Source organism: Microbacterium sp. HD4P20 (genome assembly GCF_019449275.2).
Classification (GTDB): domain Bacteria; phylum Actinomycetota; class Actinomycetes; order Actinomycetales; family Microbacteriaceae; genus Microbacterium.
This window is the reverse complement of record NZ_JAHZQZ020000018.1, coordinates 1-224,863: the sequence shown is the minus strand read 5'-3', so window position 1 is coordinate 224,863 and position 224,863 is coordinate 1. Positions and strand designations below refer to the sequence as shown.

General features: G+C 69.3%; 218 protein-coding genes, 6 tRNA genes and 2 pseudogenes (1 of these 226 cut by a window edge). 102 read left to right on the top strand and 124 right to left on the bottom strand.

What is annotated here, in order from left to right; translation table 11 throughout:
- On the top strand, positions 1-709 hold the 3' portion of the coding sequence (locus K0817_RS14400) for a sugar ABC transporter permease (protein ID WP_219982217.1). It extends 563 nt beyond the left edge of the window; only the last 709 of its 1,272 coding nucleotides appear in the window; the start codon falls outside the window, past its left edge; it ends in the stop codon at positions 707-709.
- 56 nt (positions 710-765) lie between these two features.
- Here the strand turns inward: K0817_RS14400 and K0817_RS14395 are convergent, their stop codons facing one another.
- Positions 766-1,467, bottom strand: a complete 702-nt coding sequence (locus K0817_RS14395) for an NAD-dependent deacylase (protein ID WP_219982216.1) — start codon at positions 1,465-1,467, stop codon at positions 766-768.
- A complete protein-coding gene (locus K0817_RS14390; RefSeq protein ID WP_219982215.1) occupies positions 1,464-3,044 on the bottom strand; it encodes an ATP-dependent DNA ligase in 1,581 nt (526 codons plus the stop codon). The genes K0817_RS14395 and K0817_RS14390 overlap by 4 nt, the downstream gene beginning before the upstream one ends.
- Before the next feature lie 288 nt (positions 3,045-3,332).
- Between K0817_RS14390 and K0817_RS14385 the strand changes: the two genes are divergently transcribed.
- Positions 3,333-3,923 carry a DUF305 domain-containing protein gene (locus K0817_RS14385; RefSeq protein ID WP_253735404.1) on the top strand — a complete coding sequence of 197 codons (591 nt, stop codon included), beginning with the start codon at positions 3,333-3,335 and terminating at the stop codon, positions 3,921-3,923.
- 167 nt (positions 3,924-4,090) lie between these two features.
- On the opposite strand, the gene K0817_RS14380 is transcribed toward K0817_RS14385, so the two are convergent.
- Positions 4,091-5,098, bottom strand: coding sequence for an epimerase (locus tag K0817_RS14380; RefSeq protein WP_219982213.1), 1,008 nt, complete (start codon positions 5,096-5,098; stop codon positions 4,091-4,093).
- A 91-nt stretch (positions 5,099-5,189) separates the two neighbouring features.
- On the opposite strand from K0817_RS14380, the gene arfB reads away from it, so the two are divergent.
- The 3 genes from arfB (at position 5,190) to K0817_RS14365 (ending at position 7,807) form a co-directional block, all read left to right on the top strand.
- Positions 5,190-5,627 carry an alternative ribosome rescue aminoacyl-tRNA hydrolase ArfB gene (arfB, locus tag K0817_RS14375; protein ID WP_219982212.1) on the top strand — a complete coding sequence of 146 codons (438 nt, stop codon included), beginning with the start codon at positions 5,190-5,192 and terminating at the stop codon, positions 5,625-5,627.
- A 68-nt stretch (positions 5,628-5,695) separates the two neighbouring features.
- Positions 5,696-6,076 carry a hypothetical protein gene (locus tag K0817_RS14370; protein WP_219982211.1) on the top strand — a complete coding sequence of 127 codons (381 nt, stop codon included), beginning with the start codon at positions 5,696-5,698 and terminating at the stop codon, positions 6,074-6,076.
- Positions 6,077-6,550: 474 nt separating this feature from the next.
- Positions 6,551-7,807: an endonuclease/exonuclease/phosphatase family protein gene (locus K0817_RS14365; protein WP_219982209.1), complete on the top strand. Its 1,257-nt coding sequence runs from the start codon at positions 6,551-6,553 to the stop codon at positions 7,805-7,807.
- Positions 7,808-7,812: 5 nt separating this feature from the next.
- Here K0817_RS14365 and K0817_RS14360 read toward each other — a convergent pair whose 3' ends face one another.
- The 8 genes from K0817_RS14360 to K0817_RS14325 form a co-directional block, all read right to left on the bottom strand.
- Entirely contained in the window at positions 7,813-8,601 is a 789-nt protein-coding gene (locus K0817_RS14360; RefSeq protein ID WP_219982208.1) for an LLM class flavin-dependent oxidoreductase, read from the bottom strand.
- Positions 8,598-9,476: an LLM class flavin-dependent oxidoreductase gene (locus K0817_RS14355; RefSeq protein WP_219982207.1), complete on the bottom strand. Its 879-nt coding sequence runs from the start codon at positions 9,474-9,476 to the stop codon at positions 8,598-8,600. The genes K0817_RS14360 and K0817_RS14355 overlap by 4 nt, the downstream gene beginning before the upstream one ends.
- Positions 9,477-9,521: 45 nt before the next feature.
- Complete coding sequence (locus tag K0817_RS14350) at positions 9,522-10,325, bottom strand: ABC transporter ATP-binding protein (RefSeq protein WP_219982206.1); 804 nt, start codon at positions 10,323-10,325, stop codon at positions 9,522-9,524.
- Positions 10,325-11,152 (bottom strand): ABC transporter ATP-binding protein, encoded by an 828-nt coding sequence (locus tag K0817_RS14345; RefSeq protein ID WP_219982205.1) that lies wholly within the window; start codon positions 11,150-11,152, stop codon positions 10,325-10,327. Before K0817_RS14345 ends, K0817_RS14350 begins: the two co-directional genes overlap by 1 nt.
- Positions 11,149-12,030: an ABC transporter permease gene (locus K0817_RS14340; RefSeq protein ID WP_219982204.1), complete on the bottom strand. Its 882-nt coding sequence runs from the start codon at positions 12,028-12,030 to the stop codon at positions 11,149-11,151. Before K0817_RS14340 ends, K0817_RS14345 begins: the two co-directional genes overlap by 4 nt.
- Positions 12,027-13,034 (bottom strand): ABC transporter permease, encoded by a 1,008-nt coding sequence (locus K0817_RS14335; RefSeq protein ID WP_219982360.1) that lies wholly within the window; start codon positions 13,032-13,034, stop codon positions 12,027-12,029. The genes K0817_RS14340 and K0817_RS14335 overlap by 4 nt, the downstream gene beginning before the upstream one ends.
- Positions 13,031-14,554, bottom strand: coding sequence for an ABC transporter substrate-binding protein (locus K0817_RS14330; RefSeq protein WP_219982203.1), 1,524 nt, complete (start codon positions 14,552-14,554; stop codon positions 13,031-13,033). Before K0817_RS14330 ends, K0817_RS14335 begins: the two co-directional genes overlap by 4 nt.
- A gap of 66 nt (positions 14,555-14,620) precedes the next feature.
- Positions 14,621-15,418, bottom strand: a complete 798-nt coding sequence (locus tag K0817_RS14325) for a DUF1684 domain-containing protein (RefSeq protein ID WP_253735402.1) — start codon at positions 15,416-15,418, stop codon at positions 14,621-14,623.
- Between the two features lie 158 nt (positions 15,419-15,576).
- Between K0817_RS14325 and K0817_RS14320 the strand changes: the two genes are divergently transcribed.
- Positions 15,577-16,296, top strand: coding sequence for a DUF72 domain-containing protein (locus K0817_RS14320; protein WP_219982202.1), 720 nt, complete (start codon positions 15,577-15,579; stop codon positions 16,294-16,296).
- Between the two features lie 61 nt (positions 16,297-16,357).
- Here the strand turns inward: K0817_RS14320 and K0817_RS14315 are convergent, their stop codons facing one another.
- Positions 16,358-18,919, bottom strand: a complete 2,562-nt coding sequence (locus K0817_RS14315) for an ATP-dependent Clp protease ATP-binding subunit (RefSeq protein ID WP_219982201.1) — start codon at positions 18,917-18,919, stop codon at positions 16,358-16,360.
- 193 nt (positions 18,920-19,112) lie between these two features.
- Between K0817_RS14315 and K0817_RS14310 the strand changes: the two genes are divergently transcribed.
- Positions 19,113-19,484, top strand: a complete 372-nt coding sequence (locus K0817_RS14310) for a VOC family protein (protein WP_219982200.1) — start codon at positions 19,113-19,115, stop codon at positions 19,482-19,484.
- 7 nt (positions 19,485-19,491) lie between these two features.
- On the opposite strand, the gene K0817_RS14305 is transcribed toward K0817_RS14310, so the two are convergent.
- Positions 19,492-19,956 carry a DUF3817 domain-containing protein gene (locus K0817_RS14305; protein WP_219982199.1) on the bottom strand — a complete coding sequence of 155 codons (465 nt, stop codon included), beginning with the start codon at positions 19,954-19,956 and terminating at the stop codon, positions 19,492-19,494.
- Positions 19,957-20,032: 76 nt separating this feature from the next.
- Between K0817_RS14305 and K0817_RS14300 the strand changes: the two genes are divergently transcribed.
- Together K0817_RS14300 and K0817_RS14295 are read left to right on the top strand one after the other, a co-directional pair.
- Positions 20,033-21,142, top strand: a complete 1,110-nt coding sequence (locus tag K0817_RS14300; protein WP_219982198.1) for a class I SAM-dependent methyltransferase — start codon at positions 20,033-20,035, stop codon at positions 21,140-21,142.
- 320 nt (positions 21,143-21,462) lie between these two features.
- Positions 21,463-21,699 carry a hypothetical protein gene (locus K0817_RS14295; protein WP_219982197.1) on the top strand — a complete coding sequence of 79 codons (237 nt, stop codon included), beginning with the start codon at positions 21,463-21,465 and terminating at the stop codon, positions 21,697-21,699.
- 66 nt (positions 21,700-21,765) lie between these two features.
- Here K0817_RS14295 and nrdF read toward each other — a convergent pair whose 3' ends face one another.
- The 4 genes from nrdF to nrdH are packed head-to-tail and all read right to left on the bottom strand — an operon-like array spanning position 21,766 to position 25,614.
- Positions 21,766-22,740 (bottom strand): class 1b ribonucleoside-diphosphate reductase subunit beta, encoded by a 975-nt coding sequence (gene nrdF, locus K0817_RS14290; RefSeq protein WP_219982196.1) that lies wholly within the window; start codon positions 22,738-22,740, stop codon positions 21,766-21,768.
- A gap of 32 nt (positions 22,741-22,772) precedes the next feature.
- The gene (gene nrdE / locus K0817_RS14285; protein ID WP_219982195.1) at positions 22,773-24,929 is read right to left on the bottom strand and encodes a class 1b ribonucleoside-diphosphate reductase subunit alpha; all 2,157 of its coding nucleotides are present in this window, start codon (positions 24,927-24,929) and stop codon (positions 22,773-22,775) included.
- A complete protein-coding gene (gene nrdI / locus K0817_RS14280; protein ID WP_219982194.1) occupies positions 24,911-25,354 on the bottom strand; it encodes a class Ib ribonucleoside-diphosphate reductase assembly flavoprotein NrdI in 444 nt (147 codons plus the stop codon). The genes nrdE and nrdI overlap by 19 nt, the downstream gene beginning before the upstream one ends.
- Before the next feature lie 26 nt (positions 25,355-25,380).
- Positions 25,381-25,614 (bottom strand): glutaredoxin-like protein NrdH, encoded by a 234-nt coding sequence (nrdH, locus tag K0817_RS14275; protein WP_219982193.1) that lies wholly within the window; start codon positions 25,612-25,614, stop codon positions 25,381-25,383.
- 400 nt (positions 25,615-26,014) lie between these two features.
- Here nrdH and K0817_RS14270 point away from each other — a divergent pair, with 400 nt between their 5' ends.
- Both K0817_RS14270 and K0817_RS14265 read left to right on the top strand, forming a co-directional pair.
- Positions 26,015-27,220 carry an MFS transporter gene (locus K0817_RS14270; RefSeq protein ID WP_219982192.1) on the top strand — a complete coding sequence of 402 codons (1,206 nt, stop codon included), beginning with the start codon at positions 26,015-26,017 and terminating at the stop codon, positions 27,218-27,220.
- Between the two features lie 63 nt (positions 27,221-27,283).
- Entirely contained in the window at positions 27,284-28,168 is an 885-nt protein-coding gene (locus K0817_RS14265) for an intradiol ring-cleavage dioxygenase (protein WP_219982191.1), read from the top strand.
- A gap of 15 nt (positions 28,169-28,183) precedes the next feature.
- Here K0817_RS14265 and K0817_RS14260 read toward each other — a convergent pair whose 3' ends face one another.
- Positions 28,184-28,588 carry a pilus assembly protein CpaE gene (locus K0817_RS14260; RefSeq protein ID WP_219982190.1) on the bottom strand — a complete coding sequence of 135 codons (405 nt, stop codon included), beginning with the start codon at positions 28,586-28,588 and terminating at the stop codon, positions 28,184-28,186.
- Between the two features lie 133 nt (positions 28,589-28,721).
- Between K0817_RS14260 and K0817_RS14255 the strand changes: the two genes are divergently transcribed.
- Positions 28,722-29,843, top strand: coding sequence for an acyl-CoA dehydrogenase family protein (locus K0817_RS14255; protein WP_253735421.1), 1,122 nt, complete (start codon positions 28,722-28,724; stop codon positions 29,841-29,843).
- 6 nt (positions 29,844-29,849) lie between these two features.
- Here the strand turns inward: K0817_RS14255 and K0817_RS14250 are convergent, their stop codons facing one another.
- Positions 29,850-30,167, bottom strand: a complete 318-nt coding sequence (locus K0817_RS14250; RefSeq protein ID WP_253735401.1) for a hypothetical protein — start codon at positions 30,165-30,167, stop codon at positions 29,850-29,852.
- Between the two features lie 75 nt (positions 30,168-30,242).
- Here K0817_RS14250 and K0817_RS14245 point away from each other — a divergent pair, with 75 nt between their 5' ends.
- Genes K0817_RS14245 through K0817_RS14230 form a run of 4 tightly spaced genes read left to right on the top strand, consistent with a single transcriptional unit; the run spans position 30,243 to position 33,333 of the window.
- Positions 30,243-31,514 carry a DUF445 domain-containing protein gene (locus tag K0817_RS14245; protein ID WP_219982188.1) on the top strand — a complete coding sequence of 424 codons (1,272 nt, stop codon included), beginning with the start codon at positions 30,243-30,245 and terminating at the stop codon, positions 31,512-31,514.
- An 18-nt stretch (positions 31,515-31,532) separates the two neighbouring features.
- A complete protein-coding gene (locus K0817_RS14240; RefSeq protein ID WP_219982187.1) occupies positions 31,533-31,907 on the top strand; it encodes a gamma-glutamylcyclotransferase family protein in 375 nt (124 codons plus the stop codon).
- Positions 31,908-31,927: 20 nt separating this feature from the next.
- Complete coding sequence (locus tag K0817_RS14235; RefSeq protein ID WP_219982186.1) at positions 31,928-32,860, top strand: agmatinase family protein; 933 nt, start codon at positions 31,928-31,930, stop codon at positions 32,858-32,860.
- Positions 32,857-33,333 carry a histidine phosphatase family protein gene (locus tag K0817_RS14230; protein WP_219982185.1) on the top strand — a complete coding sequence of 159 codons (477 nt, stop codon included), beginning with the start codon at positions 32,857-32,859 and terminating at the stop codon, positions 33,331-33,333. The genes K0817_RS14235 and K0817_RS14230 overlap by 4 nt, the downstream gene beginning before the upstream one ends.
- A 121-nt stretch (positions 33,334-33,454) precedes the next feature.
- Here K0817_RS14230 and hutI read toward each other — a convergent pair whose 3' ends face one another.
- Together hutI and hutU are read right to left on the bottom strand one after the other, a co-directional pair.
- Positions 33,455-34,642 (bottom strand): imidazolonepropionase, encoded by a 1,188-nt coding sequence (gene hutI, locus K0817_RS14225; protein ID WP_219982184.1) that lies wholly within the window; start codon positions 34,640-34,642, stop codon positions 33,455-33,457.
- Positions 34,643-34,675: 33 nt separating this feature from the next.
- A complete protein-coding gene (gene hutU, locus K0817_RS14220) occupies positions 34,676-36,364 on the bottom strand; it encodes a urocanate hydratase (protein WP_219982183.1) in 1,689 nt (562 codons plus the stop codon).
- Between the two features lie 122 nt (positions 36,365-36,486).
- Here hutU and K0817_RS14215 point away from each other — a divergent pair, with 122 nt between their 5' ends.
- Together K0817_RS14215 and K0817_RS14210 are read left to right on the top strand one after the other, a co-directional pair.
- Positions 36,487-37,134 (top strand): HD domain-containing protein, encoded by a 648-nt coding sequence (locus tag K0817_RS14215; protein ID WP_219982182.1) that lies wholly within the window; start codon positions 36,487-36,489, stop codon positions 37,132-37,134.
- Positions 37,135-37,277: 143 nt separating this feature from the next.
- Complete coding sequence (locus K0817_RS14210) at positions 37,278-38,666, top strand: MFS transporter (protein WP_219982181.1); 1,389 nt, start codon at positions 37,278-37,280, stop codon at positions 38,664-38,666.
- Between the two features lie 28 nt (positions 38,667-38,694).
- Here the strand turns inward: K0817_RS14210 and K0817_RS14205 are convergent, their stop codons facing one another.
- Both K0817_RS14205 and hutH read right to left on the bottom strand, forming a co-directional pair.
- Positions 38,695-39,279: a TetR/AcrR family transcriptional regulator gene (locus tag K0817_RS14205; protein ID WP_219982180.1), complete on the bottom strand. Its 585-nt coding sequence runs from the start codon at positions 39,277-39,279 to the stop codon at positions 38,695-38,697.
- 65 nt (positions 39,280-39,344) lie between these two features.
- Entirely contained in the window at positions 39,345-40,919 is a 1,575-nt protein-coding gene (gene hutH, locus K0817_RS14200; protein WP_219982179.1) for a histidine ammonia-lyase, read from the bottom strand.
- A 61-nt stretch (positions 40,920-40,980) separates the two neighbouring features.
- On the opposite strand from hutH, the gene K0817_RS14195 reads away from it, so the two are divergent.
- The gene (locus tag K0817_RS14195) at positions 40,981-41,796 is read left to right on the top strand and encodes an IclR family transcriptional regulator (RefSeq protein ID WP_219982178.1); all 816 of its coding nucleotides are present in this window, start codon (positions 40,981-40,983) and stop codon (positions 41,794-41,796) included.
- 93 nt (positions 41,797-41,889) lie between these two features.
- Positions 41,890-43,026, top strand: coding sequence for a hypothetical protein (locus K0817_RS14190; RefSeq protein WP_219982177.1), 1,137 nt, complete (start codon positions 41,890-41,892; stop codon positions 43,024-43,026).
- Between the two features lie 119 nt (positions 43,027-43,145).
- Here K0817_RS14190 and K0817_RS14185 read toward each other — a convergent pair whose 3' ends face one another.
- From K0817_RS14185 to K0817_RS14175, 3 genes are all read right to left on the bottom strand, one after another.
- Entirely contained in the window at positions 43,146-43,637 is a 492-nt protein-coding gene (locus K0817_RS14185) for a YbaK/EbsC family protein (RefSeq protein ID WP_219982176.1), read from the bottom strand.
- A gap of 10 nt (positions 43,638-43,647) precedes the next feature.
- Complete coding sequence (locus K0817_RS14180; protein WP_219982175.1) at positions 43,648-44,451, bottom strand: methyltransferase domain-containing protein; 804 nt, start codon at positions 44,449-44,451, stop codon at positions 43,648-43,650.
- Between the two features lie 120 nt (positions 44,452-44,571).
- Positions 44,572-45,225, bottom strand: coding sequence for a B3/4 domain-containing protein (locus tag K0817_RS14175; RefSeq protein WP_253735400.1), 654 nt, complete (start codon positions 45,223-45,225; stop codon positions 44,572-44,574).
- Positions 45,226-45,459: 234 nt separating this feature from the next.
- On the opposite strand from K0817_RS14175, the gene K0817_RS14170 reads away from it, so the two are divergent.
- Positions 45,460-46,545 (top strand): Glu/Leu/Phe/Val dehydrogenase family protein, encoded by a 1,086-nt coding sequence (locus K0817_RS14170; protein WP_219982173.1) that lies wholly within the window; start codon positions 45,460-45,462, stop codon positions 46,543-46,545.
- 102 nt (positions 46,546-46,647) lie between these two features.
- Positions 46,648-47,409: a ZIP family metal transporter gene (locus K0817_RS14165; protein WP_219982172.1), complete on the top strand. Its 762-nt coding sequence runs from the start codon at positions 46,648-46,650 to the stop codon at positions 47,407-47,409.
- Between the two features lie 78 nt (positions 47,410-47,487).
- Here the strand turns inward: K0817_RS14165 and K0817_RS14160 are convergent, their stop codons facing one another.
- From K0817_RS14160 to K0817_RS14150, 3 genes are all read right to left on the bottom strand, one after another.
- Positions 47,488-48,717, bottom strand: a complete 1,230-nt coding sequence (locus K0817_RS14160; RefSeq protein WP_219982171.1) for an MFS transporter — start codon at positions 48,715-48,717, stop codon at positions 47,488-47,490.
- 23 nt (positions 48,718-48,740) lie between these two features.
- Positions 48,741-49,340 carry a helix-turn-helix transcriptional regulator gene (locus K0817_RS14155; protein ID WP_219982170.1) on the bottom strand — a complete coding sequence of 200 codons (600 nt, stop codon included), beginning with the start codon at positions 49,338-49,340 and terminating at the stop codon, positions 48,741-48,743.
- A gap of 159 nt (positions 49,341-49,499) precedes the next feature.
- Positions 49,500-50,762: a glutamyl-tRNA reductase gene (locus K0817_RS14150; RefSeq protein ID WP_219982169.1), complete on the bottom strand. Its 1,263-nt coding sequence runs from the start codon at positions 50,760-50,762 to the stop codon at positions 49,500-49,502.
- Positions 50,763-50,837: 75 nt separating this feature from the next.
- Here K0817_RS14150 and hemE point away from each other — a divergent pair, with 75 nt between their 5' ends.
- Genes hemE through hemL form a run of 6 tightly spaced genes read left to right on the top strand, consistent with a single transcriptional unit; the run spans position 50,838 to position 57,068 of the window.
- A complete protein-coding gene (hemE, locus tag K0817_RS14145; RefSeq protein WP_374209551.1) occupies positions 50,838-51,896 on the top strand; it encodes a uroporphyrinogen decarboxylase in 1,059 nt (352 codons plus the stop codon).
- Positions 51,889-53,088, top strand: coding sequence for an NAD(P)/FAD-dependent oxidoreductase (locus K0817_RS14140; protein ID WP_219982168.1), 1,200 nt, complete (start codon positions 51,889-51,891; stop codon positions 53,086-53,088). The genes hemE and K0817_RS14140 overlap by 8 nt, the downstream gene beginning before the upstream one ends.
- A 50-nt stretch (positions 53,089-53,138) precedes the next feature.
- Positions 53,139-53,876 (top strand): hydrogen peroxide-dependent heme synthase, encoded by a 738-nt coding sequence (hemQ, locus tag K0817_RS14135; RefSeq protein ID WP_219982167.1) that lies wholly within the window; start codon positions 53,139-53,141, stop codon positions 53,874-53,876.
- Positions 53,873-54,784, top strand: a complete 912-nt coding sequence (gene hemC / locus K0817_RS14130; RefSeq protein WP_219982166.1) for a hydroxymethylbilane synthase — start codon at positions 53,873-53,875, stop codon at positions 54,782-54,784. The genes hemQ and hemC overlap by 4 nt, the downstream gene beginning before the upstream one ends.
- Positions 54,781-55,746: a porphobilinogen synthase gene (hemB, locus tag K0817_RS14125; protein WP_219982165.1), complete on the top strand. Its 966-nt coding sequence runs from the start codon at positions 54,781-54,783 to the stop codon at positions 55,744-55,746. Before hemC ends, hemB begins: the two co-directional genes overlap by 4 nt.
- Positions 55,743-57,068 (top strand): glutamate-1-semialdehyde 2,1-aminomutase, encoded by a 1,326-nt coding sequence (gene hemL, locus K0817_RS14120; RefSeq protein WP_219982164.1) that lies wholly within the window; start codon positions 55,743-55,745, stop codon positions 57,066-57,068. The genes hemB and hemL overlap by 4 nt, the downstream gene beginning before the upstream one ends.
- A 6-nt stretch (positions 57,069-57,074) precedes the next feature.
- Here the strand turns inward: hemL and K0817_RS14115 are convergent, their stop codons facing one another.
- Positions 57,075-57,545, bottom strand: a complete 471-nt coding sequence (locus K0817_RS14115; protein WP_219982163.1) for a MarR family transcriptional regulator — start codon at positions 57,543-57,545, stop codon at positions 57,075-57,077.
- A gap of 117 nt (positions 57,546-57,662) precedes the next feature.
- Between K0817_RS14115 and K0817_RS14110 the strand changes: the two genes are divergently transcribed.
- The 3 genes from K0817_RS14110 (at position 57,663) to K0817_RS14100 (ending at position 60,505) form a co-directional block, all read left to right on the top strand.
- A complete protein-coding gene (locus tag K0817_RS14110) occupies positions 57,663-58,727 on the top strand; it encodes an LLM class flavin-dependent oxidoreductase (RefSeq protein ID WP_219982162.1) in 1,065 nt (354 codons plus the stop codon).
- A complete protein-coding gene (locus tag K0817_RS14105) occupies positions 58,724-59,425 on the top strand; it encodes an NADPH-dependent F420 reductase (protein WP_219982161.1) in 702 nt (233 codons plus the stop codon). Before K0817_RS14110 ends, K0817_RS14105 begins: the two co-directional genes overlap by 4 nt.
- Before the next feature lie 699 nt (positions 59,426-60,124).
- On the top strand, positions 60,125-60,505 hold the full coding sequence (locus K0817_RS14100) for an MmcQ/YjbR family DNA-binding protein (RefSeq protein WP_219982160.1): 381 nt from the start codon (positions 60,125-60,127) through the stop codon (positions 60,503-60,505).
- 28 nt (positions 60,506-60,533) lie between these two features.
- Here the strand turns inward: K0817_RS14100 and K0817_RS14095 are convergent, their stop codons facing one another.
- Positions 60,534-60,905 (bottom strand): helix-turn-helix domain-containing protein, encoded by a 372-nt coding sequence (locus tag K0817_RS14095; RefSeq protein WP_219982159.1) that lies wholly within the window; start codon positions 60,903-60,905, stop codon positions 60,534-60,536.
- A gap of 95 nt (positions 60,906-61,000) precedes the next feature.
- Between K0817_RS14095 and K0817_RS14090 the strand changes: the two genes are divergently transcribed.
- Positions 61,001-61,855, top strand: coding sequence for an SDR family oxidoreductase (locus K0817_RS14090; RefSeq protein WP_219982158.1), 855 nt, complete (start codon positions 61,001-61,003; stop codon positions 61,853-61,855).
- A 108-nt stretch (positions 61,856-61,963) separates the two neighbouring features.
- Here K0817_RS14090 and K0817_RS14085 read toward each other — a convergent pair.
- From K0817_RS14085 to galU, 4 genes are all read right to left on the bottom strand, one after another.
- Positions 61,964-62,036: transfer RNA gene (locus tag K0817_RS14085), tRNA-Ala, on the bottom strand.
- 68 nt (positions 62,037-62,104) lie between these two features.
- Entirely contained in the window at positions 62,105-63,076 is a 972-nt protein-coding gene (locus K0817_RS14080; RefSeq protein ID WP_219982157.1) for a large exoprotein, read from the bottom strand.
- A gap of 75 nt (positions 63,077-63,151) precedes the next feature.
- Positions 63,152-63,781: a GNAT family N-acetyltransferase gene (locus tag K0817_RS14075; protein ID WP_219982156.1), complete on the bottom strand. Its 630-nt coding sequence runs from the start codon at positions 63,779-63,781 to the stop codon at positions 63,152-63,154.
- 23 nt (positions 63,782-63,804) lie between these two features.
- Complete coding sequence (gene galU, locus K0817_RS14070; protein ID WP_219982155.1) at positions 63,805-64,692, bottom strand: UTP--glucose-1-phosphate uridylyltransferase GalU; 888 nt, start codon at positions 64,690-64,692, stop codon at positions 63,805-63,807.
- An 80-nt stretch (positions 64,693-64,772) separates the two neighbouring features.
- Here galU and K0817_RS14065 point away from each other — a divergent pair, with 80 nt between their 5' ends.
- The 3 genes from K0817_RS14065 to mscL are packed head-to-tail and all read left to right on the top strand — an operon-like array spanning position 64,773 to position 66,171.
- Complete coding sequence (locus K0817_RS14065; RefSeq protein ID WP_219982154.1) at positions 64,773-65,369, top strand: 5-formyltetrahydrofolate cyclo-ligase; 597 nt, start codon at positions 64,773-64,775, stop codon at positions 65,367-65,369.
- Positions 65,370-65,396: 27 nt separating this feature from the next.
- Positions 65,397-65,726: an FmdB family zinc ribbon protein gene (locus tag K0817_RS14060; RefSeq protein WP_219982153.1), complete on the top strand. Its 330-nt coding sequence runs from the start codon at positions 65,397-65,399 to the stop codon at positions 65,724-65,726.
- 34 nt (positions 65,727-65,760) lie between these two features.
- A complete protein-coding gene (gene mscL, locus K0817_RS14055) occupies positions 65,761-66,171 on the top strand; it encodes a large conductance mechanosensitive channel protein MscL (RefSeq protein ID WP_219982152.1) in 411 nt (136 codons plus the stop codon).
- Between the two features lies 1 nt (position 66,172).
- Here the strand turns inward: mscL and K0817_RS14050 are convergent, their stop codons facing one another.
- Both K0817_RS14050 and K0817_RS14045 read right to left on the bottom strand, forming a co-directional pair.
- Positions 66,173-66,334 (bottom strand): hypothetical protein, encoded by a 162-nt coding sequence (locus tag K0817_RS14050; protein ID WP_253735399.1) that lies wholly within the window; start codon positions 66,332-66,334, stop codon positions 66,173-66,175.
- A 19-nt stretch (positions 66,335-66,353) separates the two neighbouring features.
- Positions 66,354-70,085 (bottom strand): AAA family ATPase, encoded by a 3,732-nt coding sequence (locus tag K0817_RS14045; RefSeq protein ID WP_219982150.1) that lies wholly within the window; start codon positions 70,083-70,085, stop codon positions 66,354-66,356.
- A gap of 194 nt (positions 70,086-70,279) precedes the next feature.
- Here K0817_RS14045 and K0817_RS14040 point away from each other — a divergent pair, with 194 nt between their 5' ends.
- Positions 70,280-70,822, top strand: coding sequence for a methylated-DNA--[protein]-cysteine S-methyltransferase (locus K0817_RS14040; RefSeq protein WP_219982149.1), 543 nt, complete (start codon positions 70,280-70,282; stop codon positions 70,820-70,822).
- Positions 70,823-70,890: 68 nt separating this feature from the next.
- Here the strand turns inward: K0817_RS14040 and K0817_RS14035 are convergent, their stop codons facing one another.
- Together K0817_RS14035 and K0817_RS14030 are read right to left on the bottom strand one after the other, a co-directional pair.
- The gene (locus tag K0817_RS14035) at positions 70,891-72,444 is read right to left on the bottom strand and encodes a cation acetate symporter (protein ID WP_253735419.1); all 1,554 of its coding nucleotides are present in this window, start codon (positions 72,442-72,444) and stop codon (positions 70,891-70,893) included.
- Between the two features lie 74 nt (positions 72,445-72,518).
- Positions 72,519-72,869 carry a DUF485 domain-containing protein gene (locus tag K0817_RS14030; protein ID WP_219982147.1) on the bottom strand — a complete coding sequence of 117 codons (351 nt, stop codon included), beginning with the start codon at positions 72,867-72,869 and terminating at the stop codon, positions 72,519-72,521.
- Positions 72,870-73,024: 155 nt separating this feature from the next.
- Between K0817_RS14030 and K0817_RS14025 the strand changes: the two genes are divergently transcribed.
- Positions 73,025-73,885 carry a helix-turn-helix transcriptional regulator gene (locus tag K0817_RS14025; RefSeq protein ID WP_219982146.1) on the top strand — a complete coding sequence of 287 codons (861 nt, stop codon included), beginning with the start codon at positions 73,025-73,027 and terminating at the stop codon, positions 73,883-73,885.
- 109 nt (positions 73,886-73,994) lie between these two features.
- Positions 73,995-74,345 carry an Lsr2 family protein gene (locus K0817_RS14020; RefSeq protein ID WP_219982356.1) on the top strand — a complete coding sequence of 117 codons (351 nt, stop codon included), beginning with the start codon at positions 73,995-73,997 and terminating at the stop codon, positions 74,343-74,345.
- Between the two features lie 21 nt (positions 74,346-74,366).
- Here the strand turns inward: K0817_RS14020 and pntB are convergent, their stop codons facing one another.
- Positions 74,367-75,806, bottom strand: a complete 1,440-nt coding sequence (pntB, locus tag K0817_RS14015; protein WP_219982145.1) for a Re/Si-specific NAD(P)(+) transhydrogenase subunit beta — start codon at positions 75,804-75,806, stop codon at positions 74,367-74,369.
- Entirely contained in the window at positions 75,803-77,350 is a 1,548-nt protein-coding gene (locus K0817_RS14010) for a Re/Si-specific NAD(P)(+) transhydrogenase subunit alpha (RefSeq protein ID WP_219982144.1), read from the bottom strand. The genes pntB and K0817_RS14010 overlap by 4 nt, the downstream gene beginning before the upstream one ends.
- A 277-nt stretch (positions 77,351-77,627) precedes the next feature.
- On the opposite strand from K0817_RS14010, the gene K0817_RS14005 reads away from it, so the two are divergent.
- Both K0817_RS14005 and K0817_RS14000 read left to right on the top strand, forming a co-directional pair.
- Positions 77,628-77,912, top strand: coding sequence for a Fe-S cluster assembly protein HesB (locus K0817_RS14005; RefSeq protein WP_219982143.1), 285 nt, complete (start codon positions 77,628-77,630; stop codon positions 77,910-77,912).
- A 79-nt stretch (positions 77,913-77,991) separates the two neighbouring features.
- A tRNA-Arg gene (locus K0817_RS14000) sits at positions 77,992-78,063 on the top strand.
- A gap of 417 nt (positions 78,064-78,480) precedes the next feature.
- Here K0817_RS14000 and K0817_RS13995 read toward each other — a convergent pair.
- Positions 78,481-78,912 carry a hypothetical protein gene (locus K0817_RS13995; protein WP_219982142.1) on the bottom strand — a complete coding sequence of 144 codons (432 nt, stop codon included), beginning with the start codon at positions 78,910-78,912 and terminating at the stop codon, positions 78,481-78,483.
- A 327-nt stretch (positions 78,913-79,239) separates the two neighbouring features.
- On the bottom strand, positions 79,240-79,419 hold the full coding sequence (locus tag K0817_RS13990; protein WP_219982141.1) for a hypothetical protein: 180 nt from the start codon (positions 79,417-79,419) through the stop codon (positions 79,240-79,242).
- 540 nt (positions 79,420-79,959) lie between these two features.
- Here K0817_RS13990 and K0817_RS13985 point away from each other — a divergent pair.
- Both K0817_RS13985 and K0817_RS13980 read left to right on the top strand, forming a co-directional pair.
- Positions 79,960-83,655 (top strand): P-loop NTPase fold protein, encoded by a 3,696-nt coding sequence (locus K0817_RS13985; RefSeq protein ID WP_219982140.1) that lies wholly within the window; start codon positions 79,960-79,962, stop codon positions 83,653-83,655.
- A 1,020-nt stretch (positions 83,656-84,675) separates the two neighbouring features.
- A complete protein-coding gene (locus K0817_RS13980; RefSeq protein ID WP_253735398.1) occupies positions 84,676-85,146 on the top strand; it encodes a hypothetical protein in 471 nt (156 codons plus the stop codon).
- 517 nt (positions 85,147-85,663) lie between these two features.
- Here K0817_RS13980 and K0817_RS13975 read toward each other — a convergent pair.
- The 3 genes and pseudogenes from K0817_RS13975 to K0817_RS13965 all read right to left on the bottom strand — a co-directional run.
- The gene (locus K0817_RS13975; protein ID WP_219982138.1) at positions 85,664-86,416 is read right to left on the bottom strand and encodes a hypothetical protein; all 753 of its coding nucleotides are present in this window, start codon (positions 86,414-86,416) and stop codon (positions 85,664-85,666) included.
- Between the two features lie 282 nt (positions 86,417-86,698).
- Entirely contained in the window at positions 86,699-87,076 is a 378-nt protein-coding gene (locus K0817_RS13970) for a hypothetical protein (protein ID WP_219982137.1), read from the bottom strand.
- 296 nt (positions 87,077-87,372) lie between these two features.
- Positions 87,373-87,588, bottom strand: a pseudogene (locus tag K0817_RS13965) (permease); the annotation flags it as partial.
- A 385-nt stretch (positions 87,589-87,973) separates the two neighbouring features.
- On the opposite strand from K0817_RS13965, the gene K0817_RS13960 reads away from it, so the two are divergent.
- From K0817_RS13960 to K0817_RS13950, 4 genes are all read left to right on the top strand, one after another.
- Positions 87,974-89,020, top strand: coding sequence for a nucleotidyltransferase (locus K0817_RS13960; RefSeq protein WP_219982136.1), 1,047 nt, complete (start codon positions 87,974-87,976; stop codon positions 89,018-89,020).
- Between the two features lie 731 nt (positions 89,021-89,751).
- Complete coding sequence (locus tag K0817_RS13955; protein ID WP_253735397.1) at positions 89,752-90,564, top strand: ThiF family adenylyltransferase; 813 nt, start codon at positions 89,752-89,754, stop codon at positions 90,562-90,564.
- Positions 90,561-91,046: a Mov34/MPN/PAD-1 family protein gene (locus K0817_RS18795; RefSeq protein ID WP_219982134.1), complete on the top strand. Its 486-nt coding sequence runs from the start codon at positions 90,561-90,563 to the stop codon at positions 91,044-91,046. The genes K0817_RS13955 and K0817_RS18795 overlap by 4 nt, the downstream gene beginning before the upstream one ends.
- Positions 91,047-91,056: 10 nt before the next feature.
- Complete coding sequence (locus tag K0817_RS13950; protein ID WP_219982133.1) at positions 91,057-92,394, top strand: SAVED domain-containing protein; 1,338 nt, start codon at positions 91,057-91,059, stop codon at positions 92,392-92,394.
- 156 nt (positions 92,395-92,550) lie between these two features.
- On the opposite strand, the gene K0817_RS13945 is transcribed toward K0817_RS13950, so the two are convergent.
- On the bottom strand, positions 92,551-93,384 hold the full coding sequence (locus K0817_RS13945) for a hypothetical protein (RefSeq protein ID WP_219982132.1): 834 nt from the start codon (positions 93,382-93,384) through the stop codon (positions 92,551-92,553).
- Positions 93,385-93,599: 215 nt separating this feature from the next.
- On the opposite strand from K0817_RS13945, the gene K0817_RS13940 reads away from it, so the two are divergent.
- Positions 93,600-93,770 (top strand): hypothetical protein, encoded by a 171-nt coding sequence (locus tag K0817_RS13940; RefSeq protein ID WP_219982131.1) that lies wholly within the window; start codon positions 93,600-93,602, stop codon positions 93,768-93,770.
- 1,531 nt (positions 93,771-95,301) lie between these two features.
- Here the strand turns inward: K0817_RS13940 and K0817_RS13935 are convergent.
- Positions 95,302-95,481: a DNA-binding protein gene (locus K0817_RS13935; RefSeq protein WP_219982130.1), complete on the bottom strand. Its 180-nt coding sequence runs from the start codon at positions 95,479-95,481 to the stop codon at positions 95,302-95,304.
- Positions 95,482-95,680: 199 nt separating this feature from the next.
- On the opposite strand from K0817_RS13935, the gene K0817_RS13930 reads away from it, so the two are divergent.
- Positions 95,681-96,472, top strand: a complete 792-nt coding sequence (locus K0817_RS13930) for a hypothetical protein (RefSeq protein WP_219982129.1) — start codon at positions 95,681-95,683, stop codon at positions 96,470-96,472.
- A gap of 99 nt (positions 96,473-96,571) precedes the next feature.
- Here the strand turns inward: K0817_RS13930 and K0817_RS13925 are convergent, their stop codons facing one another.
- From K0817_RS13925 to K0817_RS13905, 5 genes are all read right to left on the bottom strand, one after another.
- Positions 96,572-97,429: an alpha/beta fold hydrolase gene (locus tag K0817_RS13925; RefSeq protein WP_219982128.1), complete on the bottom strand. Its 858-nt coding sequence runs from the start codon at positions 97,427-97,429 to the stop codon at positions 96,572-96,574.
- Positions 97,430-97,750: 321 nt separating this feature from the next.
- Positions 97,751-97,939, bottom strand: a complete 189-nt coding sequence (locus tag K0817_RS13920; RefSeq protein ID WP_253735396.1) for a MerR family transcriptional regulator — start codon at positions 97,937-97,939, stop codon at positions 97,751-97,753.
- Positions 97,923-98,705, bottom strand: a complete 783-nt coding sequence (locus tag K0817_RS13915; protein ID WP_219982126.1) for a TrmH family RNA methyltransferase — start codon at positions 98,703-98,705, stop codon at positions 97,923-97,925. The genes K0817_RS13920 and K0817_RS13915 overlap by 17 nt, the downstream gene beginning before the upstream one ends.
- A 135-nt stretch (positions 98,706-98,840) precedes the next feature.
- Entirely contained in the window at positions 98,841-99,671 is an 831-nt protein-coding gene (locus tag K0817_RS13910) for a nuclease-related domain-containing protein (protein WP_219982125.1), read from the bottom strand.
- Positions 99,672-99,713: 42 nt separating this feature from the next.
- On the bottom strand, positions 99,714-100,091 hold the full coding sequence (locus K0817_RS13905) for an NUDIX hydrolase (RefSeq protein ID WP_219982124.1): 378 nt from the start codon (positions 100,089-100,091) through the stop codon (positions 99,714-99,716).
- 219 nt (positions 100,092-100,310) lie between these two features.
- Here K0817_RS13905 and dinB point away from each other — a divergent pair, with 219 nt between their 5' ends.
- The 3 genes from dinB to K0817_RS13890 all read left to right on the top strand — a co-directional run bounded on the left by dinB (position 100,311) and on the right by K0817_RS13890 (position 103,988).
- On the top strand, positions 100,311-101,507 hold the full coding sequence (gene dinB, locus K0817_RS13900; RefSeq protein ID WP_219982123.1) for a DNA polymerase IV: 1,197 nt from the start codon (positions 100,311-100,313) through the stop codon (positions 101,505-101,507).
- Between the two features lie 34 nt (positions 101,508-101,541).
- Positions 101,542-102,429 carry a zinc-ribbon domain-containing protein gene (locus tag K0817_RS13895; RefSeq protein ID WP_219982122.1) on the top strand — a complete coding sequence of 296 codons (888 nt, stop codon included), beginning with the start codon at positions 101,542-101,544 and terminating at the stop codon, positions 102,427-102,429.
- Positions 102,430-102,647: 218 nt separating this feature from the next.
- The gene (locus K0817_RS13890; RefSeq protein WP_219982121.1) at positions 102,648-103,988 is read left to right on the top strand and encodes a GNAT family N-acetyltransferase; all 1,341 of its coding nucleotides are present in this window, start codon (positions 102,648-102,650) and stop codon (positions 103,986-103,988) included.
- Positions 103,989-104,062: 74 nt separating this feature from the next.
- Here the strand turns inward: K0817_RS13890 and K0817_RS13885 are convergent, their stop codons facing one another.
- Positions 104,063-105,631, bottom strand: a complete 1,569-nt coding sequence (locus tag K0817_RS13885) for a multicopper oxidase family protein (protein ID WP_219982120.1) — start codon at positions 105,629-105,631, stop codon at positions 104,063-104,065.
- 281 nt (positions 105,632-105,912) lie between these two features.
- On the opposite strand from K0817_RS13885, the gene K0817_RS13880 reads away from it, so the two are divergent.
- Positions 105,913-107,097 (top strand): sensor histidine kinase, encoded by a 1,185-nt coding sequence (locus K0817_RS13880; RefSeq protein ID WP_219982119.1) that lies wholly within the window; start codon positions 105,913-105,915, stop codon positions 107,095-107,097.
- Entirely contained in the window at positions 107,094-107,747 is a 654-nt protein-coding gene (locus tag K0817_RS13875; protein WP_219982118.1) for a response regulator transcription factor, read from the top strand. Before K0817_RS13880 ends, K0817_RS13875 begins: the two co-directional genes overlap by 4 nt.
- Positions 107,748-107,750: 3 nt before the next feature.
- On the opposite strand, the gene K0817_RS13870 is transcribed toward K0817_RS13875, so the two are convergent.
- Positions 107,751-108,362, bottom strand: coding sequence for a GNAT family N-acetyltransferase (locus K0817_RS13870; RefSeq protein WP_219982117.1), 612 nt, complete (start codon positions 108,360-108,362; stop codon positions 107,751-107,753).
- A gap of 274 nt (positions 108,363-108,636) precedes the next feature.
- Here K0817_RS13870 and K0817_RS13865 point away from each other — a divergent pair, with 274 nt between their 5' ends.
- Both K0817_RS13865 and K0817_RS13860 read left to right on the top strand, forming a co-directional pair.
- Positions 108,637-109,068, top strand: a complete 432-nt coding sequence (locus tag K0817_RS13865; protein WP_219982116.1) for a hypothetical protein — start codon at positions 108,637-108,639, stop codon at positions 109,066-109,068.
- Positions 109,069-109,161: 93 nt separating this feature from the next.
- Entirely contained in the window at positions 109,162-109,629 is a 468-nt protein-coding gene (locus K0817_RS13860) for a hypothetical protein (RefSeq protein WP_253735395.1), read from the top strand.
- On the opposite strand, the gene K0817_RS13855 is transcribed toward K0817_RS13860, so the two are convergent.
- A complete protein-coding gene (locus tag K0817_RS13855; protein ID WP_219982115.1) occupies positions 109,610-109,957 on the bottom strand; it encodes a helix-turn-helix domain-containing protein in 348 nt (115 codons plus the stop codon). The genes K0817_RS13860 and K0817_RS13855 overlap by 20 nt on opposite strands.
- Before the next feature lie 84 nt (positions 109,958-110,041).
- On the opposite strand from K0817_RS13855, the gene K0817_RS13850 reads away from it, so the two are divergent.
- Positions 110,042-110,935 carry an NAD(P)-binding domain-containing protein gene (locus K0817_RS13850; RefSeq protein WP_219982114.1) on the top strand — a complete coding sequence of 298 codons (894 nt, stop codon included), beginning with the start codon at positions 110,042-110,044 and terminating at the stop codon, positions 110,933-110,935.
- 12 nt (positions 110,936-110,947) lie between these two features.
- On the opposite strand, the gene K0817_RS13845 is transcribed toward K0817_RS13850, so the two are convergent.
- A complete protein-coding gene (locus tag K0817_RS13845; protein ID WP_219982113.1) occupies positions 110,948-111,094 on the bottom strand; it encodes a hypothetical protein in 147 nt (48 codons plus the stop codon).
- 211 nt (positions 111,095-111,305) lie between these two features.
- On the opposite strand from K0817_RS13845, the gene K0817_RS13840 reads away from it, so the two are divergent.
- Entirely contained in the window at positions 111,306-112,145 is an 840-nt protein-coding gene (locus K0817_RS13840; protein ID WP_219982112.1) for a helix-turn-helix transcriptional regulator, read from the top strand.
- A gap of 130 nt (positions 112,146-112,275) precedes the next feature.
- Positions 112,276-113,217: an SDR family oxidoreductase gene (locus K0817_RS13835; protein WP_219982111.1), complete on the top strand. Its 942-nt coding sequence runs from the start codon at positions 112,276-112,278 to the stop codon at positions 113,215-113,217.
- Here the strand turns inward: K0817_RS13835 and K0817_RS13830 are convergent.
- The 4 genes from K0817_RS13830 to K0817_RS13815 all read right to left on the bottom strand — a co-directional run bounded on the left by K0817_RS13830 (position 113,203) and on the right by K0817_RS13815 (position 116,542).
- The gene (locus tag K0817_RS13830; RefSeq protein WP_219982110.1) at positions 113,203-113,415 is read right to left on the bottom strand and encodes a hypothetical protein; all 213 of its coding nucleotides are present in this window, start codon (positions 113,413-113,415) and stop codon (positions 113,203-113,205) included. The genes K0817_RS13835 and K0817_RS13830 overlap by 15 nt on opposite strands.
- A 150-nt stretch (positions 113,416-113,565) precedes the next feature.
- Complete coding sequence (locus tag K0817_RS13825; RefSeq protein WP_219982109.1) at positions 113,566-114,606, bottom strand: beta-propeller fold lactonase family protein; 1,041 nt, start codon at positions 114,604-114,606, stop codon at positions 113,566-113,568.
- 62 nt (positions 114,607-114,668) lie between these two features.
- The gene (locus tag K0817_RS13820; RefSeq protein ID WP_219982108.1) at positions 114,669-115,817 is read right to left on the bottom strand and encodes a sensor histidine kinase KdpD; all 1,149 of its coding nucleotides are present in this window, start codon (positions 115,815-115,817) and stop codon (positions 114,669-114,671) included.
- A gap of 2 nt (positions 115,818-115,819) precedes the next feature.
- Positions 115,820-116,542: a response regulator transcription factor gene (locus K0817_RS13815; protein ID WP_219982107.1), complete on the bottom strand. Its 723-nt coding sequence runs from the start codon at positions 116,540-116,542 to the stop codon at positions 115,820-115,822.
- A 124-nt stretch (positions 116,543-116,666) separates the two neighbouring features.
- On the opposite strand from K0817_RS13815, the gene K0817_RS13810 reads away from it, so the two are divergent.
- From K0817_RS13810 to K0817_RS13800, 3 genes are read left to right on the top strand one after another with little or no spacing between them, the layout of a single operon-like run.
- A complete protein-coding gene (locus K0817_RS13810) occupies positions 116,667-117,350 on the top strand; it encodes a glycosyltransferase family 2 protein (RefSeq protein WP_219982106.1) in 684 nt (227 codons plus the stop codon).
- On the top strand, positions 117,347-117,982 hold the full coding sequence (locus tag K0817_RS13805; RefSeq protein WP_219982105.1) for a DUF2064 domain-containing protein: 636 nt from the start codon (positions 117,347-117,349) through the stop codon (positions 117,980-117,982). The genes K0817_RS13810 and K0817_RS13805 overlap by 4 nt, the downstream gene beginning before the upstream one ends.
- On the top strand, positions 117,979-118,668 hold the full coding sequence (locus K0817_RS13800) for a bifunctional 2-polyprenyl-6-hydroxyphenol methylase/3-demethylubiquinol 3-O-methyltransferase UbiG (RefSeq protein ID WP_219982104.1): 690 nt from the start codon (positions 117,979-117,981) through the stop codon (positions 118,666-118,668). The genes K0817_RS13805 and K0817_RS13800 overlap by 4 nt, the downstream gene beginning before the upstream one ends.
- Here the strand turns inward: K0817_RS13800 and K0817_RS13795 are convergent.
- The 3 genes from K0817_RS13795 to K0817_RS13785 are packed head-to-tail and all read right to left on the bottom strand — an operon-like array spanning position 118,646 to position 120,311.
- Entirely contained in the window at positions 118,646-119,110 is a 465-nt protein-coding gene (locus K0817_RS13795) for a hypothetical protein (protein WP_219982103.1), read from the bottom strand. The two genes, K0817_RS13800 and K0817_RS13795, sit on opposite strands and share 23 nt — an antisense overlap.
- Positions 119,107-119,721, bottom strand: coding sequence for a molybdopterin-dependent oxidoreductase (locus tag K0817_RS13790; protein WP_253735394.1), 615 nt, complete (start codon positions 119,719-119,721; stop codon positions 119,107-119,109). Before K0817_RS13790 ends, K0817_RS13795 begins: the two co-directional genes overlap by 4 nt.
- Entirely contained in the window at positions 119,718-120,311 is a 594-nt protein-coding gene (locus K0817_RS13785) for a hypothetical protein (protein WP_253735393.1), read from the bottom strand. The genes K0817_RS13790 and K0817_RS13785 overlap by 4 nt, the downstream gene beginning before the upstream one ends.
- Positions 120,312-120,446: 135 nt before the next feature.
- Here K0817_RS13785 and mtnP point away from each other — a divergent pair, with 135 nt between their 5' ends.
- Genes mtnP through K0817_RS13770 form a run of 3 tightly spaced genes read left to right on the top strand, consistent with a single transcriptional unit; the run spans position 120,447 to position 123,774 of the window.
- Complete coding sequence (mtnP, locus tag K0817_RS13780) at positions 120,447-121,316, top strand: S-methyl-5'-thioadenosine phosphorylase (RefSeq protein WP_219982102.1); 870 nt, start codon at positions 120,447-120,449, stop codon at positions 121,314-121,316.
- Entirely contained in the window at positions 121,313-122,386 is a 1,074-nt protein-coding gene (locus tag K0817_RS13775) for an NAD-dependent epimerase/dehydratase family protein (protein ID WP_219982101.1), read from the top strand. The genes mtnP and K0817_RS13775 overlap by 4 nt, the downstream gene beginning before the upstream one ends.
- A complete protein-coding gene (locus K0817_RS13770; protein WP_253735392.1) occupies positions 122,386-123,774 on the top strand; it encodes a hypothetical protein in 1,389 nt (462 codons plus the stop codon). The genes K0817_RS13775 and K0817_RS13770 overlap by 1 nt, the downstream gene beginning before the upstream one ends.
- Positions 123,775-123,796: 22 nt before the next feature.
- On the opposite strand, the gene K0817_RS13765 is transcribed toward K0817_RS13770, so the two are convergent.
- The 9 genes from K0817_RS13765 to K0817_RS13725 all read right to left on the bottom strand — a co-directional run bounded on the left by K0817_RS13765 (position 123,797) and on the right by K0817_RS13725 (position 134,688).
- The gene (locus tag K0817_RS13765; RefSeq protein WP_219982100.1) at positions 123,797-124,084 is read right to left on the bottom strand and encodes a hypothetical protein; all 288 of its coding nucleotides are present in this window, start codon (positions 124,082-124,084) and stop codon (positions 123,797-123,799) included.
- A 190-nt stretch (positions 124,085-124,274) separates the two neighbouring features.
- Positions 124,275-127,760 carry an error-prone DNA polymerase gene (locus K0817_RS13760; RefSeq protein ID WP_219982099.1) on the bottom strand — a complete coding sequence of 1,162 codons (3,486 nt, stop codon included), beginning with the start codon at positions 127,758-127,760 and terminating at the stop codon, positions 124,275-124,277.
- Positions 127,761-127,874: 114 nt separating this feature from the next.
- Positions 127,875-129,497: a DNA polymerase Y family protein gene (locus K0817_RS13755; protein ID WP_219982098.1), complete on the bottom strand. Its 1,623-nt coding sequence runs from the start codon at positions 129,495-129,497 to the stop codon at positions 127,875-127,877.
- A gap of 1 nt (position 129,498) precedes the next feature.
- Entirely contained in the window at positions 129,499-130,260 is a 762-nt protein-coding gene (locus tag K0817_RS13750; protein WP_253735391.1) for a hypothetical protein, read from the bottom strand.
- A 147-nt stretch (positions 130,261-130,407) separates the two neighbouring features.
- Positions 130,408-130,827, bottom strand: coding sequence for a GNAT family N-acetyltransferase (locus K0817_RS13745; RefSeq protein WP_219982097.1), 420 nt, complete (start codon positions 130,825-130,827; stop codon positions 130,408-130,410).
- A gap of 36 nt (positions 130,828-130,863) precedes the next feature.
- On the bottom strand, positions 130,864-131,361 hold the full coding sequence (locus tag K0817_RS13740) for an HNH endonuclease (protein ID WP_219982096.1): 498 nt from the start codon (positions 131,359-131,361) through the stop codon (positions 130,864-130,866).
- A gap of 350 nt (positions 131,362-131,711) precedes the next feature.
- Positions 131,712-132,623 (bottom strand): M23 family metallopeptidase, encoded by a 912-nt coding sequence (locus K0817_RS13735; RefSeq protein WP_219982095.1) that lies wholly within the window; start codon positions 132,621-132,623, stop codon positions 131,712-131,714.
- A 308-nt stretch (positions 132,624-132,931) separates the two neighbouring features.
- Positions 132,932-133,633 (bottom strand): metal-dependent transcriptional regulator, encoded by a 702-nt coding sequence (locus K0817_RS13730; RefSeq protein WP_219982094.1) that lies wholly within the window; start codon positions 133,631-133,633, stop codon positions 132,932-132,934.
- Between the two features lie 188 nt (positions 133,634-133,821).
- On the bottom strand, positions 133,822-134,688 hold the full coding sequence (locus K0817_RS13725) for an endonuclease domain-containing protein (protein WP_219982093.1): 867 nt from the start codon (positions 134,686-134,688) through the stop codon (positions 133,822-133,824).
- A 270-nt stretch (positions 134,689-134,958) separates the two neighbouring features.
- Here K0817_RS13725 and serC point away from each other — a divergent pair, with 270 nt between their 5' ends.
- A complete protein-coding gene (gene serC, locus K0817_RS13720) occupies positions 134,959-136,074 on the top strand; it encodes a phosphoserine transaminase (RefSeq protein ID WP_219982092.1) in 1,116 nt (371 codons plus the stop codon).
- A 47-nt stretch (positions 136,075-136,121) separates the two neighbouring features.
- Here serC and K0817_RS13715 read toward each other — a convergent pair whose 3' ends face one another.
- The gene (locus tag K0817_RS13715; RefSeq protein ID WP_219982091.1) at positions 136,122-136,940 is read right to left on the bottom strand and encodes a DUF3027 domain-containing protein; all 819 of its coding nucleotides are present in this window, start codon (positions 136,938-136,940) and stop codon (positions 136,122-136,124) included.
- Positions 136,933-137,316: a cold-shock protein gene (locus K0817_RS13710; protein WP_219982090.1), complete on the bottom strand. Its 384-nt coding sequence runs from the start codon at positions 137,314-137,316 to the stop codon at positions 136,933-136,935. Before K0817_RS13710 ends, K0817_RS13715 begins: the two co-directional genes overlap by 8 nt.
- A gap of 412 nt (positions 137,317-137,728) precedes the next feature.
- On the opposite strand from K0817_RS13710, the gene K0817_RS13705 reads away from it, so the two are divergent.
- From K0817_RS13705 to K0817_RS13680, 6 genes are all read left to right on the top strand, one after another.
- Positions 137,729-137,995: a multidrug ABC transporter ATPase gene (locus tag K0817_RS13705; protein ID WP_219982089.1), complete on the top strand. Its 267-nt coding sequence runs from the start codon at positions 137,729-137,731 to the stop codon at positions 137,993-137,995.
- 6 nt (positions 137,996-138,001) lie between these two features.
- Positions 138,002-139,717, top strand: coding sequence for a helicase-associated domain-containing protein (locus K0817_RS13700; RefSeq protein WP_219982088.1), 1,716 nt, complete (start codon positions 138,002-138,004; stop codon positions 139,715-139,717).
- Between the two features lie 51 nt (positions 139,718-139,768).
- Complete coding sequence (locus K0817_RS13695; RefSeq protein ID WP_219982087.1) at positions 139,769-141,436, top strand: DNA repair helicase XPB; 1,668 nt, start codon at positions 139,769-139,771, stop codon at positions 141,434-141,436.
- Positions 141,437-141,578: 142 nt separating this feature from the next.
- A complete protein-coding gene (locus K0817_RS13690) occupies positions 141,579-142,271 on the top strand; it encodes a response regulator transcription factor (RefSeq protein ID WP_219982086.1) in 693 nt (230 codons plus the stop codon).
- Between the two features lie 103 nt (positions 142,272-142,374).
- Positions 142,375-144,060 carry a HAMP domain-containing sensor histidine kinase gene (locus K0817_RS13685; protein ID WP_253735390.1) on the top strand — a complete coding sequence of 562 codons (1,686 nt, stop codon included), beginning with the start codon at positions 142,375-142,377 and terminating at the stop codon, positions 144,058-144,060.
- 138 nt (positions 144,061-144,198) lie between these two features.
- Positions 144,199-144,486 (top strand): WXG100 family type VII secretion target, encoded by a 288-nt coding sequence (locus tag K0817_RS13680; RefSeq protein ID WP_219982351.1) that lies wholly within the window; start codon positions 144,199-144,201, stop codon positions 144,484-144,486.
- A 76-nt stretch (positions 144,487-144,562) separates the two neighbouring features.
- Here K0817_RS13680 and groL read toward each other — a convergent pair whose 3' ends face one another.
- The 5 genes from groL to K0817_RS13655 all read right to left on the bottom strand — a co-directional run bounded on the left by groL (position 144,563) and on the right by K0817_RS13655 (position 148,598).
- Positions 144,563-146,185: a chaperonin GroEL gene (gene groL, locus K0817_RS13675; RefSeq protein WP_219982085.1), complete on the bottom strand. Its 1,623-nt coding sequence runs from the start codon at positions 146,183-146,185 to the stop codon at positions 144,563-144,565.
- A 188-nt stretch (positions 146,186-146,373) separates the two neighbouring features.
- Entirely contained in the window at positions 146,374-146,577 is a 204-nt protein-coding gene (locus K0817_RS13670; RefSeq protein ID WP_168911050.1) for a cold-shock protein, read from the bottom strand.
- A gap of 148 nt (positions 146,578-146,725) precedes the next feature.
- Complete coding sequence (locus K0817_RS13665; protein ID WP_219982084.1) at positions 146,726-147,295, bottom strand: LytR C-terminal domain-containing protein; 570 nt, start codon at positions 147,293-147,295, stop codon at positions 146,726-146,728.
- Positions 147,296-147,344: 49 nt separating this feature from the next.
- Positions 147,345-147,593: a DUF3263 domain-containing protein gene (locus tag K0817_RS13660; protein ID WP_219982083.1), complete on the bottom strand. Its 249-nt coding sequence runs from the start codon at positions 147,591-147,593 to the stop codon at positions 147,345-147,347.
- Positions 147,594-147,602: 9 nt separating this feature from the next.
- Entirely contained in the window at positions 147,603-148,598 is a 996-nt protein-coding gene (locus K0817_RS13655; protein ID WP_253735389.1) for a DUF2332 domain-containing protein, read from the bottom strand.
- 214 nt (positions 148,599-148,812) lie between these two features.
- On the opposite strand from K0817_RS13655, the gene msrB reads away from it, so the two are divergent.
- Both msrB and K0817_RS13645 read left to right on the top strand, forming a co-directional pair.
- On the top strand, positions 148,813-149,220 hold the full coding sequence (gene msrB / locus K0817_RS13650) for a peptide-methionine (R)-S-oxide reductase MsrB (RefSeq protein WP_219982082.1): 408 nt from the start codon (positions 148,813-148,815) through the stop codon (positions 149,218-149,220).
- Between the two features lie 74 nt (positions 149,221-149,294).
- Positions 149,295-149,825, top strand: coding sequence for a nitroreductase family protein (locus K0817_RS13645; protein ID WP_219982349.1), 531 nt, complete (start codon positions 149,295-149,297; stop codon positions 149,823-149,825).
- A 31-nt stretch (positions 149,826-149,856) separates the two neighbouring features.
- Here the strand turns inward: K0817_RS13645 and K0817_RS13640 are convergent, their stop codons facing one another.
- The gene (locus tag K0817_RS13640) at positions 149,857-150,789 is read right to left on the bottom strand and encodes a DMT family transporter (protein WP_253735418.1); all 933 of its coding nucleotides are present in this window, start codon (positions 150,787-150,789) and stop codon (positions 149,857-149,859) included.
- A gap of 76 nt (positions 150,790-150,865) precedes the next feature.
- Between K0817_RS13640 and K0817_RS13635 the strand changes: the two genes are divergently transcribed.
- Positions 150,866-151,531 carry a hypothetical protein gene (locus tag K0817_RS13635; RefSeq protein WP_219982080.1) on the top strand — a complete coding sequence of 222 codons (666 nt, stop codon included), beginning with the start codon at positions 150,866-150,868 and terminating at the stop codon, positions 151,529-151,531.
- Here the strand turns inward: K0817_RS13635 and K0817_RS13630 are convergent.
- Both K0817_RS13630 and K0817_RS13625 read right to left on the bottom strand, forming a co-directional pair.
- Positions 151,531-151,603 (bottom strand) — tRNA-Thr (locus tag K0817_RS13630). The genes K0817_RS13635 and K0817_RS13630 overlap by 1 nt on opposite strands.
- Before the next feature lie 38 nt (positions 151,604-151,641).
- Positions 151,642-152,613, bottom strand: coding sequence for a thioredoxin domain-containing protein (locus K0817_RS13625; RefSeq protein WP_219982079.1), 972 nt, complete (start codon positions 152,611-152,613; stop codon positions 151,642-151,644).
- Between the two features lie 220 nt (positions 152,614-152,833).
- On the opposite strand from K0817_RS13625, the gene K0817_RS13620 reads away from it, so the two are divergent.
- Both K0817_RS13620 and K0817_RS13615 read left to right on the top strand, forming a co-directional pair.
- Positions 152,834-153,937 carry an ABC transporter ATP-binding protein gene (locus K0817_RS13620; RefSeq protein ID WP_219982078.1) on the top strand — a complete coding sequence of 368 codons (1,104 nt, stop codon included), beginning with the start codon at positions 152,834-152,836 and terminating at the stop codon, positions 153,935-153,937.
- A gap of 79 nt (positions 153,938-154,016) precedes the next feature.
- Positions 154,017-155,318, top strand: coding sequence for a DUF4032 domain-containing protein (locus K0817_RS13615; protein WP_219982077.1), 1,302 nt, complete (start codon positions 154,017-154,019; stop codon positions 155,316-155,318).
- Here K0817_RS13615 and K0817_RS13610 read toward each other — a convergent pair.
- The 3 genes from K0817_RS13610 to cysS form a co-directional block, all read right to left on the bottom strand.
- A complete protein-coding gene (locus K0817_RS13610) occupies positions 155,315-155,956 on the bottom strand; it encodes an NAD(P)-dependent oxidoreductase (RefSeq protein WP_219982076.1) in 642 nt (213 codons plus the stop codon). The genes K0817_RS13615 and K0817_RS13610 overlap by 4 nt on opposite strands.
- An 86-nt stretch (positions 155,957-156,042) precedes the next feature.
- Positions 156,043-157,041 carry a 23S rRNA (guanosine(2251)-2'-O)-methyltransferase RlmB gene (gene rlmB, locus K0817_RS13605; RefSeq protein WP_219982075.1) on the bottom strand — a complete coding sequence of 333 codons (999 nt, stop codon included), beginning with the start codon at positions 157,039-157,041 and terminating at the stop codon, positions 156,043-156,045.
- Complete coding sequence (gene cysS, locus K0817_RS13600) at positions 157,038-158,489, bottom strand: cysteine--tRNA ligase (RefSeq protein ID WP_219982074.1); 1,452 nt, start codon at positions 158,487-158,489, stop codon at positions 157,038-157,040. The genes rlmB and cysS overlap by 4 nt, the downstream gene beginning before the upstream one ends.
- Positions 158,490-158,529: 40 nt before the next feature.
- On the opposite strand from cysS, the gene K0817_RS18725 reads away from it, so the two are divergent.
- Together K0817_RS18725 and K0817_RS13590 are read left to right on the top strand one after the other, a co-directional pair.
- Entirely contained in the window at positions 158,530-159,456 is a 927-nt protein-coding gene (locus tag K0817_RS18725) for a DMT family transporter (protein ID WP_219982073.1), read from the top strand.
- A 225-nt stretch (positions 159,457-159,681) separates the two neighbouring features.
- Entirely contained in the window at positions 159,682-160,149 is a 468-nt protein-coding gene (locus K0817_RS13590) for a GNAT family N-acetyltransferase (protein ID WP_219982072.1), read from the top strand.
- Positions 160,150-160,162: 13 nt separating this feature from the next.
- Here the strand turns inward: K0817_RS13590 and ispD are convergent, their stop codons facing one another.
- Both ispD and K0817_RS13580 read right to left on the bottom strand, forming a co-directional pair.
- Positions 160,163-161,353: a 2-C-methyl-D-erythritol 4-phosphate cytidylyltransferase gene (gene ispD, locus K0817_RS13585; RefSeq protein WP_219982071.1), complete on the bottom strand. Its 1,191-nt coding sequence runs from the start codon at positions 161,351-161,353 to the stop codon at positions 160,163-160,165.
- Between the two features lie 44 nt (positions 161,354-161,397).
- Positions 161,398-161,880, bottom strand: a complete 483-nt coding sequence (locus K0817_RS13580) for a CarD family transcriptional regulator (protein WP_127820162.1) — start codon at positions 161,878-161,880, stop codon at positions 161,398-161,400.
- Between the two features lie 156 nt (positions 161,881-162,036).
- On the opposite strand from K0817_RS13580, the gene K0817_RS13575 reads away from it, so the two are divergent.
- Positions 162,037-162,510, top strand: a complete 474-nt coding sequence (locus tag K0817_RS13575; RefSeq protein WP_219982070.1) for a DNA modification methylase — start codon at positions 162,037-162,039, stop codon at positions 162,508-162,510.
- A 65-nt stretch (positions 162,511-162,575) separates the two neighbouring features.
- Here the strand turns inward: K0817_RS13575 and K0817_RS13570 are convergent, their stop codons facing one another.
- Complete coding sequence (locus K0817_RS13570) at positions 162,576-163,259, bottom strand: response regulator transcription factor (RefSeq protein WP_219982069.1); 684 nt, start codon at positions 163,257-163,259, stop codon at positions 162,576-162,578.
- Positions 163,256-164,473 (bottom strand): cell wall metabolism sensor histidine kinase WalK, encoded by a 1,218-nt coding sequence (locus K0817_RS13565; protein ID WP_219982068.1) that lies wholly within the window; start codon positions 164,471-164,473, stop codon positions 163,256-163,258. The genes K0817_RS13570 and K0817_RS13565 overlap by 4 nt, the downstream gene beginning before the upstream one ends.
- A 165-nt stretch (positions 164,474-164,638) precedes the next feature.
- On the opposite strand from K0817_RS13565, the gene phoU reads away from it, so the two are divergent.
- Positions 164,639-165,319, top strand: coding sequence for a phosphate signaling complex protein PhoU (phoU, locus tag K0817_RS13560; RefSeq protein WP_219982067.1), 681 nt, complete (start codon positions 164,639-164,641; stop codon positions 165,317-165,319).
- A 112-nt stretch (positions 165,320-165,431) separates the two neighbouring features.
- On the opposite strand, the gene K0817_RS13555 is transcribed toward phoU, so the two are convergent.
- Entirely contained in the window at positions 165,432-166,181 is a 750-nt protein-coding gene (locus K0817_RS13555; RefSeq protein WP_219982066.1) for a phosphoglyceromutase, read from the bottom strand.
- Between the two features lie 82 nt (positions 166,182-166,263).
- Here K0817_RS13555 and K0817_RS13550 point away from each other — a divergent pair, with 82 nt between their 5' ends.
- Positions 166,264-167,106 carry a class I SAM-dependent methyltransferase gene (locus K0817_RS13550; RefSeq protein WP_219982065.1) on the top strand — a complete coding sequence of 281 codons (843 nt, stop codon included), beginning with the start codon at positions 166,264-166,266 and terminating at the stop codon, positions 167,104-167,106.
- Here K0817_RS13550 and K0817_RS13545 read toward each other — a convergent pair.
- From K0817_RS13545 to K0817_RS13530, 4 genes are all read right to left on the bottom strand, one after another.
- On the bottom strand, positions 167,103-168,215 hold the full coding sequence (locus K0817_RS13545; RefSeq protein WP_219982064.1) for an aromatic acid exporter family protein: 1,113 nt from the start codon (positions 168,213-168,215) through the stop codon (positions 167,103-167,105). The genes K0817_RS13550 and K0817_RS13545 overlap by 4 nt on opposite strands.
- Positions 168,216-168,220: 5 nt before the next feature.
- Positions 168,221-169,324 carry a folate-binding protein YgfZ gene (locus K0817_RS13540; RefSeq protein ID WP_219982063.1) on the bottom strand — a complete coding sequence of 368 codons (1,104 nt, stop codon included), beginning with the start codon at positions 169,322-169,324 and terminating at the stop codon, positions 168,221-168,223.
- The gene (locus K0817_RS13535; RefSeq protein ID WP_219982062.1) at positions 169,324-169,929 is read right to left on the bottom strand and encodes an FABP family protein; all 606 of its coding nucleotides are present in this window, start codon (positions 169,927-169,929) and stop codon (positions 169,324-169,326) included. The genes K0817_RS13540 and K0817_RS13535 overlap by 1 nt, the downstream gene beginning before the upstream one ends.
- A gap of 135 nt (positions 169,930-170,064) precedes the next feature.
- Entirely contained in the window at positions 170,065-170,415 is a 351-nt protein-coding gene (locus K0817_RS13530) for a hypothetical protein (protein WP_301339963.1), read from the bottom strand.
- A 76-nt stretch (positions 170,416-170,491) separates the two neighbouring features.
- Here K0817_RS13530 and K0817_RS13525 point away from each other — a divergent pair, with 76 nt between their 5' ends.
- The 4 genes from K0817_RS13525 to K0817_RS13510 all read left to right on the top strand — a co-directional run bounded on the left by K0817_RS13525 (position 170,492) and on the right by K0817_RS13510 (position 174,904).
- On the top strand, positions 170,492-171,190 hold the full coding sequence (locus K0817_RS13525) for a winged helix-turn-helix domain-containing protein (RefSeq protein WP_219982060.1): 699 nt from the start codon (positions 170,492-170,494) through the stop codon (positions 171,188-171,190).
- Positions 171,191-171,241: 51 nt separating this feature from the next.
- Positions 171,242-173,407: an RNA degradosome polyphosphate kinase gene (locus tag K0817_RS13520; protein ID WP_219982059.1), complete on the top strand. Its 2,166-nt coding sequence runs from the start codon at positions 171,242-171,244 to the stop codon at positions 173,405-173,407.
- Positions 173,404-174,342, top strand: a complete 939-nt coding sequence (locus tag K0817_RS13515; RefSeq protein ID WP_219982058.1) for an NUDIX domain-containing protein — start codon at positions 173,404-173,406, stop codon at positions 174,340-174,342. Before K0817_RS13520 ends, K0817_RS13515 begins: the two co-directional genes overlap by 4 nt.
- Before the next feature lie 61 nt (positions 174,343-174,403).
- On the top strand, positions 174,404-174,904 hold the full coding sequence (locus K0817_RS13510) for a chemotaxis protein CheY (RefSeq protein ID WP_219982057.1): 501 nt from the start codon (positions 174,404-174,406) through the stop codon (positions 174,902-174,904).
- Here the strand turns inward: K0817_RS13510 and K0817_RS13505 are convergent.
- The 3 genes from K0817_RS13505 to K0817_RS13495 are packed head-to-tail and all read right to left on the bottom strand — an operon-like array spanning position 174,894 to position 180,890.
- Entirely contained in the window at positions 174,894-176,201 is a 1,308-nt protein-coding gene (locus K0817_RS13505) for a M1 family metallopeptidase (protein ID WP_219982056.1), read from the bottom strand. The genes K0817_RS13510 and K0817_RS13505 overlap by 11 nt on opposite strands.
- Positions 176,198-180,163, bottom strand: coding sequence for a Pls/PosA family non-ribosomal peptide synthetase (locus K0817_RS13500; RefSeq protein ID WP_219982055.1), 3,966 nt, complete (start codon positions 180,161-180,163; stop codon positions 176,198-176,200). The genes K0817_RS13505 and K0817_RS13500 overlap by 4 nt, the downstream gene beginning before the upstream one ends.
- Before the next feature lie 4 nt (positions 180,164-180,167).
- Positions 180,168-180,890 carry a hypothetical protein gene (locus K0817_RS13495; protein ID WP_219982054.1) on the bottom strand — a complete coding sequence of 241 codons (723 nt, stop codon included), beginning with the start codon at positions 180,888-180,890 and terminating at the stop codon, positions 180,168-180,170.
- 244 nt (positions 180,891-181,134) lie between these two features.
- Between K0817_RS13495 and pstS the strand changes: the two genes are divergently transcribed.
- From pstS to pstB, 4 genes are all read left to right on the top strand, one after another.
- The gene (gene pstS, locus K0817_RS13490) at positions 181,135-182,247 is read left to right on the top strand and encodes a phosphate ABC transporter substrate-binding protein PstS (protein WP_219982053.1); all 1,113 of its coding nucleotides are present in this window, start codon (positions 181,135-181,137) and stop codon (positions 182,245-182,247) included.
- 75 nt (positions 182,248-182,322) lie between these two features.
- Entirely contained in the window at positions 182,323-183,270 is a 948-nt protein-coding gene (gene pstC / locus K0817_RS13485; RefSeq protein ID WP_219982052.1) for a phosphate ABC transporter permease subunit PstC, read from the top strand.
- A 1-nt stretch (position 183,271) separates the two neighbouring features.
- Positions 183,272-184,378 carry a phosphate ABC transporter permease PstA gene (gene pstA, locus K0817_RS13480; RefSeq protein WP_219982051.1) on the top strand — a complete coding sequence of 369 codons (1,107 nt, stop codon included), beginning with the start codon at positions 183,272-183,274 and terminating at the stop codon, positions 184,376-184,378.
- Positions 184,379-184,411: 33 nt separating this feature from the next.
- Positions 184,412-185,191: a phosphate ABC transporter ATP-binding protein PstB gene (gene pstB / locus K0817_RS13475; RefSeq protein WP_219982050.1), complete on the top strand. Its 780-nt coding sequence runs from the start codon at positions 184,412-184,414 to the stop codon at positions 185,189-185,191.
- 126 nt (positions 185,192-185,317) lie between these two features.
- Here pstB and K0817_RS13470 read toward each other — a convergent pair whose 3' ends face one another.
- The 7 genes from K0817_RS13470 to sigK form a co-directional block, all read right to left on the bottom strand.
- Entirely contained in the window at positions 185,318-186,205 is an 888-nt protein-coding gene (locus K0817_RS13470; RefSeq protein ID WP_219982049.1) for an aminodeoxychorismate lyase, read from the bottom strand.
- Positions 186,206-186,803: 598 nt separating this feature from the next.
- Positions 186,804-187,631, bottom strand: a complete 828-nt coding sequence (locus K0817_RS13465; RefSeq protein WP_219982048.1) for a type IV toxin-antitoxin system AbiEi family antitoxin domain-containing protein — start codon at positions 187,629-187,631, stop codon at positions 186,804-186,806.
- Between the two features lie 453 nt (positions 187,632-188,084).
- Positions 188,085-188,723: a DNA-directed RNA polymerase subunit beta gene (locus K0817_RS13460; protein ID WP_219982047.1), complete on the bottom strand. Its 639-nt coding sequence runs from the start codon at positions 188,721-188,723 to the stop codon at positions 188,085-188,087.
- A 100-nt stretch (positions 188,724-188,823) separates the two neighbouring features.
- The gene (locus K0817_RS13455) at positions 188,824-189,231 is read right to left on the bottom strand and encodes a VOC family protein (RefSeq protein WP_219982046.1); all 408 of its coding nucleotides are present in this window, start codon (positions 189,229-189,231) and stop codon (positions 188,824-188,826) included.
- Positions 189,232-189,299: 68 nt separating this feature from the next.
- Positions 189,300-189,647: a helix-turn-helix transcriptional regulator gene (locus tag K0817_RS13450; RefSeq protein WP_219982348.1), complete on the bottom strand. Its 348-nt coding sequence runs from the start codon at positions 189,645-189,647 to the stop codon at positions 189,300-189,302.
- A gap of 89 nt (positions 189,648-189,736) precedes the next feature.
- Positions 189,737-190,612: an anti-sigma factor gene (locus tag K0817_RS13445; RefSeq protein WP_219982045.1), complete on the bottom strand. Its 876-nt coding sequence runs from the start codon at positions 190,610-190,612 to the stop codon at positions 189,737-189,739.
- The gene (sigK, locus tag K0817_RS13440) at positions 190,609-191,211 is read right to left on the bottom strand and encodes an ECF RNA polymerase sigma factor SigK (RefSeq protein WP_219982044.1); all 603 of its coding nucleotides are present in this window, start codon (positions 191,209-191,211) and stop codon (positions 190,609-190,611) included. The genes K0817_RS13445 and sigK overlap by 4 nt, the downstream gene beginning before the upstream one ends.
- Positions 191,212-191,482: 271 nt before the next feature.
- Between sigK and K0817_RS13435 the strand changes: the two genes are divergently transcribed.
- The 3 genes from K0817_RS13435 to K0817_RS13425 all read left to right on the top strand — a co-directional run bounded on the left by K0817_RS13435 (position 191,483) and on the right by K0817_RS13425 (position 194,196).
- Entirely contained in the window at positions 191,483-192,166 is a 684-nt protein-coding gene (locus K0817_RS13435) for a fasciclin domain-containing protein (RefSeq protein WP_219982043.1), read from the top strand.
- 201 nt (positions 192,167-192,367) lie between these two features.
- Positions 192,368-194,080 (top strand): serine/threonine-protein kinase, encoded by a 1,713-nt coding sequence (locus tag K0817_RS13430; RefSeq protein WP_219982042.1) that lies wholly within the window; start codon positions 192,368-192,370, stop codon positions 194,078-194,080.
- 43 nt (positions 194,081-194,123) lie between these two features.
- Positions 194,124-194,196 (top strand) — tRNA-Lys (locus tag K0817_RS13425).
- 74 nt (positions 194,197-194,270) lie between these two features.
- Here K0817_RS13425 and K0817_RS13420 read toward each other — a convergent pair.
- From K0817_RS13420 to K0817_RS13405, 4 genes are read right to left on the bottom strand one after another with little or no spacing between them, the layout of a single operon-like run.
- Positions 194,271-194,720 (bottom strand): GNAT family N-acetyltransferase, encoded by a 450-nt coding sequence (locus K0817_RS13420; RefSeq protein WP_219982041.1) that lies wholly within the window; start codon positions 194,718-194,720, stop codon positions 194,271-194,273.
- 19 nt (positions 194,721-194,739) lie between these two features.
- Positions 194,740-195,396 (bottom strand): DNA alkylation repair protein, encoded by a 657-nt coding sequence (locus K0817_RS13415; protein WP_219982040.1) that lies wholly within the window; start codon positions 195,394-195,396, stop codon positions 194,740-194,742.
- A complete protein-coding gene (locus K0817_RS13410; protein WP_219982039.1) occupies positions 195,389-195,994 on the bottom strand; it encodes an isochorismatase family protein in 606 nt (201 codons plus the stop codon). The genes K0817_RS13415 and K0817_RS13410 overlap by 8 nt, the downstream gene beginning before the upstream one ends.
- The gene (locus K0817_RS13405) at positions 195,991-198,309 is read right to left on the bottom strand and encodes an efflux RND transporter permease subunit (RefSeq protein WP_219982038.1); all 2,319 of its coding nucleotides are present in this window, start codon (positions 198,307-198,309) and stop codon (positions 195,991-195,993) included. The genes K0817_RS13410 and K0817_RS13405 overlap by 4 nt, the downstream gene beginning before the upstream one ends.
- Positions 198,310-198,363: 54 nt before the next feature.
- Here K0817_RS13405 and K0817_RS13400 point away from each other — a divergent pair, with 54 nt between their 5' ends.
- Complete coding sequence (locus K0817_RS13400; RefSeq protein ID WP_219982037.1) at positions 198,364-199,338, top strand: EamA family transporter; 975 nt, start codon at positions 198,364-198,366, stop codon at positions 199,336-199,338.
- Between the two features lie 18 nt (positions 199,339-199,356).
- On the opposite strand, the gene K0817_RS13395 is transcribed toward K0817_RS13400, so the two are convergent.
- Together K0817_RS13395 and K0817_RS13390 are read right to left on the bottom strand one after the other, a co-directional pair.
- Complete coding sequence (locus K0817_RS13395; RefSeq protein WP_219982036.1) at positions 199,357-199,755, bottom strand: hypothetical protein; 399 nt, start codon at positions 199,753-199,755, stop codon at positions 199,357-199,359.
- A gap of 77 nt (positions 199,756-199,832) precedes the next feature.
- Positions 199,833-199,905 (bottom strand) — tRNA-Thr (locus K0817_RS13390).
- Between the two features lie 260 nt (positions 199,906-200,165).
- Here K0817_RS13390 and K0817_RS13385 point away from each other — a divergent pair.
- From K0817_RS13385 to K0817_RS13375, 3 genes are all read left to right on the top strand, one after another.
- Positions 200,166-201,053 (top strand): MetQ/NlpA family ABC transporter substrate-binding protein, encoded by an 888-nt coding sequence (locus K0817_RS13385; RefSeq protein WP_219982035.1) that lies wholly within the window; start codon positions 200,166-200,168, stop codon positions 201,051-201,053.
- Positions 201,054-201,129: 76 nt separating this feature from the next.
- Positions 201,130-202,167, top strand: coding sequence for a methionine ABC transporter ATP-binding protein (locus K0817_RS13380; protein ID WP_219982034.1), 1,038 nt, complete (start codon positions 201,130-201,132; stop codon positions 202,165-202,167).
- The gene (locus K0817_RS13375; protein ID WP_219982033.1) at positions 202,160-202,819 is read left to right on the top strand and encodes an ABC transporter permease subunit; all 660 of its coding nucleotides are present in this window, start codon (positions 202,160-202,162) and stop codon (positions 202,817-202,819) included. The genes K0817_RS13380 and K0817_RS13375 overlap by 8 nt, the downstream gene beginning before the upstream one ends.
- Before the next feature lie 55 nt (positions 202,820-202,874).
- On the opposite strand, the gene K0817_RS13370 is transcribed toward K0817_RS13375, so the two are convergent.
- The 9 genes from K0817_RS13370 to K0817_RS13330 all read right to left on the bottom strand — a co-directional run bounded on the left by K0817_RS13370 (position 202,875) and on the right by K0817_RS13330 (position 212,638).
- Positions 202,875-204,449, bottom strand: a complete 1,575-nt coding sequence (locus K0817_RS13370) for an alpha/beta hydrolase (RefSeq protein ID WP_219982032.1) — start codon at positions 204,447-204,449, stop codon at positions 202,875-202,877.
- The gene (locus K0817_RS13365; protein ID WP_219982031.1) at positions 204,446-205,663 is read right to left on the bottom strand and encodes a DNA polymerase III subunit delta'; all 1,218 of its coding nucleotides are present in this window, start codon (positions 205,661-205,663) and stop codon (positions 204,446-204,448) included. Before K0817_RS13365 ends, K0817_RS13370 begins: the two co-directional genes overlap by 4 nt.
- Before the next feature lie 201 nt (positions 205,664-205,864).
- Positions 205,865-206,512, bottom strand: coding sequence for a dTMP kinase (tmk, locus tag K0817_RS13360; protein WP_219982030.1), 648 nt, complete (start codon positions 206,510-206,512; stop codon positions 205,865-205,867).
- The gene (gene topA, locus K0817_RS13355) at positions 206,509-209,265 is read right to left on the bottom strand and encodes a type I DNA topoisomerase (RefSeq protein WP_308211904.1); all 2,757 of its coding nucleotides are present in this window, start codon (positions 209,263-209,265) and stop codon (positions 206,509-206,511) included. Before topA ends, tmk begins: the two co-directional genes overlap by 4 nt.
- Positions 209,266-209,334: 69 nt before the next feature.
- The gene (locus K0817_RS13350) at positions 209,335-209,652 is read right to left on the bottom strand and encodes an Rv3654c family TadE-like protein (RefSeq protein WP_219982029.1); all 318 of its coding nucleotides are present in this window, start codon (positions 209,650-209,652) and stop codon (positions 209,335-209,337) included.
- Positions 209,652-209,987, bottom strand: a complete 336-nt coding sequence (locus K0817_RS13345) for a TadE family type IV pilus minor pilin (RefSeq protein ID WP_219982028.1) — start codon at positions 209,985-209,987, stop codon at positions 209,652-209,654. The genes K0817_RS13350 and K0817_RS13345 overlap by 1 nt, the downstream gene beginning before the upstream one ends.
- Positions 209,984-210,220: a DUF4244 domain-containing protein gene (locus K0817_RS13340; protein WP_219982027.1), complete on the bottom strand. Its 237-nt coding sequence runs from the start codon at positions 210,218-210,220 to the stop codon at positions 209,984-209,986. Before K0817_RS13340 ends, K0817_RS13345 begins: the two co-directional genes overlap by 4 nt.
- Positions 210,221-210,344: 124 nt before the next feature.
- Entirely contained in the window at positions 210,345-211,499 is a 1,155-nt protein-coding gene (locus tag K0817_RS13335; protein ID WP_253735388.1) for a type II secretion system F family protein, read from the bottom strand.
- Complete coding sequence (locus K0817_RS13330) at positions 211,484-212,638, bottom strand: TadA family conjugal transfer-associated ATPase (RefSeq protein WP_374209555.1); 1,155 nt, start codon at positions 212,636-212,638, stop codon at positions 211,484-211,486. Before K0817_RS13330 ends, K0817_RS13335 begins: the two co-directional genes overlap by 16 nt.
- Before the next feature lie 536 nt (positions 212,639-213,174).
- Here K0817_RS13330 and acs point away from each other — a divergent pair.
- Positions 213,175-215,157, top strand: a complete 1,983-nt coding sequence (acs, locus tag K0817_RS13325) for an acetate--CoA ligase (RefSeq protein ID WP_219982026.1) — start codon at positions 213,175-213,177, stop codon at positions 215,155-215,157.
- 30 nt (positions 215,158-215,187) lie between these two features.
- On the opposite strand, the gene K0817_RS13320 is transcribed toward acs, so the two are convergent.
- Positions 215,188-215,655 (bottom strand): RidA family protein, encoded by a 468-nt coding sequence (locus tag K0817_RS13320; RefSeq protein ID WP_219982025.1) that lies wholly within the window; start codon positions 215,653-215,655, stop codon positions 215,188-215,190.
- A gap of 4 nt (positions 215,656-215,659) precedes the next feature.
- Complete coding sequence (locus K0817_RS13315) at positions 215,660-215,875, bottom strand: DUF4177 domain-containing protein (protein ID WP_219982024.1); 216 nt, start codon at positions 215,873-215,875, stop codon at positions 215,660-215,662.
- A 131-nt stretch (positions 215,876-216,006) separates the two neighbouring features.
- Here K0817_RS13315 and K0817_RS13310 point away from each other — a divergent pair, with 131 nt between their 5' ends.
- The 5 genes from K0817_RS13310 (at position 216,007) to K0817_RS13290 (ending at position 222,593) form a co-directional block, all read left to right on the top strand.
- Positions 216,007-218,784, top strand: coding sequence for a transglycosylase domain-containing protein (locus K0817_RS13310; RefSeq protein ID WP_219982345.1), 2,778 nt, complete (start codon positions 216,007-216,009; stop codon positions 218,782-218,784).
- Positions 218,784-219,725, top strand: a complete 942-nt coding sequence (locus K0817_RS13305) for a metallophosphoesterase (protein ID WP_219982023.1) — start codon at positions 218,784-218,786, stop codon at positions 219,723-219,725. The genes K0817_RS13310 and K0817_RS13305 overlap by 1 nt, the downstream gene beginning before the upstream one ends.
- 167 nt (positions 219,726-219,892) lie before the next feature.
- Positions 219,893-221,662, top strand: coding sequence for a hypothetical protein (locus tag K0817_RS13300; protein ID WP_219982022.1), 1,770 nt, complete (start codon positions 219,893-219,895; stop codon positions 221,660-221,662).
- Positions 221,663-221,679: 17 nt separating this feature from the next.
- Positions 221,680-221,756: transfer RNA gene (locus K0817_RS13295), tRNA-Pro, on the top strand.
- A gap of 60 nt (positions 221,757-221,816) precedes the next feature.
- Positions 221,817-222,593 carry an HAD-IIB family hydrolase gene (locus K0817_RS13290; protein WP_219982021.1) on the top strand — a complete coding sequence of 259 codons (777 nt, stop codon included), beginning with the start codon at positions 221,817-221,819 and terminating at the stop codon, positions 222,591-222,593.
- 124 nt (positions 222,594-222,717) lie between these two features.
- On the opposite strand, the pseudogene K0817_RS13285 reads toward K0817_RS13290, so the two are convergent.
- Together K0817_RS13285 and K0817_RS13280 are read right to left on the bottom strand one after the other, a co-directional pair.
- Positions 222,718-224,086, bottom strand: a pseudogene (locus K0817_RS13285) (alpha-hydroxy-acid oxidizing protein).
- A gap of 16 nt (positions 224,087-224,102) precedes the next feature.
- Entirely contained in the window at positions 224,103-224,849 is a 747-nt protein-coding gene (locus K0817_RS13280) for an FCD domain-containing protein (protein WP_219982344.1), read from the bottom strand.
- Positions 224,850-224,863: the final 14 nt, after the last annotated feature.

Here is a 224,863-nt window from a genome sequence, read left to right as displayed (position 1 = left end):
GATCCAGAACGGCAACCTGCCGGTCTGGGGTGGGTGGCTCATGCTCGTGATCATGCTCGCGATCTCGGCGGGGACCGCGTTCTGGGACCGCGCTCGCCGGGCGCGCGCCGGGGTTCCCAACCGCACGCTGTCGCTGGTGTGGATCAAGCTGGCGGCCATCGCCGTCATCGGCGGCGCCGTTGTCTACGTCCTCAACCAGAACCGCGGGCAGTCCGTCGTCGAGGTCGCGGGTGTGCCGATCGTGGTGCCCGTCGTCCTGGCGATCCTGTGGATCGGTTCGTTCGTGCTCGACCGCACGAAGTTCGGGCGCTACGTGTACGCGATCGGCGGAAATGCCGAGGCCGCGCGGCGATCGGGCATCAAGGTGCGGTGGATCAAGTGGTGGGCGTTCGTCATCTGCTCGAGCCTCGCGGTCTTCTCGGCGCTGCTCAGCGTCGCCCGTGTCGGATCGGTCGACGCGACGGTCGGCCGTGACATCGTGCTCTCGGGCGTCGCCGCGGCCGTCGTGGGCGGAGTGAGCCTGTTCGGCGGGCGAGGCCGGCTCATCCACGCTGCCATCGGCGCCCTGGTGATCGCCGTCATCACGAACGGTCTGGCCCTGCTCAACCTGCCGGCAGGCATCAACCTGCTCGTCACCGGCGGGGTGCTGATCCTCGCCGCGACCGTCGACGCGCTCTCGCGACTGCGTTCCGGCGGCGGCAGGACGTAGCGCGTCGGACTGCGATGCGAGCGCCGGGCGGGCAAACCGTCCGGCGCTCGCGCGTGTCAGGGCCGGTGGATCGCGATGCGCTCTTCCACCCATTCCGGAACGTGCCGGCTCGCCGGGCCGACGCGCACCTCGTCGAAGGGCACGACCGCGTCGCTGGGCTCGAGGTTGAGCTCCACGGTCCGGGCACCGAACGCCGCCGCCAGCGCCGCGTAGCCTGCCGCGGGATACACCGAGCCGGAGGTGCCGATCGACACGAACATGTCGCACACGACGATCGCCTGCTCGATGCGGTCGAGCTCATACGGCATCTCGCCGAACCAGACCACGTCGGGGCGCAGCATCCGCTCCCCGCATGCCGGGCACGGCGGCCGATCGATCAGGTCGTCGTGCCACACCGGACGCGCACCGCACGCCAGGCACAGCGCGCGCAACAGCTCGCCGTGCATGTGCACCAGGTTGCCGGTACCGGCTCGCTCGTGCAGATCGTCGACGTTCTGGGTCACAACGAGCAGGTCGTCGCCGATCGCTCCTTCAAGGCGCGCGAGAGCCCGATGAGCGGAATTGGGCTCTACCAGCGGCAGCGCCCGGCGCCGCGCGTCATAGAAGGCGAGAACGGTGTCGGGGTCCGTCTCGAACGCCTCGGGCGTGGCGACGTCCTCGACACGGTGACCCTCCCACAGCCCGTCCGCGCCGCGAAAGGTGGGCACCCCGCTCTCCGCCGAGATGCCGGCGCCCGTGAGCACGACCATCCGCGTCATCCGGTGGCGCCCTCCACGTCCGCCGACGGCGGCGTCCGGCTCAGCAGCGCGCGCAGCGACTGGATGGTATCGGCCCCTTCGGGGGTCTTGTCGGGCCGATAGCCCTTCACGCGGGCGAACCGCAGCGCGACGCCGCCAGGGTAACGGGTCGAACGCTGTACGCCGTCGATCGCGATCTCGACGACCGTCTCGGGCCGCACGTGCACCGCATACGCCGAGCGATGGGTCTCGATCGTCGGGAAGTGCGCCGTCTGCCACCGCAGAGTCTCGTCGGTCAGTCCCTTGAACGTCTTGCCGACCATCACGAAGCCGCCCGGTTCGCCGAAGGCACCGTCGGGGTCGCGCGCGCCGAGGTGCAGGTTCGACAGCTGTCCTGTCCGCCGCCCCGATCCCCACTCCACGGCCAGGACCACAAGATCGAAGGTGAGCACCGGCTTGACCTTGATCCAGCTCTTGCCGCGGCGTCCTGCGGCGTAGGCGGATTCGATGCCCTTCACCATGACGCCCTCGTGACCTGCGGCGAGCGCTTCGCGCGAGAATTGCTCGGCCCGTGCGGCGTCGTCGGTGACGATGCCCGGCATTCGCGATGCGCCCGCCACCTGCTCGAGCACGTCGAGGCGAGTCGCGAGCGGTTCGTCGATGAGGTCGCGCCCGTCGAGGTGGAGGATGTCGAAGAACCACGGCCGCAGCACGGCCGCCGCACCGTTGCTGTGCCCCTCGGCCATCAACGAGCCGAACCGCGCCATGGTGTCTTGGAACGGCCTCGGCCCGCCGTCCTCGTCGAGCGACAGGGTCTCGCCATCGAGGATCACGCGCTGCGCCGGCAGCTCGCGGACCGCATCGACGATCTCGGGCACCCGGTGCGTGATGTCGGCGAGGCTTCGCGTGAACACCCGCACCGTGGCACCGTCGCGGTGCACCTGGATGCGCGCGCCGTCGAGCTTGTATTCGACGGATGCCGCTCCCCCGAGCGTCGCGAGCGCCTCCGTTGTCGAAGCCGCCGTCGACGCCAGCATCGGCAGCACGGCGCGGCCGACCTCCAGCCCGACGGCGGTGAGATCGTCGGCAGTCCCGGTGAGTGCGATGCGCGCGGTCTCGCCGAGATCGCCCGACAGCATGGCGGCTCGACGCACGACGGGCGCCTCCCGTTCCGAGGCCTTCGCGATGGCATCCAGCAGTATGCCCTCCAGCGCACCGGTGCGCAGCTCTCCGAGGATCACGCGGGCGAGGAAGTCCCACTCCCCCGCCGTCGATCGCGTCGCAAGATCGTCGAGCGCGCTGCGCCGGACGGCGACCGAACCCGGACCGTCGGCCACCGCGAGCCGCGTGAGCGCCGCGTCGACGTCGAGCACGGCGAGCGACGGCTCGGATGCATGCTCGATGTCGAGGTTACTCAGGCTCCGCCAGCCGACGCCGATGCGGCCCTGCCGCGGCCGGGCCGTGAGCAGGCCGATCGCCGGCGCGATCTCGTCGGGTTCGAGATCGCGCAGCGCGGCCGCGAGCGCGGCGACCTTGGCCAGCCTCGACGACGTCGCGGCGACGGCATCCGTCGCGGTCACGAGCTCATGCAGCAGCATTCCCGCATTCTCGCACCCGCTGCCGACACCCGTCGGAGGGGGTGCGGTGGGGCGGTTCGGGTGGCGCAACACGCCGAATCGCCCAACGGACCCCGCGTGTCGCGCCACCCGAAGCACGCCCGGCGGGCTCGATACCTCGACTCGGTGCTCCCTCCCCAGCGCGCCCGTCCAGGGCCTTGACGCTGGCCGCCACCGATGTGACCGTAGCGACACGCGTGAGATGGCCCAGACACCCAGCGATTCGCGCGGAACGACACCACCTGCCGCTGAAAGGAGAAGAGACGAATGATGTCCTCGAACCCCCCGAGCAACCACGATGAAGCCGAGACCGAGCAGAAGCACTCCGCCGCGATGTACGTCCGGTTCGGGGCGATGATCCTGACCGGAATGGTGGTCATGTACTGGGTCATGTTCGCGGGTTCGTGGGAGTGGAGCCATGTCCGCTTCAGCGCAAGCCGCGTGTTCATGGCCCTCACCATGGGAGGCACCATGGGGCTGGTCATGCTCGCGTGGATGCTCAACATGTACAAGAACACGAAGGCCAACATCGCGATCATCGCGGCCAGCACGTTGCTGATCGCAGGGGGCATCGCCTTGGACCGCAGCCAGATCCTCGTCGACGACACGGCATTCATGAGCGGCATGATTCCGCACCACTCGCTGGCGATCACCCGGTCCGAGCGCGCACAGCTCAGTGACATCCGCGTGTGCGAACTGGCCGTGAAGATCAGCGAGGCCCAGCGACGAGAGATCCTCGAGATGGAATGGCTGATCGCTGACATCGAACAGAACGGCCTCGCGCGCACCCGCGCAGCTGCAGAGAATCGACCCGTTCCCGATTTCAGCAGAGCCGCGGTACGGGAGTGCCCCGCCGACTGACCCGAAGGTCGGCCAGAGCTCTGAACGGCTCTGGTCGATCGAGCGTGTCTGGGTGAACCCCGGTTCGTTCGGGTGGCGCAACACGCGGAATCACGCAGCAGGATGCCGCGTGTCGTGCCACCTGAGGCGTTGAGGCCGCAGGACCGGGGCTGATCTCGCGGGCGGCGTCACCCGCGCGGCCGTGCGACGACGTCGCGCAGCGCGCTCTCGAGCTCAGAGAAGGCGAACGTGTAGCCCGCCGCGGTCAGCACGCCGGGCGCGACCCACCGACTCTTGAGCACGAGCTCGGGCTCGGTGCGCAGCGCCCACATCGCCGGCTCGAGCATGAACCGCCAGGCCGGAAGCCCGATCCGCGCGCCCACAATACGCCGCAGTGTCGCCATGAAGGTACGGTTGTCGCTTGCCGCGGGCGCGGCGAGGTTGACCGGCCCGGAAATGGCGGTGTGGTCGCGGACGAATCGCACGGCCCCGACGACGTCGTCGATGTGGATCCAGCTGAAGCGCTGCCGCCCGCGCGATCGGTGCGACGGCGCACGCCCGTCGCCGGTCGGATGCGGTCCGATCCCCCGATAGCGGCGGTGCGGGAACCACCAGCCGTCGTACTGCGGCCCGCCCAGGCCGGTGCGGGCCAGCCGCACCAGCGTCGCTGTGGCCGGTCCGTCGCCGAGCACGATCGCCATGCGGAGGGCCACCCGGCGCGTGGCGGGAAGGTCGTCTGCGAAGAACTCCTTCTCCCACGTGCGCGCAACGTCGACCGAGAACCCGGTGCCGAGCTCGCCGTCGCCCTCGGTCTGCGGGCGGTCCATCGCGTACCGGTAGATGGTGGCCGTGCTGGCGTTGAGCCACAGCGGAGGCGGGGCTGCGGCATCCGTCACCGCCTGCCGCAACAGTCGCGTGGTCTCCACTCGGGAGCGCAGGATCTCGTCTCGGTTCGCGTCGCTGTAGCGGCAGTTGACGGACTTGCCGGCCAGGTTCACCAGGATCGCGGCTCCGTCCACGAGTGAGCGGATGCCGCGGCCGTCGTCCCACGTCGCGTCGGCGCCGGATCGACCGATCGTGCGCACCTCGTAGCCGTCATCGGCGAGCGCACCGACGAGCGCCGACCCGACGAAGCCGGATGCCCCGGCGACAACGGCGACACCTCTCGGCGCGGGCTGTTCGGAACGGGGATCCATCGGTCTCAGTCTGGCACCATCGGGTGAGCCCTCGCGCCAGGTGGCTCCGCCGGCCCGCGCGTGCGCCGATCTCAGGGAGGATGATGGAGGCATGCCCGCTCCCCACCGCTCCGGTCTTCGGGTCAGCTCGGGGCTCACGATCCCCGAGGCCGAGCTTTCGTGGCGGTTCTCGCGGTCGTCCGGCCCGGGCGGGCAGGGCGTCAACACCGCGGATTCCCGAGCGGAACTGGTGTGGGATGCCGCCCGCTCGGCCGTGCTGTCGTCGGTCCAGCGTGAGCGACTGCTCGAGCGTCTGGCCGGTCGCCTGGTCGACGGAGTTCTGACGATCGCGGCGTCCGAACACCGTGCGCAGCTGCGGAACCGGGATGCCGCACGCGCTCGCCTAGCGGCCGTCGTGGCCGAGGCGATTCGGCCGCCTTCGCCCTCGCGGCGACCCACGACCCCGAGCCGGGGCGCGAAGGAGCGACGGCTGACGGCGAAGAAGCGGCGTACCGATGTCAAGCAGCTGCGCCGCCGCCCCACCGACTGACCGCTTCACACGCGAGCGCGCGCCGCTCTAACTGGCCTGCCATGCGCCCCAATGAGTAGGGTGACCTCATGACCGCACCCTCTGCCGTCGACCAGGCTCCGAAGGCCGAACGGCGGCGCCGGATCAGCCGCGGGACCGTGCTGATCGTCGGCGTGCTCGTGATCCCGTTCGCGCTGAGCGCCGCTCTGAACAGCTATGGCGCTCTCACCGTGGACAGCGCCCTCCGGATGGCCTTCGCGACCGTGGCCGGGCAGACGATCGCGATCCTCAGTGCCATCGCCGCCGTCGTTCTCACCGTCCGGCGGCGATACGCGTTGCCCGCGATCCTGGCATTCGCGCTCATCGCCGCGCTCATCACGACGTGGGCGATCGGCACGATGGCCTCTGCGGGCGACCTCCTGCTCGAGCGCTTGGCCACGATCGCCGAGGTCGACGAGCTGAATCGCTGAAGATCGGTGACGGAGGTCGACGAGCGTGGATGATCCCAGCGCGCGCCGACCCTTCGGTCATCGCGACGCTGCGGGCCTACGACGAACACGCGGACAAATATGTCGAACGCACCTCCACGGATCGGTCACCGCTTGTCGATGCTCTGGTCGCGTCCTTCAAGAGAGGTACGGGTGCCGGCTGGTCAGCGCACAAGCTGGATGCACCCCGATTCTTCACGTCCTGGCAGGAAGACGACCTCGCCGCGGTTGTCCGCGACTCCGGATGGGACGCTGTGAGCGTCACTGAGACAACCGAGGCTCGCTCTGACGAGAGATGGCTCCCGGTGATCGCGCGCGCGTCCCCAGACGACGGGTGACCTCTCCGGCGAAGCCACGCGACGGCGGAGCATCCCGTTGGACGGTGTTCTTCCGCGCGTCACCTGGCGGCCCTAGCGTTGACCCGTCCCTTGCCGATGTCGTCCCGAAGGAGACTCGATGGCCCCCCGCTTCCGCAGCATGCTCGCCGTGGCCGGCGCCCTGGCGCTGGCCGCCACCGGCGCCGCCACACCCGCCCTGGCCGCGCACCCGCACGGCGACTCCCCCGGTTCGGCCCACGGCGACCCGCTGCGCGTCGCGACGTTCAACCTGTCGCTGAACCGCAATGCGCCCGGACAGCTCGTCGCCGACCTCTCCACCGGCACGAACGCGCAGGCGCGCACGGTGGCCGAGATCATTCAGCGGGCCGACCCCGACGTCGTGCTGCTCAACGAGTTCGACTACGTCGAGGGCGGGGTCGCGGTCGATCTGTTCCGCGCGAACTACCTCGAGGTCGGTCAGAACGGCGCACCCGCCATCGACTACCCCTACGCGTTCGTCGCTCCCTCGAACACCGGCATCCCGAGCGGATTCGACCTGAACAACGACGGCGCGGTCGGCGGCGGCGACGACGCGTTCGGCTTCGGCGTGTTCGAGGGCCAGTACGGCATGGTCGTGCTGTCGAAGCATCCGATCGTGACCGACGATGTGCGCACCTTCCAGCACTTCCTGTGGAAGGACATGCCAGGCGCGCTGCTGCCCGACGACCCGGCGACGGCTGCACCGGCCGACTGGTACTCGCCCGAGGAGCTCGCGGTGATGCGCCTGTCGAGCAAGTCCCACTGGGACATCCCGGTGCAGGTCGGTCGCCAGACCGTGCACCTCCTGGCCTCCCACCCGACTCCGCCGACCTTCGACGGACCCGAGGACCGAAACGGCCGGCGCAACCACGACGAGATCCGGTTCTGGGCCGACTACGTCACGCCAGGCCAGAACCGCTACATCTACGACGACGCCGGCGTGCGGGGCGGTCTGAACCCGTCGCAGGCCTTCGTCATCGCCGGCGACCAGAACGCCGACCCGCTCGACGGGGACTCGGTGGATGCCGCGATCGATCAGCTGCTGCGCAACAAGCGCATCGTCGACCCGATGCCTGCGTCGGAGGGCGCCGTCGAAGCCGCCGCGCTGCAGGGCGGCGCGAACGCCATGCACCGTGGCGATCCGGCGTTCGACACCGCCGACTTCGCCGACACGGCGCCGGGCAACCTTCGCGCGGACTACGTGCTGCCCTCGCGCAAGCTGCGGGTCGCCGGTGCCGGCGTGTTCTGGCCCGTCTCGTCCGACCCGCTGTCGGCGCTCACCGGGACCTACCCGTTCCCGAGTAGCGACCACCGGCTGGTGTGGGTCGACGTGGAGCTGCGCCGCGCCGGCCGCTGAGATCGTCAGGCCGCGGCGGCGATCGAATCCGCCACGGCCTCGACGAACCGTTCGTAGTCCTCGGGCGTCTCGTCCGCCACGATCGCGCGCAGCACGACCTCGTCGGCGGTGTCGCGATAGCGACGGATGCCGTCGCCGAAGCGCTCCGGACCGATCACGGTGTCACGTGCCATGATTCCGAGTCGGGTGAAGTTGGCAGCGTACGAGGGGTAGCCCGCATAGCGCTCGGCCTCGATCCAGAGGCGCTCGGCGGCCGCGGGATCGGACGCCGCACGCACGTAGAGCGCCACGTGCACGGCCGGTGAAAGCGCGTGCGCCTCGTCGGCCTGAGCGCGCGCCAGGTCAGGCGTGAGCCAGCTCAGCAGAAGTCCATCGGATGCCTCGGCCCCGAGCCGCCGCATGCGCGGACCGAGCGCGCCCACCACGACCCGCGGCCGGTCGCCTCGGCGTGACCCGCCCAGCGCTTTCACGGCATCCGACACGCGACTCAGTGCCCCCGCCGCCCCGGCGCCGGAACCGATGCCGAGCACGAGCCGATCGACGGGCAGCGCAAGCTGCTCCACACGCGCGAGGACCTCGGCGGGCGCGCGCCGGTCGATCGGGATGACGCCCGTCGCCAGCGTCAGCCGCTCGGTGACGCGTGCGGCGGCAGCCAGTACCTCGAGCGAGTCGTGTCCGGGTGTGTCGTTGACCCAGAGGGTGTGAAGCCCTGCCCGTTCGACCGCGGATGCGAGACGCGCCGCCAGCTCGGGGCCCGCGGCCGCCGCGATGCCGATCGACAGGCGGCCGGTCATCGCGTGGCCATCGCGTCCACCAGACGCCCGACCTCGCCGGCCGCGGCGTAGAACTCTGCCAGCTCGACCCGTGAAGAGGGCAGCAGGATGACCTCGTCCACTCCGGCCTCGAAGAAGGCACGCGAACCCTCTGCGACCTGGGCCGGGTCGCCCCACAACGCGCGATCGAGCGGGTCGGGCTTGTCACCGACGTCCGCACGGGCGCGGGCTTCAGCATCCGGTCCGAACGCCGCCACCACGTACGCAACGATCTCGGCCGCCCCCTCCCGCCCCGCGGACGCCCGCGCCTCGCGGATCGCCGCGACGGCGGTCGCAACCTCGCCCGGCGTGTGACCGCTGTCGAGCACCGTGCCGTCTGCGACCTCTCCGCTCAGTTGCAGGGTCTTGGGGCCTTCGGCGGCGGCGTACACGCGCGGCGCCGCCTCGGGCGGGTAGTCCAGTCGCACGGCGTCAAGCGTCACGTAGCGCCCGGCGACGTCGACCTGCTGTCCGGCCAGCAGCGCGCGGAGCGCCGGCACATACTCCCGCATGAGCGTCAGCGGGGAGGCGACCCGTGCGCCCACCTGCGCCATCCACGGGAGCACGCCGTGCCCGACGCCTGGAAGCAGACGGCCCGGGAAGAGCCGCTCGATCGTGGCGATCTCCATGGCGGTCGCCGCGACGTTGCGCAGCGGCATCGGCGCGATGCCGATCCCGATCTTGAGCCGTTCCGTCCAGGCCAGCGCCGCCCCGACGGTCGCGAAGGCGGACTGCCGGAAGCAGTCCTCCCAGATCCACAGCTCCGGCACTCCGGCCGCTTCGGCGGCGAGGACGGCGTCGCGGAACTCGTCCGGCGAGTGCGTGTAGGGGTTGAAGATCGCACCGATGCGGGTCATGCGACCACTCTGTCAGCGGCGGCCGACACGCGCGAGCCCGAGCGCTCAGGCCACCGGCAGCCGAGGCACCGCGTTCAGCAGTTGAGCCGTGTACGGATGCTCCGGATGCGACAGCACGCGACGGGTCGCGCCTGTTTCGACCACGCGGCCGCTCTGCAGCACCGCGACCCGGGCGCACAGCGCCGACACGATCGTCAGATCGTGCGACACCAGCACCATGGCGATGCCTCGCTCGCGCGCCAGTCGCTGGAAGAGCTCGATCACCGTCATGCGCACCGAGGTGTCCAGGGCGCTCACCGGCTCGTCTGCCAGCAGCAGCCGCGGGCCGGGTGCGAGCGCCCGCGCGATCGCGATGCGCTGCCGCTGGCCCCCCGAAAACGCGTCGGGGTAGCGGGATGCCGCGTCGACAGGCAGATCGACCGCTCGCAGCAGCTCGGCGACGCGGGCGGCGCTCGCTGCGCGGTCCAGGTCCAGCCCGAGCGAGCGGATCGGCTCTGCGATCGAATCACCCACGCGCATGCGGGGATCGAGCGACGAGAACGGGTCCTGGTAGACCGGCTGCACCGCACGGCGAAACAGCCGCATCCCGGCCCGGTCGCGGCGGTCGAGAGGCGCACCGCCGAACAGGACGCGGCCTCCCGTCGGGGCGGCGAGGCCGAGCAGGATGCGCAGCAGCGTGGTCTTGCCGGCACCCGATTCCCCGACGAGCCCGACGCTCTCCCCCGCGGCGACGCTCAGGTCGATCTCGTGCAGCACGGGGGCGTCGTGGTGGTAGCGGAAGCTGACTCGGTCTGCTGCCAGCAGAGGCCCCGTCTTCTGCTGCGGCGTCGTGGTTGCGGCATCCGTCATCATCGCGCCCCCTCGCCGTGCTCGGGGAGGAACGCCTCGAGTTCTCGAGAGGCCGACACGAGGGTGCGGGAGTAGTCCGTGGCCGGCGCGGTCAGCAGCGTCGTGGTGTCGGCGAGCTCGACCTGTCGGCCGTCGCGCATCACCAGAACCCGGTCGGTGATGCCGGCGACCACCGGCAGGTCGTGGCTGATGAAGATCAGCGACATCCCGCGTTCTTCGACCTCGCGCTGCAGCAGTGCGAGCACTCCGGCCTGCACAGTGACATCGAGTGCCGTCGTGGGCTCATCGGCGATGAGCAGCCGCGGACCGGCAGCGAGCGCCAGGGCGATCGCGACGCGCTGCCGCTGACCGCCCGAGATCTCGTGGATGTACGCGCGGGCGACGCGCTCGGGGTGGGGCAGCTGCACGTCGGCCAGAGCGTCGAGCACCGCGCGTCGCAGGGCGTCGCCGCGCAGGCCGCGGTGGTGCGCGAACGGCCAGGCGAGCTGCTTGCCGATCCGCATCAGGGGATCGAGCGAGGCCAGTGGCTCTTGGAAGACGGCGCCGACGGCCGACCCTCGCATGCGGTCGAGACGGCGCTGCGACGCCGCGATCACATCGACGTCGCCGCCGGGGGCATCGAGCACAGCCCGCCCCCGGGCCCGCAGCGGGTGCGCGAGCAGTCCGAGGATGGCGAGCGCGGTCACCGACTTGCCCGACCCCGACTCGCCGATGATGCCCAGGCGCTCGCCCGCGTCCAGCGTGAACGAGACCTCGTGCACCAGGTCTCGGGGCTCGGCACCCTCGACCCGCACACCCAGCCCGTCCAGGGTCAGCAGCGCGCTCATCGGATGCTCCTCGAGGCCGGGTCGGCCACGTCCCGCAGGCCGTCTGCGATCAGATTCGTGCCGATGATCGTGGCCACCAGAAGGATGCCCGGGAGAATGGCCGCGGTCGGCGAGACCAGCACCGTGCTCTGGGCTTCCTGCAGCATCCGTCCCCACGACGCGTTCGGCGGCGGCGAACCGAGGCCGAGGTACGACAGGGATGCCTCGGCCACGACCGCGCCGCCGAACTGCAGTGCGAGGGGCACGATGAGGGTGGGCCACACGTTGGGCAGCACGTGGATTCCGATGAGCCGCAGCATCCCGGTTCCCGAGGTGCGCGAGGCGGTGATGAAGTCCTGCGCCAGCACGCGTGTCGAGGTGATCCTGGTGAGCCGGGCGATCACCGCGGCGCCGGCGAGACCGATGGCGAGGATCGCGGACTCCATCGAGGCGCCGCGCCACGCGACGATGAGCATCGCCAGCAGCAGCGTCGGGAACGCGATCGCGATGTCGAGCAGGCTCGAGATGGCGTCGTCGAGCCATCGGCCGGCGACAGCGGCGACAAGCCCCAGGCTCACGCCGATGACCGCCGCGATGAGCACCGAGCCGACGCCGACGATGAGAGCGAGGCGGGCTCCCACCATGAGCTGCGAGAAGAGGTCGCGGCCCAGCCGGTCGGTGCCCGCCCAGTGCTCGGCCGAGGGCGGCATGAGGCGCTCGCCCGTGGTGTCTTCCAGACCGTACGGCGTCCAAAGCAGCGACACCAGCGCGACGACGGCGATGGCGCCGAACAGCACACCGCCCGCGGCGAGGTTGATCGAGCGGCGCGCGCGGGGGCGCCGCCCGGACGCGGCCGGCGCCGTGGCGTCGGCGGGGACCGTCGGGATCGTCACCGTCATGCGGTCACCTCCACCGCCGCTGCGTCCTCTCGCGCCGGCGCCGCCCGCCGGTTGCCCGACAGCGAGCCGCGCAACCGCGGATCGATCAGGCGCTGGATGACGTCGGCGGCGAAGCCCAGCAGCAGCACCAGCGCCGTCGAGAACAGCAGCACGCCCTGCACGCTGGGAAAGTCCTGCTCCTTGATGCCCACGAGCAGCATGTCGCCGAGGCCCGGCAGTGCGAACACCCGCTCGATCACCACCGCCCCGACGAACGTCGTCGAGAGCATGATCGCCAGGATCGAGATGACCGGCACGACGGCGTTGCGCACGCCGTGCCGCCACAGCGCCGTGCCGAAGCTCTGCCCCGTCGCGCGGGCCGCCCGCATGTACTGCTGACCGAGGATGTCGAGGGTCGCGCTGCGGACGTAGCGGGCCAGATCGCTTCCGGCCACGAGCGCGATGGTCATGACCGGCAGCACGAGGGCGTAGAGCGCAGCGCCGGGGTCCTCCCAGTCGGTGCGCGGGAAGCCGCCGGCAGGGAACACTCGCCAGCCGAGCGATAGCACCGCGACGAGCAGGATGCCGACCCAGAACACCGGCACCGCTCCCCCGAGCTGCGACAGCGCCGAGAACGTCGCGCCGTACCAGGTGCGCGACTTCCAGGCGGCGAAGAAGCCGACGGGGACCGCGATGAGCACGGCGAGCAGGAATGAGAACAGCGTCAACGGCAGCGTGACGTTCAGGCGCCGGACGATCTCGTCGCCGACCGAGAGGCGGTTCGTGAACGATTGGCCCAGGTCGAGCGTGACCAGTTGGCGCAGATAGTCGACGTACTGCTCCCAGATCGGGCGGTCCACACCCAGGCGAGCCGCGGCGGCTGCGATGTCGGCATCCGTCGCCCCCACCGAGATCAGCGCGAAGACCGGGTTTCCGAGCACGCGCAGCACGACGAACAGGATTGTCGCCGCCAGCACGAAGGCCAGCAGCAGCAATCCTGTCCGTCGGAGGAGATAGCGGCCTATGATGCCGCCTTCTCGATGCCGTACACGTAGAACAGCGAGTTCAGGCCGTTCTGCGGAACACCACTGACGCCCTCGGCGGCGATCCGCAGCTGCGGGTTGAGGTACAGCCACACGCTGGCCGCGTCGTCCGAGATCTGCTGGTTGGCCTTCTTCACCAGCTCGGTCTGCTCGTCCGTCGACGCCGCCTTCTCGGAGTCGGCGAGCCACGTCTGCACGTCGGCGTTGTCGTAGCCCCAGTAGAAGTCGGGGTTGCCGTAGAAATTGATGTCGCGGTCGTTGACGTGGCCCTGGAGCGTCGCCTGGAAGTCCTTGTCGGTGTAGACCTTCTGGTACCACTCGTCATCGGTGATCACGTTGATCTCGACAGTGATGCCGACCTTCGCGAGCTCTGACTTGACGAACTCGGCGACGGTCGAGTGCACGCCGGAGTCTGGCGTGTCCAGCGAGAAGGTGAAGCCGTCGGCGTAGCCGGCGTCGGCCAGCAGCTCCTCGGCGAGTTCGACGTCGTACGGGTTGTTGTCGGCGAGGTCGATGAACCACGGCTCCGACGGCGGCACCATCGAGCCGATGAGCTGGCCGCGGCCGTCCCAGATCGCGTCGAGCAGCTTCTCGCGGTCGATCGCGGAGTAGATCGCCTTGCGAACCTCGACGCTGTCGAACGGCGCCACGCGGTCGTTGAACGCGAGGAGCTCCTTCGTGGTGGACGTGCCCTCGATGATCTCGAAGCCGGCGGCCTCGAACTCGGCGAGGCTGTCGGGGTTGGACTGGCTCGTCACCAGGTCGACCGCGCCGGTCAGCAGCGCGTTGTTCAGCGCGGTCGGGTCGGCGTAGTACTGGTAGACGACGCCGCCGTTGGCCGGAGCCTCGCCCCAGTACTCGTCGTTCAGCTCGAGGGTGATCGAGTCGCCCTTGCGGTAATCGGCGAGCTGGTAGGGACCGCTGCCGTCCTCGGTCGCCGTCAGGTCGCCCGCTGCCGGATTCACGATCCACACGTAGCCGAGGTTGTACGTGAAGCTGATCGAGGGCTGCGTGAGGGTGACGGCGACGGTCTTGTCGTCCACGACGTCCACGTGGTCGATGACGCTCAGCTGCCGCTTGCGCGCCGCGATCGACTCCTCGCTCACGAACCGCTCGAGGCTGTACTTGACCGCTTCAGCGTCGACCGGGTCGCCGGAGTGGAAGGTCGCGTCCTCCTGAAGGGTGAACGTGTAGACCAGGCCGTCCTCCGACACCTCGGTCTCGGCCGCGAGGAGCGGCTCGACAGTGGCGTCGTCGGTGATCCGGAACAGACCCTCGTAGACGTTGCCGGTGAACACCTCGGTCACGCCCGAGCTGCCGCCGAAGATCTGGTCGAGGTTCGTGGGCTCGTTCTGCGAGCCGACGACGATCTCGGCGTTCGGGTCGGCCTCGCCGGTGGCGCCGCCCGAGGACGGTGCGCCGGAGGCGCAGCCCGCGAGGACGAGGGCGGCGGCGGTGAGAGCCGCGGCCGCGGCTCCCAGACGTCGGATACGTGAGGACACGTCGGTTCCTTTGCTGTTCGGGTAAGCAGGTGCAGATCTGTGTGCGCGCCCCGTGGACGCGGCGAGTTAGAGCGTGAAGCCGTCGGCGAAGCGCACGCGCTTCTCACCGGCCCGGATGGGAAAAGGCAGCCGGTTCTGCAGCGGCGGCAGCGGGCAGTTCATCTGATTCGAGAACCCGCAGGGCGGCACGGTGGCGCGGTTGAAATCGATCGTGATCGGGATGCTGTCGCCCGGAGCGAGCGCCCGGTCAGACGCCGGGTGATCCAAGAACAGGAACCGTCCCGCGCCGTAGCTCTCCGCACCGTTCGTGCGGTCGCCGAACACGAGCTGCAGCTTGGCGTGGCCGCCGTAGACGGTGTCGAACGCGTTGAGGCGATACTCGGTGCCCTCGACCTCGAAAACGAGGTCACCCGAGACGGGCAGCCCGCGCGTGGCCCCGGCATCCTTGATGTGCTCGAACGGCACGACGCGCTCTTCATCGACCAGTTCGAAGCGGCCGGGCAGCACCCACTCCGGGTCGTAGTCGTAGTACTCGATCTCTTCGAACGCCTGCTGCGCCGGCGAGTCCTGCCGCCAGATGCGGTAGCCCTCCTGCGTCAGACCGCTGTTCTGACCAGCGCTGTTCTGACCGGCGCTGTTCTGATCGGCGCTGTTGTGATCGGAGCTGTCGAGGTCCGCGCGCTGGAGCCGGGTGAAAAGCGCGTCGTCGGGATGCCCTGCGCGCGCCTCTCTCTCGTCCACCGGCGGCTGGCCGGCGGGCGACCAGTGCGTCAGCACCAGCGACAGCGCGCCGTCGGGCGCCGTCACCTTGCGGCGCCGCGCCGCGATCCAGTCTTCGTGCTCGAGCAGAGCTGTAGAACTCACCATCACAGGAGATCAAATCGCGAGCGGCATCCGAAAATTCCGTTTCACAGTGTTTCACTATGAACGAAGGTGTCGGGCATAGTGCGAATCCGTAGCCGCCAGTCGTGGCGGCGGCAACCCCATGGCCCGTCTGGCCGGTGGCGCCGCAGGCTGGAGGCATGGCACGCATCGGGACCTCTGGCTGGGTGTATCCCCACTGGCGCGGCGTGGTCTATCACGGGCCGCAGAGCAGTTGGCTGGCGCAATACGTCGCCGAGTTCGACACCGTCGAGCTGAACGGCAGCTTCTATCGCTGGCCCGGCGAGGCGCGCTTCGCGTCGTGGCGCGATCGACTTCCGGACGGGTTCGAGATGACGGTGAAGGCGCCCCGGGGCCTCACGCATGCCCGCCGTCTTCGCGAGCCCGAGCAGTGGATCGAGCGCGTGACCGCCGGGCTTCACGCCGTGCGCGGACGCCGTGGGCCGCTCATCGTGCAGCTGCCTCCGACCATGCAACGCGACGACGCGAGGCTGGACCACTTCCTTACGGCGCTTCCCTCCTGGACGCGCCCCGTCGTGGAGTTCCGGCATCCGTCATGGAACGACGAAGCCGTGTTCGAGCTTCTGGAACGCCGCGGAGCCGCGTACTGCGTCATGAGCGGTGCGAAGCTGCCCTGCATCCTGCGCGCGACGACGCGCCTGGTGTACGTGCGCCTGCACGGACCGGACCCCGAGCATCTCTACGGCGGCTCGTACTCCGACGACGACCTCGCGTGGTGGACCCAGCGCATTCGCGAGTGGGAGGCCTCGGGCCACGACGTGTACGCGTACTTCAACAACGACGGCGAAGGGCACGCGGTCTTCAACGCGCGGACCTTGAAACGGATGCTGCAGCCCTGAGCCGCGACATGGCGAGAGGCGCCGCACCCCACGGCACGGCGCCTCTCGGCACAGATCGTTGCTACGCGGCGGCCGCGTAGGCGCCGGCGCGCACGACGAGCTCGTCGCCCGCGGCATCCACCGTCACCGACCCGCCGTCCGCCAGCTCGCCCGACACGAGCAGCTCGGCGATGCGATCGTCGACCTCGCGCTGGATCAGGCGGCGCAGCGGCCGGGCACCGTATTCGGGCTCGTAGCCGTGCTCGGCCAGCCAATCGACCGCGGCGTCGGTCACCTCGAACGCGACCTCGCGGCGCGCCAGGCGGCCTTCACTCGCGCCCAGCAGCAGCCGCACGATCTCGCGCAACTGAGCCTTCTCGAGCTTGCGGAACAGCACGATCTCGTCGATGCGGTTGAGGAACTCGGGTCGCATGGCTTCGCGCAGCTTGCCGAACACGCGGTCGCGCAGGTCCTTCTCGGAGCCGAAGCCGGTCGAACCACCCCCGTCGGCGATGAAGCCGATCGCGCCGCTGCGCGAGGCGAGGAACTCGGAACCGAGGTTCGAGGTCATCACGACGACGGTGTTGCGGAAGTCGACCGTGCGTCCTTGGCCGTCGGTGAGACGCCCGTCGTCGAGCACCTGCAGCAGCAGGTTGAACACGTCGGGGTGCGCCTTCTCGATCTCGTCGAACAGCACGATCGAGTACGGGTTGCGTCGCACGCGCTCGGTGAGCTGGCCGGCCTCGTCGTAGCCGACGTATCCGGGAGGAGCGCCGACCAGGCGCGACACCGTGTGCCGCTCGCCGAACTCGCTCATGTCGAAACGGATCACCGCGCCCTCGTCGTCGAACAGCGACGCGGCGAGCGCCTTTGCGAGCTCGGTCTTGCCGACGCCCGTCGGACCGAGGAACAGGAACGAGCCCACGGGACGGTGTGCGTCGCCCATGCCGGTGCGGTTACGGCGCACGGCCTTGGCGACGGCGGTCACCGCGTCCTCCTGGCCGACGACCCGCGCGTGCAGTTCGTCCTCCAGCTGCGCGAGCCGCTCGCGCTCGGTCTCAGTCAGGCGATTGACCGGGATGCCGGTGGCCCGGCTGATGACGGCTGCGATCTCGGGCTCGTCGACAATGGCGTCAGGGCGCACCGCGGCGCCGGCGCTGGTGGCCTGCTCGAGGCGGTCCTGCACGTCCGCGATCTCGTCGCGGATCCGGGAGGCCTCTTCGTAGTGCTCGGCCGAGACGGCGGCGTTCTTGTCGGCCTCCAGGGTGGCCAACTGCTCCACGAGTGCTGACACGTCGACCTGTGCGCCCAGCCGCAGCCGCAGTCGTGCGCCCGCCTGGTCGATGAGGTCGATCGCCTTGTCGGGCAGCACACGCTCGGTGAGGTACCGGTCGCTCAGCTCGACGGCAGCTCGCAGGGCCTCGTCGGTGTAGACGATGCCGTGGTGCTCCTCGTACGCGGGCTTCAGTCCGTGCAGGATGCGCACAGCGTCCTCGACCGAAGGCTCACCGACCTTGACCGGCTGGAAGCGGCGCTCGAGCGCCGGGTCCTTCTCGACGGTGCGGTACTCCTTGAGCGTCGTCGCGCCGACCAGGTGCAGCTCGCCGCGCGCGAGGCGGGGCTTGAGGATGTTGCCGGCGTCCATGCCGCCGTCGCCCGCGCCGCCCGCGCCGACCACCGTGTGCACCTCGTCGATGAAGACGATGAGCTCGCCCTTGTGCTCGGCGATCTCATCCATCGTCTTGGTGAGGCGCTCCTCGAAGTCGCCGCGGTAGCGGGTGCCGGCCAGCATGGCGGCCAGATCCAGCGCGACGACGCGCTTGCCGAGCAGCTGCTCGGGCACGATGCCGTCCACGATCGCCTGGGCCAGGCCCTCGACGATCGCGGTCTTGCCCACGCCCGCCTCTCCGACCAGCACCGGGTTGTTCTTGGTGCGGCGGCTGAGGATCTCGATGGTCTGCTCGATCTCGTCGGCACGGCCGATCACCGGATCCAGTTCGCCCGCCACGGCACGCGCGGTGAGGTCGGCGCCGTACGTGTCGAGCATCGGAGTTCCGGATGCCGCGGCATCCGTCCCCGCACCCGCCGGGGTGTCACCGCTCGGGGCGACGGTCTCGCGCACGCCCTGCGTGAGTGCCTCGGCCGTCACGCCGGCGCCCGCCAGCACCTGACCCGCCGGGGTGTCCTGTGCCAGCACGAGGGCGAAGAAGAGGTGCTCGGGGTCGACGTAGGTCGATCCGGACGAGCGTGCGACCTGGAACGCGTGGAACAGGGCCCGCTGGACGGACGGGGTGACGACGGCGCCGTCCACGTCCGCCGCCGCCGAGGCGGTGGGCAGTCGCTCCTCCGTCGCGCGGACGATGGCGCGGGGGTCGGCGCCGACACGCTCGATGGCGTCGGCGGCGGGCGACTCGGAAGCCAGCACGCGCAGCACGTGCAGGGCGTCGAGCTCGCGCTGACCGCGCTCGAGCGCGAACCTGCCGGCGCGCTGCAGCAGCTCCTGGGTGCGCGCACCGAGGAAGCGACTCAGATCGATCGATCGCTCGGCGCGGGCACGCTCGCCCGCGAGGTAGCGCGCGAGGAACTCGTCGAACGAGCGCGAGCTGTCGTCGGCGCCGTTCGAGGGGGTGAAGTCTTCGGGCATTCGATTCTCCTGAACTTGAGTGGAGGACTGTCAAGTTTATGAACTTGAGCACAGCCGTATCAAGTTCAACGGAGTCGAGTCCTCGCTATTCCCGACCTCATTCCCGACCTCGTTCGCGGACAGCGGACGTCGGTGGTCCGGCGTAGCGTGAGCCCCGAGGGGCCGCGGGGCCCGCGAACAGGAGGCTGTTGTCATGGACTGGAAGATCGAGCTCATCTTCGTGCCGGTGAGCGACGTCGATCGCTCGAAGGAGTTCTACGAGCGCATCGGATTCCACGCCGACCACGATCAGACCCCGTACGAAGGCCTGCGGTTCGTGCAGATGACGCCGCCCGGATCGGCCTGCTCGATCGCGTTCGGCACCAACCTCGGCGACGGCCTCGCGCCGGGACAGCAGAACACCATCCAGGTCGTCGTGCCCGACGCCGACGAGGCGCTCGCGCACCTGCGCGGGCTCGGCGTGGAGGCGACGGGCGTCGACGAGCAGGCCTGGGGCCGCTTCGTCACCTTCGACGACCCGGACGGCAACACCTGGACCCTTCAGCAGCTGCCGCCGCGCGACTGAGGCGGCCTCAGTCGCGGCCGCCGGGCGGCCCCACGACCAAGAGGACGACGAACAGCACGGCGACCGCGCCGGCGAGAAGGATCGCAAGGGTCCACGGGCGGTGGAGGAACCACCGCATGAGGCGGTCGTGCCACGCCCCGTCGCGGGGATCGCCTGTGCGCTCGAGCCGCCACGCTCCGTCCAGCCTGCCCGAACGGTGTAGCCACAGCTCAGTAGGGATGGTGGCATACGGCACGATCGCACTCACGATGGCGATCGCGGTGGCGCCGGCGCCCCAGCGCTGGTTCTTCGCAACGAGCACCGCGGTCGCCCCGTACGCGAGGAAGACGAAACCGTGGATGCCGCCGCCGATCGTGACCGCGATCGCGAGGTCCGCGCTGGCGCGAAGGATGAGTCCCGCGATCAGCAGAGTCCATGAGATCGCCTCCGCGATCGCCAGGGTCCGGAACAGGTTCAGGGGCGCGCGGAACACGGGTCTCCTCGGGTCGGGGTCTCTCCAGCCTACGTTCGTCCCGTCGAGCCCCTCGGCCGACGGCTACCGTTGAGCGGTGACCTTCTCGCTCGACGCGCTGCGCCGCTGGCCCGACATCGAGGCCGCGGAGCTGACGGCGACGGATGCCGCGGACCGGCTCATCCTCGACGAGTCGGCGTCCGCGCGAGCCGGTGGCGCCGCGGGCTCGCTGGTGGTGATCGGTGACGGCTACGGCGCACTCACGCTGGGTGCCGCACATGCCGGCGCCCGTGGCATACGGACGCATCAGGATCCCCTCACGGGCGAGCGGGCGCTCGCGGCCAACGCCGAGCGCTTCGGGCTCGCCGGCGCTTTCGCGTCACTCCCCCTCGATGCCGCACTTGTGCGAGGCGCCCGGGTCATCCTGCTGCGGCTGCCACGGTCGCTGGAGGCGCTGCGCGACATCGCCGGCCTCATCGCGGCACACGCCGGGCCCGACGTCGCGGTGTATGCCGGTGGTCGCGTCAAGCACATGTCGCTGGGCATGAACGACGTGCTGCGTGAGCACTTCGGCCGCCTCGACGTCACGCACGCCCGGCAGAAGTCGCGAGTACTCGTGGCGCGTGAGCCGCACGACGGCCGCGACCCCGCGCCGCAGCGCGCGGTCCACGACGGTCTGACCGTGTGCGCCTTCGGCGGGGTGTTCGCAGGCACATCGATCGACATCGGCACGCGCTTCCTCCTCGATCACCTCCCGGTGGCCCTCCCCGGAGTCGACGAGGCGATCGACTTCGCGTGCGGCACCGGGGTCGTCGCCGCCAGTCTCGCGCTTCGGAATCCCGAGCTGCGCCTGTACGCGTGCGACCAGTCCGCGGCCGCGGTCGCCTCGGCGCGCGCCACCGCGTCGGCCAACGGCGTCGCCGATCGCGTGACGGTCGTCCGCGACGACATGTTGGCGGCACGAGGCGACGCGAGCGCCTCGCTCATCGCGCTGAATCCACCGTTCCACTCCGGCGCCGCCGTGCACGAGGCTCTCGCACCGCGGATGTTCGCCGACGCCGCTCGAGTGCTCCGCTCCGGCGGCGAGCTGTGGACCGTGTGGAACTCCGGCCTGCGCTACCGCCCGGCTCTGGAGCGACTCGTCGGACCGACGCGCCAGGTCGCGCGCAACGCGAAGTTCACGGTGACCGCGTCCACGAAGCGGTAGCTCCCACGCCATTCAGCCGAACGCGTCGCCGAGGCGATGTCACTGGGTCCCGGCTGGGGAGCCGGGACCCAGCTGCCACGGCTATCGAACTCCCCCAAGGCGAACGAGCTCCGTGGCGTGGAGGGGTGCTGGGGACACCGTCTCCGAGGGGCGCTGGGGACGCCCCCGGCTCCGAGATTAGTGCCACGGCGCCGCGGCCGGGGCGTGCGACACTTCGGCGACTTCGGCGGTTTCTGCCGCCGGCGGTGGTACCTGTGGACAAAAGCATCGGCGCGGGCGGTCGCCTCGCTACGCTGGCGCCACGCAGAAGGGTGTTTCACATGTACAACGACTACGGCGGCCTCGTCGCCGGCTACGGCCTCATCTTCATCCTCGGCATCGTGATCTATCTCGGCTCCATCGCACTCGTACTCTGGATCGGATACCTGATCATGCGCGCCGCGGTGAAGAACGGCATCCTCGCGGCCGACAAGGCCCGCCGCGAGCAGGGCGGGCAGTTTCCCGGAGGGTACCCGCCTGCGCCCCCCATGCAGCCGCACGGTCCGCCGGCCCGATAGGCGCCCCGAACGGCGGAACGCCCTGCCCGACAGAGGTCGAGCAGGGCGTTCATCACGAGCGCAGGATCAGAAGTCCCAGTCGTCGTCTTCGGTGGCCTCGGCCTTGCCGATGACGTACGAGGAACCCGACCCTGAGAAGAAGTCGTGGTTCTCGTCGGCGTTCGGCGACAGCGCCGACAGGATCGCCGGGTTCACGTCGGTGACCGTCGAGGGGAACATCGCCTCGTAGCCCAGGTTCATGAGCGCCTTGTTGGCGTTGTAGTGCAGGAACTTCTTGACGTCTTCGGTCAGGCCGACGCCGTCGTAGAGGTCCTGGGTGTACTGCACCTCGTTGTCGTAGAGCTCGTACAGCAGCGAGAAGGTGTAGTCCTTGATGTCCTCGCGCGTCGCCTCGTCGACCTTCTCGAGTCCCTTCTGGAACTTGTAGCCGATGTAGTACCCGTGCACGGCCTCGTCACGGATGATGAGGCGGATGAGATCGGCCGTGTTGGTCAGCTTCGCCCGCGACGACCAATGCATCGGGAGATAGAAGCCCGAGTAGAACAGGAACGACTCCAGCAGGGTCGAGGCGACCTTGCGCTTGAGGGGCTCGTCGCCGCGGTAGTACTCCATGACGATCCGAGCCTTCTTCTGAAGGTTCTCGTTCTCGACCGACCACCGGAACGCCTCGTCGATCTCCTTCGTCGAGCACAGCGTCGAGAAGATCGACGAGTACGACTTCGCGTGCACCGACTCCATGAAGGCGATGTTCGTGTACACCGCTTCTTCGTGCGGAGTGATCGCGTCGGGGATCAGCGAGACGGCGCCCACCGTGCCCTGGATGGTGTCCAGGAGCGTCAGACCGGTGAACACGCGCATCGTGAGGGTCTGCTCGTCGGGCGTCAGCGTGTTCCACGACTGGATGTCGTTGGACAGCGGCACCTTCTCGGGCAGCCAGAAGTTGTTCACGAGGCGGTTCCACACCTCGAGGTCCTTATCGTCCTGGATGCGGTTCCAGTTGATGGCCTGGACGTGGTCCAGGAGCTGGAGCTTCTCGCTCATGTTCTCTCTTCCTAAAATCCCAGATCAGACCATCAAAGTGTGCACGACACGCACTCCGTCATGTCCGTGCCCTCCAGCGCCATCTGGCGGAGGCGGATGTAGTAGATCGTCTTGATGCCCTTGCGCCACGCGTAGATCTGCGCCTTGTTGATGTCGCGCGTGGTCGCGGTGTCCTTGAAGAACAGCGTGAGCGAGAGACCCTGGTCGACGTGCTGCGTGGCGGCGGCGTACGTGTCGATGACCTTCTCGTAGCCGATCTCGTACGCGTCCTGGTAGTACTCCAGGTTGTCGTTCGTCATGAACGCCGCCGGGTAGTAGACGCGGCCGAGCTTGCCTTCCTTGCGGATCTCGACCTTCGCGGCGATCGGGTGGATCGACGACGTCGAGTTGTTGATGTACGAGATCGATCCGGTGGGGGGCACCGCCTGCAGGTTCTGGTTGTAGATGCCGTGCTGCTGGATCGAGGCCTTCAGCTGGCGCCAGTCGTCCTGCGTCGGGATGTGGTGGCCGGCGAACATCTCGGTGACCTTGTCGGTCGCCGGCGCCCACTCCTGCTCGATGTACTTGTCGAAGAACTCGCCTGTGGCGTACTTCGAGTCCCAGAAGCCGTCGAACACCTCGCCGCGTTCGATCGCGATCTTGTTCGAGGCGGTCAGGGCGTGGAACAGCACCGAGTAGAAGTAGATGTTCGTGAAGTCGACACCCTCCTCCGAGCCGTAGTAGACGTGCTCGCGAGCGAGGTAGCCGTGCAGGTTCATCTGGCCGAGGCCGATGGCGTGCGAGCGGTCGTTGCCGTCCTCGATCGAGCGCACCGAGCGGATGTGGCTCTGGTCGCTGACCGCGGTGAGGGCGCGGATGCTGGTGTCCACCGTCTTCGCCAGGTCACCGCCGTCCATCGCCAGCGCGATGTTGAGCGAACCCAGGTTGCACGAGATGTCCTTGCCGATCTGGTCGTAGGACAGGTCCTCGTTGAAGGTCGTCGGAGTGTTCACCTGCAGGATCTCGCTGCAGAGGTTCGACATGTTGATGCGGCCCTTGATCGGGTTGGCCTTGTTCACCGTGTCTTCGAACATGATGTACGGGTAGCCCGACTCGAACTGGATCTCGGCGAGCGTCTGGAAGAACTCGCGCGCGTTGATCTTCGTCTTCTTGATCCGCGGGTCATCGACCATCTCGCGGTACTTCTCGGTGACCGAGATGTCGCCGAAGGGCACGCCGTACACGCGCTCGACGTCGTACGGCGAGAAGAGGTACATGTCCTCGCCGTTCTTGGCCAGCTCGAACGTGATGTCGGGCACCACGACACCGAGCGAGAGCGTCTTGATGCGGATCTTCTCGTCGGCGTTCTCGCGCTTGGTGTCGAGGAACCGCATGATGTCGGGGTGGTGGGCGCTGAGGTAGACCGCGCCGGCGCCCTGACGGGCTCCGAGCTGGTTGGCGTAGCTGAAGCTGTCTTCGAGGAGCTTCATCACGGGGATGATGCCGGATGACTGGTTCTCGATCTGCTTGATCGGCGCACCCGACTCGCGGATGTTCGACAGCAGCAGCGCCACGCCGCCGCCGCGCTTGGACAGCTGCAGCGACGAGTTGATGCCGCGCGAGATCGACTCCATGTTGTCTTCGATGCGCAGCAGGAAGCACGACACGAGCTCTCCGCGCTGAGCCTTGCCCGCGTTGAGGAACGTCGGGGTCGCCGGCTGGAACCGGCCGGAGAGGATCTCGTCGACGAGGCTCGTCGCGAGCTGCTCATCGCCGTCGGCGAGGGCCAAGGCGGTCATGACGACGCGGTCTTCGAAGCGCTCGAGGTAGCGCTTGCCGTCGAAGGTCTTGAGCGTGTAGCTGGTGTAGTACTTGAACGCCCCGAGGAACGTCTCGAAGCGGAACTTCTTGCCGTAGGCGAAGTCGTTGAGCTTCTGGATGAACTCGAACGAGTACTTCTCCAGAACGGCCGGCTCGTAGTACTCCTTCTCGACCAGGTAGTCCAGGCGCTCCTTGAGCGAGTGGAAGAACACCGTGTTCTGGTTCACGTGCTGCAGGAAGTACTCCCGCGCCGCGCGCTTGTCGGCATCGAACTGGATCTTGCCGTTGGCGTCGTACAGGTTGAGCATCGCGTTGAGGGCGTGATAGTCCATGCCCTCGAAGCGCGCCTCTGTCTTGAATGTCTTCTCGGTCAATGCGGTGTCTGCCATCGTTCCAATCCCTCGCTCACGCGTTCCACGTCTTCAGGCGTGCCGAATACTTCGAGCCGATACAAGTGCGGCACGTGGCACTTGCGGCTGATGATGTCGCCGGCGAGACAGAAGTGCTCGCCGAAGTTGGTGTTTCCCGCGGAGATGACTCCGCGGATGTGGCGCCGGTTGCGCTCGTCGTTGAGGAACCGGATCACCTGCTTGGGGACCGCGCCCTTCTCCTCGCCCCGACCCTGGCCACCGCCGTAGGTCGGCGTGACGAGGATGAAGGGCTCGTCGACCAGAAGGGGCACATCCGTCCCGTGAAGGGGGATCCGCACCGCCCGCGCCCCGAGCTTCTCGATGAAGCGGGCTGTGTTACCCGAGATGCTCGAGAAGTAGACCAGCAGCGGCGCGCCCGTCAGAGTTGCGCCCGTCCGAGACATAGGTCACCGCGGTTCCGCCGAACGGGTCAGGCCAGTCGCGAGGCGAGTTCGTCGATCTTGTCGGGACGGAAGCCCGACCAGTGGTCTTCGTCGGTGATGACGACGGGCGCCTGGAGGTAGCCCAGCGCCTTGACCTGCTCGAGGGCCGCGGGGTCCTGCGAGAGGTCGTGGATTTCGTAATCGATGCCCTTGGAATCCAGCGCTCGATAGGTCGCCGTGCACTGTACGCACGCGGGCTTCGTGTAGACCGTGATCGCCATGTCGATCTGCTCTCCTCAGTACTCTTCCGGAAGAATCCGGGTGATTCTCCGGCAGGCCCCCCACCGGGAGTCCAATACTACATATGGGTACCGACATTCGATAGCACCACAAGGGCTAGTAGTTACATCCGTGTGATTTTCCACCGTTGTCCCCATGTACAACACAGGTTCTCCACCGATTCATCCACAACCGGCTACGCGGATCCGAGCCTGGAAAATCCCTGAATCACGCGCGATTCGGATGCCGCGGCCACATCCATCCACAGACCGGACGCTATCCACGGCTTCCGACATCGGATGTGCCTGTGGAGGGCACCCTCGGCGTGTCGCGGCGTGTCGCGCCGCGGGATCCCGAACGACCCCTGCACGGCTGAACTGCACCACGCAGTAGCGTTGTCAGGTGGCTGGCTACGGTGACCTTCTTCGCACTCCCGGGGTCGGCCGCATCATCGCCGCGCAGCTGACCGCGCGCTTTCCCAATGGCATGACGAGCCTGGCGATCCTGCTCCACATCGAGCACGTGACAGGCTCCTACGGCGCGGCCGGTCTGGTGCTGGCGGCGACCTCGATCGGGCAGGCCGTAGCCGGTCCGGTGACGAGCCGGTGGATGGGTCGCTGGGGCATGCGCCGGGTCCTGACGGCGACGCTCGCCGTCTGCGCCGCGTCGCTCGCGGCGATCGCCGTCTTCTCGCTGCCGCTGCCGGTCTATATGGTGCTCGGCCTGATCTGCGGCCTGGCCACCCCGCCGGTCCAGTCGGCCGTCCGCACGATCTATCCCAAGATGGTGACCTCGAAGCAGCTCACCCCCTTGTTCTCGCTGGACGCATCGCTGCAGGAGATCATCTGGATCTTCGCACCCGTGCTCATCACGGTCGTCGCGACGCAGGCGGGCACCGTTCCGGCGCTGCTGCTCATCGTGACGACTCTGCTGGGCGGCGGCGCGTGGTTCATCCTCTCTCCCGAGGTCGGCCGCGTACGCATTCCCCGCAGCCGGCGCCGCCTCGGACGCGTGCTCGCGCGCCCGCCGGTGCTCCTGGCGACGATCATCGGTTTCCTCCTCATCGGCGGGTGCGCCGCCGTCGAGGCCGGCGTCGTCGCCACGTTCGACCACGGCGGCCTGGAGGCCGGTCTCGTGCTCGGCGTGTTCGCCGTCGGCAGCCTCGCCGGCGGCCTGGCCTTCGGTCACCTGCCGATCGGGCGCTGGGCCATGGCGCGGCGGCTGGCGATCTTCTCTGTGGGCATCGCGCTGACCGTCGTGTCGCTGAACGTGTGGTGGCTCGGCGGCACGCTTCTCCTGGCCGGTGCGGGCATCGCTCCAGCCCTCGCGGTGATCTACGCGATGACCTCGGCCAGCGTCAAGTTCAGCGACACCGCCGAGGCCTTCGGCTGGATCGGCACCGGCCAGCTCATCGGTGCCGCTGCCGGCTCGGCGATCGCCGGGTTCCTCATCGACGACATCGGCCCGACGGGCGCCTACGTGGCCGCGGCCGGGTTCGCTGTCGCGAGTCTGGCCGTCGCCATCGCCTTCGTGCGCGGGTTCCCCGATCTGCGCGATCGCGACGCGAGTCCGATTCCCGACACCGAGCCGGTCCACACCATCGGATGAACGCTCGGCCGGCGCGTTGCGCAGGCAAAGCGGGCTCATAGGGTCGTGCCCTTTCCTAGTCCCATGACAGGTGGAGAAGACCGCTGGATCGACGAGCGCGGCGAGGTCATCGATGAGGACCACCGCGGGCTCGTGTACGACATCCGCACACTGATCGACCGGCGCCGGGCGATCGGCATCTTCGGCGGCGTGGCGCTGACGAGCCTCCTGGCCGCATGCGGAGCGACGGACGAGACCGAGGCCGCGGCGACATCGGCCGCGCCCACCCCGGGTGCGACGAACAGCGCACCGTCGGCGGGCGCGACGGCAGAGGCATCCGCTCCCCTCGACGAGGTGCCCGATGAGACCGGAGGGCCGTTCCCGGCGGACGGGTCGAACGGCATCAACGTGCTGGATGACTCCGGTGTCGTCCGCAGCGACATCCGATCCAGTTTCGGGTCGTCCACGACGGTCGCCGAAGGAGTTCCGCTCACGATCTCGCTGACCGTGCGTGATGCCGCCACCGGCGCGGCGCTCGTGGGACGCGGGGTGTACGTGTGGCACTGCGACCGCGACGGAAACTACTCGCTCTACAGCGCAGGCGTCGAGGAGGAGAACTACCTGCGCGGCGTGCAGGAGACCGACGCGAACGGCACCGTCGTGTTCCGCTCGATCTACCCGGCCTGCTACCCCGGGCGATGGCCGCACATCCACTTCGAGGTGTATGACGATGTCGCGACGGCGGTCCAGTCGGGACCGATCGTGAAGACGAGCCAGATCGCGCTGCCTCCGGAGGCCAACGATGCCGTCTACGCCACCAGCGGTTATGGGCAGAGCGTCCGGCATGCCTCACAGGTGTCGCTGCAGAGCGACAACGTCTTCCGCGACGATGGCGGCCTGCATCAGATCGCGACGATGTCGGGCTCGGTCGGGCAGGGCTACACCGCGTCGCTCACGATCGGCATCTGAAGCGTCGCGCGGCGCTCACTCGATGCGCCGCAGCAGCTCCAGCACCGCCAGTGCGTATGCGTCTGCGGGTTCGGGATGCTGGAACGTGCGGAGCTCGCCGGCGACGAAGATCTCGACCTCGTGCGTGTCAGCGAGCCGACGGAGCGCACGGAAGGCGCCGCGCAGCAGTTCGCGCAGCTGATGCTCGTGAGGCAGCCACAGGGCTTCTTCGAGGGCGACCGAGTCCAGCGCCCACTCGGTCGTGCCGTTGAAGGCGAGGATGCGGCCCGTCGGGTACTCGCGCGGCTCGATCGTCATCTCGCTCACGGTGAAGACGTCGGCCTCGAACTCGGGCTCGTCGAGCTGGAACCGGTCGCCCGAGTGCGGATGCCACACGAGCCCGGCGTTGCGCAGCTCGAGGGCCAGGTCGGTCGAGATCATGCTTCCATCCTCCCCCGCTGCTGCGGGCGCCGGGGCGGCCCGCGCCCCACGACCCGCCACGCGCGACCACAATGGGAGAGTGAGCGCCGACTTCGACCCCGCCGAGATCCTGCCCGACGAGCTGCTCGAGCGCATGCGCGAGCGTGCCGCGGTCCACGACCGCGAGAACACGTTCCCCGACGACGATCTGACCGACCTGAAGGATGCCGGGTACCTGGCGATCCTCGTGCCGAAGGAATTGGGCGGTGCCGGTCTGGGGCTCGCCGAGGCATCCGTTCTCCAGCAGCGACTGGCCGGCGCCGCGCCCGCGACGGCGCTCGCGATCAACATGCACCTGGTGTGGACGGGTGTCGCGAAGGTGATGGCCGACCGAGGTATCGACGCGCTGCGCTTCGTGCAGGAAGGCGCCGCGGCCGGAGAGGTGTTCGCCTTCGGGATCAGCGAGGCCGGCAACGACCTCGTACTGTTCGGAAGCGGAACGGATGCTGCGCCCCTGCCTGACGGCGGCTATGCGTTCACGGGCACCAAGATCTTCACCTCGCTCGCGCCGGTGTGGACCCAGCTGGGGCTGCACGGCCTGGACAGCTCGTCGCCGGACGCCCCGCAGGTGGTCTATGCGTTCGTGCCGCGCTCCGAGGTGCAGGCCGACCGGGTCGTGGTGCGCGATGACTGGGACACCCTCGGCATGCGGGCGACGCAGTCCCGCACGACCGAGCTGCACGGCGCGCTGGCGCCAGCCGACCGCGTGGTGCGTCGCCTCGCACCGGGCCCCAACCCGGACGCGCTGGTGTTCGGCATCTTCAGCGTCTTCGAGCTGCTCCTCGCCTCGGTGTACACCGGCATCGCTCGGAGGGCACTGGACCTCGCCGTCGCGGCCGCCGGCGCGCGCACCTCGAAGCGCACCGGAAAGGCGTACAGCCAGGATCCCGACATCCGTTGGCGGATCGCCGACATGGCCCTCGCGTATGACGCGCTGCCGCCGCAGCTGGCGATGCTCTGCCGCGACGTCGACGAGCAGGCCGACCACGGCGCGCGCTGGTTCTCACTGCTGGCGGGCGTCAAGCATCGCGCCGTCACGGCCGCGAAGGCGATCGTCGACGACGCCGTGCTCGTCGCGGGCGGATCGTCCTACTTCTCACGCAACGAACTCAGCCGGCTGTACCGCGACGTGCTGGCAGGGCTCTTCCACCCCTCCGACCCCGAGTCGGCCCACAGCGCGGTTGCGACGGCGTGGCTGGGGCCGCTGGACGAGTAGCCCGGCTCAGCTCTCCTGGATGTAGTGGCGCACGGTCTCGTCGCGCTCCACCAGGTAGTCGTCGTCCTCCGGGTAGTACACCGCGCGATCGACATCCACCCCGGCGAACTCGCGTACCGCGTTCATCGACTCCCAGCGCGATACCGTGAGGATCTCGCTGGTGCCGTCGCCGAGATCCCGCGTGAGGACCCAGGCGTCGAGGTTGCCGGGCGTCGCCCGGTACTCCCCCATCCCGGTGCGCTCGACGTACTCGACGTACTCGTCGCGTTCCTGTGTGCGGATCACGCCACGCCAGACGCGGACGACGGGTTGATGCGAGGTCATGAGCCCATCCTGCGATGATCCGCCGCTCGAGGGAAGGGCGACGGCGCATGAGGCGGCGCGTGCGAGGATGACCGCATGGCGCGAACTCCGACCCACCTGCTGAGCGCCGCCGACCAGGAGCGACGACGCGGCCTGCGATTCATGAAGGGTGTCGCGCTGGGCGCGCTGCTGTTCATGGCCGTGCTGTTCGCGGTGTCGTTCGCCTTCCAGCAGCAGGTGCCGACGCTCGCCTACGTCCGCGCGGCGGCCGAGGGCGGCATGGTCGGCGCGCTGGCGGACTGGTTCGCAGTGACGGCCCTGTTCCGGCATCCGCTCGGCATCCCGATCCCCCACACCGCGATCATCCCCAGCCGCAAGGACGAGATCGGGCGCACGCTGGGCGAGTTCGTCGAGACCGAGTTCCTGCGCGGCGACGTCGTGCGCACCAAACTCGAGGCGACCGCGATCGCGACCCGGCTGGGCGAATGGCTCCGGCATCCCGAGCATGCCGAACGGGTGGCGGCCGAGGCGTCCGCCATGGCCGCCGGGGTGCTGCAGGCCCTCAGCGACGACGACGTGCAAGAGGTCATCGAAGACCTCGCACGCGAGCACCTCATCGCCCCCGAGTGGGGGCCGCCGCTGGGCGAATGGCTCGGGCGCATCGTCGACTCGGGCGCGCACCACGGTGCGGTCGACATGGCGCTGGAGAACATCCAGACGTGGCTGGCGGCCAACCATGCGGCGTTCACGGGACTGGTCTCGCGGCGACTGCCCTCGTGGGTGCCCTCGGTCGCCCACCGCCTCGTCGACGACACCGTGTACAACGAGGCCGTCAAGTTCGTCGCGGCCGTCCGCTCCGACCCGGGGCATCCGGCCCGCGGCGCGGTCGACGGGTATCTCGAGCGCCTCGCCGACAACCTGCAGCACGACCCCGCGACGATCGGCCGCCTCGAAGACGCCAAGCACGCGGTGTTCGACAGCCCTCGCATGCGGGCCCTCGCCGCCGAGGCGTGGAACACCGCCAAGGCCGGCCTGCTGCGCTCGCTCGGCGACCCCGACAGCGGCCTGCGCCGCCGCGCCGCGCGGGCGCTGTCCGAGATCGGCGAACGATTGACGACGGATGCCGCGCTGCAGCACCGCGTGGATTCCTGGGCGACCGGCGCCGCGGTCTTCCTGGTCGAGCGCTATCGCCACGACATCGCCTCGATCATCACCGACACCGTGGAGCGCTGGGATCCGGCCGAGACGACGGAGAAGATCGAGCTCATGGTCGGGCGCGACCTGCAGTACATCCGGCTCAACGGCACGATCGTCGGCGCCCTGGCGGGACTGGTGATCTTCTCGGTCGCGCACGCGCTGTTGGGATGAGGCGGCTACCCTGAAGTCGTGTCGCGCGACGAGCCCACCGACCAGCCCTCCGACGAAGCCACCGAGCTCCTCTTCAGCTACGGCACCCTCCAGCACGCCGAGGTGCAGCTCGACACGTTCGGGCGGCTGCTGGACGGCGACGACGACGCGCTGCCGGGCTACACGGTGGACTACGCCGAGATCGCGGACCCGCGCGTGGTCGAGCTGTCGGGACTGTCGGTGCATCCGCTCGTGCGCGCGACCGGCAACCCGCTCGACAAGGTCCTCGGCAGGGCGCTGCGGGTCACCGACGACGAACTCGACGCATCGGACGAGTACGAGGTCTCGCTCTATCGGCGCACGTCGGTCGTCCTGGCCAGCGGTCGCACGGCCTGGGTCTACGTCTCGGCCTGACACGGCGGTAGCGTCGAGGGGTGACGCCTCCTGATCCGCCGCCCGCCACCCATCAGCTCTGGGTCGATCCGCTGTGGCCCCGTGCGGGGGGATGGCCGCGCATCGGCGAGGACGGCGGGTGGGATGCCGTGGTCCTGGGTCTTCCCGCCTTCCGCACGTCGCTCTCGCCGACCGGTGCCCACGCCACTCCGGGCGCGATCCGTGCGGCACTCCGCCGCTTCAGCCCGACCCTGCTCGGTCCGCCGCCGATCGTCCTGGACCAGGTGCTCCGCATCGCGGACGCCGGCGACGTCGATGAGCCGGACGGGCCGGCGGGCGAGGCATCCGTCCGCGCCGCGGTGGGGGCTCTACGAGAGCGTGCCGATCTGGTGGTCGCGCTGGGTGGCGACAACTCGATCACCTACGCGGTCGCGCAGGGCGCCGAGGCATCCGGTTTGATCACGCTCGATGCGCACCTCGACCTGCGTGATGGTGTCTCGAACGGATCGCCCGTGCGCCGGCTGGTCGAGGACGGCCTGGCCCCGCACCGCATCGTGCAGGTCGGCATCGCTGACTTCGCCAACTCCGCCGCGTACGCGCGGCGTGCGCTGGACCTCGGCATCACCGTCATCACGCTCGACGACGTGCGGCGCCGAGGCATCCCGGACGTGATGGCCGAAGCGCTCGCCATCGCCGGCGCAGAGACGGGCGCAGACGGCGGCGCCATCCATCTCGATATCGACGTGGACGTGTGCGACCGCTCAGTGGCGCCCGGATGCCCCGCCTCGGTGCCCGGTGGCCTGCAGGCGTGGGAACTGCGCGCGCTCGTGCGGGCCGCGGCATCCGATTCCCGCGTGCACAGCGCCGACATCGTCGAGGTGGATGCGACGGCGGATGCCCCGGACGGGCGCACCGTGAGGCTCGCAGCCCTGTGCGTGCTCGAACTGCTCGCAGGAAAGGCGGTCGCGCGATGACCGGGACGACGCTCGTGTTGGTGCGTCACGCGAAGTCGGACTGGGGCGACCCCGGCCTCGACGACCACGACCGGCCGCTCAACGAGCGGGGCCGGAGGGACGCCCCGCGCATGGCGCGGCGGCTCGCCGACGCCGGCGTGCGTCCTGAGGGAATCCTCTCCAGCACCGCCGTGCGCGCACGCTCCACGGCGGAGGTGTTCGGTGCCGAGCTGGGCGTCGCCGTCACGCTCGACCCGGAGCTGTACGGCGCGCCGGCCGGCACGCTGCTCGCGACAGCCGCAGCCACCGGCGCACGATCGATCATGGTGGTGGCGCACGATCCCGGCATGAGCGTGCTGGCCGCGCAGCTCTCGGGCGGCGACATCGCCCACATGCCGACCTGCGCCGTCGCGACCTTCCGCTGGCACGCGGAGGACTGGGACGTGGTCACCGCGCTCGATCCCGACGATTGGACGCTCGACACCCCGCGCTGACCCCGGCGGGCATCGCCCATCGTTTTTTCCGCAGGAGAAGCCGCGTTCCACAGGACGTTTACGCGCCGAAACGTCCTGCGGAAGCCCCGTTCTCCTGTGGAAGGCCCGCGCCGGCCGCGGCTCAGGCCGGGGCTGCGCGGACCGGCACGCCCTCGCTCCACACCTCCGCGATGAGAGGCACGCCAGGGCGGTAGGCGAGGTGCACGCGGGTCGGCGCCTCGAGCAGAACGAGGTCGGCCCGCCTCCCGGGGGCGATCGCACCGACGTCGTCGCGGCGGAGCGCGCGGGCCCCGCCTGCCGTTGCCGCCCACACGGCCTCGGAGGGGCTCATGCCCATCTCGCGCACGGCGAGCGCGATCATGAGCGGCATCGAACTGGTGAAGCTCGAGCCGGGGTTGCAGTCGCTGGCGATCGCCACGATCACTCCCGCGTCGAGCAGACGCCGCGCGTCCGGGTACGGCTGGCGCGTCGAGAACTCGACTCCTGGCAGCAGCGTGGCCACCGTGTCGGAGCCTGCCAGAGCCATGACATCCGCGTCGCTGAGGTAGGTGCAGTGGTCGACGGAGTACGCGTCGACATCGACCGCGAGCCCGACGCCTCCGCCGTAGCCGAGCTGATTGCCGTGGACGCGCGGCAGAAGCCCCGCCTCGATCCCGGCGAGAAGGATCCGCCGTGACTCGTCGACGGAGAAGGCACCTTCTTCGCAGAACACGTCGATCCAGCGGCTGTGCGGAGCGCAGGCGCGGAGCATGTCACCGCACACGAGCTCGACGTATTCGTCACGGCGGTGGGCGTATTCGGACGGCACGACGTGAGCTCCGAGGAACGTGACCTCGGGGGTCACCTCCGACGCGAGGCGCGCGAGCCGGGCCTCGTCGACGACCGTCAGCCCGTAGCCCGTCTTGATCTCGAAGGTCGTGGTGCCCTGCGCATGCAGCTCCGACACGAATCCGGCGAGCCGCGCGCGCAGCTCGTCGTCGCTCGCCGCGCGGGTGGCCGCCACGGTGCGCCGTATACCGCCCGCGGCATACGGTGTGCCCGTCATGCGCGCCTCGAACTCGTCCGCGCGATCCCCGCCGAACACGAGGTGCGTGTGGCTGTCGACGAAGCCAGGGATCACGGCCCGCCCGCCTACGTCGACGACCTCGACCCCGCCACCGCTCCCGGGTGCGTCGCCGGCCGGGCCGACCCACGCGATCCGGGTGCCCTCGATCAGGACCGCCGCGTCGTGGAGGGTGCCGCACGGGTCGCCGTCGCGGCCGACGTTGGTGGTCAGCTCGCCGATGTTCGTGATCAGCGTCGCGCCCACGGCATCCCTCTTCCCTCGCGAGACGTCACGAGACTAGGCATCGAGCATCGGCACGTTCAGGCCGCGCTCACGGGCGACCTCTTTCGCGCGATCGTAGCCCGCGTCGACGTGCCGCATCACGCCGGTGCCGGGATCGTTCGTCAGCACGCGCTCCAGCTTCTCAGCGGCCAGGGGCGTGCCGTCCGCCACCGTCACCTGCCCCGCATGGATGCTGCGGCCGATGCCGACGCCGCCGCCGTGGTGGATCGAGACCCACGCCGCTCCCGATGCGGTGTTGAGCAGTGCGTTCAGCAGCGGCCAGTCGGCGATCGCGTCGGAGCCGTCTGCCATCGCCTCGGTCTCGCGGTACGGCGAGGCGACCGAGCCGGCATCGAGGTGATCCCGCCCGATGACGATGGGACCGGCGAGTTCTCCCGAAGCGACCATCTGGTTGAACTTCAGGCCCGCGAGGTGGCGCTCCTGGTATCCGAGCCAGCAGATGCGCGCGGGCAGCCCTTCGAAGTGCACGGCGTCGCCGGCCTTCTCGAGCCAGCGCACCAGCCCGGCGTTGTCGGGGAACAGCTCCATCATCGCGCGATCCGTCTTGCGGATGTCGTCGGGATCGCCCGACAACGCCACCCAGCGGAACGGTCCGCGCCCCTCGGCGAACTGGGGCCGGATGTACGCCGGCACGAACCCGGGAAAGGCGAAGGCGCGATCGAACCCGCCCAGCTGCGCCTCGGCGCGCAGCGAGTTGCCGTAGTCGAAGACCTCGGCGCCGGCATCCATGAATCCGACCATCGCCGCCACATGCGCCGCCATCGATTCACGCGCACGCGTCGTAAACCCGTCGGGATCACCGGATGCCTCGGCCCGCCAGTCCTCGAAGGCCACCCCGACCGGCAGGTACGCCAGGGGGTCATGGGCGCTGGTCTGGTCGGTCACGATGTCGATGGGTGTGCCGCGGCGCAGCAGCTCGGGAAAGACCTCGGCCGCATTCCCCACGACCCCCATCGACAGCGCCTCGCCGGCGTCCTTGGCCGCCACAACGCGGGCGACCGCGGCGTCGAGGTCGGTGGTGTACTCGTCGAGGTAGCCGTGCTCGACCCGGCGCTTCAGACGCGTCTCGTCGACATCGACGATCAGCACGGCACCCCCGTTGAGGGTCACCGCGAGGGGCTGCGCGCCGCCCATGCCACCGCAACCGCCGGTGAGCGTGAGGGTGCCGGCGAGCGACTCCCTGTCGAGCGAGCGGGCGACCGCGGCGAAGGTCTCGTACGTGCCCTGGAGGATGCCCTGGGTGCCGATGTAGATCCACGAGCCGGCGGTCATCTGCCCATACATCGTGAGGCCGAGCTGCTCGAGCCGGCGGAACTCCGGCCACGTCGCCCAGTCCCCCACGAGGTTGGAGTTCGCAATGAGCACGCGCGGCGCCCACTCGTGCGTACGGAAGACGCCGACCGGTTTGCCGGATTGCACCAGCAGCGTCTCATCGGGCTCGAGCTCGTCCAGCGTGCGGACGATCGCGTCGTAGGCCTCCCAGCTGCGGGCGGCCTTGCCGGTGCCGCCGTACACGACGAGGTCCTCCGGGTGCTCGGCGACCTGCGGGTCGAGATTGTTCATGAGCATGCGCTTGGCGGCTTCGGCGCCCCAGCTCTTGGCGGTCCGTTCACTGCCCCGCGGGGCGCGCACGGTTCGCGCGGCGCCGACCGGAACGGCCGGGGTCTGGATGGTGTCGGTCATGAGGTCGATTCCACACGGCTGGCAGGGCCGCGGCAACGGGTTTCGGCGCGACGGTGTCTGTCATCACAGACACCGACGGCGAAGGCATTGCCCGTCCCGGGCTGCACTGGTCGAATGAGGGCATGACCGGCGTCCCACCCCGCACCGACCGCGAACGCGGCGAGCGCCTTCGCGCGATCCTCCGCGGGTCAGGGGTGCCGTCTCAGCAGTTGCGTGATGCCGGCCTCATCGACGAGATCCCCGAGTTCGCCGCACTCGCCCTCACACCGCAGGATCCCACCTGGCATCCCGAAGGCGACGTGCTCGTCCATTCCCTGTGGGCGGCCGATCTCGCCGCCCGGCACGCGGAGGAAGCGGATGCCTCGCCTGACGCGCGGGAGTTGCTGGTGCTCGCGGCGCTGTGGCACGACATCGGCAAACCCGAGACGACCCAGCGTCGGAACGGCCGCATCACCTCCTACGGTCACGCGGAACGGGGAGCCGAGATCGCCGTCGCCGTGGGGCGCAGGCTGGGGCTTCCGCACCCGCTCGTGCGCGCGGCATCCGCCATCGTCGCGACCCACATGGCGCACGTATCCGTGGCTGGCCGGCCGAGTCCGAAGGCGGTGAAGCGGCTGCGCGATCGTCTGCGTGCCGCCGGCGCGTCGCTCGAGGACTGGGCCGTGGTCGTGCGCTGCGACGGCGATGCCCGCGGTGCGGCGGCGCGGCCCGATGCGTCGATCCCGTGGCTGCGGGTCGCCTCGACGCTGCCGCCGCTGCTCGAATCCTGAACATATTTGTTCAGCTTGCCAACGTGACGCCCGCACCCCTGGCGCCCGACGAAGTCGAGCGCTCGCTCGCACTTGTCGAACACATGTGTTCATGTTATCTTCATCGCATACACGGCTGTTCGACTTATGCGAAGGATGAACCGATGTCGACCTCACCTCATGAAGCGCCGATCGCGACCGAGCAATACCGTCGCCGCTGGCAGATGCTGGCCTTCCTCGGGATCGCCCAGCTCATGCTGATCATCGACGTCACCGTCGTCGCGCTGGCGCTGCCGCAGATCGGCTCCGACCTCGAGCTCTCACGCAGTGCACTGACGTGGGTCGTCAGCATCTACGCCCTCGTGTTCGGCGGCCTGATGCTGCTCGGCGGCAAGGCGGCAGATGTGTTCGGCAGCCGCAAGGTCGTCCTCGTCGGACTCGCCGTCTTCACGATCGCGTCGCTGCTGACGGGCTTCGCGTCCGATCCGGTCACGCTGCTCGTCGGTCGCGGGCTGCAGGGTCTGGGCGCCGCGGCGATGTCGCCCGCGGCGCTCTCTGTCATCGCGCGCACCTTCGCAGGCGCCGAGCTGGCGAAGGCACTCGGCGTGTGGTCCGCTTTGGGAGGCGCCGGCGCGGCGCTCGGCGTCCTGCTGGGCGGCCTGCTGACGTCGGGGCCCGGCTGGTCCTGGGTGTTCTGGATCAACGTCCCGATCGGCGTCGTCCTCTTCGTCGCGCTCCACCGCACCGTGCCGAAGCTCTCCGGAGGGGGCGGCGCACTGGATTGGCTCGGTGCTGCACTCGTGACGCTGTCGACAGCGTCGGTGATCTACGGACTCGTGGCAGCCGGGGAGGCCGGCTGGCTCACCCCCGTCGTGCTCCTGTCGTTCCTCGCGGGCGCGATCGGATACGCCCTCTTCGCGTGGCGGCAGCGCGTGGCTCGCGCACCGTTGATCGACCTCGGCATGCTCGCCCGCCGGCCGGTCGCGGCGGGGCTCGGACTGATCTTCGTGGCCACGGCGCTCATGATCGCCGTTTTCTTCCTGGGATCGTTCATCTTCCAGCGCGTGCACGCATTCTCTGCCCTCGACACCGGCCTGGTGTTCTTGCCCGTCGCGATCGGAACGATCGCCGGCGCGCAGGTCGGCGGCCGCACCATCCCCCGGATGGGTTTGCGCACGATCGCCGTGACCGGCCTTCTCATCACCGCCCTCGGGCTGACCGCGGCCGCAGCGATCCTGAGCATGACCGTGCTCGTCATCGCGATGAGCGTCGCGGCGTTCGGCATCGGCATGGTGTTCGTCGCCGCTTCGACCAGCATGTTCACCGCGGTCGCGCCGCATGAGGCGGGGGTCGGGTCGGGCGCGCTCAGCACGATGCACGAGTTCGGCGCCGCGACCGGTGTCTCGGCGGTGTCGAGCGTGGCCGCGGCCGCTCTCGTCGGCAGCGCCTTCACCGCGTACAACCTCGCCCTGTGGTTCGGGGTGGTGGTGGCCGTGCTCGCTGCGGTGGCCGCGGTGCTGGTGGTGCCGCGGCGGACGCGAGCGGCTCAGTGAGTCGGGGCAGGACTGTTGGTCAGACGCCCTATCCGGCCGGCGTCACCAACGCTGCGAGCACCGTCTCGGTGACGAGTCGTGGTGCGTCTGCGGCTGCGATCTCGCCGCGGTGAACCGACGCGGACGCGGCGTGCAGCACCGCCTGAATCGTGGTGATCTGCCACTCCACCGGCATGTCGGCGCGGAACTCCCGCTCCTGCCTGCCGCGCTTGAGGAGCGCCCGCACCCGCTTCGCTGGCCCTTCGTGTGCGCGCCGCAGCTCGTCGGGCGGCAGCGCCTGCCCCGCGGCAACGACGATCGCACCGAAGCGATGCGTGAGCAGCCACGTCGCCTCGAGCAGTTTCGCCATCGCCTCGCGGGGATCGCCGCCGAGGTCGAGATCGCGCAATGACTCCTCGGTCTGCGCGATGGCCCGCGTCGCGACCTCTGTGATCAGCTCCGTGCGCGAGTCGAAGTGCCCGTAGAGCGTCACCCTCCCGACGCCGGCGGCCTTCGCGATGTCCTGCACGCTCGCATCCGGATTCACTGCCAGCAGCGCGGTGGCGGCATCGACGATCGCCTCGATGTTGCGGCGGGCGTCGGCGCGCTTGGGCTGTGCGGTCACCGCAGCCATCGCCACCCCTTCCTGTACAACTCTGTTCAGCTTAGCCGCACGATCGGCTTCGGCTCGCGAAGGCCTCAGGCGCGAGCGCGCCCGAGCGCGGCATCCGCCACTGCACCGCTCATCACGAGGGCCGCGACGGCTTCCATCTCGGGCGACAGGTATCGGTCGGTGCCGGGGCCGTCGACGCCGGCCGCGCGCACGAGGGCGCGCACGGCACCGGTGGCGGGCCCGGGCTGCAGCGGAGCCCGCAGGTCGAGGGCACGAGCCGCCGTCAGCACCTCGATCGCCACCACGCGCCCGAGGCCGTCGATCGCGCGGCGCAGCTTGCGCGCCGCGGCCCAGCCCATCGACACGTGATCCTCCTGCATCGCCGACGACGGGATGGAGTCGACGGATGCCGGCACCGCGAGCCGCTTGAGCTCCGAGACGATCCCCGCCGCCGCATACTGCGCGATCATGAGGCCCGAGTCCACGCCGACCTCGTGCGCGAGGAACGGCGGCAGCCCGTGGCTGCGTGCCGGATCGAGAGCGCGGTCGGTGCGGCGCTCCGAGATGGAGGCGACATCGGCGACCGCGATCGCGAGGAAGTCCAACACGTACGCCACGGGTGCGCCGTGGAAGTTGCCGTTGGACTGCACCCGCCCGTCGTCGGTGATCACCGGGTTGTCGACCGCGGCGGCGAGCTCGCGCGACGCGATGAGCGCCGCGTGCTCGAGGGTGTCGCGGGCAGCCCCGTGCACCTGCGGCGAGCACCGCAGCGAATAGGCGTCCTGCACGCGCGTGCAGACGGACGGGTCGCGGTGCGAGGCCACGATGGGTGACCCGGCGAGGACGGCGCGCAGGTTCGCAGCCGACTCCGCCTGCCCGAGCTGAGGACGCAACGCCTGCAGATCGGCGGCGAAGACGGCGTCGGTGCCGAGCTGCGCCTCGACCGACATCCCGGCTGCGACATCGGCCGTGTCGAGCAGCATCGACAAGTCGTGGAGGGCGAGCAGCAGCATCCCGAGCATGCCGTCGGTGCCGTTGATGAGCGCGAGCCCCTCCTTCTCACGCAGGACGAGAGGGACGATTCCCGCCGCCGCCAGCGCTTCCGAGGCAGGCACGAGGTCGCCCTCGGCTGTGCGGACCTCGCCCTCCCCCATCGCGGCGAGCGCGACGTGCGACAGCGGGGCGAGGTCGCCGGAGCACCCCAGCGAACCGTACTCGCGGACGATCGGTGTGATGCCCGCATTGAGCATCGCGGCATAGGTCTCGACGACGACGGGCCGCACACCGGTGTGGCCGGTCGCCAGCGTCTGCAAGCGCAGCAGCATCAGCGCGCGCACGACCTCTCGCTCCACCTCGGGTCCGGTGCCGGCGGCATGCGAACGGATGAGGCTCGCCTGCAGCTGCACTCGTCGGTCGGGGGCGATGAACGTCGTCGCGAGCGCGCCGAACCCGGTCGAGATGCCGTAGTGCGGTTCCGGGTCGTCGGCGAGCCCCTCGACGAGTGCGCGGGCCGCCGCCACACGCTCGATCGCTGCGGGATCGATCTGGACCCGGGCATCGTGGCGTGCAATCGCGACGACGTCTTCGGGACGCAGGGGCGCACCGCCGATCGTGACGGCCTCCCGGGCGGGGATGACGGCGCTGTGCTGCGAATGGCTCATGCTCTGATTCCACACCCGCCGGATGCCGCGGGACAGCGGATCGTGGCATCCTGTGTCTGACATGCCAGACAGTTCTCGTGCCGCCGTCGGCCGCCCGCAGGTGCCGGCGGCCGATCAGACGCTGCGTGTGCTGTCGCACCTCGGCCGGCAGCGCGGGCCGGTGCCGGCCCGGTCGATCGCCACGGCGCTGGGCATCCCCCGCTCGACCATCTACCATCTGCTGACGACCCTCCAGGAGCACCACTTCGTCGTGCACCTGCCCGAGGAACGGCGGTGGGGCCTCGGGATCGCCGCGTTCGAGCTGGCCGGCGGCTACGCCCGGCAGGAGCCGCTCGCGCGTCTCGGACGCCCGGTGCTCGCCGACCTCGTCGACCGCACCCACGAGAGCGCGCATCTGGCCGTCATGCACGGCCGGGACGTGCTGTACATCGTCGAGGAGCGTGCGCCGCGACGGCCCGCCCTCGTCACCGACGTGGGAGTGCGTCTGCCCGCGCACCTGACCGCGACGGGGCGCGCGATGCTGGCGGCGCTCCCCCGCGAGCAGGTGCGGGCTCTCTTTCCGGATGCCGCGGCTTTCGCGGATCGGACGGGGCGGGGTCCGCAGCGGCCCAGCGAGCTCCAGGCCCTGCTGCGCGAGGTGCGCGCCCGTGGACACGCGTCCGAAGACGGCGAGGTCACGCTGGGCATGAGGTCGATCGGTGTCGTGGTGCGCGACCACACCGGCTGGCCGGCGGCTGCCATCGCCGTGACGTGGCCGGTCGCCGACGACGACTACGCGGCGCCCTCGGCGGCCAGCGACGATCGCCTCGCGGCCCTGGCACCACTCGCCGCCTCAGCGGCCGCCGAGCTCGAGCGCCGGATCGGGCGCGGTCGCTGAGATCGGCCCCGAACCGGCGCCGTGCGTTAATCCGATCGCGCCGAGTCCGCAACCCCCTGTATCGGCGTGACCGGGGCTGCTTATCGTCGCCGTATGTTGCCCGCAGACATTCCCGACGACTCGCATCTGATCGAACTCATCGACCATCGCGCGGTTCCGGCCGTGACGATCGCGCTCGCATCCTCGCCGCTGCCGCAAGACCACGAGCGCGTCAGGATCTCGTTGCGCGACGCGATCGCCGAAGTCGAGCGCCGGTTCGCGCACCAGGATCTGCCCCACGGTGCCGGAGACGACGTGCTCGACGCCCTGGGATCGCTCCTGACCGACGACGACTTCTGGTCGCACCAGTCGCGCTCGATCGTGGCGCTCGCCTCACCCGGCCGCCTCGAGGCCTTCCGCCTTGCCCACCATGCCAGCGATGTCATCTCGGTCGCGGACCGGTTCGACGTAGCCCCCCTCCTTCGCGCCTCCGCCCATAGCGAGAGAGCATTCGTCCTTCAGATCTCGGAAGGGTTCGTGCGGTTGACAGAAGTCGGGCCCGGCCACGGGCCCGTCGAGCACGCGCTCGATCTTCCCGGTGATCACGAGCTGATGCTCGCGCACGCCGCGAACGACGGTCAGCTCGATCGGCGGCGTGCGCAGGGTGCGAAGGGCGAGAACGTCGAGCGCGAGCGCTACTGCCGCGTGGTGAACGAGGAGGTGGCTCGGATCGTGCCGGAGCAGGTCACGCTGCTACTGGCGGCGTCGGCAGATCTCGAGTCGGCGTATCGCGCCGTCAACACGCACGAGAACCTGTATCCGGAAGGCGTCGAAGCACACCCCGAGTCTCTTGACGACGCCGAGATCGACCAACTCGCGCGGGACGCCCTCGACGAGCTGCGTGCCGCCGAGACCGCGGAGTGGAAAGAGCGGTTCGGTACGCTCCGGGCGCAGGGACTGGCCACCAGCCGTCTCGACGACGTCGCTGCCGCCGCCGTCCAAGCTGCGATCGACGAGCTGCGCTTCGATATGGACGCGAACCAGACCGGCACGGTCGACGAGTTCGGCCGGGTGCGGCCCGAAGCAGACCGACCCGATGACCAGCTCGACGCGCCACGGCTCGTCGACGAGATCGTCTCGCGCGTTCTGCACAGCGGCGGGCGCGTGCGCGCGGTGCACAATCGCGACCTCGTCGACGGCTCCCCCGTCGCCGCGACGCTGCGCTTTCCCGTCTCATCGACTTCGCGGTGAAAGCCGCGAGGCCCCGCCCGAGGGGTGGGGCGGCAGCGGCCCTCGGCAGACCCTCCCCCGGGTCGAGGGCCGCCGCCACCTAATCAGCGTGCGGACCCAGCCCGGCATTGCCGCGGTGGTCAGTCGACCTTCGCGACCGCGCCGCCCGTGAGCCGCACGAGCTCGTCATAGGTCAGCGGGAACACGGTGTGCGGGGTGCCGCCGGCCGCCCAGATCTCGGGATAGCCGGCGAGATCTTCGTCGACGATGGTCGTGAGCGGTGCGGGATGCCCCGTGGGCGCGACGCCGCCGATCGCCTGGCCGGTGGCCTCGCGCACCTGCTCGGGGGTGGCGCGCTGGATCTTGCCTCTGCCGAGACGTTCGGCGAGGGCTGCCGTGTCGACGCGATGTGCGCCGCTGGTCATCACCAGGAGCGGCTCGTCGTCCGACCAGAAGACGAGGCTGTTGGCGATGGCCCCGACCTCGATCCCGAGCGCGGCCGCCGCGAGCGCGGCGGTGGCCGCGGCATCCGGGAGCACCACGATGTCGCCCCCGATCCCGGCGGCGCGCAGCGCCTCGTGGACGAGCCGACTGCGGACGGGAAGATCGACGGGAGCAGGCGTGTGGGTCACGCCTTCCAGCCTACGAGCGCGAGCCCGTGCCGCGCGCGAGGATCTCGCCGTGCGGCATGAGCAGCCACCCGTCCTCCGACGCCGCCCACTCGCGCCAGCCGTCCGAGATACGGTGCAGCAGCGCGTCGTCGGCGCCGGTGGCCCGCGCCGCGTCGGCGAAAGCCGACTGCAGCACGCGGTCGGCCCACATGCCGCCCCACCAGGCGCGGTCTGCCTCGTCCTCGAAGAGCCACGTCGACGCCGTCGCGACGATGTCGCCGAGATCCGCCGCCCTCGCCCAGGCCTTGAGCCGTCGACCGGCGGCCGGTTCGCCCGCGACGCTGCGGTGCGTCGCGATATACAACTCCAGCCACTCGTCGAGCGCCCGGACGAGCGGGTACCAGACCACGCCCGGGTAGTCGACGTCGCGGACTGCGACCAGGCCGTCCGGCCCGGCAACGCGGCCGAGTTCGCGAAGCATGTCGACGGGGCGCTCGACGTGCTGCAGCACCTGGTGGGCATGGACCACATCGAACTCGCCCGCCGCGTACGGCAAGCCATACGCGTCGCCCACTTCGAATGACAGCCCCGGCGCCTGGTGATCGGCCGCTGCCTGCGCGACGACGTCGGCCGCGGCATCCGTCCCCACCACGCGGCCTCGCGCGACGCGGGCCGCGAGATCGGCGGTGATGGTGCCCGGGCCGCTGCCCACGTCGAGGACCGACATCCCAGGCTTCAGGTGCGGCAAGAGGTAGGCGGCGGAGTTCTCGGCGGTACGCCACCGGTGCGAGCGCAGCACGCTCTCGTGGTGGCCGTGCGTGTAGGCATCGGGCATCCGTCGATGCTATCGGCGCAGCCGGACGGTCATGTGGGCGATGCGGGTGCCCCGCTCAGCCGCCCAGCAGCGCTGCACGCACGGCGGCATCGGGGGCGTCGGCGCGAAGGGCCGCCTTCGTCAGTCCCGGACCACGTCCCAGTGCTGTCGCAGCGCGGCTGCCAGGTCGGCACCGAGCGCGCTGACATCGACTGTCGCGGTGGCGTGGAGCGCTTCGCCGACGATGAGCACCCGGCTGGTGCCGGGCCGAATGGCCGAGAGCGCACTCTGCCGATTCGTCCAGCGCCGAGCATGGGCGTTGCCGGCGTCGTCGCGGAAGATCACTTCCCCGGGCTCAGGGCTCTCGATCTCCCCACCGAAACTGAGGTACGACTCGGTGCCGGTGGCATGGGTCACGGTCAGGTCGCCCGCCACCTGTTCGAGATCGAATACGGCAATCGGAATCGCGTAGGCGAGCGAGACGGCATTGCAGAGGTCGACGAGCGGGTGAATCGACGGCAGCTCGCCTTCCTTCTTATAGCGGCGCAGCAGAGCCTCTGATGCGCACCGATACTGTGTCGGCTTCAATCCCATCTTGCTGAATGCGCGCCGCCATGCGGCGATCTCGGGGAACTCGCTCTCGGGCCGCTCGGCGAGTCTGCCGGCGGCACGAGCGAGGAACGGCGCTGCAGTGGCGGCGACGTCGGCGGTGTCACTCACCCCGTCGATCGTCAGGGTGGTCACTGCGAGTTGCGGGAACTCCCCGAGCAGCTCGGGATCGTGACGGAATCGCATCGTCGTCCTTCGAGAGTCGTTGCTTCCGCACACTACAGCGTCCGCGCCACGAAGACATCTCTGGGCAACATAGACGAACTGCTCGCCATCTCGCGAGATCGACCGCGCACTCTGCTCAGTCTCATCCGATGCACTTGAACATTTCGTCGAGACGGTGTGGAATGGCAGTGGATGCCGCAAAGCCGCGGCGTTCGCAGCGCACTGCCCACGAGGCCCGCCGAAAGAAGACCCGCGATGATGCACACACTGCCCCTCCCCGAATTCACCCACGAACGCGTGGAGGTGATCACCGGCCGGCGAAGCGGCCTGTTCATCGCCGTCGCGCTCCACTCGTCCGTGCTCGGCTCCGCGCTCGGCGGCGCGCGTCTGTGGACCTACCCGCACTGGAGCGACGCGCTCGGCGACGCGCTGCGCCTGTCTGCCGCGATGACCCTCAAGAACGCCGCGGCCGGACTCGATGCCGGCGGCGGCAAGTCCGTCATCGCCCTCCCCGAGGGCACCGTGCTCGATGCCGAGCGCCGCCGCGCCGCATTCCTCGACCTCGGCGACGCCGTCGAGTCGCTGCACGGCCTCTACCGCACCGCCGAGGACGTCGGCTCGACCACCGACGACATGCTCGTCGTCAGCGAGCGCACCGAGCACGTCGTCGGTCTGCCTGATGCCGTCGGCGGTTCCGGCGAGCCGGCCGGACCGACCAGCCTCGGCGTCTACGAGTCGCTGCGTGCGACGCTCGAGCGCATCACCGGCTCGTCCGACGTGGCGGGACGACGCATCACGATCTCGGGCCTCGGCCAGGTCGGCAGCAGGCTCGCCGTGCGCCTCTCGGCCGAGGGAGCCGTTCTCACGGTGACCGACGTGAACCCCGCCAAGCGCGACCTCGCCCGCGAACTGGGGGCCGAGTGGGCAACGCCCGGCGAAGAGCACCTCGTGCCGGCGGACGTGTTCGTCCCCGCGGGGATCGGCGGTCTGCTGACCGATGAGGTCATCGGCGCACTCGACGCAAAGGCCGTGTGCGGGCCCGCGAACAACCCCCTCGCCGAGCGCGCCGGCGCCGAGCGGCTGGCTCAGCGCGGCATTCTGTACGCCCCCGACTTCGTCGTCAACGCCGGCGGCGTGATCTATCTCGACCTCGAGGCGAAGAGGCTCGGCACCCGCAGCGAGATCATGGAGCGGGTCGCGCACATCGGCGACACGGTAAGGCGCGTCTTCGACGAGGCCGCGTCGCGCGGGGTGACCCCGCTCGAGGCGGCCGAAGGTCTGGCGGCCGAGCGACTCGCGGCCGGCAACCGGGCGCCGGCTCTGGTGCGCGGCGCGGCCTGACTCGACCTCACGCGGGCTGCGATCCAGGTGCGGCAGGGAACGGATGCCGCGCACCGGCCGAACCTGGACCGCACGATCCCGGCCGACCACTAGGTTGGCGGCATGGACGGCATCTGGCTCGCAGCCCTGAGCGGTCTGATCGGCGGTGGCACCCTGCTGGTCGGGGCCGCCGTTGCGTGGTTCGTCGACATTCCGCAACGCCTCGTGGCGGGCATCATGGCGCTGGGCGCCGGCGTGCTCATCTCCACCCTGGCGTTCGAACTGGTGGAGGAGGCGGCCGCCGACGGCGGCCTAGTGCCGACGACCGTCGGGTTCCTCGCGGGCGCCGTGCTCTACATCGTGGCGGACTGGCTCGTGTCGCGCCCGAAGCAGAGGCCGACCGACACGCCCGCGAACATCGTCGCCCGCCGCGCGGGCGCCAAGCTCGCGGGCGGCAGCGGTGTGGCGATCGCGATCGGAGCTCTGATCGACGGCATCCCGGAGTCGATCGTGATGGGGCTCTCGGTGCTGCAAGGCGGCATCAGCATCCCGATCGTGGCGGCCATCGCGATCAGCAACTTTCCCGAGGGACTGGGCTCGACGGCCGCCCTCAAGCGCAGCGGATCTGGCGGCCGGTCCGTCGCCCTGCTATGGACAAGCATCGCACTGGTGACGGTCGCCGCCTCAGTGCTGGGTTTCGTGGCGCTGCAGGCAGCGCCGGCGAATCTCATCGCGCTCATCACGACGATCGCGGCCGGCGGTCTGCTCGCGATGGTCTGCAACACGATGATCCCCGAGGCGTTTGACGAGCAGCACGCGCTCACCGGCCTATGGGCGACGTTCGGCTTCCTCGGCGCGTTCCTCTTGCACGAGCTCGCCGGCTGACGGATACCGCCTTCCCCACCCGGGAACCGCCGTGTCGCGATTCGCGGTGGCGCGCGCCGTGAGGCGCGCGCGGCGGCGTCACGACAGCGCGCCGTCAGCGTCGGTGAGCGACGCCGTGGCGGCTGCGACAGGCGTGCGCCGCGCGAGCAGCGCGGTCACGGCGCCGAGAAGCACCACAGCGACGGCCACCCACAGCAGGACCCGGAAGTCGACGACTGCCAGCAGCCCCGCGCCGAGTATCGACGCGAGCGTCTGCGGCAGGTTGACCACGACGTTGGCCGCCGCCCCGGTGCGCCCCTGCAAGGCGTCGGGGGTGAGCCGCTGACGAAGGGTGGAGAAGGCCACGATGGTGATCGGGATGCCGACGCCCAGGACGAACATGCCCGCACCCGCGATGACGACCGACCCGAAGGCGAACGGCACGCTCCCCACCGCGAGGAGCAGGAGCCCGAGGGCGGCGGCTCTGCCCTCGCCCCATCGGGTGACCAGAGTCGCCGACATCACACCGCCGACGACGGCGCCGGCCCCTTGGACGGGCACCAGAATGCCGATCGCCGCGGCATCCACGTGCATGGCGTCCAGAGCGGGGAACACGATGATGTTGAGCAGCCCCGCCGCGCTGAAGGCGATCGCCGCCGCGATCGACACGACGCGCAGGCTCTGCGGCGCGAAGAGCTGTTCGAAGCCGGCCACGAGTTCGCGGAAGTATCCGCGACTCGGCGCACGCTCGGGCGCCGCACCTCCGACGGGCAGCCCTGCCAGGATCAGTGCGGCGACGCCGAAGCACGCCGCGGTCATCACGATCACGGCAGGCGCGCCCATCCACACATACAGCGCCGTCCCGATCAGTGGCGAGACGAGGCGCAGGCCGTTGTCGATCGTCGAGAGGGCGCCGTTTCCCGACGCGAGCTGGTCGTCGCGCAGCATCGCGCGGATGATGCCCGACTGCGCGGATGCCGTGACGTAACCGGCCGCGCTGTATACGAAGACGACGGCGTAGACGAGCCACAGCTGCGCCGGCCCCGAGACCAGCAGGAGCGACAGCACGATCGGGACGAGAGCGATGTTGTTGAGGACCAGCAGCCGACGGCGCGGAACCCGGTCGGCCATCATGCCGATGAACGGCGCCAGGATCGCGGGCAGCCCCAGTGCCACGAAGACGAAGCCCGCTGCCACGTCCGAGCCGGTGAGCTCCTTCACCCACACGGCGATCATGAGGTACAGCGCACTGTCGCCGAGGTTGGTCGCCACCCACGCACCCGTCAGTCGAGGAAAGCCGGGGGCCGACCACGCCACGGGCAGACGCATGCCCCGGCGCCCCGCCGCCGCCGTCACCGGTCGGCCTCGGGCTCGGGGTTCACGACGGCGAAGAAGCGCGAATAGCGCGCGCCGGGTGGGCGCCGGGACGGGTCGGCGTGCCGGCCCGCGAACCGATTCGTCAGGTTCTGCACGTCGCGGCTGAGCTCGGCGAGCTCCTCCGAGGTCGCCCAGAATGACGAACGCGTGAAGGTCATCGCCTGGACCCATTCGTCCGGTTCGCGGTCGACGCGCGAGAACCAGTCCATCGCACGGAGGAACTCCGATTCGAGGCCTAAGGAGCCGACGGCCTGCACGGCCCGCAGTGAGCCCGGCACTGCCGGGTCGGGACGCATGTCGAAATCCGCGAGGCGCACACGCCAGGGCTTCTCGCGGCCGCGACGCTCGGCACGCTCGATGTAGCCGTACTTCTCCAGCATGCGCAGGTGGAACGAGCAGCTGGCCGCCGACTCCCCCAGCGCCTCGGCGCATTCCGTGGCGGTGGCTTCCGTGACATCACCCAGGTGGTCGAGCAGGGCGATCCGCACCGGGTGCGCGAGGGCGCGGATGCGCTCGGGGTCGGTGATCCGCTCGCGGGGCCGGGGACTGGAATCCGGGCGATCTTCAGTGGTCATGCGACGAGCGTAGATTCTAAAGAACTCTTTCGCAAGATATCTTTAGAATCATTCACCGCGGCGACTACTCGCGGCTGTGGCGGTGAGTCGAGGCACCACGTTCCGCCCCAGGGGAGAGTCGGCCGGATGGGCCGGATCCGTCCGCGGTGTCGTTCGCGGCTACGCCGTTGCTGACCAGGGATCCTCGTCGAGGGCTGCCAGGATGGTCGCCGCATCGACCTCGACCGAGAGGCCGTGCAACAGCTCGAGCGCCGCCCGCGCCTCGTCGATCCGCCCTTCGACCGCGAGTTCGCGGATGCGCACCGAAGGCCGGTGCAGCAGCACGCCCGCCAGGTGTCGCAGCGCCGCCTCGGTCTCGTCGCCCGCGCCGCGCGCGCGGGCCCGGGCGATCTCGGCCTCGACCTTCGCGAGGACGTCGGTGCGCAGCGCCGTGATGGCGGGGCCGGCGAGGCGGTCGGCGTGGAACTCCGTCGCGGCGTCTCCGACGATGGCGCGCGCGTCGGCGTGCGCGCTGAACTCTGCGAGAGGCGCGTGCAGCCGGATGGTCTCGAGATCGAGCAGCTCGACCCCGGCGACACCGCCCACGTCGGGGTCGACGTTGCGGGGCAGGCCCAGGTCGATCACCAGCACACGGTGGCCGGCCGTGAACGCCTCGGCGTGCACGACCGCATCGGCGGTGCAGGTGATGACGACGTCGGCCTCGGCCGCAGCGGCACGGAAGTCCGAGACCGCCTCGAGCGCGTGCTTCGCGGCGAACGCCTCGGCGCGACCCGACGGCGAGAAGACGTGGATGTCGCCGGCCCCGCGAGCGCGGAGGGCGTCGACCGTGCGGGCGGCGTAGCGACCGGTTCCCACCACGACCACGCGTGCGGCCGCCCAGTCGGGGATGCGGCTCGAAGCCAGTTCCAGCGCGAGACGGACGAGCGAGCGGTGAGCGCCGCGCAGCTGCGTGCGGTTGCGTACGCCCCGGCTGGTGTGCGTCGCCCGCTGGAACAGCCGCTCCAGCTCGCCGCTGGTCAGGCCGTCGGCACGGGCGGCGTCCAGAGCGCGGCGCACCTGGCCCGAGATCTCGTCTTCGCCGACGACCATCGATTCCAGTCCGCTCGTCACGGCGAACAGGTGGGCTGCGGCATCCGGGCCCTGATGCACGGCGACAGAAGACCGCAGGTGGTCGACGGGAATACCGGATGCCCCGGCCAGCGCGTCGACGACCGATTCGACCGCGACGGCCTCACCGCCGGTGAGCGGCTCGTCGATGTCGAGATAGGCCTCGAACCGGTTGCACGTGGCGAGGACGACCGCGCCGGAGACGAAGATCTCGTCGCGCACGAGGGCGCGGGTGGCCGACGGCGCGCCCACGGAGAGACGCTCCAGGATGTCGAGGCTCGCGTTCCGGTGGTTCGCGGTCAGACAGAGGAGCACGCCCCCATCTTAAGGCACCGCTCTGGGCACTGGCTGCCGACGGGTCTCGCAAGGCGGGAGCCTAAGGTGGATGACGTGCCGCTCGACTCCTCCCACCCGATGCTCGCAGAGGGCTACACGCCTCCCCCGCTCGTTCGCGCGTATCGCGGCGAGCGCCTCGAGACGCCCCCGGTGTGGTTCATGCGACAGGCTGGGCGGTCGCTGCCCGAGTACCGCGAGCTGCGCGTGGGCACCGACATGCTCGACGCGTGCCTGAACCCTGAGCTCGCGAGCGAGATCACCCTCCAACCCGTGCGTCGCCACGGCGTGGACGCCGGCATCTTCTTCAGCGACATCGTCATCCCGGTCAGGCTCGCGGGCGTCGACGTGCGCATCGTGGCCGGTCGCGGGCCCGTGCTCGAGAGCCCCGTGCGGACGGCGGCGGATGTCGCGGCGCTGCCGCCACTGGATCCCGCGGCACTCGCACCCATCCGCGAGGCGGTTGCGCTCACCGTGGCCGGGCTGGGCGACACTCCGCTCATCGGTTTCGCGGGGGCGCCGTACACGCTTGCCTCGTACCTCGTCGAGGGCGGCCCGTCGAAGGAGCAGCTCAAGACGCGCGCCCTCATGCATTCCGATCCCGAGACGTGGGCGGCGCTGCTGTCGTGGTGCGCCGAGATCACCGGTGCCTTCCTGACCGCCCAGATCGAGTCGGGGGCTTCGGCCGGTCAGCTCTTCGACTCGTGGGCCGGCTCCCTCAGCCTCGCCGACTACACCGCACACGTCGCGCCCTTCTCGGCCCGCGCGCTCGAGCCGGTGCGCGACCTGGGTGTGCCGCTGATCCACTTCGGCGTCGGCACCGGCGAGCTGCTCGCGGCGATGCGCGACATCGGGGTCGACGCGGTGGGCGTCGACTGGCGTCTGCCTCTCGATGAGGCGGCGCGACGCGTCGGCGGCGACGTGACCTTGCAGGGCAACATCGACCCCGCGCTGCTGCGGGCGCCGTGGCCGGTGCTCGAGGCGCACCTCCGCGATGTGCTCCAACGCGGCCGGGCCGCCCGTGCGCACGTCCTCAACCTCGGACACGGCGTGCCGCCCGACACCGATCCGACAGTGCTCACGCGCATCGTGGAGTTCGTCCACCGAAATGCCTGAGTTCTCCGTGGTCGGCGGCGGCATCGCCGGCCTGGTCACCGCCCGGCGGCTCGCCGCGGCAGGCGCTGCGGTCACGCTGCTGGAAGCATCCGATCGCCTCGGCGGCACGGTCGCGCGGCATGAGGTTGCGGGGATCGCGCTGGATGCCGGAGCCGAGAGCTTCGCGGTCCGCGGCGGCGCCGTCGAGGCGCTGGTGACCGAACTGGGGATGGCCGGCGACATCGTGGCTCCGGTCCCCGGCCCGGCTTGGCTCCAGCCCGCGTCGGGCGAGGCGGTGCCGCTGCCGGCCACCGCGCTGCTCGGCATCCCCTCGGACCCCCTCGCCGATGACGTGGTGCGGGTCGTGGGGCGCGAGGCCGCCGAGCGCGCCGTGATCCTGGACGCGGCGCCCGTCACGACGGTGCCGGCCACGCTCGGCGTGCTCGTGCGGGAGCGGCTCGGACCCGGTGTGCTCGACCTGCTCGTGGCTCCCGTGGTGCACGGCGTGCACTCTCAGCATCCCGATGAGCTTCCCCTCGCGCGCGCACATCCGGGGTTGGCGGATGCCGTCATCGCGGCCGGGTCCCTCAGCGGTGCCGTCGCACGGCTGCGCGCCGCCGCCCCGCCCGGCTCGGCCGTGGCCGGCATCCGGGGTGGCATCCATCGCCTCGTCTCCGCTCTCGCCGATGACCTCGCCACGCGCGGGGTCGACGTCCGCCTCGGCACGCGGGTCGAGCGACTCGATGCGCTGCCGGGCACCGTGGTGATCGCGGCGCCCGGGATCGCAGCGCCGGCGGGGTCGGGACGACGCATCGACCTCGTCACCCTCGTCGTGGAGCAGAACGAACTGGATGCCGCACCCCGCGGCAGCGGAATGCTCGTCGCGCAAGGAGCCCCAGTGGGCGCGCGCGCGCTGACGCACGCCACCGGGAAGTGGGCCTGGCTGCGTGAGGCCGCCGCCGGGCGTCACGTGCTGCGACTCTCGTACGACGCGACACCCGCTGACCCCGTGGCAGCGGCCCGAACCGACGCTGAGACCCTGCTGGGCCTGCCGCTCCCGGTCGTGGTCGACGCCGCGGTGGTGTCGTGGACGCGCCCCGCCCCGGCACCGCCTTCCGGCCTCGCCCTGGTCGGCGAGACGGTCGCCGGCTCGGGCTTGGCCGGCATCGTCGGCCAAGCCGAGCGCATCGCCGCCGCTCTCCTCTCCCCCTGACCGCCAACCGGCCACTCTCGGCCCTGCCGCGGGATGGGAGGATAGAACCCATGACCGATCCCTCGGCGAGTCCCGCACCCGAGTCATCCACCCCCGAAGCCCTCGGCTACACCCTGTGGGCCGTGTTCCGTCGCGATCCGGCTCTGGCGGCGGGCGGACCGGCGCCGGCGGCGACCGGCGGCGACATCGTCGCGGCGGTCGAGTGGGTCGAGGCATCCGGTGTCGCCGTGCGCGGGTTCTACGACGTCTCGGGCATGCGCGCCGACGCCGACATCATGGTGTGGCTGCACGGCACGACCGACGAGAACGGCGTCGGAACCGCCCCCGAGGTGCTGCAGGCGGCGCTGCGCAAGCTGCGCCGCACCGAGCCCCTCGCGTCGCTGCTGCCGGTGTGGAACGCCATGGGCGTGCACCGCGACGCCGAGTTCACCTCGAGCCATCTGCCGGCGTTCATGCGCGGCAAAGAGCCCGAGACGTGGCTCACGGTGTATCCGTTCGTGCGGTCGTACGACTGGTACATCCTGCCCGACGACGAGCGGCGGCAGATGCTCGCCGACCACGGGCGCAAGGGCGCGCGGCATCGCAGCGTGCTGAGCAACACGGTCGCGTCTTTCGCGCTCGGCGACTACGAGTGGATCCTGGCGCTCGAGGCCCCCGAGCTGGTGGAGCTGGTCGACCTGATGCGCGACCTCCGTCAGACCGAAGCGCGCCGCCATGTGCGCGAAGAGGTGCCGTTCTTCACCGGCCGGCGGATCCGCCTCGACGAGATCCCCGAGGTGCTGGCATGAGCGCGCTGCGGATCGGCACGCGCGGCAGCGCTCTGGCCCTCACGCAGACCGGGATGGTCGCCGACGACCTCGCCGACGCCACCGGAGTCACCGCCGAACTGGTCACGATCACGACCGCCGGCGACCGTTCGAACGAGCCGCTCTCGCGCGCCGGCGGCATGGGACTGTTCACCGGCGCGTTGCGCGATGCGCTGCTCGAGGGCCGCTGCGACGTGGTCGTCCACTCGCTCAAAGACCTGCCGACCGCGCCGCACGACCAGCTCGTCGTCGCGGCGATCCCGGCGCGCGAGAACCCCAGCGACGCCCTGTGCGCGCGCGACGGCCTGACCCTCGACGACCTGCCCGGCGGCGCGCGCGTCGGCACGGGCTCCCCGCGTCGCATGGCGCAGCTGCGCCGGCGTCGTCCCGATCTCGAGGTGGTCGACATCCGCGGCAACGTCGACACGCGCCTCGGCAAGGTCACGGACGGCGAGCTGGATGCCGTCATCCTCGCCGCCGCCGGGCTCAATCGCCTCGGCCGCACCGACGTGATCACCGAGCTGCTCGACCCCGACGCGTGGCCGACCGCCCCCGGCCAGGGCGCGCTCGCGGTCGAGGTGCGCCGGGGCGACGAGGACCTCGTCCGCGCCCTCGACCACCGCGAGACGCGTGCCGCCGTCGAGGCCGAGCGCGAGGTGCTCGCCCTGCTCGAGGCCGGCTGCTCGGCTCCTCTCGGCGCCCGCGCCGTCGTCGATGCCGGCCTGCTGCTGCTCTCGGCCAGCGTCTACAGTCTCGACGGCGCGACCGCCCTCACGTCGTCCCACGCCGGGTCGTGGCCGGACGAGGACGCACCGCGTGAGGTCGCGGCATCCGTCGCCCGCGAACTGCTCGACGCCGGCGCCGCCGACCTGACCGGAGCCCGCCCATGATCGACCGCCCCCGCCGCCTGCGCGCGACTCCCGCGATGAGGCGCCTGGTCGCCGAGACCCGGCTGCACCCGGCCGAGCTGATCCTGCCGATGTTCGTGCGCGAAGGCGCCACCCAGCCGGTGCCGATCTCGTCCATGCCGGGCGTCGTGCAGCACTCGACCGAGAGCCTCAAGAAGGCCGTGACGGATGCCGCAGCCGCCGGCATCGGCGGCATCATGCTGTTCGGCGTGCCCGAGCACAAGGACGCCACCGGGTCGGGTGCGACCGATCCCGACGGCATCCTGAACGTGGCGACCCGGATCGCGGTCGCCGAGGCCGGCGACGCACTCGTCGTGCAGACCGACCTGTGCCTCGACGAATTCACCGACCACGGCCACTGCGGCGTGCTCGATGCGAAGGGCTACGTCGACAACGACGCATCGCTGGAGCGCTATCGCGACATGGGCGTGGCCCAGGCCGAGTCCGGCTCGCAGCTGCTGGGGCTCAGCGGCATGATGGACGGTCAGGTCGCCGCGGTGCGCGACGCGCTCGACGACGCCGGCTTCGGCAACACGCCGATCCTCGCCTACGCGGCGAAGTACGCCTCGGCGTTCTACGGTCCGTTCCGCGAGGCCGTGCAGTCCTCGCTCGAGGGCGACCGCCGCACGTATCAGCAAGACCCGGCGAACCGCCGCGAAGGCATGCGCGAGCTCGACCTCGATGTGGCCGAGGGCGCCGACATCGTGATGGTCAAGCCCGCGATGAGCTACCTCGACGTGCTGGCCGATGCCGCGGCGACGAGCCCCGTCCCGGTGTGGGCGTATCAGGTGTCGGGCGAGTACGCGATGATCGAGGCCGCCGCGGCCCACGGCTGGATCGATCGGCGTCGCGCGATCGAGGAGTCGGTGCTCGGCATCCGTCGTGCCGGCGCCGATGCCGTGCTGACGTACTGGGCGACCGAACTGGCGGGATGGATCCGATGACTGAGCCCACGACGAACGCACAGGAATTCGCCCGGGCGCGGGGCGCGATGCCGGGCGGTGTGAACTCGCCGGTGCGCGCGTTCGGCTCAGTGCACGAGACCCCCCGCTTCTTCGTGTCGGCGTCGGGTCCGTACGTGACCGACGTCGAGGGCCGCGAATACGTCGACCTCGTCGGGTCGTGGGGTCCCGCGATCCTCGGGCACGCGCATCCCGCGGTCGTGAAGGCGGTGCAGGATGCCGCCGCCCACGGCCTCGGCTTCGGCGCGAGCACGCCCGGCGAGACCGAGCTGGCCGAGCTCATCGCAGCGAGGGTCACCCGTGACGGGGTCGCGCGCCCCGTGGAGCGCGTGCGCCTGGTCTCCACGGGCACCGAGGCGACCATGACCGCGATCCGCCTCGCCCGCGGCGCGACGGGCCGCGACCTGATCGTGAAGTTCGCCGGGCACTATCACGGCCATTCCGACGGGCTGCTGGCCGAGGCCGGCTCGGGTGTCGCGACGCTCGCACTCCCGGGGTCTGCCGGCGTGCCTGCGCCGATCGCCGCGCAGACGCTCGTCGTCCCGTACAACGACGTGGACGCCGTGCGCGAGGTGTTCGCCGCCCGGGGCGCCGAGATCGCGGCGGTCATCGTCGAGGCCGCGCCGGCCAACATGGGCATCGTGCCGCCGGCGCACGGGTTCAACGCCGCACTGGCCGACATCGTGCACGCGAACGGCGCGCTCCTCATCCTCGACGAGGTGCTCACCGGCTTCCGCGTCGGCCCCGCCGGCTGGTACGGCGTCGACCCCGTCGCGTTCGCCCCCGACCTCATCACGTTCGGCAAAGTCGTCGGTGGCGGGCTGCCGCTCGCCGCGCTCGGCGGGTCGGCGGCGCTCATGGAGCTGCTCGCCCCGCTCGGCCCGGTGTACCAGGCGGGAACCCTGAGCGGCAATCCGCTCGCGGTCGCCGCCGGGCGGGCGACGCTCGACCACCTCGACGCCGCGGCCTATGCCCGCATCGACGCCGCCGCGACGACGATCGCGGATGCCGCGGCATCCGCTCTCTCCGACGCCGGCGTCACTCATGTCGTACAGCGCAGCGGCAACCTGTTCTCGATCCAGTTCGCCGACGCGCCGCCGCACGACTACGACACGGTGAAGGCGCAGGCAGCGTTCCGGTACCCGCCGTTCTTCCGCGCGATGCTCGCGCAGGGTGTCTCGCTACCGCCGTCGGTGTTCGAGGCGTGGTTCGTCTCGGCGGCGCACGACGAGGCCGCCGTCACGCGGATCGTCGACGCGCTGCCGGCCGCCGCCCGCGCCGCCGCCGAGGCGAAGCCCGGCTGACGGCGATCAGGACCGGTCGAGACGGGCCTGCAGGGCTCGCGCGATCTCCCCCGCGGCGACCAGCTGATCCGGCGTGAGCGCGTCGACGAAGAGCTCCCTGATAGCGCGGAAGTGCGGCGAGATCGAGGCGCGAAACGCCGCTGCCCCGGCATCCGTGAGCACGATCTCGGCTCCGCGGCTGTCGGTAGCGCAGTCCTCGCGCGAGATCAGGCCGCGTCGTTCCATGCGGGCGAGGTGGTGTGAGAGCCGGCTGCGCTCCCACCCGATCTCGGACGCCAGATCGGAGGACCGCAGCCGATGCCCGGGCGCCTCACTGAGGCCAAGCAGCACGACGTAGTCCCCCGGCGAGAGGCCGGTGTCGCTCTGCAGTCGCCGCCCGAGTTCGGTGCGGACCGCCTCGGTGGTCTCGACGAAGGCGCGCCAGACCTCGAGTTCTTGCCGGTTCGGTGTTCGACGGCCTGTTCGGGTCGCGCTCACGACGCCTCCTCGATTGACACGTCAACTATATCCGGTCCATACTGGAACGCAAAGAGATTGACGTGTCAATCTTGTGGACCGGCTCGCGACCCGAGCCTGGACGTGAGGAACCGCACGATGAACGACATCGAGTTCGGACTGAACACCTTCGGAGACGTACCGGAAGGCGACGACGGCACACTCGTCAGCTACGCCGCTGCGATCCGGCAGACGGTGGACGAGGCGGTGCTGGCCGACCAGCTCGGCGTCGATGTGTTCCTCGTCGGTGAGCACCACCGCCCCGAATACGCCATCTCGAGCCCCGAGACGGTGCTCGCCGGCATCGCGACCCGCACCTCGCGCATGCGGCTGGGGTCGGGGGTGACCGTGCTCTCCTCCGATGATCCGGTGCGGGTCTTCCAGCGCTTCGCGACCCTCGATGCACTGTCGAACGGGCGCGCCGAGGTCATTCTCGGCCGCGGTTCGTTCACCGAGTCCTTCCCGCTGTTCGGCTACGACCTGGCCGACTACGACGTGCTGTTCGAGGAGAAGATCGAGCTCTTCGCCGAACTCGTCAAGGAGCGCCCGGTGACCTGGTCGGGAACGATGCGCGCGCCGCTGGTCGATGCCGACGTCTTCCCGAAGACCGAGTCCGGGCGACTGAACACCTGGGTGGGTGTCGGCGGCTCACCGCAGTCGGTCGTACGCACGGCGCGCTACGGGTTCCCCCTCATGCTCGCCATCATCGGCGGTGCTCCCGAGCGCTTCGCGCCCTACGTCGACCTGTACCGGCGTGCGTCGGAGCAGTTCGGCACGACCGCCCATCCGGTCGGCATGCACTCCCCCGGCTTCATCGCCGACACCGACGAAGAGGCGCGCGAGCTCGTGTGGCCCCGCTACCGGGTCATCCGCGACCGGATCGGCGCGCTGCGCGGCTGGCCGCCGATCCGTCGCGAGGACTACGACGCCGACATCGCACACGGCTCGATGTACATCGGCTCGCCCGAGACCGTCGCGCGCAAGATCGCGCACGCGATCCGTGCGCTCGACGTCGGACGATTCGACTTGATCTACACGACCGGCACGATCCCCGCGAGCGCCCGACTGCGGGCCGTGGAACTCTACGGGACGCGCGTGATCCCGATGGTGCGGGAGCTGCTCGCCGAGGCTCCGGTGGGCGCTTCCGCCGACGTCCGGGCATGAGCGACCACGCAGCGTCTCACGCGACGACGCTGGGCATTCTCGGAGCGGGCAAGGTGGGCACGGTGCTCGCCCGCCTGGCCGTCGCTGCCGGGTACCGCGTGCTCATCGCCGGCTCCGGCGCGGTCGAGCGCATCGCGCTCACCGTCGAGGTCCTCGCTCCGGGCGCGGTCGCCACCACCGCGTCTGCGGCCGCCGCCCAGGCCGACGTCGTGATCCTCGCCTTGCCTCTCGGAAAGCACCGCGCACTGCCGGTGGAGGAGCTGCGCGGCAGACTCGTGATCGATGCGATGAACTATTGGTGGGAAGTCGACGGGGTGAGAGACGACCTCAACGACCCCGCGACATCGACGAGCCGGATCGTGCAGGAGTTCCTGCCGGAATCGCGGGTGGTGAAGGCGTTCAACCACATGGGCTATCACGACCTCGAGGCCGAAGCGCGCCCGCAGGGCGAGCCCGGCCGCAAGGCGATCGCCCTGGCCGGCGATGACCCCGACGACCTCGCCGCCGTCGCGCACGTCATCGACGACCTGGGCTTCGACCCTGTGCCCGCGGGCGCCTTGGCCGACGGCATCCGTCTTCAGCCGGGTGCCGAAGCCTTCGGCGCCAACGTGACCGCCCACGAACTGCGGGCGATGCTCGATCGATTCTCGGAGTCGGCCGGAGGGCTCGAGGCGCTGTACGCCCTGTCCGAGGACTGAGACGAGACGGGATGCCGCGGCCCGCGCGCCGGTAACCGCGGGTGTCGCCTCTCGACGGGCCGGGCACCCGGCATCCTGCCGCATCTCCTCCGCGCTCCACAGGAGAACCGGGCTTCCACAGGACGCCTCGACGGCCACACGTCCTGTAGAAGCCCGGTTGACCTGTTGGCGAGCACGGACCCGAGCACCTGCCCGCCCCGCATCCGGCATCCGGCATCCGGCATCCGGCATCCGCCCCGCGTCTCCTCCGCGCTCCACAGGAAAACCGGGCTTCCACAGGATGCTTCGGCGGCCACACGTCCTGTAGAAGCCCGGTTGACCTGTCGGCGAGCACGGGCCCGAGCACCTGCCCGCCCGGCACCCGGCACCCGGCATCCGGCATCCGCCCGGTATCTCCTCCGCGCTCCACAGGAGAACGGGGCTTCCACAGGACGCTTCGGCGGCCACACGTCCTGTAGAAGCCCGGTTGACCTGTTGGCGAGCACGGACCCGAGCACCTGCCCGCCCCGCATCCGGCATCCGGCCGGCATCCCCTCCGCGCTCCACAGGAGAACCGGGCTCCACAGGAGAACCGGGCTTCCACAGGACGTTTCTGCGACCAAACGTCCTGTAGAAGCCCGGTTGACCTGTTGGCGAGCAGGGGCAGGCTCCATCCGGCTTCGGGACAACAGTCGGCGGTACGCACTAGTGTCGGCCCCCATGGCGCACCTGGACGACATCCGACCGCTCGGGACCGAGCTCGAGCGCTCGTACGAGGTGTTCGTGCACGGCAGGCTCAAGTTCCGCGTCGGGCAGATGGTGTACGTCGCGTTCTCGCTCGACGAGGCGGTGATGGGCTTCGCCTTCCCGAAGGAAGAGCGGGCGGGCCTTGTCGGGGGCTCGCCGCACAAGTTCGAATTACCCTCCGAGGGCGACATGCGCTTCCACTGGGTGCACGCTCGCCTGGCGGCACTGGACCCCGCCGAAGCCCGCGAACTCGTGGTCGACGCCTGGCGCATGGTGGTGCCGCAGAAGGTGGCGCGTGCGTATGATCTCGCGCATCCGGACGGCCCAGGCCTGCCGCCCACGCACTCATCCTGAAAACAGCCGCCCCGTGCGACGCCGCGGGTCACACGGGATCGCGACCGAGCATTCCGTCAGCGTGTTCGGCGACCCATTCGACGAGTGGGAGCATCCGTTCCATGAGATCGCGGCCCAGTGGTGTGAGGCTGTACTCGACGTGCGGGGGCACTGCGGGGAACGATTCGCGGTGCACGAGGCCGTCGGCGCTCAGCGTCCTGAGCGTCGTCGCGAGCATCTTCTCGCTGATGCCGCCGACGTCTCGGCGCAGTTCGCCCCATCGCCGGGTTCCGTCGGAGAGAGATGCCAGCACGAGCACACCCCATTTGCTCATGATGTGGTCGAGCACCACGCGGGTGCCGCATCCTTCGCTGAACGCGCCGACCGACGCCTCCCGAATCTCCGCATAACTAACCGTCATGTGCGTACCTTACGCCAAAGTGGGTACCTTCAGGCGGGAAGGTGTCGGGCCCCGGGCGGTTATCCCTCGTATCCACATACAGAAAGGGATCATTCATGTCCATCCTCGTCACCGGCGCCACCGGCCAGCTCGGCCGGCTCGTCATCGACAGCCTCATCTCGCGCGGCGTCGCACCGCAGGACATCGTCGCGGGCGCCCGCGACACAGCGAAGGCCGACGATCTCGCCCGCCGCGGTGTGACCGTGCGCGAGCTCGACTACACCGATCCGTCGACCATTGCGAGCGCTTTCGAAGGCGTCGACGCGGTGCTGCTCATCTCCAGCTCCGAGGTCGGTCAGCGCGTTGCGCAGCATGAGGCTGTCATCGATGCGGCGGCTGCCCGCGGGGTCTCGAAGTTCGTGTACACGAGCGCCCCCAAGGCGACGACGACCGACCTGATCCTCGCGGCTGAGCACAAAGCCACCGAAGAGGCGATCGCCGCGGCGGGGCTGCCGGCAGTGATCCTGCGCAACAACTGGTACACCGAGAACTACGCCTCCGACCTGGAGCGTGCGGGCGGCACCGGCGTGGTCGCCGCGAGCGTCGGCGACGGTCGAGTCGCGTCAGCCAGCCGGGCGGACTATGCGGATGCCGCTGCCGCCGTACTGGTCACCGACGGCCACATCGGGCAGACCTACGAGCTCGGCGGCGATGTCGCCTGGAACTACAGCGAGCTCGCCGAAGCGATCGCCGACGTCACCGGCCGCCCCGTGGTGTTCCACGCGCTCTCGCCCGAAGAGCACGCCGCCCAGCTCATGGCGGCCGGGTTGGATGCCGCGACCGCGGACTTCGTCACGGCGCTGGATGCCGGCATCCGAAACGGAGCGCTGGAGCAGAGCGACGGCACCCTGTCGCGCCTCATCGGCCGGCCCACGACTCCGCTCGTCGAGGGACTGCGCGCTCTGGCGTGAGGCCTCACCGGCGGGCGGCGGCGGACGCTTCTTCGCGGAGGCGCTAGCCGCCGCTCGCCGGCGCCGGGCCGACGCGCACGGCCACGAACAGGTGAGCAAGACTCTCGGTGGACCTGAGGGGAATCGAACCCCTGACCTCCTCGATGCGAACGAGGCGCGCTACCAACTGCGCTACAGGCCCGTGAACCTCCGCAACATTATCACGGCGCCACCGCCCCGCCCGAATCGGACGGGCCTCCCCCAGCCCCCCTACTGACCGGAGGCGCGACGCTCGAGCAGCTGCCGCACGTGCGCCTCGATCTCGACGTCGTCAACGTAGCCCATGCGCGCGAAGTCCGTGTCGTTCGAAGCGACCCGCGCGGTGCGCGCGGTGTCGATCGAGGGGGGCCGCTCCGCCTCGGCTCGCGCCCGCATCGCCTCGTCGACGGCGGCCTGGCGCAGCGCGGTCCGTGCCGCGGCGGCGTCGAGCACGGCGGCGGCACGCGAGCCCGCCGAAGCGGTGAGCGGACGCGGCAGTTCGCGCGGCGCCCACTCGCGCTGCTCGGGCTCGAGCTCGACGTCCTGCAGCGACACCGCGGGCCGGGGAGCAGCATCCGCCATCCGCACGGTCGCGCGGGCAGTCACGCGTGACATGCGGTGGAGGACGAGAACGGATGCTGTGGCCACGGCGACGCCGCTCCACATGAGCGGCTGCGCGCCGACGGTCAGCACCTGGTAGACACCCCAGCCGGCGAGGCCCAGCCCCACGATCCCGACGAGGGTCGCGACGAAACGCAGTCGGCGCCGGGCGCGCGCACGGCGCAGCTCGGGAAGCGCCCGTGCCACAGCGAGCTCGGCCTGAGCCACCGCCTCGGCTGCCGCGCGCTCGGCACGTGCCCGCTCGAGTTCGACGCGGGCCGCGGCTTCGGCGGCGCTGCGTTCGGCGCGGGCTCGTTCGACATCGACCTTGGCGTGCTCGAGGGCGGCTTGCTCGCGCTCGGCGAGCGCACGCTTGGCCAGGCGCTGCTGCGCGGCGGCGGTGCGGGCGTTGAGCTCGAGCCGCACCTCTTCGGGAGTCTCGCTCGTCTCGGCGAGGATGCGCAGCGCCTGGTTCAGGCGCACGGCGTTGCGCTCGGCGGCGTCGTACTGACGCCGGTTGTGCCACGAGGGAAGCAGATAGACCAGCCACAGGAGCGCGGCGACGAGAACGATGACGCCCCCACCCCACACCTGCCCGTCCATGGTGACCACGGTAAGCGACCGGATGCCCCGGCCCCGGCATCCGCTCGCGTGTCGGCGCGCCGCGCCCGCTGCCGGCTACGCGTGCAGGCGGTCCGACGGCGGCACGGTCGCCGCATCCTGGGGTGCCCGGCCCGACAACCAGCGCTGCAGAACGCCCTCGGGCACGTCCTCGCGCACCAGCGCGAAGGCGTAGTGATCGCGCCAGTCGCCGTCGATGTGGATGAAGCGGCGCCGCAGCCCCTCGTAGCGGAAGCCGAGCTTCTCGACCACACGCAGGCTCGCGCGGTTCTCGGGGCGGATGCAGATCTCCATGCGATGAAGCCGCAGCTCTGAGAAGCACAGGTCAGTGGCCAGGGCCACCGCGGTGGGAGTGATGCCACGCCCGGCGAAGCGGCGGCTCACCCAGTAGCCGATGGTCGCCGACGCCAGCGAGCCGCGGGCGATGCCCCACACGTTGAGCTGCCCGGCGATCTCGCCGTCGTACTCCATCACGAGCGGCACGCCGGCGCCGTCGCGGTACTGCTGCAGCAGGCGCCGCACCCCCACGCGCATGTCGAACGAGACGGGCCCGTCGGGGCTGGTGGCCTCCCACGGCCGCAGCCAGTCGCGGTTGGTGAGGAGCTCGTTTTGCAGCACGCGCGCATCGCGCTGGCGGATCAGCCGGATCGACACCGGACCGTGCCTGCGGGGAGCCGTCAGATCCATGTGACCCCCTCGAACGGGCGGCGTCAGAGCTTCGCCGCGAACTCCTTGAACCAGGGACGCAGATCCGGACCGAGGTCTTCGCGATCGGCCGCGAGCTGCACGATGGCCTTGATGTAGTCCACCCTATCGCCGGTGTCGTACCGGCGGCCACGGAAGACCACGCCGTACACGCCGGGCCCGTCCGGGGCGGCGGCGAGCTCTTGCAGCGCGTCGGTGAGCTGGATCTCGCCGCCCTTGCCGGGCTCGGTGCGCTCGAGGATGTCGAACACATCGGGCGCCAGGACGTAACGGCCGATGATCGCCAGGTTGGAGGGCGCCTCCTCCTTCTTGGGCTTCTCGACGAGCCCCGTGACCTTCACCAGGCCGTCATCGCCCGTCTCTTCGACAGAGGCCACACCGTAGAGGTGGATGTGATCGGGGTCGACCTCCATCAGCGCGACGATGGCGGCGCCGGTGCGCTCGTGCTCGGCGATCATCGTCGTCAGCAGCTCGTCGCGCTCGTCGATCAGGTCATCGCCGAGCATGACCGCGAAGGACTCGTCGCCGACGTGTGCGCGGGCACGCAGCACCGCGTGGCCGAGGCCCTTGGGCTCTCCCTGACGCACGAAGTGGATGTCTGCCAGGTCACTGGACTCGAGCACGCGGCGCAGGCGGTCGTCGTCGCCCTTGTCTTTGAGCTTCTCTTCGAGCTCGGGCACCGAGTCGAAGTGGTTCGAGATCGCATTCTTGTTGCGTCCGATGATCACGAGGATGTCGTCGATGCCCGCCTGGGCGGCTTCCTCGACCACGTACTGGATCGCCGGCTTGTCAACGACGGGGAGCATCTCTTTCGGCATCGCCTTCGTGGCCGGAAGGAAGCGGGTGCCGAGTCCTGCGGCCGGAATGACGGCCTTGATCGAGGTGTGGGGCATGGACTGATTCTAGGCTCCCGTCCAGGATGTGCCCGCGCTCGCCTGCCGAGGCGCGGCGAGCCGCCCCGTAGAATCAGGGCATGCCCGATGCGATCGCCGACGCCAAGCGGGCGCTGCGCGCCGAAATGCGCGAGCGACGCCAGTTGCTCAGCGAGCAGGCGCGCGAAGAAGCGGCCCACGGCATCCGTGCGCAGCTCGACGCCCTCGTGGCCGATCTCGGCGTCCGTTCCATGTCGTGCTTTCTCTCGACCACCACCGAGCCCGACACCCGCGCTTTCGTGACGGATGCCGCGGCCCGAGGCATCCGGATCCTCCTTCCCGTCACGCGGACCGACGGTCTGCTCGACTGGGCGGTCGCCACCGCCGACGGCGACATCGCCGAGGGCATGTACGGACTGCCCGAACCGGTCGGCGAGCTGCTCGGCCCGATCGCCGTCAACGACGTGGACCTGCTCGTGATCCCCGCGGCCGCCGTCGACTCCACCGGCATGCGGCTGGGATGGGGACGGGGGTTCTACGACAAGACCCTCGGGTCGATGGAGCACTGCCCTCCGGTCTACGCCGTCGTCTATGACTCCGAGGTGATCGACCAGGTTCCTCGCGACGTCCACGACCAGCCCGTGACGGGCATCGTCACCCCGACTCGCACCATCACCCTCGCGCCGACCCGGCGCTGAACGCACCCTGAACCATCCGAGAGAGCCATGCCCACCTACGCCTACGCCTGCAAGCAGTGCGGCCACCGCTTCGACGCGGTGCAGTCCTTCGCCGACCCGACCCTGACCGAGTGCCCCGAGTGCGGCGGACCGCTGCGCAAGGCGTACGGATCGATCGGCGTGACCTTCAACGGCTCGGGCTTCTATCGCACGGACTCGCGCGCCGCGGCCAAGGAGTCCGGCGGAGGATCGAAGGAGTCCGGCGGAGGATCGAAGGAGTCCGGCGGAGGATCGGGCACCTCGGGTGGCAGCTCGGCACCGGCTTCCGCACCATCGAAGACCGAGGCGAAGGCCTCGCCCGCGTCGACGGGTTCGTGACCGGCTTCGGCCGGAGCTAGTGAAGGGGTATCACGTGATCAAGGGCTTCAAGGAGTTCATCCTCCGCGGCAACGTCATCGACCTGGCCGTCGCGGTCGTCATCGGCGCCGCGTTCACGGCGGTTGTCAATGCGATCGTGTCGAGCATCATCAACCCGATCATCGCGCTGTTCTGGGAGCCTGACGCGAACGGTCAGATCGGCATCACCGTGAACGGTCTGTGGGGCGATGTCACGTTCCCGATCGGCGACCTGATCAACGCGATCATCGCGTTCCTCGCGGTCGCGGTCGTCGTGTACTTCGTGTTCGTCTACCCGATGAACCGCATCAAAGAGCGTGCCGCCGCCAAGGCCGGTGTGAGCCCCGCCGACGAGGAGCCGAAGCTGCCCACCGAGCAGGAACTGCTCGTGCAGATCCGCGACCTGCTCGAGAAGCAGCGGGCCTGAGTCAGTAGTGCGGCGGGACGTCGCGCTTCAGTCGCTCGTCGTTCGGACCGGGTGAGGTTCCGGATGCCTGGGCCGGGGAGTCCGGATTCTCCGCGTCTGCGGGCGTGGGCTCGGCGGTCGTCCCGGGCGCAGGCGTGAGCTTGGCCCGACGGGACCCGGGCACCCGCTCGATCCGCTGACGTCTAGTCGACGACATCGATGGGCTGCGTCTCGCTGTCCACGCGCGGCGCGTCGGGCGGCACGCCGAGCATCGCGGCGATGCGCTTGGCGACATCGGCGGGATCGCGGTAGAGGTCGAACGAGTGCACGCGCACATAGTGCCAGCCCAAGCGGCGCAGCACCTGTGGGCGCAGACGCAGCGATTCCCGCAGCGATTCGCCGACCGTCTCTGGGTCGCTCTCGACCACGACCGCCTTGCCGCCGTACTGCGCGACGAGCGGCAGCCGGCCGCGGTAGTGCACGTCGACCGACAGCCCCGCGCGCCGCAGTTCCCGCGCGAGCCCGAGGGTGAGCGGGTCGGCGAGGTCTTCGAGCCGCGCCTCGCGCGACCGCGCGGCGATGCCGCCGAGGATCGTCATGAGCGTCGCGGCTCCGTACTCGAGCCGGCCGTCATCGAATGCCGACGGGCGGATCGACGACACGATGACCATCGAGCGCCGGGCGCGCGTCATCCCCACCGTGAGCAGTCGCTCGCCGTCGGGGGTCGACAGGTCGCCGAAGTCGCTGAGCACGCGGCCATGCTTGGTCAGACCGAATCCGAGCGAGAAGATGACGCGGTCGCGGCTCTCGGCGACCGACTCCTCGAGGGTGAGCACCGAGAACGGCTCGGCGGTGTCACGCGAGACGAAGTCTGCCACGTCGGACCGGCCGGCGAACGCCGCTTCGACGGCACTGCGGACGCGTTCGGCGTGCCGTGTGCTGGCGGTGACGACCATGAGCGATTCGCTGCCGCGGTTGACCGCGTGCTCGACGACGAGTGTCACGACGCGGGCTACCTCGGCGTCGGGGCTCTCGACCGCTCCGGTGATCGGGTCGGGGGTGCCGTGGCCGCCCTCGACGTAGTCCACCGCGAGGCTGCCGCGACCGAGGTAAGAGCCGGCCCACGGCAGCGACACGAGCTCGCCGCCGTAGAACGCGTCGTTGACGAGTTCGGCCAGGTCTTCGCCGCCGGCGCGGTAGCTGCGGGTGAGGGTCTCGACGGGTAACAGCTCTGCGAGGCGCTCGAACACGCTGGTGGTGTCGAAGGGCACCTCGGACTCGTCATCCTGCGGCGCGACCGCGGTCGATCCGGGGCCGGGGGCGCTCGAGAAGCTCGCTGCGACACGGAACGGCGTCGGCTTCTGGGTGACCGGGTCTCCGAAGGCGACGACCTGGCGACCGCGACGCAGCGCGGGTGATGCCTCTGCGAGGCACAGGGCTGCGGCATCGGCCACGACGACGACGTCGAAGCCGATCGACGCGGGGATGCGGGGAACGTCGTACGGCGACGCCAGCCACACCGGCGCGAGCGTGCGCGAGAGCGTCGGGGCGACCGCGGCGAGCTCGCCGGCCGAGACGGCGCCGCGCTTGAGAGCCTTCTTCAGCGCGTCGGCCTCGTCGGCGTGATCGACGATGCCGATGCGCCATTGCGTCGCCAGCTGCGCGGCCAAGAGGGGACCGGATGCCGCGGCATGGGCCTCGTCGACGAGACGGAAGTCGCGCTCGAGCCGGTCCACGACCGCCGTGTTGGCACCGAGGACGGCCCGGTCGGTGCGCAGCAGCAGCTCGAGGGCCGACTGCCACCACGCGAACTCGAGCTCGGCGGCGACCCGGTCTTCGGGCACGTGGCGCACCGACAGCTCGGTCAGCAGCGGCTCGAGGCCGAGCGCGGCAAGTTCGGTGCGCAGTGTCGCGCGCTCTTTGAGATTGTCGAAGACGTCCGAGTCGGCGGCGAGGCCCGCCAGCGTGCGCACGAGCTGCTTCACGGGCATGCTCGCCAGCTGCTCGGATGCCTGCCTGCCGAGCACCGCGTCGAGCTGGGCGAGGTCGGCGTCCACGCGCTGCCACGCGACGTGCACGTCGCTCAGGCCCAGCGGCAGCTCGGGGCTGACCCCGGCGTCGACGTAGCGCTGCCACTCGGTGCGCTGCTGCTGAATGCGCACCAGCGCCTCGTGCATGTCGGGCACGTGCACGCCCGGGCGCACGTACTCGCGTGACAGCCGGCGCAAGCGCCGCCGGTTCGCGTTGGTCATGTTCGGCGAATCGCGGCGCGACCCGTGCGCCTGGATCAGCTCGCCCAGCGGCCGCTCGTAGACGGTCAGGCTGAAGCGATCGAGCGAGTCGCGAATGCCCTGCAGCAGGCGCAGGTACGTGCCCAGTTCGCTGATCGTGCGGAACGGGCGCATGCGCGTCTGGCCGATCAGCTCATACCCGCGTTCGAGCAGAGTGGGCACATCGCTGCGGTTCAGCTTGCCCGCCAGCGCGTGCGCGGCCCGGGCCTGGTCGACCGTGTCGAAGGTCACGCCGTACCACGGTGAATCGTCGGGACCGAAGCGGAACTCCCCCAGCCGCGCGGCGGCCGACAGTTTGGCCGCGGCGTCGTTGCGGGTGTCGGCCAGCCGCTCGAGCGCGTCGACGTCGAACCGGGCTGCGGTCTGCGGCGGCGCCTCGCCCTCGGCGAGCGCGGCGAGCGCCCGCAGGATCTCGAGCACCGAGACGCCGAGTGACGGATGCCGCGCCGTCACGGCCGCGCGGTAGTCACGGAGCACTCCCCGCAGACGCACGAGCGCGTCGTCGATGTCGGCGACCTTGGGCGGCTGGGCCTTCTCGTTGCGGCCGATCGCGCGGATGAGGTCGCGCTGCAGCCGGTCGGGCGAGACGGCGAGGCCGGGCAGCCCGACGCCGGCCAGGCGGTGCCGCACCCCGTCGAGGGTGGAGCGACGCGCGCTCACCACGAGCACGCGCTTGCCGTCGCGCACGAGCGCGCCGACCGCGTTGATCACGGTCTGCGTGCCGCCGGTGCCGGGGAGTGTGTGCACGACGAGCGATTGCCCCGCCGCGATGCGCGCGAGCACCTGCTCCTGTTCGGAGTCGGCGTCGAGCAGCAGCATGTCGGCGGCCGGCGCGCGGTCGTCGGGGCTCGTCGCCGGCGGCGCGTCGCGGCGTGCTGTCAGCGATTCGCGGTCGGCCGGATGCCCCGCGAGTGCGTTGAGCACGGGATGGTCGAGGTCGGCGGCATCCGCGGCCATCGGACCGCCGACGTCGGCGAAGCTCGAGACCAGCAGGCGGGGGGTCACGGCGTACGACTCGATCGACGACGTCAGGGCGCGCAGGTGATCGATGACCGGCTGCGGCTTGAACACGCCGCCGTCGTACGCGAGGGCGGAGAGGCCGCCGGCGTCGATCGAGATGCCGAAGTGCGTGCGCAGCGCCCGCACGAGCTCGGGATTGACCGAGAACGTACCGTGCAGCTTCAGCTCGAAGTCGCCGTGGTGCCGGCGGATGGCGAGCGGGCGCAGCAGCACCGGCGCCGTGCAGGCGAGGCCGCCGATACGCCACGACGCGAGGCCGACCGCGAGGCGCACCGAGTCCAGGCCGCGTGTGGTGCGCAGCTCGAGGTTCTTGGCGGTGATGCGCTCGGCGGCGAGGCGGGCGCTGCGCAACGCGACCTCGTCGCGGAAGAGGTTCGACAGCAGCGTCGAGCGCCCGGTGATGAACTGGGGCAGGCTGCCCGGGTGGGCCTTGGTGATCTCGATCGCCGCGTCGGCGTCGGAGAAGTGCAGCAGCGTGGAGCGCCCGCCGAGGGCCGCCGACTGCTGCCGCAGCCGGTCGCGCTCCGGCTCTGCCACGTGGACGACCGTGACGTCGGGTTCGGCGAGGCCGAGGTCGCCGGGCGTCACGTCGTACCCGGGCACGGCGTCTTCTGCACCGACCACGGCGCTCCGCTCTCCTCGCCACACACGAGCCACCCTAAGCGCGACACGCGCACGCCACTTGCAATGGACCTGAGTTTCGCGGTATTGGCACCTCGCGCCGTGCCGGCTCCTCCCCAAGCGGCCTTCTTCGCCGATTGCCCACAGACCCGTCGCGTGCCGGCCATCACGTCGGATCGAGCGGCCAGGATGGGCTCATGACCCCGCCGGAACCGCCTCGCTATCGCGTCCACCCGTCGCCGATCGGCGACATCCTGATCGTCACGACCCTCGAGGGCATCGTGACCCTGCATCCTTTCGACGGCCCTCTGCATTCCGAGCTGGAGCGCATCGCGCTGCGGCTGCGCGCACTGCCCGTGCCCGAAGATGCTGGCGACGATGACGCGCCCGACCCCGCGGCCGAGGCGGCCGCCGCACAGCTGGACGAGTACTTCGACGGCAGCCGTCGTGAGTTCGATCTGCCGCTGGACTGGCGGCTGGTGCGCGGCTTCACACGGGCCGCGCTCGAGGCTGTGCGAGACATCCCCTACGGCGAGACCGCGGGGTACGGCGAGGTCGCGATCAACGCGGGCTCGCCACGCGCCGCGCGGGCGGTCGGCACTTCGTGCGCGACGACACCGTTCTCGATCGTGGTGCCGGTGCACCGGGTCGTGCGCGCCGACGGTTCGCTCGGCGAGTACGGCGGGCGGCCCGAGGTGAAGCAGTACCTGATCGACCTCGAGCGGGCGTCGGGCGTGTAGGCCGTCCGTCACGCCGCGCGGCCCGGGCGGATCTCTCCGCCCGGGCCGCCTCTCTCCGATCGATGCGGTCAGTGGTGCGTGGCCTTCTCGGCGCCGAAGCCGGTCAGCGAGCGCACCTCCATCTCGGCTGCCTTGCGGGGGTCCTCCGGCTTGCGCGAGGTGACGGTGCCCAGCCAGCCGAGGAAGAACCCGAGCGGGATCGACACGATGCCCGGGTTGTTCAGCGGCCAGATCGCCGTACCGACCTTGAACACGCTCGTCTCGCCGCCCCAGAACACCGGCGACAGCACGATGAGGATGATGGCCGCGGCCAAACCGCCGTACATGCTCCACACCGCGCCGCGCGTGTTGAAGCGGCGCCAGAACAGCGAGTACAGGATCGTCGGCAGGTTCGCCGACGCGGCGACCGCGAAGGCCAGCGCCACCAGGAACGCCACGTTCTGCCCCTGTACGGCGATGCCGCCGAGGATCGCCAGCACGCCGATCACGATCACCGTGCGACGGGCCACCTTGACCTCGCCGTCCGGCGGCACGTTGCCCTTCTTCACCACGTTGGCGTAGATGTCGTGGGCGAACGATGCCGCAGCGGTGATGGTCAGACCCGCCACCACAGCCAGGATCGTGGCGAACGCGACCGCCGAGATGAAGCCGAGCAGCAGCGGTCCGCCCAGCGCGAGGGCCAGGAGCGGTGCGGCCGAGTTCACGCCGCCCGGTGCCTCTCTGATGGCCTCGGGCCCGACGAGGGCACCGGCGCCGTAGCCGAGCACGAGCGTCAGCAGGTAGAACAGGCCGATCAGCCAGATCGCCCACACCACCGACCGGCGGGCCTCCTTGGCCGTGGGCACGGTGTAGAAGCGCATCAGCACGTGCGGCAGACCCGCGGTGCCGAGCACCAGTGCGATCGCGAGCGAGATGAAGTCCCACGGGTTCGCGCCGTACTGCAGCCCTGGTCCGAGGATCGCGTCCTGGGGGTCGGAGGTCGACTGGGCCACCGCGCTCTCGAGCAGCGTATTGAGGCTGAACCCGTTGATGGCGAGCACCCAGATCGTCATGACCAGCGCGCCGCCGATGAGCAGGAACGCCTTGACGATCTGCACCCAGGTCGTGCCCTTCATGCCGCCGACCAGCACGTACACGATCATGAGCACGCCCACGACGGCGACCACCAGCGAGATGCCGATCGCGTCGTCGATGCCGAGCAGCAGCGCGACGAGGCCGCCGGCGCCCGCCATCTGCGCGAGCAGATAGAAGAAGCACACCGCCAGCGTCGTGATGGCTGCCGCCATGCGCACCGGGGTCTGCTTCAGCCGGAACGACAGCACGTCGGCCATCGTGAACTTGCCGGTGTTGCGCATGAGCTCGGCGACCAGCAGCAGGGCGACGAGCCAGGCCACCAGGAAGCCGATCGAATACAAGAAGCCGTCGTACCCGTTGATCGCGATCGCGCCGCAGATGCCGAGGAACGACGCCGCCGACAGATAGTCGCCCGAGATCGCGAACCCGTTCTGCGGACCGGTGAACGAACGCCCCGCCGCGTAGTAGTCCGCGGCGGTCTTGTTGTTGCGGCTCGCCCGAATGACGATGAACAGCGTCACCGCGACGAACGCGCCGAAGATCGACATGTTGAGGATGGGGTTGTTCTCCACCGTCGAGACACTGCTCTCGATGGCAGTGTGGATCGCGCCGAGCACGTCGTTCACGAGGATGCCTCCTGCTTCTCGAGGCCGGTGCGGATCTCTTCGGCGATCGGGTCGAGCTTCCGGTTCGCGTACCAGACGTAGGCCATCGTGATCGCGAAGGTGGTGACGAACTGGCCGAGCCCGAAGAGCAGACCGACCGTGATCTCACCCCATACGCGCTGCGACATGAACTCGCGTGCGAACGACGACAGCAGCACGTATGCGAAGTACCAGACGAGGAATGCGATCGCGAGCGGGAAGACGAACCCGCGCTGCCGCTTCTTCAGCTCTCCGAATCGCGGTGACTCCTCCACCGCGACGTAGTCGATGCCGCCGGGTGGGGCGGTGTCTGTTCTCGAATCGGACATGTGGCCTCCTTGCCTCATGAACGGACGCGCCAGCGCGTCCCTTGGGGGGACCCGGATCCTGGCGCTCATCTCAGCCCGAGCGCCAGACATCGCGAGTGGTATGGTCACGGTACGAAAACCGGCGAGGACGCCGTCACCCCCGGAAGTAGGTAGTCGTGGGAGCGCCTGATCTCCAAGCGACCAGCGATGCTCTGGCGCTCGATCGCGCCGTGGCCGATCTGGTCCGGCGCACACACTTCCCCGTCGCTTTCGGCGGCCTCACCCGCGACGACGCGATCCACGTGACCTCGATCGTCGGGGCCCGCACGCACAACCTCGATGGGCTCGTGGTGCAGGCGTCGCGCGGGCTCGGAGGCCGTGCCCTGGTCGAGAAGCGACCGCGCCTGGCCATGGACTACCGGTCCGCGCGCAGCATCACGCACGACTACGACCGAGCGATCCTCGGCGAGGGCATCGCCACCCTGTTCGCGGTGCCGGTTCTGGTCAGTGGCCGCGCTCGCGGCGTCATCTACTGCGGGTCGTGGGCCGAGGCTCCGGTGGGCGATGTCGTCGCGCGTCCGGCGTTCGCCGTGGCCGACGCGCTGTCGAACGAACTGCGCATCCGCGAGGAGGTGCAGCGCCGCCTCACTCTCACGCCTCGACCGGCCGAGAGCGCGACGATGGCGCCCGCCGCCCGCGAAGAGCTGCGTCGGACGTACGCCGAACTGCGCAGCATCGCCGCCGTCGTCGACGATCCGGCCGTCCGCGAGCGGCTGGCGCGTCTCGAACAGCGGCTGGCCGCGCTGTCGCAGGACGGCCCTCGTCCCGCCGATCACGTGGACGTGCGGCTGTCGCCGCGCGAGGTCGATGTGCTCTCGTGCGCGGCCCTCGGCGCCACCAACGCCGAGATCGCGTCGACGCTGGAGCTGAAGGAAGGGACCGTCAAGTCCTACCTGCAGTCGGCGATGTCGAAACTGGATGCCTCGACCCGGCATGCGGCGGTGGCTGCGGCGCGGCGGGCCGGCCTGCTGCCCTGATCCGGGCATTCGCACGCGAATCCAGAATCGTCGCGCGAATTCGCTTTCGCCCATTCACATTCGTCTATTTCCCGGTGGCGCGGTGGAATTGCACGCTATTGTGCTTTGCATGGCTCGCAGAATCGTGCATCAGCTCGTCGACGATATCGACGGAACCCTCCTCGACGCCGGAGAAGGCGAGACTGTTCTGTTCTCGCTTGACGGTGTCGCCTATGAAATCGACCTCACCGCTGAGAATGCCGCGGCATTGCGCGGTGCGCTCGAGCGCTACACCAAGGCGGCGCGCACGGTGTCGAGCTCACGCGGGTCGTCTGGCGGTTCCTCCTCCAGCCGTCGCCGCCGCTCGGGACAGCAGGATTACAGCGCGATCCGCGACTGGGCCAAGAAGAACGGCTTCACCGTATCGGACCGTGGCCGGGTTCCGGCATCCGTTCTCGACGCCTACGAGGCGGCGCACTGACGCACGCCGCCTCTCGGCAATTCACGCGCGATTCGTCGCGGACTTCACGTCGCTGGCGAGGTGCATGAGAATCTCGTCGACTTTGTCTTTCGCGTCGCCGAACAGCATCTGGGCGTTCTCTCGATAGAACAGCGGATTCTGCACACCGGCGTATCCGGATGCCATCGAGCGCTTGAAGACGATGACATTTCGCGCCTCCCATACGCGCAGCACCGGCATTCCCGCGATCGGGCTGGTGGGGTCTTCTGCCGCGGCCGGATTGACGGTGTCGTTCGCGCCGATGACGAGCACGATGTCGGCCTGTGACAACTCGTCGTTGATCTCGTCCATCTCGAGCACGATGTCGTAGGGCACCTTGGCTTCGGCCAGCAGCACGTTCATGTGCCCGGGCAGCCGGCCGGCGACGGGGTGGATGCCGAACCGCACGTCGACGCCGCGTTCGCGCAGCTTCTGCACGAGGTCGGCCACGCCGTGCTGCGCCTGGGCGACCGCCATGCCGTAGCCGGGAGTGATGACGACGCTCGAGGCTCCCGACAGCAGGTCGGCGGCCGACTCGGCGTCGATCTCGCGGTGCTCGCCCTCCACCTCGTCGCCACCCTTGGGGGCCTCGATGCCGAACCCGCCCGCGATGACCGACAGGAACGAGCGGTTCATCGCCTTGCACATGATGTAGCTGAGGTACGCACCCGACGCGCCCACGAGCGCTCCGGTGACGATGAGCAGATCGTTGTTGAGCAGGAAGCCCGCTGCCGCAGCCGCCCAGCCCGAGTAGCTGTTGAGCATCGAGACCACGACCGGCATGTCGCCGCCGCCGATCGACGCGACGAGGTGCCACCCCAACGCGAGGGCGAGCGCCGTCACGAGCACGAGCAGCCACAGCTCCGGTGTGATCACGTACCAGACCGTGAGGGCGAGGAAGGCGACGAGCGCGCCGACGTTGAGGATGTTCTTGCCGGGCAGCATCAGCGGCTTCGACGAGATGCGCGCCGACAGCTTGAGGAACGCCACGATCGAGCCGGTGAACGTCACGCCGCCGATGAAGACGCCGATGAACACTTCGGCGTGGTGGATGTCGGCCAGTGCCCCCTCGAGCCCGGTGTCGTACAGCGCGCCGTTCCAGCCCACCAGCACCGCGGCGAGGCCGACGAAGGAGTGCAGCAGCGCGATGAGTTCCGGCATCCCGGTCATCTCGACGCGCCGTGCGCGCCACAGCCCGATGGCGCCGCCGATCAGCACCGCGGCGACCAGCAGCACGAGCCCCAGCACGGCCGACGGTTCGCCCCACGCGGAGGCCGCCGTCAGCCACACCGTGGCGACGAGGGCGATAGCCATGCCGAGGATGCCGTAGGTGACGCCGCGGCGGCTGGTCTCGTGTTTGCTGAGGCCCGCGAGGCTGAGGATGAACAGCAGCGCTGCGACGATGTAGGCGGCGCCGGCGACGGCACCTGCGACGGCGATCATCGGGTCTCACCCTTCTGGAACATGGCGAGCATGCGCCGCGTGACGGCGAACCCGCCGAAGATGTTGATGCTCGCCACGAGCACCGCGATCGCCGCGAGGATCTGCACGGTGAGGTCGGGCGCGGTGATCTGCACCATGGCGCCGACGACGATGATGCCCGAGATGGCATTCGTGACGCTCATGAGGGGCGTGTGCAGCGCGTGCGCGACCTTGCCGATGACGTAGAAGCCGACGACGATCGCGAGCGTCAGCACCAGGAAGTGCTGCGGGAGCGGCGGCGGTGCGAATGCGCAGATGGCGAAGAGCGCCGCGATGCCGGCGGCGACGAGTCCGTTGCGCTTCGCCGGCGACATCGTCTTCTTCACCGGCGCCGGCCGCGCTTCGGGCCTGGCAGCGGCCGCGGGCGCCGCCGAGACCTGCACGGGCGGCGGCGGCCAGGTGACCGCGCCGTCTCGCACGACGGTGACGGTGCGTTGCACGACATCGTCGAAGTCGAGGGTGAGCGTGCCGTCCTTGGCGGGAGTGAGCAGTTTCAGCAGGTTGGCGAGGTTGGTGGCGAACAGCTGGGATGCCTGCTGCGGCAACCTCCCCGGAAGGTCGGTGTAGCCGAGGATGACGACGCCGTTCTCGGTCACCACCCGCTCCCCCGCGACGGATCCCTCGACGTTGCCGCCCTGCCCCGCCGCCATGTCGACGATGACGCTGCCCGGCTTCATGCTCGCCACGTCGGCCGCCGTGATGAGGCGCGGCGCCGGCCGGCCCGGGATGAGCGCCGTCGTGATGATGATGTCGACGTCGGCGGCCTGCTCCGAGTAGATCTCAGCCGCGCGCTGATCGTAGGCCGCGCTGGTGGCCTTCGCGTATCCGTCGGCCGAGACCTCTTTCGCCTCGTCGGGCACCACGACCTCGAGGTACTCGCCGCCGATCGAGGCCACCTGGTCGGCCACCTCCGGCCGCGGGTCGGTCGCCCGCACGATCGCGCCGAGGCTCGAGGCCGCGCCGATCGCGGCGAGCCCCGCGACGCCGGCGCCGGCCACCAGCACCTTCGCCGGCGGCACCTTGCCGGCCGCCGTCACCTGCCCGGTGAAGAAACGCCCGAACTCGTGCGCCGCCTCGACCACCGCGCGGTAGCCCGCGATGTTGGCCATCGAGCTCAGCACGTCCATCGACTGTGCGCGCGAGATCCTCGGCACCGCGTCGAGTGCGACCGCCGTGATCCCGCGCGTGGCCAGCGATTCGACCAGCTCGGGGCGCAGCGCCGGGCTCAATGTCGCGACGAGGGTCGCACCGTCTGCAAGCCGCTCGATCTCGGCAGGCGAAGGCGCGTTCACCTTGAGTACGACCGGTGACGCCCATGCGGTGGCGGCGTCGATGATGGCGGCTCCGGATGCCTCGTATGCGGCATCCGGAAACGAAGACCGGGCCCCCGCACCGGCTTCGACAACCACGTCGTAGCCGAGGGCGAGGAGTTTGGGGACGGTGGTGGGAGTAGCGGCCACCCGGGACTCTCCGGGCGCTTCGGCGACGATGCCAATGCGGGTCATGCGTTCCTCGTGATCTGGTGCGGGCAGTCTGCGGTGCGGATCCAACGGGCAAGACGCCTCCACCCTCTCAGACCGCGGGCAGGATCCGGCTCGCATTGCGCCCAATACGACGACAAGAACCGCCGAAATTCACACGCGATGGAGCGATTCGGGTTTTCGCCGGGTTTGAACGTGGGAAACCCCTCCGAATGCCGGCCCTACGGCGTGCTGGGGTTGCATGATCGCTCGGATCTCGGAATCGTGGCCGGTCCGGAACCGCAAACGGAAAGGCACAAGCATGACTCTCACGCTTACCCAGACCGCCGCAGAGGCCGTCAAGCAGATCGTCGCCCGCGTCCCGCAGGCCGAAGACGGAGGTGTGCGGATCCGCGATACCGGAGCGCCGTCGGGCTTCGAACTGAGCGTCGCACCCGACCCTGAGCCGCAGGACACCGTCGTCGTTACCGACGGCGCGCGGGTCTTCCTCGATGAGACCGCCGCCGCTTCGCTGGATGACCGCGTCCTCGACGCCGAACTCTCGCAGGACGGCTCCGTGCGCTTCGCGCTCGGCACCCAGGCCTGACCGAGGCTATTGGCTTCACGACGCCCCGGTGCTTCGGCACCGGGGCGTCGCTCGTACACCCCGTAGAATGGCGAGGCCAGCCTCTGTAGCTCAATGGAAGAGCAGTTCCGTCCTAAGGAAACGGTTGGGGGTTCGAGTCCCTCCAGGGGCACAGTCTCTTTTTGCCTCTGACCAGGTATTTCTTTCGTGGTCAGATCACTCAGAATGCATTTTTGGCCGCATTTTGGCCGCATTTGCTCGATCATCGGCGCGAGACGCTCGGGGTAGGGCACCGAGCGCTTCTCGTGCGTCTTGGGCGTGCCGACGTGGATCTCGTACGCGACCATCACCGCGTTCTCCTCGATGACGAAGCGCCGGCGGAGGCCGTTCACGCTGCGCACCCGCAGCCCTGTGGCCCCACCCCAGCGCAGGCCGGTGTACGCCAGGGTCAGGACGAGCGTCGGATACGCCGAGCACGCCGCCAACGTCGCAACCTGGTCATGCGTGAGGTAGACGCGGCGCTTGCCGGGTCCGTGCCGAGGAAGACTGCGCACGCGGCGGGCCGGGTTGCTCGCGAGGCGCCGATCGTCTATCGCGACGTCGATGATGCCGGCGAGGATCCCGAGCGAGCGAAGGACGACCGTACGCGACTTCTGCGACGCGAGAACGGATACCCAGTCTTGGACTTCCGAGCGACGGATCGAAGAGATCTCTCGGTCGGCCCAGACCGGCGCAACGTGTTCTTCCACGCCCGCTCGAGCGTCATGTAGTACGAAGGCTTCGACATGGGCGGCTGCTTCGACCGGAGCCAACTGTCGGCGAACATCCGGACCGGCACCCGCGATGCCACGGGATCGATGTACTCGCCCTTCGATTTGGACACGGTGACCATGGACAGGTAGAGCTTCGCCTCGCGCATCGTCGTGAAGCCGCGCTTCTGCGTTTCGGTGCTATCAGGCTTGCGGTAGCGCACGCGGTAGCGGCGGCCCTTCGCCGTTTCGTACGGGGTGATGGTGCCCATCTCTCGACCCCCGCTCATGCCGGCTCGGTCTTCCGGATGTGTGGTCGTAGGCTGCATTGAGTGCCCCTGAAGCGGTCTTTGGTGAGGTGTCGCTTGATGCAGCGACAGACTGGGCGTCGAGCCCGTTCTCAGTCAGGCGCTCTCAAAGTAGGTCACCACACCGGAGTGTCGTACTGGCGACTGGGGTTACGCGTCCCCGAACCCGCGCCGCTCCCGGGCCGGATCAGGCGCTGCGTCATTGAGGCCGCCAGTGTTCGCTGCGCGCGTAGCGTTGAGCCGCGTCTTTGGCGTCACCCTGATCGTCGTGGGGACCTTCGCTGACCTCAATCATGTGCTACCGGGCTTGCCATGATGGTCGACCGCCAGCCAGTACGAGCCGTCGCGTTCGACGACGCCGACAGTTGTGAGGATGCTGACATGCGGCGTAAGGTCGCAAGCAACGGTGTCGAGCGGGATCGGCGTGCTCGTGTCGTCGCCTTGCCATTCGTAGATGGGTTCGCCGCCCACCGAGTCGCGTCCGGTGAGGTGGTACAAACTGGCGATGGCCGTACGGCTCTCCGTGGAAGCGTAGAGGCACACCCTCGGCAACGGATTCGATGTCGGGATGGTAGCCGGCGAGCGGGCCGCCGAAGAGTTTCACGCGGGTCACGCGCGCAGCCTATGCTGCTCCCACAACTCGATCGAGCTTCGGTCTCAGCACGGACCACTCTGACGATGTCTTAGGTATTGCGGAGCCACTGATAGCCAAAGTCCTGACGCCAGCGCGGGACAGACGCTCTCTTCAGCCGAGCGCGACGATGCTGCGCGGATTGCTCGCTTCCGCGGCCGCCACGCTAGACCGGGACACACGGCCTGCCCAGTGACGGCGCCTTCCCACCGCGCCCAGTGGCGCTGCGCGGCCGTGACGTCGGGGCCCAACGCAACGCTGGCACCGCGTCGATCCAATCTGACTCAGCGTGCTGCCGCTAGTCTCGCCGTGACCTAGCGTGCGCGCACGGTTCCCGAATATAGACGGCGATTCAATCAACGACGGCAGGACTAAGCCAAGTGACGCAGGTATCGGAACTCATCGAGGATCGTGAGATCGCACAGTTCGATCAAGACCGACTCGGGCACAAGGACGTAGTAGAACAGCTCGTAAACCTGGCCCGGAATGTGCCGACTCCCTCGAACATTGCCCTCTACGGAGCGTGGGGGTCAGGCAAGAGCGGCGTGGGTCGAATGCTACGCATAGCGGTTCAACGCGAGAAGGGCATCAAGTTCGCTCGCTTCGATGCCTTCAAGTACGCTCAGAACCCCCTGCGGAGGAATTTCGTGTCGGTCGTCGCGACTGAGTTGGGAATAACGAGTTCGAGCTATCACTCAGACTTGTACAGCGGGCGAGTCGAAACTGACTTTAAGGTTCCTGCTGGCAAGGTGGGACGGCTTCTTCTGACTTTTGCGATCGTGGCCCTGGTGTGTGTCGCTGTGGTTCTCGCCGTCGTGGCGGTTTTCGCGGCCATCCAACAGCAGGACGTTTGGGCCGCACTGTTGGCTGTCTTTTCAACGGCAGTGCCGGCCTCGCTGGTTCCGGCGACCTTGCTGACCGCCGTCATCGCCCTTGTCGGGCGTACCTTCGTGCAGGAGAAGCGAGTTGAGAAGGCAGAGAGCGACGAGGAGTTTGAGGCCCTATTTCGCAAGTTGGTCGCGACAAGCAAAGCGGAGCGACTCATCATCTTCGTCGATGAGATTGATCGATGTGCGCCATCAGAAGTCATTGAGACTCTTGACGCTGTGCGTACGTTCTTGGGCGTCGATCGATGTGTTTTCATCGTCGCGGCCGACCCGCAGGCGATTGAGCAGGCCCTCACCGAAGGCGCGACTCACGCAACCCCCGCCGACGACCTGAACCCGTACTACTCTGCGGGAAGCAGCTACCTGGACAAAGTGTTTCAGTACCAGATCGCCATTCCGCCGCTGCTCCCGCAAGGTGTCACCTCGTTTGCAGCCGGCCTGGTACGCGATCGACCTGGGCTTTGGCAAGAGATTGACACGGCGGCGGTCGCCTCGATCCTCATTCCCACTCACGTCAGAAGTCCACGGCGAGTAAAGAACCTCTTGAACTCGTTCGCGTTGGCGTACCGACTAACTGAAGCGCGCATTGGCAGCGGCCTTCTCGACATCGATCTGGTGGCCGCGGTGGACGAGCTCGCTCGACTTGTTTGTTTGCGGGTGGAGTTTCCAATATTCGCGCGAGACCTGGTCGTCGACCCTGATCTGCCCAGGTACGTTCTTGAGTTGTCCGAGGTGGACCCGACGAAGCGGTCGGAAGTGTGGAAAGGGTACCCCTACGTCGGAGAGAGGACGCGCGACGTCGCCGAGGCATATGCGAATCGAACACGTGAGGTCGATCGGCTTCTTCTTGAAGGGGGCGTCGCGAGTGGCGTCCCAGACGAGTCTCGAGTTCGTAGGGCCCATGGTCAGCAGCTGCTTGATTATCTTTCTCGCACACGTCTTGTCACGGGGCCGACCCGAGCCCTCATCCACCTTCAGGACAGCAGTCAGCTGTTCGACCTTCCAGCATCCGTGACTGAGCAGCTCGAGCGCGATGCTCAGAACGGTTCACTGCATGCCGTCCGGGCGGTTTACGCAGGATTGGACGAGGATGCGCGGTCGTCAGCTCTGCGCTTTCTCGCAGAGTTGGCGCGCACCGGTATCGGGTATGAGGCTCAGAATGTCGCGCGCACCGTTCTCTTTGCGGTCACGGCTGCCCCGGTTCCGGAGGTGGTTGTCGACGCGTGCGTCATGGTTTTAGGGCAACTGATCGAAGAGGCGCCGGACGTCATCAACGAAGACACTGCGCCCGGCGCTTGGGCAATCGCGGTTGTCAGCGATCGTCCCGAAGCTCTGCGGATTGGTGCGAAGGTTCTCTCGTTCGAGAATGCCAGCGACGCACTCTATGGTCAGGTTCTCGTTCACGCAAGACAGGCGCGTCGATTCGATGACTCGAAGTTCGCGGCGTTGGTATTGGAGCGACTCTTGGGCGAAGGAGCGGCTGAGACTCTGGAGCGTCTCGCCGACATCGAGGATGACGCCTTCGAGCAAACCGTCGACGGGATCGCCGATGCGCTTCCCGAGCAGATCAAACTGGCGCTCGGTGCACGAAACGAGTGGAAGGCCCAGCAAGCGCGTCTCGAGGAGCGCCGCGCCGCGGTAGCTGCGGGCGTGAGACGCGGAGGAGCCGCGCCTGCGCCGGCGGAAGATGACGAGGAAGAACTGCTCGAGCCGGCGAGCCCGTCAGCGGCGCTCGAAGGCCTCACCGCGTTAGTGACGACGCGAATCGGTCGCAGTCGCGGGGCAAGCGAAACACTCGCAACGGCCATCTTGCACGCCAAGCAACCGGAGACACGCCATGCGGTGGACGACGAGCTCGCCAACTGGGGAACCATCGAATCGGCCCTCCTTGTCGAGGCGATTTTGGATCAGGCGTGGTACCTGGGCCTGAAAAGGTGGCCAACGTGGATTTCAGCCATTGACACGAAGTGGACGCCGTCGGCGAAGGCGGTTGAGCACATCAGCGAACTGGTCGAGAAGCTGCGAGAAGAGGACGTAGTCGACGAGGAGGACCGACAACTCCTAACCGCCGCGGCAGATGCGGTTGAGCGCCTGCTTCCGGCTCTGAGCGACCAAGATCTGGCGTCGGTTCAGGCCGTTGCGTCGGACCTGGGCAAACCGGTCCTGACCGAGTCGGACATCGAAGCCCGTCAGCAACGTCGCGCTGTGGCAGCCGTTCTAGAAGCTGCCGGAGTCGCGTCTGCCGTCGAGGTGTCTCGACTTGAACTGGTAGATCTCGCCACAACATTGACGCTTGAGATCGACGCCCAGCCAATCGAATCCGCCATGGCCAACTACGTCGTCGACGGCACGACGGCCATTCTTCGGAGAGTCGGCGACTCGGAGTCGGCTAGAACGCTTGTCGCCGCGATCGCTGAGTGCTCTTGGCTCTCTGAGCCTGACGTCTCGCGAATCGAGTCGATAACTGCGGCTCTTGCCCCACAGCTATCAGCTGCTGTTGGGATCACGCCGCCGCGCGCAGCCACCGTCGTTGCACGCTCATCTGACCTGTCGGCGACCGAGTACGAGAGGATGCTGAACTACTGGCTTCGCGCCACCGATGATGAAGCGGTTGAAGTTCGGCCGCTGTTGGATCGCTATCTCCGCGGGTCGAACGCACTCAACGCAGAATTGGCCAGCTCTATCGCGGCCTGGCGAGATCGCGCAGGGCCGGCACAGCAGCTGGCCTTGCTGGGGCATTACGTAGGGGACGTCTCCCGGCCTCCGATCTCGGACGATCGACTGATCGCGCTGGGGATCCGCGACCTCCCAGACGCCGAGGTAGGCGACATGCTTGTTCGGCGCTACGAGTCTTCGACGACCAACCCAAAACGTCTTGAGAACCTTCGATGCTGGAGTATCGCGCACATCACGGATGAAGCAGTTCGACTCAAATTGATTCGTCAGATCTTGATTCCGATCTTTGGTCAAGGGGTGACAGCGGTCGAACCGGCGCTCCAGTACTTGATAACTCTCGCCTCACCGGTCCCGAAGGGAGTGAAGAAGCCACTAGGGGATGCGGTGCTCGCCGGCGTGGACGGTCGGTCTCACTTGGAACAGCGAGCCACCAACGCGCTTCAGACTCTTGGCTACCCTGTTCGGTCGAGCGGCCTCTTTGGTCTGCGGAAGAAGGTCGATACCGGCCGGTGACACTCGTCCTGGATCGCAGTCTCGCTCCTCGACTAATCGATCAGGGCGCAGCCCCTACCTATCGAGGCTTGTCCCACCGGGTGATGCAATCCAAATTGAGGCAATGCACGCAGGCACCCAGGATGACCGACACCGCAGCGATCCATCCGAGTCTGACCACCCCTCGCGCACCGATTGCCGTTGCTGCAGCAGACCTCCATGCCGTAGCGCCCACTGCCCTGAAAGTGTGCCCCGCTGGGAGGGCGACCCACCCGTCGCCAGCCCAGATCAGCCCGCTTGACGGCCGGCTTGCGGACGGTACGCGATTCTTCGCGCTCCGACTCCGCGAGATTGAGCGAGGCGGCGCCCGGCCTCTCCTCCGACTCGGTGGAGCGTCAAGAGCGGCACTGAAGCTTCGGTGATCGTGCTGCCCCAAACCGGCCGGCAAGGTCGAAGGCGTTGATGCCGCGATCGGCGACGCGATCCTCTTCCGCGGCCGAGGGCGTGACCTTCCCCGCGCAAGCGGCCTCTCGGCGGCAGTGGAATGAGGCGCGACGGCCGCCCCGGTATGCCCTTACACGGCTTGCGCCACTACGCCAGCACGATATACGCCCAAAAGGGCGCTATGCCCAGCGAGACTATGACTCGGCTCGGACACACGTGGTTTGCCGTGGCCATGCTCTATCAGCAAACGACGGATCGCGACGACGAGTTCGCCGCGCGCCGCCGACAGGGCCTCAGCGAAGCGCCGCCGATAGGCTCGGCGACGTGCGAAGCCCTGTGGAGTCATCATCGAAGCCCGGAGTCGATTCGTGGGCGGATCTCGCTTGGTGGCCCGCGGATTGGTCGCAATTCCTGCCCGAACTAATCAATACGGCCGTAGTCGGTGCGCTTGTCGGTGTCGGCCTATGGATCATGCAATCTGTCGCCGCGAAGCGTGAGCGTCGCCGTCTCGCTGAGAGCGCGTGGGCTCACGCTCGCCCGCTCGTCCGAAATGCTGTCTCATCGCCGATGATTCGAACCGCTCAGATCGACTACTTCATGTCGCACGTCGAGAATGTGCTGGTGACCGTGCAAGGGATGGATCTCATCGCATGGCACGATGCGCTTCCCGAGAACGAGGAGATCGCGGCGCTCGAAGCGCTCGTCCGCGAAGCGCCGGCCCTAAAGCAAGCGATGAAGGATCTGTCGATATCCGTCCGCAAAGCGGTCGATGACTTACTGCCCGGCAGCGCGAGTAGGCAGGGGGTCGCGCGCACTCACTACGCCGGGTGGCTCCTGGGGGTGGAAGTGTCGAGAACAGGCATCTACTCGACTTCGATCGACGTCGATCCGCTCATGAATCAGATTACCGCGCACGGGCAGACTCTCGAATACGGGGCGAAGTACTTGCGGCTTCTTGCCGCCATCGAAGCGAACTATGCGGAGCTGAATCGCGACGAAACCCCGCCGAGCCCCAAGACGCGACGGAGCATCCGCGAGAAGCTCTCGGCGCTACGGGCCGGTAGCTAGCCGAGCACGCTTGACGACCGGCTCGCGGGCGGCCTTGGGCCCGCGACAACAGCTAACCCGAGAGGTGCTGGACGGCTCGAGTTACCCAGCAGGTCACGCCGGGACACGGAACGTCCTGTCAGACGAGTGGGCGGGCGTCCTTGACTGAGCGCTCAGCCGGACTGATCGGAGGAGTTCGCGCGATCGCGGACGGGCGCAGGAGTCAGTACTGACGTCTCGCGGGATGACCGGGTCATCGCGTGTCGGGCTCAACGGGGTAAGTCAGTCGCATCGAAGGGCCGGCCTTTCGCAGAATCGTTGCTGACCGGGGCCTGGGCGGGTGGGCGACAACGCGCCGCTCCGCGCTGCTCGTGTGGGCTAATGGCCGAGCAGCAAGATGTAAGCATCCCCAAGGTTGGTGGCCTTCTCGAAGCCCGCCTTCGTGCGAATGCCTTCGGCGATCGCGTATTCAACTCTTGGGGCCATGCTCATCTGCCGATGATATCGACTAGCAGAACCACAATTTGAAGCGTGTGGCTCAGTTCGTCCCCAGGCTGTTGCTGTCGGCATCTAGCATCTCGAACACTTTCTGCGGCTGCTTCAGCTGGTCGTCGCTCAGTCGCTGCGCAGCGATGTCCTTCGATCCAAGGGCGCGGCTGCGAATGTGGATCTTGCCCTGATCATCTTTGAGCTGCGCGTACTGCAAAGGGCCGAGATCGAGCACCACGGACTCGGCGTGCTGCATGGCCTCAGCTAGCGCGGCGACAGACGTCCCGTAGCGCTCGGTGTTCTCCGACAGAGCTTTGTCTACCGTCATGGCTTCGGCGGTCTGCACCAGCTGGCTAGCGATGATTCTAGTCTGGCGCTTGTCGGCAACGCTCTGCCCCCACATCTTGATGCGCGTCCACACAGAGCCAGGTTCAACCGCGACGATATCCCACGCGTCAAAGCCAAGGTTGTCCACGAAGTCGAAGAGGTTCTTGAGGATCAGAACTGCAGTGTAAGGACTGTCGGTGCGGATGTACACGCCGCACTCGAATGCCTTCGGCGCGATCAGCGCCTGAGTCCGCACAAGCTGTCGGGGTACGGGATCTCTCGGGACCGAGTATGCAGCGCCGGCTCCAGGTGTGGCGATTCGCTTGAACGAGCCCGTGGCGGAGACGGTGGTTCCCGCGATCTTCTTCGCCTTCGAGAGCGCTCGGCCCGCCTGGGTTTGAACACGTTTCCGCGCACCCTTGTCCTTTGGTAAGCGCTCCGCGACGGCAGCTTCTTCTTCTTCTTCTTCTCCCACATCGTGCACTTTAGCGGCACAGTAGATTGGCCCGTCCCCAGGTATGAGAAGAATACCGAAGCAGCAGAAGCATCAATCGCATCGTTCAGCGGCCAGATTGACAGGCTGGAGTATCTCCACCACGCGGCGGTGGCCCGCGCCGATGAGCTAGAGCGCCAGATGATGGACGCGCCAGAACCCGCTGACTCCTCGCCTACTCAGGACGAGCACTCTCAGGTTGAACGGTTCCCACTGCCGCAATCCACTCAACGACTATGCTCCACAGAGCGATGTCTTCGAGCTTCACGTGCCGAGATTGGCGTCCGTCTTCCCTTCGTCCTGATCGCCAAATGAGACGCCGTGAATGTCGAAGGTCGCCATGCCATCAGGCAGCTCAACCTTGGCCGCGTCTTTCAAAGTGCCCTTGGTTAGGTTCCGAACCCAGGGACGTCCGTTGCCGTCGACACATGTCAGGAGCACGTCGTTCATGTGATCAGCCAGACTCCCCGTAATGCGAGTGCTGAAGCGTAGCGTCGCTCCTGGAGGCATGTGCTCATCGTCGTGCTCGCGCGCGTCGCTATCCTTCACGAGCTCGAGCGACCGGTCGTAAAGACCAGCAACGTAGGTGCGCACCGCCACTGCACGGGCAGGCTTGCTCCCCGCGTTGTAGATGGTTGCCATCAGTTCGAAGAAATCCGTCTCTGAGGTGGCTTTCGCGGACCAGGCGCCATTGATCGCCTCAGCCAGCTCTCGCCTTCTCGTTCGCCGGTCATTCAGAACGATGCCAAGCGCGACGAGTAGCCCTCCGACTGTACCGACCGCCGCGAACCAATCTGGAACGGTTCCCCAATCTTGCGAACACCACCAGGCAGACCACCCCGCCCATGTGCTTCCCACCAGTCCATTGCCAGAGACTAGCGTCTGAAGGGCGAGCTACCGTGCTTGGATGCACCCAGATGCGGGATGTGTGTAGGTCACCCGCGGATCAGCAGACCACGGGCGGAGGGCACGTTGTCGCACTCGCACACCGGGATGAGCATGTCCAGGAGCGAGAGCACCGCCCGCTTCGCCCACACGTTGCGCGCGATCCACCGCTCGATGAGTCCCGGCGTCACCCACACCTGTACGACGATCGACAGCACGACGCCGAGCGCCACGAACGCCATCGACTCGATAAGCGCGTGCCGCGTCATCAACCGCGTGGAACGTTCCCCTATTTGGGGACCCCAGAGTGATAGGCACGCCCATCTCAGCCTTTTGAGCATCGACAATGCCGCCGAGATCTCTCGCCATGGCCCGATTGAGCCGCTTGCCGCCCGTGAGGCGCGCAGGTACCTTAACCGGTCATCGCACGTATGGGGATCGGCTTCGCGCCGCTCTTAGAAGCCGGCTCAAGCGCATCCTGCATGTGTTGCCGGCCCCGCCCGGTGTTCAAGGAGACACGCGCGACATAGTTGCGTTGCCGCAACTGCGCGACACTGACTGAGAGTCTGTTGCAGCGCCCGCACGCACTGATGTCCGGGGCAGGTCGTACCTTTGAGCCTGCCTGACCTCACTCCAACCCGAGGAGACCCCCGCATGGAGACACTTCCGGCGCAGTTCAGCAACGCTGTCAGCAACGTCACCATCAGCGACGACAAGGAACAGCGCGCCATCGCTGCTCACAGCGAGGTGCGCGAACTTCTCGAAGCCGACGCGACGCTGAAGAGCTGGGGCATCACCCCGCTTCTCATCGGGTCCTATGGTCGCCAAACCGCTCGATACCCAGGCAAGGACGTCGACATCTTCCTTCGGTTCCTCAACTTGGGTGTTGCCTCCGACCCTGCAGTGCTCTACGACGCGGTGTCGAGGGTCCTCATCGCCGCGTACGGACTCATCGACGAGGGCGGTCGGGTGACCCCGCAGCCGCGCAGCCTGAAGGTCGACTTCGCCGCTCCCAATGCACAGGCCGACCTCGCGTTCAGCGTGGACGCCGTACCGGCTGTTCCGTGGGGCAAGGACTGGGCTATCCCCAATCGTGACCGCTCGACTTGGCAGAACGAATCTGACCGCTGGGTGCGGACGAACCCTGTTGAGTTCGGCGACGCCTCGCAGACGCTCTCCACGAGCGCCAATAGCCCGGTCGTCAACGGGCGCAACGCCTACAAGCCGGTCGTCCGGCTGTTGCGGCAGGTCCGCCATGTGCATCTTGGCGCAGCGAAGCCGGGCGGCCTGTACGTCGAGGTCGCCGCGTTCGAAGCGTGGCAAAGCGGACGCGTGACCGGCGATTCATGGGCCGAGCTGTTTGCTTCTTCGCTCTACGAAGTGTCCCGCGTCTTTCACATGGCGGCGAGCGAAGGGCTCCTCGACCCGATTCTCCGCACGCCGCTCAAGCCTGCGCTCGAGACCTCTGACTGGCTGTATGCGAGCCGGACGTTCGGTGCGCTCGCGACGGACGCGCAGGAGGCGCTTCGAGCAACGCCGTGCGCGGCAGCGAAGACGTGGCGGACCATCCTCGGCACGAACGACCGCGGTCAGGTCTTCCCGCTTCCTGACGGCTGCAGCGGCGCTGGCGTACCCTTGCCGGCCGCGGCCGCCGTGAGCGCCACCGGGCCGACGCGCGCTCGCGGTTTCGCGCTGCAATGAGAGCGCCGTACGTCTACAACCAGCCCGCGTTCGAGGCGTTCTGCGCGGAACTGGTTGTGGCCGGGTTCAGCCCGGTGTCTGAGACACATCAGGCACGGTGGGTGGGCCCATTGCCGGAGGCGCTTCGACCGCTGACCGACCTCACTGAGATGCGGCTGTCCTTCCCCGACGGGTGGCCGGCGCTAGCGGTACGCGGCTATGTTCCCGGACTCGTGTCCGACCACGTCATGCCGGACTCGGGATACATCTGCCTCTGGGCCGACGATGACCCGGCGCAGGTCGTTGCGCAAACCTGGGGTGGGTACTTGGAGCGACTGGGAGCTTGGGCAGCCAGCGCGGCCCAAGGCTTTCGACCGGAAGACCGCGCTCTCGATGCGTGGGTGATGTTCCCTGGGCGCGCCTCCCTCGCTGCGGAACTGGATATCCCGGCGCTGTTCGACACCCCACGCAACGGAATGACCCATGTGGTCCATGGACGTGCCGACGGGATGCTGACACTCAGTAGGCGGCCCGCCGAGAGCTACCTGCTCTCGGGGCCGGTCTTCTTCCGAGACGCCGCGCTCAAGACCCCGCGCTCGCTCGACGACTTCCGAGCCGCTTTGACACCTCGGCAGTGCCGCAACCTCGACAACGGTCTCCAGCGGCGACGTGACGCCAAAGAGAATCACCCGAGCGGCGGCTACGACTTCGCGGTCCTAGCTTGGCCCAAGTACGACCAGTACGAGGCACTGGTGCTCACCTTCACCGGCGCGGAGGGCACGCTGGCTGCGTTCGCGAACGTCACCTCCCCCTCGGATACCGAGAGCCGCCTCCGTCGTGCGGGCCCCGATGCCCCACAGTTGCGCGGCAAGCGTGTCCTCATCGCCGGTGTCGGAGCGCTCGGCAGCCAGGTTGCGCGCACGTTGGCAACTAGTGGTGTCGGACGTCTCCGTCTCCACGACAACGACAGCATGCGCTCCACAAATCTGGTGCGCCACATCCTGCTTTCCCACTCCGTCGGGCACTCGAAAGCAGGGTTCACGAGCCTCTACATCGAGGACATCGCGCCCTGGTGCAAGCCGACGGTGCACGAGGACGTTCCGCTTCGGCCCGACGACATTCTTCCTTTGCTGCGCAACGTCGACCTCGTCGTCGACTGCACGGGGGTCTTCGCCGCCACACTGGCTATCGCCTCAGCCTGCGCTGAGACGAACGTCCCGCTCATCAGCGCGTCTCTCGCGCGTGGCGGCGACGCCTTCCGCGTTCAACGACAGATCGATGAAGACGTGCCGCTCATACAGCGGACTGCGCCTGACTTTCCACCCATCCCGCCTGGCGACGAAGCTGAATCGTTCGGGTTCCTCGAGCTCGGCTGCACGGCACCCGTGCACAACGCGCCTCCGGCAAGCGTCCTGCGTGCTGCCTCTGAAACAACGCTCGCTTGTATCGACCTCCTGCTCGGCCGAGCTGGACGCGCTGCGGATACGGTGACAATCCTTCGCGCCCTCGACGAGGCACCGTTCGATGTCGTCGGCGAACACCGCTTCCCGGTGGCAGTGTCATGACCGATGGGCCGATCGTGTACATGTCGGAATCGGTCCTCGAGCGACTGCAGGTCAACGCGGCCCGGTCGCACCCCCTCGAAACCGGCGGCATCCTGATTGGCGTGACAGTAGACAACTCCCCGTGGGTGACCGATGTGAGGGAGTTCGACTCGCCACGGCGAGGCCCTTCCCAGTTCATCCTCCCTCGCGGAGTCACTCAACGCGCGATTCGCGACGCTCGTCGACTCGATGCGCGACTCGGCTATCTCGGTGACTGGCACTCCCATCCCGCCGACGCGCCGGCGAGCCGCACCGACGTACTCACCACTCGCACGACCGCTCTGGCGATGCGCCGCGCAGTCTTGTTGCTCATCACTCGGCGTCGAGGCCAGACGTATGCGATGGAGTTGTCGATGGCGCGCGGCACCCGTATCGTGCCCTGTCGCATCGTTCCGACTGGTGACCTTCCTCCGCTTGTGCATCACACCGACACGACCCCTTAGGCGAGGCATCATGAACGCACCTGTCAGCCAGGACGACATCGACGTCCGAGGTCCGCTGTTCCTTTCGTACCGACAGTCAGACGGAACGAACACCGTCTCCGCGCTCGGATGGTTGCTACGCGCGGCGGGTATCCCCGTGTGGCGCGATGTCGATGACCTCCCGCCCGGCGATACGGCGGACCGTCTGGAGCAAGCGCTGGCGGACGGGTTGTCCGGCGGCGTACTGGTCATCACGCCCGACATCGCTAACAGCCCCATTGTGAGGTCCATCGAGGCGCCCGCGCTCATCAGGCTGCATCGCGGCGACGACCGATTCCAACTGCTGGTCGCGAGCGCCATCGAGCGCGCACCGGGCAAGATCGACTACAGCGCACCAGACAAGCTCCTCGAGCGCGTGCGTCGCGAACTTGAAGGCGTGAATCAGAACCCCGTAACCGATGACGGGCTTTTCGACATCGTTCGAGCGGCCGTCGCGCACCGCATGGCACAACACCGTGCAATCGTGGAGGCGAACGGGTTCTTCGAGCTCACGGTTCAGACGCGCAACATCGGGCAGGTCTACGACCGCACGGGCGCGCAGCTCGATGTCCGAGTCCGCCGCTCGTCTCATGAGCGCCTCCCCAGCTCAGAGGGCCTCGATGACTTGCGGCGAGCACTCACGCTTCTACCGGACGCAGTCGTCACGACCGGAGCGCGGGATGTTCGCATTTCCGGCGGCGGGCACCTCTCGGTCGGGTTCGCGCTCGGGGCCGCGCTGCCGTCGTCACGCGTCGGCGGCATCACCGTCATCGACCAGCGCGACGCCGAATGGGCGAGCACGACAGAGGCCGCCGTGCCCGCAGTGCCTCAGCTCACTTTCGACGCGGTGGATGCTGAGTCCACGGTCGGTGGCCGTCCGCGAGTCGTCGCTTACGTCGACCTCCTTCCTACCCCAAGCGATGCCGCGCCGCTGCGATTCCTCTCCGACCACGTGGGCGAGTATGTCGCGAGCGCCACGATTGCATATGGAGTTGGGGGCCTCATCGACCCGGCTGACGCAGGCAGCATCGCCGCAGAGGCGATGGCACGCGTGCGTCAGCTTTCCGCTCAGCATGGGAACGCGGCGGTCGACCTGCTGCTGAGATGCCCCTTTCCGCTGTCCGTGCTGATGGGCAGACTCTCGAACACGCTGCGCGTGCGGCTTTTCGAGTGGGATGACAGCGACGCGGATGGCGATTTCACGCCGCGGTACGTTGCCGCGCTCGATGTGCACGCCAGCGCTCCAGAGGGGCCAATCACCGCCGCTCTGCTCCCTATAGTCGGGGACAAGGACGGGGATACGGCTGCGAGCGGCGCCGACGACACCTGAACGCACGCCCTCCTGCGGCGCAGAAGAACGATTCTCTCTGCCGGCCCGACGGGCCCGCGCAGTGTCCTGCAATGGTCATGAGCCGGCTGAGGCTTCAACTACCCTGCGACCGCCGCGACTCTGCCTCCGCGTGAGAGAGCAGCAGAGACGCTGAGCTCACACGTCCTTTAGCCCCTGCCAGCTCTCCCCGTCCCAGACCCAGCCTTGACGGGTGCCCTCGTGCACCACCCACAGGTGGGTGATCGCGGGATCGAGATCAGGAGCCGTCGACGGTGTCCCGTAGCTGTCGTCGTAGACCCACGACGGTGCCTCGCCGTGCAGCGCGCGGCTGATCTCCCGGTCGGTATCTCCGTCGACCCAGACGAACAGGTGTCGCGCCTCGGCGCCCGACTCGGCGAGCTTCTTCGGATTGTCGGTCTTCTCCTGGAGCTCAGCGAGGATTCGCGCCAGAGCGTCGTCGCTGCCCTGATGCGTGTACGGGCTCACCAGCCCGTAGTGCAACCTGTGCTCGTGGTTAGGATCATCGGCGTACTCCTGGTGAGGCACCGCAGCCGCAGTCTCGGCGCCGGCGTTCAGGAGCACCATGAGCGGCTCCACGATCGGGCTGTGCTGGGTTCCGGTGTTGTGCAGGATGACCTCGACAGCGTCGCGCTCCCGATCGAAATCGTGCACGCCGGCCGCTTCAAGCTGCGCGAGCGCCGGCTGCACCGTCTGCACGAAGCTGTCCAGGCGCACGCCGGTCTCCGGCGGTGTGGCGACCCAACACATCGACAACGGCGCGGTGCGGGTCTGCTTCTTTACAGACTTGTTGATCGCCTTCCGGCTCTTCAGCCGGTCTCCCGCGGTGACCCTCGTCACCTCGACGGCGATGCGCCCGTCAAGAGACCGGTAGTCAACGCCGCCGTACTTGTCGGCGTGCTCAAGCTGGATGCCGAGCACGCGCTGCACTACGCGCTTGGCGTCGATCTCGTCGGGGTCCTCGTGGTTCATGGCGCTCCTTTGCTGCCTGAAGTGTCTAGGAGTACAACCTTCGATGGGCGTGGCGGATTCCCGCCCCGTGACAGGACTCTGAGTCCCCGACGAGGGAGCGCCTCAGTCCGTGCGCGCTCCTCGTCAGAACGATGCGCCTCCTGCCGCGCTGACGGCCGTTCTACGACATCTCCTCTTGTCGCGGTGCGCGCACTGAGCCCGGGTACGCTCTCGCCATGGAGCCGTACACCTCCGTCGAGCTCACACGCCTTCTCGACTATCCCAACGAGACGGGCCCCAGACTCGCCGTGCGTCGCTATCTGCGCGCCACATATCTTGAGCACGTGAAGAACGCGCCGCGGGAGTTGAGCGAGCCCGAGGCCGCCGATGTTCTGGGTGTCGCATGACCAGTCGGTCGGTTGATGCAACGTCAGCGCCTGCCGCGGACGAGGAGCGATTCTTCGCCCGCGTCGAAGCGATCGATGAGATTGACGGGCAAGCGACGGTTGTGCTCGACGTTGTCCGTTCCGATTCGGGACCATTCTCCGGCCGCAGGTTGGTGGACGTATCCCGGGAGGCGGCGGATTACTGGGCGAAAGCGTTCAGCGGGCGCTTGGCGATAGACGACTTCTTGGACGGTTTTGAAACGTACATCGTCGTACTGCAGAATTCTCCGCCCGACTACGGTTGGCAGTTCGAGCGCTGGCTCACTTTCACGGCAAGACGTTTGGCAGCTGCCGGCGATGCTGTAATCGCCCCGGCGCTGGTCGGGGAGTTCATTCGGCCAGAGAAGCCGTCCGATGATGACGTCGAGGACTTGAGGTCCGTATCGCCTCCCGTGCTTGCTAGCGCCGCGCAAGGCGCATTGCTCGACCGAATCTTCGATATGTCCGCGTGGCCGAGCGCCACAGCCGCGGAGATCGCCGCGGCGTTTGACTGGCGAGCTCTATCGCAGGTCATCTCAATCGACGTGGGGCAGGGATCGGCCCTTGCTATGGTCGATTCATCGGGCCATCCGCGTGTGTACTTCGACGTGGGCGCAGGTTTTGGGCCGAACAAGCGAACGGTGCCCGTGGGGCTTTCGTTTTGCACGTGTAAGAGACCCGTTGTAGTTCTTTCCCACTGGGACACAGATCATCTGCACGGAGCTCGGTACGAACCGAAGCTCCTGAAGAGTCAATGGGTAGTCCCACGCCAATTGATCGGGCCAACCCACGCGCGGTTAGCGAACTCGGTCCTTCGCGCGGGCGGTAAGGTGCTCACTTTCGACATCGAGCGGACAGAGGTAGCCCTTAGCCCGCGCGCTTGGGGGTCAAGAGCGAGCCGCGCCACACAGACTCTCTTCTTGGAGAGGTGCACCGGAAGAACGAAGAATGACAGCGGCCTTTCGGTCGCGGTTTGGGATCGCGTCCGCGAACGAGCTTGGCTCCTGGTAGGCGACGCAGGATACAGATACCTGCCCTCCGCGTCTTCGCTGCAAGGCCTCTGCGTCCTCAGCGCATCGCACCATGGTGCTGCGCTCGGAGTCGGAGATTCGCCTCCGGCAGCGCCCGCAATGGGGTACTTGCGACTTCTCTACTCGTTCGGTTTTGAGAACGCTTTTCATCATCCGCGTGACGTCGCAGTTCAGGCACATGAGAACGTCGGTTGGCGACATGCAGGGGCGTGGCCACAGGGGGTAGACGTACTTGCCACGACGACACCAAACGCGCCGCAACAGCGTAACGCTGTCGCCGCGGGGTGGCTGCGTAGACCAAACCTGCCGCGGCATCTGGCCAGCTGTCAGCAGCTGGCACCGTTGCGTTGATGGGCTGACGCAGAGCGTCGTGATGTGTGAGATCCGGTGAGGATCCCCGCCGTCGACACCCACTCACGTCAACCCCTGCCATGCGGGGAATGAGCCGACGTTTCGCGTAGCGGAACCTCATAATCGGTCGCTCAGGCGTCGATGCCGAAGGCGCGAAGCAGCGGCACGCGGGGGATCATCCGGCGCGGGCCGAGTTGGACCGTAGGGATGGTCCCGTTCTCGATGCCGAGCTTGATCGTGCGGTAGTCGGCGCCGCCGAGCTTCGCGGCATCCTTCGTCGTCAGAGTAGGGCACTCAGGCAAGTGGTCCATAGCCCTTCCCCTTCCTCGAGCGCGATGTCGTCAACATCCTCAGGAAGCCGCGGAACTGCGCGGTTCTTGCAGGTTCATGGCTGATTGAGCAATCGCTCACTCGTACTCGAGTCCCATCGGAGCACAGTGATCGGAGAGCACCCGCCCGCCGGCTAGCGCCTCGCGCTGCGGTGCGCTGACGACGTTGTAGCTTCGACCTATGACTCACACTGCTGGCGCGTCCGAATGGATCGATGCGCCGAAGCTGCCGCCACTCGAGGGCGACGAGCCGTTCATCGGCGCTGGCGGCGCGACGGTGCTGGACTTCTGGCGATTCGCGATGTCGGACTTGCGAACTAACAACACACGCGGATATCTGGCCGAATTCCTGGTCGCGCGCTCGCTGGGCGTTGTTGCCGAACGTGTCGAGTGGGACGACTTCGACGTGCTTTGGGAGGGCGTGAAGATCGAGGTGAAGTCGTCTGCATACCTCCAATCGTGGCCGCAACGCAGGCTGTCTCAGATCAAGTTCACCAACCTTCGCGGCCGTGAATGGGGCGACATCACAGCGGGTCTAGCAGCGGAGAAGACCTATAAGGCCGACGTCTATGTGCTCTCCGTTCACACGATCCAGCACCACGATAATTACAACCCGCTCGACGTCGCTGCATGGCAGTTCTACATTCTCCCGCGCTCTACACTCGTCGGCCTCAATGTGGACTCGTTAACGCTGCCCACCGTCGCTCGCCTGACGAACCCGATTCCGTACAACGGACTCGCTGACGCGATCCGCACCGCAGCGCCTCGGCCGGCACCGCAATACTGGAAAAGGGAGACCGCCTCGTCACTCGCATACTTCAAGCTGGTCGGATCGACAGAGTACATTCTGCGAAACGACGCCTGGGAAACCTACGACCAGTACGAATCGGGTCCCACGTGGTGGAACATCACCGGCGAGATCGGCACGGACATCATCAACGCAGACGAGCTCCCGCCCGGTGCACCCCGTTAGTGGCCTCGCTCGCCGACCTCACGTTTCCCGCGTCTTTGCGGATCCCAGTCCGATGAGCATTGTGCTCAGTCGTTTCGAGTCTCTCCACGGGCACCGATTCTAGGTCTGGCTTCGGACGCGCCGGCGGATGTCGTCGACCACTTGCGGCCACGCCCGCTTCGGAAACTCGTGCCCGATGCCATCCAGCACCGTGAACGATGCACCTGGCATCTCTCGCGCCAAAGCCGACCCGTTCTCGAGAGGGAACAACGGGTCCAGAGCGCCGTGGAAGACCGTCGTCGGAACCTGGATCTCCGACAGACGCTCCCGCCACCGCGGAATCTTCTGCATGTAGGGATGGTTGCCCGCCGTCCGCGCGTCGACGCTGCGCGCAACGGCCCGCGCACAGATCTGCCTCGCCGCATCCGCATCGAACTCGTCTCCCGCAAGGATTCGTTCGTTCTCAACGTAGTAGTCGATGACCGCGGCCTCGTCATCCCAATCCGGTTCGGAGATCGTCCCCCACGCGGCCAGCAGCCCATCAGAAACTTCAGGCAGATCAGGATCTGCCGGGCCGTGATCCGTCGAACGTGACGAGATCAGCGTCATCGACGAGACCCGGTGCGGGTGCTCGAGCGCGAGAAGCTGGGCGACCCAGCCACCCTGAGAGAACCCGACCACGTGGGATCGCTCGTAGCCGAAGAAGTCCAGGATCGCGACCGCATCCCCCATCAGATCTTCGAGTGTGTAACCCGGCTCCCCCACAGGCCACAGCGATGACTCTCCGGTATCCCGTTGGTCGTATCGGATCACGCGACAGTGGCTCGCTGCGAGCTGGCGGCAGAACTCCGGCGGCCACCAGTCGCGGGTACACGAGGTGCCCGCGATCAGCAGTACCGGCGGATCGGCGGATGCGCCCATTATTTCGGCCACGAGCGTCGCGTCGTCAGTTTTGATGCGGTGAGCCTGAAAGTCCATGGCTAGTCCCCCTTTTCGTGTGATCCCGGGACTCGTTCCCTTGCGTTCTGTGCGTGCCTGGAACGGTACGCCGACGCCGGGGATCGGGCATGTGCCGTTGGTAACGTTCCTCGCCCGGAGCGCTTTCGGTCAGCGCCACTGATTCGCTCCGGCGGTGAGAGCGCGGATGGCCGCCAGCAGATCTTCGTCACGCGGCATCCCGTATTCCGGACGAACGAGCCGCGCGATCTCACCGCGAATGTCTGCGATCGACTGTTCCGTCGTATCGAGGTGACGGAGGAGTTGCCGACAGACATCGCCGAGGTGCCCGAGTGCGGGTCGTCAGCTGAGGGTATGCCCGAGGATGACGAGCATCTGCAGTTCCACGATGACTTCGAGATCGGGCCTGCTGTAGGAGCGATGACCGTGCGCAGTCACCACGGTCGGCGAAAGCAGACCGAGCCGCTCCCAGTAGCGAAGCGACCTCGCGCTGATTCCCGTGCGCCGACAGACTTCATTGAGCGTGTACACGCGCATCCGTGCTGTTGTGGTGGCGGCGTGCATGCATGGCGATCCCGGCGGCAACCGAGACGTTCAACGAGTCCACGTCGGCACTGGTCGGAATCGAGACACTCCCCGCTGCCGCCGCCCGGAGCACCGCCGAACAGCCGCGCCGCTCGCTGCCGAACGCGATCACCGTCCGGCCGGGTATCGCAGAGTAGGCGTCGATGCCCAACGATCCCTCCGCGTCCGCGACGAACAGCGGGAGCTCAGCACTGCGCATGAACGAGAAAAGCTCGCCCGGACTTGTGGCCACCACAGGCAGAGCGAAGATCAGTCCACGACTAGCTCGAATGAGACGTCGATCGAGGATGCTGGGGAGTTGGGAATCGAGCAGCACGACGCCCGCTCCGCCGAGTGCGACCGTCGTGCGTACGACCGCGCCGATGTTCCCGGCCAAACGCACACCGTCCAACACGACGACATCTCCCGAGCGTCTCCGAAGATCATCCAGCGAGGCAGCCTTCGGTGCGACAGCAAGGGCGAACGTGCGAGACAACCGCTCCGCGCCGAAGAGCCCGACGGCACTGCCCTTGGTGAGCCGGCGAACAGGCAGCCCGAACGCTTCCGCTGCTTCGAACTCGTGCGTCGAGAACACAACCCGCACGTCGACGCCTGCGCGTATCGCTGTCGCCACATTCTGCAGATCGTCGATGACGACCATCCGGCGCGCGGGTGCCTTGAGCGCAGCTCGTATGCCGCGCAGCTCGCCCTCCGACGCATCGATGACGGACACGACAACTCCCTTCCTTACTGCACCACGCTAGAAATTGACGCAACGTCAAGGTCAAGCGCGGTGCAACGGGAGGCCGAGCTGACGGCGTCTTCCTGGCGAGTCGCGGAGAGTCGGCTCCGGCGGCGTCGTGTGGAGTCAGCCGCCCAGCACTCGCGCGGAGAAGTCGAATGCCCAAGGCGCCGCGACTCCGATCACGGCGAGGAGCGCACCGGCAGCCCACAGCATCCGCACACCCTTCGCTGCGACCACCTCGCGCTGAAGCGCAATGAACTCTGGCCTGTTGTCGGGTGGCGCCGCCGCGGCCGTCCATGTGTCGCGTCTACTCATGATGGCCGCGATCTTCTCGATCTGCTCCGGCTCGAGGCGCCGCTTCTGTCGACGTAGCCAACGCACGAGGTCGGTCGCGCGGAGAACTCTGACATCGGCCGGTTGCTCGCGAACGGTGATCTCTTTCGCGCCTACGATCACGACCAGCCCGCTGACGGGTAGGTCTTCACCGGTCGCCGTTGTGAGGAGTCTGCGAACTCGGTCGGCTTCGTATCGCGCGTTGCGAAGGTGGTCCTTGCGTTGGCCGTTCACAAGCAGCCGCCGGCTGCCGACCCAGACCTTCGCGTCCTCATGAAACTTCGTGTTGATCGTGAAGACGCCCGCACTGCCAACGATGACATGGTCGATATCGCTGCCTCTCGTTCCGATCGGCACCGCATGCAGCACAGTCCAGTCAGGGCCGAGCATTTCCAAGCGGCGCGCCACGTCGAGTTCGCCGAGCGCGCCGACGTACCAGGGGCGAGATTCATCGGACAGCGGCGAGCGGCCGAAGATGCGGGCGGCGGTGGAGCGCGCGGGCACCTCACGTTGCACACGGAGGCATTCAGCGATGACTGCGGCAGCGGGAGCCGAGCCGAACGCGGTGATCTGCTCAGTCGACGGATCTATCGGCAGTTCAGGAGGCAGGTGCGACGTCATCGATCCTGAGTGTAGGGTGCCGGCGCCGATGGCGCGGCTCGCTCACACTCCGGCGGTGAGGACGTGACGGAGGAGCGGATACCAGTGTCGATCAGCCAGCACGTGGTCAGCATCCTTGGTACTGACCCGCGTTCCGTCGATCACGGGACCGGCACTGGCACGCCACACTCCGAAATGGGCGACGGGGGTCGGCCACGGGTAATCGACCGTGGGTTCGTCGACGATGTTGCGCACGGCACCGAGGAACGTGCACGCGTCGGAGTCGCCGACCACCTCTTCGACGAGAGCACGGATCGCCTCGGAGCCGTCGGCATCAGCGTTCGCCACACTCCGCGTCGGCAGATCCAACATTCCCGTCTCCTGCCGAGGCAGGCAGAACACCCTGTCGTCGATGAGAAGCAGCAGGCGAACGAGAGACATCGGTCGGAGCGGATACCGGCGACGAACGACCTGGGCGCATCCACCGGTCGGCAGCCAGGCGGCGTCAGTCGTCTCCTGCAGAACAAGCTCGTCGGACGCACGCATCTGCTCGAGCCTAATGAACACACTCACGGCACCTCATCGCCCCCTTGGCGATCCGGTTCGTGTCGCCAGTCGGTGGGATGATCCGCGCACCAGACGATCGGCGGGGAGGGCGGGATGCGGGGCGAGGCGACCGTGCTGCACGCCGACCTCGATGCGTTCTACGCCTCGGTCGAGCAGCGCGACGCGCCGGCACTGCGCGGCCGGCCCGTCATCGTCGGCGGCGGCGTGGTGCTGGCGGCCAGCTACGAGGCGAAGGCCCGCGGCGTGCGCACGGCCATGGGAGGCCGGCAGGCGAGGGAGCTGTGCCCCGATGCCGTGGTCGTTCCGCCGCGGGTGGACGCCTACTCGGCCGCCAGTCGCGACGTGTTCGCGATCTTCCGCGATACCACGCCGCTCGTGGAAGGCCTCTCCATCGACGAGGCGTTCCTGGAAGTGGGAGGGCTCCGGCGCATCGCCGGTACACCCGAGCAGATCGCGGTTCGATTGCGCGAGCGCGTCCGCACGGAGGTCGGTCTGCCCATCTCGGTCGGAGTAGCACGGACGAAGTTCCTCGCCAAGGTCGCCAGCGCGGTCATCAAACCCGACGGGCTCCTCGTGGTCGAGCCGGAGCAGGAGCAGGCGTTCCTGCTCCCCCTGCCCGTAGAGCGACTATGGGGTGTCGGCGCCGTCACCGCAGAGAAGCTGCACCGCCTCGGCATCCGCACCGTCGGACAGCTCGCCGAACTCGAAGCCGCAACGGCCGAGCGGCTGCTGGGCAAGGCGACCGGCGCACACCTGCACGCACTGGCGCGACTGCGCGACCCGCGGCCGGTCGATACGACGCGTCGCCGCGGGTCGATCGGCTCTCAGCGGGCGCTCGGCAACCGGCCGCGCTCGCCCGACGAACTCGACCTCATCCTGAGCCAGATCGTCGACCGGCTCGCCCGCCGCCTGCGGGAGCGCGACAGGGTGTGCCGCACCATCGTGCTGCGCCTGCGCTACGGCGACTATGCCAAAGCGACGCGCTCTCGCACCGTCCGCTTCCCCACCGACCGAACGGCGGTGCTGCTCGATGTCGCTCGGGCGTTGCTCGCGGCCGCACAACCTCAGATCGCGGCACGCGGCATCACGCTGATCGGAGTATCCCTGTCGCAGTTGGGCCGCGCCGACAGCATCCAGCCCGAGCTCCCGATCGACTGGGACGACGGGGCTCGGCTCGACACCGTGCTCGACGCGGTGCGCGATCGCTTCGGCGGGGCATCCGTCTCTCGAGCCGCGCAACTGGGTCACGATCCCGGATGGTCGACGCCGCTGCTGCCCGAACACGAGTGATCCGGATGTCGCGGGCCCGGCATACCCTGCTGCCATGCCGGAGCGTGTCGAGCTGTGGTGGGCGCGCCGCCAGTTCTCCAAGGGCACCGAGGTCCCCTACGCGGTAGGGAGCTACCGCGAGGCATGGGCGCCCTTCCCCGCCCTCATTCGCCAGTACCATCCCGAGCTCAATGCCGGCATCGCGCTCAGCCAGGTGCCACCGGCGGCCGACGTGCTGCTGCTGTGGCAGTGCGAAGCAGGCCACAGATTCGCCGCCACCCCCGAGGAGCAGCGCAATCGACCCGGCCGCGAACGGCGCCGCTCGGCGTGGTGCCCGGACTGCTCCGAGCTCGCCCGCCCGGCCCGGGCTCTGCCGATGCGCGACGTCGTGACCCTTCCGGACTCCCCCGTCCCGGCGGCAGTCGCCAACCCGGTGGGACGCGCGGTCTTACAGCCGAGGAGGCCGAAGCGAAAGCTGCAGGTGTGCCCGAAGACACCCGACCTGCCGGTCGGCGACGCATTCCACTCGGCGTGTGCGCCGAAACCGGCCTCCGCCATCGAAGCGCAGCTGCGTGCCGACCTGTTCGCACGCCTGTCGGGGACGCAGGGGCTGAACGCCGTGCGGGTCGCTCGGCCGTTCTTCGACCACGTGGAGGTGTGGCCCGACATTCTGCTCCCCGAGCTGCGCATTGCGGTCGAGTACGACACCACCGGCCGGCACGGCCTCGAGCATGTCGGCAAACGGGAGGATGCGGATCGTCGCAAAGACCGGGCGCTTCGCGCTGCGAAGTGGGAGGTCGTGCGGATCCGCACCGGCAAGCTCGAGCCGCTCGGCCCCTACGACTTGCAGGTGTCGACGTGGAACAGGAAAGCGCTCGAGAGCCTCATCGACACGCTGCGAGAGATCCGCGGACCGTTGCTCGTCGACCCGTACCTCGTGTGACACCGGGCGGGTTCGAGGACCGGCCCAAGCCCCGCCGAACTTCGGAGGATCGCCTCGTGAGGCAACTTTCTCCCGGGCGCCCGCGAGTCGACGCCGGCCGGGCGGCATCCGATGTCGCTCTCCGACGTACCGCGTCTCGACCCGTCCATCGCAGAATGGTCGAGGCCGCCGTCCGCGGCCGACGTCGATCGGCGGCGGAGGGCTGAGAGAGGACAGAAGTGACCGAACTGACGATCCGACCGGCGCTCGCCAGCGAATCCGACACGATCTCGTCCCTGGCGCTGCGGTCCAAGGCGCACTGGGGCTACTCGCCGGAGTTCCTCGAGCAGTGCAGAGCCGAACTGACCTACACGCCCGAGCGATGCGCATCGGGCCGGGTCTTCGTCGCGGCCCAAGACGGCGGCATCCTGGGCTTCTACGCCACCGATGGCGACGCACCCCGCGGTGAGCTCGACGCGCTGTTCGTCGATCCAAACCACATCGGCACCGGGCTCGGCGGACTGCTACTACAGCACGCGCTCACCCAGGCGGCGCGCGCGGGATTCACCGAGCTGTTCCTGGATGCCGACCCCTACGCCGCCGACTTCTACCGCCGCCACGGCGCCGTCGTCATCGGCGAGTCGCCGAGCGGCTCGATCCCGGGTCGATCACTCCCCCGCATGCGGTTCGACCTCACTGAGCGCCCCGACGCCGCGCCGCCGAGCCGGCGGATGTCGGCCGCCGATCAGCGCGACGCGCTCAACGGCATCTCGGCGCTCATCGAGCGCCACTACGTCTTCGCCGACGTCGCAGCCGTGTGCGCGCGAGAACTGCGGCAGCGACCGATCGCCGACGAAGGGCTGACGACCGTCGAGTTCAGCCGCCAGCTGACGCAGCAGCTGCGGGAGCACGACCGCCACTTCTCCGTGACGTGGGGCGCTCCCACCGACCTGCCGCTCCGAAGGGCCTCGCAACGGGACGACACGACTATCAGCTTCCGCCGCGACGGAAGCGTCGGCATCCTCACCATCCGACTGTTCGACGATGCCGACGACGAGCATGCCGCGCGCCAGGCCAGGGAGGCGCTCGACCAGCTGTCGCAGTGCGACGCTGCCGTGGTCGACGTGCGCAGCAACCCCGGCGGCTGGCCCTCGATGGTCGAGTACGTGCTCGGACCGTTCCTCGGACCCGAACCGGTCGCCATCGTCACCTTCCAGAGCGCCGAGCACCCCGAGGTGATCTCGTGGTCACAACCCGAACCTGCTCTCGCGGGTCTGGAACGGATGCCGCTGTTCGCGGTGATCGGGCCGGGCACAGCCTCTGCGGCCGAAAGCTTCGCCTACGCCCTGCAAACGACGAAGCGGGCGACGCTGATCGGCGAGCTCACCGCCGGGGCGGCCAACCCCGTCGAGTCGTTCCTCGACAGCACCGGGTTCGCGGTGTACATCTCGACCGGTGCGCCGATCGATCCGCGAACGAAGACGAACTGGGACCACACCGGAGTAGCACCCGACGTCGAGGCCGAGTCCGAGCGGGCGCTCGACGTCGCCATCGGCTTGGCTCGCACCGCCCGCCGCTGAGTGGTCGGGCTGCGCCACGGGGTCGGTAGTGTTCACGAAGATCCTTCGAGTCGTTGGTCGGGGTGGGACGGGGGTCAGTGCGTGCTGTGACCACCCCCGCCGCCGGAAGGCTCGGTGTTGCGGCTGGGCTCGCTCTTGCCGACGACGAACTGCGACATGAGCCCTTCGTCTTCGTGCAGCAGCAGGTGGCAGTGGATCATGTACGGGTTGTCGTCGTCGACGTAGTCCTCGAAGCGCATCATGATGCGGTACTTCCGGCGCGGCTCGAGGTAGATGGTGTCTTTCCAGCCCAGCAGCTCGGCGGGCGGCGGCGTGCCGTCGATGTCGAGCACCTGGAACTGGACGTCGTGGACGTGCCAGTTGTGCGGGAACAGGTCGCGGTTCGTGACGGTCCACAGCTCGGTCGAGTCGATCTGCATGACCTCGTCGATGCGGTTCATGTCCATCCGCAGTCCGTTGATCTCGCGGTTCTGCACCTCGAACGTGCGCTCGTAGTCGGCGTCGCGCTCGGTGAACCGCTCGACCGGTGCGAACCGGTCCGAGAGGGATGCCGACGGCTGCAGCGCATCGGCGGCCTTCAGCAGCAGCACGTCGAACTCGTCGGTGCCGCCATACGCCGATGGCACGGCGACGTTACCGAGATCTGGAGGAAGCGAGCGGAGCATCGTCTCAGAGCCGGGCTCGAGCCCCACCACGATCTCGGCGCGCTCCCCTGGCGAGAGGCGTACGTGATCGGTCGAGTGCGGCGCCTCGAGCAGGCCGCCGTCGGTGCCGACGAGCGAGAACTCGCGGCCGTCGTCGAACGCGAAGTCGTAGGCGCGAGCGCCCGAGCCGTTGAGGATCCTGAGCCGCACCAGCTCAGTGGTCACATCGAGGACGGAACCCCACGCGCCGTTGGTGAGGATGACGTTGCCCAGCAGACCCACTTCATTGCCCTGCGCATCGAGCTGGAACTCGCCGCCGGCCGTGAACTTCTTGTCCTGGACGACGAGCGGGATGTCGTCGACCCCGTATTGCGCGGGCAGGCCGTAGGCACCGGTGTTCTCGTCGTCGAGGATGAACATCCCCGCGAGGCCGCGCAGCACGTGCTCTTCGGTGTCGCCATGGGGATGCGGGTGGTACCACAGTGTCGCGGCCGGCTGATCGACGCGCCACGAGGCACGCCGTTGCCCGTCCGGTTCGATCGGCTGGTGCGGTCCGCCATCCATTGCGGCCGGAAGGTGCATGCCGTGCCAGTGCACCGTCGTCGTCTCGGGCAGCTTGTTGGTCACCTCGACGGCGACCTTCTCGCCTCGCGTCGCACGGAGCGTCGGGCCGAGGTAGTCGCCGTTGAAGCCCCACGTGGGCGTGGTCATGCCCGGGGTGAACTCAATCTGTCCCTCATCGGCCGTCAGCGAGAACACCCGCGTGCCGTCATCGACCCGCGACTCCGCCAACGGCGGGATGGGCAGGGGCGTGTCGAAGGCCGGCGGCGCCTTGGGCTGGAAGACCGACGAATCCGAGAAGCCCGGCCCGATGGTGCAGGCCGTGAAGACAGCCGCCGCCGTCAGCAGCGTCGCGCCGAGCAGGACGACGGGCCCGACGGGGTTGCGGCGCCGACGCGGCGGCGCCGGGAGCGGGAGCGAGGTCGGCGCTGTGGTCATGGCAGGGACGATACGAACCGCGACGGGGGCACCGCGTCCGCACGAGGGCAACATGTCGAGTCGACTCGAAGCGACATGGGGAATGTCGCCTGTGCGCGACATAGACACCCGCCCGCCGTCGATATCGCCGGCGCACTGCCGCCCGGTACCGTCGTGCAGGACGAGAAGGGGTGGTGCGGCGTGGTCAAGCGAGCGGTCGTCGTCGGAGCAGGAATCGGCGGTCGCGGCACGTGCGGTCGCGGCACGGCGCATGCCGCCGGGTCGCGACCTACCATGTCAGCATGATCGACGACGATCGCGGCCTCCCCCGGTCCGAAGCGGGACCCGCGCCCTGGGTTTTCGACGTCCTTCTGGGCATCGGCGTCGCCCTGACCGTCTCGCTGGTCATCGCCGCCGACATCAGCCGTGACCAGCCCGACGCGTGGGCGTACCTCTGGGCGATCGGCCTCGGGGCGCTCATGCTGGTGCGCCGCCGGTACCCGGTCGTCGTGGTCGCACTGTCGGTCGTGGCGGTCATCGCCTACTACGCGGCCGGCAACCCGCCGATCGGCGTCGCGGTGCCATTGGCCGCGGCGGTGTTCTCCGCCGCGGAGTACGGGCGGATCGTTGCGGCGATCGTCGCCTCGGCTTCGGTCATGACGATCTCGGTCGTCTACCGGCTGGCCGAAGATCAGGACCCGTCCTTCGTCGTGGGGTACGACCTTCCCGGGCACGCGCTGCTCCTCGCGGGTGCCGTCGCCCTGGGGGACAGCGTGCGGTCACGCCGTGAACTCCGACGGCAGGCGGCGCAGATCGCCGAACTGACGGCGGAACGCTACGCGCGCGAGGCCGAGCAACGGGTGCTGGCCGAGCGCCTGGCGATCGCCCGCGAGCTGCACGACTCGGTCGGACATGCCCTGACCGTCGTCACACTGCACACGCAGGTTCTCGAGGACGCACTCGGGTCCGACGACGACGAGGTCCGGCGCTCCCTCAAGGCCATCGCCGACACCACCGACGCAACCTTCACCGACCTGCGACGCACGGTCGCCAGCCTGCGGAAAGACGGTGTCGCATCGCGTGCCCTTTTACGCATCGCGGACCTGGAGTCGGCGGCGAACCCCGCCCGGCAGGCGGGCCTCGACGTGCGACTACGAGTAGATCTTCGCTCCACGCCATCACCGACGGTGGAGGCCGCCGTGTTCCGGATCGTGCAGGAGTCGATCACCAATGTCGTCCGTCACGCCGACGCCACGCGCGTCGACGTCGACGTTCACGAGACCGAGGACGGAATGATCAGTGTGAGTATCGTCGACAACGGTCCGCGTGCGCCCGGAGCCCCATCGGCCGAGGCTGCCGACGACGGGAACGGCATCGCAGGCATGCGGGAGCGGGCGCACCTGCTCGGAGGCACGTTCTCGGCAGAGAGTCGGGACTCGGGATTCGCCGTCAGGGCGTCGATTCCTCTGGAGGTGGTGGAGAAGTGACGACGGTGTTGCTGGTCGACGACCAGGACCTGGTGCGCGCCGGACTGCGCGCGCTGCTGACGCGGGATGAGGCGATCCACGTCGTCGCCGAGGCGACGGACGGGCGACGCGGCGTCGAGGCGGCGCGGAAGCACAGACCCGACGTCGTACTCATGGACCTCCGCATGCCGGTGATGGACGGCATCGAGGCGACGCGCATGATCCGCGCCGATGAGCAGCTCGCCGGCACGCGCGTCGTCGTGCTGACCACCTTCGACGACGATGCCGACGTCGTCGAGGCGATCCGCGCGGGCGCGATCGGATACCTGCTCAAGAACACCCCGCGCGACGAGCTCCGCGATGCGGTCAGGCGAGCCGGACAGGGCGAGCGTCTGCTCTCGCCCGCGATCACGCAGCGTCTGATGGATATGGTCGCGGCCGGGCACGCCGCCCCGGTGCCCGATCCGCGGCTGACCTATCTGAGTGCGCGCGAGCTCGAAGTGCTGACGCGGATCGGGCACGGCGACACCAACGACGAGATCGCGGCGGTCCTGCACCTGAGCCCGGCGACGGCTCGTACCTACGTGAGTCGCATCCTCGCCAAGCTCGGGGCACGCGACCGGCCCGAGCTGGTCGTCATCGCCCACAAGTCCGGCCTGGTCGTCTCGTAGCGCTTACGCAGCGGGGCGGCGCATGAACCAGCAGGGAACGCCGATGACCTCCGCCTCGTCGACCACGACATAGCCGAACCGCTCATAGAACTCGACCGCTTGCGGGCGGTCGGTCTCGAGGTATCCCGTCGCACCCGTGGCATCGAGCCTCGTCACGTGGCGCAGCAGCAGCAGGCCGCCGATCCCCTGGCCGCGCAGATGCCGGTCGACCGAGACCGGCCCCAGGTGGACGTGCGGCGCGTCGGGGTCGTGCCGCGACCATGCGCTCTGCCACGACACCAGCCGCGAGACAGCACCCGGGCCGAACGTGGACGCCCGGCCGAGCAGACGCAGCCGGTTGGTCAGAGTCGCCTGGCAGCGGCCGGGCGGGGCGGATGCCGCAACCCCGGCGAGCGCGTCGCCCCGATCGACGCCCTCGATCTGCCACGAAGGCGAACGGCGAAGGAGGGTGCGCATCAGCAGCTCGTGACGGCGCGCCCTCGAGGCATCGTCACCCCGGTACGCGGCGACGTGCACCGGATTGTCGGCCATCCCCCGCCCGAGAAGCCTGGCCGCGGCATCCAGATCGGAGCTGCCAAGGGAACGAACGGACAGATAGGGCGATGAGGTTGCCATCTCGGGCCTTCCTACGCGTCGAATGGGATCCCATCCTGCGATCCGTGGCGCCTCGAAGGATGCCCCCGCCGGACGACTTCCCGACCGAGACCCGACGCTCCGCTCGTCGACGCGAGGCGACCCGGGTTGTCGTCCGGCGATGGTGCCCGCCGCGGCGTCGCCCTGCGCGCGCAAGCGCGCGGTCGTCCCGACGACGATGAGTGTCGCTTCGGAGCGACAGCATGACCGATCCTCGGCTGATGCGGATCCGCGGGCATCGCCGTTAGCTGGCGGCATGACCCACGTCGACCCGCCGCCGCGCCCGGCGACTCCTCCGATACCCGTCCGTGGCCGGATCAGCTGGGCGTCCGTGATCGGCTTCGGCACGCTCGGACTGTTCTGGCCGGTACTGCGCCTCATGAGGATGGAAGCGGTGATCGGGGACCTCGGCACGGCGCTGGTCGCGCTCGTCGGAACTCTGCTGGTCTGGATGCTGGGCGCCGGGTTCGGCGACGTACCGCGACCTGTGATCACCCTCACCCTGTCAGGGGTCCTCTCCGGCGCGTTGCTCATCGCGACGACGGTACTCGTCGGTGAATGGCCCGATTACGGCGTCGGCCTGAACGTCACCGCGGGCGCCATCGAGGTCACTCGTGCTGCCGGTCTCGGAGCCCTCGCCGGCGCCGGCGCCGCGGCCATCCAGCGGGCGCGGCGCCGACGTGCGTGACGCATCGAGCGACCGGGGTGTCGTCGCCGCACGACTCAGGTGTCGCTCCCGAGAGGACGACTGCCGCTCGAGGCGACTCCTACGGTGGGCCCCATGACAGACAACGCGCCTCCGAACCCCACTCCCGCCGTCCGTCGGCATCCCCTCGGACTCCCCGTCCTGGCCCTCGTCGGCCTCGCCGCCCTCGGCGTCCCCCGAGTGATCCTGCACGATCTCCACATCATCGAGGAGGGGCAGCCGGCCGCATGGATCCTGGCACTGGCTCCCGTCGCCGTGTGGATCACCGTGGCGGTAGCCAAGAAGGTCCCACGCCCCTTCGTCACCGTCCTCATGATCGGCGTCTTCTTCGGCGTCATGCTCGTGATCACCCATCAGCTCCTGTGGAACTTCGCATTCGATGGAAGCCCGCCCTCCTTGGGCGACAGCGGCGCCGGCCTGCTCATTCCGAGAATCGCAGCCGTGTTCAGCGGACTTGTCACGGGGACGCTGATCGGGGCGGTCGGCGGACTCATCGCGTGGGGCATCCATGCGGTGATTCGACCTAAGACTCCGCGGGTCTGAGGGGCGCCCGGGCCGCCGAGATCGCCTCCATGTTGTCATCACCCCAGTCCCCGAGCGGCCGCAGGGCCAACTCCAGCGCGGCGCCGGCGGGGGTCAGACTGTAGACGACCTTGGGCGGCACCTCCCGGTGCACTTCGCGATGGACGACGCCGTCGCGCTCGAGCTCGCGCAGGTGCTGGGTCAGCATCTTCTCCGAGACGTCGGGAAGCTCGCGCCGCAGCTCACCGGTGCGACGAGGCTCCTCCGCCAGAGCCCACAGGATCAGCGGCTTCCACTTGCCTCCCACAACGGCGACCGCAGCATCCAGTCCGCATACGAAGTCGGCCATCGCACGACACTCCTTACCGAAAGGTGGGTATGGAACAAAATAGTGGGTACTTGCGGCTTCGGGGGGCATCTTGAGACTGAGAATGTGACGAACGATCTCGATACCCCCACTCCCACTGTCTCGGTCCTCGGTCTCGGCCCCATGGGCAGCGCGCTCGCGCAAGCGCTCCTGAGCGCCGGCACGACGACCACCGTCTGGAACCGGACTGAATCGAAGGCACGACCCCTCGAGCACGCCGGTGCCGTGATCGCGCCGGATGCCGCCGCCGCGGTCGCGGCATCCGATCTGGTGATCACGTGCCTGCGCGACCATGCCTCCACCCGAGAACTGCTCGATGAGGTGCCACCCGAGGCCCTCGCCGGGCGCACCGTCGTGGTCTTCGCTTCGTCCACGCCGGGCGAGGCCAGAAGGACCCAGGAATGGGCCGAGACCAGAGGAATCGACCTGCTGATCGGGGCGATCATGGTGCCGACGCCGGTGATCGGCACACCGGATGCGCTCATCCTCTACAGCGGTCGCCAAGATCTCCTCGAGGCGGCCCGATCCACTCTCGAGGTATTGGCACCGCGCTCGCCGTTCGTCGGCACCGACCCGGGGATGGCGTCCGTCCTCGACACCGCCATGCTCGAGGTGTTCTTCACCGGCATGACGGCGTTCCTTCACGCTGCAGCGGTCGTCACCGCGAACGGGTTGTCGGCCGCCGACTTCGTCCCCTGGGCCAACTCGATGCTCGACATCCTCCCCGATACGTTCCGCGGGCTCGCCGCAGACACCGACCGCGGCGAGTACCCCGGAAACGAGGACAACCTCGCGATGGAGCTCTCCGCCCTCACCCACATGGTCGAGACCAGCCGTGACGCCGGCGTCGACCCGGGCCTGCCGACGCTCATGCGCGACCTCGCGCGAGAGGCCGTCGAGCGTGGACACGGAGCCGACGGCTGGTCGCGGATCGTGGAGGTGCTCCGCGAATCCTCATGAGTCCCGCCGGGGCTACTCGTCCGGGTCGTCGCCTTCCGCCTGTGAGGGGTGACCCTCAGCGGGAAGCGGAGTGTGGTCTTCGGTGCGATCCGGGTCTTCGCCCTCGGCCTGGCTCGGCTTTCCGATCGGACCATCGATCTGGTCATCTGGTGTGCTCATGCCCCGCATCCTGACACCGACGCCAAAGCGAAACGAGCGGCTTGACTTTCACCCGGTAGGGTGACGCAGCCTGGTTCCAGTTCCGCACCGGCCGACCGGGCCACTGGTCGGAGAGGTGGATCGGCAATGCCTGGCTGGCAACGGCCGGGCGCGGTAGGAAGGTCACGAGGATCGGGCGCACCCGGCGAACCGGCGGACGAGGAGACGGGCGATGATCGATCGCGAGGGGCTGGCCGACTTCCTGCGGCGACGGCGCGAGTCGCTGCAGCCCGAAGACGTCGGACTCTCGCGCGGACCGCGCCGGCGAACCGGCGGACTGCGTCGCGAAGAGGTCGCCGCGCTGTGCCACATGTCGACCGACTACTACGCGCGCCTGGAGCGGGCGACCGGGCCGCAGCCGTCGGAACAGATGATCGCCGCAATCGCGCAAGGCCTCCATCTGTCGCTCGACGAGCGCGACCACGTGTTCCGCCTCGCCGGCCACAACCCGCCGGCGCGCGGGCCGTCGAGCGAGCACATCAGCCCGGGCCTGCTGCGTATCCTCGACCGCCTGCCCGACACTCCCGCCGAGATCGTCACCGAGCTCGGCGAGACCCTGCGCCAGTCACCCCTGGGGGTGGCGCTGCTCGGCGACGCGCGGCACCGCGAGGGCCTGGACCGCAGCATCGGCTACCGCTGGTTCACCGACCCGCAGGCACGCGCTCCCTATCCGCCGGATGAGCGGCGGATGCTGTCGCGCGTGTACGCGGCAGGACTGCGAGAACTCGTCACCGTCCGCGGACCCGAGTCACGCCCCGCGTACCTCGCCGGCCTGCTCGTCGCCGAGAGCACGGAGTTCCGTGAACTGTGGGACGCGCACGAAGTCGGCCTGCGACCGCCCGACGTCAAACGGTTCCACCATCCCGAGGTCGGGGCGCTCGAACTGCACTGCCAGACCCTGCTCGACCCCGAGCAGTCCCATCGCCTGCTCGTCTACACGGCCGCGCCCGGAAGCGAGAGCTACGAAAAGCTCCAGCTGCTCGCCGTGATCGGGTCGCAGACCCTCCGCTGACGGCATACCCAGCCCGCACCCGCGAGGGGTGGACTGGCGATCAGTGGATGAGCGGGCACTGAACGCGCCCGCGAGAACGCTCGAGCATGGTCGAGAAGGCACCAATCCCCCGACCTGAAGGGCCATCGCCATGACTCGTACTCCCGGCATCCGGATTCCCGACCTGAACGGCAGACTCGCCGTCGTGACCGGCGCCAGCGACGGGATCGGGCAGGTCATCGCCTCGCGCCTCGCTCTCGCAGGCGCCGAAGTGATCATGCCCGTGCGCACTCCCGCCAAGGGCGAGGCCGCGGCCGACGGCATCCGTCGACAGGCGCCCGACGCCGCGGTCTCGACCCGCGCGCTCGACCTGTCGTCGCTGCAGTCCGTGGCGGCGCTGGTCGATACCCTGCGGAGCGAGGGCCGCCCGATCGACATCCTCATCAACAACGCCGGCGTCATGACCCCGCCCAACCGGCAGCTCACGAAGGACGGCTTCGAGCTGCAGTTCGGCACGAATCACCTGGGCCATTTCGCCCTCACGCTCGGCCTGCTGCCGCTGCTGCGGCAGGGACGCGCCCGCGTGACGCATCAGACCAGCATCGCGGCGCGCAGCGGCGGCATCAACTGGAACGACCTCAACTGGGAGAAGACGTACGACGGCATGAAGGCGTACACGCAGTCCAAGATCGCGGTCGCGCTCTTCGCCCGCGAGCTCGACGCGCGCAGCCGGCACGAAGGCTGGGGCATCACCAGCAACCTGTCGCATCCCGGCGTCTCGCCCACCAACCTGCTGGCGGCCCAGCCCTCGCTGGGGCGTCCACGCGAAGTCGGCGGACGCCGGGTGATCCGGATGCTGTCACGCCTGGGCGTCAGCGGAACCGTGGAGAGCGCGGCACTCCCGGCTCTGATGGCGGCGACGGATCCGCAGGCTCTCGGCGACGAGTTCTACGGCCCGAAGCGCCTGATCGGCGGACCGCCCGCCCGCCGGCAGCTCTGGGCTCCGATGACCGCCATGGACGACGCCCGCCGCCTGTGGGACGAATCCGAACGCCTCGTCGGTGCGCAGATCGCCGACTCACTCCATCCCTGAATCCGGCTTCTCGGCGAGGATCGCCTGACGCACGCGCCACGCCGGGAAGCCGCTCGCCTGCGAGATCAGATCGATGTCGAACCCCTGCTGGTAGTACGCCACGCGCACGGCGCGGACCCGCGTCGGGGTGTCGCCGAAGGCGAGGGCGAGTTCGATCGCATAGCCCTCCCAGGCCGAGAGGTCGTACTCCGGGCTCACTGGTCGGTCCCCTTCGTCTCAGCGCCCGCGGGTGGCCGGGGCACGCTTGGCAGATCGCGACGTCGTCCGGGCGCATCCGCGCGGCGGACGATGATGCTCTTCTACAACGCTCGAGTGCCCGCCGAGTATGCCGCATCCGGGGGCACGGATTCAGACGAAGCGCACCCAGTTCGCCCCGCGGCCGGTCTCGGCCCGCTGCCGCAGGTCGAGGCGGTCGCCGTCGACGGTGTACAGCGAGACGGTGGTCGAGCGCTCGCCCGCCGCGATCAGGTAGGCCCCGTCGGGGCTCACGTGAAAGCCCCGCGGCTGCGGCTCGGTCGTGCTGAACCGCTCCGGTGCCGACACCGAGCCGTCGGCCGCGACGGCCACCGCCCCGAGCGTGCTCTCGGTGCGCTCGGTGCACCACAGGCGACGGCCCCCGTCGGCGACGTGGATGTCGGCGCCCCAGATGAAGTGCTCCTTCATCGGGTCGGCTCCGAAGCGGCTGTGCCCGAGCCCCTTCGACGGGTCGAACGCGTCGGCGGCGTCTCGAAGCTGGAGCGTTCCCGCCTCGGTGTCGCGCGCGTAGTGCAGCACCTCGCCCGAGAACTCGGTCAGCACATAGACCGCATCCTGTGCCTCATTCAGCACGAGGTGGCGCGGACCACTGCCGGCGGGCGCGGCCACCGTCTCGGGAACCAGCGGCACCAGGCGCAGGTCGTCGGCGAGCGCGTACTGAGCGACCAGATCCGCGCCGAGTGAGACGAAGTAGGCGAAGCGGCCGTCGGCGCTGGGCAGCACCGAGTGCAGGTTCGGGAACGCGATCCGGGAGACCGGCTCACCGACGACCCCGTCGGTCACGGCGCAGCTGATCCCGTACCCGCCTCCGTACGACGCGCCGAGCAGACCGGCGCCGTCGCGTGTCAATGCGAGGTAGTTCATGCCCCCGTCGGGAAGGTTCCGTCGCGACAGCGGCTCGAGCCGCCCGGTGTCGCGGTGCAGGCGAAGAGTCAGAATGCCCGCGCCCTCGTCGTCGGTGCGCCCCTTCACACCCGCATAGACGAGGTCGCGGGTCGAATCCACCGCGAACGTTGAGCAGCCGGGGAGTCCGTCGGTCACCGCGAGGTGTTCCAGTGCACCGCCCGAGAACCCGAAGGTGCTGATGCTGCCGTCACCGGCGTTGGCAACGAGTACGAGAGAGGCATCCGTCATGCCTCGATCGTACGCAGACGACGTCAGCCGCGCTCCGGGCGATCCCCGTCAGCCCCGCCGGCTCAGGCCGCCGCGGCCACCGGCAGCCGCACGTCGAAGCGGCATCCGTCGCCCTCGTTGCGGACGTCGATCTCGCCGTCGTGGGCCTCAACGATTCCGCGCGCGATCGCGAGCCCGAGCCCGGCGTTCGCGGAGCGCCCCCACAGCTGCTCGGGGGTGCGCGACACGGTGGCGCGCCAGCCCGCGAGGAACACCTTCGACAGCTCATCCTCGGGGATGCCGCCGCCCGCGTCGATCACGCTCAGCATCGCCCGATCGTCATCGTCGAGCGACGTCATCACGCGGATCTCGCTGTCGGGCGGCGAGTGCTCGATGGCGTTCATCAGCAGATTGCCGACGACGCGCGAGAGCTCACGGGCGTCGCCCCTGACGACGAGATCGGGCCGCGGCGACTCCCGGATCGAGATGGAGCGCGCGCGGGCGAGGGGATGCAGCTCGGCGACGGCATCCGACACGAGGTCGTACAGCGACACCGACTCGAGCGAGAGCACGAGCCTGCCCGACTGGATCTTCGAGAGCTCGAACAGGTCGTCGACCAGGTCGGAGAGGTGGTCGACCTGCGACCGCATCTGCCGATGGAACCGGTGCGGATCCTCGGCCATGCCGTCTTCGAGCGCTTCGGCCATGGCGCGCAGTCCCGCCAGGGGCGTGCGCAGGTCGTGCGAGATCCATGCGATCAGCTCACGACGGGATGCCTCGAGCGCTTCGACCTCTTCGCGCGCGGCCTGCAGTCGCAGACTGGTGCGCGCCAGCTCCGCCTCGAGCGCCGACAGCTCGGAGCTTGCGCCGTGACCGGTCGTGCCCGAAACCGGGCGACCCTCGCCCAGTTGCTCGGTCAGGCGCAGCAGCTGCCCGCTCTGCCGCGTGAACGCACGCCCCAGGATCACCGCGACCCCGAGCGAGGCGAGCGTCGCCGCGCCGGCCACCCACATGCCGACTTGCAGGTCGTGGGGCGAGAGGAACATCGCCTGGGCCACCGCGATCATGCCCGACACCACCGACAGCATGCCGGTCAGCACCACGATCCCCACCTGCACGAACAGCGGCGCCCGGCGGGCGAAGCGCAGTGCCACCGCGCCGAGCGCCCCGACGACCAGAGCGCACGCGAGCGCCACCCCTATGATGGCGGCCAGGTCGGCGAGGGGGATCATCGTCACTCCTCCACGCTCAGCCGGTAGCCGACGCCCCACACCGTCTGCAGCACGCGCGGAGCGGTGGGGTCGGTCTCGACCTTCTCGCGCAGCCGGCGCATGGTGACCGTCACCGTGGACAGATCGCCGATCTCCCACCCCCAGACCGCCGAGAGCAGCTCTTCCCTGGTGAACGCGCGCTGCGGGTGCTTGAGGAGGAACGAGAAGAGGTCGAACTCGCGCGCCGACAGGCTCAGCGGCTCGCCCGAGCGCTCGATGACGCGGGCCGAGGGCTCGAGGTGGAACGGTCCCAACTCGAACGGTGCCTCGGGTGCGAACTCGGCGATGCTGCGCCGCAGCACCGACGTGACGCGCAGCACCAGTTCGCGGGGCGAGAACGGCTTGGTGACGTAGTCGTCGGCGCCGGCCTCGAGGCCGCCGATGCGGTCGTCCTCGCTGCCCAGCGCGGTGAGCAGGATGATCGGCACGTCCCCTTCGAGGCGGATGCGGCGGCACACCTCGGCGCCGTCGATCCCGGGCAGCATGCGGTCCATCACGATGAGGTCGGGCATGCGGGTGCGCAGCGAGTCCAGCGCGGCGAAGCCGTCCGTGGCCTGATCGACGATGTAGCCGGCGGCATCGAGATAGGTCGCGACGATCTCGCGCACGGTGTCGTCGTCCTCCACGACGAGGATCCGCCGGTCGGCGAGGCCGAGCGCGGGTACATCGATCGGGCCGCTCCCCATATCGCCCAATGGTAGGCGCGTCACGGCGCGGCAGGGGGCGCCGTCGGCGGCACAGCGCGGGTTGTCCCGGGTTCGTAATGTCAACCCCGGCGCGTGCCGGCCAACCCCGGCCTAGCCTCGTGGCATGCCGGGACCGATGGATGCGCCGCAGCCGGTCGATGTGGTGCTGCCGTGCCTCGACGAGGCGGCAGCGCTCCCCGCCTTGCTGGGCGCGATGCCGCTCGGCTACCGGCCGATCGTGGTCGACAACGGATCGACGGATGCCACGGCAGAAGTCGCCGCCGCGTTCGGGGCGACGGTGATCCACGAGCCGCGGCGCGGCTTCGGAGCCGCGGCGCACGCCGGACTGTGCGCGGCGACCGCCGAGATCGTGGCATTCTGCGATGGCGACGGGTCGTTCGACCCCCTCGACCTGGACCGCGTGTGCGAACCCATCCGCACCGGCACGGCCGACCTCGTGCTCGGTCGGCGCCGCCCCACCGCGCCGCGCGCGTGGCCGCTGCACGCCCGGCTCGCCAACGCGTATCTCGCCGGCAGTCTGCGCCGGCGCACCGGTGCCGCGTTGCATGACCTCGGCCCGCTGCGGGCGGCCCGTCGCACCGACCTGCTGGCCCTCGGACTGCAGGACCGCCGCAGCGGCTACCCCCTCGAGATGGTGCTGCGCGCGGCACGCTCGGGGTGGCGCATCGCCGAGGTCGACGTCTCGTACCACCCGCGCGTCGGGCGCTCCAAGGTGACCGGCACCGCGCGCGGCACCATGATCGCCATCTCCGACATGTCTCGCCTGCTGCGGGAGCGTGCCTCATGACGACCGTCGTGGTGATGGCGAAGGAGTGCGTGCCGGGGCGGGTCAAGACGCGCCTTCATCCCCCGTATTCGCTGACGGATGCCGCGGCCATCGCGGCGGCATCCCTCGACGACACCCTCGCCACGGTTCAAGGGCTCACCGTCGAGCGGCGCGTGCTGTGCATCGAGGGCGCGGCCCCACCCGCGGCCGGCGACGCATTCGAGGTCGTCGCGCAGGCGCCCGGCGGCCTCGACGATCGCATCGCCGCCGCACTGGACGGTTGCCGCGGCTTCACCGTGGTCATCGGCATGGACACGCCGCAGGTCACCGCCGCCGATCTCGCGGCCGTCGTGGGCGAGTGGCCGGGCGACGTAGACGCATGGTTCGGTCCGGCCGCGGACGGCGGCTTCTGGCTGCTGGCGCTGCGCGAGCCGCGCGGTGACCTCGTGCGCGGCGTGCCGATGTCGCGTGCCGACACCGGTGCGCGCCAGCGGGCACGACTGGTCGAGGCGGGACTGCGTGTGCGCGACCTCGCAACGATGACCGACCTCGACGATGCGGCCAGTCTCGAGCACGTGCTGCGCTCCATGCCGGCCGGCAGCCGGCTCGCGCGCACGATCGGCAGGCTCTCGACCGAGGAGGCGATCGCATGACGCACGTCACCGCCGGAGCCCCCGGCATCCCTCCCACGTCGCGCTTCGGCACCGGTCCCGGCGAGCCTTACGACCAGGCGCTGCGGGGCGGGGCATCGCACGTGACGCTGCGCGACGTGCGCAGCGGTGCCGAGACCTCGCTCGACCTGGGCCGGTTCCTGAAAGAGCCGAGCAGGCTCGAACGGCACCTCGTCGGCGAGCTGCCCGGCCCGATCCTCGATATCGGATGCGGTCCGGGACGCATGCTGCACGCCGCACGACTCGCCGGTCACCGCGCGCTCGGGGTCGATGTGTCGCACGCCTCGATCGGCATCGCGACCGCGCGCGGGCACGATGCGGTGCACGGCTCGGTGTTCGAGTCGCTGCCCCGTGAAGGGGCGTGGGGCAGTGCGCTCCTGCTGGACGGGAACATCGGGATCGGCGGAGACCCGGTCGCGCTCCTCGCTCGCTGCGCGCAGCTCGTCCGGGTCGGCGGGCGCATCGCCGTCGAGACGCACCCGCGGACCAACCGGGATCGCCGGTTCGACGGTGTGCTGGTCGACGCCGACGGCCGCGCGAGCCTGCCCTTCCGCTGGGCCGAGGTGGGCGCGGCCGCCGCCCGGCGTCACGCGGCGGCGGTGGGACTGTACGAGGTGCGGACGTGGCACGGCCGCCGCCGGCAGATCATCGAGTTCGGCGTGGCCTGACCGCGCCCTCGCGCAGCCGCCGCTGCCGCCGCTGCCGCCCGAGCACGACCCGCGCGACGACGATCACCACGATCGCCGCCAGCGCCCAGGCCCACAGCAGGCGCGGCGCGTAGTCGCCGGTGAGCAGGGTGGGATTCGGCGTCCCGCGCGCCTGCGCCCACAGCTCGGGTGCCACATACAGGGTGAGGATCGCGACCGTAGCGAACGCCACCTCGGCCACGACACCGATCACACGGGGCCACGCCCGCGAGCGCCGGCGGAAGGCGCTCCGCACGAGAACGAGGGCAGGCACCAGCACGGCATCGTGGATCACCAGAGCTGCCGCCAGCCAGACGACGAGCCATGCCAGGTCGGCGAGCGACAGGATCGCCGCCAGCTGGGTGGCGCCGAACACCAGCACCGCGACGCCGACGGCGACGAGCCCGACGCGCAGCGCGGTCATGAGATCTCGCCGATCGAGCTCAGCCATTTGGTCTGCAGCACGCCGGGCCGCGCCGGCGCGATGATGCGCGCCGGATACCCGTGGTCGAGATCGAGGGTCTCGCCGTTGAGCTCGAGGGCGACCAGTGTGAGCGGGTCGCGGGTGAACTCGGGCGTCATCGTCGTGGCACGGAAGGCTCCGCGTCGCTGCAGGCTCTCGATGCGCACCGAGCGCGCCGCCGGGATGCCGGCGAGATCGAGCAGGTCGCGCAGCCGCACGCCCGTCCAGTCCGCGGTCGTGCTCCAGCCTTCGACGCACGCGATCGGCAGCCGCACCTCCGTCGTCGGCAGTGCCGCCAGCTGATCGCGGTCCCATCGCGTGGTGGTGCCGTCGGCGCGGGTGACCGACAGCACCCATGCCGGGTCGGCGGCGGCCTCCTCGACCGCGGCCTGTCGCGCCGTCCGATTGATGGGCACGCCCTGCGGGCCCTCTCCCTTCACGCGGGGCGCGAAGGCGTTGAGCGGGGCGAGCGGTCCGAACGACTGCCCCGCGGTCAACGCCACGAGCGTGACCGTCGACACGCCCACCCCGACCAGGAACCCCCGTCGGTCGATGCCGTCGCGATCGCTCATGCCGAAGCATCCGTCTCGTGCTCGGTGGTGTCTCGCGCCTCTGCCGCGCGGGTCCAGTGCCGCGCGATCAGCGGAAGCTTGACGCCGACGTGGACGACCAGTGCGCCGACGATGACCCACGCCAGCGCCCAGTGCACGCCGCGGAACGAGAACGGCCACGGGTACCACTGGAACGTGTTGAGCAGCCCCATCGTCACCTGCACGAGCGAGGCCGACACCAGCACAGCGATCGATGCCCGCTCGGCGAGGTCGACGATCGACCGCACCGGCGGCCAGCGGAACAGTCGCGGATACACCACCCACAGCTTCGCGAGCAGCAGTGGCATCAGCGCCGTGCCGACCATGACGTGCGTGCCCTGGCTCCACTGGTAGAGCTCGACCGGGCGCGTGGGCAGCACTACCGGCGCCGACGGGTCTTGCAGCAGGTGGCTGTACACGCCGGTGAGCAGGCACACCAGCATCCCGGCGCCGAGCAGCCGGCCGATCACGACCGCCATGCGGGGCGTGCGTTCGGCGGAACCCAGCGCGCGCTGCACCGCGTGCGCACGGGGCGCCAGCGCCTCGCTCCAGCGCGTCACGGCATCGCTCATGCGGGCCATTGTGCGCCGGTGCCGCGACCACCGCGATGGGCTGACGATGACGAATCGGAGACAGCTCGCATGACCGTCACGGAACCGTAAGGCAAGGGGGTGACTCTCCGCCCGCGGATCTGCCACCGTGAAGCCATGAGCGACCAGTCCCTCGCCGCCGAGTCCGCAGAGCCGCCGCGCATCGGGGTCATCGGCGGATCCGGCCTCTACGAACTGCTCGACGAGCCGGTCACGATGACAGTCCCGACGCCTTATGGCCCGACCTCCGCTCCCCTCGCTGTCGGGCGTTTCGGCGGGGTCGCGATCGCCTTCCTGGCTCGTCACGGCATGAGCCACGGCATCCCTCCGCACCGCGTCAACTACCGCGCGAACATGTGGGCGCTCGCGCACACCGGGGTGCGCGCCATCTTCGCCTCGTCGGCCGTCGGCAGCCTCGACCCGGCGCTGGCACCCGACACGTTCGTCGTGCCCGACCAGCTCATCGACCGCACGAGCGGCCGTGCCGACACGTACTTCGACGGCGACGACGTGCAGCATCTCGCCTTCGCGGATCCGTTCTGCCCCGAGCTGCGGTCCGCGCTCACGACGGCGCTCGATGCGCGCGGTGAACCCTTCGCTGCAACCGGAACGACCGCCGTGATCGCAGGGCCCCGCTTCTCGACGCGAGCGGAGTCGCGGATGCTGCGAACCCTCGGCGCCGACATCGTCAACATGACGCAGTACCCCGAGGCCGCGCTCGCGGCCGAGCTGGGCGTGGGCTACGCGAGCCTGTCGTTCGTGACCGACTCGGATGCCGGAACCGCCGACGCCGCGACTCCCGCCGAGCAGGCGGTGACCGCCGATGCCGTGTTCGCGAGGCTCACCGCCGCGCACGACCGCATCGTGGCCGTGCTCGAGGCCGCCGTCGCCGGGCTGACCGCCGACTACCAGCCTCGGTCCCTGGTGTCACCGGACGCGAGCGCGCGGGTGCTGGCCGCCGCCCCGAAGCACGCGGAGGCGCTGTGACCCCTTCGCTCCTGGTCACCGGCGGCGCGGGGTTCGTCGGGTCACGCGTCGTGGCGGCCGCGCACCGACGAGGGTGGCGCGTCGTCGTGCTCGACTCGCTGCGCCCCGACGTGCACGCGCGCCAGGCGGCTCCCGCGATACCCGAAGGCGTGGAGTTCGTCCGGGGCGACGTGACGGATCCGGATGCCGTGGCCGCCGCCGTGGCGGGAGTCGATGTGGTGTGCCATCAGGCGGCGAAGGTCGGTCTCGGTGTCGACTTCGGCGATGCGCCCGACTATGTCGGCAGCAACGAGCTCGGCACAGCCGTTCTGCTGTCGGCGATGTCGGCGGCCGGGATCTCTCGGCTGGTGCTCGCGTCGTCGATGGTGGTCTACGGCGAAGGTGCCTACTCCGACGCCCGCGGCCCGATCGCTGCACCGCCCCGGTCGGTCGACGACTTGCGCGCGGGCGTGTTCGAGCCGCGGTCGCCGCGCACCGGTGCGCCGCTGCAGCCCGGGCTCGTCGACGAGGACGCACCACTGGACCCGCGCAACGTGTACGCCGTCAGCAAAGCGGCGCAGGAGTTGCACGCTCGGGCGTGGGCGCGCGAGACCGGCGGCAGGGTCGCGGCGCTGCGCTATCACAACGTCTATGGCCCGGGCATGCCCCAGGCGACGCCGTACGCCGGGGTCGCCGCGCTGTTCCGTTCGGCGCTGCAGGCGGGCGAAGCCCCGCGGGTCTTCGAGGACGGCGGCCAGCGCCGCGACTTCGTCCACGTCGATGACGTCGCCCAGGCGAACCTGCTCGCGCTGGAATGGACGGCTCAGCAGCCCGCCGGCTCGTCGCGTGCGTTCAACGTGGGCTCGGGCGACGTGCACACGATCGGCGAGATGGCATCGATCCTCTCGCGCGCGCTCGGCGGACCGCATCCCGTCATCACCGGCGAGTACCGGCTGGGCGACGTGCGTCACATCACTGCGTCGTCGGCTCGGCTGCGCGACGAACTCGGCTGGCGACCGCGCATCTCTTTCGAAGACGGCATGCGCGAGTTCGCCCGCGCACCGATGCGCGCCCCCGCCGGAGGCGGGTGATGACGACGCCCCGGCACGCACCCGCCGCGCAACGCGAGACGGCGCCGCATCGGCGCGCGGCCATGATCGGCCTCGCGGTCGCGGTCGCGGTGCTCGTCGCCGCGCTGGCGGTACCGCCGCTGACGGCCTGGTGGGTGCACGTGAACTCGTTCCCGCCGCTGCACGCGGAATGGATGCCCCGGCTCGGACCGGGCACGCCGGCCGCGGTGCTGCTGGCGGTGGCGGCGGTGGTGTGGGGCCCGCGCGCGACGACCTGGTCATGGCCGCGCCTGCTCGTCGCCGTGTACCTCTTCGGTGCCGCCTGGATGATCAGCCTCGCCACCGTGGACGGCGTGGCCGGTCTCGGGCACATCCTCGAGACCGACTACGAGTACCTGCAGACCGCACGCGCCGTGACCGATTTCGGCGCGACGCTGCAGGAGTACGTCTCGCGCATCCCCTTCGCCCACCCCGACAACTGGCCGGTCCACATCGCCGGTCACCCACCCGGCGCCCTGCTGTTCTTTCTCGTGCTCGTGCGGCTGGGGCTCGGCGGCGCAACGGCTGCCGGGCTGGTCGTCATCGCGCTCGGAGCCTCGACCGCGGTCGCCGTGCTCCTCACGGTGCGTCGCCTGTCTTCAGAGGACTTCGCGCGCCGCGCCGCGCTGCTCCTGACTATCGGACCGGCCGCGATCTGGGTGGCGGTGTCGGCCGACGGCATGTTCGCCGCCGTGGCGGCGTGGGCCGCGTGGGCGCTCTCGGTCGCTGCCACGAGCCGGGGTGCTCTGCGCGTCGGCGTGTGGTCCGTGGTCTCGGGACTGCTCTTCGGGTACTGCGTGATGCTGTCGTACGGGCTGCCGCTCCTCGGGGTGCTGGCGGTGACGATCCTGTTGCTCGCCCGGTCGTGGCATCCGCTGCCGTGGGCGGTTGTCAGTGCGTGCGCCGTCGTCGGCGCCTTCGCCCTCGGCGGGTTCGCGTGGTGGGAAGCCCTGCCGGTGCTTCACGAGCGGTACTGGGATGGGATCGCGAGCGATCGCCCCGCCGGCTACTGGATGTGGGGCAATCTGGCAGCGCTCGTGTTCAGCGCCGGTCCGTGGGTCGGACCGGCCGTCGGGGCGGCCTTCGCCGAATTGTTCGGGGCTGGTGCGCGCGCGACCAGGCGCGCCGGCGCGCCCGAAGCGCGGCAGGCCCTGGCCGTCGCCGCGCTCGCACTCGCCGGGTTCGCGATGGTGGCACTGGCGGATCTGTCGCAGATGAGCAAGGCCGAGGTCGAACGCATCTGGCTGCCGTTCGTGCCGTGGATGCTCGTGGGAGCCGCCCTGCTGCCGCCGGGCTGGCGCCGGTGGGGCATCGGGGTTCAGGCCGGCTTCGCGCTCACGGTGCAGCACCTGCTCTTCACCGGGTGGTGACGAGCGGCTGGCGCGTCGATCGTCACATCCAGAGGTCGGTCTCGTCGTCGTGCCCGGAATCGGACCGGACGGTCTCGAGCTCACGCAGCTCGAATTGACCGTTGTCGGGAATGTCGATGTGCTCGATGATGATGGAGGTCGCGGGGGTCACCAGCACTTCGGCGGTGGTGACCGCGCCGGCCCGCACCTCGACGAAGGCGCCGCCATCGTGGACGGCGGTGAGAATGGCACGCTTCGTGTCGGTCAGCCGATCGTCGTCTGCGAGCGGATACGTGTGGCCGTTGACGACCAACTGATGACGCGTGGTCACTTCTCCCTTCCCCCTCCACCTCCCCGAGGGGAGCGGAGGCTGCGTCACCCTGCCAGAGTTTTCGAGACGGGTGCTCAGTTTCGTGGCTCGTGGGAACCTCCTGGTCGAGGTTCTGCTGAGGCGACGCTACGTCCACTCGCTTCGACACCGTAGGGGGTTGCGACGATGGCCGAGCACCGCTACGAAGCGGTCACCGGAAGTCCCGCGCCCGGTGCTGCACACCCACCCGCAGGTCCTCGAACCGGTCCGCGACGAGGTTCGTCACGCCTTCCGCCGAGCGCTCCAGCATCCCCCGCGCGATCAACGCCGGCGAGTCCCGCACGATGCGGCGGTAGCGGTTCCACACCCCCACCGAGCACACGATGTTCACCAGGCCATGCTCGTCCTCGAGATTGAGGAAGGTGACCCCGGATGCCGTGGCCGGCCGTTGCCGGTGCGTCACGAGTCCTGCGACCTCCACACGGCGGCCGGTCTCGTGGCTGCGCAGTTCGCGCGAGGTCAGGATGCCACGGGCATCCAGACCGGAACGGTAGTGCGTCATCGGGTGATCGTCGGTCGAGATGCCGGTGGCCCACAGATCGGCCGCGAGGATCTCGTAGCTGGTGGGATCGGTGAACAGCGGTGGCTGCACCGAGACGAGGGAGTCGGGCAAGAACTCGGGGCGGTCCTGAGCGGCCGAGCCGGCGAGCCAGATCGCCTCGCGGCGGGCCAGCCCGAGGCTCTCGAACGCCCCCGCCGTCGCCAGCGCCTCGACCTGCGCGCCGGTGATGCCGGTGCGCCGTACGAGGTCGCGCAGATCACGGAACGGTCCCTGCGCCTCGCGCTCGGCGACGATGCGCTGCGCCACCGCCTTGCCGATGCCCTTCACCCCGGCAAGCCCCAGCCGCACGGCGGAGCCGCCGTCGCGGCGGTGCGCCGCGGACTCGTCGGGCGCGAGGAGGTCGAACTTCCCCACGGGTGGCTGATGCCGCTCCAGGCACGAGTCCAACCCGGTGGGGCGAGTCTCGGTCGTTGAGCGAGCGGAGCGAGACGAAACGTCCTGCGGCGGCTCGGGGCGTTTCGTCTCGTCGCCGCGCTCCTCGCTCAACGACCGGGTGGTGGGTTCGAGGAGGGCCTCGACGCCGGACAGGTGCAGGTCGGGTCGGTGCACCTCGACGCCGTGCCGGCGCGCGTCCGACACGAGCGTGCCGGGCGAGTAGAAGCCCATCGGCTGGGCACGCAGCAGTCCCGCGAGGAACGCCGCCGGATAGTGCAGCTTGATCCACGAGCTGGCGTACACGAGCAGCCCGAACGACAGCGAGTGCGACTCGGCGAACCCGAAGTTCGCGAACGCCTGGATCTTCGCGTAGATCGCGTCGGCGTCCTCCCCCACGAGGTTGTTCTTCGCCATGCCGGCGTACAGCTTCTCCTTCAGCGACTCGATACGCTCGATCCCGCGCTTGGAGCCCATCGCCCGGCGCAGCAGGTCGGCGTCCTCGCCGCTGACCTCGCCGACGGCGACCGCCATCTGCATGAGCTGCTCCTGGAACACCGGGATGCCGAGGGTGCGCGCCAGCACCGGCTCGAGCTTCTCGTGGGCATACGTGACCTTCTCCAGCCCCATCTTGCGCCGCACGTACGGGTGCACCGCGCCACCCTGGATGGGTCCGGGACGGATCAGAGCGATCTCGATCACAAGGTCGTAGAAGCGTCGCGGCTGCAGCCGGGGCAAGAGCCCCATCTGTGCGCGCGACTCGACCTGGAACACCCCGATGGAATCGGCACGGCACAGCATGTCGTACACCGCCTGCTCCTCCTTCGGGATGGTCGACAGCTCCCAGTCCTCCCCCGTCGAGACGCGGATCATGTCGAAGCAGTACTGCAGGGCCGCCAGCATCCCGAGTCCCAGCAGGTCGAATTTGACCAGACCCATCCACGCGGCGTCGTCCTTGTCCCACTGGATCACCGTGCGGTTCTCCATGCGGGCGTGCTCGATCGGCACGACTTCGCCCACCGGCCGGTCGGTGAGCACCATGCCGCCGGAGTGGATGCCGAGATGCCGCGGCGCCTTGAGCAGCTCGGACGCGAACTCGATCACCTGATCGGGGATGTCGTGATCGTCGCCGGTGTCGAGCATCGCTCCCCAGCGCTCCACCTGCTTCGACCACGCGTCCTGCTGGCCCGGCGAGTGGCCGAGTGCCTTCGCCATGTCGCGCACGGCGTTCTTGGGCCGGTACTGGATCACGTTCGCCACCTGCGCCGCGCGCTCGCGCCCGTAGGTGGCATAGACCCACTGGATGATCTCTTCGCGGCGGTCCGAGTCGAAGTCGACGTCGATGTCGGGCTCTTCGTCGCGCAGGCTCGAGAGGAACCGCTCGAACGGCAGGTCGTACGCGATCGCATCGACGGCCGTGATGTCGAGCAGGTAGCAGATCGCGCTGTTGGCCGCGGACCCGCGCCCTTGGCACAGGATGCGTCGGCGTCGGGCCTCCTGCACGATGCCGTGCACGATGAGGAAATAACCCGGGAAATCCTTCATCTCGATGACCGCGAGCTCGCGTTCGATGCGGTCGCGGTCCTTGGCCGCGAGGTCGGGGTATTTGCGGGGCACCGCCTCCCACACCAGGTGCCGCAGCCACGACATCGGCGTATGCCCCTCGGGCACCTTCTGCTTCGGCAGCGCGGGCTTGGCGCGGCGCAGCGGGAAGGCCAGCTCGTCGGCCAGCGTCACCGTTCGGGCCACGGCATCCGGATACCGCACGAACCGCTCCGCCATCTCTGCGCCCGAGCGCAGATGAGCACCCGCGTGCGCCGGCAGCCAGCCGTCGAGCTCGTCGAGGCCGCGGTTGGCGCGCACCGCCGCGACGGCGGCCGCCAGCAGCTGCCGCCGGGGCACCGCGTAGTGCACGTTGTTGGTCGCCAGCAGCGGCAGCCCCCGCTCGCGGGCGAGGCCTGCCAGCACGTCGTTGTCACGCGAGTCGAGCGGATTGCCGTGGTCCATGAGCTCGACGTGCACGGCCTCACGTCCGAAGAGCGCGACCAGCCGGTCGAGCTCTCGGGCCGCGGCATCCGGTCCCTCCCCTCCCGGTGCCAGCGCACGACGCACCGCACCCTTGCGGCACCCGGTGAGCACCGCCCACTCCCCGCCCGCCTGGGCGGCGAGTTCTTCGAGGTCGTAGCGCGGCCGCCCCTTCTCGGCCCCGGCCAGCTGCGCGTGGGTGAGCGCGCCCGCGAGCCGGTGGTAGCCCTCCTCGCCGCGCGCCAGTACGAGCAGATGCGACCCCACCGGGTCGGGCTCTCCGTTCTGCGGCTGCGGCAGCTCGAGCGACAGCTCGGCACCGAACACCGTCTTCAGCTCCAGCGACTCGGCCGCCTCGGCGAAGCGCACGATCCCGTAGAAGCCGTCGTGGTCGGTGATCGCGAGCGCGTGCAGCCCCAGCCGCTCAGCCTCTTCGGCGAGCTCTTCGGGAGAGGACGCGCCGTCGAGGAACGAGAACGACGAGTGCGCGTGCAGCTCGGCGTACGGGATCACCTCGGGAGGGCGCTCGATCTTGGGCGGCACGTACGGGCCGCGCTTGTGCGACCACGCCGGACTGTCGCCGCCGTCCGCATCCGCCGGGCGCGCATCGGGCCGGCGCCGGCCGCTGAGGACGCGCTCCATCTCGGACCACGGCACGCCGGGGTTGTGGAAGCCCATCAGCGATCACCGCCGTCGTTCGTCGGCTCGGGGCGTTTCGTCTCGCTCGTTCCTCGCTCGCTCAACGACCGGGTGCCTTCGGTCGTCGAGCGAGACGAAACGCCGCGGGTCACGTCAGTCATACAGCGCCTCCGCCGTCCACGTGTCGCCCTCGCACACGAGCAGCCACGCCCCGCCCTCGGCGTCGACGACCTGGAACCGGTGGGCACGACGCGCCCGCGCGGCATCCCATCCCCTCTCGACCACCGGCCACGGCCCCGCCCACGCCTCGATCCCGCGCCGCCGCCCGCTCTCGATGAGAAAAGCGGGAACGGCCGAGACGCTGCCCCGCTCGTCGACGTCGATGATCTCGCCGCCCAGAGCACGCACGTCGACCGGCACCGGCTCGGCGAACACCGTCGCCGGCAGCGGGTCGGGCAGACTCCCCGGCCACGGGCGGCCGCGCTGCGCGGCAAGCCCGTCGGAACCCTTCACGTGCCGGTCTCCCCACGGCACGAGCACCTGCCGCTCGGCGAGCCATCGGCCTCCGCCGATCGCGGGTGTCAGCACGCCGCGATGACCGAGCATCGCCTGCACACGCGACAGCGCGTGGTGCACGCGCTCCTCCGGCCCGCCGCCGAAGAGCGCGGGGGCGTGATGGGATGCCTCGTCCACCGCCTCGGGCGAGATCCGCACGAGGGTGACCCCACTATGCAGACCCCCGCTGCGCAGTCCTCCCGCATCGGCGCCGCCGCCGACGTCTTCGGCGAGCTGCCAGCGCACCCGGTCCACGACCGCGGCCGCGTCGAACGAACCCGGATGCAGCCACACCCGCTCGCTGCGCTCGCCCCGGTCGCCGACCAGCTCGACGCGCAGCTCGGTGCACACGAGGTCGACCGCTCCGAGCCCCGCGATGAAGTCGTCGGCGGTCAGGCGCATCGCGAACGCCACCTGGTCGGCGATCTCGAGCGGCGGCTCGAACGCGACCTCGCGCTGCAGCTCGGGAGGCGGGGTGCGGGGCTCGACCGGACGCGAGTCTCGGCCCGCGGCGAGGGAGTGCACGCGGATGCCACGCTCGCCGAACCGCTCGCGCACCCGATCGGGCTCCATCGCGGCGAACGCGCCGAGCGTCTGCACGCCGAGCCTCGCGAGCAGCCCCACGAGGTCGGCCGTCTCACCCGCCGAGAACGACGAGCCATCGAGCACCGCCACCGACAACGGCGCGAGAAAGCCGGCGGCGCCCCCCGCGGGCACGGCGAACACCGGGTCCCGCGCGCTCGCACCAGCCTTCGCCGCCTGCTCGGCCGTGAACGGCCCGTCGGCGATCCCCGCCCGCACCTCGTCGAGACCGAAGGCGTGCAGCGCCTCGATCAGCACGCGTGCCGCCTCGGCCTCCCCGCCGTAGTACCGGGCAGGACCACGCACCCGCAGTGCGCAGAGCCCCGCCCGCACCAGCTGCACGCCCGGCGCCTTCTCTTCGATCAGCGACACGACCGGCGCGAAGGTGCGATGCTCGCGCGCGGCATCCGCGGGAACCACCGTCAGCCCCGTGCAGCGCGCTTGCGCATCGCGGCGACGTTGACCCCGGCGCACCCCTTCGGCGCGCGCCGCGGCGGAGCATGCGACGACGAGATTGCGCTCGACGACGGCGATCGCCCGCGACGGGTCGAGCGGCGGGGAGCCCTCGCGGGTCAGCGCCGTGACCGGCCAGTCGGGAAACCACAGCACCAGGCTGCGCACAGGAGACCTCAGCGCCATGTCAGCCCACCGCTCGGGCCTCGAGGGGATAGACCGATCGCGCCTCGACGTCGACCGGATGCACGGGCTGGACCGACCGTGCCTGTTCTGTCGCCGAGACGTGGCCCGCGGCATCCGGCAGCATCACCCGCGCGCGACGAGGCCGCGGCCAGCGCCTGCTCGAAACGGTGAGGGTCACCTCACGCCCCGCGAGATACCCGTGGCCGCGGCCCACCCCCTCCCACACCGGGTCGCCCACCTCGAGCGCCGCCTCGGCCTGCGGCCACGGCCCCTGCACGAGCAGCACGGCGCCGCGATCGCGCAGTCGCGCCGCCAGACGCGCCACCTCGCCGTCGGGCGCGCGACCCGACGGCCGCACCGCCACCACCGGCAGCACCTCGGCGACGGTCGCGGTCACCGCGAGCCAACGGGCACCAGGGTCGGGCACGAGCACGAGCCGCGACAGATCGACCCCCAGCGCCTCGGCCGCCTCGGCGCCGAGCCGCGGCATCCCCACCACCCCGCACCACGAGCCCGCCTGCGTCGGCAGCGCGAGCAGCGCCAGCAGCAGCGACGTCGAGCGCGGCAGCGAGTACGCCGCCCCCGGCTGCAGCCCACCGCCGGGAAGAAGCGCCGCGAGGGCAGGATGCACCGGCAGCACCGGGGCGTCCAGCCGGCGGCCCTGCACGCGCTCGAGCTGGGCGCGCAGCCGCGCCACGGTGCTCGGCCCCTGATCGATGGGCTCGTGCACATGCTGTGCCGTGAGCTGCATGAACGCCCCCATCTCCTCAGGCTAGAACACATGTTCTATGTGTTCAACCGCAGAGAATGAGGATAACTCGTACTTCCGACAGTTATGTTCGAGGAAACGCGGACCCGGGCTGCCCTCGACAGGCTCGCGATCGCACCGGTCCGGAGGTACCCGCGGCGCTCAGCGGAAGAGTATGAACGACCTGAGCTGATTCGGAGCGAAGTCGTGCGCTTCGACGAGCCCGCGCGACTCGTAGAACACCCGCTGAGCCTCTTCGGCGTCGGTGAGCAGAACCAGTTGGCGGATGCCGTCGGTCCGCGCCAGGATCTCGTCCAGCAGCGCGCCCCCGACGCCCCGTCGCTGATACTCAGGCGCAACGAGGATATCCTGCAGATAGGCGACCGTCAGCCCATCCGAGACGGTCCTGGCCAAGCCGACGAGCCCGCCAGACCCGCTCCGCGCAACGAGAACACAGTGCGACGCGTTCACGGCGTCGACGAGCCGCCCCGGGTCATCGGTATAGGCGGTCCACCCCACCGACCGGTACAGCTCGACCAGCTCGGTCGCCGCAGGCAGTTCGGCCGCGATCGTGAACGTCATCCACCGATCCTGTCAGCCGGGGTCGGGCGCAGCGAATCACGCGGCGAGCGCGAGGTACGGCTCCCACCGCGGGTCGGTGCGCTCGGTGCCCCGCACGGTCCACTGCGCACCGCGCGGCGGATGCGGCGTGAAGCGCAGCTCCCAGTTCATCTCCTGCGGCGTGCGATCACCCTTGGTGTTGTTGCAGCGCAGGCAGCACGCGACGAGGTTCTCCCACGAGTCGGCACCCCCGCGCGAACGCGGCAGCACGTGATCGATCGTCGAGGCGGCCTTGCCGCAGTACCCGCAGCGGTGATTGTCGCGCCGCAGAACCCCGCGCCGGGTCACCGGAACGCGACGACCACCGGGAACACGCACGTACCGCGTCAGGATGATCACCGCCGGCCGATCGTACGAACGTCTCGTCCCCCACACCGGTTCGGTCTCGGTGTGCTCGATGACGGTGGCCTTCTCATTCATCACGAGCACGAGAGCACGTTTGAACGACACGACTGCGAGCGGCTCATAGCCCGCATTCAGCACCAGAGTGCGCATTGATCATCCTCTCGAACGGCCGGGACGGCTTCCCGGTGATTCGACTTCGACGATTCGAGGCGCGCAGGGGTATGAAAAAGGCGCTGTCTAGAGACAGCGCCTGGGCGCCACGGCAGAGCCGCGGCATCCGCTCGTGCAATGCCGAAGGACGAGTCGTCCAAGCGCATCCATGGTTCGGATGCGTGGTTGGCAGTCCATCAGCTCCCCTCCGCTCTCTCAGCGTCGGATCTCAGGCTAACGCACGGCGGCGACACCGGGGCGGCAAGACCCGTGAACGGCGCGTTGCGGCGCAACGAACGGATGCCGTCACCCGGCCGGGTGACGGCATCCGTTCTCGTCTGGAATCTGTGTCAGCCGGCGTTGGACTGCAGCCACGCCCACGGGTCGACGTTCGAGCCGTTGATGTACGTCTCGAAGTGCAGGTGGTTCGCGGTGGACCGTCCGGTGCTGCCGACGAGGCCGATGATCTGGCCCGCCTCGACGGTCTGACCCGCGACGACCTGGCGGCTGCCGTACGTCATGTGGCCGTAGAGGGTGCCCACGCGCTGGCCGTTGATGACGTGGTCGATCGTGACCGCGACGCCATAACCGCCGTAGCTCTCTTGCGACACCTTCACCACGCCCGCGGCGGCGGCGAAGATCGGCGTGCCACCGGAAGCGAGCATGTCGACGCCCATGTGGGCGCCACCTCGGGTGCCGAAGCCCTCACCCAGGGTGAAGTTCGACAGCGGCCAGCGGACCGCCCCGCTGCCCGGGGCGACCATGCTGAGGTCGACCTTGACACCAGGCGACGACGACGACGATGCGACCTGAGCGGCCAGGCGTGCGCGCTCAGCCGCGGCCTCGGCTGCCTTCTTCTTCTCGATCTCTTCGGAGGTCGTCGCCGAGTAGCTCTCGCGTGAGAGCTCGGTGGCGTTCGCGTCCGACGCGGCGACGAACGTCTGCGCGTCGTCGACCGCCATCTGCTGGATGGTGCGGGCCTCGTCGGTCGGGCGGGCGGCGGCGAACGCCGGGATCGCGACAGTGGCCACCATGCCGCCGACCATGCTCAGGATCACCAGGCTGCGAAGCGGCTTGGCGACCGGATTGGGCTTCTTGGCCGCGGCAACGGCAGGGCGCACCGACGACGGTGCGGGGGTGGTCTTGGCGGGTACTGCGGGTCGGGTGGTCCGCGTAGCGGTCGTCCGGTGGCGTACGCGGCGGGTCACGCTCGTCGTATCACGCTCGGGTTCGTTCGCGTGCGACTCGATCTCTTCAGCCAAACTGGTCCTCCGGCGCCTCTGCGCCTTCGGCGCTGGCTCGTCAGCACTCGATGTCGGGGCACGATGTGCGGGCTTCACCACGTGAACGACGAGCCGGAGAGGCAATCCACGCGGGGTCCGGTCGGCGGGCTTCTCGCCTGGTGGACTTTTGAAGGCTACCCGAAGGTAACGAATATGTCACGCTCAGCGCCTGGCAGGTTGCCGGGTGGGCCCGATAACGGATGCCGCAAGCCGCTGCTCATGGGCCCACGCGCCCCGAGGCTCCGCGCAGCGCGAAGCGATGCGTGGGGAGCATCCGTCAGGGCTGTTCAGCGGGTCTCGTCGACCAGGAAGATGTGCGACGCGACCTCGACCGGAAGCTCGAGCCCCTCGTCGATGCCGTGCATCTGCACGAGCACGTAACCCTCGTTGTAGCGGTAGTCGCCGGTGGCTCCCGGGATCACGCCCGCGACTTTGAGCTGCTGCAGCAGCTCGGGGTCGACCTGCGCCGGCTCGGCGAGGCGGCGGACGGTGCCGGTGATCGGCTCGCCGGCGTCGTTGAGGCGGCGCACCAGGCCCACGACGCCCTGTTCGAAGCCGTTCGTGGGAAGGTCGCCGAGCTGGTCGAGCCCCGGGATCGGGTTGCCGTACGGCGATTCGGTGGGATGACCCAGGAGCTCGACGAGCCTGCGCTCGACCTGCTCGCTCATGACGTGCTCCCAGCGGCAGGCCTCGTCGTGCACGTACGCCCAGTCCAGCCCGATCACGTCGGACAGCAGGCGTTCGGCGAGCCGGTGCTTGCGCATGACGTCGACGGCCTTCTGCCGGCCGGCGTCGGTGAGCTCGAGCCGGCGGTCCTCCGACACGACGACGAGCCCATCGCGCTCCATGCGGCCGATGGTCTGCGACACGGTCGGCCCCGAATGGCCGAGACGCTCCGAGATGCGAGCGCGCAGCGGCACGATGTTCTCCTCTTCCAGCTCGAGGATCGTACGCAGATACATCTCGGTGGTGTCGATCAGGTCGGTCATGTCGCGGTTCCTCGATGCTCGAAGTGGGTAAGGACAGCCTATCTTCCGCGGCGACACCCCGGCCTTCTCGCCTCGGCCGCGATCCGTGGGGCTGCTGTCCCCCCTCTCCCAACAGGTCAACCGCGCCTCCACAGGACGTTCGGGCGCAGATTCGTCCTGCGGAAGCCCGGTTCTCCTGTAGAAGTGGGCTAAGCGGGGCGATTTCGACCCGCCCGCACGGGTGCGAGCGGGTCGGCCGTGTGCAGGCCCTGGGCCACGGCACGCTGAACCAGGTCCTGGACCTCGTGCCAGCGCTCCACCACCTGCACGTACGTCACGCGTATCACGTGATACCCCAGCAGCGTCAGCGCGGCATCGTGCGCGACATCCTCCGCCCGCTGCAATCCGACGTGGTGTCCGCCATCGACCTGCAGCACGAGCCGGTCTCCGATGAGGAAGTCCACTCGGTGACCGCCGATCCAGATCTGTGCCCGGATCGGAAGCCGCAGCCACTTCAAGCGCACGATGACGAATGTCTCCAACCCCGAGTCCGAGAACGGCGAGGCGTCTTCGAGCAGCCGGCGGGCGCGGGGCCGCAGGGGCAGCCTTCGCAGTTCCTCCTTGTTCACAAGGCCGCTCTTCAACGCGGATTCCCACGCCGCGAGCGCCGGTTCATAGGGTTGGCAGCTCGCCACCAGGACGAGGGTGTTGAGGATGCCGTCCTCGAGCTGCCCAGGTGCTCGCGGTGCGACCGGCGCATTCCAGTGCACTCTGGCGTCCGGCAGCACGAGCCGCGATGCGGTAGATGGCGCACCGACGTGCGGACAGGGCTCCTCCAGCACCCATAGACCGAGCCGCTTGGCCCGCGTGACACAGGTCAGCACGACGCCCGCCCGGGCCGCCGCAACGAGATTGGGGTCAGCATCCGTCGCCGCGACCCACCCCCTTCGCGGCACCATGAGCTCTCCGCTTTCGACCGCTGCCGCGATCCCGAGCCGACTGAACCCGGCGTCGACGAGCGAGGCGCTCCGCACGACGCCGCCCAGCTTCTTGACCACGTGGACCAGTTGTTGCATTCCGCAACTGTGGGGCGGTGCCGCGACCGGCGGCCGCGGCATCCGTCCATCCGTGGACAACCTGCCCCCGATCTTTCCTGTGGAGGAACCGATTCAACAGGTCAACCGCGCCTCCACAGGACGATCGGCCGTGAATTCCTCCTGTGGAAGCCCGGTTGACCTGTTGCGCCAAGGGACGGGCAGCAGAAGAAGGACGAAGGAGACGGATGCCGGGGGTCACGCCGCGTCACGCGGGAGGGGCGGGATCGGCACGCTCTCTAGAATCGATGCATGCCCCACATCGAGCTTCCGCGTGAGATCCTGCCTGCCGACGGACGATTCGGCTGCGGCCCGTCGAAGGTCATCCCGGCGCATCTCGAGGCCCTCGCCGCACGCGGCGCGGCGCTCATGGGGACCTCGCACCGGCAGGCGCCCGTCAAGAACCTCGTGGGCGACGTACGCACCGGCCTGCAGGAGCTCTTCCGCATTCCCGAGGGGTACGAGGTGATCCTCGGCAACGGCGGCTCGACGGCGTTCTGGGACGCCGCGGCGTTCGGTCTCATCCAGACGCGCAGCCAGCACCTGGTGTTCGGCGAGTTCGGAGGCAAGTTCGCCAAGGCGGCGAAGGCCCCGTGGCTCGAGGCCCCCGACGTGCGCGAAGTCGCCGCCGGCACCCGCACCGCGCCGGAGTCCGTCGCGGGCGTGGACGTCTACGCGTGGCCGCACAACGAGACCTCCACGGGCGTGGCCGCCCCGGTCGAACGCGTCCACGGCGATGACGGCGCACTGACCGTCGTCGATGCCACCAGCGCGGCCGGCGGCATCGATTTCACCGCCGCCGAGGCCGACGTCTACTACTTCGCCCCGCAGAAGAACCTCGGCTCGGACGGCGGACTGTGGTTCGCTCTCGTGTCGCCCGCGGCAATCGAGCGCATCGAGCGGATCGCGGCATCGGACCGCTACATCCCCGAGTTCCTGAGCCTCAAGCAGGCGCTCGACAACTCCCGTCTCAACCAGACCCTCAACACCCCCGCACTGGCCACGCTGTTCCTGCTGAACGAGCAGCTGACGTGGATCAACGGCAACGGGGGCCTGCGCTGGGCCGACGCCCGTACACGCGAGTCGTCGCAGGCGCTGTACGACTGGGCCGAGGCATCCGTATTCGCCACGCCCTTCGTAACCGACCCCGCCGACCGCTCGCCCGTCGTCGTGACCGTCGACTTCGACGAGACGGTGGATGCCGCGGCCGTAGCGAAGAGCCTCCGCGCCAACGGCGTCGTCGACACCGAGCCCTACCGCAAGCTGGGCCGCAACCAGCTGCGCGTCGCGACGTTCGTGTCGATCGATCCGGATGACGTGCGTCAGCTCATCCGCTGCATCGATTACACGGTCGAGCGCCTGGGCTGACCCGCGCGAGCGTTCGCGGATCCCCGCGCCGCGGGGCGCGAAGGCGCTCAGTCGTCCGAGTCGTCCTCGTCCTCTTCGGAGTCTTCGTCTGAGTCCTCGTCCTCGTCCTCGTCGTCGGAGTCTTCGTCCGAGTCGTCCGAGTCGTCGTCCTCGTCGGAGTCCTCGTCCTCGTCGTCCGAATCTTCGTCGTCCGCGTCCTCGTCGTCCGAGTCGTCGTCGGCGTAATCCTCGTCGGCGTAATCCTCGTCGGAATCGTCGGCGTCCGCGAGCTCGTCGATGTCGACCCCGTCGACGTCGCCGGCATGGAGGATGGACGAGCCGTCGTCGTCGAAGTCGACGGCATCGAGATCGTCGACGTCTTCCAGGTCGTGGTCGTCCAGGTCGTGGTCGTCCAGGTCCTCGTCGCCCTCGACATCCTCGCCTTCGGCGTGCGCCGCTTCCGCGAGTGCCGCCTGCGTGGCGTGATACTCCGCCAGGCGAACGGCCCACGGCACCCAGTCGGGCGCGAGCAATGCGCCGTCGCTGGGGAGCAGTTCCACCTCGAGCACCGTCGGCTCGGCACCTTCGACACGGGCGAGACTCACGGTCCAGAGCCAACCCGGATACCCGGGCATTCGATTGGCGAAGCGCAGCGAGACGACGCCGTCGGCTTCGAGCCGGTAGTCGGCCGGATCGCCGATGGTCCACTCCGGCGTGATCTCGTGCAGCGCTGCGAGCGCGAGGTCGCGCGACTCGAGCAGTGAGGCATCGGGCTCGGCCGACTCGCTGGGCGCGTCATCGGGCACCTCCACGACTGCTTGTGCCTCCTCGGCGGCTTCGGCAGCTGCATCCGGGGTCGCTTCGGCGTGCTCTGCCGACTCAGGCATCGAGCTCCTCGGCCACCTTGCGCAGCACCGCGGCGACCTTCTTGGCGTGTGCACCGCTCGGATACCGTCCGCGACGAAGATCGCCACCGATGCCGTCGAGCAGCTTCACGAGATCCTCGACGATGATCGCCATGTCATCGGCGGGCTTGCGTGTGCGCTTGGCGAGGCTGACCGGCGCCTCGAGCACGCGCACCGACAGCGCCTGCGGCCCGCGCTTACCGTCGGCCACGCCGAACTCGAGCCGCGCACCAGCCTTCGGCGCGGGCGCGCCGGCGGGCAGGGCGGTGGCGTGCAGGAAGACGTCCTGGCCGTCATCGGAAGCGATGAAGCCGAACCCCTTCTCCTCGTCGTAGAACCTGACCTTGCCGGTGGGCATCGAGACCTCGCTGGGTGACGGCGCCTCGCGATCGGGGCGCGGGCGGAACAGAGCATGACAAATGCGGGAACCCTGCGATCCCCACCCCTCCAGCCTACCCGCAAGCCCCTCCCCGCGACCCCGCCCTCCTCCCGCGACCCCGCCCCTCCTCCCCCGGCCATGTCCCTCCCCCGCGACCATGTCCCTTTTCCCGCGACCATGTCCCTTTTCCCGCGACCATGTGCACATGGTCGGCGATAAACCCACATGGTCGGCGAGAAGGCAACATGCTCGGCGAGAGGAGACAGAGGCGAGGCGAGAGGAGACAGAGGCGAGGCGAGAGGAGACAGAGGCGAGGCGAGAGGAGACAGAGGCGAGGCGAGAGGAGACAGGGGCGGGGACGGGCGGGGCGGGGCGCGGTAGGCTAGAGCGGATGAGCACGAAGTCTCCGGGCGAGGACATCCCGATCCGCCGCATCGACCGCATCCTGGCGTTCATGTCGCTCGGGCTTCTCGTGCTCTCCATCATCAGCTTCTTCGCGATCATGATCGGCTCGTCCGCTGGTGCGGACTTCAGCTCCGGCATCTGGCCGCTGGTCGGTGTGCTGGTGTACATCGCCCCCATCGTCGCGTTCGGGCTGCTGCTGGCCGTGCTCATCATGAGCTTCGCGCGGAGGGCTCGGGCCAACCGAGGGGGCTGAACCGAATTGGCCTCCGATGCGCGCGCTCTCGCGACCTGGCTCGCGGCTCGCGACGACGTCGTCCTGGCCGATGCGCTGACCGCGCGTGGCGTCTCGTCGTCGGTCGGCTGGCACGACTTCTTCGACGCCGCCGAGGGCCTGCTCGAACCGGGATCGATCGACCGCGCGCTCACGCGGCTATCGCGCGGCGAACTGATCGCCCTCGCGACCGGCGAATCCGCCGCTGGCGGCAACGCTGCCCGACTCGCCCTGGTCGACGACTCGGGTCGCGCGTTCTCGGCCGTGACGGCGCGCGTTGACGCTGCGGTCGCCGCGCACCCGGACGCGTTCGAGCCCGCCAGACCTGTCACATCACCGGTCGCCCCCGATGCCCACGCGGTCGCTGCGGCGGCGGAACGTGCGTTCACGACGGCGGGTGCACTCGCCGACCTGCTGCTGGCCTGCCTGCACGCGCCGCTGGCCCGTACCGGCGCGGGTCCCGTCAGTGCTGCCGATCGCCGGCGGCTTGCGGATGCCGGGGCGATCGCCGCTCCGGAAGACCTCGACGATCTGCTGACCTCAGCTGCTGCCGCCGGGCTCGCGGTCGCGCGCGCTCGCGACTGGGCGGTGACCGAGGCCGGCGAGCGGTGGCTGGCGACACCGACACGTGAGCGGTGGGCCCAGATCGCCGAGGGGTTCCGCACGGCGCTCCCGCGGGGCCTGCGGACCTCCGCCGGTGGATTCGTCGCGACCGAGGCATGGTCTTCGGCTTATCCGCTCGATCCGGACTGGCCCGCAGAATCGGCGCGGCTACGCCGGATCGGCGCCCGGTGGGGCCTTCTCGGCTCCGACGGCGAGGAATTTCCCTGGACCCACGCGCTGCGCGCGGGAGCCCCGACGGATGCCGCGGCCATGGCGTCGCATCTGCCCGCCGAGATCGATCGCGTGTATCTGCAAGCCGATCTCACCGCCATCGCGCCGGGACCGCTGGCGCCCGCGCTGGATCTGCGTCTGCGTTCCCTCGCACTGCGGGAATCCCGCGCGCAGGCCTCCACCTACCGGTTCACCGCCGAGTCCCTCGGAGCCGGCATGACCGACGGCGAGACGGCCGAGTCGATCCGCCAGTTCCTGGCGACGCTGTCGTTGACCGGCATCCCGCAGCCGCTGGACTACCTCATCGAGAGCACCGCCGCACGCCACGGCCTGGTGCGGGTGCGGACCCACGAGGCGACGGGTCGCACGCGGGTCGAGAGCGCCGACCACGCGCTGCTGGCGACCATCGCGGTCGACCAGTCGCTGCGCGCCCTCGGGCTGCTCGAAGAAGGCGACGTCCTGACCTCGCGTGTCGCAAGGGATGCCGTCTACTGGACGCTCGCCGACGCCCGGTACCCCGTCGTGGCGCTCGACCCGACGGGCGCGCCCGAGTCGGTGCACCGTCGGGCGACCGTAGCACCGATCGAACCGCGGGCGACGCCGCTGCAGACCTACGCGCGGCTCATCGCGACCCTGCGCGGCGGGCATGGCACCGAGGGCGAGACGGGCTGGCTCGAACGCGAGCTGGAACAGGCTGTTCGCGCCCGCACCGAGATCGTCGTGGTCGTGCGGATGCCGGACGGCTCGGAGCGATCACTGACGCTCGAGGCATCCGGTCTCGGCGGCGGCAGGCTGCGCGGCCGCGACCGCGCCGCCGACATCGAACGCACTCTTCCCGTCTCGAGCATCAAGAGCGTGAGATCTCCCTGATCGCCGCCCGGCAGGCGCCCGTCACCCGGCGCCCGGGTAGACTGGCCCGTTATGGCTGACGGCCCCCTCATCGTCCAGAGCGATCGCACTGTGCTGCTCGAAGTCGCGCACCCCGACGCCGAGAGCGCGCGCCATGAGCTGGCGATCTTCGCCGAACTGGAGCGCGCGCCCGAGCACATCCACACCTACCGCATCACGCGGCTGGGTCTGTGGAATGCGCGCGCCGCCGGCCATGATGCCGACGACATGCTCGCCACGCTCGAGCGATGGTCGCGCTTCCCGGTTCCGCCGTCGGTGTCGATCGACATCGCCGAGACGGTCGGCCGCTACGGGCGTCTGGTCATCGACCGCAACCGCGTCGAGGACGGCGGCGAGGGCGAGCTGATCCTGAAATCGACGGATGCCGCGGTGCTGGCCGAGGTCTCGAAGAACAAGCGCATCCAGCCCCTGCTGATCGGCCACCCGTCCCCCGACACCTTCGTCGTGGACGCCTGGGCACGCGGCCACATCAAGCAGGAGCTGCTCAAGATCGGCTGGCCGGCCGAAGACCTCGCCGGCTACACACCGGGCACACCGCATCCGATCGATCTCGCCGACGAGGGCGACGGGCGTGCCTGGACGCTGCGCCCGTACCAGCGCCAGGCCGTCGACATCTTCACCGAGGGCGGCTCGGGTGTCGTCGTGCTTCCGTGCGGTGCCGGCAAGACGCTCGTGGGGGCGGCGGCGATGGCCGAGACCAAGACCACCACGCTGATCCTCGTGACCAACACGGTGAGCGCGCGGCAGTGGCGGGACGAGCTGCTGCGGCGCACGTCGCTGACCGCCGAAGAGATCGGCGAGTACTCCGGTCAGGCCAAGGAGATCAAACCGGTCACCATCGCGACCTACCAGATCCTCACCGCCAAGCGGAAGGGCGAGTACGCCCACCTCGCGCTGCTGGACGCGCTGGACTGGGGACTGATCGTGTACGACGAGGTCCATCTGCTGCCCGCGCCGGTCTTCAAGCTGACTGCAGATCTGCAGGCCCGTCGGCGGCTCGGGCTCACTGCCACCCTCGTACGCGAGGACGGCCGGGAGGGAGACGTGTTCAGCCTGATCGGCCCCAAGCGGTTCGACGCGCCCTGGAAGGAGATCGAGGCCCAGGGCTTCATCTCTCCCGCTGTCTGCTACGAGGTCCGGGTTGACCTTCCCGCCGGAGACCGGCTGGAATACGCCGCCGCTGCCGACGACGAGCGCTATCGCCTCGCCGCGACGGCCCCCGCGAAGATCGGCGTCGTGCGGCAGCTGGTCGAGCGGCACGAGGGCGAGCGCATTCTCATCATCGGGCAGTACCTCGACCAGATCGACGTGCTGGCCGAGGCGCTGAACGCACCGAAGATCACCGGCCAGACGCCCGTGGACGAGCGCGAAGAGCTCTACCAGGCGTTCCGCGTCGGCGAGATCTCGGTGCTCGTGGTGTCGAAGGTCGCGAACTTCTCGATCGATCTGCCCGAGGCATCCGTCGCCATCCAGGTCTCGGGCTCGTTCGGCTCGCGCCAGGAGGAGGCCCAGCGACTCGGACGCCTACTGCGCCCGAAGAAGTCGGGCAACACCGCCAGCTTCTACACCCTCATCGCGCGCGACACGGTCGATCAGGACTTCGCCCAGAACCGGCAGCGCTTCCTCGCCGAACAGGGCTACGCCTACACGATCCTGGACGCGCACTCGCTGGCAGCCTGAGCGTTCTGGTGGTCGCGGGCTGCTTGGCGGTGCTCTACGTCGAGGACTTCGAGGCAGCGCCCACGCACGCGAGTCGTGCCGATTTGCCGCTCGTGCGGTCGATATCCAGCGAGCCCATTGCATACGCCGACATAATGGGCCCATGACCGCACCGCGCATCCTCGTCGTGGACGACGAACCGAACATCCGCGATCTGCTGATCACGAGCCTGCGATTCGCCGGTTTCCAGGTCCGGGCCGTCTCGAACGGAGCCCAGACGATCTCGGCTGTGCTGGAGGAAGAGCCTGACCTCATCATCCTCGACGTCATGCTCCCCGACATGAACGGGTTCAGCGTCACCAAGCGCCTCCGGGGTGCCGGCTACACGGCCCCGATCCTGTTCCTCACCGCGAAGGACGAGACCGAGGACAAGATCGCCGGCCTCAACGCCGGCGGCGACGATTACGTCACCAAACCGTTCAGCCTCGACGAGATCGTCGCCCGTATCCAGGCGATCCTCCGCCGCACCATGCAGGCGGACGAGGAGTCGGTGATCCGCGCCGGCGAGCTGACCATGGACCAGGACACCCACGACGTCCAGGTGGGCGAGGCCTCGATCGACCTCAGCCCCACCGAGTTCAAGCTGCTGCGCTACCTCATGCTCAACCCGAACCGGGTGCTGTCGAAGGCGCAGATCCTCGACCACGTGTGGGAGTACGACTTCAACGGCGACGCGGGCATCGTCGAGAGCTACATCTCGTACCTGCGACGCAAGATCGACCCGCACTCGACGGAACCACTCATCCAGACCAAGCGCGGCTTCGGCTACATGCTCAAGGCCGGCAAGACCGCCTGATCTGGCGGCGTTCGAAGGGGGCGACCTGGCGCACAAGCCTGACGCGGTCACCCGGTGGTGGCGCGGCACGAGCCTGCGCGCGAAAGTCACCGGGGTCACCGTCGTGCTCTTGGCTGTCGGGCTGTTCGCGGCCGGGATCGGTACCCTGGCGTTCCTGCGTAACACCCTCATCGAGAACGTCGACACCCAAGTCGACGCCCTGGCGCGCACGGATGTCACCAGCCCTCTCCTGGACCTCGCCTTCGACGATGGCAAGTTCACCGCGGACCCGTCGGACAACGCACCATCCACCGATTACTTCGTCGCCGTCTACGAACCGGTCGAAGGTGAGTTGACCGCTACAGCTGGAGGACGAGGCGGCCCCGAACCGGCGTTTCCCAAGGTGTATCCGCTCGATGTGGCGCAGTCGCGGGAACTGGCAGTGATCACGTTGCCATCGCAGGACGGCGAGACGCACTTCCGCGCCACGGTCACAGTGCAGGAGCTGGGCAACACCGGCTCCCTCTATTCTCAGATGGTCGCTGTCCCTTTGGCCACAGTGAACCGGACGGTCGCCTCCTACATCGGGATCTACAGCATCCTGGCGATCCTCATCCTCCTGGCCGGTGCGGTGGCCACCCGCGGTCTGGTCACCCTGACCTTCCGCAGTCTCGGCCAGGTCGAGTCGACCGCCGACGCGATCGCGTCCGGCGACCTCAGCCAGCGCATGACCGACATCGAACCCACGACCACCGAGGTCGGTCGCCTCAAGACGGCGATCAACGCGATGCTGAACCACGTGGATGCGGCGATCTCGCAGCGCGACGCGACCGTGCGGCAGATGCGCCGGTTCATCGGCGACGCGAGCCACGAGCTGCGCACGCCGCTGGTCACGGTGCGCGGCTACGCCGAGCTGTACCGGATGGGCGCCGTGCGAGGCGATGACGATGTCGCGCAGTCGATGGACCGCATCGAGAAGGAGGCGATCCGCATGGGCCTCCTCGTCGAGGACCTGCTCGCCTTGGCCCGGCTGGACGAGAAGCGCGACGTCATCCTCGGCCCGGTCGACCTTCGGCCGATCGCCAAGGATGCCGCGCTCGACGTGCGTGCGGCATCGCCCATGCGCCCGGTCGCGGTCATCGACACGACCGACGGCGCGGCGCTGCCACCACTGCCGATCGGCACCGAGGAGCCAGAGGTGAAGCGCCGCACCGGGTCGACCTCGGCCATCTCACGGGCAGGAGCCACCCTCTCGCTGCTTCGGCGCCGGCCCAAGCCGCTGCCGGCCGCGGATGCCAATGGGGTCGCCGCCGACACGCTGCCGTCGGTGCTGCCTGGACCGAAGCCCGTGCCGGAGACCGCGCCGCTGGAGCCCGTCGTGCTGGGCGATGAGAACCGCATCCGGCAGATCGTCACGAATCTGCTCGGCAACGCGCGCCGCTTCACGGCGGACGACTCGCCCATCGAACTTCGGGTGGGCATCGATCACCGCTCGCGCATGGGGTGGATCGAAGTGGTCGACCACGGCGAAGGCGTCCCCGATCAGATCAAGGAGAAGATCTTCCAGCGGTTCTGGCGGGCCGACAACTCCCGCACGCGTGAGACCGGCGGCTCGGGTCTGGGCCTGTCGATCGTCGCCTCCATCGTCGAAGCACTGCACGGCGCTGTCGACGTGTTCGACACGCCCGGCGGCGGCGCCACGTTCCGAGTGTCGTTCCCCCTCGCGGATGCACGGGATGCCGCGGAGCACGTCGACCTCCAGACGCAGCCGCTCGCTCGCCCGCGATCGGAGCCCATCTCGCCGGACTGACGGCCGTTCCTCCCCAGGCCGGCCCGCGGCACTCCCTCTCCACAGCTTCACCGGCACGCCGACCGCGCGCGCAGTGGGACTCGTAGCGTGGCACGCGAAGGAGGCGCGGCATCCGTCCCGCCCCTCGAAGGGAGCATCATGGCCGTCTTCTCCGTCGACAGCGACGCGGTCCTGGCCGGCACCGCGACCGTGCGCGGCACGATCGAGCGCCTGCAGGCCGAGTCCAACGCGATGATGGCGCAGCTGACCCAGCTGCAGTCGTCCTGGACCGGATCTGCGGCGATCGCCTTCCACGGCGTCGTCGACCAGTGGCGGGCCACCCAGCGCCAGGTCGAGGAGTCGCTCACCGGCATCAGCGCGGCACTGGCAGCTGCGGGCCGGCAGTACGCCGACACCGAGCTGTCGACGACCAGCCTGTTCCGCTGACACCGCGCAACGACGATGGGCCCCTCCCGAAGGAGGGGCCCATCGTTATGACGCTATGCGCGCGACGGCTTCTGGATCAGAAGTCCATGCCACCGGTCGGGTCGCCACCGGCCGGAGCCGACGCCTTCTCGGGCTTCTCGGCGACGACGGCCTCGGTCGTGAGGAACAGCGCGGCGATCGACGCAGCGTTCTGCAGCGCCGAGCGCGTCACCTTGGCCGGGTCGATGATGCCCTGTGCGAACAGGTCACCGTACTCGCCGGTAGCGGCGTTGAGACCGAAGCCCGGCTCGAGCTCCGCGACCTTGTTCGCGACGACACCCGGCTCGAGGCCCGCGTTCAGGGCGATCTGCTTGAGCGGCGCCTCGATCGCGACGCGAACGATGTTCGCACCGGTCGCCTCGTCGCCCGTGAGCTCGAGGCCCTCGAACGCGACCTTGCCGGCCTGGATGAGCGCGACGCCACCACCGGGGACGATGCCCTCTTCGACGGCCGCCTTCGCGTTGCGAACGGCGTCCTCGATGCGGTGCTTGCGCTCCTTGAGCTCGACCTCGGTCGCCGCGCCCGCCTTGATGACGGCCACGCCGCCGGCGAGCTTGGCGAGACGCTCCTGGAGCTTCTCACGGTCGTAGTCGCTGTCGGTGTTGTCGATCTCGCGACGGATCTGCGTGACGCGGCCCTCGATGGCAGCGGCGTCGCCGGCACCCTCGACGATCGTGGTCTCGTCCTTGGTGACGATGACCTTGCGCGCACGGCCGAGCAGGTCGAGGGTGGCGTTCTCGAGCTTGAGACCGACCTCCTCGGTGATGACCTGGCCACCCGTGAGGATCGCGATGTCCTGCAGCTGCGCCTTACGGCGGTCGCCGAAGCCCGGAGCCTTGACGGCGACGGACTTGAAGATGCCGCGGATCTTGTTCAGCACCAGGGTCGCGAGCGCTTCGCCCTCGACGTCCTCGGCGATGATGACGAGTTCCTTGCCGTCCTGGATCACCTTGTCGACGATGGGCAGAAGGTCCTTGATGTTCGAGATCTTCTGGTTCGCGATCAGGATGTAGGCGTCCTCGAAGACGGCCTCCTGGCGCTCCGGGTCCGTCACGAAGTAGGGGTTGATGTAACCCTTGTCGAAACGCATGCCCTCGGTGAGCTCGAGCTCGGTGCCGAAGGTCTGCGACTCCTCGACGGTGACGACGCCCTCCTTGCCCACCTTGTCGATGGCCTCGGCGATGAGCGCGCCGATCTCGGGGTCAGCGGCCGAGATCGAGGCGGTGGCAGCGATCTGCTCCTTGGACTCGACCTCCTTGGCGCTGGAGAGAAGCTCGGCGGTGATGGCGGCGACGGCCTTCTCGATGCCCTTCTTGAGCGAGATGGGGTCGGCACCGGCGGCGACGTTGCGCAGGCCCTCGCGCACGAGCGCCTGGGCGAGCACGGTCGCGGTGGTGGTGCCGTCACCGGCGACGTCGTCGGTCTTCTTGGCGACCTCCTTGACGAGCTCCGCGCCGATCTTCTCGTACGGGTCGTCGAGCTCGATCTCCTTGGCGATCGAGACGCCGTCGTTCGTGATCGTGGGGGCGCCCCACTTCTTCTCAAGCACGACGTTGCGACCGCGCGGGCCGAGCGTCACCTTGACGGCGTCGGCCAGGATGTTGAGGCCGCGCTCGAGGCCACGGCGGGCCTCCTCGTCGAAAGCGATGATCTTTGCCATGTGTGTGTCGTCCCTCCGGAACGTAGGCTTTGGGTATTAGCACTCAACAATCACGAGTGCTAAATCATTCTGGCACTCGCACCTACCGAGTGCAAGCTGCGCCTCGACGCCGACACACAACGAAACGTCGATGCCGCGGCATCGACGTTTCGGGTGGTGCGGGTTCTTCCCGCCGGAGAGCAGGCTCGTCAGGCGACGACCCGCACCGCCTCCGCCTGCGGGCCCTTCTGACCGCTTCCGACGGTGAACTCGACCGTCTGCCCCTCTTCCAGGACGCGGAACCCGGTCATGTCGATGTTCGAGTAGTGGACGAAGACGTCCTGGCCGTCGGCGACGGTGATGAAGCCGAATCCCTTCTCGGCGTTGAACCATTTGACGGTGCCCTGGGTCATGCGAATTCTCCTGTTGCCGGCGGTACTGGGCTTCATCGTATGCATCGCCGAACAGGCCACCGAGCGGGATCAGCACTTGTTGACACGAGAGAACGCAACTGTTTACCGGCGCGAAACACACCCCGCCGCGAGTACCGCCCCGACGGGCTCAGGGAGTGGGTCCGGGCGTCTGACCGGCGGCGGTGCGGTCCAGTCCGATGACGACCGTCAGCTGCTTCATCGCCGGGTCGACGGCAGGGTAGGCGTCGCTCTGTTCGATGTTCGCCCCGCCGACGACCTCGGCGAGCCCTGCGGCGGCCGCCTCGTCTTCGGAGTTGACGTAGAACACCGTGGTCTCGGGGAAGTCCTCCGAGCCGGCACCACTGGCCAGGACGCTGCTGTCGGCCCAGCCGGCGGTCACGATGAGGTCCTTGACCTGGGTCGCGAGCCCCTGCTCGGGCGTCGCATTGAGGACCTGCACCTGGTAGGTGGTGTCGATCACCGGGGTCACCGCGGGTTCGGGCTCGACCGTGGGCGTCGGCTCGGGAAACAGCTCGATGCGGCCCGAGGCGAGCAGGGTGCCGAAGATGCCGGCCGCGATGAGGACGATGGTGGCAAGCGCCGCCCACAGCAGCACGACCCATCCGCGCATGCGGGGGTTCTCCGCTCGATGCGCGCCGACCCTGTCCGTCTCGGGAAGATCGTCGAAGCGATCCCGGGGGAAGGTCGATCTCGGCACCCGTCGATGTTACCCGTCGAACCGGCGAGGACCGTGCGCGACGGTCCGTTCAGCGCATGTCGGCGGCGCGGCCGATGTGCGCCGCAATGCGCGCATCGCGAAGCCGTCGCAGCCGTTTGACCAGCATCGGATCGTGTTCCTGCGCCTCGGCGGTGTCGATCAGCCGTCCCAGCAGCTGGTAATACCGTGCCGGCGAGAGGCCGAGCTCAGCCCGGATCGCCTCTTCCTTGGCCCCCGCGTGACGGCGCCACTCGGACTCGAAGTCGAGGATGGCGCGATCGCGATCGGTCAGAGGCACGCTGCCACGCTAGCCCGCGGCATCCGTTCCGCTCGCGCGCCACTCCACGAACGCGCCGAGTGGATCCACCGCGGCCAGCGGCACACCGTCCCGCCCCAGTACGAAGCCGCCCCACGTCTCGGGATCGACGGGCGGTCTCCACGCCTCGTGCAAACCGGGAGGGTCGATCGAGATCCACACGGCGTGCATCGAGCCCACCGCCGACAGGAGTCGGTCGCGGCCCGCGCGCGGGATGTGGGGCAGCACGCCCGGCGTCGTGACGACCAGTGTCGCGCCAGAGGGAGCCGCCGAGGCGAGAGCCGCCAACGTGCCCGCATCGGTGGCATCACCGGCCAGCAGCAGGGGCGGGTCGGCTGCCGCGATGTCGAGAGCCGCTTCGATGCGCTCGACCCGGCCCCGCTCCCCCGGCCAGACCAGACTCGTGAGAAATCGGCGGTCGTCGGGGTCGGAAGCATCCAGCGGAGCAAGGTCGATGCCCGCCCGCCACACGACCCGCGGCATCCGCAGCGTCGGCGCCCCGATGACCTCGCACTCCAGTACGACCGACGACGGCCCGTCGTGGGGGTCCAGGCCGATGACGCGCCCCGATTCGCGCTCGCGGTAGCGGTACGAATAGCGGTCGGGATACAGGCACAGGCCCGCGCTCGCGCCGATCTCGAGCAGCGCCAATGGCCCGTCCAGCGCGGCCAGCGCCGGCAGGAGCGCGGCGCACCGTTGCGGCTCGTTGGTCTGCAGACCGCGACGGGATGCCTCGGTCACGAGCCGATCGGCATGCTCCATCACCCACGCGGCCCACGCCGGGTAACCGCGCTCCGGCGCTCCGAGCATGCGGCTCACCGCGAAGACGAGCGGCGGCTGGCGCTTGGTGGCAGGGATCCGACCGATGATCGCCGCGACCTCGGGATCGGCGGCGACTCCCGCCGCCCATTCGGCATACAGCTCGGAGCGCCCCGGCGCCTCGTCACGGGAGAACCGCGCATACCGCTCCACGACGGCCTCGTTCACGACAGTGCCTTCACGACAGTGCCCTTCACGACGGCCTCGCTCACGACAGTGCCCTCCCCGCGGCGTCGGCGGCGGCATCCGTTCCCACTCCGTCATCCTCTCTCATGGCCCCTTCGCTCGCGGAGCGCGTTCGCGGCCAACCCCCAGGCGGGACGGCGCGCGGCCGCCGCTGCTGAGGTTGAATGGAGGCACCTGTATGCACCGAGGAGGGTCCATGACGTACGCCGTCGACAAGAGCGATGAGCAGTGGCGCAGTGAACTGACGCCCGAGCAGTTCGCGGTGCTTCGTGAGGCCGGCACTGAGCGTCCGTGGACCGGTGAGCTGCTCGACGAGGAACGCGCCGGACTTTATACGTGCGCCGCGTGCGGTGCCGAGCTGTTCCGCAGCGGCACCAAATTCGACTCGCACTGCGGCTGGCCGAGCTTCTACGAGTCGATCCGTCCCGACGCCGTCGAGCTCATCGAGGACGACAGCCACGGCATGGTCCGCACCGAGGTGCGATGCGCGAACTGCGGCTCGCACCTGGGCCACGTCTTCCCAGACGGGTTCGGCACGCCCACCGGCGACCGGTACTGCATGAACTCGATCTCGCTGAACTTCGCAGCCGAGGGCGACTCGTGAGCGTCCCCCCGCCGACGCCACACGCCGTCGACCCCCGCGCAGAAGCCGGGCGGACCGGCTCGGCGCTCGAAGCGATGCGGGCGCGGCGCTCGTGGTCGAAGGTGACCGATGAGGCGCCCACGCACTCCGAACTGCTGCGGCTCGTATCGGTGGCGGGACGCGTCGCCGATCACTCATCACTGCAGCCGTGGCGTCTGATCGAGCTGCGGGGCACCGACCGTGAGCGCTTGGGCCGGGCGATCGCCAAGGCCGAAGGCGACAAGGGCTCATCGTCCAAGCCGCTGCGCGCCCCGCTTCTCGTCGCGGTCGTCGCGAGCTACCGCAAGAGCGACAAGGTGCCGCGCTGGGAGCAGGAGGCCGTCGCTTCCGGCGTCGCACACGCGCTGAGCCTGCTCCTGGACGAAGCCGGATGGGGTGTGATCTGGCGCACCGGCCACTACACGCGGTCCAAGGCGGTCGCGAAGGCGCACGGCCTGACGAAGAACGAAGAGCTGTTGGGATGGCTCTACATCGGCGGCAAGCCCGCGCGGGGCGGGGCGGGGCGGCGCAAAGCCGTCGACGCGCGCCATGTGCTCACGCGCCTGCCGAAGCCGTCGAAGGACTGACTCTCGGTCGACGTCGCGTGGAGGCCTCCGCTCAAGGCCGGTTCCAGCGACGCCACGGCACCGCCGCGACGACGACCGAGACCAGCGCGACGGCGACCATCGCCAGCTCCTGTGGCAGACCGGGGCCGGCCGGAGCGGGCCAAACGACGTCGAGCACCAGCGAGGTCACCAGCTGTCCGACGACGGCCCCGAGGCCCAGCAGCAGCACACCGGTGTGCTGCACCACGACGGCGCCCAGCGCAATGTAGAGGACGCCGATCACCCCGCCCAGGTAGAGCCACGGCTCCGTCGGAAAGGGGGCTGGCGCACCTGTCGCCACGACATGCACGACGGCGGCGAGCGCCAGCAGCAGCGTGCCGCCCGCGAAGTTGACCAGCGTTGCGGTGAGCGGCGTGCCGACCCGCTGCCGCAGCCGGCCGTTCGTCGCCTGCTGCCAGGCGATGCCCGCTCCGGCGAGCACCGGCAGCAGAGCCATCCAGATCGGGATGCCGGTGAGACCGTCCCCCGCCAGAGCGATGCTGACGGCGGCCAGGGCGAGCACACCGCCCACCAGTCGAGGCACAGTGACCGCCACCACACCGGCGGGGCCGAAACCGGCACGGTCCAGGAGCAGGCCGCTCACCGTCTGCCCCGCCACCACACCGACCGTGAACAGCGAGACACCGATGAGGCCGACCGCCAGGCCCTGCGTCGCCACGGTGAGCGCACCGGCCGCCCCGCCCGCCAGCATCCACCACGGAATGCCTCGCGTGCGCACCCCCGCCACCAGCCTGCCGAACCCCGCGCGGCCGGCCGGCAGCAGACCCGACAGCGCGACCAGCAGCACCAGCCCCGAGCCGAACGAGACCAGCGCCGCCACGAACCCGTCTTCGAGACGAACGCCCAGCTGGCCGTTGATGCGCGCCTGGACCGCCGTCATCACGCCGATTCCCACCGCCGACACGAGCGCCAGCCATGCAGGCATTCGGTGGGCGGTCACTCGTCCCATCTTGCCCGCCTCACCAGGCTCGGGCGAACCGATGCCCCGGTTACCCTGGAGCGTGGCTGTCTCTCCTCGAACCCGCACGCTTCTCGCCTGGCTTCCGGCCACGGTGCTGGTGCTGATCATCGGCGGCGTGGTGCTGGCATCCCTCGCCATCCAAGGCTCGTGGTGGACCGAGGAGCGCCCGGCCGCGTCCGAAGACCAGAAGGCGCCGGATGGGTCGAGCATGCTCACCGACGCCGGCTTCGACTACGTCAACGTCGAGGGAGTGGTGCGGGTGCGCGTCGGCGAGGGCGGGCTGTCTGCCACCGAGCTGGGGCTCCCCGCCGACGGTGAGAAGTCCGCGGAGTTCCGCCGCCCGGTCCGGGCGATCGTCGCGGCCGGCGACCAGGTGTACGCCCTGGACGACATTGCCGGTCTGAGCGTGACGTCGCGGGATGATCGCCTCGCCACGGTGACACTGCGGCCCGATGTGGTGCGCGGGTGGGTGGGCGCGGTGGGGTACCTGCGTGCGTTGTCCGCCGAGTTCGGATGGGATGCCGCGCAGCTGGACGGTCTCGAGGAGGAGGTCGCCGACTTCAACCGGTCGGGCGAAGGCGAGACCTTCACGGCGACGATCGGGCCGTCGGCGGGCGGGGCAGCCATCGTGACGGGCACGCTCGTCTTCGACCGCGCGTCGGGCGCGACTCCGGTGACGATCACGTTCGAGCCGGCAACAGACTGAGCCGGCTACGGGACTCGAACCCGTAACCCCCTAATTACAAGTTAGGTGCGCTACCAATTGCGCCAAGCCGGCAGAGCGCCCAGTCTACCGACGCCGGGCGCTGCACCCGATCAGGGGGTGGGAGTCGCCGTCGGCGTCGGCGTGGCCGTCGGCGTGGGCGTCGACGCGTAGTAGGTGTCGCTCGCGACCGTGAGAACGAACTGCGCGAACTCCTTGGGATCGTCGAGCGCCCCGACGTACTGGGTGCCGTTGACGAGCACCATCGGGGTTCCGGTCAAGGCGACGCCGTCGGTGCCGGGAAGCTCCTTCAGCGCCCGCTCCGTCGCTGTCTTGGCCCACGAGGCGTACGACTGCTTCTCGATGCAGCCGCGCACGACCTTGGCACCGTCCAGTCCCGTTGCGATCGCGAGGTCGGCCAGCTCGGTGTCGTTGAACCCGTCGGAGTCGACGTCGGGCTGCTCCTTGAGGAGCGCGTTGTTGAACGCGAAGAAGTAGTCGGGCGAGTGCTGCGCGACGCACGCGGCTGCGGCGGCCGCGCGCAGCGAGTACTTGGTGCCGTTGGACTTGGCGGTGAGCATCGCGACGGGGTAGTAGGTCAGCGTGGCGGCGCCCTCGTCGACCCACTCCGAGAGCTGCTGCACGTTGGACACCTGGAAGTCGCGGGAGCCGGTCGAGAGGTAGTCGACGTACACGCGGATGTCGACGGCGGCGGTTTCGGCTGGAGTCGCGGTCGGCGTCGGCTCGGCGGGCGGCTCCGCGGTCGGAGTGGGCGTCTGCGCGCCCTGCACCGCGCCGTTCGCGGCGGACTCGTCGGTGGTCAGGCCGACACCGGTGACGCCGGTGACCATGAACCCGTCGTCGACGACATTGGCGGGACTCATGGTGGGCCGTGACGCGCTCGACGAGATGGTCCACGTGATGACGACCGCGGTGACGGCGACGACAGCCAGTACACCGGCTGCCAGCGAGGTGCGGCGGATCACGCGTGCGCGAGACTGGCGTGCCTGCACCTGCTGCGCCTTCTCACGCACAGCGTCGCGGCGCTCGCGGGCTGCGGCGTTCGATGACTCGTCGTTCGACATGAAACCTCTCGGAACTGACGGGGCCGTGAATCGGCCGTGGCCGCACGGGAGGCGGCCGAGTTCGATGGTAGTCAGAGACCCTGGGAAATGCCCAGACGCAACCTCCGCGGAGCCCGTGTCATACTGATTCTGCGCCCGATGGCGGGCGCGCGGGATAGCTCCCGCTCATCCATCACTACGGATCGTCCGGCACGTACCTGCCGGTGAAGGAGAAGAAAGCATGGCGTCCGTCACGTTCGACAACGCAACCCGCCTGTACCCCGGGGGCACCCGTCCCGCCGTGGACAAGCTCAACCTCGAAGTCGCCGATGGCGAGTTCCTGGTCCTCGTCGGCCCCTCGGGCTGTGGCAAGTCCACCTCGCTGCGCATGCTGGCCGGCCTCGAAGAGGTCAACTCGGGCCGCATCCTCATCGGTGACCGCGACGTCACAGATGTGCCGCCCAAGGACCGCGACATCGCGATGGTGTTCCAGAACTACGCGCTGTACCCCCACATGACGGTCGCCGAGAACATGGGCTTCGCCCTGAAGATCGCCGGCGTCGGCAAGGAAGAGCGTGCCGCTCGCGTGCTCGAGGCCGCGAAGCTGCTCGACCTCGAGGAGTACCTGACGCGCAAGCCGAAGGCCCTGTCGGGTGGCCAGCGTCAGCGTGTCGCTATGGGCCGCGCCATCGTCCGCCAGCCGCAGGTGTTCCTCATGGACGAGCCGCTGTCGAACCTCGACGCCAAGCTCCGCGTGCAGACCCGTACGCAGATCGCGTCGCTGCAGCGCCGCCTGGGCGTCACCACCGTCTACGTCACCCATGACCAGACCGAGGCCCTCACCATGGGCGACCGCATCGCGGTCCTCAAGGATGGCCTGCTCCAGCAGGTCGGCACGCCGCGCGACCTGTACGAGCGTCCCAACAACGTGTTCGTCGCCGGCTTCATCGGCTCGCCCGCGATGAACCTGTTCCCGTCACCGCTCGCGGAGGGCGGCGTGTGGTTCGGCTCGGAGGTCGTGCCGCTCGACCGTGACACCGTCGGTCGCGCGCACGGCAGCGAGGTCACCGTCGGCGTACGTCCGGAAGACATCGTCGTGGGCCCGGCAGACGGCAAGGGACTGTCGGTCGTCGTCGACCTCGTCGAAGAGCTCGGCGCGGACGGCTACCTCTATGGCCACACCGACATCGACGGCAAGCGCACCGATATCGTGGCGCGCGTCGACGGTCGCAGCCACCCGCACTCGGGTGAGACCGTCACACTCGCCGCAACCGCCGGTCACGTCCACGCGTTCGACATCGAGTCGGGTGAGCGCTTGAACGACGCTCCGGTCGTCTCGGCCTGACAGCAATCCCTCTGCGGCGCGGGCGGGTCTTCGACCCCCCGCGCCGCAGGCGTCTCCACCGCAGCCCGTGAGGAGTGACGTGTCCGACGCTTTGAGCATCACGGCCAGCAGCGTCGATCCCGGCCTGCTGACGCTGCCGTGGTCGACGCCGCTGGCCGACTGGCCGTCGAGCACCATCGTCTACCTGCCCAAGGGCATCTCGCGGCACCTGGTGCGCTTCGCCAACCTCTCGGGGCGCGTCGTGGCGGTCAAAGAGACCACCGAGGCGATGGCGCGCCGCGAGTACGACATGCTCGGCAACCTCACACGGCTCGACGTGCCGTGCGTTGATCGGGTCGCGGTCATCGCGGGAAGAACGGATGCCGCCGGCCAGGCGCTCCCGGCGGTGCTCGTCACGGCACACCTGAAGTTCTCGCTCCCCTATCGCGCGCTCTTCACGCAAGTGCTGCGCCCCGACACCGCGAACCGCCTCGTCGACGCGCTCGCGGTGCTCCTGGTGCGCCTGCACAACGTGGGCTTCTTCTGGGGCGATGTCTCGCTGTCGAACACTCTCTTCCGCCGTGACGCCGGTGCGTTCGCCGCCTATCTCGTCGACGCCGAGACCGGCGAGCTGCACGAGAGCGGCCTGACCCCCGGTCAGCGCGCGCACGATCTCGATGTGGCGCGCACCAACATCGCCGGCGAGATCATGGACCTCGAGGCGGGCGGCCGGCTCGAGGGCGGGGTCGATGCCATCGCCATCGCCGACGGCATCGTGTCGTCCTACCACTCGCTGTGGGCCGCCCTGACCGACACCGAGACGTTCCGCGCCGATGAGGCCTGGCGACTGACCGAGCGCGTGCAGCGCCTCAATGATCTGGGCTTCGACATCGGCGAGATGTCTATCCAGACCACCACCGACGGCGCCAAGGTGTCGATCCAGCCGAAGGTCGTCGATGCCGGACACCACCAGCGCCGGCTGCTGCGTCTGACGGGCCTGGACGTCGAAGAGAATCAGGCGCGCCGACTGCTCAACGACCTCGACGAGTTCCGCGCACGCATCTCGCGGCTGGGCGATGACGAGGAGATGGTCGCGCATGAATGGCTGACCCGCGTCTTCGAGCCCGTCATCAAGTCGATCCCGTGGGATCTGCGCGCCAAGCTCGAGCCGGCGGAGGTCTTCCACCAGCTGCTCGAGCACCGCTGGTATCTGTCACAGGCGAAGGGCAAGTCCGTACCGCTCGCCGAGGCGCTGTCGAGCTACATCGCCGACGTGCTGCGGCACCGCCGCGACGAAGCGACCCTGATGGGACCGTCGACAGAAACACTGTCGTTGTCGGTCATCACCTCCGCCAACCCCGTCATCGACGATGACGAGGTCGACTGGAGGGATCTCGTCTAGTACCCGACGGTGAAGCGTTCGCGCGAGTGCTTCGGGTTCTCGATCTCGTCGAGCACGGCCACGGCGAGGTCCGCGCCGGAGATGTACGACTCACCGTCGGCGTCGGTGACGATCACGTCGCCGCCGTCGCGGTACGAACCCGTACGCTCCCCCGGGTTCCACACGCCGAACCCGCCCGCCGGGTGGACGTAGAACCAGTCGCGTGCCGCGGGGCCGGCCTGCAGGTCTTCGAGGATGCCGATCGCCTCGAGCGCCTCGGGCTTGTACTCCTCGGTGAACGACGGCTGGTCGATCACGCGCTCGCCTCCCGGCGCCACCAGACTGCCGCCGGCACCGCCGATGACACCGACGCGCACGTCCGTGGGCAGGGCCTCGACCAGCTGGGCGACGTTCGGGCGCACCTGGCCGAGCATGTCACCGCGCGCGGGCACCGCCGCGATGACGACGTCGACGCCATCGATCTCGGCGGCGAGGCTCGGCACGTCCAGCAGCGTGCCCTCGACATACGTCGCGCCCTCGACGCGCTCGGCCGGAACCGATCGTGCGACCGAGACCACGGTGTGCCCGCGGGACACCGCCTCGGCGACGATGTTACTGCCGGCGTAGCCGGTTCCTCCGATGACGGCGATGCGTGCCATGGTCTCCCTTTCGACGAGTAATCCCTCATCCCAAGTGGAGCACGCCGCGATACATTCCCGCGAATGTGTTTCCGCTCGGCGAGAACTCAGTCCCGGGTGCTGCCCTCAGCCCGGGCGGTCGCGACCTGATAGAGAGCGACGGATGCCGCGATCCCGGCGTTCAGCGACTCGGTGGCGGCCGAGATCGGGATCGACACGATCTGATCGCATGTCTCGGTCACCAGGCGCGAGAGCCCCTTGCCCTCGGAGCCGACGACGATGACGACCGGACGGTCGGCGAGCTCGAGGTCCGGGAGAGAGACATCGCCACCGCCGTCGAGGCCGAGGACGAACACGCCCTGCTTCTTGAACTCCTTCAGCATCGAGGTCAGATTCGCGGCGATCGCCACCGGAATGCGCGCGGCCGCGCCGGCGCTCGTCTTCCACGCCGCGGAGTTGACGCTGGCCGACCGGCGCTGCGGAAGGATCACACCGTGCCCGCCGAAGGCGGCGGTGGAGCGGATGATGGCGCCGAGGTTGCGCGGGTCGGTGACGCCGTCCAGCGCCACGAACAGCGGAGTCTGGCCCCGGTCGATGACCTGTTCCAGCAGGTCCTGCGGGTGGGCGTACTCGTAAGGGGGCACCTTGAGCGCCACGCCCTGGTGCACACCGTCGAAGCCCGCCATGCGATCGAGCTCGGGCCGCGTGACCTCGAGGACCGGGATCTCACGGTGCGTCGCGATCGACAGCATCTCCTTGACACGATCGTCCATCTCGACGCGCTGGGCGATGTAGAACGCCGTCGCCGGGATCTTGGCGCGCAGCGCCTCGAGTACCGAGTTGCGCCCGGTGACGGTCTCGGTATCGTCGTCCTTCTTCGCCGGCCGCGAGGAGCGTGCGGGCGACGAGCCCGAGGCGCCCTTGCCGCCGGCTGCGGCGTAGCGCTCTGCCGCGGCCTTGCGCTTGCCGGCGGGGTGCCACGCGCGGTCCTCGGCCTTCGGAGTCGGTCCACGGCCCTCGAGCGAGCGCTTGTTCTTACCGCCGGTGCCCTTCGTGGGCCCCTTCTTCTTGCCCCTGCTCGCGCCGGGCCGTCCTGCCTTGTTCATGAGTTCTCCTTCGTGGGCGGACGCTCGCCGGACAGCGTCCAGTGAGTCCCGTCCGCCGTGTCTTCGAGGGCGATGCCGGCCGCCGCGATCGCGTCGCGGATGCGGTCGGCCGTCGCCCAGTCTTTGGCTGCGCGCGCATCGGCGCGCTGCGTGATCATGGTCTGCACGAGGGTGTCCAGAGCGGATGCCTCGGCCGAGGCATCCGTCGACGCCCACTGCGGGTCGAGAGGGTCGATCCCGAGGATGCCCGTCATCACCGCGACCTGCGAGAAGGCGCGCAGCGCCGCGTCGCGGTCGCCCGCGTCAAGGGCGGTGTTGCCGTCACGCACCGTCTCGTGCAGCACGGCCAGGGCTTGCGGCACGCCGAGATCGTCGTCGAGTGCATCCGCGAACCGCTGCGGCACCTCGGCGTTCATGCGGACGTCGGTCTCGTTCTCGCGCAGCGCGCGGAGTGCGCGCTCGAGAAACCCTCGGATCCGGTCGACGGCCGCCTCCGCCTCGTCGAACGACGAATCCGTGACGTCCAGGCTCGACCGGTAGTGGGCCGCTGCGAGGGCGTAGCGCACCACGAGCGGGTCGCGTTCGCGCAGCACGTCTTCGGCGAGCACGAAGTTGAACAACGACTTCGACATCTTCTGGGATCCGACGGTGACCAGGCCGTTGTGCACCCAGTATCGCGCGAAGCCGTCGCCCGCCGCCGTCGACTGCGCGAGTTCGTTCTCGTGATGCGGGAAGCGCAGATCGAGGCCGCCGCCGTGGATGTCGAACTCGGGACCCAGGTAGCGCCGAGACATCGCTGAGCACTCGATGTGCCAGCCGGGCCGACCGGCGCCCCACCGCGAATCCCATGCCGCCGACGCGGGCTCCTCGCGCTTCGCGCCCTTCCAGAGGGCGAAGTCCCGCGGGTCCCGTTTTCCGCGGGGATCGGCGTCGGCGGCCGGCTCCATCGCGTCCAGGCTCTGCCGGGTCAGCTCCCCGTAGCCGCGCCAGGACCTCACGTCGAAGTACACGTCGCCCGCGGCATCCGAATCGGCCGGCGCGGCATAGGCGTGGCCGGCCTCGATGAGCCGCTCGATGAGCTCCTGCATCTGCGGGATGGATGCCGTGGCCCGGGGCTCGTAGGTCGGCGGCAGAATGCCGATCGCGGTGTAGGCGCGCGTGAAGGCGAGCTCCATGCGGTACGCGAGGGCCCACCACGGCTCGCCGTCCGTGGCGTTGGCGAGCACCTTGTCGTCGATGTCGGTCACGTTGCGCACGAAGGTGACCCGGCCGAAGCGGTGCGTGAGCCAACGGCGGAGGATGTCGAAGCTCAGCGCGCCGCGCAGGTGACCGATGTGGGGCGCCGACTGCACCGTCGGTCCGCACACGTAGATGGTGACGTTTCCGGGGTCGAGTGGCACGAAGTCGCGCAGGATCTGCGCCTTGGTGTCATACAGCTGAACCGTCACCGCACCAGCCTACCGGCCGTGTATCGGCTAGAAATGGGAGGTGCACGTCCTCGCCGTCCTCGCCGCCGCGCTGCTGTTCGGCACCACCGGCACTTCGCAGGCGCTGGGGCCGGAGGGCACGACGCCGCTGTCCATCGGGGTCATGCGGATGGTGATCGGCGGCACCGGACTCGCGGTCTTCGCCTTCGCCCTCGCGGCACGTCATGCCCGCAGGCGCCAGGCGGGTGCGCTGCGCCCGACACCCGGCATCCGGCCCCTGTCGCTCATGGTGCTCACCGGCGCCTGCCTTGCGGTGTATCAGCCGCTGTTCTTCCTCGGAACGGGCCGCAACGGCGTCGCGGTCGGCACCGTCGTCGCGCTGGGCTCGGCTCCGATCCTGGCGGGGCTGCTGGAATGGGCGCTCACCCGACGGATGCCGTCTCCGACGTGGATGGGAGCGACTGCCCTTGCCACCCTCGGCGTCGTGCTCCTCGGCTTCGGCGGCGACGCCGGCGCCGCCGCCACGGATCCGATCGGGCTGCTCGGCTCGATCGGTGCAGGGGCGTCGTTCGCGGTCATCGCCAACGCCCAACGCCGCCTGCTGGATGAGGGATGGGATCCGTTCACCGTTGTCGGCGGCATGGGGGCGAGCTCGGCGGCACTGAGCGCGCTGGCTCTGCCCTTCGTCGATCTCGCGTGGCTCGGGACCACCTCCGGCCTCGTGATGGCGCTGTGGCTCGGCCTTGCCACCATCGCGATCGCCTACGTGATGTTCACGTGGGGGCTGAGCGGCCTCACGGCCGCGACCGCGGCGACCCTCACGCTGGGCGAACCGCTCACGGCGAGCGTGCTGGGCATCGCGGTCCTCGGCGAGCGGCTCTCGACGCTGGCGATAGTGGGCCTGGTGGTGCTCGCGGCCGGCCTCGCCCTTCTCGCGTGGGGATCCCGAAGCCCGCGCGACCCCGCCCCCTACGCCGTCGAGGCCTGACACCCCCCTCGACAGGTCCCCCTTGCCTTCTCGCCGAGCATGTCCCTTCTGACGCGAACATGTGGGTTTCTCGCCGAGCATGTAGACATGCTCGGTGTGAGACCCACATGGTCGTCGCAGAACAGACATGCTCGGCGGAAAGGGCGGGGCGGGCGGGGCGCGGGGCGTGAAAGAGGGGCGGGGCGAAACATTTTGGCAATGCGGGAGTGGCACACTGGGCGCGCTATGCAGCGCACCATCGAGATCCGCACCGACGACCTCACCGGCCAGGAGGCGAGGCATCTGATCGCCTTCCACCTCGCCGGCATGCACGACACGTCGCCCGCCGAAAGCGTGCACGCTCTCGACGTGGACGCGTTGCGGCATCCGTCGGTCACCGTCTGGTCGGCGTGGATCGACGGTGAGATCGCCGGCATCGGCGCATTGAAAACGCTCGATAGCGAGCGCGGCGAGGTGAAATCCATGCGGGTGAGCGACCGATTCCTCGGCTCCGGAGTCGGGCGGGCGCTGCTGCGACACATCATGACCGCCGCTCGCGAGCGCGGCATGACCAGCCTGTGGCTCGAGACCGGCACGACGCCGGATTTCCTCGCCGCACAGCGGCTGTACGAAAGCGAGGGCTTCTCGCCGTGCGGCCCGTTCGGGGACTACACGCTCGATCCGTTCTCGATATTCATGACCCGCGGTCTCTGACCGGGGCGGCGCATCATGCCGGGCTGACGAGCGCGACGGCGAATGCCGCGACGCCCTCGCCGCGACCGGTGAACCCCAGACCATCGGTAGTCGTCGCCGAGATCGACACCGCGGCTCCTCCGAGCGCCGCCGACAGCGCACGCTCGGCCTCGCCGCGACGCGGCGCGAAGCGGGGACGATTCGCCTGCACCTGCACCGACACGTTCCCCACCAGCCAGCCCGCCTCTCGCAGCAAGTCCAGCGTCCGTCCCAGGAACACGTCGGCGTGCGCACCCGCGTACTCCGGGTGATCGGTGCCGAAGTGCGTTCCGATGTCGCCTAGCCCGGCGGCCGCGAGCAGCGCGTCGACAATGGCGTGCGCGACGGCATCCCCGTCCGAATGACCCGACAGCGCCGGCTCGCCGGGCCACTCGAGGCCCGCCAGCCACAGTGCACCCTCGGCGCCGAACGCATGCACATCGGTACCCATGCCCACCCGCTGCAGGGCCGGCGCAACACGATGTGCTGGCGGGATCGGCGCCACGAGGTGGCGTGCGCGATCCAGGTCGGCCGCGGTCGTGATTTTGAAGGCGAGCGGATGCCCCGGCACGGCCGTGACGGCTTGCCCTGCTGCCGCGACCAAGGCAGCGTCGTCGGTGAAGTCCTCGGTGGCCACGGCATATGCCCGTTCGAGAACATCTCGCCGGAAGCCCTGCGGAGTCTGCGCCGCAGAGAGCTCGGCGCGATCCACGGCGGCCACGATCTCGTCGCCGGCGACCCGCTTGAGCGTGTCGATCACAGGCAGCACCGGGATGGCGCCCACTGCACCAGTCTGGATCGCCGCGATCACGCGCTCGAAAACCTCGGCGGGCGTGAGTGCACGCGCCGCATCGTGGACGAGGACGATCTCGACGTCGCGCGGCAGCGCCGCCAGGCCCGCCGCGACGGAAGCCTGACGCGTCGCGCCGCCGGGGACGACCGTGACCGGATCCCGGCGACCGCCCGCCGCCGCGAACACCTCGGCATCGGCGTCCGACTCGCGGCCGGGAGGCGCGACGACGACGACATCCGATGCCCGCGCTGCGAAGACTCCGTCCAACGCGTGGCGCAGGATCGTGCCATCGTCGATCGGCACGAACGCCTTGGGCGCACCGGCGCCTAAGCGGGTTCCGGATCCGGCCGCGACGACGACGACACCGACGCGCGGGACCGAAGGCTGGCTCACACTCCCACGCTACCGGCGAGGTCCGCTCGTGAGCGACAGGCGGCTCAGGAAGCCAGGACCTCGTCGAGGATCACGCTGGCCTGCTCCTCATCGGTCTTCTCGGCCAGTGCCAGCTCCGAGATCAGGATCTGCTTCGCCTTGGCCAGCATGCGCTTCTCGCCGGCCGAGAGCCCGCGGTCCTGGTCGCGGCGCCACAGATCGCGAACGACCTCGCTCACCTTGATGACATCACCCGAGGCGAGCTTCTCGAGGTTGGCCTTGTACCGGCGCGACCAGTTCGTCGGCTCCTCTGTGAAGGGAGCACGCAGCACCTCGAAGACCTTGTCGAGGCCTTCCTTGCCGATGACATCGCGGACGCCGACGAGATCGACGTTCTCAGCGGGAACCTCGATGATGAGGTCGCCCTGCGTGACATTGAGCTTCAGGTACTTCTTCGTCTCGCCCTTGATGATGCGGTCTTTGACCTCGATGATCGTTGCCGCGCCGTGGTGGGGGTAAACGACCGTCTCGCCAACCTCAAAAAGCATGGAGTTATGTCCTTTCGGCAACCTCCAGGATACCACAGGAGAAATACGCTAAGGTTCTCCGCCCCAGGCCAGGAGAGGCCAAGGACCAGCTCACCGCGACCGCGACCGCGTGCCCATAGAATGCATGGGAAGCCGTCATCCGTCCCGGGAGGATCTGTGTACTCGCGCCCCATCGCGTCGCTCGCCATCGGAGCCGCGCTCGTCCTCACCGCCACCGGTTGCAGCATGCTCGCGCCGCAGGCCACCACGATCGATTACTCCGCCGCCGAGGGCACGAACGTCTACGGCGCCGGCCCGGTCGAGGTCCGCAACGCGCAGATCGTCGCCACCGAGGACGGCTCCGAGGGCAACTTCGTCGCCGCCCTGGTCAATGACACCGAGGAATCCCACACGCTGAACATCGAGTTCCGCAGTGAGGAATCCGAAATCACCCTGTCGGTCCGCGTGCCGGCCAACACGGTCCTGAGCCTGGGCGCGGAAGACGAGGACCCGCTCCTCCTCGAGGACCTCGACACGCTTCCGGGACAGGACATCGACGGGTACTTCCAGTCCGGCGACGCGGAGGGCGTTCTCATCTCGGTGCCCGTTCTCGACGGCACCCTGGACTACTTGGCGCCGCTGGCCCCCTGATCTCTCAGCGGCCCTGCCGCACGCGAAGGGCGCCTCGTCCGCGGACGAGGCGCCCTTCGCGCTCCTCAGCCCTCGAAGCGGTAGCCCAACCCCCGCACGGTCACCAGCATCTCGGGCGAACTCGGGCTCTTCTCGATGCGCGAGCGGATCCGCTTGATGTGCACGTCGAGCGTCTTGGTGTCGCCGAAATAGTCGCTCCCCCATACACGGTCGATGAGCTGCCCCCGCGTGAGCACCCGGCCGGCGTTGCGCATCAGCACCTCGAGCAGCTCGAATTCCTTCAACGGCATGTTGATCTCGGAGCCGTCCACAGCCACCGTATGGCGGTCGATGTCGAGCACCACGCGACCACCCTCGAGCACGCGGTCCTCGAGGTCGGCATCGAGCTGCGAGAACCGCCGCAGGACGGCCCGCATGCGCGCGAGGAGCTCTCTCGCCGAGTACGGCTTGGTCACGTAGTCGTCCGCGCCGAGCTCGAGCCCCACGACGATGTCGACCTCGGAGTCTTTGGCCGTCAGCATGATGATCGGCACCGCTGAAGTGGTGCGGATCTGCCGGCACACTTCGGTTCCCGGCATCCCCGGCAGCATCAGGTCGAGAAGGACGATGTCGGCTCCTCGCTCGCGGAAACCTGTCAGGGCGGCCGGGCCGTCCTCGGCGATCTCGACGTCATACCCTTCGCGTCGCAGCAGATAGGCCAGCGGATCCGAGAGGTCCGGCTCGTCCTCGACGATCAGAACGCGGGTCATACGGGGTCTCCGTTCGTGGAAATCGGGCGTGAGGTCGCCCCGGCGGTGGGCCGCTTCTTCTTGCGGCTGCGCTTGGGCGAGGAATCGGTGGCGGGTGCATCGATCTGCGGCAGGCGGATCGTGAATGTCGAGCCGCGGCCAGGACGCGACCACAGCCGAACCTCGCCGCCGTGGCGCTGCACCGCGTGCTTCACGATGGACAGTCCCAGACCGCTGCCGCCGGTGCGACGCGCACGCGCCGGGTCGGCGCGGTAGAAGCGCTCGAACACCCGGTCCTGCTCGCCCTCTGCGATACCGATGCCGCGATCGGTCACGGCGATCTCGACGATGCCCTCGGCGGTCTTCACGCCGATCCCCACGCTCGACCCGCGCGGTGAGTACGCGATGGCATTCGCGATCAGATTGCCGACCGCCTCGCTGAGCACCTGAGCGTCGCCACGCACGTAGACACCGCGCGTTCCACCGCGCACCACGTCGACGCCGGCCGAGTCCGCCTGAATGGCGTGGGCGTCCAGGGCAGAGGCGACGACCTCGTCGATCGAGACGTCCTGCTGGGTCAGCTCATCCGACGCCTGCAGGCGCGACAGGTTCATGATGCGCGACGTGAGAAGGGCGAGACGGGATGCCTCGGCCGAGAGCCTCGCCGCGAAGATGCGCACCTGCGGCGGATCGTCGGCGGCGGATTCGATGGCCTCGGCGAGCAGACTGACGGCGCCGACCGGCGTCTTCAGCTCGTGGCTGGTGTTGGCGACGAAGTCCCGGCGCATCTCTTCCACCCGCTCGCGCTCGGTGATGTCGCGCAGCACCAGAAGAGTGAGACGCGGCGAGATGCGGCTGGCGCGCACCACGACCAGGCGCGGCTCGGCCGGAGGCGCGCCGCGCCGAAGCCGCAGGGTCTCCGTCGCCGTCGTCTCGGCGCTGCGCGCGCCGCGGGCGACGTGCCGGAGCTCGTCGGCCGGCAACGCTCTGCCCTCGATGAGGTCGAAGGGCGCCGCCGCGGCGGACGCCGCGAGGACCGTCGACGATGCGTCCACGACCACGGCGGCGTCGTCCATGCCGTGAAGCACCTCGCGAACCCCGTCGGGGATGTCCAGCGAGGTCTCGGCCCGCGCACGATCACGTGCGCGCAGCGAGACGACGATGACCGCGGAAATCGAGCCCCCGATGACGATGCCCGCCAGAAGGGCCAGCAGCGCGAGCTGCGTGGTGTGCATGCCAACAGCGTAGGGGCATGCCGGGCGGCGTCCTGTCCGGGCGTCAGAGCCCGGCTACGCGAGCCGACTACTATTCACCACGGCGGCACCATCCGTTAACCTTCGCTGGCGAGAATCGCCGAGGCGCGGGGCAGGTGCGTGCCCGGATTCAGAAAGGTGCATCGCATGCGCGAAGTGTTCCACCAGTCGCTCGAGGACGTCCAGGGACGTCTCGTCGAGATCGCCGAACTCGTGACGGTGGCGATCGACAAGGCGACGCGGGCCTTCGGCACGAGTGATGTCGCACTCGCCGAAGAGGTCATCGACGCCGACGCCGTCATCGACGAGAAGGCGATCGCTCTCGACGAGCTCGCCATCGAGATCCTCGCCCGCCAGCAGCCGGTCGCACGTGACCTGCGCATCGTCGTGAGCGCGCTGCGGATGAGCGCGTCGCTCGAGCGCATGGGCGATATCGCCGAGCACATTGCGCAGCTCACGCGCATGCGCTTCCCCGAGCGGGCCATCCCGAAGGGTTTGAAGTCCACCTTCCTGAAGATGGGCGAGCTCGACGTTGAGGCGGCGCGCCAGCTCGCCGACCTGCTGCGCACGCAGGACCTCACGATGGCCGAGGCGATCCGCAACGCCGACGACAAGCTCGACGAGCTGCACCTGTCGGTGTTCGAGAAGGTCCTCAGCGACAGCTGGCAGGGCGAGGCGGCGGCGACGGTCGATGCGACGCTGGCCAGTCGCTACCACGAGCGGTTCGCCGACCACGCCGTGTCGGTCGCGAAGAAGGTCGCGTACCTCTCGACGGGCGACTGGACGATGTCGACCGACACGATCGACATCGTCGCCCCGCAGGAGTAGTCAGCCGCAGAATCTACGCCGCTCGTTGAGCGAGCGGAGCGAGACGAAACGCCCTGGATTCCTCCGGGGCGTTTCGTCTCGCTCGTTCCTCGCTCGCTCGACGAGCGATGGGTCAGCCCTTGCCCTGATTGGCGACCGCGGCGGCACCGGCGGCCGCGGCTTCCGGGTCGAGGTACTCGCCGGTTCCGATCGGCTTCAGGTCTTCGTCGAGGCGGTACACCAGCGGGATGCCGGTGGGGATGTTCAGCTCGGCGATGTCGGCGTCGCTGATGCCGTCGAGGTGCTTCACGAGACCGCGCAGGGAGTTGCCGTGCGCCGTCACCAGCACCGTCTTGCCTTCCCGCAGGTCGGGCACGATGTCGCTGTGCCAATAGGGCAGCATGCGGTCGATCACGAGCTTGAGCGACTCGGTGTCGGGCACGTCGCCGTCGATGCCGACATACCGGGGGTCGCCGGCCTGGCTGTACTGGTCGTCGGCGGGCAGGGGCGGGGGCGGCACGTCGAACGAACGGCGCCAGAGCATGAACTGCTCCTGGCCGAACTCCTCGAGCGTCTGTGCCTTGTCCTTGCCTTGCAGGGCGCCATAGTGACGCTCGTTCAGACGCCACGTGCGCTTCACGGGGATCCACAGCCGGTCCGCGGTGTCGAGCGCGATATCGGCGGTCTGGATCGCGCGGCTGAGCAGCGACGTGTGGAGGACGTCCGGCAGGATGCCCGACTCGGCGAGCAACTCCCCGCCGCGCGCGGCCTCGGCCTTGCCCTGCTCGGTGAGGCGGACATCGACCCAGCCCGTGAACTGGTTGGTCTTGTTCCACTCGCTCTGGCCGTGTCGGAGGAGGATCAGCGTATGGGGCGCGGTCATGGCCCCCATGATATCGGCGCCGCGTAGGCTGCCCCGGTCGCGTGACGCGCAGGACAGCTGCTCTCGGTGGGACGATGGGCTCATGCCTTCCGCCCGCTCGTCCTCGGCCGTGGTCGGGCAGATCACGCGCGGGACGACGGGTACCAACCGGCTGCGGCGCGTGGATCGCTGGATCGCTCGCCACGCGGCACTGCGACGGGCCGCGGATCCGCTCGTGATCGACCTCGGGTATGGCGCGAGCGGCGTGACGGCTTTGGAGCTGCACGCGCGCCTTGCCCGCGTCCGCCCGGATGTGGAAGTGCTCGGCCTCGAGATCGATCCCGCCCGCGTGGCGCGCGCCCGCGCGCAGCTGGCCGAGTTGCGGGCGGGGACGACCTCATTCGCGGCCGATGCGCACGTGTCATTCGCGCGTGGTGGTTTCGAGGTGCCGGTGCCGGAGGATCGGCGACCGGCGGTGATCCGCGCCTTCAACGTGCTCCGCCAGTACGACGAGCACGACGTGCCTGCCGCGTGGACCTCGATGGCGGCACGGCTCTCGACCGATGGCGTGCTCGTGGAGGGCACGTGCGACGAGCTCGGACGTATCGCGACCTGGGTCGCCGTCGGAGCCGACGCCGTGCCGCGCACCTTCACCGTCTCGCTCCGCCTCGCGGGGCTGGAGCGTCCCTCGATCGCCGCGGAGCGACTCCCGAAAGTGCTCATCCACCGGAACGTGCCCGGCGAGCGCGTGCACGCTCTGCTGACCGCACTCGATGCGGAGTGGGATCGCGCCGCGGCGGTGTCGCCGTTCGGTGCCGAGCACCGTTGGCGCACGAGCGTGGCCGCGCTCGAGGCATCCGGATGGCCTCTGCGGGAGCGTTCACGATGGCGGTTGGGCGAGCTGACGGTGCCGTGGGATGCCGTGGCCCCGCGCACGGAGGACTAGAGGCGTGGCAGCACCGCGCGGGCATCGACCGAGGTCATCCCCGTCGCGGTGAGCAGGTCCACCGCGAGCGGACGCAGCGCCGTGATGAGGTTCTGCTCGCTCACCGACCCGTCCGGGAGGATGCCGACGGGATCGAGTCGGGCAGCCACCGCCCCGACGGCCTCCCGCGCGATCGGCTGCAGGGCGATGTCGTCGAGGCTCTCCTCCACCAGCGTCGCCGCGCGCATCAGCTCGGCGAGCAGCTCCGCCAGCACGGGCCGTCGCTGCCCGTCGTCGCACAGGTACACGGCGCGACGAGCGACGACCCGGAGATTGCGCGTGGCCAGATCCATCGCGTCGAGCACGGCGCGATGCCGTCGCAGCTCGGCACGCTGCGGCCGCAGCCACGGCGAGAACGACGAGACGGCGATGCTCGATTCCAGGGATGCGCGCCAGTTGTCGACGTGCGGAGCGATCGCGCGAGCCTTCTCGAGCCCGCGCGCCGCCCGCAGCGCGTCGCCGCGACGCAGCGCCTGCACGATCGTCCTGGCGGCGTCGGCGGCGGCCGAGAAGACGGTGCGCCCGTCGCGCACTTCTTCGCGGCGCGGGTTGCGCGGAATGAGCGCGGTCACCAAGAGAGCGGCAACCCCGCCGACGGCGCCGTCTGCAAGCCGGTCGAACGGTTGAGAGGCCGGAAGGGTCATGACGATCACCGCCTGCACGGCCGCCATGATCGCGAACGGCGGGTAGGGCGAGAGGAACCGCGCGACGAACAGGGTCGCCCCCAGCGCGAGGGCGAGTTGCCACCAGCCGGGCCCCACCACGAGCACGAACGCATCGGCGACGATGATGCCCACCAGCATCCCGATCACCGTCTCGAGCACGCGCCGTGGCCTCGCGTCGCGCACCAGCCCGAGGCTCGAGACGGTGACCGTCGCCGCCAGCAGTGGCGCGGGATGCCCGAGCACGTACAGCGAGAACGCCCATGCGCCGGTGGCGGCGACCGTGATCTGCACGATGGCGATCGCCGAGTCCCGCACGCGCCAGGCGTTGGGCCGCAGATCCAGGCGCGCACGCCACCCCGTCGGCACCGCTCGGGTGATGGGAGCCGAATCGGCGTCGCCGCTCACGGCGCCTACTGGGCCGCCGGCCGGCGCGACAGCCTGGTCAGCCGCGGCACATTCGCCGTCGATCCCGCGTCCGGTGGCACCACGACCTCTTGCGCGGCCGCGATCACGCCGTCTTCGGTGTCGACCGTGAGCTGAGCGTCGAGAGCCACTGAGCGCCGCACCACGGCGAGCGCGATGGGGCCCTCCTCGTGGTGGAACGCGGCCGAGGTCACCGCCCCCACCTCGTCACCGTTCACTCGCACGACGGCGCCTCGAGCCGGAAGGACGCTCTCGCTGCCGTCCAGCTGCAGCGCCACCAGGCGACGCGGCGGGTGACCGAGGTTGTGCACCTTGGCCACCGTCTCCTGGCCGCGGTAGCAGCCCTTCTCGAGGTGCACCGCGGTGCGCAGCCAGTCCACCTCGTGCGGCAGTGTGCGCTCGTCGGCCTCGTTCGCCCAGCGCGGGCGCCACGCGGCCACGCGCAGCGCGTCCGCGGCGACGAGCCCCGCGAGCGCGAGCTCGCCGTCGGCCGCGGCCTGCAGCATCCGGGCCTCTTCATCGCGTGTGACGATCGCCTCGGCCCACGCGCGCTCGGCACCGGGATGCGGCTCGACTGCGGCATACGCGTGCCCGCCGATGGCGACGGCCGGCCACGGGTCCGCCCAGATCAATGCCAGACCCGCTGGTGCGGCCGGTGTGATGCGGGCGAGGGCCGCGGGGACGCCACCGACCACGGCATGGTCATCGGCGACGCGCGGATCGACACGCAACCGGAAGCGCATCTTGCGCAGCCATGCCAGCAGTCCCTCAGCGTCGCCGCGGTCGACGATCAACCAGGTCGTCTCGCCGTCGTCGAGGACGGATGCCGCGTGCTCCACGCGCCCCTGGGGGTCGAGCACGAGCGTCTCGGTGCCGACGCCGGGCGGCAGATGGGCGAGCGACTGCGAAGACAGCGAGTCCAGCCACGACAGCCGGTCCTCGCCCGAGACAGCCAGCACCGCCCGGTCGCCGAGAGGTACGACCGCCTCGCCCGCCGCGAGGCGCCGCTGCTCCACGAGCGGGCTCCCGAGGTGCTGCAGACCGGCGTCATCCACGACGGCTCCGGGCAGCGCCGAGTACGGCGTGGTCATCACTCGGCCCGCGCCAGGCGCGCCGACGCGTGCGCGCCCAGTTCATGACCCAGCGCTGCGATGTCCCACGCCCACAGCAGATGGCCGTCGACAAGGCCGTACATCCGCGTCGCGGCGGCGTACGCCTTCGCGCTCGCGGGCCGCACCACCGCGTCGGTCGCGATGTCGATGCGAGGTCCGCGGATCTGGCCGAGATACAACTCGCTCACGCCGTCGGCGTGGACGATCACCGCCTCGATGTCGAACCCGCCCTCGGGGTTGCGCAGCAGCTCGACGTCGTCGGCGGTGCGCACCACCGGCGACGCGAGCGGCGGCAGCAGGCCCGGGCCGGGGTCGGACTCGCCCGCGGTGCGGGACAGTCGCCAGTAGCCCATCTCGGCGACGAGGCGGGTCCGGGCGCCGCTGCCGTCGCCGCCGTCATGCAGCCACGCCTCGGCGGAGTAGTTCAGGTAGTCCCCGCCGTCGTGGCTGAAGCTGACCCGATGGGTGAACTCGCCGGTCAACGCGTGATCGCCATAGTCGATGACACCGGTGCCGTCCCACACCCCCACAAGCCACGACAGGGGGACGAGGTCGGCGGGAAGGTCGGTCGGCAGTTCGATCACGACGCGACCCGTCAACGCTGGCCGCGGTACAGGTTCTTCACGACCACCGCAGACACGAAGACGATCGCGAGCGACGCCAGGCCCAGCAGGCCCACGAAGAACAGTTCGAGCGCGACGAGATCCATGCGACCGAGTCTAACCGGGAACGATCGAGGCGAGACCGAAACCGAGGCTGATGACCCCCATCACCAGCGCCGACCCGAGAACGCCGGCGGCGACCCGCTCGGTGAATCCTTGGGAGCGACCCGACCAGAGCTGGACGGCGAAAGCTGCGACGAGGCAGGCACCCAACCCGACGGCCAGCCACGCGCCCCGCCACTGTTCCGCCGCGAAGACGCCGACCGCGACCCCCATGAGGGCGGCGAGCACCCACACGGCTACGACGCCGCCGAGCGTGCGACGGGGAGCGAGTTCGGGCACGGCCACACGGCTATCTTCGCTCACCTCGGCCGCCGGCGCATAGAAACGGATGTCTCGGCGCGTCATCACGGCGAATTCACGGTGGCCCGCACGCCCTACACTGGGGGCACGGCGCTCGCCCACGCGCCGGGAAGGCGACGCATTGGCTCAGCTCCTGGTCCTCAGCTCCGCTCAGGGAGGCGGTCCTGTGCTGCCCTCGCTCGAACTGCTGAGCCACCGCGTGCGCCAGATCCCGGCCGAACCGGCCCAACTGGTCAACGCCCCGAGCGCCGACATCATCTTCGTCGACGCCCGCGTCGACCTGGTCGGCGCGAAGTCGCTGTGCAAGATCCTCAACACGACGGGCCTGGACGCCCCACTGCTCCTGATCGTCACCGAGGGTGGCCTCACGGCGGTGTCGACGGACTGGGGCATCGACGACGTCATCCTGGTCACGGCCGGTCCGGCCGAAGTCGACGCGCGGATCCGGCTGGCGGTCGGACGCCAGTCGGCTGAGCAGGTCTCGACGCGCATCCAGACCTCGGGCATCACGATCGACGAGTCGTCGTACTCGGCGAAGGTGCATGGCAAGCCGCTGGATCTGACCTACAAGGAGTTCCAGCTCCTCCACTTCTTCGCCACCCACCCTTCTCGCGTCTTCACCCGGGAGCAGCTGCTGAGCGAGGTGTGGGGATACGACTACTTCGGCGGCACCCGCACGGTCGACGTGCACGTGCGGCGCCTGCGGGCCAAGCTCGGCGACCTCGAGCAGCTCATCGGCACGGTGCGCAACGTCGGCTACCGCTTCAACGTGTACGAGGACGACCAGATCCCCGCGCCCCGCGAGCGCAGCCAGACCTGACGACCGCATCCTGTTCACACTCTCGTCACGCGACCCTGCAATGATGAGGAGATGATCGAACCCGAGGTGCTCGACGCGGGTCTGGGCGACGCGGACGACGACGACTTCGACATGACGGAGGCGTTCGACTCACAACTGCCGGACCACCGCTATCTGGACCGAGAAGTGAGCTGGCTCTCCTTCAATCAGCGCGTTCTCGAACTGGCCGAGGACCCGAACCTCCCCGTGCTCGAGCGGGCGAACTTCCTCGCGATCTTTGCAAGCAACCTCGACGAGTTCTTCATGGTGCGAGTGGCCGGGCTCAAGCGGCGCATCGTCACGGGCCTCGCGGTGCCGACCAACGTCGGCCGGGTGCCGGTCGACGTCCTCGCCGACATCTCGGCCGAAGCGCACCGACTGCAGCTCCGTCATGCGGCTGCCTGGACGAACGGCGTCAAGCCGGCGATGGCGGATGCCGGCATCCGCGTGATCTCTTACGACGCCCTGGACGGCGACGAGCGGACGCGACTGTACGACTACTTCCAGTCCCAGGTGTTCCCGGTGCTGATGCCGCTGGCCGTCGACCCGGCGCATCCGTTCCCCTACATCTCGGGGCTCTCGCTCAACCTCGCCATCCGCATCCGCAACGCCCGCACCGGGCGTCAGGAGTTCGCGCGTCTGAAGGTGCCGCCGATGCTCCCGCGCTTCGTCGCGCTGCCGCCGGTCGACGGGGTCGCCCGCTACCTGCCGTTGGAGGATCTCATCTCCAACCACCTCGACGACCTCTTCCCCGGCATGGAGGTGCTCGACCACCACGCCTTCCGCCTCACCCGCAACGAGGACGTCGTGATCGAGGAGGACGAGACCGAGAACCTCATCCAGGCCCTCGAGGCCGAACTCCTCCGTCGCCGCTTCGGACCGCCGATCCGGCTCGAGATCACCGACGACATGGACGAGGTGACCCTCGACCTCCTGCTGAAGGAGCTCGACATCACGCAGCAGGAGGTCTACCGCCTGCCCGGCCCGCTCGATCTGCGAGGCCTGTTCGACCTCTCCCGCATCGATCGGCCCGACCTGCGCTACAAGCCGCACGTGCCGACCACCGCACTGGCGTTCCAGCCCGGAGACAACAACGAGCGCCCCGACATCTTCGCGTCGATCCGCAAGGGCGATGTGCTGGTGCACCACCCGTACGAGTCGTTCGCGACCAGCGTGCAGGCCTTCCTCGAGCAGGCCGCGAAGGACCCGCACGTTCTCGCGATCAAGCAGACGCTGTACCGCACGTCGGGCGACAGCCCGATCGTCGAGGCGCTCATCGATGCCGCCGAAGCGGGCAAGCAGGTACTGGCGCTCGTCGAGATCAAGGCGCGCTTCGATGAGGCGAACAACATCGTGTGGGCGCGCAAGCTCGAGAAGGCCGGCGTGCACGTCGTCTACGGCCTGGTGGGCCTGAAGACCCACTGCAAGCTCGCGCTGGTCATCCGCCAGGAGGGCGGCGTGCTGCGAAGCTACAGCCACATCGGCACGGGCAACTACAACCCCAAGACCAGCCGCATCTACGAGGACTTCGGGCTCTTCACCGCCGACGACCAGGTCGGTCGCGACCTCACCCGCCTGTTCAACGAGCTGAGCGGCTATGCGATCGAGAAGAAGTTCAAGCGTCTGCTCGTCGCGCCGCTGCATCTGCGCAAGGGCCTGCTGCGACTGATCGAGAAGGAGCGGCGCAACGCCCTCGCCGGCAAACCCGCGAGCGTGCGCATCAAGGTCAACTCGATGGTCGACGAGCTCATCATCGACGCGCTCTACCGGGCGAGCCAGGACGGCGTGAAGATCGAGGTGTGGGTGCGGGGCATCTGCTCGCTCAAGCCCGGTGTGCCGGGACTGAGCGAGAACATCACCGTTCGCAGCATCCTGGGCCGCTATCTCGAGCACTCGCGCATCTTCGCGTTCCACAATGACGGCGACCCGCAGATCTACATCGGAAGCGCCGACATGATGCACCGCAACCTCGACCGACGCGTCGAGGCGCTCGTGCGGGTGAGTGCACCGGCGCACCGGCGAGAGCTCGACGAACTCTTCACGCTTGCGATGAGCGACACGACGAGTTCGTGGCATCTCGGGCCCGACGGCGAGTGGGTGCGCCACAACATCGGTGACGACGGCAAACCGCTGACGGACCTGCAGGACCGCACCATGGCCAACGTGCAGCGGCGGCGCCGCGCGCGGGCGGTGCGATGACCGAGACCGCGGTGTACGCGGCGGGTGGAGTGGTCTGGCGCATCGTCGACGGCAAGCTCCGCGTGCTGCTGATCCACCGCACCAAGTATCGCGATGTGACGCTGCCCAAGGGGAAGGTCGATCCCGGCGAGATGCTCGCCGAGACCGCGGCGCGCGAGATCCATGAGGAGACCGGCATCCGCGTCGCGCTCGGCGTGCCCGTCGGCGTCTCCCGCTATCGCCTGCCGAGCAAGCGCACCAAGATCGTGCACTACTGGGCCGCCGAGGCGACGGACGCCGCGATCCGGGCGTCGGCGTTCGTGCCCAACAAAGAGATCGCCGCGCTGGAGTGGGTCTCGACGAAGAAGGCGCTCGCACGGCTGAGCTATCCGGTCGACGTCGAGATCCTCGAGTACTTCGCGGGTCTCGTCGAGCAGGGAGTGCTCGGCACGTTCCCCCTCATCGTGCTGCGCCACGGCAAGGCGCTGGGACGAGAGGAGTGGGACGGGGAGGATGCCGAGCGGCCGCTCGCTTCGCGTGGCAAGAAGCAGTCGCAGGCGATCGTGGGGCCGCTGCTGGCCTTCGGTGCGCGCAAGCTGATCTCCAGCCCGGCGGTGAGATGCGTGGCGACACTCGAGCCGCTGTCGGCGATTCTCGGTCGCAAGATCCACACGACGAAGCGGATCAGCCAGGATGCCTGGGAGGACGGCGCCTCCGACGCGCGCACCGTCGTCGGCGAGCGCGTCCGGGCGCGCAAGCCGGCTGTGCTCTGCAGCCACGGCCCGGTGCTTCCCGAGCTCCTGACCGAGATCGCGCTCGCGACGGGCACGCTGCGCGGCTCGTACCTCGGCAGCGCCTCGGCGCTCGATCCGGCGGCGTTCTCGGTCGTGCATCTCTCGGCGAACAACCCCGGCTCGGGCATCGTCGCGATCGAGACGCATCTCCCGAAGGTCTGACCTGGACGACCCGAATCACGCCCTGGGGGTACAGATCGCGTGGCGACCTGTGCCCCGCGGCATGCCGCGACGCGACATCGCGTGGACGCTGCTGCGCGAGCTGCTGCCCGCACGCGCCCGACTGCGAAATCCGTGCACTCGCTGCGGCGGGCCGCACGGCGCGATCATGGTGGAGGGCGCACCGTCCGTGGCCGGCGTGTCGTACGCGGGGGATCTCGCGGTCGTCGCGGTGGCTCACCGCGCCGACGGAGTGAGCGCGATCGGCATCGATGCCGAGCTCGACCTCGACCCGCGTCGCGACGCGGCCGGCCTTCGCGGGGTGCTCGGCGGCGACCGCGACGTGTCGGTGCGGGAGTGGACCCGCGTCGAGGCGGCGCTCAAGGCCGACGGCCGCGGATTGCGTGTGGATCCGGCGCTGGTGAGGGTCGACGGCGACCCGGACGGATGGATCGCGCGCGTTCCCGGCGGCGGAGGAATCATGGGCTGGGATGCCGCGGCACCGGCCGGCGTGACGATCAGCGTTGCGGTGCTCCGCCTCGGCTCTTCAGAGGTCAGCTGCTGATGGGCTCTTCGAGACCCACGAGAGGCAGCGGCGGGAGCGTGGGCTGATCGAGCCATGCCTCAAGCAGTGCGGCATGGCTCTGGCCCGTCACCAGCTCGACACACTCGCGAAAGTCGTCGGTCGAGACGACCGAGTGCCGGTGGAGGCGCGCCCAGCGACGCACCAGCTCGCCGAACACGTCGGAACCGAGCGTGCGGCGCAACGCTTCGAGCAGGAGGGCTCCGCGCTTGTAGACGCGATCGTCGAACATCGTGGCAGCCCCCGGATCCGACAGCACGAGATCCTGCGGCAGCCTGCTCAGCCCGGCGTGATGGAGCGCGGCGAGCTGGGCGATGGTCGAACCTCCCGACGCCTCCGACCACACCCACTCCGCGTAGCACGCGAAGCCCTCGTTGAGCCAGATGTCGCGCCAGGCGCCCACGCCCACGCTGTTCCCGAACCACTGGTGGGCCAACTCGTGCGGGATCAGGCGGGCCGACGCGTCATCGAGGTGATTGGCGCCGAACACCATCAGCCCCTGGGCCTCGAGGGGGATCTCGAGCACGTCGGGGGTCACGACGAACGTGCACTCCTCTTGCGGGTAGGTCCCGAACGCCGCTTCGAAGCAGGCCATCATGCGGGGCACGTCGGCGAACGCCCGCCTGACCTCTGTCTTGAGCGCGGCAGGCTGCATGAACCGCGCGGAGCCGATCCGCTGCTCCCGATACCGGCCGATGTGCACCGCGGCGAGGTACGTCGCGGTGGGCACCTCCGACACGAACTCCCAGCGCAGGCGCGCCCCGACCGGAACCGGAGGCCTCGGCACTCCCGTGGCGGCGACCGTGTACTCCGACTCGGTCGTCACGGCGATCCGGTAGCGAGCGCGATCGTCGGGGCGGTCGTTGCATGGGAACCAGGTGGGGGCGCCGGTGGGCTGCGCAGCCACGAGCGAGCCGTCCTCCAGTTCCTCCCAGCCGATGGTGCCCCACCGCGAACGCCGCGGTGCCGGCGCGCCGGCATACGCGATCTCGATCGAGAACTCCTCGCCCGCTTCGACCGGCTCCGGAAGTGTGATCCGAACCGCGCGGGGCGCCTGGCGGAAGGTCGTACGGGGGTTCCCGTCGACCCGCACGCGCGTCGCCCGCAGGCCGATCAGGTCGAGGGCGACCGACCGCACCCGCTCGGACGCCACCGCGTGGATCACAGCGCGACCGCTCAGTCGATTGGTGCGGACGCGATAGTCGAGGTCGAGGTCGTACGAGACGACGTCGTAGCTGGGATCGCCGCTCTGCGGAGCGTAAGAGTCGTGATCGCTCACGATGTCGACTGGTAGGCGCGCACCTTGACGACCCGCCACGGCCCGATGGGATTGCCGCTCCAGCGTGAGCCGACGGGCACGCTCTCTCCGCGCATCACGAGCGAGGCGGGGCCGACCGTCGCGTGCGCGCCGATGCTCGCGGCGGGAAGGATGACGCTGTGCGGACCGAGCGTCGCACCGGCCTCCAGTTCGACGGTGTCCATGCTCATGATTCGATCATGGAACAGATGCGTCTGCACGACGCAGCCGCGGTTGACCGTCGAGCCGGCGCCGAGGGTCACCAGGTCGGGCTCGGGAAGCCAGTAGCTTTCGCACCACACACCGCGCCCGATGCGAGCGCCGAGCGAGCGGAGCCAGACGGCGAGCGCGGGCGTGCCCGCCGCAGCACGGGCGAACCACGGGGCCGCGACCATCTCGGTGAACGTGTCGGACACCTCGGTACGCCACACGAAGCTGGACCACAGCGGCTGCTCCCCCGCGCGGATCGAGCCCACGATCAGCCACTTCGCCGCCGTCGACACCCCCGCGCCGATGGCGCCCGCACCGAGCAGGACGATGCCCGACAGGAGCAGGGCGACCACGACTCCGGCAACCTGCACCAGGGCGGCGAGCGCGAACAGCACGAGAAGACCGATCCCGCACGTGACGAACACCGGAACGATGCGGCAGATCTCCCACAGCGCCCGCGCGATCCGCAGGCGCGTCGGGGGCGCGTAGGTGCGGCTCTGGTCGCCGGCGTTCGACTGGCGCCGCAGCCGAACGGCGGGCGAGCCCAGCCACGATGAGCCGGGCTTGGCTTTGACCGGCGCCGCCGAGAGGACCGCCACGAGTCCGTCGCGCGGCACCCTGTGGCCGGGAGGCGCCATGCCTGAGTTGCCGAGGAATGCCCGCTTGCCGATCCGCACCTCTCCGATGCGCAGCCAGCCGCCGCGCAGCTCGTACGACGCGACCATGGTGTCGTCGGCGAGGAAGGCGCCGTCTTCGATGTGGGTCATCGACGGGATGAGCAGGACCGTGGATGCCTCGACATCGGCGCCCACTCGCGCTCCGAGCAGGCGGAGCCACACCGGGGTGAACAGGCTCGAGTAGAGCGGGAACAGGACGGTGCGCGCCGAGTCGAGCAGGCGCTCGATGGTCCATGCCTGCCATCCGACACGGCTGCGCACCGGATGCGTTCCCGCGGGCAGCCGGATCGACAGCAGCCTCACCAGAATCACGACGGCGCTCGCGAAGACGAGACCGACCATGAGGGTGGCCGGGATCAGCCACGCGAACGCGGCAATCAGCGCAGCGCCGAGGTCGGCCGCTCCGCGAATCCCCTGTGCCAGGACGAGGCCCCCGGCGGCGAACGCCACGACCGGCAGGAACGCCAGTCCGGCGGCCGACACACCGTACGCCCACAGCCAGCCCCGTCCCGCGAGCGGACGCTCAGCCGGCCATCCCTCGCGGGTGCCACCAACGCGGACGGCGGGCGAACCCGCCCACGCCTGATCAGCTCGCACGCGGCCGAAGACCGCAGATCCCGGCGCGATCTCGGCCCGCTGGCCGATGCGGGTGCCGGGAGCGAGCGTGCTGCGTGCGCCGACCGTCGCATCCGCCCCGATGCGCACCTGGCCGACTCGCACGAGGTCACCGTCGATCCAGTACCCGCTCAGGTCGACTTCGGGCTCGATCGATGCGCGATCTCCGATCTCGAGCATCCCGGTGATGGGAGGGAGGGTGTGCATGTCGACATCGCGCCCGATCTTGGCGCCCAGTGCTCGCGCGTAGTTCGTGACCCACGGCGCGCCCGCCAGGCCCACCGCGTCGACCTGGTCGGAGATCTGCTCGGCGAGCCACAGTCGCAGATGAACCATGCCGCCGCGCGGATAGTCGCCGGGCCGCAGCCCCGCAAGCAACAAGCGAGCGGATGCCGCCGCCACCGCCATGCGGCCGAAGGGCGTGGCGAAGATCAGCAGGCCCAGGACGAGAACCCACCACGGTGCCGTGGGAAGCGCCTCGAAGCCCGGCACGAGCTGGAGGACGCTGCCGGCCGTGAGGATGTAGAGCAGCCAGCGCACGCCGGACAGGATGAACAGCGGCACGCCCAGCAGCGTCTGCGTCCACTGCGTCAGCCGGGGCGTGGGCTCGGGCATCCGGAAGGGGTGGTCCTGCTCGTCCGTGAGGAAGGGTCCGAGCGCCTTGGCCATCGCTCCGAGGCGAGGAAGGTCGTAGATGTCGGCCACCGAGAACTCCGGGACGCGCGCGCGGATGCGCGACACCAGCTGGGCCGCAGCCAGCGAGCCGCCGCCGAGGTCGAAGAAGTCGGCTTTGCGGCTGGGCACCTGCTGCCCCAGTACTGCCTGCCACTGCTCGGCGAGCCATGCCTCCGGCGGACTGAAGCCCGGGTCGGGCACCTCGACACCCGGAAGCGGCCAGGGCAGTGCCGCGCGGTCGACCTTGCCCGAAGTGCGCACGGGAAGATCGCCGACCACGGCGAGCAGCGGAACCACTGCCGCGGGCAGGCGTTCGGCCAGCTCCGCGCGCGCGGCCGCCCGGTCGAACCCGCTCTCGACGACGAGATAGCCCACGAGCACCGGTACCCCCGCATCGGTCGTGCGGACCGCGGCGCTTGCGGCGGTTACTCCTGCGAGGTCTTGCAGCGCCGACTCGACTTCACCCAGTTCGATGCGACGGCCACCGACCTTCACCTGATCGTCCGCGCGCCCCAGGAACACGAGGCCCTCCGGGTCGTAACGGACGAGGTCGCCGGAGCGGTACGCGCGGTCCCACCCGAGCGACGACATCGCCGCGTACTTCTCGGCGTCTTTTGCGGGGTCGAGGTAGCGGGCCAGCCCCACGCCGCCGATGATGAGCTCGCCGGCCTCGCCCTCGGCGACCGGGCGATCGGCACCATCCACGACCGCCAGCGCCCACCCGTCCAGCGGCAGTCCGATCCGGACGGTGCCGGCACCGTCCAGGAGCGCAGCGCACGCGACCACCGTCGCCTCGGTCGGCCCGTACGTGTTCCACACTTCGCGACCCTCCGAGACGAGCCGCGCGACAAGGTCGGCAGGACAGGCCTCGCCGCCGAAGATCAGCAGCCGGACGTTCTCGATGGCGTCGGCCGGCCACATCGCGGCCAGAGTGGGGACCGTCGAGACCACCGTGATCGACTGCCGGATGAGCCACGGCGCGAGGTCCTCGCCCGATCGCACGAGCGATCGCGGCGCCGGCACGAGGCAGGCGCCGTGACGCCAGGCCAGCCACATCTCTTCGCACGACGCGTCGAAGGCCACCGACAGGCCTGCGAGCACCCGGTCGCCGGGACCGAGCGGGGCGTCCTGCAGGAAGAGCCGCGCCTCGGCATCGACGAACGCCGCGGCCGAGCGGTGAGAGACCGCCACGCCCTTGGGAACGCCGGTCGAGCCGGAGGTGAAGATGACCCACGCGTCATCGTCGGGGTTCGGCGGCGGCACAGTGACGACGGCCGCGGTGCTGGGATGCGGTGCGGCCCCCTCGAAGAGGCGCGCCCCCGCGGCATCCGTCTCGGGATCGGACGGGGTGTACTCCCCCGCACCGGCCACCACGCCGCGCACCGCTGCCTCGCCGAAGACCAGGCGCGCACGTTCGTCGGGGTCGTCGGCGTCGACGGGTACGTACGCCGCCCCCGCGGCGAGGATGCCGAGGATCGCGATATAGAGCTCTTTCGACCCCGACGCCATCCGCACCCCGACACGATCGCCGCGGCGCACACCGGCCTCGTTCAGGCGAGCAGCCGTGCGCGCCACGCGCGCCATCAGCTCGCGGTAGCTCAGCGCGACCGAGCCGTCATCCAGCGCCGATGCTTCGGGAACGCGCGCGGTCGTCGCCTGGAGGATGTCGAGGAGAGTGCGAGGGTCAGGAGCCGCCTCGGTGCGGTCCAGCTGCGCAAGGAGCGGGGGAACCGGGCTGGGCGCCTCGACGGGATCGTCGCCGAGCACCACGTCAGGACAGCAGAGCGACGAGTTCGGCCTTGCTGAGGCGGGAGTATCCGACCGCGCCCGCGGCACGGGCACGACCGCGCAGCTGCGCGACCGTCAGCGCGGAGAGATCCTCCGCCGGAACGGCCTTGGGCCTGCGCGGCGCCCTGCGCCGGGTCGGCGCGACGTCGGGGGCTGCGACCTCGGGTTCGGCGGTGTCGGGCTCGCGAGCCTGAGACGCGTCAGGCTCTGGGGCGGCGACGGCCGGCTCTGCGGCATCCGCGGCGTCCTGCGGGGGGAGGGCCTCATCGAGCCTCGCATCGGCGTCGCGCGCCTGCTGCTCCGCCTTGGCGGCCGCACGGTCCGCCTTCGCGGCCGCCTTCTTGAGGGCCTTCGCCTCTTCCTTGCGCGCAGCGGCCTCTGTTTCGGCGCGCTCGGCTTCAGCGGCCGCGCGCTCGGCCTCGGCCCGCAGCCGTGCCTTGTTCTCGGCCTTCTCGATGGCCGCGCGCGTCGCCTTGCGCACGCGCTGCTCGGCGCGCTCAGCGGCCTTCGTCACCTTGCGCGGCTTGTTGCGCAGCTTCTTCTTCGAGACGTCGCCGGCATCGATCGCATCCGCCGCCAACTCGCGGAGCTTCTTCGCCGGCTTGCCGGGCAGTGACTTCGCGACCTTCTTCGCCTGCTTCGCGGCTGCTGCAGCCTGATCTATCGCCTCGAGCGCCTTGCGCTCGGCTTTCGTGCTCTTCGCCATGGCCGAGAACCTTACCGGGCCGCGGTGAACGAAAGGGGTCGCGTGGCGACGGAAGACGCGGAACTCGGCGCGACCGCCTGCATCCGGACGCATGGATGTCGACACCCCGTTCACCTTCCGTTTACCCACGCAGCGCACTCTCTTAAGAGTCCGCGCCTACGTTTCAGAGCGAGCCCCGCACCGGGCTCGCACCCGAAGGCCTCTACCCGGGCCTCATTTCCCTGACACGTGAAGGATTCACACAGTGAAGATCTCCCGCATCGCCCAGGTGGGCGCTGTCGCCGCAGTCGCGGCTCTCGCCCTCGCCGGCTGCGCCTCCAACGAGCCCTCCGGGGGCAACCCCTCCGACGAGCCCACCACATCCGACCTCTCCGGCGAGATCTCCGGCGGCGGCTCGTCGGCGCAGGAGGTGGCGGTCCAGGCTTGGACTGCCGGCTTCCAGACGGCGAACCCCGACGTCACGATCACCTACGACCCGTCGGGCTCCGGCGCCGGCCGTGAGTCGTTCCAGGCCGGCGCATTCCCGTTCGCGGGCTCGGACCGTGCTTTCACGGTCGAAGAGATCGAGGCAGGTCCCTTCGAAGGGTGCGTCGAAGGTTCGGGCATCGTCGAGCTGCCGACCTACATCTCGCCGATCGCCGTCATCTTCAACATCGAGGGCGTCGACACGCTCAACCTCGACCCGGCGACCATCGCGGGCCTGTTCGCCGGCACGATCACGAACTGGAACGACCCGGCCATCGCCGCCCTCAACCCGGACGTGACGCTCCCCGATCTGGCCGTGACGCCGGTGCACCGTGCCGACGACTCGGGCACGACCGAGAACTTCACGGACTACCTGTTCCAGGCCGCGCCGGACGTGTGGACCTCGGAGCCCGACGGCGTCTGGCCGCTGTCGACCGGCGAGGCCGCCCAGGGCACCTCGGGTGTCGTCTCGGCGGTCGCGGGCGGCGAAGGCACCATCGGCTACGCCGACGCATCCCGCGCCACCGAGGAGGGCCTCTCGACCGTCGCCGTTCAGGTCGGGGACGAGTTCGTCGAGTACTCGCCCGAGGCCGCGGCCGCCATCGTCGACGCCTCGCCCTTCGAGGAGGGCCGCGGCGACGCCGACCTCGCGATCGAGCTCAACCGCACCAGTGACGAGGCGGGCGTCTACCCGATCGTCCTCATCAGCTACATGATCGCGTGCCAGGAGTACGCCGACGCCGCGGTCGCACCGCTGGTGAAGGGATACCTTCAGTACGTCGCCAGCCCCGAGGGCCAGGACGAGGCGGCCGCCGCTGCCGGCAGTGCGCCGATCTCGGACACCCTGCGCGAGCAGGTCAACGCGGCGATCGACACGATCGTCTCGGAGTAGCACTCACCGATACCCGGCCCGGCTCCAGCGCCGGGCCGGGTATCGCCCTGAAAGCCCCAGAACCCGAAGGACACCATGACGACGACGACCGATCCGGCCGTCAAGGCCAAGCCGCCGCTCCGGCCAGGAGACCGCTGGTTCTCGCGCACCGCACTGTTCGCCGGGTCGATGATCCTCGTGACCCTCGCAGCGGTCACGATCTTCCTCGTCGTCCAGTCCGTCCCCGGCATGACGGCCACCAGCGAGACGGCGTCGCTGCTCAGCGGGAACTTCTGGGAGTACGTCTGGCCGCTCGCGTTCGGAACGGTGTGGGCGTCCTTCCTCGCCCTTCTCATGGCGGTCCCGCTCTCGGTGGCGGTCGCCCTCTTCATCTCGCACTACGCCCCTCGACGCCTGGCGCAGGGGCTCGGCTACATCGTCGACCTGCTCGCCGCCGTCCCCTCCGTCGTCTTCGGCCTGTGGGGCATCCTGGTGCTTGCCCCCGCGGTTCAGCCGGTTTACGCGTGGCTCAATGAGAACGCCGGCTGGTTTCCACTCTTCGGCGGCACCGTCTCGGCCACGGGGCGCACCATCTTCACCGCGGCCATCGTGCTGGCGGTGATGGTGGTCCCGATCATCACCGCCATCTGCCGCGAGATCTTCCTGCAGACTCCCGTCCTGCACGAGGAGGCGGCACTCGCCCTCGGCGCGACACGGTGGGAGATGATCCGGATGGCGGTCTTCCCCTTCGGACGAAGTGGAATCGTCTCGGCCTCGATGCTGGGACTCGGCCGCGCTCTGGGCGAGACGATGGCCGTCGCGATGGTGCTCTCGGCCACCGGCGTCGTGACCCTCGAGCTGTTCACCTCTGAGAACCCGAGCACGATCCCGGCCAACATCGCCCTCACCTTCCCCGAGGCCTACGGCCTCAACATCAACGTCCTCATCGCGACGGGCTTGATCCTCTTCATCGTGACCTTCGCCGTCAACGCTCTCGCTCGCTGGATCGTGAGCCGGCGCAAGGAATTCTCGGGAGCGAACTGACATGACCGTGACAACCGCCCCCACTCAGTCCCCGCCCGACCTCTCACCTCACGAGTCACCACGTCTGACGAGCGGTCACCTGCCGCCCTGGGTTCCGTGGGCCCTCCTGGGCGCAAGCGCCGCGGTCGGCGCCCTGCTGTTCGCGATCATCTCGATCGCCGAGGGCGATCCCTTCAATGTCGCCGGCTGGGCGGTCGTCAGCGCCATTCTCTACCTGGTGCTCATCACCGCCATCTCGAGCCTCGTCGAAGGTCGCCGCAAGGGCGTCGACCGACTGGTGACCGGCGTCGTGACGGCAGCATTCGCGGTTGCGATGGTGCCGCTGGTGTCGGTGGCAGTCACCGTCGTGGTCAACGGCGTCGCAGGCATCACGGCGGACTTCTTCTCGATGTCGATGCGCAACGTCGTCGGCGAAGGCGGCGGCGCCCTCCACGCGATCGTCGGGACGCTGCTGATCACACTCGCCGCGGCGGTCATCTCGATCCCGATCGGCCTGTTCACGGCCATCTACCTCGTCGAGTACGGTGCCGGCAAGTCGCTCGCACGCGGTATCACGTTCCTCGTGGACGTCATGACCGGCATCCCCTCGATCGTCGCCGGCCTGTTCGCCTTCGCGCTCTTCGCGCTGTTCTTCGGTCCCGGCATCCGCATGGGCATCATGGGATCCATCGCGCTGGCGGTGCTCATGATCCCGGTGGTCGTCCGCTCCAGCGAGGAGATGCTGCGTCTCGTTCCGAACGAGCTGCGCGAAGCGGCCTACGCACTGGGCGTGCCGAAGTGGCTCACGATCGTGAAGGTCGTGCTGCCGACGTCGATCGCCGGCATCACCACCGGGGTGATGCTCTCGATCTCCCGTGTCATCGGCGAGACCGCACCACTGCTGCTGACGGCCGGCGTGACGACCTCCATGAACTACAACCTGTTCGAGGGCCGGATGATGACCCTCCCGGTGTTCGTCTACACGCAGTACATGAACGCGGGCATCCCCATCGAGGCCTACCACAACCGTGCATGGGGGGCAGCCCTCGTGCTCATCGTCATCGTGATGCTCCTGAACCTCGTCGCGCGCCTGGTCGCGAAGGTGTTCTCGCCCAAGTTCGGCCGCTGAAGCATCCCCTACCCGAAGAGAACCCGAGGAACCGTGTCCAAGAGCATCGAAGTCAACGATCTCAATGTCTACTACGGCGATTTCCGCGCCGTCGAGGGCGTGTCTCTCGACATCGAGCCGCGCAGCGTGACGGCGTTCATCGGCCCGTCCGGCTGCGGCAAGTCGACCTTCCTGCGCACGCTCAACCGCATGCACGAGGTGATCCCCGGCGCACGCGTCGAGGGGAGCGTGCTGCTGGACGGCGACGACCTGTACGCCCCGAACGTCGACCCGGTGCTGGTGCGCCGGCAGGTCGGCATGGTGTTCCAGCGTCCCAACCCGTTCCCGACGATGTCGATCAAAGAGAACGTGCTGGCAGGCGTCAAGCTCAACAACAAGCGGATAACGCGGTCCGACGCCGATGCGCTCGTCGAGAAGTCGCTGAAGGGCGCGAACCTCTGGAACGAGGTGAAGGACCGGCTCGACAAGCCCGGCTCCGGCCTCTCCGGTGGTCAGCAGCAGCGCCTGTGCATCGCTCGCGCCATCGCGGTCTCGCCCGAGGTGATCCTCATGGACGAGCCCTGCTCGGCCCTGGACCCGATCTCGACCTACGCGATCGAGGAGCTGATCGGCGAGCTCAAGAACGACTACACCGTCGTCATCGTGACGCACAACATGCAGCAGGCCTCGCGAGTGAGCGACAAGACGGCGTTCTTCAACATCGCCGGCACCGGCAAGCCGGGCAAGCTCATCGAATACGACGACACCCGCACGATCTTCACCACTCCGTCCGTACAGGCGACCGAGGACTACGTCTCGGGCCGATTCGGTTGATGCCTGCCGGAGGCGGGCATCAACCGAATCCGGTTGTCGAGGAGCGAGCGCCCGCGAGCGTATCCAGACACGGTTGATCCGCACGACGAAGGCCTCTGCCATCGGCAGGGGCCTTCGTCGCCTGATTCAGTCGCGGGGGCTCAGCAGGTAGCGGTTGATGGATGCCGTCAGCTCGGCGTCGACCGCGATGCCGACGCCGTCGACGGCGGTGATCGGAGCGGCCAGCCGCACGCTCGAGACCAGCCACGCGGCATCCGCCCCCGCCAGCGACTCGACCGGAATGGTCTCGTAGCCGGTTTCGAAGCCTTGCGCGGCGAGGTGCTCGAACAAGCTCAGCTGGGTCGTGCCGTGCAGGATGCCGCCGTTCGGGGCAGGCGTGACGAATCGGTCGCCGATGCGCAGGATGAGCGACGCGGTTGGCGCCTCGAGCACAAACCCGTCCGACGACACGAAGATCGCGTCATCGGCGCCACGTCGCTTGGCCTCGCGGATCGCGGCCATGTTGACGGCGTACGACAGCGTCTTGGCGCCCAGGAGCAGCCAGGGCGCCCGCCCGGGGGTGTCGATGCCGTATCCGCGATCCAGCGTGACGACCCGCACCCCGCGCTCGCGCACCGCCGTGTTGTCGGCGGCCTGCGCCGCCGTGACCCACGCGGTCGGTGTGGGGCCGTGCTCGACACCTCGGCTCAGGATGAGCTTGATGACCCCCTCCCCCTCGGGCGGGCAGTGCGCGGCCGCCACGGCGACTGCCTGCCGCCACTGCTCGAGGTGCGGGGACGGCAGGTCACACAGGCCGGCCGAGTGCGCAAGACGATCGAGGTGCGCCTGGGTCTCTTGCGCGTGGCGGTCGACCACGCCGATCGACTCGAAAATGCCGTCGCCGCGTTGCGTGCTCAGCTCGCCGACGCTCAGCGCCGGCGCCGACGGGTCGATCTCGCGGAAGGTGCCCGAGAAATCGGTACGGGGATCATCGGATGCCGCAGGCTCGATCACGAGCGCGAAACGCCAGGTCATGCCTCGAGCCTAGGACGTCAGGAATACCCCCACCCTCGTCTCCGTTAGACTGTAACGGCCGGGCCGCAGTAACCCCGGGCTCCATCTTCTGCCGCTGCGAGCGGCCTCGCGCCGAGAGGCGTTCTGCGGCCCGGCACTTGCGTTCCCGGCGTTCTGTACGCCTCTCCACGATGTGCGGCGGGTCGTTGCGCTGTGCGGCGGTCGCTGCGCTGTGCGGCGGGTCGGTGCGCTGTGCGGCGGGTCGGTGCGCTGTGCGGCGGTCGGTGCGCTGTGCGGCGGTCGCTGCGCTGTGCGGCGGTCGCTGCGCTGTGCCACGGGTCGCGTCAGGTCCTCCACGCCTGTTCGCCCAGCGTCCGTTCCCCGTCCCGTTCGCAACCGCGGATCCGCCGGTGCGGACATCACGTCCGACACGCCGATTCCGGATGCCCCGCATCGGCGTGCCGCGGCATCCGTCCCCATCGGCGGATCCGATTCTGCGGACACCGCCGGATTCTGCGGACACCGGCGTGCCGCGGCATCCCTCCGCATCGGCGGATCCGATTCTGCGGACACCGCCGGGTTCTACGGACACCGCCGGGGCCATCCCGTGACGCCGCACCTATGCGAGGTGGAGGCCGCGGTCGATGTGCGCGAGAATGGCCAGTTCGACTGTCGCCCAGTCGTGCACGACCATCGCATAGTCGAACCGGAGGGTCACGTAGCCCCAGGCTGCGGCATTCGCGTCTCGGACGAGGTCTCTGTGACGGTGCGACTCCCCGTCGTGATTCGGCGCCCCGTCGACCTCGACGATGAGTCGCTCGCCGATGACGAAGTCCACCCGACCGACGGAGAGGATCCTGACCTGGGTCCGCACCGCGAGTCCGTGTGGCCGGAGCCGCCATCGCAGCAGAGACTCCAGACCACTGTCCGCGTCGGCGCGCGAGTAGCCGATCGCGTCACGTCCCTCGGGACCGACGCGCTTGGTCAGCCACCGCAGCCCCGATGCCGTCAGCATCCCTTGACGCCGCGCGGATTCGAGTGTCACGAAGAACTCCTCGATACCCCTGCAGAGCAGGATCTGCCGCAGAACCCTCGGCACGGTCGGCATGCCGAATGCGTCGCGTGTCGAGCCATCGTCCCAGTGCGCGATGCACCGACAGTTCTCATGCGCGTAGGAACGGCCGTGCGCGCGTAGCCACACATGGGTGGGATGCTCGGTCTCACTGACCCACAGACCGAGATGGCGTGCGGCTGTCACGCACGCGATCGAGCCGCCGTGCGCACCTGCCTCGGCGACGACGTCGCAAGCGCCCTCCCAGGCATAGACACCCCGCCTCAGCGCACGGAGCGCGCCCTCCGCCACCTGTTGCCTGATCGCGCGGCGGGTGAATCCTGACGAGCTGAGCTCTCGGAAAGAGACGACCGTGGGGTGATCGGCAGTGCACATCCACCCATGCTCTGAGTGACGACATCCCTCTCACGATCGCCACGGCCGATCTGTGGACAGCCGTTGACGACCTCACCACTGGGGAGGAGCCATGGGTTCCCCACTCGGTGGCCCCTCGGGGCGAAAGCCGTCGCGCGTACACCGAATCGGATCCGCAGGTGCGGAGGCGATGACCGGCGCGCCGGCGTCGGGCGCCGCCTCATCGGCGTGTCACGGCATATGTCCGCAGGTGCGGATCCGATTCTGGGTCGGGTCGGGTCGGGTCGGGTCGGGTCGGGTCGGGTCGATTCTGGGTCGGGTCGGGTCGGGTCTCGGTCGGGTCGGGTCGGGTCGGGTCGGGTCGGGTCGGGTCGGGTCGGGTCGGGCCGGGCCGGGCCGGGTCGGGCCGGAACGGAACGGACCGGGGCGTCGCAGCGCGAGCCGGCGGAGGCGGGATGCAGACGGACGGATGCCTCAGCTCAAGGCCTCGCGACGCCAGAGGCCGGCGCAGGCCGAGAGATCGGCGGCGTAGTCCGACAGACGCAGCGCGCGCGTGGTGAAGGCCGAGGATCGGGCGGGCTCGGTGGGTTCGTAGTCATCCGCGACATGCGTGGCACCGGAAGCCTGCACCCGGGCGAACGCGGCGGCGCGATCGAGCGCGACGGCGAAGTCTCCCTCGAACAGTCCACGCATGATGGTGTCGATCAGTGCGACGAGCTCATCGGGGCCGGCAGGGGACGGCGCGCCCGCGACGATCTCGTCGACGGAACGCAACTCCGCCCGCCCGCGTTGGTAGAGCAGGGCCGCCGTGTGCGGATCATCGTGGATCATCAACTGCAACAGGTACAGCCGCCACAGGGCGCCCGGAAGCGTTCGGGCGGGCGAGCGCGACCACAGCTCGGCGAGGTCATCGAGCCCGTACTCATCGGTGAACGCCACCAGACGGTCCACGACGGCCCTGTCGGGATCGGCCCGCACCCGCGCGAGCAGCGCGTGAGCGGTGGAGTGGGCGACGCGCGAGACCTCGGCCGGATCCTCGGCTGCGAAAAGCCGGTCGAACACTTCGGCCGGCCGCCGGACGGGCTTGTGAAACTCCCGGGACTCGTCACTCACCTGGTCCAGGCTACCCGCCGCAGCGAGTGCGAGGGCGCGCTCGGGCGCAGGCCGCATCCACGGCAGGCACATGTCCGATCACCCGTCCAGCGGCGCTGCGTCACGCCTGGTTGATGCGGATGTGGTTGCCGGCGGGGTCCCGGAACGCGCAGTCCCGTGCGCCCCAGTCCTGCGAGATCGGTTCCTGCAGCACTTCGGCGCCGAATGCCCGCAGCCGCTCGAAGGTCGCGTCGAGGTCGTCGGTCGAGAAGACGTAGGGGCCGGGGCCGATTCCCTTGACGATGAGCCGTTCGAGCGCTTCGCCGTCCTCCGGCGAGCGTCCCGCGGCGGGGTCCGACACGACCAGGGCCAATCCGGGCTGACCGGCCAAGCCGAAGCTGACCCAGCGGTGGCCGTCGTACGAGACGTCGTTGACGATCTCGAGGCCGAGTCCGTCGCGGTAGAACTCGACGGCGGCGTCGACATCGTCGACGGTGATGGGGCTGTATGCAAGCGAGACGGTGGTCATGGATGCCACGCTAGCGGCGGGCAGTAGCGCGGCGCTTCTCCGATCCTGCTCTGTCCAGCCTCTCGCCTTCAGACATACCGGGCGGGCCGGGTCAGGATCTTCGCAATGCACGCCGGCATCACCTCGGCTGCGTCATGGGACCGCGCTCGGTATGAGCTTGGCGTCTCGCCGACGATCGAGGTGAACGTCGAGCTGAACGAACCGAGCGACGTCGCGCCCACCGCGATGCAGGCATCCGTCACCGATATGCCCCCGCGCAGCAGCGCCATGGCGCGCTCAATGCGCCGGGTCATCAGATACGAGTAGGGCGTCTCGCCGTACGCGGTCTTGAACTCGCGCGAGAAGTGCGCGGGCGACATGAGCGCCTTCGCCGCCATCGTGGGCACGTCGAGCGGCAGGGCATAGTCACGGTCCATCAGATCCCGCGCACGTCGCAAGTGGGCGAGGGTCTGCGGAGATTGAGGGGCGGATGCCACGGAGCCAGGCTACCGGGATGCCCGGACGCTCACGCGGTCGGGATGGCCACGATCGGTTCGGTGGTCGGCACGCCATCGGGCGCGCCGCCCTCGGGCTCCACGGTGACGGCGACGACGTCTTCCTCCGACCACTCACCATCGAGCAGCACCGTGGTGTCGCCGTCGGCGCCCGCCTCGAACGTCCCCGCCGAGATCGGGTCGCCGGCGCGCACCCACCACAGTTCGAACGTCTCGTCATCAGGGATCTCGGGCATCCCGTTGGCCACGAGCACGACCTTGCCCACCGACGGCGCCCAGTGCGCCGTCGCGGTGCCGCCGCCGGTGACCTCGACGGTGGCCGAGGTGGCATCCGGTGCAGACTCGATCTCGTCGAGCGCGACCACCGCCGGCGGACGGTTGACCAGCTCGTTGATCGACGCCGCCCCGAACCCGAGGACGGTGAGCACCACGAGGCACGCGGCGAGCGCGAGCAGACCGCGGCTCCAATTGCGCCGGCTGATCGCCTGGATGGCAGAGGTGTTCGGCGGCGGCTCGGCGTTCGGGTTGTTCGCAGCAGCGCCCGTCTCAGGCCCAGACGCCGGCTCGGGCTCGGCCTCGCTTACGGGCTCAGGTGCAGCGCGGAACGGCTCACCTGGCTCGAACGCGGCGGCCGCGGCGGAGGCGTCCATCGCCGGCCGCTGCGGCGTCGTCGCGATCCGCGACAGCAGACTGGAACGCATCGTCAGGGGCGGTGCGGCGTCGGCGACGCCCTCCGCGAGCGCCGCAGCGGTGGCGGCATCCGCGCTGATCCAGTGCTCCCATTCGGGATGCCGCGCGCGCTCGGCCTCGAAGGCCCAGCGATCCTGCGGCGAGAGGGCGTTCAACGCGTACCCCGCCGCCAGTTCGGCGAACTCCTGTTCGTTCACGCCGTCACCCCCATTGCATCCCTCAGGCGAGACAGGCCGTCTCGCATCCTGGTCTTGATCGTCCCCAGCGGCGCGCCCACGAGCGCCGCGATCTCGCTCTGACTGTATCCGCCGTAATAGGCGAGGGTCAGGGCTTCCTGCTGTACTTCCGGAAGCGTCGACAGTGCCGCAATGAGCTCTTCGCTCGCGATGCGCAACTCGACCTGTTCGGCGACGCCATCATGAGCGACGTCCAGGTCGCGCAGCCCGACGCGCACGTCTCGATCGCTGCTCGCCTGCGAAGCCCGCACGCGGTCGACGGCCCGACGATGCGCGATCGTGAGCACCCACGATCTTCCCTGACCTCTATTCGGAGTGAACCGCGCAGCGGATTGCCACACCTCGAGGAACACCTCCTGCAGCACTTCCTCGCTCTGCGCTCGATCGACGAGAACGCGCAGGATGAGGCCGAACGCGCGCGGTGAGAGCAGATCGTACAGGCGGGCGAAGGCGTCCTGGTCTCCCGTCGCGACGCGTTGCAGCAGCACCGCGATGCGGTCGATGCGCGTCGTGCCGTCCTCGGGCACGTCCACACCATCGATGACCATGTCCACCAGCATGCCGCATCCTCCGTCGACCTCGATGCTCCGCCGCGGACTCGTTGCCCTCGCGGTCGCATCGGTCGACGCTTGTTCGCGCCGCACGCGGGATCGGATTGCCCGACGTCGGTTCATGAACAGCTCACGGCTGCGCGGGCCGGAGCGGAAGGATCCGGATCCGATCCGATTTCAGCGCGCCTCCGAAGACCCAGTACAGCCGCTCCTGCGGTTGGCCCCGCGATGCGGGGACCTGTACATCACGGTCCGCATGGACCTCACAGAGGAGCAACTCATGTCACTCACTCGCACGTTCGCTTCACGCCGCACCCGCATCTCGGCTGGTCTCGCCCTCGCCATCGCAGCGACCTTCGCCTTGTCGGCCTGTTCGATGGGCGGCTCGGCCGCCGAGCCGTCGGACGAGCCGGCCTCGGCGCCGATGGAGACGGAAGAGGCCGAAGAGCCGATGGAGATGGACCCCGCGGCGAACCTCGTCGGCCCCGGCTGCGCCGGCTACGCGGAGGCCGTCCCCGACGGCGCTGGATCGATCGAGGGGATGTCGACCGAGCCAGTCGCGGTCGCGGCATCCAACAACCCGATCCTGACCACGCTCGTCGCGGCGGTGAGCGGGCAGCTGAACCCCGACGTCGACCTCGTCGACACCCTCAACGGTGATGAGTTCACCGTGTTCGCTCCGGTGGACGACGCCTTCGCGAAGATCGACCCCGCCACCATCGAGGCCCTCAAGACCGACTCGGCCACGCTCACGACGATCCTCACCTACCACGTCGTGCCCGGGCAGGTCGCGCCGGCCGACATCGCCGGCACCCACACGACCGTGCAGGGCGCGGACGTCGAGGTCACCGGCAGCGGCGACGCGCTGATGGTCAACGACGCGAACGTCATCTGCGGTGGCGTCCAGACCGCCAACGCCACGGTGTACCTCATCGACTCGGTCCTGATGCCGCCGGCTCAGTGACCGCAGGCCGGCATCGCCGGCTTCTGGGGCGGCGAGGCCGCCGGCACCTGCGAGGTGGTGCCGGCGGCCTCGTCGCGCGGCCATTGCACTGATCGCGCACGGCGTCAAGGGTGTGTGCCGTGAGCGTCGGGCCCCCTAGGTTCAGAGAAGCTCGGAGCGCCTCGAGCCCCCCTATGCGGCGCTCTTGTGGCCGGGAGGATCATGACAGACCTGCGCGAGGCGGGAGAGCTTTCCACGGGCGAGCTGCTCAACGGCCGATATCGGCTCGAGCAGCGGATCGGCCAAGGTGGAATGGCGATGGTGTACCGCGCCGAAGACACCCACCTGAACCGCACCGTCGCGATCAAGGTGGTGCGAGGACCGGTCGATGCGCCGGACGTTACCGAGCGCGCTCGCGCGGAGACGAGAATCCTCGCCTCACTGAACCATCATTCGCTGGTCACGGTGTTCGATGCCCGGATCTCCGACACCGACGCCAGCTACATCGTCATGGAGTACGTCGAGGGCAACACCCTCGGCGACCGCATCCGGCTCGGCCCCATCGACGACTCGGACGTCGCGAGCACCGCGCTGGACGTCGCCGAGGCCCTCCATGTCGCGCACTCCGCAGGGATCGTGCATCGCGACATCAAGCCCTCCAACGTGCTCCTCGGCCCCTCGCCGCTGCCCGGGCCGTCCTGGCACGCGAAGCTCGCCGACTTCGGTATCGCGTTCCTCCTCGACACCACCCGCGTCACGACTCCGGGCCTCGTCGTCGGAACACCGGCCTACATCGCGCCGGAGCAGGCGCAGGGGGCGGCGCCCGCGCCCGCATCCGACATCTATGCGTTCGGGATCATGCTCATCGAGGCGCTCACAGGGACGCGCCCGTATGCGGATGCCGAGGGCATCGGCGCGGTCGTGGCGCGGCTGATCTCACCTCCTGCGGTTCCCGACTCGCTGCGCCCGGAGTGGCAGGGGCTGCTGCGCGGCATGACTGCCACCCGGCCCGAGGATCGCCCGACCGCGCTCGAGGTCGCGACGGTCGCGGGACGCCTCATTCCGGCGGCCGGTACCGCTGCGGTCGACCAGCCGACGGCGGCGATGAAGATGGAGACGCGCCCGACCATGGTGCTTCCCGCCGCAGGAGCGGCGGCCGCGTCGATCGGCGCTGGGCTGGTCGCCGCGAACTCTCCTGACGAGACCGCCGCGGCGGACGAAAGCCCTGCAGGATCCGCGGCCGGCGCCGCAAGCAGTGCCGGAAGCGGGGTACCGCTGATGGCCGTCTCCACGGTTCCCGCCTCCGCGACGGCCGGCTCCGCCATCGAGGTCGAAGAGCGCGCGGCTCGGGCAGCGACCGACGTACCGGTGAGGGGCGCCGAGGAAGAGGCGCCGCGGCGGCGCCGGGCCCTCGCCTTCCTCACCGGCGCGTCCGTGATCGCACTGGCCCTGGCAGGCATGATCTGGGGCATCAACGTGGCAGGCACCGCCCCCGACCCGGCACCCACCACGCCTCTGGTGGAGGACACGCCTGTTCCCAGTGGCACGCCGACTCCCCTGCCGCCCGCCCCCGTCGTAGATCAAGGCGACGACGGCGGCGGCGGGAACGGTGGCGAGGGCGGCGGGAACGGCGGCGAGGGCGGCGGAAACGGCAACCCGGGGAACGGCAACGGAAACCAGGGCAATGGGAACCAGGGCAACGGCAACCAGGGCAACGGCAACCAGGGCAACGGCAACCAGGGCAACGGAAACGGGAACCAGAACCAGGACACCGAGACGGGGGACACAGTCACCGACACCGAAACCGAGACCGACCCCGGGACCGGCGAGACGCCCCCTCCGCAGAGCACTCCCAACCCAAGCGACACGACGATTCCAGACGATGGCGACACGCAAGGAGCGGGCAGCGGCGGTCAAGGCTCCGGCCGCGGCTGACCGTCAGACGGTGGGCTCATGCGGCCGGTAGGCTTGACGACGAGGGCCTCTAGCTCAGTCGGTAGAGCATCGGACTTTTAATCCGCGGGTCGTGGGTTCGAGCCCCACGGGGCCCACGCGTGAGAAGGGCGTTCCGGCATCGGACGCCCTTCTCCGCTCAGGATCGAGCCTTCGGTGCTCGTGCTGGGACTCAGCGTCCGACGCCCGTCTCGTAGTGGATGAAGCCGGTGCGCGTGGCCACCCGGTCGTAGAGGACACGAGCGGTCGCGTTGGTCTCGTGCGTGAGCCAGTACACCTTGGCGCAATCGTTCTCGCCCGCCCAGGCGGTCACGTGCGCAATGAGTCCGCGGCCGGCGCCGGAACCACGCGTAGCGGGCGCCACGAAGAGGTCTTCCAGATAGCAGTACGGTCGGTCCGACCAGGTGGCGGGGTGCGTCAGCCAGTGAACGAACCCGATCGCGTGGCCGGCGTCGTCGGTGGCGAACGCTCCCCAGATCGGATAGCCGGGGTCCGTCAGGCGGCTCCACGTGAGCGCGGTCTGCTCGGCCGAGAGCTCCGCCTCGTAGAAGGCCAGGTAGCCCCGCCACAGCGGAAGCCAGGCGTCGTGGTCGGCGGCCGTGAGCGGGCGGATCTGCGTCATGCCTCCCGAGAGTAGCGGGTCACGTCAGCGCGCTGCGGGCGGTACGCCGCGCGTGCGCGCTGAGGTCAGCGCCCCGCCTCCCGAGGAACTCCTCGAGCCGGCCGGGGTCCACGCGGCCGATCTCACGCAGCGCCACGCCGACGTTCGTCTGCACCAGGTGCTCGGCGTCGTCGGCGAGGATCTCGCACAGGGCGAGCGGATCGTCGAGGTCGCGCGAGCGGATGATCCAGAAAGCGGCGGTGATGGCGAGGCGCCGATGCCAGCGGTCGGGTGAGCGCGCGAGGTCGAAAAGCACGTCTCGCGGCCTGTCGAGCAGGTACCAGCCGACGACCCGAGGCGCCGCCCGATCGATGTAGTCCCACGTGTCGAGGCGGTCGAGTCGGCGCATCCAGAGCTCGTAGAGAGCCGCGCGGTCGGCATCCTTCGTCCTGGCTTTGAAATCGAGGACGGACACCGCGACCATGCGCAACTCGTATGCGTCTGAGTCGAGAAGTCGGTCGACCTCGGCCAGCGGCATCCGGCTGTTGTCCTTCGCGATGGTGAAGACGGTTCCCATGCGTACGCCGATGACCTCGGTGCGGGGGTCGTCGATGCGTCGCTGGATCTTGACACGCTCGTCGACGGATGCCTCGGCCTCGAGCGCCGCACGGACGCTCTCGGCGGTCGCGTCACGCACTCCCGCTACCGCTGGGAGCGGCCCCGGATTCGATGAGTGTCGCACCGGCGTGCGCGACCTCGGCGAGCGCCCTCTCACTGGAGTCGGGGTGGACGCCGGCGACGAGGTCGGTGAGGACCCGGACGTGCCGGCCGGCGCCGATCGCATCCAGCGCAGACGCGCGCACGCAGTAGTCGGTGGCGAGGCCGACGATGTCGATGTCGAGGATGCCGTGCTGTTCGAGCAGCTGAAGCGCTGTCGTGCCGTCGTCCGCAACACCCTCGAACAGCGAGTACGCGGGCTTGCCCTGGCCCTTCTTGAGGTGATGCGTGACGGCGGACGTGTCGAACGCGTCGTCGTACTCCGCGCCGTAGCTGCCGCCGACGCAGTGCGCCGGCCAGGTGTCGACGAAGTCGGGCTCGCCGGAGGCGAAGTGACCGCCGTTGTCGTTGTCGCCGTCATGCCAGTCCCGCGAGGCGACGATGATCTCGTATTCGTCGGCGTGCGCCTGCACGTACGCGGTGATGCGCTCCGCGACCGCGTCACCGCCCTCGACGCCCAGCGCGCCCCGTTCGGTGAAGTCGTTCTGCACGTCGACGATGAACAGTGCTTTGCTCATGATCCGAGCGTACGCCGATACTCCTCCCGAGTGAGGGGGTGGCCGTCATCGGCGACGAGCTCGGGCGCGGTCGCGCCGGGCACCGGGACGGGTTCAGAAACCGGAGGTCGGCGGTCGAGGGCCGCTGTGGCTCCATCCCGCCGCCACAGCCGCGACGGCCACCAGATCGCCCTGCCGATGTCGTACGCGAGCGCCGGCACGAGAAGCGACCGCACGACCAAAGTGTCGAGCAGCACACCGAAGGCGACGATGAAAGCGATCTGGGCGAGGAACAGGATCGGGATGACGCCGAGGGCGGCGAACGTGGCCGCGAGCACCAGCCCCGCGGACGTGATGACGCCGCCGGTCGCGACCAGCCCCCGCAGGATGCCGCGCCTCGTCCCGTGGACGAGCGATTCCTCCCGCACGCGGGACATGAGGAAGATGTTGTAGTCCACGCCCAGTGCGACGAGGAAGACGAACCCGTACAGCGGCACGGCCGGATCGGCACCGGGAAATCCGAGCACTTCGTTGAAGACGATCGCACTCACGCCCAGCGCGGTGCCGAACGACAGGATGACTGTCGCGATGAGCAGCACCGGGGCGACGATCGATCTCAGCAGCACCATCAGGATCAGGAGGATGACGACCAGAATCACCGGGATGATGACTGTGCGATCGCGGCTCGAGGTGTCGTTCGTGTCGAGGTCGGTCGCCGTCTCGCCGCCGACGAGCGCCGTCCCCGCACCCAACGCGCCGTCGAGGTCGGCGCGGAGCTCCCTCACGGTGTCTTCGGCGGCGACGGAGTCCGCAGCATCCGTCAGCGTTCCGATCACGAGGACGTCGCCGTCGGCAACGGTCGGCTCGGGTGCCGGCGTTCCCGGCGGGCCGACCGCGGTGAACACCGGCTCGCCGTCCTCGATCTCGACGGACGCCTGACCCGTCGGCGACCCGGCCGACGCGACGGCCACCGAGTCGACCCCCTGCGCCTCGATGAGGACCTCGACCGTGGCCGCCAGGTCATCCTGCGGCACGATGACGTACACGGGCGATCCCGACCCGGCCGGGAAATGCTCGGCGAGCACTTCCTGGCCCTCACGGGCCTCGGATGCCCCGAGTACGACTTCGCTCGTGGGGACACCGTCCGCCTTGAGCTGTGTGACGCCGACGGCGCCGGCGAGCAGCACCACCGTGCAGACGATCCAGACGGTCCGCGCCCGGCGTGCGACCAGCCGTGCCAGCCGCGGCCACACACCGGTGACCGGCTGTGTCAGGTCGTCGGGAATCGTCGCCATCGGCGTCTTGGGGATGAAAGGCCAGAACGCGGCCCGTCCGCACAGTGCCAGCAGTGCGGGAAGGAATGTCAGCGCCGAGAGCACTGAGAACACGATGCCGATCGACGCGATCGGGCCGAGCGCGCGATTGGTCGCGAGGTCTGAAAGCAGCAGGCACAGCAGGCCGGCGATCACCGTGCCGCCGGAGGCGAGGACCGGTTCGAAGGCGCCGCGCCACGCCTGCGTGACGGCATCCCATCGTGGCGCGCCGGCGGCGATCGCCTCTCGGAACCGCGCGACGTACAGCAGTGCGTAGTCGGTGGCGGCGCCGATGACGAGGATGAAGAGGATCCCCTGCACCTGCCCGTTGAGCACGACGATGCCCGCCTTCGCGAGCCACCACACGGTCAGCAGCGCCACACACAGCGCGAAGACCGACGTCGTGAGCACCAGTACCGGCAGCAGCGGGGATCGGTAGACGATCACGAGGATCACGAAGACCGCGATGAGCGCGACAGCGAGGAGAAGTCCGTCGATGCCGAGGAAGCCCTCGACGAGGTCCGCCGTGAATCCCGCCGGGCCGGTCACCCAGCCCTCGAGCCCCGCAGGGAGCTCCTCGGCGACGAGTTCGCGCATCGCATCGACGACTTCACGCACCTCCCCCGCCGCGTCGATCGGGACGAACAGCTGGAGCGCCGCCCCGTCCTGCGAGGGCACCGGTGGTGACACGTCCTCCTGCACGCCGTCGAGCTGTGCGATGTCGTCGGCCAGTGTCTGCACGTCCGCGACGTCCGACTCCGACAGCTCGCCCTCGCCGGTCACGACGACGACCGCGGGGATGCTGTCTTCCCCCTGGAAGTCGGCGAGCCGCTCGTTGACGCGCGTGGCGTCGGCGCTCTCGGGGAGGAACGATGACCGGTCGTTCGTCGAGACCTCGTCCACCTTGCCGAAGAACGGGCCGCCGATCGAGCCCACCGTCAGCCAGACCAGGACGAGGAGAGCCGGGATGGCGATCCGGAGCCACCGGCTGGGCCCGCGGCGCGCGTGATGAGGCAACGTCATATCGCTAGCTTATCTAGCAAATTCGATTCTTCACGACCCCTAGGCTGACGCACGATGATCTCCGCCGCTGTCGCCCTTCTCGGCGCCCTCGTCTACGGCTCGGCCGACTTCTTCGGCGGGCGCGCGGCCAGCCGGCTGCGCTCGATCGTCGTCACGGCGGTCGCCGCTCTCTCAGGACTGGTGGCGCTCGCAGTGACCCAGCCGTTCCTCGGCGGGGTATGGACGGCCGCGGACGCCATGTGGGGCGTGCTCGCGGGCATCGTCGGCGTGGTCGCCGTCGCCCTCCTCTACGCCTGCCTCGCAATCGGGCCGATGAGCATCCTCTCGCCGCTCACCGCCGTGGTCTCGGCGATCGCACCCATGCTGTGGGGCCTGATCGTCAATGGCGAGGCGCTCGCGCCGATCGGCTACGCCGGACTCGGGATCGCGCTCGTGGCCGTCGTCCTGGTCGGCTTCCTCCCCGGTGCGACCGTCGTCCGCCCCCGGCTGCGCGGCGTGCTCATGGCGGTCGGCGCGGGTGCGGCGATCGGCGCGTTCTTGATCGTGATCGATCAGACGAGCGAGGCCAGCGGGCTCATCCCGCTCGTGGCGAGCCGCGCGACCAGCACTGTCGTCACCGCGATCATCGTGGCCCTCCTCGCCTTCTCCGCCGTCCGGCGCGGCGCACCTGCCCGCTCCGTGTTCGACGTCGCCGGCCCGCGCCTCGGCGCGACGCCGACAGGACACGCGGATCTCGAGCACGCCGCAGGCCATGCGAACGCCGGGCCAGCGGCATCTGCGGCGCACGTCAGCAGCAGGAGAGCCTGGTGGCTCGCGATCGTGTGCGGTGTGACGGATGCCGCCGCCAACACCCTCATGCTCGTCGCACTGCGGGCAGGCGATCTGTCGATCGTCTCGGCGCTGACGGCGCTCTACCCCGCCGGGACGATTCTGCTGGCCGCGGTCGTGCTGCGAGAACGCGTGGCGCCGGTGCAATGGACGGGCCTCGCCCTCGCCCTCGCAGCGGGCGGGATGCTCGCTCTCGCGTGAGCGACGCCGGGTCCGAGCTCAGCCGCGAACGAACAGCAGGACGAGAGACGCGATCAGCGAAAGGGCCCCCACCGTGAGCAGGCCCACGGCCAGGAGTGCCACCGCCCGAACGGCGGGCGAGCGCTGCGTCAGCCGCATCCGGTTGCGGGCGCCGCGCCGATAGAAGACGTCGGCCATGTCCTTCCGGCCGATCTCGTGCTCCTGCTCGCGCGTGAGAGAGGCCTCGTTCACGTTCCCGTCTTCGTCGAACCAGCGCGCGACATGACCGTGCTCGGTATCTTCGAGCACCGCACGCGTCGGGACCCACGTGCCGTCGAGCAGATACATCACCAGCGCGATTCCCGCGAACAGGGCGCCCAGACCGAACCCGGCCCAGGAGAAGATCTCGACGATGGCGTCGATCGCGTGCTCCGGCACCGTGCACCACCGTCCTTGCGATACGGAGAACGGCCGCGCTGCCGTCCCTGGGAACTGCGCGGCCGCTTCCGGTTCAGAGCCACCTAAGGGAATCGAACCCTTGACCTATTCATTACGAGTGAATCGCTCTGCCGACTGAGCTAAGGTGGCGCGCCGCGCTTGCGCGTGCACGATCAACGATCTTACAGCCTCGCGAAGACGCTCGCGAACCGCGCGGCGGTGCACCTCGGCTGATGAACGCCGTGTCGTCCACGACGGAACTCGGTGTCGACGTGTTACGTGCGACTTCGAAGCCGCGTCCGGCCCCGCATAGGTTCGTATCCGGTCCGCGATGCAGCGAGCGCGGTCCGAGGATCGCGCCGGCGGTCGACCGCCTATCGTCTCCGGGCCATCGATCCACGGGAGCACACATGTCCAAGAAGTTCGTATCCGCCGCGGCACTCGCCCTTCCCCTCGTCGTCCTCCTCGCCGGGTGCGCCGGCGCCGGCGCTGAATCGGGCTCGGATTCCGCGGAAGTCGTGCGCATCGGTGTCGTCAACTCCGGCGACGCCTACTGGGAGACGTTCACCGAGACGGCCGCCGCCGAAGGCATCGAGGTCGAGATCGTGAACTTCACCGAGTACACGCAGCCCAACCCCGCCCTGGCTGCCGACGAGCTCGACCTCAACCAGTTCCAGCACGTCATCTACCTCGCGACCTACAACGTCAACAGCGACGACGACCTGCAGCCCATCGGCTCCACGGCGATCTATCCGCTCGGCCTGTACTCCACGCAGTACGCGTCGGTCGACGACATCCCGGAGGGGGCGACCGTCGCCGTCCCCAACGACGAGTCCAACCAGGCCCGCGGCCTGCTCGTGCTGCAGTCGGCCGGGCTCGTCGAACTCGAGGACGGCGGGTCGATCTTCTCCACCGTGGCCGACGTGCTCCCCGAGTCCAAGGTCACGGTCGAAGCCCTCGAGGCGTCGTTCACCGCGACCTCGCTGCCCGATGTCGCGGCCGCGATCGTCAACAACGACTTCCTCGCCGACGCGGGGCTGTCCGCCGATGACGCGATCGCCCAGGACGACCCCGCGGACCCCGCGGCGATTCCCTACATCAACATCTTCGCCGCGAAGGCGGAGGACGCCGACAACCCGACCTACCTCAAGCTCGTCGAGATCTACCAGCAGACCCAGGAGATCCTGGATGGCGTGGTCGAGGCATCCGGTGGCACCGCCGTCCTCGTTCAGACCCCCGTCGACGACCTCGTCGCCTCGCTCACCGAGGTCGAGGAAGCCACGCGCGACCACCAGTGATCCCGCCTGCGTGCGGCCCGGTCGGCGATACCCGCCATCGGGCCGCACCCGCGCTTCCCGCCCGAGGAGCAGCAGCATGAGCCTCATCCGCCTCACCGGCGTCAGCAAGACCTATCCCCCGCCCGGCAAAGGCGCCGATGGCGTGGTCGCCGTCGACGATGTGTCACTGTCGGTGGCCGCCGGCGAAATCTGCGGCGTCATCGGCTACTCCGGCGCGGGCAAGAGCACCGTGCTGCGCCTGGTCAACGCACTTGAGATGCCGACGGCCGGCACCGTCGAGATCGACGGCGTCGACATCACGCGCCTGCGGGAACGAGAGCTGCGGGCTCTGCGCGGCGACATCGGCATGATCTTCCAGCAGTTCAATCTGTTCGACTCGCGCACGGTCGCGGGGAACGTGGCGTACCCGCTCGAGATCGCCGGGCGTCCTCGAACCGAGATCGCGGCACGTGTCGGCGAGCTGCTGCGCTTCGTCGGGCTCGTCGACAAGGCGCGCAGCTACCCCGAGCAGCTGTCCGGCGGCCAGAAGCAGCGCGTCGGCATCGCGCGCGCCCTCGCGACCAGCCCCCGCATCCTGCTCGCCGACGAGGCGACGAGCGCGCTGGACCCCGACACCACGCAAGAGGTGCTCGCGCTGCTGAAGCGCGTCAACCAGGAGCTGGGCGTCACAATCCTCGTCATCACCCACGAGATGGACGTCATCCGCACCCTCGCGGATCGGGTGATCGTGATGGACGGCGGCCGCATCATCGAGAGCGGCGAGGTCTTCGACGTGCTCTCTGCGCCTCAGCACGCCGCGACGCGGCGCTTCGTGGCGAGCATCATCGAGGACGTGCCGGCCGGCGAGCAGCTGCGTACCCTGCGCGAACGACACCCCGGCCGGATCGTCACCTTCACCGTCCGCGACGGCGACGCCACCCAGGCCGACATCTTCGCGGCGCTGTCGTCGCACGGCGCGCGCTTCGAGCTGATCCACGGGGGGATCAACGACATTCGCGGGCGCGTGTTCGGGCACCTCACCCTCGCGCTGACCGGAGACGCGCATGCCGTGCAGCGGGCGATCGAGGCGGCCACCGCGTTCGCGCCGCTGAGCGAGGAGGACGTCCGTGGATAGGCTCGTCGACCTGCTGCCGGAGCTGTGGGCCGCCACCGCCGAGACGCTGTACGTCGTGTCATTCAGCCTGCTGCTCGGTGGTCTCGGAGGCCTCCTGGTCGGACTGGCGCTCTATGCCACGCGGGCGGGCAGTCTCTTTCCAAACCGAGCGCTGTTCGCAGTGCTGAACGTGATCGTCAACTTCTTCCGCCCGATCCCGTTCGTGATCCTGCTCGCGGCGGTCCAGCCGCTCGCGCGCGGTCTGGGAATTCCCGGCATCGGCCCGGAGTTCGGCATCTTCGCCATCACGATCGCCTCCCTCTTCGCCATCAGCCGCATCGTCGAGCAGAACCTGCTCACCGTCCGGCCCGGCGTCATCGAGGCCGCACGTGCCAGCGGTGCGAGCCGCACGCGCATCCTGTTCCGGCTGCTCCCCCGCGAAGCGCTCGGCCCGTTGATCCTCGGCTACACATTCATCGTGGTCGCGCTCGTCGACATGACGGCGATCGCCGGCGCGGTCGCGGCCGGCGGGCTCGGCGAATTCGCGATCGTCTACGGCTTCAAGCAGTTCAACCCCTGGGTCACGTGGGCCGCGGTGCTTGTCATCATCGTGCTGGTGCAGGCGGTGCAGTTCCTCGGCAACGCCCTCGCACGCCGCGTGCTGCGCCGCTGATCACCGCATCGAGAGGGGACGGATGCTGCGGCATCCACCCTCCCCTCCATCGCTGCTACTCGCAGCGCAGCCCGTCCTCGGGGACGATGCCCGCGATGAGGTACGACTCGACGGCGCCGTCGACGCACGCGTTGCCCTTGTTGTAGCCGGTGTGCCCCTCGCCGACTCGCGTGACCAGGACGCCCGACTCGAGCTGCTCCGCCAGCGACACCGACCATGAGTATGGCGTGGCGGGATCGTTCGTCGTGCCGACCACGACGATGGGCGCCGCGCCCTCGGCGGCGATCGGCTCCCGGACGCCGGTGGCCGGGTACGGCCACACCTCGCACGGGTCGGGTCCGATCCAGTACGGGGCGACCGTCGGCGCCTCGGCCCCCAGCAGCGCTTCGGCCGCGGCCTCCTCCTCCGGCGTCGAGTCCAGCGGGTAGTCCATGCAGTTGTACGCGCGGAACGCCTCGGTGGAGTTGTCGAGGTAGACGCCCTCCGAACGGTTGTAGTAGAAGTCGGCGAGCTGGAACGCCACGCCCGCGTCGCCCGCGAGCACATCCGTGAGCGCGGCGGTCAAGAAGCTCCAGCTGTCCTGCGAATACAGCGCGGCGATGATCGCGGTCAGGAGGGAATCGGCGCCGAGCATACGACCGTCGGCGTTTGCGATGGGGTCGCGGTCGACGGCGGCCAGCAGCGTGCCCAGGTCGGCCATGGCCTCGTCGACCGAGCCACGGAACGGGCACTCGTCGTCTTCGAGACAGCTGGCCATGTACGCGCGCAACGCCGACTCGAACCCGATGCCCTGCGTGATGCCGACATCGAGGCTCGGGATCGCAGGATCGATCGCACCATCGAGCACGAGGCGGCCGACCCGCTCCGGATAGAGCTTGGCGTACGTGGCTCCCAGGAACGTGCCGTACGAGTATCCGAGGTAGTTCAGCTCGGTGTCGCCGAGCACCGCGCGCAGCAGATCCATGTCGCGCGCGGCGTTCTCGGTCGTGATGAAGGGCAGGATCCCGTCACTGCCTGCGTCGCAGGCCGCGGCGAAGTCGGCGTGACGGTCGAGCAGCTCATCCGACCACGCATCCGTTCCGCGCTCGCCCTCGGGGATGCCGAACAGATACGCATCCATGTCGGCCGCGTCGTAGCAGCGCACCGCGGTGGACTCGCCGACACCGCGCGGGTCGAACCCGATGACGTCGAACCGCTCGCGCAGGGCGTCGCCGACGGCGAACGACAGCGAGTCACGGATCAGTCCCACGCCGCTCGCGCCCGGGCCGCCGGGGTTGGTCAGCAGCGACCCGATCGGCTCGGCTCCGCCCTCTGCGCGGCTGCGGATGACCGAGAGCTCGATCTCTCCGGCGCCCGGGTCGGTCCAGTCCAGCGGCGCAGCCACGGTGGTGCAGTCGAAGCCGCCGCAGTCGGTCCATTCGAGATTCTGCTCGTAGAAGGGCAGCAGCTCGGCCGAGACTCCGTCGGTATTCGGCGACTTGCTGCTCGTCGGCCGCGGGGCCGACTCGGGGATCATCGTGTACAGGCATCCGCTGAGGACGACGGACGCCGCGGCGAGGCCCGCGATGAGAGCCCCGAGCCGTCCGAATCGGCGGGCTCGGACGCTTCGGCGAGGACGAGTCGGGTTCACGGGGTCCTTCCGCTGGCAACGGTGATGAGCATGCTTTCGAGCGCCAGAATCGGCGCGGCGTTGAGTTCGACGTTCTCGCGCGTCTCGCCGATGCGATCGACGACGGTCAGGGTTCGCTCGGCACTCCAGGCCGCCGCCAGTGCATGCAGATCGGCGGCGAGCTCACGATTGATGATCGTGTCACCGCGTCCGAACTGCAGCATCAGCACGTCGCGGAACATCGACTCGAGGTCGGTGAGCACGCGGTCGATGCCGTCGCGCAGACTGCGGGTGGCCCGGCGCTTCTGCTCGTCCTCGAGGGCGGAGAGCTGGGAGCGCACCGACGGCGGCACGGCGCCGCCCTCGGCGATCCCGAGGGTGTGCAGCAGGCTCGATCGCTCCGCCTCGTCGCGCTCCGCGGTCAGTGCCTTCGCGTCCTCGGTCGCCGCCGCGACGATCGTTCCTGCGACCTCGACCGCGTCGCCCACGCCCCGCACCCCGAGCACGGCGCGCAGCGTGGCGTCGCGACGGCTGCGGGCCGCAGCATCCGTCGCCAGTCTCTGGGCCATGCCGATGTGACGCTGGGCGTGGCGGGCGGACTGTTCGGCGACCGCAGGGTCGGCGCCGGTGCGCTGCACGATCAGCCTGGCGACGTCGTCGATGTCGGGCTCACGCAGGCGAAGGGTGCGCACCCGCGAGCGGATCGTGGGCAGAAGGTCGGCGTCGCTGGGCGCGCACAGCACCCATACGGTGCGCTCGGGCGGCTCTTCGAGCGCCTTCAGCAGCACGTTGGAGGTGCGCTCGGCCATGCGATCGGCGTCTTCCATGACGATCACGCGGTACCGGCCGAGGGACGGCGAGAAGTACGAGCGCTCGACGAGGGCGCGGGCGTCCTTGATCGAGATGATGACGCCCTCGGTGCGCAGCGCTGTCAGGTCGGGGTGGGTGCCCGCGAGCACCTGGTGCATCGTGCGCTCGGTGCCGGCACCGTCCGCGGGATCGGCGATCAATGCCGCGGCGAACGCGTACGCCAGCGTCGAGCGGCCCGAGCCCGGCGGGCCGGTGATGAGCCACGCGTGGGTGAGGGATGCCGGATCGGATGCCGCATCCCGCAGCGTCGCGACCGCCTCGTCCTGGCCCCACACCGCGCCCCACGGCAGCGCGTGAGTGTCGTCCGCGGCGCCGGAGGCCTGGGCAACGGCAGGGACCGGGGCGACAGCGGCGACCTGATCCATGCCGCCCAGCCTATCCGCGGCCCCGGACGCCCGCGTCACCGCTCTCCCGCGTCACCTATCCGCGCGCCCATGCCGCTCCCCCAGCACCACGAGCCGTCGCAAATGGCCGCTCGAACACCGCCGGAACGGCCATTCGCGACGGTTCGGCGCAGCCACGGCTCGGCGCGCGCCGAGGGTTCGGCGCCAGCGTGACGCGCGAACTCAGGCGAGCAGCGTTGCTACCCGATCCCGCACGGCGGCAGCAAGCTCGGCGGGATGCTGCGCGGCATCGAGCACGAGGAACCGGTCGGGTTCGGCCGCGGCGAGGGCCAGGAATTCCTCGCGCACGTGGGAGTGGAATGACTCCTTCTCGGCTTCGAGCCGGTCGAACGGCTTGTCGTCGGCGTCCAGGCGGGCGCGGGCTGCGGCCGGATCGAGATCGAGCAGCACCGTCAGGTCGGGCAGCAGGCCCTCGGTCGCCCACAGCGACAGCTGGCGCACCTCGTCCCGGCCGAGCACACGCCCGGCACCCTGGTACGCCACCGACGAGTCGAGGTAGCGGTCCTGGATCACGACCTCACCGCGCGCCAGCGCAGGCCGCACGACCGTCTCGACGTGATGCGCGCGGTCCGCCGCGTACAGCAGCGCCTCGGCGCGCGGAGACACCTCGCCGCGATGGTGGAGCACGATGTCGCGGACGAGGAGTCCCACTTCGGTGCCGCCCGGCTCGCGCGTGCGCACCACCGTGCGTCCGGCATCCGTCAGCCACGTCTCGAGCAGGCTCGCCTGCGTCGTCTTGCCCGTCCCGTCGCCGCCCTCGAAGGTGATGAAGAGCCCGCGACCCGGCGAGGGCTCGGCGGATGCCGTCACTTCTTCGCCGCGGGCTTGCGGGCTGCGGTCTTGCGCGCGGGACGCTTGGCCGGTCCCTTCGCCCGCTTATCTGCCAGCAGCTGCACGGCGCGCTCGAAGCTGATCTCCATCGCCTCCTCGCCGCGCGGGATGGTCGCATTGGTCTCGCCGTCGGTCACGTACGGACCGAATCGGCCGTCCTTGAGCTTGATCGGCTTGCCGCTGGTCGGATCGTTCTCGAACTCCTTCAGCGCCGAGCTCGCGCCACGGGCACCGTACTTGGGCTGCGCGTAGACGGCGAGCGCCTCGTCGAGCGTGATGTCGAAGATCTGCTGCTCGCTCTGCAGCGTGCGCGAGTCCGTGCCCTTCTTGAGGTACGGGCCATACCGGCCGTTCTGTGCCGTGATCTCGGCGCCCGTCTCGGGATCGGTGCCGACCACGCGGGGCAGATCGAGCAGGCGCAACGCCGTCTCGAGGTCGAGAGTGTCGACCGACATCGACTTGAAGAGCGACGCCGTGCGCGGCTTCGGGGCGGCGGGTGCCTTCTTCGGGGCGCGCTTCTTCGGCGCCGGCGTCCCGTCGGCCGCAGGCGCTTCGACAGGCTCGGCGACCGGGCGGACCTCACCGGTCGCTTCGTCGATCTCCTCCTCAGCGGGCGGGTCTGCCTCTTGCACGTACGGACCGAAGCGGCCGTCCTTCACAATCACCAGCTTGCCGTTCGCGGGGTTCTCCCCCAGCACACGGTCGCCGGCGACGGGCGCGTCGATGAGATCCTGCGCGCGCTCGGGGGTCAGCTCGTCGGGCGCGAGATCCTCGGGAATGTTGACGCGCCGGGGCTCGGCATCCGGATTCTCCTTGTCGGCCACCTCGAGGTACGGCCCGTACTTGCCGAACCGCAGCGTGGCGACATCGCCGATCGGGGTCGAGTTCAGCGCGCGAGCGTCGATCTCACCGAGGTTGTCGACGATGTTGCGCAGGCCCACCTGCTGGTCGGAACCGAAGTAGAACTCTTTCAGCCAGTCTTCGCGCTTCTGCTCGCCGCGGGCGATCGCATCGAGGTCGTCTTCGAGGGCGGCGGTGAAGTCGTAGTCGACAAGGTCGGCGAAGTGCTGCTCGAGCAGCCGTACGACGCTGAACGCCAGCCAGCTCGGGATGAGCGCCTGTCCCCGCTTGGTGACATAGCCGCGGTTGAGGATCACGTCGATGATGCTCGCGAACGTCGACGGACGACCGATGCCCTTCTCTTCGAGCGCCTTCACGAGGCTCGCCTCGGTGTAGCGCGGCTTCGGGCTGGTCGAATGACCCTTCGGCTCGACCTCCTTGAGGCGCAGCACGTCGCCCACCGCCATGGTCGGCAGCGACTGGTCGTCGGCCTTGTCGGCGTCGCTGCGCTTCTCGTCACGGCCTTCTTCGTACGCCTCGAGGAAGCCCTTGAAGGTGTAGACGGTTCCGGATGCCGTGAACTCGGCGCGGCGACCGCCGGCGTCCACGACGAGGGTCACGGTCGTGGTCTCGTACTTCGCGTCCGACATCTGGCTGGCCATCGTGCGCTTCCAGATGAGGTCGTACAGGCGCAGCTCGTCGCGGTCGAGTTCGTTCGACACGTCCGCCGGCGTGCGGAAGGTCTCACCCGACGGCCGGATGGCCTCGTGCGCCTCCTGCGCGTTCTTGCTGTTGCTGCGGTACGTGCGGGGATTCGGTGGCACCGCCTTGTCGCCGTACATGGCGACGGCCTGCTCGCGTGCCGCGTTGAGGGCCTGCGCGCTCAACGCCGTCGAGTCGGTGCGCATATAGGTGATGAAGCCCTTCTCATAGAGCCGCTGGGCGACGCTCATGGCGTGCTTCGCACTCATCGAGAGCTTGCGACCGGCCTCCTGCTGAAGGGTCGAAGTCGTGAACGGGGGCTTGGGACTGCGGGTACCCGGCTTGGATTCGAGGGCGGACACGGATGCCTCACCGGCAGCCTCGATGGCTGTCGCGAGCTCGCGCACCTGGGCTTCGTCAAGGACGAGGACGGCCTTCTTCAGCTCACCGCGATCGTCGAAGTCGGTGCCGCGCGCCAGGGCGGCACCGTCGACACGTGCGAGCCGGGTGGCGAAGGCCTCATCCAGGCCCTGCGGCCGGTTCGGTGCCGCCAGCGCCTCGATGTCCCAGTAGGACGCCGAGACGAACGCCATGCGCTCACGCTCGCGGTCGACCACAAGACGGGTCGCTGCGGACTGCACTCGGCCGGCCGAGGTGCCCTGCTGCACCTTGAACCACAGGACCGGGCTGACGTCCCACCCGTAGAGGCGGTCGAGGATGCGGCGGGTCTCCTGCGCATCGACGAGCGCGAGGTCGAGCTCGCGGGTGTTGTCGACGGCGGCGCGGATGGCGTCCTTGGTGATCTCGTGGAACACCATGCGCTTGACCGGGACCTTGGGCTTCAGGGTCTGAAGAAGGTGCCACGCGATGGCCTCGCCCTCGCGGTCTTCATCGGTGGCGAGCAGGAGCTCGTCCGCCCCCTTGAGTGCGCGCTTGAGCTCGGCGACGGTCTTCTTGCCGCGCTCGCTTTCGACGTAGTAGGGGTCGAAGCCGTTGTCGATGTCGATCGAGTACTTGCCGTACGCCTGCTTCTTGTCGGCCGGGATGTCGCGCTTGTCCGCGAGATCGCGGATGTGACCGACCGAGCTGAGAACCTCGTAGCCGTCGCCGAGATAGCCCTGGATCGACCTCATCTTCGTCGGGGACTCGACGATGACGAGCTTCTTGCCGTGTGACGCTGCCTTTGACACGTGGGGGCGTCCTTTCTTCGACGCAAACCATACACGTCGGTCGTCGGTGTGGTCGCTGTGAGGCTGACTTCAGGACGGCGGTCCGGCCCGCGCCGACGCCGTCGCCTCGATCGGGCCGAGTCGGGTGACGACCGTGACGGTGGCGACGAGATCCTGCACTTCGCACAACGCGATCCGGGCGCCGAACGTTCCCGCAAGCTCGGCAGCGCGTTCGCACGGCAGGCCTGTCGCGGCGCCCGACGCGGCATCTGCGGCAGCGAGCGCTGCGGCATCTGCGGCCGAAGCGAGGCGCTGGCCGACCACCGCCGCCGATCCGGCGGCGGACAGCCCCACCGTCAGCACGGCCACGCCCGCGACGAGGCCGACCGCCGCGAGCGCGCCCGCCATCAGAGGCCCCCGGCGAGCGCGCACCCGTCGGCGGTGATACGCAGCCCCAGCAGAGCGGGAGCGGATGCCGTCACGCATACCAGGTCGCCGCGCTCGGCGATCTCGACCGCGGCACCCGGCACGGAGGCCGACACGGCGGCGTGCACCCGGTCGGCCGGTTCGCCGCGGGCGCTCAGGCGCGCGGCATCCGCCACCGCATCCTGCAGCCGCACGTGTCGTGAACCGGCGGCGAGAGCGCCGACGCCCACCACCAGCACGAGCACGACCGCGGGCAGGGCGACCGCGAACTCGGCGACGACCGCCCCGCGGTCGTCGCCCAGCCGCGGCCGCGTCACGCCACCGTCAGTGCGCGGCGCACCAGGTCGGTGAGGATGCCGCGCACCTCATCGGAGCGCATGATCACAACGAGCAGGCCGGCGAATGCGACGGCCGCCATGGTCGCGATCGCATACTCGGCGGTGGCCGCCCCCACGTCATCCCGCTCGTCGATGCGGGGCACGGCGAACAGTCGCGCCGCTCGGCGCTGGGTGAGGCGGGGCAGGGCGGCGGTACGGACAGGGTGGGACATCGGATCTCCGTTCGGTCTGGGGCACGGTGTGGGACGGCGGATCTATGCCCGCCGTGGACGTGGGGCCGGATCGGCTCGGCGCAACGAGGCTCATCGCGGCCTCATGAAGAAACTCATCGCGGCCTCATAAAGAAAGAGGTACGGCCGACATGACACTCAGCAGCATCGGTGCAACGCCGAGCAGGAGGAACGCCGGCAGCGTGCACACGCCGAGCGGGATCAGCAGTCGCGACGACAGCCGCGCGGCGCGGAGCCTGCCCTCGACCCGGGCCCGGTGCCGGGCGTGCGCTGCGGACGCTCGGAGCAGCTCGACCGCGGGGATGCCCGCCGAGCGCGAGAGCGCGAGCACATCCGCGCCGCCGTCGCCGATCACGCCCGCCTGCCGCACGATACTGGTCGCCCGGTCGATCGAGACTCCGCCGCTGAGGGCGATGGCGAGCAGCTCGGTCTCGAGCCCGGGAACCGCGCCATCGGCCTGTGCGCGCCGGACCATGCGAGAGCTCCACCGCTGCGCCGCGACGATCAACGCCGCACCCGCGAGCAGGCACACGATCCCGATCGGCTGACCGAGCAGCACCCCGAACGTGTCGAAGCCGAGCACAGCGCCCAGACCGACCGCCACAAGAGGCAGCCAGCCCATGAGCCGCGCGGTCGCCGCGGGCTCGGCCAGCGCGACCCGGACATCGTCGGCCGCCTCCTGCGCGTCCCGCAACGCGGCCGCCAAGCCACGCAGGCTCTCGGCGAGCGGTGCTCCCACGGTCGTCGCCACTCGCCACGCGGCCGCAATGTCGCGCCAGGCGTCGACATCTGCGTTTCTCTCGCCGTGGGCTCGGCGTCCGAGCAGCCGAAGGAACTGGCGGAGACCGGATGCGGTCCGCTGCGCGCCGTGGTCTGCGCGGTCGCGGCGTCCTGCCTTCTCGCGCCTGGGCGGGGCGTCCGAATCGCGGCCACCCCGGCGGCGCCTGCCGGCGCGACCCGGCGGCGGGAAAGCGGCGGGCCCGTGGCCGCCACCCGGCTCGCTTGCGGCCCTCGTCTCGGCGGCAGCTTCGGGTCGGGGATCCCCGGCTGCCGCGATGGCCGCGGCGAGCGGCATCCCGTCGGCCATCGCCGCGACCACGCGCCGGGCGCTCGGGTCGCCGGCCTCGGCGAGATGCGACCATGCCCGTGCCGGCGCGACGCCGGCCTGCAGCAGCACGGCGAGCTTCAGCACGGTCTCGGCGGCCGAGCCCGTCGCCGCGTCCGTAGGGCGCGTGCCCGTGCGCGTCACTGCGGCTCGCATCGCCGCTCCTCGATCGCAAGGCGTCCGCGTGGGTCGACGACGGGTGTGCCGATGCCTGCGATCCGGCGGGAGCCGTCGGGGCGTCGTTCGACGTGCAGCACCAGATCGATGGCACTGGCGACCTGCCGTGCGAGCGCGAAGTCGTCGAGGCCCGCGAGCGAGCCGAGAGCCTCCAAACGCGCCGCCACGTCGCCGAGCCCGTTGGCATGAACGGTGCCCGCCCCGCCGTCGTGTCCGGTGTTCAGCGCCGACAGCAGCTCGCGCACCTCTTCGCCGCGGCACTCACCCACCACGAGTCGGTCAGGTCGCATGCGCAGTGCTTCGCGCACCAGCCGCGCGAGGCCGATACCCCCCGCACCCTCGAGATTGGGCTGGCGCGCTTCGAGTCGCACGTGATGCGGGTGGTCGATGCGCAGCTCGGCCACGTCTTCGATCGTGACGAGGCGCTCGTGCCGGGGGGCCTGGCCGAGCATCGCGGCGAGCAGGGTCGTCTTTCCCGCCCCCGCCGCACCCGATACGAGCAGGTTCGATCGTCGAGCGATCGCGTCGTCGAGCACGGCGCGGACCGCCGCATCGAACATGCCGGTCGCCTGCAGGTCGTCCAGTCGCGCGTCAGTCAGCCGGGCGACCCGGATCGAGATGGCGGTTCCGCCCGCCGCGATGGGAGGAAGCATCGCGTGCACCCTGATTCCCCCGTCCAGGCGGACGTCGACGCACGGCGAGGCATCGTCGATGTGGCGCCCGCCAGCACCGATGAGCGCGACCGCGAGGTCGCGCACGTCGTCTTCGGTCGCCCGCCATTCACGGGCCACCTCCGCGCCTGCGCCGCGATCGACGAAAAGGCCGGCGGACCCGTTCACGAACAGGTCTGTGACGGCGGGATCGTCGAGATAGGGCGAGAGAGGGTGGAGCACCGGATGCCGCGGCGCCGGCGTTCCGGCATCATCCCGCGTGTCTCCGGCGAGGAGCGAGGCAGGAGCGACAGCAGCGTTGAGGTGCGTGCCGTGGTGACCGCCCGGCAGCCGCTGCGGTCGGAGATCTTGGCCCTGCGATGGCCGAGGATCGGCGTCCCGCTGAGCGGGGAGCCACGCTGTCGGCAGACGGGCCGGAAGCGGCACATCCGTGGGCGGCACCGGCATTTGCGCGCCGCGATGGGATCCAAGACGGTCATCCGCGAACCGCTTGAACGACTCGGACCGAGGCTGGACGACGAAGGGTGCGGACATGCTCCGACGCTAAGAGTCCGGCGCCGAGCGAGGGGCACCTCCACCGTGATCGGTGGAGGAAAGCTCGGCACCGGGCACCTGTGGAGGAACCGTTGGCCGGATGCACGACCGGAGCGATGCCCCGGGACCGCTCCCACGATAGAGAGGCGGCATCCCATGGGGGGAATGGGATGCCGCCGTGCGCGGAACCCGATGTCGGGGGGTGATGTCGGGTGCCGCAATGCCAGAATCGAATGTTCGGCCGGGGGACAGCATATGCGAGGGAGCACCCCGAGAAAACAGAAACGAGCGAAAAGGAGAGGATTCTCACTGATATATCGCTCGAGTCGAACAACACACCCGCCCCCTACTATCGGGGGTAGTGGGCCCACCGGCACCCTGGGTACGTTTCGTGACAGACTCGCCGGCACCCTCCGGCCTTCCGCCAGCCCGCAAAGGAGCGCGCTCTGATGAGCGACCAGACACCGAGCAGCCAGATCGACCACCTGCTGACCGAGGACCGCCGCTTCGCGCCGCCGCCCGAGTTCGCCGCCGAGGCTGTGGCGACCGAGGGACTCTATGCGGAGGCATCCGACGATCGCGAATCGTTCTGGGCGGAGCAGGCTCGCGCGCTGCACTGGCACCGACCCTTCACCGAGGTGCTCGATTGGTCGAACCCGCCCTTCGCGAAGTGGTTCGCCGACGGCGAGCTGAACGTCGCCTACAACTGCCTCGACCGCCATGTCGAGGCCGGCAACGGCGACCGCGTCGCCCTGCTGTGGGAAGGAGAGCCCGGCGACGAGCGCCGCATCACCTACGCGGAGCTGACCGACGAGGTGAAGCGCCTTGCGAACGTGCTCGAGGGCCTGGGCATCGAATCAGGCGACCGTGTGGCCATCTACATGCCGATGATCCCGGAGGCCGTGGCGGCGATGCTCGCCGTCGTGCGCATCGGGGCGATCCACTCGGTCGTGTTCGGCGGCTTCTCTGCCGACAGCCTGCGTGCGCGCATCGACGACGCGGGCGCGAAGCTCGTCATCACCGCCGACGGCGGCTACCGCAAGGGCAAGGTCTCACCGCTCAAGCCCGCCGTCGACATGGCTCTCGCCGACCGCAACGGGTCCGGCGCGCAGGAGACGGTGGAGCACGTGCTCGTCGTCAAGCGCGGCGGGAACGACGTCGACTGGGACGAAGGCCGCGACATCTGGTGGCATGACGTGGTGCCGCAGGCCTCGCCCGAACACGAGGCGAAGGCATTCCCGGCCGAGAACCCGCTGTTCATCCTCTACACGTCGGGCACGACCGGAAAGCCCAAGGGAATCCTGCACACCTCCGGCGGCTACCTGACCCAGGCGGCCTTCACGAACAAGGTCGTGCACGACATCCATCCCGAGACCGACGTGTACTGGTGCACCGCCGACATCGGGTGGATCACCGGGCACTCCTATGTCGCGTATGGGCCGCTCGCCAATGGCGCCACCCAGGTGCTGTACGAGGGCACCCCTGACACCCCCCACCCCGGTCGCTGGTGGGAGATCGTGCAGAAGTACGGGGTTACGATCCTCTATACGGCGCCCACCGCCATCCGCTCGTTCATGAAGCTGGGGCGCGCGATCCCGAAGCAGTTCGACCTGTCGTCGCTGCGGCTGCTCGGCTCGGTGGGCGAGCCCATCAACCCCGAGGCGTGGATGTGGTACCGCAAGATCATCGGCGGCAAGACCGCACCGATCGTCGACACGTGGTGGCAGACCGAGACGGGCGCGATCATGGTGTCGGCGCTCCCCGGCGTCACCGAGACCAAGCCCGGGTCTGCCCAGGTGCCGTTGCCGGGCATCTCGATCGACGTGGTGGACGAGGACGGCACACATGTCGGCAACGGAAACGGCGGTCTGCTCGTCGTCACCGAGCCGTGGCCCTCGATGCTGCGCGGCATCTGGGGCGACCCCGATCGGTTCGTCGAGACGTACTGGGCGAAGTTCCAGAAGCAGGGCTACTACTTCGCCGGCGACGGGGCACGCCTCGACGACGACGGCGACGTGTGGTTCCTCGGCCGGGTCGATGACGTCATGAACGTGTCGGGGCACCGCCTGTCGACGACCGAGATCGAGTCCGCGCTTGTCGGAAACGAGGCGGTGGCAGAGGCTGCCGTGGTCGGGGCATCCGACGAGACGACCGGGCAAGCTGTCGTGGCGTTCGTGATCATCAAGCAGTCCTACCTCGACGAGCACTCCGCCGAGGGTCTCGCGAACACGCTGCGGATGTGGGTCGGCGAGCAGATCGGACCGATCGCGCGTCCCCGCGACGTCTACATCGTGGGCGAGCTGCCCAAGACCCGCTCCGGCAAGATCATGCGGCGCCTGCTGCGCGATGTCGCCGAGGGTCGCGAGGTCGGCGACACGACCACGCTCGCCGACACCGCCGTGATGAGTGTGATCTCAGCGCAAGTCAGGTGACACCCCTCGCTCGTTGAGCGAGCGGTCACGTCAGGCGGTGGTGAAGACGACCTCGACTTCGACGGGGGCGTCCAGCGGCAGCACCGGCACGCCGACCGCGGAGCGTGCGTGCCGGCCGGCGTCTCCGAAGATCTCGCCGAGAACGTCGCTCGCGCCGTTGATGACGCCGGGCTGTCCGGTGAAGTCGGAAACGGATGCCACGAACCCGGTCACCTTCAGCACGCCCGTGAGCCGATCCACCCCGCCGGCGGCGGCCGCCGCCGCCGCGATGGCGTTGAGCGCGCACAGTCGCGCATAGTCCTTGGCGTCGCTCGCCGGCACGAGGCCCTCGCCGTCGCCGACCTTTCCGGTCGCGGGAAGCGAGCCCGAGACCATCGGAAGCTGTCCGGCCGTGTAGACGAGATCGCCGTGCGCCTTCGCCGGCACGTAGGCGGCCACGGGCGGCACGACGTCGGGAAGACGGATGCCGAGCTCGGCCAGTCGCTCAGTCACACTCACGGTTTCAGCTCTCCTCGAACTGCTGCGCGGCCTGGGCCGCGGCATCCAGTCCCGCGTTCGCCTGGCCACCACCGGAAGGACGCTTGAAGTACGCCACCAACCCGCCCTCGGGACCGGGCACGACCTGCACCAGCTCCCAGCCCTGCTTGCCCCAGTTGTTGAGGATCGCGGCGGTGTTGTGGATCAGCAAGGGCGTGGTGAGGTACTCCCACGTCGTCATCGAGACTCCTCGAGGTGGGCGCGGATCGGCAAGGATCCTCGCGCGGATAGGGCAGGGGAATGCTGGGAAACACCTTGGCGGGCGCACGTCCGTCAGGGAATCGCCCAGGTATCTCCCTTACGATCAAGCCTATGCCTGATAAGAATCGGACGGCTAGCGGTGTGCTCGGCGGTCTCGCCGGCCTCGTGGGCCTCAGCGCAGTCGCGGGTGTGCTTGTGGCCGCCACGGTCACCCCCGCTGTCGCCATCACCGGCACGGCGGCTGAGCGGGCGATCACGATGTTCGACAATCTGCCCAGTGTGCTCGAGATCGACAAGCTGATGCTGCCGAGCAACTTCTACGCCACGGATCCCGGCACCGGCCAGCCCGTGCTGCTGACGCAGTTCCTCGAGCAGGACCGTACGCCGGTCGAATTCGATCAGATCTCGCCCGTCATGTACGACGCACTCCTCTCCAGCGAGGACCCGCGCTACTACCAGCACGGCGGGGTCGACCTCATCGGAACCACGCGCGCTCTGCTGTCGAACGCCCAGAGCAACGCGAACACGCAGGGCGGGTCGACGATCAGCCAGCAGTACGTGAAGAACGTCCTGATTCAGAAGTGCGAGCAGAACGCCGAGACCGAGTACGAAACCAACGACGCCGGCGAAGTGGTCTTGGACGAGGCGACTGGCCTGCCCGTGGTCAAGGTGACGCGCGATGAGGCTCTACGCAACTGCTGGGTCGACGCCACCACCGCGGAGGGAGCAGACGGCTACATGCGCAAGCTCCAGGAGATGCGCTACGCCATCTCGCTCGAGCAGAAGTACTCGAAGAACGACATCCTGCTCGGCTACCTCAACATCGGAAACTTCGGTGGCATCACCTACGGCGTCGAAGCCGCAGCCCGTCGGTACTTCAGCACCAATGCCGCCAACCTCACGGTCGCGCAGGCCGCCACGCTCGCCGGAATGGTGCAGAACCCGAACAGGTACCGCATCGACCAGCCTGCGGGCTCGATCGTGGACGCCGACGGTGCCACCTTCAACAAGGCACCGGACGGCATCATCGACGAGGGTGCGAACATCACGGTTCTCGACGAGCTGCTGGAGTCGGGCGAAATCACGCCCGAGCAGCACCTCGCCGCGGCGGACGGCTACACCTCGACCAAGGTGCGGCAGCTGTATGTGATCAGCCGCATGCTCGAAGACGGCAAGATCACGCGGGAACAGTATGTCGAAGCCGCGGCGTGGCCGATCACGCCCGTCCTCACGGAACCGAAGACGGGCTGCGTCAACGCGGGTGGCGCGGCGTACTTTTGCCAGTACGTCAAGGACGTCATCCTCAACGACCCGGCCTTTGGTGAGACCGCAGAGGACCGGGCCGACACCCTGCGACGTGGTGGTCTGAACGTGTACACCACCTTGGATCCTCGGGTGCAGGGAGCCGCTGAGGCCAGCATGGCCGAGAATGTGCCCACCTCTTTGGAAGGCATCAAGCTCGGCTCGACCGTGGTCAGCTTGGAGGCAACGAGTGGCCGTGTTCTCGCCATCGCTCAGAACACCACCTTCACTGAGGACGCCTCCTTGGCTGGGGTGCCGGGCTATTCTTCCCTGGTGTTCGCCGGGAATTCGCAGTTCGGGCATTCCGACGGGTTCAATGCGGGTTCGACGTTCAAGCTCTTCACGCTGATCGACTGGCTCGAGAAGGGCCATTCGGTCCGCGAGACGCTGAACGGCAGGGTCCGCAAGATCACGAAGATGAAGAACAGCTGCGCAGCGGACGGCAGCGGCTGGTGGATCGATCAAGGGGCAAAGCCGATTCAGAACTTCGGCGGAGGCAACGGCACGGTCGGCAACCCGCTCTCATTCACGGCGTCGTCCTTGAACTCGGGCTACCTGGCAATGGCGGAGAAGCTCGACCTGTGCGACATCCGAAACGTCGCCACGAAGATGGGAGTGACGCTCGCAAAGGGCGGAGAGCCCGTCAAGATGGACGGCGCGTTCTCCGTCATCGGTCCGAACGCCGTCTCCCCCATGGCGATGGCTGGGGCGTACGCCACCGTGGCCAACAAGGGCATCTACTGCCAGCCCCAGGCCATCGATCGCGTGACGGATTCCGATGGCAACGAACTGCCCCGCCCGGAACGCACGTGCTCGCAGGTGATTTCTCCTGAGGTGGCGGCCACTGCGGCGTTTGCGCTTCAGGGCGTCATGACCGGCGGAACCGGGCGCGGGGGCAACCCCTTCGATGGAACGCCGTTGCTCGGCAAGACCGGAACGCATGAGGAGATTCAGACCTGGATGATCGAATCCAGCACGAAGGTGGCGACCGCGGCGTGGGTCGGCAACTACGACGGCTTCATCAGTGTTTTCGACTACAGGCAGAACGACAAGCGGTACGCCCTCGCACGTGAAGTGCAGGCGGCGGCGAACCAGTTCTATCCCGGTGAACGCTTCCCTGCGCCGGACAGCAACCTGTCGCGGACTGTGCTCACGGATCTGCCGAACGTCGTCGGTATGACCGTGCAAGATGCCGAAGCCCAGTTGAGGAACGCCGGTTTCGATGTCATCGTGGGCGGCCCCGTCGATTCGGACCAGGCCGAAGGTCTGGTGGCAGCGCAGAACCCCGGCGCAGGCAAGGTCGCGGGCGGCGCCACCGTCACGATCAACCCCAGCAACGGGCAGGCGATCACCGTTCCCGAGGTCAGCGGGCAGCCATTGAACGGCGCCATCGGCGCGCTGCGCAGCGCCGGTTTCGGCAACGTCACCGAGGGCACGTGCACTCCGGATGAGGCGGCCGCTCAGCCCCGGGCCACGGGCACGAGTCCCGGCGCCGGCAGCGTCGTGAACCGCAACTCCGCGATCACGGTCGACTACGCCGCGGCGAACTGCGGCGGCGGTCGCGGCAACGACGACAACGACGACTAGTGCCACCCAGCGCATCCGGAGTTTCCCGCACCGCCCTCACCGCGCTCGGCGCGGTGGGGGCGGTCGGCGCCGCGGCGGCGATCTGGGGCATCGGCATCGAGCGGTACCTGTTCACCGTGCGCTTCCACGAGGTGCCGGTGCTGCCGGCAGGTTCCGCGCCGCTCCGTGTGCTGCACCTGTCGGACGCGCACATGGCACCGTGGCAGCGCCGCAAGCAGCGGTGGATCGCGGCGCTGGCCGAACTCCAGCCCGATCTCGTGGTGAACACGGGCGACAACCTCGGCCACGCCGAAGGGTTGCGCGGCCTGCGCGCGGCGTTCGACCCGCTCCGCGGCATCCCCGGGGTCTTCGTTCACGGGTCGAACGACCACACCGCTCCGTCGCCGCGCAATCCCCTGAAGTACTTCATGGGGCCATCGAGCGTGAAGCACACCGCCGAGCCCCTCGACGCCGACGCCCTCGACGGCTACTTGAGCGATGAGCTCGGCTGGCTCGACCTCAACAACGCGGTGGGATCGCTGGATGCCGGCGGCCGGCGCATCGACGCGTTCGGCGTCAGCGACGCGCACCGCGACTGGGACCGGCTCGAGGTGCTCCCGGACCTGGTCGAAGGTCTACGCCACGATCGCGAGGCGGACCTCACGATCGGCGTCACCCACGCGCCCTACCGGCGTGTGCTCGACGAGTTCACCGACCTGGGCGCGGAGGCGATCTTCGGCGGCCACACGCACGGCGGCCAGGTGCGCGTGCCCGGCTTCGGAGCCCTCGTGGCCAACTGCGACATCCCGCTACGGCAGGCGCGCGGCCTCAGCACGTGGACACGTGGCGGCCGCACCGTGCCGCTGAATGTCAGCGCCGGTCTCGGGCACTCCATCTACGCTCCCGTGCGCTTCGCGTGCCGGCCCGAAGTATCCCTCCTCACTTTCACCGCCCGCGCGTAGCGTCCGCCGTCCGTTCCTCCCCAGGAGCGGTTCTTTCAACCTCATCCACAGATCGCGGCTCACGCTCGGGACGGTTACGCGGCTGCAACCAGGATCGAGCTGTGCCGATCCGACAAGCCCCTGCCCCGCATCCTCTCCGCCGCCGAATCCTCGCGATGTTCGCGACGATGGCCACTCTGCTCACCGTCCTCATCGGCGGCGTGGTGGTGGCCGCCCCGGCCCACGCCGCGACACAGGGCGCCGGCTTCGGCGCCTGGGCGCCGATCTCACGGTACGGCTGGCACGGTTCGATGGTCGTCGACGGCGTGCACACCTACTGCATCACCCCGGGGGCGCCGGCGCCGACCGGCACGAGCATCGACCACGGCATCAGCGGTTCGGCCGCTGGCCTGAGCCCCGAGAAGCTCACCCGCATCAATCTGCTCGTGACGAAGTACGGGCAGACGACCGACCCGGTTCAGGCGGCGGCGGTCGGCTGGGCGGTGAAGGCGATCGCGAACTGGGATGAGACGCTGCACGCGTTCGGCTACGCCGGGGACACCCTCGCAGGCGCCATCCATTGGACCTTCTCGGCACTCGCCCCCGAGCACAGTCAGGCCGTACAGGACCGCGCCGTCGCGTACTACGACGAAGCGACGCACGCCGCCGCCGGCATGACGTCAGCGAGCGGATCGGTGACGTTCACGACGGATGCCGCCGACCACCGCGCCGGCACGGTCCGGGTCGACGCGACCACGACAACGGCATCGGGATCACTGACGCTCACCAACGCCGTCTTCACGGATACCGGCGCGGCGACTCGCGAGGGTGTGACGCCCGGCACTCCCTACGCGATCACCGCGCAGCAGCCGGCCGAAGGTCGCCCGTACAGTGTGAGCGCGACCGGGCGGTTCTCGGCCGGCTACGCCGCCGCGGTCCGCCATTACACGACCCCGGGCGGGCAGGACACTGCGGGACCGGCGGGAACGGTGGAGTTCGAGGTGACCGGGCAGGATGCCACGCCCCGCATGCCACCCTTCGCTCCGACGATCTCGACGCAGGTTGCCGACCGCTACTCGGCAGGAGGTCCCTACATCGACGAGATCACCTTCGAGCTCGCCGCCGGTGAGTGGCCGCGCGGCGGGGACGGGTCGTTCCTCCCGGTCACCGCGAGCGCGACGGTGTACCGCACCGATACCGAGCCGACGCCAGGCGAGCCCGTCCCGGCAGAAGCGGAACCGGTCGGGACTCTCTCCCTCGTCACGGATGCCGCGACAGGACCGAACGCACCCTATGCGGTGACCTCGCCGTGGGACATGGCTGCCGCGGGCTTCTACACGGCGGTGTGGACCATCCGCGCCGCGGACCAATCGCCCGAGGTGTCAGCGCACACCGGCGCCGGCTACTCCTGGGCGGAGGCGTTCGGGGAACGCAGCCAGGTCGCGGTCGTGCCGGCGATCACGACGACCGCACAGCCCACGGGGACCGTCGGCGGCACCATCACCGACACCATCCACGTCACCGGCGGCGTGCCCGCGGACGGGCTTCGGATCAGCGCGGCGGTCTATCGCGCGGTGGACGGCGTCGCGGCGTCGGACACGTGCGTGCCGGCGAACCTGGTGTGGCAGAGCGAACAACTCGAGATCACGGCGGTTGGCAGCTACGCCGTCACGTCGCCCCCGATCGAGCTTGGGGGCACCTACTACTGGCAGGAGCACGCCGTCGATGACGCCGGCGCCACGGTCCACACCGGCGTCTGCGGCATCGAGAACGAGACCTCGCGGGTCGACGCGGCCGCTCCGGCCCCGACCGACTCGCCACCCGCTCTGGCGGCGACCGGAACCGGCATCGACGCGCTCCGCGGCCCCGCCGGGCTCGCGATCGGGCTGCTCACCGCCGGGGCATCCCTCGCCGCAACCGCACGCTCCCGGTTCGGCGCGCGCCCGAAGATCAGGTAGACTCGTGGGGTTGTCATCGGGGTGTGGCGCAGCTTGGTAGCGCGCTTCGTTCGGGACGAAGAGGCCGCAGGTTCAAATCCTGTCACCCCGACCACAGAGAGGCTCCGCCACATCGGCGGAGCCTTTCGCATCGAATGACCGAAGGATCCAGACGATGACAGGCAGCATCCCGCCCCGCCTCGTGGCGTTCGATCTCGACGACACGCTCGCGCCGTCGAAGAGCCCCATCGATCCGCGCATCGGCGACCTGCTGATCGCGCTGGCGGAGCGTGTCGAGGTCGCGATCATCTCGGGCGGGCAGCTCGCCCAGTTCATCGCGCAGGTCGTCGACCGACTTCCCGATGCCTCGCCCGCCGTCCTCGAGCGCATGCACCTGTTGCCCACCTGCGGCACCCAGTACTACCGGCTGTCCAAAGACGGCATCGTCACGGTCTACAAGCGCTCGCTGACCGACGACGAGAAGTCACGCGCACTGGCCGCCGTCGAGGGCGAAGCGCGACGCCTCGGCCTGTGGGAGTCCGAGACCTGGGGCGACATCCTCGAAGACCGCGGCTCCCAGATCACCTTCTCCGCCCTCGGCCAGAAGGCTCCCGTGTCGGTCAAGAGCACGTGGGATCCCACCGGCGAGAAGAAGAACACGCTCCGCGCCGCCGTGGCCGCGCTCCTTCCCGACCTCGAGGTCCGTTCCGGAGGCTCGACCTCGGTCGACATCACCGAACGCGGCATCGACAAGGCGTACGGCATGCGTCAGCTGTCGGAGCAGACCGGCATCCCGCTCGACGACATGCTGTTCGTCGGCGACCGCCTCGACCCCGACGGCAACGACTACCCCGTGCTCGCAATGGGTGTGTCCTGCCACGCCGTCGACGGCTGGGAAGACACCGCCGATTACCTCGAGCGGCTCATCCCCACGCTCCCCGTCCGCGTCTAGCGCTCCGAAGCGTTTCGTCTCGTCGCTGCGCTCCTCGCTCAACGAACGGAAGAATGGCGGTCGTTGAGCGACGCTTCGACTCGCTAGCGCTCGCTCAGCGCGGGTCTTCGCAAGACGAAACGCGTCAGCTCTTGGCGGAGGCCTTGGGCCTCGCCTCGGACTCCTTCTTCGTCGTGGCGGAGGCCTTGGGCGCCCGTGCCGACGAACCGGACACGGCGCGCACGCGCGGCGCTCCCCCGCCCACAGCCTCGGCCGGGGCACCGGCCAGCGGCATGAGCCGGGTGAGCTGCGTGACATGCTTCGGCTCGAGCTCGGCGAGCGCGGCAACCCCGAGGAGCTGCATCGTGCGCTCGATCTCGGAGCGCAGGATCGCGATCGTACGGTCGACGCCCTCGCGGCCGCCGGCCATGAGGCCGTAGAGGTAGGCACGTCCGATGAGTGTGAACTTCGCGCCGAGCGCAACCGAGGCGACGATGTCGGCGCCGTTCATGATGCCCGTGTCGACCATGACAGTCGCGTCCTTGCCGACCTCACGCACCACCTCGGGCAGCAGCCGGAACGGGATCGGCGCACGGTCGAGCTGGCGTCCCCCGTGGTTCGACAGAATGATTCCGTCAACCCCGGCATCGATCAGCCGCTTCGAATCCTCGACGTTCTGCACGCCCTTGACGACGATCTTGCCCGGCCAGATCTCACGGATGATGTCGAGGTCGTCATAGCTGATGGTGGGGTCCATCGCCGCGTTGAGCAGCTCGCCGACCGTACCCCCGGTCGTCGACAGCGACGCGAACTCGAGCTTGGGCGTGGTGAGGAAGTCGTACCACCACCACGGCCGCGGGATGGCGTTGATGATCGTGCCGAGCGTGAGCTGCGGCGGAATCGAGAACCCGTTGCGCTTGTCGCGCAGTCGCGCCCCGGCAACGGGCGTGTCGACCGTGAACTGCAGCGTGTCGAAGCCGGCCTCGGCAGCCCGACGAGCCAGTCCGTACGAGATCTCGCGGTCGCGCATGACATACAACTGGAACCAGTTGCGTCCGTTCGGGTTGGCCTTCTTCACGTCTTCGATCGAGGTGGTCCCCAGGGTCGAGAGAGTGAACGGGATGCCGGCGGCACCGGCCGCCGATGCGCCCGCGCTCTCGCCCTCGGTCTGCATCAGCCGCGTGAACCCGGTCGGCGCGATGCCGAACGGCAGCGCCGAGGGGCCGCCGAGGATCTCGGTCGACATGTCGACGCGCTCCGCCGGCCGCAGGATGCTCGGGTGGAACTCGACGTCCTCGAACGCCTGCCGGGCGCGCGCGAGCGACAGCTCGCCCTCGGCGGCGCCGTCCGTGTAGTCCGAACGCCGCCTTGGGCGTGCGGCGCTTCGCGATCGCCCGCAGGTCGTAGATCGTGAGCGCCGACTCGAGGCGACGCTTCCTGGCGTTGAGCTCGGGCTTCTTGAACTGCATGAGCTCGAGGAGCTCCGCGGGCTTGGGCAGCTGACGCGTGACCATGGGTTGCCTTTCGGTTTCAGACCTGGGTGCGGGCAAGGCCCGCCTGTGCGTAGTAGCCGGTGATGTGGTCGCGCACGAGGGCGCGGGACCGGTCGACGTCACCGGCGTCGACGGCGTCGAGGATCGCGCGGTGCTCGCGGCGCAGGCGAACAGCCGTGGCATCCCAATCCATGATCCGCTCGGCACCCGCTTGCACGTACGACTCGATCGCGGTGCGAAGCCCCGCCATCATGGCGGCGACCACGACGTTGCCGGACGCCTCGGCCAATGCCAGGTGCAGCTGAGCGTCGAGCGATAGGAACTCGGCGGGCGTGAGATCGACCGACTCCATCGCCTCGACAACAGCCCGGGCTCCGGCAGTGGCGCGATCGGGGTCGGCGGCAAGCGTCTCGACGACCGCCGACTCGAGCACGAGACGGGTCGCCACGACATCGTCAAGGGGAAAGCCCTGTGCCGCGACCTGCAGCCGCAACAGCGCCGACATACCGCCCCGCGGGGTGGCGATGATGATCGCGCCGGATGTCGGCCCCGAACCGGTGCCGGTGCGGATCAGTCCCATCACCTCGAGCACGCGCAGCGCCTCGCGCACGCTGGAACGGCCGACGCCGAGTGTGGCGGCCAGCTCCCGCTCAGGCGGTAGCCGGTCGCCGGGCTGCAGCGCGCCGTCCAGCAGATCGGTCTCGATCTTCTCGAGGACGACGCGCCAGGCGCGGGCGGATGTCGCTCCCGCTGCAGGCGCTGTCTCGGCCACGGCTCTCCTCATCGACGTGTGTGGTC

What these genes read in the sequence shown, in the direction of transcription:
- K0817_RS14395 (WP_219982216.1), bottom strand. Translation starts at nt 1,467, where the DNA reads ATGACGCGGATGGTCGTGCTCACGGGCGCCGGCATCTCGGCGGAGAGC.
- K0817_RS14390 (WP_219982215.1), bottom strand. Translation starts at nt 3,044, where the DNA reads ATGCTGCTGCATGAGCTCGTGACCGCGACGGATGCCGTCGCCGCGACG.
- K0817_RS14385 (WP_253735404.1), top strand. Translation starts at nt 3,333, where the DNA reads ATGTCCTCGAACCCCCCGAGCAACCACGATGAAGCCGAGACCGAGCAG.
- K0817_RS14380 (WP_219982213.1), bottom strand. Translation starts at nt 5,098, where the DNA reads ATGGATCCCCGTTCCGAACAGCCCGCGCCGAGAGGTGTCGCCGTTGTC.
- arfB (WP_219982212.1), top strand. Translation starts at nt 5,190, where the DNA reads ATGCCCGCTCCCCACCGCTCCGGTCTTCGGGTCAGCTCGGGGCTCACG.
- K0817_RS14370 (WP_219982211.1), top strand. Translation starts at nt 5,696, where the DNA reads ATGACCGCACCCTCTGCCGTCGACCAGGCTCCGAAGGCCGAACGGCGG.
- K0817_RS14365 (WP_219982209.1), top strand. Translation starts at nt 6,551, where the DNA reads ATGGCCCCCCGCTTCCGCAGCATGCTCGCCGTGGCCGGCGCCCTGGCG.
- K0817_RS14360 (WP_219982208.1), bottom strand. Translation starts at nt 8,601, where the DNA reads ATGACCGGCCGCCTGTCGATCGGCATCGCGGCGGCCGCGGGCCCCGAG.
- K0817_RS14355 (WP_219982207.1), bottom strand. Translation starts at nt 9,476, where the DNA reads ATGACCCGCATCGGTGCGATCTTCAACCCCTACACGCACTCGCCGGAC.
- K0817_RS14350 (WP_219982206.1), bottom strand. Translation starts at nt 10,325, where the DNA reads ATGACGGATGCCGCAACCACGACGCCGCAGCAGAAGACGGGGCCTCTG.
- K0817_RS14345 (WP_219982205.1), bottom strand. Translation starts at nt 11,152, where the DNA reads ATGAGCGCGCTGCTGACCCTGGACGGGCTGGGTGTGCGGGTCGAGGGT.
- K0817_RS14340 (WP_219982204.1), bottom strand. Translation starts at nt 12,030, where the DNA reads ATGACGGTGACGATCCCGACGGTCCCCGCCGACGCCACGGCGCCGGCC.
- K0817_RS14320 (WP_219982202.1), top strand. Translation starts at nt 15,577, where the DNA reads ATGGCACGCATCGGGACCTCTGGCTGGGTGTATCCCCACTGGCGCGGC.
- K0817_RS14315 (WP_219982201.1), bottom strand. Translation starts at nt 18,919, where the DNA reads ATGCCCGAAGACTTCACCCCCTCGAACGGCGCCGACGACAGCTCGCGC.
- K0817_RS14310 (WP_219982200.1), top strand. Translation starts at nt 19,113, where the DNA reads ATGGACTGGAAGATCGAGCTCATCTTCGTGCCGGTGAGCGACGTCGAT.
- K0817_RS14295 (WP_219982197.1), top strand. Translation starts at nt 21,463, where the DNA reads ATGTACAACGACTACGGCGGCCTCGTCGCCGGCTACGGCCTCATCTTC.
- nrdF (WP_219982196.1), bottom strand. Translation starts at nt 22,740, where the DNA reads ATGAGCGAGAAGCTCCAGCTCCTGGACCACGTCCAGGCCATCAACTGG.
- nrdE (WP_219982195.1), bottom strand. Translation starts at nt 24,929, where the DNA reads ATGGCAGACACCGCATTGACCGAGAAGACATTCAAGACAGAGGCGCGC.
- nrdI (WP_219982194.1), bottom strand. Translation starts at nt 25,354, where the DNA reads ATGTCTCGGACGGGCGCAACTCTGACGGGCGCGCCGCTGCTGGTCTAC.
- nrdH (WP_219982193.1), bottom strand. Translation starts at nt 25,614, where the DNA reads ATGGCGATCACGGTCTACACGAAGCCCGCGTGCGTACAGTGCACGGCG.
- K0817_RS14265 (WP_219982191.1), top strand. Translation starts at nt 27,284, where the DNA reads ATGACAGGTGGAGAAGACCGCTGGATCGACGAGCGCGGCGAGGTCATC.
- K0817_RS14260 (WP_219982190.1), bottom strand. Translation starts at nt 28,588, where the DNA reads ATGATCTCGACCGACCTGGCCCTCGAGCTGCGCAACGCCGGGCTCGTG.
- K0817_RS14255 (WP_253735421.1), top strand. Translation starts at nt 28,722, where the DNA reads ATGCGCGAGCGTGCCGCGGTCCACGACCGCGAGAACACGTTCCCCGAC.
- K0817_RS14250 (WP_253735401.1), bottom strand. Translation starts at nt 30,167, where the DNA reads ATGACCTCGCATCAACCCGTCGTCCGCGTCTGGCGTGGCGTGATCCGC.
- K0817_RS14245 (WP_219982188.1), top strand. Translation starts at nt 30,243, where the DNA reads ATGGCGCGAACTCCGACCCACCTGCTGAGCGCCGCCGACCAGGAGCGA.
- K0817_RS14230 (WP_219982185.1), top strand. Translation starts at nt 32,857, where the DNA reads ATGACCGGGACGACGCTCGTGTTGGTGCGTCACGCGAAGTCGGACTGG.
- hutU (WP_219982183.1), bottom strand. Translation starts at nt 36,364, where the DNA reads ATGACCGACACCATCCAGACCCCGGCCGTTCCGGTCGGCGCCGCGCGA.
- K0817_RS14215 (WP_219982182.1), top strand. Translation starts at nt 36,487, where the DNA reads ATGACCGGCGTCCCACCCCGCACCGACCGCGAACGCGGCGAGCGCCTT.
- K0817_RS14210 (WP_219982181.1), top strand. Translation starts at nt 37,278, where the DNA reads ATGTCGACCTCACCTCATGAAGCGCCGATCGCGACCGAGCAATACCGT.
- K0817_RS14205 (WP_219982180.1), bottom strand. Translation starts at nt 39,279, where the DNA reads ATGGCTGCGGTGACCGCACAGCCCAAGCGCGCCGACGCCCGCCGCAAC.
- hutH (WP_219982179.1), bottom strand. Translation starts at nt 40,919, where the DNA reads ATGAGCCATTCGCAGCACAGCGCCGTCATCCCCGCCCGGGAGGCCGTC.
- K0817_RS14195 (WP_219982178.1), top strand. Translation starts at nt 40,981, where the DNA reads ATGCCAGACAGTTCTCGTGCCGCCGTCGGCCGCCCGCAGGTGCCGGCG.
- K0817_RS14190 (WP_219982177.1), top strand. Translation starts at nt 41,890, where the DNA reads ATGTTGCCCGCAGACATTCCCGACGACTCGCATCTGATCGAACTCATC.
- K0817_RS14180 (WP_219982175.1), bottom strand. Translation starts at nt 44,451, where the DNA reads ATGCCCGATGCCTACACGCACGGCCACCACGAGAGCGTGCTGCGCTCG.
- K0817_RS14175 (WP_253735400.1), bottom strand. Translation starts at nt 45,225, where the DNA reads ATGCGATTCCGTCACGATCCCGAGCTGCTCGGGGAGTTCCCGCAACTC.
- K0817_RS14170 (WP_219982173.1), top strand. Translation starts at nt 45,460, where the DNA reads ATGATGCACACACTGCCCCTCCCCGAATTCACCCACGAACGCGTGGAG.
- K0817_RS14165 (WP_219982172.1), top strand. Translation starts at nt 46,648, where the DNA reads ATGGACGGCATCTGGCTCGCAGCCCTGAGCGGTCTGATCGGCGGTGGC.
- K0817_RS14160 (WP_219982171.1), bottom strand. Translation starts at nt 48,717, where the DNA reads ATGCGTCTGCCCGTGGCGTGGTCGGCCCCCGGCTTTCCTCGACTGACG.
- K0817_RS14155 (WP_219982170.1), bottom strand. Translation starts at nt 49,340, where the DNA reads ATGACCACTGAAGATCGCCCGGATTCCAGTCCCCGGCCCCGCGAGCGG.
- K0817_RS14140 (WP_219982168.1), top strand. Translation starts at nt 51,889, where the DNA reads ATGCCTGAGTTCTCCGTGGTCGGCGGCGGCATCGCCGGCCTGGTCACC.
- hemQ (WP_219982167.1), top strand. Translation starts at nt 53,139, where the DNA reads ATGACCGATCCCTCGGCGAGTCCCGCACCCGAGTCATCCACCCCCGAA.
- hemC (WP_219982166.1), top strand. Translation starts at nt 53,873, where the DNA reads ATGAGCGCGCTGCGGATCGGCACGCGCGGCAGCGCTCTGGCCCTCACG.
- hemB (WP_219982165.1), top strand. Translation starts at nt 54,781, where the DNA reads ATGATCGACCGCCCCCGCCGCCTGCGCGCGACTCCCGCGATGAGGCGC.
- hemL (WP_219982164.1), top strand. Translation starts at nt 55,743, where the DNA reads ATGACTGAGCCCACGACGAACGCACAGGAATTCGCCCGGGCGCGGGGC.
- K0817_RS14110 (WP_219982162.1), top strand. Translation starts at nt 57,663, where the DNA reads ATGAACGACATCGAGTTCGGACTGAACACCTTCGGAGACGTACCGGAA.
- K0817_RS14105 (WP_219982161.1), top strand. Translation starts at nt 58,724, where the DNA reads ATGAGCGACCACGCAGCGTCTCACGCGACGACGCTGGGCATTCTCGGA.
- K0817_RS14100 (WP_219982160.1), top strand. Translation starts at nt 60,125, where the DNA reads ATGGCGCACCTGGACGACATCCGACCGCTCGGGACCGAGCTCGAGCGC.
- K0817_RS14095 (WP_219982159.1), bottom strand. Translation starts at nt 60,905, where the DNA reads ATGACGGTTAGTTATGCGGAGATTCGGGAGGCGTCGGTCGGCGCGTTC.
- K0817_RS14090 (WP_219982158.1), top strand. Translation starts at nt 61,001, where the DNA reads ATGTCCATCCTCGTCACCGGCGCCACCGGCCAGCTCGGCCGGCTCGTC.
- K0817_RS14080 (WP_219982157.1), bottom strand. Translation starts at nt 63,076, where the DNA reads ATGGACGGGCAGGTGTGGGGTGGGGGCGTCATCGTTCTCGTCGCCGCG.
- K0817_RS14075 (WP_219982156.1), bottom strand. Translation starts at nt 63,781, where the DNA reads ATGGATCTGACGGCTCCCCGCAGGCACGGTCCGGTGTCGATCCGGCTG.
- galU (WP_219982155.1), bottom strand. Translation starts at nt 64,692, where the DNA reads ATGCCCCACACCTCGATCAAGGCCGTCATTCCGGCCGCAGGACTCGGC.
- K0817_RS14065 (WP_219982154.1), top strand. Translation starts at nt 64,773, where the DNA reads ATGCCCGATGCGATCGCCGACGCCAAGCGGGCGCTGCGCGCCGAAATG.
- K0817_RS14060 (WP_219982153.1), top strand. Translation starts at nt 65,397, where the DNA reads ATGCCCACCTACGCCTACGCCTGCAAGCAGTGCGGCCACCGCTTCGAC.
- K0817_RS14040 (WP_219982149.1), top strand. Translation starts at nt 70,280, where the DNA reads ATGACCCCGCCGGAACCGCCTCGCTATCGCGTCCACCCGTCGCCGATC.
- K0817_RS14035 (WP_253735419.1), bottom strand. Translation starts at nt 72,444, where the DNA reads ATGTCGATCTTCGGCGCGTTCGTCGCGGTGACGCTGTTCATCGTCATT.
- K0817_RS14030 (WP_219982147.1), bottom strand. Translation starts at nt 72,869, where the DNA reads ATGTCCGATTCGAGAACAGACACCGCCCCACCCGGCGGCATCGACTAC.
- K0817_RS14020 (WP_219982356.1), top strand. Translation starts at nt 73,995, where the DNA reads ATGGCTCGCAGAATCGTGCATCAGCTCGTCGACGATATCGACGGAACC.
- pntB (WP_219982145.1), bottom strand. Translation starts at nt 75,806, where the DNA reads ATGATCGCCGTCGCAGGTGCCGTCGCCGGCGCCGCCTACATCGTCGCA.
- K0817_RS14010 (WP_219982144.1), bottom strand. Translation starts at nt 77,350, where the DNA reads ATGACCCGCATTGGCATCGTCGCCGAAGCGCCCGGAGAGTCCCGGGTG.
- K0817_RS14005 (WP_219982143.1), top strand. Translation starts at nt 77,628, where the DNA reads ATGACTCTCACGCTTACCCAGACCGCCGCAGAGGCCGTCAAGCAGATC.
- K0817_RS13995 (WP_219982142.1), bottom strand. Translation starts at nt 78,912, where the DNA reads ATGGGCACCATCACCCCGTACGAAACGGCGAAGGGCCGCCGCTACCGC.
- K0817_RS13980 (WP_253735398.1), top strand. Translation starts at nt 84,676, where the DNA reads ATGTCGCACGTCGAGAATGTGCTGGTGACCGTGCAAGGGATGGATCTC.
- K0817_RS13970 (WP_219982137.1), bottom strand. Translation starts at nt 87,076, where the DNA reads ATGGCAACCATCTACAACGCGGGGAGCAAGCCTGCCCGTGCAGTGGCG.
- K0817_RS13960 (WP_219982136.1), top strand. Translation starts at nt 87,974, where the DNA reads ATGGAGACACTTCCGGCGCAGTTCAGCAACGCTGTCAGCAACGTCACC.
- K0817_RS18795 (WP_219982134.1), top strand. Translation starts at nt 90,561, where the DNA reads ATGACCGATGGGCCGATCGTGTACATGTCGGAATCGGTCCTCGAGCGA.
- K0817_RS13950 (WP_219982133.1), top strand. Translation starts at nt 91,057, where the DNA reads ATGAACGCACCTGTCAGCCAGGACGACATCGACGTCCGAGGTCCGCTG.
- K0817_RS13945 (WP_219982132.1), bottom strand. Translation starts at nt 93,384, where the DNA reads ATGAACCACGAGGACCCCGACGAGATCGACGCCAAGCGCGTAGTGCAG.
- K0817_RS13940 (WP_219982131.1), top strand. Translation starts at nt 93,600, where the DNA reads ATGGAGCCGTACACCTCCGTCGAGCTCACACGCCTTCTCGACTATCCC.
- K0817_RS13935 (WP_219982130.1), bottom strand. Translation starts at nt 95,481, where the DNA reads ATGGACCACTTGCCTGAGTGCCCTACTCTGACGACGAAGGATGCCGCG.
- K0817_RS13930 (WP_219982129.1), top strand. Translation starts at nt 95,681, where the DNA reads ATGACTCACACTGCTGGCGCGTCCGAATGGATCGATGCGCCGAAGCTG.
- K0817_RS13925 (WP_219982128.1), bottom strand. Translation starts at nt 97,429, where the DNA reads ATGGACTTTCAGGCTCACCGCATCAAAACTGACGACGCGACGCTCGTG.
- K0817_RS13910 (WP_219982125.1), bottom strand. Translation starts at nt 99,671, where the DNA reads ATGACGTCGCACCTGCCTCCTGAACTGCCGATAGATCCGTCGACTGAG.
- K0817_RS13905 (WP_219982124.1), bottom strand. Translation starts at nt 100,091, where the DNA reads ATGTCTCTCGTTCGCCTGCTGCTTCTCATCGACGACAGGGTGTTCTGC.
- dinB (WP_219982123.1), top strand. Translation starts at nt 100,311, where the DNA reads ATGCGGGGCGAGGCGACCGTGCTGCACGCCGACCTCGATGCGTTCTAC.
- K0817_RS13895 (WP_219982122.1), top strand. Translation starts at nt 101,542, where the DNA reads ATGCCGGAGCGTGTCGAGCTGTGGTGGGCGCGCCGCCAGTTCTCCAAG.
- K0817_RS13885 (WP_219982120.1), bottom strand. Translation starts at nt 105,631, where the DNA reads ATGACCACAGCGCCGACCTCGCTCCCGCTCCCGGCGCCGCCGCGTCGG.
- K0817_RS13880 (WP_219982119.1), top strand. Translation starts at nt 105,913, where the DNA reads ATGATCGACGACGATCGCGGCCTCCCCCGGTCCGAAGCGGGACCCGCG.
- K0817_RS13870 (WP_219982117.1), bottom strand. Translation starts at nt 108,362, where the DNA reads ATGGCAACCTCATCGCCCTATCTGTCCGTTCGTTCCCTTGGCAGCTCC.
- K0817_RS13865 (WP_219982116.1), top strand. Translation starts at nt 108,637, where the DNA reads ATGACCCACGTCGACCCGCCGCCGCGCCCGGCGACTCCTCCGATACCC.
- K0817_RS13860 (WP_253735395.1), top strand. Translation starts at nt 109,162, where the DNA reads ATGACAGACAACGCGCCTCCGAACCCCACTCCCGCCGTCCGTCGGCAT.
- K0817_RS13855 (WP_219982115.1), bottom strand. Translation starts at nt 109,957, where the DNA reads ATGGCCGACTTCGTATGCGGACTGGATGCTGCGGTCGCCGTTGTGGGA.
- K0817_RS13845 (WP_219982113.1), bottom strand. Translation starts at nt 111,094, where the DNA reads ATGAGCACACCAGATGACCAGATCGATGGTCCGATCGGAAAGCCGAGC.
- K0817_RS13840 (WP_219982112.1), top strand. Translation starts at nt 111,306, where the DNA reads ATGATCGATCGCGAGGGGCTGGCCGACTTCCTGCGGCGACGGCGCGAG.
- K0817_RS13835 (WP_219982111.1), top strand. Translation starts at nt 112,276, where the DNA reads ATGACTCGTACTCCCGGCATCCGGATTCCCGACCTGAACGGCAGACTC.
- K0817_RS13825 (WP_219982109.1), bottom strand. Translation starts at nt 114,606, where the DNA reads ATGACGGATGCCTCTCTCGTACTCGTTGCCAACGCCGGTGACGGCAGC.
- K0817_RS13820 (WP_219982108.1), bottom strand. Translation starts at nt 115,817, where the DNA reads ATGATCCCCCTCGCCGACCTGGCCGCCATCATAGGGGTGGCGCTCGCG.
- K0817_RS13815 (WP_219982107.1), bottom strand. Translation starts at nt 116,542, where the DNA reads ATGGGGAGCGGCCCGATCGATGTACCCGCGCTCGGCCTCGCCGACCGG.
- K0817_RS13810 (WP_219982106.1), top strand. Translation starts at nt 116,667, where the DNA reads ATGCCGGGACCGATGGATGCGCCGCAGCCGGTCGATGTGGTGCTGCCG.
- K0817_RS13805 (WP_219982105.1), top strand. Translation starts at nt 117,347, where the DNA reads ATGACGACCGTCGTGGTGATGGCGAAGGAGTGCGTGCCGGGGCGGGTC.
- K0817_RS13800 (WP_219982104.1), top strand. Translation starts at nt 117,979, where the DNA reads ATGACGCACGTCACCGCCGGAGCCCCCGGCATCCCTCCCACGTCGCGC.
- K0817_RS13795 (WP_219982103.1), bottom strand. Translation starts at nt 119,110, where the DNA reads ATGACCGCGCTGCGCGTCGGGCTCGTCGCCGTCGGCGTCGCGGTGCTG.
- K0817_RS13790 (WP_253735394.1), bottom strand. Translation starts at nt 119,721, where the DNA reads ATGAGCGATCGCGACGGCATCGACCGACGGGGGTTCCTGGTCGGGGTG.
- K0817_RS13785 (WP_253735393.1), bottom strand. Translation starts at nt 120,311, where the DNA reads ATGAGCGATGCCGTGACGCGCTGGAGCGAGGCGCTGGCGCCCCGTGCG.
- mtnP (WP_219982102.1), top strand. Translation starts at nt 120,447, where the DNA reads ATGAGCGACCAGTCCCTCGCCGCCGAGTCCGCAGAGCCGCCGCGCATC.
- K0817_RS13770 (WP_253735392.1), top strand. Translation starts at nt 122,386, where the DNA reads ATGACGACGCCCCGGCACGCACCCGCCGCGCAACGCGAGACGGCGCCG.
- K0817_RS13760 (WP_219982099.1), bottom strand. Translation starts at nt 127,760, where the DNA reads ATGGGCTTCCACAACCCCGGCGTGCCGTGGTCCGAGATGGAGCGCGTC.
- K0817_RS13755 (WP_219982098.1), bottom strand. Translation starts at nt 129,497, where the DNA reads ATGGCGCTGAGGTCTCCTGTGCGCAGCCTGGTGCTGTGGTTTCCCGAC.
- K0817_RS13750 (WP_253735391.1), bottom strand. Translation starts at nt 130,260, where the DNA reads ATGGGGGCGTTCATGCAGCTCACGGCACAGCATGTGCACGAGCCCATC.
- K0817_RS13745 (WP_219982097.1), bottom strand. Translation starts at nt 130,827, where the DNA reads ATGACGTTCACGATCGCGGCCGAACTGCCTGCGGCGACCGAGCTGGTC.
- K0817_RS13740 (WP_219982096.1), bottom strand. Translation starts at nt 131,361, where the DNA reads ATGCGCACTCTGGTGCTGAATGCGGGCTATGAGCCGCTCGCAGTCGTG.
- K0817_RS13730 (WP_219982094.1), bottom strand. Translation starts at nt 133,633, where the DNA reads ATGACCGACCTGATCGACACCACCGAGATGTATCTGCGTACGATCCTC.
- K0817_RS13725 (WP_219982093.1), bottom strand. Translation starts at nt 134,688, where the DNA reads ATGCAACAACTGGTCCACGTGGTCAAGAAGCTGGGCGGCGTCGTGCGG.
- serC (WP_219982092.1), top strand. Translation starts at nt 134,959, where the DNA reads ATGCCCCACATCGAGCTTCCGCGTGAGATCCTGCCTGCCGACGGACGA.
- K0817_RS13715 (WP_219982091.1), bottom strand. Translation starts at nt 136,940, where the DNA reads ATGCCTGAGTCGGCAGAGCACGCCGAAGCGACCCCGGATGCAGCTGCC.
- K0817_RS13710 (WP_219982090.1), bottom strand. Translation starts at nt 137,316, where the DNA reads ATGCCCACCGGCAAGGTCAGGTTCTACGACGAGGAGAAGGGGTTCGGC.
- K0817_RS13705 (WP_219982089.1), top strand. Translation starts at nt 137,729, where the DNA reads ATGAGCACGAAGTCTCCGGGCGAGGACATCCCGATCCGCCGCATCGAC.
- K0817_RS13695 (WP_219982087.1), top strand. Translation starts at nt 139,769, where the DNA reads ATGGCTGACGGCCCCCTCATCGTCCAGAGCGATCGCACTGTGCTGCTC.
- K0817_RS13690 (WP_219982086.1), top strand. Translation starts at nt 141,579, where the DNA reads ATGACCGCACCGCGCATCCTCGTCGTGGACGACGAACCGAACATCCGC.
- K0817_RS13680 (WP_219982351.1), top strand. Translation starts at nt 144,199, where the DNA reads ATGGCCGTCTTCTCCGTCGACAGCGACGCGGTCCTGGCCGGCACCGCG.
- groL (WP_219982085.1), bottom strand. Translation starts at nt 146,185, where the DNA reads ATGGCAAAGATCATCGCTTTCGACGAGGAGGCCCGCCGTGGCCTCGAG.
- K0817_RS13670 (WP_168911050.1), bottom strand. Translation starts at nt 146,577, where the DNA reads ATGACCCAGGGCACCGTCAAATGGTTCAACGCCGAGAAGGGATTCGGC.
- msrB (WP_219982082.1), top strand. Translation starts at nt 148,813, where the DNA reads ATGACGTACGCCGTCGACAAGAGCGATGAGCAGTGGCGCAGTGAACTG.
- K0817_RS13645 (WP_219982349.1), top strand. Translation starts at nt 149,295, where the DNA reads ATGCGGGCGCGGCGCTCGTGGTCGAAGGTGACCGATGAGGCGCCCACG.
- K0817_RS13640 (WP_253735418.1), bottom strand. Translation starts at nt 150,789, where the DNA reads ATGCCTGCATGGCTGGCGCTCGTGTCGGCGGTGGGAATCGGCGTGATG.
- K0817_RS13625 (WP_219982079.1), bottom strand. Translation starts at nt 152,613, where the DNA reads ATGTCGAACGACGAGTCATCGAACGCCGCAGCCCGCGAGCGCCGCGAC.
- K0817_RS13620 (WP_219982078.1), top strand. Translation starts at nt 152,834, where the DNA reads ATGGCGTCCGTCACGTTCGACAACGCAACCCGCCTGTACCCCGGGGGC.
- K0817_RS13610 (WP_219982076.1), bottom strand. Translation starts at nt 155,956, where the DNA reads ATGGCACGCATCGCCGTCATCGGAGGAACCGGCTACGCCGGCAGTAAC.
- rlmB (WP_219982075.1), bottom strand. Translation starts at nt 157,041, where the DNA reads ATGAACAAGGCAGGACGGCCCGGCGCGAGCAGGGGCAAGAAGAAGGGG.
- K0817_RS13590 (WP_219982072.1), top strand. Translation starts at nt 159,682, where the DNA reads ATGCAGCGCACCATCGAGATCCGCACCGACGACCTCACCGGCCAGGAG.
- K0817_RS13580 (WP_127820162.1), bottom strand. Translation starts at nt 161,880, where the DNA reads ATGCTTTTTGAGGTTGGCGAGACGGTCGTTTACCCCCACCACGGCGCG.
- K0817_RS13570 (WP_219982069.1), bottom strand. Translation starts at nt 163,259, where the DNA reads ATGACCCGCGTTCTGATCGTCGAGGACGAGCCGGACCTCTCGGATCCG.
- K0817_RS13565 (WP_219982068.1), bottom strand. Translation starts at nt 164,473, where the DNA reads ATGCACACCACGCAGCTCGCGCTGCTGGCCCTTCTGGCGGGCATCGTC.
- phoU (WP_219982067.1), top strand. Translation starts at nt 164,639, where the DNA reads ATGCGCGAAGTGTTCCACCAGTCGCTCGAGGACGTCCAGGGACGTCTC.
- K0817_RS13555 (WP_219982066.1), bottom strand. Translation starts at nt 166,181, where the DNA reads ATGACCGCGCCCCATACGCTGATCCTCCTCCGACACGGCCAGAGCGAG.
- K0817_RS13550 (WP_219982065.1), top strand. Translation starts at nt 166,264, where the DNA reads ATGCCTTCCGCCCGCTCGTCCTCGGCCGTGGTCGGGCAGATCACGCGC.
- K0817_RS13540 (WP_219982063.1), bottom strand. Translation starts at nt 169,324, where the DNA reads ATGACCACGCCGTACTCGGCGCTGCCCGGAGCCGTCGTGGATGACGCC.
- K0817_RS13530 (WP_301339963.1), bottom strand. Translation starts at nt 170,415, where the DNA reads ATGACGCGCCGAGACATCCGTTTCTATGCGCCGGCGGCCGAGGTGAGC.
- K0817_RS13520 (WP_219982059.1), top strand. Translation starts at nt 171,242, where the DNA reads ATGATCGAACCCGAGGTGCTCGACGCGGGTCTGGGCGACGCGGACGAC.
- K0817_RS13515 (WP_219982058.1), top strand. Translation starts at nt 173,404, where the DNA reads ATGACCGAGACCGCGGTGTACGCGGCGGGTGGAGTGGTCTGGCGCATC.
- K0817_RS13510 (WP_219982057.1), top strand. Translation starts at nt 174,404, where the DNA reads ATGCCGCGACGCGACATCGCGTGGACGCTGCTGCGCGAGCTGCTGCCC.
- K0817_RS13495 (WP_219982054.1), bottom strand. Translation starts at nt 180,890, where the DNA reads ATGGCGAAGAGCACGAAAGCCGAGCGCAAGGCGCTCGAGGCGATAGAT.
- pstC (WP_219982052.1), top strand. Translation starts at nt 182,323, where the DNA reads ATGACGACGACGACCGATCCGGCCGTCAAGGCCAAGCCGCCGCTCCGG.
- pstA (WP_219982051.1), top strand. Translation starts at nt 183,272, where the DNA reads ATGACCGTGACAACCGCCCCCACTCAGTCCCCGCCCGACCTCTCACCT.
- K0817_RS13470 (WP_219982049.1), bottom strand. Translation starts at nt 186,205, where the DNA reads ATGACCTGGCGTTTCGCGCTCGTGATCGAGCCTGCGGCATCCGATGAT.
- K0817_RS13465 (WP_219982048.1), bottom strand. Translation starts at nt 187,631, where the DNA reads ATGTGCACTGCCGATCACCCCACGGTCGTCTCTTTCCGAGAGCTCAGC.
- K0817_RS13455 (WP_219982046.1), bottom strand. Translation starts at nt 189,231, where the DNA reads ATGACCACCGTCTCGCTTGCATACAGCCCCATCACCGTCGACGATGTC.
- K0817_RS13450 (WP_219982348.1), bottom strand. Translation starts at nt 189,647, where the DNA reads ATGGACCGTGACTATGCCCTGCCGCTCGACGTGCCCACGATGGCGGCG.
- sigK (WP_219982044.1), bottom strand. Translation starts at nt 191,211, where the DNA reads ATGCTGGTGGACATGGTCATCGATGGTGTGGACGTGCCCGAGGACGGC.
- K0817_RS13435 (WP_219982043.1), top strand. Translation starts at nt 191,483, where the DNA reads ATGTCACTCACTCGCACGTTCGCTTCACGCCGCACCCGCATCTCGGCT.
- K0817_RS13430 (WP_219982042.1), top strand. Translation starts at nt 192,368, where the DNA reads ATGACAGACCTGCGCGAGGCGGGAGAGCTTTCCACGGGCGAGCTGCTC.
- K0817_RS13420 (WP_219982041.1), bottom strand. Translation starts at nt 194,720, where the DNA reads ATGACGCAGATCCGCCCGCTCACGGCCGCCGACCACGACGCCTGGCTT.
- K0817_RS13410 (WP_219982039.1), bottom strand. Translation starts at nt 195,994, where the DNA reads ATGAGCAAAGCACTGTTCATCGTCGACGTGCAGAACGACTTCACCGAA.
- K0817_RS13405 (WP_219982038.1), bottom strand. Translation starts at nt 198,309, where the DNA reads ATGACGTTGCCTCATCACGCGCGCCGCGGGCCCAGCCGGTGGCTCCGG.
- K0817_RS13400 (WP_219982037.1), top strand. Translation starts at nt 198,364, where the DNA reads ATGATCTCCGCCGCTGTCGCCCTTCTCGGCGCCCTCGTCTACGGCTCG.
- K0817_RS13385 (WP_219982035.1), top strand. Translation starts at nt 200,166, where the DNA reads ATGTCCAAGAAGTTCGTATCCGCCGCGGCACTCGCCCTTCCCCTCGTC.
- K0817_RS13380 (WP_219982034.1), top strand. Translation starts at nt 201,130, where the DNA reads ATGAGCCTCATCCGCCTCACCGGCGTCAGCAAGACCTATCCCCCGCCC.
- K0817_RS13365 (WP_219982031.1), bottom strand. Translation starts at nt 205,663, where the DNA reads ATGGATCAGGTCGCCGCTGTCGCCCCGGTCCCTGCCGTTGCCCAGGCC.
- K0817_RS13350 (WP_219982029.1), bottom strand. Translation starts at nt 209,652, where the DNA reads ATGGCGGGCGCGCTCGCGGCGGTCGGCCTCGTCGCGGGCGTGGCCGTG.
- K0817_RS13340 (WP_219982027.1), bottom strand. Translation starts at nt 210,220, where the DNA reads ATGTCCCACCCTGTCCGTACCGCCGCCCTGCCCCGCCTCACCCAGCGC.
- K0817_RS13335 (WP_253735388.1), bottom strand. Translation starts at nt 211,499, where the DNA reads ATGCGAGCCGCAGTGACGCGCACGGGCACGCGCCCTACGGACGCGGCG.
- K0817_RS13330 (WP_374209555.1), bottom strand. Translation starts at nt 212,638, where the DNA reads ATGCCGGTGCCGCCCACGGATGTGCCGCTTCCGGCCCGTCTGCCGACA.
- acs (WP_219982026.1), top strand. Translation starts at nt 213,175, where the DNA reads ATGAGCGACCAGACACCGAGCAGCCAGATCGACCACCTGCTGACCGAG.
- K0817_RS13315 (WP_219982024.1), bottom strand. Translation starts at nt 215,875, where the DNA reads ATGACGACGTGGGAGTACCTCACCACGCCCTTGCTGATCCACAACACC.
- K0817_RS13310 (WP_219982345.1), top strand. Translation starts at nt 216,007, where the DNA reads ATGCCTGATAAGAATCGGACGGCTAGCGGTGTGCTCGGCGGTCTCGCC.
- K0817_RS13300 (WP_219982022.1), top strand. Translation starts at nt 219,893, where the DNA reads ATGGCCACTCTGCTCACCGTCCTCATCGGCGGCGTGGTGGTGGCCGCC.
- K0817_RS13290 (WP_219982021.1), top strand. Translation starts at nt 221,817, where the DNA reads ATGACAGGCAGCATCCCGCCCCGCCTCGTGGCGTTCGATCTCGACGAC.
- K0817_RS13280 (WP_219982344.1), bottom strand. Translation starts at nt 224,849, where the DNA reads ATGAGGAGAGCCGTGGCCGAGACAGCGCCTGCAGCGGGAGCGACATCC.